The following is a 230,686-nucleotide window of genomic DNA, read 5'->3' on the forward strand; positions in this document are numbered from 1 at the left end:
AGAGAGTCTTTCGAGGCTTACGGAGCAGTTGATTCAGTTAAAATCATTACTGATAAATTTACTGGAAGAAGTAAAGGATTTGGTTTTGTTGAAATGACAAATGATGATGAAGCTCAAAAAGCGATTGACGAATTGAACGGAGCTACTGTTCAAGGACGTGCTATTGTGGTTAACAAATCTGAGCCAAAACCAGAAGGAGAAAGAAGAAGTTTTAATAACAACCGTGGTGGAGGTGACTCTCGTGGTGGTTATGGTGGAAACAGCCGTGGTGGAGATAACCGTGGTGGTGGAAACAGAGGAGGATATTAATATTCTTTTTAACAACTATAAAAAAAGGGGACAATGTAAATTGTCCCCTTTTTTGTTTGATATATTCCTTTTAGAGATGCACTACAGTGTATCTCTAAAAGGAATTATTATTTTTATAGATTAGCGACTAACCAATCTCCAACATCACTTGTTTTATATGCTGTAGCTCCTTTTGGTGCTAAATCTTCGGTAACAATTCCTTGTTCCAATGATTTATTAACTACAGCTCTAATCGCTTCCGCTTCTTCTTTTAAACCAAAAGCATCTTCAAACATCATTGCTGCCGATAATATGGTTGCTAATGGATTTGCTATATTTAATCCAGTAGCTTGCGGGTAAGACCCGTGAATTGGTTCGTATAGCGAAGTGTGTTCTCCTACTGATGCAGATGGCATTAATCCCATAGATCCTGAAATTACAGATGCTTCATCAGTTAAAATATCTCCAAATAAATTCTCAGTAATCAATACGTCATACGAATTTGGCCATTGTACCAAACGCATTGCAACAGCATCAACAAATTCATAGCTAACAGTTACTTCAGGATAATCTTTTTCCATAGCTTGCACAGTTTCTCTCCATAAACGAGAAGTCTCTAGAACATTAGCTTTGTCAACGCAACACAATTTTTTTGTACGTGTCATTGCTAATTCAAAACCTTTTTTTGCCAAACGTTGTACTTCTGCTCTTGTGTAAACACAGTTATCAAAAGCGGTTTCTCCACCGTCTCTTCTTCCTTTTTCTCCAAAGTAGATCCCTCCAGTTAATTCTCTTAAGAAAACCAAATCAGTTCCTTCAATACGTTCTCTTTTTAAAGGAGAATTGTCAATTAGAGAAGGGAAAGTGAAAGTAGGGCGAACATTAGCAAATAAACCTAGTTTTTTACGCATCAACAATAACCCTTGTTCTGGTCTAACTGGTGCAGAAGGATCATTATCGTATTTTGGGTGACCAATAGCACCAAATAAAACGGCATCAGCAGCCATACATATTTCATGTGTTTCATCTGGATAAGGAACGCCAACTGCATCTATTGCACAGGCTCCAGTAAGAGCTGGTGTCCAAGTGATTTCATGGTTGAATTTTTTTGCAATGGCATTCGAAACTTTTACAGCTTCATTGATTACTTCAGGTCCAATTCCGTCTCCTGCCAAAAGTGCGATAGTATATTTCATTATTGTATTTTTTTATTACTGATTTTATCTTGTTTTTTGTAAAAATAAGGCTTTAGTTGGTAAAAACATTAAGCATTTTTTGAGTTGCTATAATTGCAGCAACAGTTTGATCAGAGTCTAGTCCTCTCGTTTTAAACTCTTTTCCATTGTTGGTCCAAGTGATAATGGTTTCACACAAAGCATCTGAGCTACTACCAGGAGGGATACGTACTGCATAATCAATCAGCTTTGGTAAAACCAATTTTTTGCTAGTATATATTTTCGCTAATGCATTCATAAAAGCGTCAAACTGTCCGTCACCTTGTGCGTGTTCTTCGATTATTTCGCCATCAATTTTCAAGCACAATGTAGTTGAAGGGCGCATTCCTTTGGCGTGTGACAGTAAATAAGATTCTACCGAAATTTTTTCTTCATAGGAATGACTGTCCAGTACATCCGAAATAATATAAGGCAAATCTTCTTTGGTTACCGTTTCTTTTTTATCACCTAGTTCAATGATTCGTTGTGTAACTAGTTTTAAATCTTCTTGGTTTAATTTCAGTCCTAATTCTTGAAGGTTTTTTTCAATATTGGCTTTTCCAGAAGTTTTTCCTAGCGCATATTGCCTTTTTCTCCCGAAACGTTCTGGAAGTAAATCATTAAAATAGAGATTGTTTTTATTGTCTCCATCGGCATGGATGCCCGCGGTTTGTGTAAAAACATTATCTCCTACAATAGGTTTGTTAGCAGGAATTCGATATCCAGTGAAGGTCTCTACTAATTTACTCACAGAGTATAAAGAAGATTCTTTTACGCCAATTTCTATCTGAGGTAAAAAGTCATTAATAACTGCAACGGTACTTTCAAGCGGTGCATTTCCAGCACGTTCTCCCATTCCGTTTACCGTTACGTGTAGCCCTTGAATTCCAGCTTTTACCGCTTCCATAACATTGGCAATACTTAAATCGTAATCGTTATGAGCGTGAAAATCAAAATGGGTATTTGGGTATCTTGCTATGATTTTTGAAATAAATTCAAAAGTTTCTGAAGGAATTAAAACTCCTAAAGTATCGGGTAATAAGACTCTTTTGATAGGTTGTTTAGTCAAAAAGTCTAAATATTGAAATACATATTCGGGTGAATTACGCATTCCATTACTCCAGTCTTCTAAATAAACATTTGTTTCAATATTATTTGCTGAGGCTAAAGTTATTGCTGTTGCAATTTCGGAAAAATGTTGTTCGGGAGTTTTTTTTAATTGATGTGTCAAATGATTCAATGAGCCTTTGGTCAATAAATTTTGAACTTTGGCTCCTGCTTTTTTCATCCATTCAATTGATAATCCGCCGTCTACAAAAGTCAAAACTTCTATGCGGTCCGTATACCCTTTTTCTTTGGACCAAGCCATAATGCCTTTTACGCCTTGAAATTCTCCTTCGCTTACTCGAGCAGAAGCAATTTCTATTCGATCAATATTTAATTCTTCCAGTAATAATTGGGCAATGGTTAGTTTTTCTGCGGCAGAAAAAGATACTCCTGAGGTTTGTTCACCATCGCGGAGTGTCGTATCCATTATTTCAATTTTTCTTTTTTCCATATTCCTGTTCTAAATTCCTTTTAAAGGAAAATTATTGTTGTGGTGATTGGTTTTTTCCTCTCACCTCATTTAATTTCATTGTCATCGAAATCGCTTCTGTTTCTATCCAATTATAATATTCTTCAATGGCTTTCAATCGCAAATTATTGTCTAAATAACCTTCTTCTACCATTTGTGTTGAGCCTGCCACTTTTGAACAAATACTTATTTTCGATTTAAAATTGGAATCTTCTTTATTGTAAAACTCATCTGAGTTAATTTTTTCAATCGAATGAAAACCTACTTCTTTAAATAAATTAGGTAAATCTTCTGCAATTCTGTTATTCATTCCAGCATCTGCTCTCCATTTTAAGAACGTATTGTAAAATGTTTGCATACTTTCTGGTGGGGATGGATTCCATATCATATTTATGTGGTCATAATCAAGAATCGAAATTTGTCCGTTTGACTTTAATAATGATTTCATTTTTATCAAAGCTTCTTTTGGATTGCTCAACCATTGTAATGTTCTGGCTGAAACAATTAAATCAAATTTTTCATTTGGATGGAAATCAAATAAATCAACATGAATAAGTTCTAGATTTACGCTATTACCATACGATTTTTTGCCACTTAAAATAAAATTTTCTGTATTGTCTATTCCAGTTATTTTTCCTTTTGGTCCTATAATATTGGCAATATCCTTCGAAATTGTACCTGTCCCGCAACCTACATCTAAAACCTTCATCCCAGGTTTCAAAATTTGAATCAAGTGCCTGTAATCTTTTTTTAGACTTCTATTATCAAATATTTTATTAGCTTCTTCGTCTCTTTGTATGTGTTTGTTAGCTTTCATTTATAATTGAATTATTTAAATTTATTTTTTGTCGAATAATTTTAAACAATTATACTGATTTGCTTAATTTAGAAAGACCCGACAGCTTTTAAAAATCTGTCAGGTCTAAATATACTGAACTCGATTTTTTAGTATGGCAGTTTATCTGCAAAACCTACTATTTCTGGTTTGATATTTTGTAAATAATCAATATCATCAAAACCATTGATCATATTGTTCTTTTTGTATCCATTAATATCAAAAGATTCTTTTTCTCCAGTAGCTTTCAAAGTAATCGTTTGCTCCGGCAAATTGATTTCTAATTCTGTTTTTGGATCCGCTTCAATTGCTTTGAAGATTGCATCAGCAAATTGAGGGCTCACTTGAACAGGTAAAACACCAATATTCAAACAGTTTCCTTTGAAAATATCTGCAAAGAACGAAGAAACTACTGCGCGAAATCCATAATCGTAAACCGCCCAAGCAGCGTGCTCACGTGATGAACCTGAACCAAAGTTTTTCCCTCCTACCAAGATTTTTCCTGAGTAAGTTGAGTCGTTCAAAACGAAATCTGCTTTTGGAGTATCGTCTCCGTTGTATCTCCAGTCTCTGAAGAGATTGTCTCCAAAGGCTTCACGTTTAGTAGCTTTCAAGAAACGAGCAGGGATGATTTGATCTGTATCTACGTTTTCTATAGGTAGTGGCACTGCACTACTGGTAAGGATGTTAAATTTATCGTATGCCATGTTTTTATTGCTTTTGGCTTTTGGCTTTTAGCTTTTGGCTCGTTGAAAAACGGAGTCTTTGCATTAAACGTTTGCCGGTTATTTTATTGCTTTTGCTTTTAGCATTTGGTCCTTTGAAAAACGGAGTTATTGCATTGAGCGTTTGCGGGTTATTTCAATTTTTCTATTAATTTTCGTAACTGTTTTCTAAGAATAACTATTTTCTCTGTAAAATCTTCGTAAGCTTCTTTTGAAGTATACTCTAATTCAAAACTTAAAAATAATAAGTATTCTACTTCAGTCGCTGATCCGTGTGCCATGATGAGAAATCTTCTAAAATCTGCATCCGATTCTCTTCCACAGCCTTCGGCTATATTTGTTGGAACAGAACTTGTGGCTCTTCTCAGTTGACTTGTTAATCCGAATAATTCCTCTTTTGGAAAATGCTTGGTGAGATTATAAATTATCATTGTTAACTGATGTCCATCTTGCCAAACAGTGTAATTTTTATAGTCTCTCATTTTATAGTTTTTGGTTCTTACTATATGGTTTTGCCAATTGCTAAAAGCCAAAAGCTAATAGCCTCCCTAAAAAAGCTCTCTTGGATCTGTTAATTTTCCAGTAACTGCCGCTGCTGCTGCCATGATTGGTGAAGCTAACAGAGTTCTTGAACCTGGACCTTGACGCCCTTCGAAGTTTCTGTTTGAAGTACTTACCGCGTATTTTCCTGCGGGTACTTTGTCATCATTCATTGCTAAACAAGCAGAACATCCTGGTTGACGCAGTACAAAACCAGCTTCAGTAAGAATGTCTAATAATCCTTCTTCTTTGATTTGTGCTTCGACAACGTGAGATCCTGGAACCAACCAAGCTGTTACGTTATCTGCTTTTTTACGTCCTTTAACAATTTCTGTAAAAGCTCTAAAATCTTCAATACGACCATTTGTACAACTACCTAAGAAAACAAAGTCAATAGGTTTTCCTATCATTACATCGTCCTCTTCAAAGCCCATGTAGGCTAATGATTTTTTATAGGTTTCAGCTCCACCTTGAACTTGACTAGCATTTGGGATACTTTTAGAAATACCAATTCCCATACCTGGATTAGTTCCATAAGTAATCATTGGTTCGATATCTGCTGCGTCGATGTTTAATTCGGCGTCAAAAATAGCGTCTGCATCTGTTTTTAATGTTTTCCAGTATTCAACTGCTTTTGTCCAAGCTTCTCCTTTTGGCGCATATAATCTACCTTCAAGGAAATCGAATGTTTTTTGGTCTGGAGCAATCATACCACCACGAGCACCCATTTCGATACTTAAATTACAAACTGTCATACGACCTTCCATAGACATGTCTTCGAAAACGTTTCCTGCATATTCAGCAAAATAACCTGTTCCTCCAGAAGTAGTCAATTGAGAAATGATATAAAGTGCTACGTCTTTTGGACCTACACCTTTACTCAAAGTTCCGTTTACGTTGATACGCATTTTCTTTGGTTTTGGCTGCATAATACATTGAGTAGCCATAACCATTTCTACCTCAGAAGTTCCGATTCCAAAAGCAATCGCTCCAAAAGCTCCATGAGTAGAAGTGTGTGAATCTCCACAAACAATGGTAGCACCAGGTAAAGTAATTCCGTTTTCAGGACCAACTACGTGAACGATTCCGTTTTTTTGATGACCTAGTCCCCAGTGTGAAATACCATATTCAGCAGCGTTATCCTCTAATGCTTTCAACTGATTTGCTGATAAAGCATCTTCAACTGGTAAATGTTGGTTTATTGTTGGTGTATTGTGATCGGCAGTAGCAAAAGTGCGCTCTGGATATAAAACTTTAATTCCTCTTTCTTTTAAACCTAAAAAAGCAACAGGACTAGTCACTTCATGAATGAAATGACGGTCAATAAAAAACACGTCTGGTCCATCCTCAATTTTACGCACCACGTGCGAATCCCATACTTTGTCAAATAATGTAGTACTCATTTTTAATATTTTTTAAGTGTATTTCTTTAGTTCCAATCAAGTTAACTTTCTAAAATTGTAAACATGGAGAGCAAATTTAATAAAACAATTAAAGTTGTCAATTTCGATTCTTCATTATATACGATACCCAAACTGTTTTTACGGTTGCTTACCACTTACTTTTGTCTATTTGGTGTTTTGTAAACTGTTTTTATTTTTATTTTTATTTTCTTTCGCGGATGGTTTAAAAAAGAGGTAACGGGATTTTAAAGTTTTGATGATTTAATGCCTAAAACACTAAAAGCAAACTTTTTTATGATTAAAAAACTAATATTTAGGTATTTTTGTATAGAATAATCAATTATTGTTTGTTTTTTATTTTTGGAGTAGACCTCTTTTTATTTGATTTTTAGTAGAATTAAAATTGCTTTTTCGACTTGATTGTATTTGTTTTTTTTAAGTAAATACTACGACATCCAAAAAAATGGCAGTGCAATTTTTTGTGACTTTGCCCTTCCTTTTTTGAGTTTAGCAGTATTGAAATTGAATTTAATTTACGAATTGTGAAGAGCAATAAGATTTTTATAGTAGCGTTCTTTTGTTGATAACTTGCGTTAGTTTTTACTTAAAAAAACAACTAAATTTGACATTCATTTTTTGTAATTCACACAAATTGCAATCACCTCATTTACAGCTATGTATTTAATATTCGATACGGAGACCACAGGATTACCAAAGCGTTGGGATGCCCCTATAACCGATACAAACAACTGGCCTCGATGTATACAAATCGCTTGGCAGCTGCATGACGATATGGGAAAACTCATCGAGCATCAAGATTATTTGGTCAAGCCCGAAGGTTTTAATATACCATATGATGCAGAACGAATTCATGGAATTTCTACCGAATTGGCTCAGGAAAACGGGATTTCTTTAGCTGAAGTTTTAGAGAAGTTCAATGAAGCGTTAGGTAAAGCTAAATTTATTGTAGGTCAGAACTTAGGTTTTGACGTCAACATTATGGGTTGTGAGTTCCATCGTTTAGGGGTAGAAAGTCCAATGGCTTCCATGCCTGTCCTTGATACTTGTACGGAAGTGACTGCAAAATTACTGGAACTCCCAGGAGGTCGTGGGGGACGTTTTAAGTTGCCAACGCTAACCGAATTACATCAGTATTTATTCAATAGGCCTTTCTCTGAAGCGCACAACGCTACTGCCGATGTAGAGGCAACTACCCGATGTTTCTTTGAATTGATTAGAAGAGAAAGTTTTACTAAGGAAAAACTAGATGTTCCAGCTGGTTATTTTCAGGATTTTCAATCAAAGAATCCAAGGGAAATTCAACTTATTGGGTTAAAACATATTAATTTAAAAGAAGCTTCAGATAAAATTCGTCAGCAGTTTGGCGAAAAAGAAGCAGCTACTCTTTCTAAACAAGAACTTACTGAGAATAAAAAAGTACTTGTAGATACTGACTTTGTACATTTGCACAATCACACCCAGTTTTCGGTTTTGCAATCAACTATTAGTATTGCACAATTGGTGAAAGCGGCTACGCAACAAAAAATGCCTGCTGTCGCGATGACGGATCATGCGAATTTAATGGGAGCTTTTCACTTTGTTAGAGATGTTTTAAATCATAATAAAGCAGCTGAAGCTAAGAATGCAACTTTAATTGCTGATGGTGAAGAACCAACTGAGGTTCCTATGAAACCAATTGTGGGTTGCGAGTTTTTTGTATGTGAAGATCACAAAGATAAGTCTCGAAAAGACAATGGATATCAAATAGTACTTTTGGCGAAGACCAAAAAAGGGTATCATAACTTGGCTAAAATGTCTTCAATCGCGTATACTGAAGGTTTTTATTATGTTCCCAGAATTGATAAAAAAGTCATTCAGCAGTACAAAGAAGACATCATTGTTTTATCAGGAAATTTGTATGGAGAGATACCAAATAAAGTTTTAAATCTTGGTGAAAACCAAGCTGAAGAAGCCTTATTGTGGTGGAAAGAAGAATTTAAAGATGATTTCTATATTGAGGTAATGCGTCACAATCAAGAAGATGAAAATAGGGTGAATACCACTTTGATTTCATTAGCGAGGAAGCATGAGGTGAAAATTGTAGCTACAAACAACACCTTTTATATTGATAAGGCCAATGCCAATGCACATGACATTTTACTTTGTGTGCGAGATGGTGAAAAACAAACTACACCTATAGGTCGTGGTCGGGGTTATCGTTTTGGGTTACCCAACCAAGAATACTATTTCAAGACCGGTGAGGAGATGAAAAAACTCTTTACCGACTTGCCAGAATCGATTTCGAATCTAACTGAAATTGTTGATAAAATCGAAATTTACAATCTGGCACGGGAAGTTTTGCTGCCTAAGTTTGAAATCCCAGTAGAATTTAATGTTCCTGAAGATGCAGTAGATGGTGGAGTTCGAGGGGAAAATGCGTATTTAAGACATCTTACTTACGAAGGAGCTAATAGACGATACCCAGAAATCACGGAAGAGGTAAGGGAGCGTTTGGATTTTGAATTATTAACTATTTCAAATTCAGGTTATCCAGGTTATTTCTTGATTGTACAAGATTTAATTGCCGAAGCGAGAAGAATGGGGGTTTCTGTAGGTCCTGGGCGTGGATCTGCTGCAGGATCAGTAGTGGCGTATTGTTTAAAAATCACCAATATTGACCCTTTAAAATACAACCTGCTTTTTGAGCGTTTCTTGAATCCCGATCGTGTGTCATTACCCGATATTGATATCGATTTTGATGATGAAGGACGTAGCAGTGTGATGGATTATGTGATTCGAAAATACGGGTCAAAACAGGTAGCGCAAATTATTACTTACGGAAAAATGGCAACCAAATCAGCGATACGTGATACGGCTCGTGTGTTGGATTTGCCTTTGTTTGAAGCGGATAAAATTGCAAAACTAATTCCTGGGATGATGCCGTCCAAATGGAACTTAGCACGATTCCTGAATGAGGATGAGGCGCTTATTAAAAAAGCGGTTCGCCCTGAAGAATATGATAAAATAAAAGAACTAATTGAGCTGGCTGGGGAAGATGGATTAGGTGGAGAGACGATTCAGCAAGCCAAAGTGTTAGAAGGAAATCTTAGAAATACAGGGATTCACGCCTGTGGTGTAATTATTACGCCTAGTGATATTACCGATTTTGTGCCTGTAGCTACGGCCAAAGATTCCGATTTATATGTAACCCAATTTGACAACTCCGTTGTTGAAACTGCTGGTTTGTTAAAGATGGACTTCTTGGGTTTGAAAACCCTGACCTTAATAAAAGACACGGTTAAACTAGTTAAATATAGAAGTAATATCGATTTGAATCCGGACGAGTTTCCAATTGATGATTTGAAAACGTACGAGCTTTTTCAACGTGGAGAAACGGTAGGGATATTTCAATATGAGAGTCCTGGAATGCAGAAATACATGAAGGAATTGAAACCGACAGTTTTCCCCGATTTGATTGCCATGAATGCACTCTATCGTCCTGGACCAATTGCTTATATTCCAAGTTTTGTTAAAAGGAAAAATGGAGAAGAAGAGATTATATATGATCTTGATGCTTGTGAGGAACTGTTGAAAGATACTTACGGGATTACAGTTTACCAAGAGCAGGTAATGCTTTTGTCTCAAAAATTAGCCGACTTCTCCAAGGGTGATGCTGACGTTTTACGTAAAGCAATGGGAAAAAAGCAAAAGGATGTATTGGATAAAATGAAGCCTAAATTTATTAATCAGGCTGCAGCCAAAGGGCATGCTGAGGATAAATTAGAAAAAATATGGAAAGACTGGGAAGCCTTTGCGGAATATGCCTTTAATAAATCACACTCTACTTGTTATGCGTGGATTGCGTATCAAACGGCCTATTTAAAAGCGAATTATCCGGCTGAATACATGGCAGCAGTACTCTCCAATAACATGAGTGATATCAAGCAAGTTTCATTTTTTATGGAGGAATGTAAACGTATGGGCTTAGAAGTTTTAGGTCCAGATGTCAATGAATCGTACTATAAATTTACTGTAAATGATAATTATGCGGTTCGTTTTGGGATGGGAGCTATAAAAGGAGTGGGACAAGGAGCCGTGAATACTATTGTTGAAAATAGAAAAGACGGTCGATATAAATCAGTTTTTGATTTAACGAAACGGATTGATTTGCGTGCTGCCAATAAAAAGGCCTTAGAAAATCTTATTCTAGCAGGTGGTTTTGACTCTTTTGAAGGGACTTTACGCTCTCAATATTTTCATGATGATGGCGATGGAATTACTTTTTATGAAAAAGCCATTCGTTATGGTGCCAAGTTTCAAGAGAACGAAAACTCCTCACAGGTAAGTTTGTTTGGCGAAAGCAGTGATGTTCAAATTGATGAGCCTATTGTGCCGCCTTGTGAAGATTGGAGCACTATGGAAAAACTGGCTAAAGAAAAAGAAGTAGTTGGAATTTATATTTCGGGACATCCATTGGATGATTATAAATTTGAGATGAAATATTTTTGCAATGCTAAGTTAGAAGCGCTTAAAAACTTAGAACTTCATGTAGGTAAAAATTTGACCTTTGGAGGAATTATAAATAATGTGCAACATCGAGTTGCCAAAAACGGGAAAGGCTGGGGGATATTCAATTTGGAAGGATATGACGAAAGTTACGAGTTCAAGATTTTTGGAGAAGAATATTTAAAATTCAGGCATTTCTTCATTCAAAATAATTTTACTTATATGAAAGTGTTAGTAAAAGAAGGCTGGGTAAATCAAGATACGGGTAAAAGGAGTGAGCCAAGAATTCAATTTATGTTAGTTCAATATTTACAAGATGTATTGGATACGTTTGCTAAAAAATTGGTTGTTTTATTGAATATTACCGATTTACAAGCAGAGTTTATCCATAAATTAAGTCATCTTTTTCAGGAAAATAAGGGAGACGGTCAAGTTTCTTTTGAAATTATGGAATTGGAAAAGATTAAAAAAATTGTAGAAACTGTTGCTGAACTGCCAGAAGGAGAAGATTTTGTAGAAGAAAACGAAGATGTTGAGGTGTCAGATGAAGTAGGAAATAAGGCGATTAGCGTTACTGAAGTGGAAGAAATTAAAGTAGTGACTAAGTTGACCATGCCTAGTAGAAGGCTTAAAATTAAGATTTCAAATGAATTGTTATTTGAATTAGAAAAATTACAAATTAATTTCAAGTTGAATTAGTAACTTAATAAATAAGGACTTTTTTTAACGGTTAAATTTTTGGTTTTTTAATGTTTTAATATGTTAAATCGTACTCAAATAGGGATTAATTTATCTAATAACTTGGGGTATTTGTATTAATAATTTATGTTTTAAAATGACTTTAATTTACTACAAATTTAATTTAAATTTGTAGTAAATTAAATATAGAAAACATGAAAAAGAACCTATTTTTATTAGGATTTATAGCTTTTACAATGTCTGTTTTTGGTCAAACTGAAAAGAAGGAAAGTTGGTATTTTAAATTAGGAGGATCGTATTTTGTACAAGCCGCTGCGACTGAGTTTCCAAGTGTTAACGGTAGAGAACCATTAAAACAAGTGTATGAAAATGGAGTGCTCGTTTCGAAAGAAAGTATAACAGGATCGTTTGGAGAAGGATTTAGAACTGGTTTGTCAATTGGATACCGTTTTACGGATCGTTTAGGTGTTGAAATGGGGGTTAATTATTATGCGAGCAATAGTAAAACTATGGTAGAGACTATTTCTCAAGATGTAACGGTTTTGCAAGCTAAAGGTCAGGTAAAAGCACTAGATTTAGCTCCTGCATTAGTATTGTATTTAGGTAAAGTAAAAGGATTTGAACCGTATACAAAAGTGGGTGTAATTGTGCCAGTTAGTGGTAAACTAGATATTAAAACCAATGCAATATCTAATGGAGCTGTGATTTATCGTGAAGATGTAATTAAGCCAAATCCGACCGTAGGGTTCCTTGCTGCATTGGGGACTTCCTATAAAATTTCCGGAAAACTAGCCGCTTTTGGAGAAATTGAATACCGTAATTTTACAGTTCATGGTAAAGATAAGGAAGTAACAGCCTATACTTATAATGGTACGGACCGTTTGACTTTGTCAGAGGGGCATCCGCTATATGTAACTACTGCTGAGCGATATACTAATTATTCGGATCATTTAGATCGTAACTCAAACAATCAAGAGACTAACGCATCTGGTTTTGATAGTTCAAAGCCAACAGATGATTTAAGTTCTTATATTAGTATTAGTGGTGTTGGTTTAACTTTAGGGTTAAGATATAGTCTATAAGCAGTGAGTTGATTTCATAAAAAGGAGTGGTAGGTTATCTCTTTTTTAGCCCTGATGGTAGCGGCATCCTTTTATGGACTGTTTTGACGAGGGACGAGGCAATCAGGTCATAAAAGATATAGCGGACAGCAGGAATAGCTTCATAAAAACAAGAAAACAATTCATTTGCAGGTTTTTTAAGATTAAAGATTTCACAATAAATCTAAGATTTTGGAGGTATAACGAATTACAATGCTTTTATAATCAAAACTAATTTACGAATAGTGTTTGGTTTGTTTTTAATTTCTAAATTTGTACTCTAGTTTTGAAATCGATTAAAACTTTAAACTTTAAATAAAGATAATATGGCTTTAGCAATAACAGACGCTACTTTTGAAGAAGTAGTTTTGAAATCAGACAAACCAGTGATGGTGGATTTTTGGGCAGCATGGTGCGGACCTTGTAGAATGGTTGGACCAATCATTGACGAATTGAGTACTGAATACGACGGGAAAGTGGTAATTGGGAAAGTTGATGTTGACGCAAACCAAGAATTTGCTGCAAAATACGGAGTGAGAAACATCCCAACAGTTTTGGTTTTTCACAACGGAGAAGTAGTAGGAAAGCAAGTAGGAGTAGCTCCTAAGCAAACTTACGCAGATAGTTTGGACGCTTTGTTGTAATCGGTAGATTATGATTTATTATAGAATTTTTAAATAAATTCAGATTAAAGGTTTGGCGCAAGTCAAGCCTTTTTTTGTATCCGATAAATATGTTTTGAGCCTCTGTGGTTCTATTTATTGTGCGTTTGCGTTTTGTAATCTTTTAATTTTTAATTCATTCAATCTTTTAATAACTTTGGAATATGAAGATCGAATCGCAAATAGAGAAAATTTCCAGTTTTCAACATCTCGAATTGTTGGCAAACCAAGTGGTCGAAGGATTTATATCGGGCATGCATAAAAGTCCGTTTCATGGTTTTTCGGCTGAATTTGCAGAACACAAGGTGTATAATGTGGGCGAGAGCACCAAACACATTGACTGGAAGTTGTTTGCCAAAACGGATCGATTGTATACAAAACGGTTTGAAGAAGAAACTAATTTGCGTTGTCATATTATTATTGATAACTCTTCGTCCATGCATTATCCCAAATTAAAAGCAGATCAAAATTTCTACGAAAATAAGGTGGGCTTCTCTGTTTTGGCCTCAGCGGTCTTAATGAATCTTTTAAAGAAGCAAAGAGATGCGGTGGGCTTGAGCGTGTTTTCGGATAGTTATGAGTACTATGCTCCCGAAAAAGGGAGTGATCGTCACCATAGAATGATTCTGAATACATTGGAGAATTTGTTGGTTACCCCTACAATTAAAAAAAGTACGGATACGGTTACTTTTTTACATCAAATAGCGGAGAAAATACATCGCCGTTCGATGATTATTCTATTTACGGATATGTTTCAAATGGGTGAGGAAGAAGTGTTGTTAAATGCTTTGCAACATTTGAAGCATAATAAACACAAAGTAGTCTTGTTTCATGTGGTGGATAATAAAACCGAATTGAATTTTGACTTTGACAATGGACCAAGAAAGTTTATTGATGTAGAGACTGGGGAAGAAATTTCGGTTTTTGCCGATAATGTGAAGCAGGAATATGAAAAACAGATGCAATCGTACTTTAAAAAACTAGCGTTAACTTGTGCTCAAAATAGAATTAAGTACGTTCCTGTAAGTGTAAGTGAAGATTTTGAAAAAATACTAATGACATACTTGGCTGAGAAACAAAACTTTGGATAATACTTCGAAAAAAAAGCTATTTTTTAAGTAAAAACGTTTGTGTAACTCGAAATCTATTGTATCTTTGCCACCGCAATACGCAGCTGGTCTGGTAGTTCAGTTGGTTAGAATACCTGCCTGTCACGCAGGGGGTCGCGGGTTCGAGTCCCGTCCAGACCGCATATTGGGGAGAGCCTTTCTTAACGGAAAGGCTTTTTTGCCCCTAAAAGGTTTTTAAGATTAGTTGTGTTGTTTGGTCGAGTTGGTAGCAACGAGACCGGGTTTAGTAGTTAGACCAATGAAAAGCTTTCCCGTTTCTCGGGATGGCTTTTTTGATTTAAGGGCATTTTTAATTAACAGCTATTGGATAGGAATCCAATTTAAAGCTTGTTTTTGAAGTGATTTTACTTTTATTTGGTTTTAAAACAATAGTAATCAGAAGGTTGTGTTTTTTCTTTATTATTTTATTTAAAAAAAGCATAAACTATTGTATTATTCGAGTTCTATTGTATCTTTGCAACCGCAATAATGAGTGGGTCTGGTAGTTCAGTTGGTTAGAATACCTGCCTGTCACGCAGGGGGTCGCGGGTTCGAGTCCCGTCCAGACCGCATATTGGGGAGAGCCTTTCTTAACGGAAAGGCTTTTTTGCCCCTAAAAGGTTTTTAAGATTAGTTGTGTTGTTTGGTCGAGTTGGTAGCAACGAGACCGGGTTTAGTAGTTAGACCAATGAAAAGCTTTCCCGTTTCTCGGGATGGCTTTTTTGATTTTAAACTGTTTTGGAAATTAAAACAAGGCCGATTTGTATTGCCAAACAATCGAAATAAACAATCCCAAATAAAGGATTGCAACTAAAAACTGCATAAAACTAGAAACCAGAAAACCTATCAATGATCCTGTCGCAGCTTTTAGTGCGCGCGTATGGTTTTTTGAATCATATAGTAATTCGCCAAGGAAGGCTCCAAGAAAAGCACCTATTATAAACCCAAAAGGGATTGGAATAAGGAGTCCGATAAATAAGCCAATATTTGTTCCCCAAATTCCATAAGAACTTCCCCCGAATTTTTTAGCGCCTTTGGCAGGAATGAAATAATCTAAAACAGAAAGAAGGAGTGTAATTAGTAATGTAATTCCCAAAACCCAGTAATTTACGGGAATAGTATTTGTAAAATAAAGTAATAATAAGCCAAACCAACTTACACTTAATCCAGGAATTACAGGCATAAAACTGCCAAAAACACCTATAATCATGCAAATAAAACCAATGATTAAAAGTAGTATGTCCATAATTTAATTTTTTAGTAATTTTGCATTAATATAATAGCTTTTAATTTAGAAACGAATATGAGAAAAATTAAATTAATAATAGGGTTAATGTTGTTTTTCAATATTTTTTCAGGAACGCTTTATGCTCAAACGAAAGCCATTAATACCGAAGATAGCTTGTTGAAAGATTCTATTTATATTGCGAATAAAAAGAAAGTTTCTAATTTTTCATTGAAACAATTTGATCAACTTTTTTTTGAATTTTCTAGTAAAAAAGGACTGCCTGATTTCATATTAACAAAGAAAGAGTTTTATAATTATACCATTCAAATTGGAGCATTCTCCGATAGATTGGCAGTTTTATATCCAGCGGAAAAAGAAGCTGCTGAGGTAAGTAAAAGGAAATGGTTCGCCGAAAGCTATCAAGATTATTTGCTTTCGAAAGCATCACATAAATAATAATTGTATTTTTATAAAATATTAGCCCAATTCAAAACCAAAACATTGAAGCACTATTACTTTTTTTTAGTATTCTTACTTTTTTCTTCCTGCCAATATTTCGAAAAGCAAGTGCCTTCGGAAAAAGAATTGTTGCAAAAAGAGTTGAAAGCCATCAATTGGAAAGAAGTCGATGAATTTCCTTCTTTTGTTGATTGTGATAAATTGGAGAATAAGGAGCGCAGAGAACAGTGTTTCTTTATCTTTTTAACTCAACTAATACAGGAAAAATTAAGCAGTGATACCCTTTCAATCTTGTATCCTGAATTAGACACTATCGAAGTAAAAGTCACGATATTTCCAAATGCAAAAATGAAATTTGAGCCACTATTTCCTAAAGATTCAGTTGCTTATGACACCATAAAAATTGATAGTATATTGCATGTTAGACTCGTTGATTTTCCTAAAGTGAATCCAGCTATAAAACGAGGAATACCTGTGACAACACAATTTATTCTTCCAGTAATTCTTAAAGTAGAATAAATAATGCCTTTTACCTTATCACATCCAGCTATTATTTTACCGTTTTTAAAAAACAAAAAATTGTCAGCTACCGCTTTGATAGTAGGTTCTATGTCACCTGATTTTGAGTATTTCTTCCGAATGAGAATGCAAAGCGAGATCAGTCATACTTTGCTTGGTATATTTCTAATTGATTTTCCCTTGGGCTTTATAGTGATGTTTACTTTTCATGAAATTATAAAAAGACCATTTATAGAGAATACTCCTGTTTTTTTTCAAAAAAGAATGCAAGAATTAAAAGAATCAAATTGGGTTAATTATTTTAAAAATAATATTTTCACCGTTTTAATTTGTTTCTTTTTAGGAGCTGTATCTCATATTTTATGGGATTCTATGACACATTGGGATGGCTTTATGGTTCAAAATTTTTCTTTTTTTAATATAGAAATTTACGGGATCCCTGTATATAAGATTGCACAGCATGTTAGCTCAATAATTGGTTTGATATGGATTGCATATTATATTTATAATTTGCCCGAAGAAAATAAAGATATCAAAAGAATTAACTTGAGTTACTGGTCGATAGCTGTACTTTTTGCTATGGTTTTGATTGCGATGCGATTTTATTTTGGGACAGAATTGGAAAAAATCGGGAATGCCGTTGTGAGTATTATTTCTCCAATGGTGATTGCCATTACTTTGACAGGTTTAATTTTTAGAAATAAAAAAACTATTTAGAAAAGGGTCTTCCTTTCCATTCGTATTTTCCAAATAGAGAATATAAGGCCACACTAACACTAAAAAAAGGATAGAATAAACTACTCAGTAGAAGATAAGATGTTTTTTTTGAATTTAAAAAGTGATTGGATTGCAAGATTAAAATGGCATCGACAATAATTTTAAATGCAAGCAAATTTAAAAAAAGAAGACTACTGCTAAAGTGTAAAAGCCCATATCCAAGAGTCCAAATGCAAGCTAAATTACCAGTAAATACAATTATACCTAGTGTTTTTCCAAAAACACTTTGATACGAACTTGTCTTTGAAGCCCAACGCACTCTTTGATAAAATAAGGATCTCCAATCGTCCAAAGGTTTTGTAACTACAATATTATTTTTTGATTTTAGATAATGCACTTGCTTTGGGAATGCAACAATCGCTTTTTGCAATAAAAAGACATCGTCACCGCTGGCAATTTTATCATTTCCTTCAAAACCATTTAATTTTTGAAAAAAGGATTTGGTGTAGGCCAAGTTGGCACCATTGCACATGAATCCTTTATTTATTCCAAAACTTCCTATTGTGGCGCCTTGTAAACTGGCGATGTCTAGTTGTTGAAACTGATGTAAAAAAGTGTTTTGACAATCGTAAGTCACAGCACCAGCAATCATAGTAACCTTATGCGTTTGAATGTAATTATCGAGAATTAATAACCAGTTTTTATCAACTACACAATCAGCATCAGTGGTAATAATCCAATCCGTTGTTACGGTATTCATTGCCGTTACGATAGCATCTTTTTTTGGTGATTTTGAATTTCTGATGTTGTTTAGTACCGAAACCTGAAAGGTGAAAGTTGGAACTAGAAATTTTTCTTTAGAATCGTCATCTACCAGAATTACTTTGAATAAGTTTGTTGGATAATTGAGTTTGGATAAGCTAGCCAGAAGAAGGGGTAAGTTATCGGTTTCATCTCGAAACGGAACAATAATAGTGAATTCCGTCTTTGGTTCTAAGCCAATAGCATCATGCTTTTTTATTTTTGTAAAGCCATAAATTAAAGCACCAATGGTTATGAAATAAATGGATAATATGATGATTAAAATAAGCATTATGCAATTTTTTGGGATTTAAAACTCAGCACATAGTAACTACCTATGAATACTGGCAAAACTACATTTAGAAACCACATCAGTGTAGATACAAATATGACAATCCATTCATTTACACCTAATATTCCAAAGAAAAAGATGGCTACACTCCCTTTTACTGCAAAGTCCAAAAACTGAAAAGTAGGTAGCGAGGAAGCTAAGAAATAAACACTAGTTACGGCAGCCATCAAAGTCAAGTAAGGTAAGTCGACATCAAAAGCCAAGAATAGAAAATAATATTGATGCGAAAAAACGAGGTAACGGGAAAAGCCTAATACTATGTTTTTCTGGTGAATTCGTTTTGGTATTTCATTGATTTTATGAATCAGTTTTTCGATAGAATAGCCTTTAATCGCAATTTTTTTCACTGAAAATAACACTATAAATGTTAGTAAAAATGCTCCAAAAATAATGGCAACCGTTTTTGTAGTAATCACATTGTATTTAGCATTAAAATACAACAAGCCAAAGATTCCTATGATTACTGTCAATACCATTTGGATACCATTGCAAATCAGGTTAAGGAATACTACTTGCTTCGTATCTTGTTTTTCATAGTACAATGCTTTTCCTGCATATTCACCTACACCATTTGGCGTAAAAATTCCCGCTGTTAACGCGGCCAAAACTTGTTTAGTAGCTTCAGATAGGGAAATAGGTTTAATATAGGAAGCCAGGTTTTGCCATTTTAAAATCTCAAAATAACGATTCAAAACACTCAAAAGTAATATAAAACCAATTCCAAGTACAGATTGGTTCTTTTTGAATTTAACTATAAACTGAACCCAGTCTAGTTTGTCATTATTGGCGAGTTGATTGTAAATGAAATAAAATGCGCCACCCACAATCAAAACTTTGATTAGAAGTACGAGGAATTGCTTAGTTTTGTGAGGAATTGAAATCATGAGTGCAAAGAAACAAAACTTTAAACTTTGAACTTTAAACTTTAAACAAATCTTTTGGCAAACGAACGCATCATATTAGGAATTGATCCAGGAACCACCATAATGGGGTTTGGTTTAATACGTGTTATCAATAAAAAAATGGAATTTGTACAATTGAACGAATTGCAATTGTCTAAATACGATAACCATTATCAGAAGCTAAAAATCATTTTTGAGCGCACTATTGAATTAATCGATACACATCACCCTGATGAAATTGCCATTGAAGCGCCTTTTTTTGGTAAAAATGTGCAGTCAATGTTAAAATTAGGTCGTGCTCAAGGTGTAGCTATGGCTGCGGGATTATCAAGAGATATTCCAATAACGGAATATGAACCCAAGAAAATAAAAATGGCTATTACCGGAAACGGAAACGCCAGTAAAGAGCAAGTGGCTAAAATGCTACAGCAATTATTAGGATTGAAAGAATTACCCAAGAATCTAGATTCAACCGATGGATTAGCTGCAGCCGTTTGTCATTTTTTTAATTCTGGAAAAGTCGTAGGCACGAAAAGCTATACCGGTTGGGATGCTTTTGTAAAACAAAACGAAGAACGAGTTAAGAAATGAGCGGAATCTATATTCATATACCCTTCTGTAAGCAAGCCTGTCATTACTGCGACTTCCATTTTTCGACTTCCATGAAGAAAAAAGAGGAAATGGTTTTGACTTTGGCCAAAGAAATTCGCTTACGCAAAAGTGAATCAAGTAACGAGAAGGTGGAGACTATTTATTTTGGAGGTGGTACGCCAAGTGTTTTGAGTTCGGATGAAATTGATTTTTTGATTGCGACAGTTTATGAAAATTATACAGTAATAGAAGATCCTGAAATCACATTGGAAGCCAATCCGGACGACTTGTCAAGTGAACGAATTTTGGAACTTTCGAAAAGTAAAATCAATAGGTTGAGCATTGGAATTCAGTCTTTTTTTGAAGATGATTTACAAATGATGAACCGCGCGCACAATTCGGTGGAAGCCCGAAAATGTTTGACAGAAGCCACGCAATGTTTTGATAATATTTCGATTGATCTCATCTATGGAGTTCCGGGAATGAGTAATGAAAAATGGCAGCAAAATATTGAAACGGCCTTGTCTTTTGGTATTCCTCATATTTCTAGTTACGCTTTGACGGTAGAGCCCAAAACAGCTTTGAAAAAGTTAATTCAAACTGGAAAAATAGCAGAGCCAAATGACGAAGTCGCTCAAGAACATTTTATGATTCTGGTGGAAACACTTCAAGCAAATGGTTTTATTCATTATGAACTATCCAATTTTGGTAAAGAAGATTACTTTTCAAAGAATAATTCGGCTTACTGGCTAGGTAAAAAGTACATTGGTATAGGACCTTCAGCTCACAGTTATGATGGGATTTCTCGTAGTTGGAATATTGCTAATAATCCGTTGTATATAAAGTCAATTGATTTGGATCAATTGCCAAATGAGATTGAAATTTTATCCCTTTCTGATCGATATAATGAGTATATTATGACAGGATTGCGAACGATTTGGGGCGTTTCTTTAGACAGAATTGAATCAGAATTTGGACCAACTTATTTGGATTATTTAAAGAAACAAGGACAAAAATATTTGGATGATGATTTGCTTTCGGTAGAAAATAATATTTTGAAACCTACTAAAAAAGGAAAGTTTCTGACAGATGGAATTGCAAGTGATTTGTTTTACTTAAATTTGGAGTAAATGAATTAACCGCAAGGTTCGCAAAGGTATACGCAAGGGTCACAAAGTTTTCTTATATGACTGAAAATGAATTATCAAAAATTGTCTTTGACTGCGCTCTCAAAGTGCATAAAACGCTTGGTCCTGGATTACTAGAAAGTGCTTATGAAGAATGCTTGTATTATGAACTCAAGAAAACGGGTTTAAACGTAGTAAAGCAAAAAGCATTGCCTTTGATTTACGAGGATGTTCAATTAGATATTGGATATTGACTTGATATTATTATTGAGGAAAAATTGATTTTGGAAATAAAATCAGTTGATGCTTTAAATGATATTCATTTTGCTCAATTACTGACTTATCTTAAATTGACCAATTGCAAACTAGGTTTATTGATTAATTTTAATGTTGTTTTGATAAAGGACGGCATAAAACGAATTGCAAATAATCTTTAAGTAAACCTTTGCGAACCTTGCATATACCTATGCGCTCTTTGCGGTAAAAACAAAACTATGAAAACTACCATTCAACACAACAATACAACATTTCAAGTCGATTTATCAAAACCCATTGATATTTCGATTCCACTAACTAATACTGATGAAAATCCAATTGCGTGGTATATTAGTAAACCCGTAATGGAACCCGTGAAATTTGATGAATGGATAGGGAAAGTTGCATCAGGAATGTCTTCAACTAATTTCAATAACATTCAATTCAATCCGCACGGACACGGTACGCATACGGAATGCTTGGGTCATATTACCCATGATTTTTATAGTGTAAACCAATCTTTGAAAAAATTCTTTTATATAGCTGAATTGATTTCAGTAGAGCCGGAATTGATTAATGGTGATTTGGTAGTCACTAAAAATCAGATTGAAAATGCCTTAAATGGGAAAACACCTGAAGCTGTTGTAATTAGAACTTTACCTAATAACGCAAACAAACTTTCCAAAAAATACTCCCATACGAATCCGCCCTATTTGGCTGAAGATGCGGCAGGTTTCATTTGCGAAAGCGGCATTCAACATTTATTGATTGATTTACCAAGTGTAGATAAAGAAAAAGATGAGGGGAAACTTTTGGCTCACAAAGCCTTTTGGAATGTAACGGATGTTAAAAATTTGAATGCAGATGCAAGATTGGATTGCACAATAACCGAAATGATTTTTGTTGCTGATGAAGTGCAGGATGGAAGTTATTTGTTGAACTTACAAATTGCCTCTTTTGAAAATGATGCCAGTCCCAGTAAACCCGTTTTGTATAAAATATGATAACCATTTCTACAGTAAAAAGTAAATTAGATGTTCCTTTCATTCAGCACTTTTTGAAAGACATTTATTGGGCTGCCGGACGTACAATCGAAGAAGTTCAGACGACGATTGATCATTCGTTTTGTTTTGGTATTTATTTAAATGATAAGCAAATTGGTTTTGCCAGAGTAATTACGGATTATGTTGTTTTTGCTTATGTGATGGATGTTTTTATCACTGAGGAACATCGTGGCAAAGGGTATTCTTCTCTTTTAATCGAAGCGATGATGAAAGAATCTAAACTGCAAGAGGTAAAGATTTGGCGTTTGGCCACATCTGACGCCCATTTTTTATATAAAAAATTTGGATTCAATGCATTAGCATGTCCAGAAAAGATGATGGAAAAAACAATCAAATGAAAACAATACTCAAACTAGAAGAATTAGGCTTATTCGTTTTTGGAATCTTTCTTTTCAGCCAACTGGATTATGCTTGGTGGTGGTTTTTGGTTCTGATTTTGGTTCCTGATTTCTCTATGATTGGTTATGCTTTTGGTAATAAATCTGGAGCTGTGGCCTATAATTTATTTCATCATAGAGGTATTGCTGTACTTGTTTATTTAGTTGGAATTTACAGTTCGAATCAAGTTGTTCAGCTTATTGGGATTATTTTATTTGCCCATTCTTCCATGGATAGAATGTTTGGATATGGGTTAAAATATGATACTGGATTTAAATTTACACATTTAGGTGAAATAGGTAAAAAATAAAATTATGAATTTAGAAAGTTATTATCAATATTGCTTGTCTAAAAAAGGTGTGACGGACCATTTTCCTTTTGATGAAGACACTTTAGTTTTTAAAGTTGGGGGGAAAGTATTTGCTTTAAGTTCTTTAAAAAAGTGGGAAATTGGCGAGCCGTCTGTCAATTTAAAATGTGATCCGGATTATGCACAGGAATTACGTGCGCAGTACGAAGCTATTGAGCCAGGGTTTCATATGAATAAGAAACATTGGAATACCATTGCTATAAATCAAGAAGTTCCAGATACGCTTGTTAAAGAGTTAATAGATCACTCGTATGATTTGGTTTTTAAAAGTTTAACTAAGAAAATGCAAAATGAAATTACGGAAATATAGAATTAGGTATTACTTTTGCATTGGATTTTCTGGATGATGAAATACATTCAATATCCAAGAACAAATTGGAAATAAATTCAGCTTAAAATGAAAGAACAAATCAAGAAATTTTTAAACGAGGAACAAGATCCTAAAGCTATCGAAAAAATCACTTCAAAGCTGAATGACTTATTGATGAAAAATGAAGAAATAGGATATATAGGTGTTCAAAAAAAACCAGCTATTACGGTTTTTCCAGATAGTATCGTTTTAACCAATAAGCGAATTATTTTATGCAAACCTAAAAATCTAGGATTGTCTATGGATTTTATTGATTATGACTGGGAAGATGTGGCTAACGCTTTTGTGAAAGAAAATATTTTAGGTTCTGAATTTTCATTTTCGACCAAGAGTGAATTGACTATTTCAATCGATTATATCCCAAAAACACAGGCTAGAAAGTTATATACTTTTGCCAAAGAGCAAATGGACCTTATAAAAACAGGGAATACTATAAATATTAGTGGTGTTGCGGAAGAAATTCTTGAGGAGCAACCTGTTGGAGTAGTGGAAGAAATTGAAGAAATGGAAACAGAAGAGGTGACTAATTATGCTGAAATAATTCCCGTTTCTCAACCTGATTTCAGTACCGACAATCAACATTATAATGAAACTTCAAAAGACAAAACCTTAAGTGAGTTGTCACAAGATGAGTTGTTTGAAAAACTACAGAATTACAAAAAACTTTTAGATAATGGTTTGATTCTTCAAGGCGAATATGATAACTATAAAAAAGAAATTTTAAGTCATATGTAATGTTCTTAAAATGGAAATAAAAACGAAACCCGACAACTTTTAAATTGTCGGGTTTTGTTTTGTTATAAAGTGCGTTTTTGCTTTTCTACAAAGTTATTAGATTGTAATTCTAATAAATCAGTTGTGTTTTTTCGCTGTAAATTATAGAGATTTTTATCCTGAGCAATATCTTCATATACTTTGTCATGCATGGATGCGCTTGTTTTAACCAACAGACTGCGTTGGTATTTGTCTTGTTCTAAGGTAGCTTTTAGTGCCGTTTCTAAATCTTCTAGTTTAAAATCATATTCTCCTTTTGGTGACAGTAGTTTAGCAATAATAGGAGAGGTCTCGATAGCTAGAAATAATAACATGATAAAGAAAGAAGGAATCCAAGGTAGTTTATCCAAAGCATTAATTCGGGCCATTAAACCATCAAATCCATCAATAATGGGTTGGGTTTCGGTAACTTTTTTATCTAAATCAGTTTGAAGCGTTTTGGTAGTTTTATCTAATACAGCAATTTTGGCCATATTGTTTTTTTGCAAAGTATCTAATTCTTTTTTTGCTAGATCGTGTTTGGCAATTTTCTCTTTAAAAACGGGACCTTTACCTAGTTTTTTAGTTCCAGCAGTTCCTTCGGCTTCTGCAATGTAAGTTTCGTAATAGCTGTTAACTTCTTTTTCTTTGTTGTTTATTTCTAATTTTAAACGTTCGATTTCTGATTTGTTTTTGTCTAAATCCGATTTAAAGTAATTAGCTACTTCTTTTTTATTTTCAAGTGCCATAGCATTTTTCTCTTTCAATAAAACGGTATTGATTTCTTTTTCAAATATTTTAATTTCTAAAGGTTTAGATATTACAATCGCAATGATAATCGCCAGAATAATTCGAGGTGTCGCTTGAAGAAATTCACTGCCTATTTTGTCTCTTTTTCGAATAGTAGAAACAATAAAACGATCCAGGTTGAAGATTAGTAAGCTCCAGACTAATCCAAAAATTAGTGCAGGATATACATTGTCAAAAACAGTAAATAAAGCATAAGTACTTGCAATAAATGCCATTACGGCTGTAAAGAAAACAGTAGCACCAATACCTACATATTTGGTTTGTTCTCCTTCTGAGCATCCTTCTAGGATGTTTTTGTTTGCCCCAGAGCAAACAATAAAAAATTGTTTTAACATGATTGATTAATTTGATTGATTGATGACTGCAAATGTAACGCCAAAAAAACAATTTTGGTATAATTCACTGATTAGTTTTTGGTTAGGGACTTTTGTAAAACAAAAAAGAGCCGTTCCTAAGAACAGCTCTTTTTAATTTTGAATTAAAAATTAACTTATATTTGGGGTGAGCCAGCCATAATTTCGGCATTGGCAAATTCTTCAAATTTGGCAAAATTAGCTTTGAATTTTTGTCCCAATTCAATTGCTTTTTTATCGTATAAATCTTTGTCTTCCCATGTGTTTCTAGGGTTTAATATTTCGCTAGGCACATTAGGGCAAGATTGAGGAATTGCAATTCCAAAAACAACATGATTTCTATAATCGACTGCGTCTAGTTCTCCATTAAGAGCGGCAGTAATCATCTCGCGAGTATATTTCAGTTTCATGCGGCTACCAGTTCCGTATGCGCCACCTGTCCAGCCAGTATTGATTAACCATACTTTCACATTAGCATCTTGTATTTTCTTACTTAACATTTCTGCATATTTAGTAGGATGCAAAGGCATAAAAGGCGCTCCAAAACAAGCCGAAAAATTAGGCTGAGGTTCCGTTACACCAGCTTCGGTTCCAGCTACTTTAGCAGTATATCCAGAGATAAAATGGTATGCAGCCTGTCCTGGTGTTAATCTTGAAATAGGAGGTAAGATTCCAAAAGAATCTGCTGTTAAGAAGAAGATGTTTTTAGGGTTTTTACCTATTGATCCTGGTTGGATATTATCAATATGATAAATAGGGTAACTTACTCTTGTATTAGGAGTGATGGAAACATCTTTGTAATCAACTTCATTTGTTCCTTTTTTGAAAACCACATTTTCTAAGATAGCCCCTTTACGAATGGCTCTAAAAATATCAGGTTCATTTTCTTCGGATAAGTTGACTACTTTGGCATAGCAACCTCCTTCAAAATTGAAAACTGTGTTTTCGCTAGTCCAACCGTGTTCATCATCCCCAATTAATTTTCTTTTTGGATCTGCAGATAACGTAGTTTTACCTGTCCCAGATAAACCAAAGAAAATAGCGGTGTCGCCATTATCACCTACGTTAGCACTACAGTGCATAGGTAATGTGTTTTTATCTACAGGGAGAATGAAATTCAATGCGGAGAAAATACCTTTTTTCATTTCTCCAGTATATCCAGTTCCTCCTATAAGTACTATTTTTTTTGTGAAATTTAAAATCGCAAAATTACTTTGACGAGTTCCATCAGTAGCTGGATCAGCCATAAATTCAGGAACACATATTACGGTCCATTCTAGTTTAAAATTTTCTAACTCTTGCTCTTCAGGTCTTAAAAACATGTTGTAGCAAAATAAATTGGCCCAAGGTGTTTCAGTAACTACTCTTACATTTAAACGGTAATTGGGGTCTGCACATACATAAGAATCTCTTACAAAAACTTCCTTGTTAGATAAATACGTTGTGACCTTTTTATACAAAGCATCAAACGCAGTTGGCTCAAAAGGGATGTTGACTTTTCCCCACCAAACTTGATTCTCAGTGATGCTGTCTTTTACAATAAATCGGTCTTCAGGAGAGCGTCCTGTAAATTCTCCAGTGTTAATGGCTAAAGCTCCTGTTGAATTTTCAATTCCTTGGCCTAAAGCTAAGGTCATTTCATGTAATTCGTTGGCTGATAATTGATAATGAATCTTTGCGTTTTCGATTCCTAAGTTTTTTAGCGAAATCGATTGCGTAAACGGTGTGTTATTATTCATAAAATTATGTATTGTGTAGTTTAATTTATTATTTGCAAAAGTAGAACATATATTTAAGATACGATTTGATTATCTTAATTTTATGATTTTTTATTGATAATATTCATTAATAAGACACCCCAGCCCAGTATTAATAGGAGTCCGCCGATGGGAGTTATGAAACCAATACTTTTAAAATCAAAAGGAGTAAGTTCGTTTGTAGCTAATAAATAAATGGATCCTGAGAATAAAACAACGCCAGAAATCACCAAATTGTAAATTATTCTTTTGGTTTTTTCGCTTAGTTCAATTAGGGTCCCAATTAAGATTAAAAATAGGGCGTGGTACATTTGATAGCGTACACCGGTTTCAAAAGTGATAAGATGATCTGCTGATAGTGTTTTTTTTAGGGCATGAGCGCCAAAAGCACCTAATATAATTGCTATCATACCCAAAAGGGCTCCCGTTGAAATTATTTTTTTATTCATTATTTTTAAATTTTATGTAAAAGTATTTCATAAATCGCCAAACTAAAAGAAATTTTCGGATACTTTTTTATGTATTTTATTTTAATTTTTTACGCAATAAGTGTTTGTTATAAATACAACATTTTCGTATGTTTGTGTTATATTTTTATAATCATGAGACAAATTTTAATTATTGGTGCAGGTAGATCGGCATCTTCATTGATACAATATCTTTTAAATAAATCCGAGAAAGAAAACTTGCATCTTGTCATTGGTGATATAGCGTTGGATTTAGCACAAAAGAAAACGAATAATCATCCTAATGCTACGGCAATTGCTTTGGACATTTTTAATGCTAGTCAAAGGAAAGAGGCCATAGAAAAAGCAGATATAGTAATTTCGATGTTACCAGCTCATTTACATATAGAAGTGGCTAGAGATTGTATTCTATGTAAAAAGAGTTTGGTTACTGCTTCTTATGTTAGTGATGCCATGCAGGAATTGGATGCTGCAGCCAAAGAAAATGATCTTATTTTTATGAATGAAATTGGTCTTGACCCTGGGATAGACCACATGAGCGCCATGAAAGTGATTGATGAAATTAAAGAACGTGGTGGTAAAATGTTATTGTTTGAGTCTTTTTGTGGTGGCTTAGTAGCACCAGAATCAGATACGAATCGTTGGAATTATAAATTTACTTGGGCACCTCGTAATGTGGTTTTGGCTGGACAAGGTGGTGCTGCTAAATTTATTCAAGAAGGAGCGTATAAATACATTCCGTATTGTAACTTATTTCGAAGAACGGAGTTTTTGGAAGTAGAAGGCTACGGTCGGTTTGAAGCGTATTCAAATAGAGACTCCTTAAAATACCGATCTGTTTATGGACTAGATGATGTACTTACATTGTATAGAGGAACGATACGTAAAGTAGGTTTTTCAAAAGCATGGAATATGTTTGTGCAGCTGGGAATGACGGATGATAGTTATGTTTTGGAAAATTCAGAAACAATGAGCTATCGTCAATTTGTCAATGCATTTTTGCCGTATCATCCCACGGATTCTGTTGAAATTAAAACCCGTTTAATTTTAAAAATAGATCAAGATGATATTATGTGGGATAAATTATTGGAGTTGGATTTATTCAATGACAAAAAAATTGTAGGTCTTAAAAATGCTACTCCTGCCCAGATTTTGGAAAAAATATTAAGTGATAGCTGGACGCTTCAACCTGAAGATAAAGACATGATTGTGATGTACCATAAATTTGGGTATGAATTGAATGGAGTAAAACAACAAATTGACTCCAAAATGGTATGTATTGGAGATGATCAAACGTATACTGCCATGTCTAAAACAGTAGGTTTGCCTGTGGCTATGGCAACTTTACAGATATTGAATGGAAAAATAACTACTCCAGGTGTGCAGTTACCTATAAATAAAGAAGTGTATTTACCTATTTTAAAAGAATTAGAAGAATATGGTGTTGTTTTCAAAGAGCAAACCATGCCTTATTTTGGGTATAAACCCGATGCCGTTTTTTAGTTTTTAGTTTTTTAGATTTTTAGTTAGATATATCCGTTTCGAATAGAAACGGATATATTGTTTATATGATAGATTTTTTTATCTAAAATATAAAGTTTTATTTTTGCGTTAAGGATTGAAGAGAAAATCCTTTTTATTTTTCATAAAATAAAAAGATTGCAGCGGAAAGCCTGACCCGCTTTTTTCGGCGGGGAACGCCCCAAAAAAAAATCCGCTCATTTCTGAACGGATTGTGTGTTTATTGAAATATAATTTATTTGCTAAGCTCCACGAAATATTTGTAAAATAACGGAATGGTTTCAATCCCTTTTAAGTAATTGAAAATCCCAAAATGCTCGTTAGGAGAGTGAATGGCATCGCTGTCTAATCCAAATCCCATCAAGATGGTTTTGCTTTTTAATTCTTTCTCAAATAAGGCAACGATAGGAATACTTCCTCCTGAACGAACGGGAATGGCAGGAATTCCAAAAGTTTCGGTATAAGCCATATTTGCTGCTTTGTAGCCAATGCTGTCAATAGGTGTTACGTATCCTTGACCTCCATGATGCGGTTTTACCTTTACGGTAACGCCAGCAGGAGCAATGCTAATGAAATGCTTGGTAAACAATTCTGTGATTTGTTCCCAGTCTTGGTTAGGAACTAATCGCATAGAGATTTTGGCAAAAGCCTTGCTTGCGATAACGGTTTTTGCACCTTCTCCAGTGTAACCACCCCAGATTCCGTTTACGTCAAGCGTAGGACGAATGGAATTTCTTTCATTTGTTGTATATCCTTTTTCACCATAAACGTCATTTAGGTCTAGTGCTTTTTTATAATCTTCTAAGCTAAAAGGCGCTTTGGCCATCTCAGCTCTTTCTTCTAGTGACAACTCTTCTACATTGTCATAAAATCCTGGAATAGTAATGTGATTGTTTTCGTCATGAAGGGACGCAATCATTTTGGCCAAAATATTAATTGGATTTGCTACGGCACCTCCATAAAGTCCAGAATGTAAATCGCGGTTTGGTCCTGTAACTTCCACTTCTACATAGCTTAAACCACGAAGTCCAGTGGTGATAGAAGGTTGTTGATTAGAAATCATTCCTGTATCAGAAATAAGAATGACGTCGTTTTTTAGTTTCTCGGTATTGTTTTCTACAAATGTTTTTAGGTTTACACTACCCACTTCTTCTTCGCCTTCAATCATGAATTTCACGTTACATGGCAAGTTGTTGTTTTGAATCATATATTCAAAAGCTTTTACGTGCATGTACATTTGGCCTTTGTCGTCACAAGCACCACGTGCAAAAATGGCTCCTTCAGGATGAATATCGGTTGTTTTTATAACAGGCTCGAATGGAGGAGAGGTCCATAATTCAATTGGATCCGCTGGTTGAACATCGTAATGTCCGTATACTAAGATAGTTGGTAATGCAGGGTCAATTATTTTTTCACCATATACAATTGGATAGCCATCTGTTTCACAAATTTCGACTTTATCGCAACCCGCTTTTTCAAGACTTAATTTTACAGCTTCAGATGTGTCTATTACATCTTGTGAGTAGGCAGAGTCAGCACTTACAGATGGTATTTTTAATAATTCAATTAATTCGCTGATAAAACGATCTTTGTTTTCTTGAACGTATGACTTTATATTTTCCATTTATGTGTTTTTTATTGAGTCTCAAAAGTACAAAAAATTGAATAAAAATTTTTTTGAAAAATTACTTTGAATGTTGGAAGATATGATTATATTTGCACCCACAATTACACGCGGATATGGTGAAATTGGTAGACATGCCAGACTTAGGATCTGGTGCCGCAAGGCGTGTAGGTTCGAGTCCTATTATCCGCACTTAAAAAGCTTCTCAATCGAGAAGCTTTTTTTTTGTTAAATACTTTTGAATAAAGGGGTTGATATTTGAATTTTTGACTCTTTATGATGAATGCATCCTCGTTTACCCCATAAACAATAATAAATATCCCGCTAGTGCGCCATAAATTACAATAAAGGCACTATTGACTTTCGGAAAGCCAAATGTTACTATAACGCTGGTTATGGCAATAAGTAAGGTGCGCCAGTCTAAAATGGAATCGCTACCCATTTGCCAACAGATTGCTACAATAATAGCAACAGAAGCAACATTAACTGCATCAAGAAAAATAGAAATGGAAGGTGAAGCCCGAAGTTTTTTAACCAATGGGTTTAACAAAGCTACAAATAAGAAGGAGGGAATAAATATGGCTATTGTTGCTATAGCAGCGCCTACTAAACCATTAATTTGATATCCAATGAAAGTAACTGATGAGAAAACGGGTCCAGGCGTAAATTGACCAATTGCTACGGCGTCTACTAAGGTTGCTCTTGATATAATGCCAGTTGAAACTAATTCGGTATCTAAAAAAGCAAAAAGGACATAGCCACTTCCGTATAAGATTGCCCCAATTTTTAAAAATATCAAAAATAGATTCCAGTTGGTTGCTGTTACTATGGTCGTTTTTGTGACTTGAAATAATGTAAGCGGAATTATATTGAATGTTTGTGGACTTTTAATTTTAGAATACAACAAAGCTACTAATCCAGCTCCAAAAAGTAAGTAGATTTCATTAATTTTCAATAGCGATAAAACCAATGTTAGGATTCCAATGAGAGCCAGTTCTTTCGTTTTTACTGATTTCTTAGCTAAAGGATAGATAGCTGCTAGAATTATAGCAATAATCGCTGGTTTGATTCCATATAAAAAGGCTTGGGCTTCGGGTTGTTGCCCGTATTCTTTGTAGAAATAGGCAAAAAATCCAGTGATAAGCACTGCGGGCAAAATGAAACATATTCCAGCAACAAGTAATCCTTTTGTGCCACCTCTTTCACGACCAATATGAATAGCCATTTCGGTGCTGTTGGGACCAGGAATTAAACTGGTTGCTCCTATAAGGTCTAAGAAGTGTTGTTCAGTCAGCCACTTTTTTTTTATTACCACTTCTTGTCGCATCATGGCAATATGAGCTGCAGGACCTCCAAAGCCAATTACGCCTAATTTTAAAAATAATTTACCAATTTCTTTTAAAGAGTTTTTTTCGCTCATTATCATTTTTTGTTTCTACAATGGCCGATAAAATTACTATAAATTAAAATTTCTATTTATTATTTTATACAAAAAAAGTCTCGTTGTTTAATTTCAATGAGACTTTTTTGGTATTCTTTTTAATATGTGAATTAAAGCTATTTTTCAGCTATCCATGCATCAATTTTTTTCTCTAATAAAGCTAATGGCATAACACCTGATTCTAAAACTTTTTCGTGGAATTTTTTAATGTCAAATTTGTCGCCCATTTTATCTTGAGCTCTTTTGCGTAATTCTATGATTTTCATCTGCCCAATTTTGTAAGACAAAGCTTGTCCAGGAATAGCCATATAGCGTTCTATTTCGGTAGTAATACTCGCTTCGCTTTCGGCTTCATTTTCTAGAGAATATTTGATTGCTTGTTCTCTAGTCCAACCTTTACTATGTAATCCAGTATCAACTACTAATCGAACTGCTCTGTGCATTTCGTTTCCTAAATTCCCAAAATACTGATACGGATCAGTGTATAATCCCAATTCTTTTCCTAGGCTTTCTGTGTACAACGCCCAACCTTCTCCATAGGCACCAAACCAATTGAATTTTCTAAAATCAGGAAGGCTAGCGTTTTCTTGTTGTAATGAAATTTGGAAATGATGTCCAGGAATTGCTTCATGCAAAAACAAGTCTTCATCACCATACATATTGTATTCTTTTACATCTGGGATGGGAACATAAAAAATTCCAGGGCGAGAACCATCAGCAGTTCCTTGCATGTATTCTGCACTAGCTGTTTTTTCTCTAAATGCTTCGGTTCTTCTAATTTCAAATTTTGTTTTGGGTTGTAGCGAAAACAACTTGTCAACATTTGGTTTGATGATGCTATAGATTCTTTCAAAATTAGCGATGACTTCCTCTGGTTTTTTGAAAGGTTTTAATTCTGGGTTGTTTCTTACATACTCAAAAAATTCTGGTAAAGTTCCTTTAAATCCTACTTGGGTTTTTACCTTTTCCATTTCAGCATTAATACGAGCTACTTCTTTAAGGCCTAATTCATGAATTTCCTCAGGAGTCATTTCGGTTGTAGTCCACTGCTTTACATAGATAGTATACAATTCTTTTCCAAAATGCAAACTTCCTATTCCGCTTGTAGTTCGTGAGGCAGGTAAGTATTCGTTTTTAAGAAAATCAGCCATTTTTTTATACTTTGGAATTAATTTCTCATTAATTATTGCAGTGTATTTTGCTGTAAAATCCTTTTTGGTTTCTTCAGAAAAAGTTGGTGGCATTATTTTTATGGAAGAATAGAATAAATTATCTTCAATGTTGGGAGTCGCCATTTCGGCAAATTGCGGAATTACTTTCTCCGTTAAGGATTTAGGTAAAACAGCTCCTTTTTCAATCCCGTTTTTCATGTAAACCATTGCTGAGTCTATTCAAACACTATATAAGTCCATTCTTTTTAAGAAATTAGTATAGTCTTTTTCTGTTTTAAAAGGTTGTCCACTTGTGCCTCCTGCATATTGTCCCATGGTCAAGTGTGTTCCCCAAAACTGGTGAATAGGCATTAAATTGGTAGGTTGATCCAATAATTTTTTTCCGATTTCTACCTCCCATTTAATGATTTCGTAACTATTTATTTCTTCTGCGGATAAGTCTTTCACATCAACAGAATCTAATGTTGTTTCGTATTTATTGAAAAATGCCAATTGTGATTTTCGATAACTATCAGTCATCTCAAATACGAGCTGATCATTATACTCATTTTGCCCATTTTGAGTGGCGTTTAATGGATCTAATGCATTTTTATCATCAAAATATTTTTTTGTAACTCTAGAGAAATCTTGTTTTCTTTTTCCCGATTTGCAGTTAACTAAAAGTACTGAAATCAGAATTGCGATTAAAACTACAGGCGTTTTTTTCATGATTTACTTGAATTAATGTTATGTAAAGCTATAATAAAATTTGATAAAACAATAATTTATCCATGGTAGACTCTTGAAGCTACAATTTTATCGTTTCTAATATCAAGTACTTCCGCAATAAGCATTTCCTCTTCGTTATCTACCGTTCGTATGTATTCCATAAAAACACGATCGCCATTGGCAGTAAGTGAGGTTACTTTATAGTTTAAACTAGGCAATCGGTCAAATGCTCCTTGCCACCATTGGCGTAAAGCCTCTTTCCCTGATACAAAACCATTAGTCTCTGGTTGGTGTATTTTTAGTTTAGGGCTAAAGTGTAGGGCATCGTCATCATATAGTGCCAACAGTTTTTCTAATTCTTTATTATTAAAAGTCTCAAACCATTTAAAGGCGATTGATTGTAGTTTTTCGGGTGTCATAGTGGTCTATTATTAAAAAATCCCATTTCGATAAACACGAATGGGATTTTTATGAGTGAAAAAAAATAAAGAATTAAACGTTCTTTAAATTGATTATTTCTTGTTCCGTAAGTAATCTCCAGTTTCCTCTTGGTAAGTTTTTCTTTGTCAAACCTGCAAATGAAACACGGTCAATTCTTAAAACATCATAACTAAAATGTTCAAAAATAGAACGAACTACTTTTACATTTGATGATCTCAGTTTTAAACCTATTTCACTTTTTGCTTCTCCTTCAATATAACTTACGTCTTCTACAAAAACACGGTGTCCATCAAGAACAAGTCCTTTGTTGATTTTTTCTAAATCTTCAAATTTTAAGTTTTTGTCAAGAGAAACTTGATAAATTTTTGATGATTTTTGACTAGGTAAAGTAAATTTACGAATCATGTCTGTGTCATTGGTAAACAATAATAGACCAGTCGTATTTTTATCCATTCTCCCTACAGCTCCAATTTTTGAAGTTGTAGAACCTTTTACCAGTTCCAAAACATTACGAAATTCTTGACCTTCGTCAAGAGCTGTCGTGAAGTTTTTAGGCTTGTTCAATAAGATGTATACTTTTTTCTCTGGAGTTAATTTTACCCCGTCAAAGTTAACAACGTCACCTGGTTTTACCATATATCCCATTTCGGTAACGGCAATTCCATTTACTTTCACAGTACCTGATTGAATGTAAATATCAGCATCACGACGTGAGCAAGCACCAGAATTTGCGATATATTTATTCAAACGAATTTCATCTTTTACCTTAGGTCTCTTTGGAGCCTGATTCGGTTTTTTCTCTACTTTATCCGAAACGACTTCAGCAACCTTAGTATTTACTTTTACTTTTTTAGGCCCTTGTGCCCTTTTTTGCATCGCAGGTTTTGGCTTATTAGAGCTAGGTCTAGAACTCGTAGGTCTAGCACCGCTTTTTTTATTATTGCCTTCCTTATTATTCATAATATTCTATAATTTGTGCAAAGATAGTATTTATATAGTTGACAATCGATATATGGTAATTATAAAACGCTAACGATCTATCTAATAGGTTTTTGTTTCGTTTTTTTGGAGCAATTTCCCGCTTTTCACTCTATCTTTTACTTTTTAAAGGAAAAAGTAAAAGGATGCCGTTGTAAACAAGGTTCACTGAACTCCAATTAAAATAAATATTATGTGAAGTAATCGGGGCTAAACAAGTATAATGATTAGAGACTGCTAGAATGATTTTCTTATAGAAGTAACAACAGTTTTTTACCATTCCATAATACAGATGGATTAATCAATACAATACAAAAAACACCGGCAACAATTAGGAATTTCAAAACATTATGAAGTAATAAATACTGTTCTTTTTTATTGGATTTCCACAGGTATAGTATGAAGAAAATTAGAATAATAAAACAACAATAAAAGTAAATATCCATATAACCAACGTCGTAGATGTCTACTAAAACGTAAACTGGAAAAATAGTTAAAAGTGTCAAAACAGTAATTATCTTTTTAGAAACCGTTTCTCCAAAACGAATTGGGATGGTTTGGTAATCATTAGCCAAATCTCCTTTTAAATTTTCTAAATCCTTAATCATTTCTCGAATAAGTAATAGTAAAAATAAAAAGCAAGCATGTGCAAAAATTACAGCAAAATGGCCTTTGTAATTTTCAATCTCTTCAAAACTGAGGTTGTAATAATAATGCAGTAAAATGGCAAAAAATGGAATGACAGCCATTACTGTAGCGGTTAGATTGCCTACAACTGCATATTTTTTAATTTTATGAGAGTAAAACCAAATTAGAAAAATGTATCCTGAAAAGAATATAAAAGCTTGCCAAGAAGCAAATATGGCTAACAATACAGCTAAAAAGTTTAATGCAAAATAAACTTTTAGTTTTGTGGATTGACTAACTAATCTGTCTAGCATTGATTTGTTAGGACGGTTGATTAGATCTTTTTGGCTGTCATAAAAATTATTGATAATATAGCCGGAAGCAATGGTAATAGCAGATGCAAATACGAGTAAAAACAAATTAAAATCCAATAGAATAGCAATGGCTCTTTTCTCTGGTGCCAGAATAAAAATTGCCGAAAGATACTGCGCTAGTATAATGATAGGGATATTATATCCTCTTACTACTGAGAATAAACTGACTATCTTCATTAATAAAAGCTTATACTTTCTGCTTAATGCCATACTTTTTTAAAATAATAAAGCTTAAAACCACAAAGAATTTTAAGCTTTAAATTTATTTTTCAGGTTCTATTAGAATTGATAGACCACTTCTAATTTATAATCTTGTAAAGATGCTTTGGCGCGTTCTAAATCTTCGGTAAAACCTAGAATATAACCGCCTCCACCAGAACCACATAATTTTAAATAATAATCATTGGTGTCAATTCCTTTTTGCCAAATGGCATGAAATTGCTCTGGAATCATAGGTTTGAAGTTATTCAAAACTACTTTTGATAATTTTTTAGTATTCATGAACAAAGATTTCATGTCACCACCCAAGAAATTCTCTACACAAGCGTCAGTATATTTTACAAACTGATTTTTCAACATCGTACGGAATCCTTTGTCTTTTAGGTTCTCCATAAAGATATTAACCATAGGTGCCGTTTCTCCTACAATTCCTGAGTCCAGCAGAAATACAGCTCCTTTCCCGTCAAAACTTTGATTTGGGATTCCAGTTGCTTCAATGTTGTCTTTGGAGTTTATTAAAATAGGAATACTCAAATAGCTGTTTAAAGGATCTAAACCAGAACTTTTTCCGTGGAAAAAACTCTCCATTTGAGAAAATATATTTTTTAATTGCAATAGTTTTTCACGTGTCAAATTTTCAAGAACAGTGATTTTGTCTTGCGCATATTTATCATAAATAGCCGCAACAAGTGCACCACTACTTCCCACACCATATCCTTGCGGGATACTGGAGTCAAAGTACATTCCTGTTTTGATATCTTGCTTTAAAGTAGCTAGGTCAAATGTTACAAGATTGGGTTGTTCTTGTTGTAAGGTTTCAAGATATACAGCAAAACGGTTCAAGCTAGCATTTGATGCAATAGCTTCTGCCGATGGATTTTCATTTCTTTTCAATGCTCCATTATAAAAATTATAAGGAATCGATAAACCCTTAGAGTCGCGAATAATTCCGTATTCTCCAAAGAGTAATATTTTTGAGTAAAATAATGGTCCTTTCATATTTATTTAAGAATTAACAATTTGGGGTTGGTAATTATTTCTTGTTTTTTTATAAATCTACTTGATCTCCTCGATTCTCTTCTAGAATTTTAGAGTCAATTTTTTCTTGTTGCTCAGGTGTTAATTCGTTCCAAACAACTCTCTTTTGTAATTCGAAAATGTTTTTTATTGCCTCAATTATAGTCTTGTCATTAGTGTCTAACAACAATTTAATTATTTCTAATTTTTCAGACTCAATATCCATAATTTTAAATCTTTAAAAAATAAAGATAAACAAAAAAAATAGACTAATTTAATACAGCACCATTTCCAATTTCGTCACAAAGATACTGCCCATTTTGGCAAAAGCCAACTAATTCGTTCTTAATAAATTGCAAAACTTTTTCGCTAACGTTTTCGGGATACAATACATGGACATTTGCTCCTGCATCAAGTGTAAAACACACTGGGATTTTAGTGTCATTTCTGAATTTCCAAATCGCATTAATGATTTGCAAGGTATTCGGTTTCATTAAAATAAAATAGGGCATTGAAGTCATCATCATGGCATGTAAAGTCAACGCTTCACTTTCGACCACTTTAATAAATTCTTCCAAATTCCCGCTTTCAAAAATCGCAATTAGTTTGTCTAGGTTTTCATGCGCTTGGGCAAATCTTCTTTCAGCATAGGGATGATTGTGCATCAAATCATGGCCTACAGTGCTCGAAACTTGTTTCTCGCCTTTGTCAACGAGTAGAATAGTATCTTGGTAATTCTTGAAATTCTCGTGAATGGCATTTGGAAATTCGACTCCGTATAAATCAGCACTTCCTTTAATATTAGCTTGTTTTCCCCATACAACTACTTGCCCTTTTACACTACGACAAGCGCTACCTGAACCCAGTCTTGCGAGGAAAGAAGCTTTTTGATAAAAATAATCCTCAGTCATTGTTGGATTTAGTGCTTTTTCTAAGCTCATGAAATTCATGGCAAGTGCAGCCATTCCAGAAGCTGATGACGCAATTCCTGAACTATGCGGAAAAGTATTTTGTGTGTCTATAGTAAAATGATATTCCTTCAAAAAAGGCAGGTATATTTCAATTCGCTCTAAGAATTTTAGAATTTTTGGCTTGAAGTCCTCTTTTGGTTTGCCTTCAAAAAGTAAATCAAAAGAAAAAGTATTATTTGCCGGATTAAGCGTAGTCGAAATGTCTTTTTTGGCGAAAGCTAGCGTAGTAACAGTTTTACAGTTGTTCAAGGTAAAACTCACCGATGGATTAGCTGGAATTTGATTCTCTTTTTTCCCCCAATATTTCACCAAAGCGATATTGCTGGGAGCACTCCACTGGAATGTACCACTTTCTATAGTATGAGAATAAGCTTTAGGGATAAAATTGTTTGTTGTTAACATGAAATATAAAATTTACGCAAAGATACTTTTTTTTGACCGCAGATTAGGAGATTTTTTTAATCTAGTAGTAATAGGATTAAACTAAATTAATTGTTTACCTTATTGTTATTGTCAGTTCTAGATTTTGGAGTATCTTTTTAGAATATGCAAATTCAATTTCAACATGTGCGTCAATCTCTAAGTTTTTCTTCTGTAATGAGTGTGTTAAACAATTTTGTGCTAACCAACTATAATCTGTTCTGCTCATCATTAAGGTCAGCATCTTTTACTTCTTTCTTTTTTGCAGTTCCAAAATTGTAGGTAATTGATAGTGTGATTTTTCTTGTTTCCCATCGGTTAACCCAGTTAGTGGTAATATTATCTTGTTTAGTAGTTTGTATCCACTGACTTTTCTTTAGCACATTTTGGGCACTTAAGTTCAGGCGGACTTTTTTATTAGCAACATCTTTTCTCATGCTAAAAGACATGTCGTAGGACGGTTTAAAAGTAGTATTTCCATAATTACCATTCTTACTGTAAAAGCTGTTCCATGTAGCACTCCAATCTTTTGCAATTGTAAAAGACTGGTTTATTGCACCGCTATAGGAAATTCCGCTATCACTAAATTGATAATTTTCTATATCAGATTGTGCTTGTACAAAAGAAACTTCAGTACTCAGTTGAGCTTCCCACCATTTTTTTAGTGACCAGCTTGTGTTAAAAGAAAGTCCGATACTTTGTGAACTCCCAATATTATCATAGTACAACGTTGTAATTTTTGTATCCTTATTATATTCAATAATTTGATACATTTCATCTGTAGAGAAATTAGCAAATAAGGAAAGCGATGTTTTTTGCTTTTTAATCCAAACTAATTCGAAGGCATTGGTAAATTCAGGTGTCAAACTTGGATTGCCTACAGAAACATTGTACGTATCAATGTATTCGTAATACGGATTAAGATATAAGTAGCGCGGTCTCTGAATACGGCGACTGTAAGAAAATTTAAATTGATTATCGTTAAAATTACCGTTAACGCTGAAAGAAGGAAATAGCGATAGATAATTGTTCTTATTTGTGGTATTTGAGGTTAAAGAAGTTGCGTCATAATGAATATATTCTGCTCTTAATCCAGCCTGAATATCAAAGTTACCTTTTGCAAAATTAGTAATTCCGTATCCAGAGAAAATAGATTCTTTATAGATTAATTGATTGCTTCGATTTGTATTTAAAGTATACTCTCCTTGATCATTTCTATCTTGTAACACAATTGTATAGTCATTATTGACATAGCTGTATTTACCACCAGTTTCAATACTAAACGTTTTATTTATTTTTTTCTCATAATCTAGTTTTGCGCTTATGATATTGAAATTTGTTGGATTTTGATATTTTACAAACTCATCGGCTTTGTAAGTTTCGTTAGTATTTGCTTTGAAATAAGAGTTGGAAGTGATGCGGTCACTATCATTTTGATAATTAGCATAATTAATTTGAGCATCGAGTTTAGTATCCAGACTATCTGAGGCAAAATTATAGAAAATAGTCCCCGTTAAGGTATGGCTTAAAATAGCATTATCTGTTTTCAAAATAGTATATCGATTGTAAATTGTGTTGTCAAATTCTTCGGTGCGACCGTTGGTTAGTTCGTCACTTTTATAAATGCTGTAATTTGCTGAAGCTCCAATATTTAAATTTGTGTTTAATTTTCGTGCAGCTCCAAAGTTTCCAGAATAGGTGTTAGACACGGGCAACCAGTCATTTTTTTGTTTTAGGAATGTGGTAAGATCTGGATTTACTACAGTTTGGTTTATCGTTCTGTGATTGACTCCTTCATTATAACCATAATTCAATCCCAATTTAGTATTCCATTTTTCGGTATTATTGTATAAGTTAAGACCATTGTAGTTTTTTATAAATTCGGCGTAACCTACAGATGATTTTACATTTCCGGTTAAACCATTAGCAGCCGATTTTTTAAGCACAATATTGAAAATTCCTGCACTTCCTGATGCATCATATTTTGCTGAAGGGTTAGCAACAATCTCTACTGATTTGATATTTGTGCCATCCATCATTTTTAAATATTGCTTTAGTTCCTCACCTGTTAGTAGTGATGGTTTGCCATCTATCATAATCTGAATATTGGCGTTTCCTCTAAAAACTACATTTTCATCCTTGTCTAAACGAACTCCTGGCAATTTGCTTAGAGTTTCAAGACCATCATTACCATTGCCAAAACCTGCTTTGTCTACATCAACAATCATTTTGTCTCTACTGAGTTTGATAAGGCTTTTATTTTGCATTATAACTACTTCATTAAGAGAAACAGCATCTTCTTCTAAGTCAAAATTTAGATTACCACTTGTCTCTGCGAATGTTTTTGATTTGAATGTCTTATAGCCCAACAAGTCAATCTGAACAAAGAAGGCTGTGTTGTTTAATTGAATTTCATAATTCCCGTTTTCGTCCGTTACTACGTATTTTATAAAGGAATTATTGTGAGCATCAAAAACAGAAACGTTTGCAAATGCTAGTTTCTCTTTACTATTTTTTGCTAAAACTGTTCCTGTAAGGTTTGTATCCTGCGCAAACAGTAAATTAATATTGAATAATAAAAAAATCGCGATAGTAGTTTTCATGTTCTGTATTTTTGTTTGGAGCAAATGTATAAGAGAGAAGGGATGATATAAATCGTTTTACACCATAGTGGTTTTTTAGTACACGAAACCTAAAAGACCAATCATTTCATTATTTTTATAAATAAAAAGTCAGTTTGTACAACGGATTCGTTAGTTGGTCCAAAAAAAATAGTGATTAACAGTATAATGTGTAAATTCATCCCATGGAAATAAATAAAAAACAGTGGTACTTTCATCTTGCTTTAGTGCTTACAATTGTATTGATGGATCTTTTTGCAGATTATGTATACGGAGGTAGTGAAAGATTTTTAAGTAACTTTCATTTGCCTTTAAATTTTAATCGTTTGATTATTTATGTGGCAACTTTTACGATCTATTCACTAAATTTTTTTGTTGTCTGTCCTTTTACATTAAGGAAAAAGCACTATTTGAGGTTTGCAGTGGGAATAGTACTCCTTGTTATTGTTTTTGGACGTATTCGTTATTTATTTGAAGAAGTTATTTTATATCATTTCACCGGAAAACATAATTATTTTGAAGAGTCTAGAGCATTCTTTTACTATACTTTTGATAATTCTTATTTTGCGGTTAAAGGCATTTTATACAGTACCTTATTGTATTTTTTCTTTGAATATGCAACCAATCAAAACCGAATACACCAGCTGGAGTTAGACTATAATAAGGCAGAACTCACTTTTCTTAAATCACAATTAGAACCCCATTTTTTATTCAATACGCTTAACACCTTTTATACAGATTTGATTGATGCACAACCCAAAATAGCCAAAGACATCCATCGTTTGTGCGATCTTCTTAGGTATGTGACGTACGAAGCAGGAAATGATTTTATGCCTTTGAGTAAAGAAATTAAATTCATTGAAGATTATATTTATCTGCATAGAAAACGTTTTGAAGACACCTTGTTTCTAGAATATACTGTTGATGGAGTTGTAGGAGAGCAAAGTGTGCCATCGCTAGTTTTTATACATTTTGTAGAAAATATTTTTAAACACGGAATTACAAATGACAAACGAAATCCTGCAAAAATTAATATTAGAATTTCTGAAAAAGAAATAATTGTAGAGACCTCAAACAAAATTTCTTCTTCAGAAAAGTACACTAACAATGGCATTGGTAAGGAAAATTTAGAACGGAGACTTAGTGGAATTTACAAGCAAGATTATGTCTTGTGTTACAATCAATCTAATGCTATCTTTACTACAATATTAAAACTGCCATTTAAATTTAAATCATGAAAACACTAAAATGCCTCATTGTTGATGATGAACCACCTGCTGTCCGATTGCTGGAAAAATATGTTAGTAAAGTTCCTTTTCTTAATCTAATAGCAACTACAACAAGTTCAATTGAAGCATTATCAAAAATAGAGCAACAAAATATTGACTTGGTTTTTATGGATATCCAAATGCCAGATTTGACAGGATTGCAGTTATCGAAAATTGTAAAAGGCAAAACAAACATTATTTTTACTACTGCTTATCCGCAATTTGCACTACAAAGCTATGAAGTAGATGCAATCGATTATTTGTTAAAACCATTTGAATTTGAACGTTTTTATGAAGCTGTTTTAAAAGTGAAAAATAATTTTCGGTCTGAGGTAAAAGAAGTTCTAAAAGAAATTGATGAGTTTATATTTATTAAAACAGATGGGAAGAATAATTTTGAAAAAGTCTACGTAAAAGACATCTGCTATATAGAAGGTTTAAAAAATTATGTTGCGATCCATTTAAAAGACAAACAAATTATCACCAATAATACTTTAAAGAATATTGAGGATTTTTTACCCACTTCTGAATTTGTAAAGACGCACAAATCATTTATTGTTTCGCTTCGTCATATTTCAAAAACCGATTCTTTGTGCGTTTTTATTAATGAAAAATGTATTCCTATTGGCGATACCTACAAAAAAGAATTGTTTGAAATTATTCAAAGAAGGAAATTGTAATGTGTAAAAGAGTTCATTTAAGTTAACGTCAATTTGTTGACATTGGTTTCTTATCATGTTGCTCCATTTTCTTAAAATTTTATTTACAATTCATTTATCTTATTATTTATCAATTTTTTATTTTTTAGAATTAGAGAGAAGTTTTGATTAATTTTGAATCCTCAAATAAATTTTAAAATGAATAAGCTTACTAAAATACTTACCGTTGTTGTTACTTGTCTTGTTGTTGGATATTTTTCGGGAATAGTTACTCGTGGAAGTATCTTGACTTGGTATCCTACATTAGTAAAACCTAGTTTTAATCCACCCAATTGGATTTTTGCTCCTGTTTGGAGTATGCTTTATATTATGATGGGTATAGCAGCAGGGCTGGTTTGGGACCGTATTGATTTTGAAAAAGAATTAGTAAAAAAGGCTTTAGTTCTTTTTGTAATTCAGTTGGGTTTAAATGCTTTGTGGTCGTATTTATTCTTTGGGTTGCACAACCCAATGTTAGCAGGAATTGAGATTATTTTGTTATGGTTAATGATATTCGAAACCTATACTCAATTCTCCAAAATCAATAAAATCGCGGGTTTTCTATTTATACCGTATTTGGCTTGGGTCAGTTTTGCGATGGTGTTGAATGGAAGTATTTGGTGGTTGAATAGATAAAGTTTCGTTTTGGTTAAATGGCATTCGCCAATATAAATCCGCTTGTCCAAGCATTCTGGAAATTAAATCCGCCTGTAATGGCATCAATATTTACTATTTCTCCAGCAAAATAAAGATTTTCATGCAATTTGCTTTCCATGGTTTTGAAGTTGATTTCTTTCAAATCGATTCCGCCAGCGGTTACAAATTCTTCTTTAAAAGTGCTTTTTCCATTGACTTGAAAAGTTCCATTGGTCAATTGATTGGCTAAGTTTTGCAATTGTATTTTTGATAAATCAGCCCATTTGGTTTCGGCTTCAATTCCAGAAGCAAGAACTAAGCTCTCCCATAAACGATTGGGGAAGTCAAATGGTGATTTTTTAGAAACCGCTTTCTTGGCGTGTTCCTGTTTTAATTCTTTTAGTTTTTTCTCGGTATCTGCTGTGTCAATATCATTCAGCCAATTCACGAATATGGTAAATTGATAGTTTTTATCATGTAGTATTCGCGCTCCCCAAGCCGATAGTTTTAAAACAGCTGGACCACTCATACCCCAGTGCGTTATCAATAATGGACCTGTAGATTCTAGTTTTGTATCTTTTACTTTTACGGTTGCTAATGCTGCTACTCCAGGTAATTCTTTAATTCTACTGTCTTTGATATTGAAAGTGAATAGGGAAGGAACGGGGCTCACGATGGCATGACCATAGGTTTGTAGCATTTCCCATATTTTTGGGTTGCTTCCGGTGGCAAGAATTAATTTCTCCGCAATGTAATTTTCGCTTTGCGTTTCTATTTTCCAAATATTGTCTTTCTTGAAAATAGATTGCACACTTTGTCCTGTCAAGATTTTTATTCCTAGTTTTTGCGTTGCCGTCAGGAAACAATCAATTATGGATTGTGACGAATTGGAGACTGGAAACATTCTTCCATCATCTTCCATTTTTAATTCTACGCCATGTTTTTCAAACCATTCGATAGTATCTCCCGAGCAAAACTGATGAAAGGGACCACGTAATTCTTTTTCTCCACGTGGATAGAATTTCACCAATTCATTGGGTTCAAAACAAGCATGTGTCACATTACATCTTCCACCACCTGAAATGCGTACTTTTTGCAATACTTCGGCACCACGTTCTAATATGGTTACTTTTAGTTTTGGATTTTTCTCTACGATGTTAATAGCTGTAAAAAATCCTGCTGCACCACCACCTACTATTATTATATCAAAATCTTGATTCATATTTTTGTTGTTTTTGCTTAAAGCAAAATTTATAATCTATCGGGAAAATCAGATATGATTCCGTCTACTTGATATGTTTTTATTCTTTTTATGTCTTCAGTTTCATTGACCGTCCAAGGGAATACTTGAAATCCTTTTTCTTGTAATTGGGCCGTATTTTCTTTGTTTAACAAATGAAAATAAGGATGAATGGATTTTGCTTGGATAACTTTGGCGAAAGCCAATGCCAGATCCAAATCCGTTTCTGTTATAACCCCAATAGGAATTAGTGCGTTTGCAGCAGCCACTTTTTGTAAAGCGTTCCAATCAAAACTAGAAACCAAAAATTGACTGTATATCCAGTTTTTTTCTGAAACGTATTTTTCAATTAGATCCACTACTTTATCTGCAGTTTCAAAACTTTTTAACTCAATATTGATGTCACATTTTTGATCAATTAATTTTAAAACTTCTGATAATGTTGGAATATGATGTTCTTTATTTATCAGGAAGCGTTTTAATTCTGGAAGCGAAAATTCACTTACAAATCCCTTACCATCAGTTGTTCGATCTACTGTTTCATCATGAATAACCATTAATTCATTATCTAGACTTAAATGAACGTCGAGCTCAATTCGATTAGCATGAAGGTCGATGGCTTTTTGAAAACCGATTAAGGTATTCTCGGGTTTATGCCCTTTTGCACCTCGATGCCCAATTTTTAACATGGTATAGATTTTTTACAAAGGTAGCTAAAATAAAAAAGCACAAACCGTGTTTGGATTGTGCTTTTCATATTTTATGGAACTGTTTATTTTTCTAATAAAACAATGTCAAATGGGGAATCAATAGTAATTTTTCCATTTGTTACCGTAGCTTCTTTTCCAGAATAGTCATCTTTTAACTTTGTCCCTTCAGAGAATACGGTTCCTACTGAAAGTTCTTTTTTACCAATTGCCAAATCCAGTCCTACAACTACTTTATCGGTGTAATTTCCTTTGGAATACGTTCTTGAAAAAGTATAAGGTTGCGCAGAAATTTCTTGGTGAACTCCAGCTCCAATTGCGGGATGATTTTTTCTAAACTGTCCTAGTTTTTGCCAGTGTAAAAGTGCTTTTTGTGTATCAGAATTTGTTGTTATATCGTCCCAATTCATCATGGATCGCAAGGTGGCATCGCCTTCGGTACCTTCGACAATTAAAGAACGCGCTGACTCGTCTCCGTAATAGACTTGTGCAAGTCCTGGAGAAAGCAATAATTTTGTTGCAGTTTCTTTGTTTTTGGTTCTTGCTGCATCAAAAGGGCCTCCATCATCATGTGAAGACAAATAGTTTAAAACACTATATCCTTTTAATTCTCCGTTTAAGATTTTAGAATATTTAGAGAATATAAATTCATAGTTTTTTTGTGCATCCCATTTGAATTCGAAATTGATCATGTTGTTAAATCCGTTTTCGTAATAGTTTACTTTTTTATCTCCAAAATCAAAATATTTACCTGCACTAATGTTGTAATTGTAGACTTCAGCAATCGTGTAAAAAGAGTTGTTATCTAGTACTTTCGTAGGATTGTTTTTTTTCCAAGTTGCAAATGCATAATTACATTGTGTTTTAAAATCGGACCAAACACTTTCATTAGTATGTTTAACCGTATCTGCTCTATAACCATCAATTCCGTATTCAGCGATATAATCGGTTAGCCATTTTATGATATAATTTTTTGGGGTTCTAGGGTATCCCGTTCTTTTGAAAAATGCATCCAATGAAGTGACTTCTTTTTCATAACGCCCTTCTTTTTTCCATTTTTCGATTAAAAAAGGAGGAAGTGTAACTTCTTGATTGCTTTCGGTTTTTACATCTGGAAGGTTTTTTACTAAGGTACAAACGGTTGTAGTTTCAAAGGATTTATAATCACATTGTGGCCCTGTTCGCACCCAATCCGAAGGCCAAATAGTGTCATCATTTGTTACTGGTCCAGTGTGGTTTATCACGCCATCTAGAATAATACGAATGCCATGTGCATGTGCTTTTTGAACCAAAGCGGCCAAATCTTTTTTAGTTCCAAAGTTAGGATCTAAAGCAGTCCAATCCCTAGCCCAATAGCCATGAAAGCCATAGCTTAAGCCAGTTCCTTCGTCAACGGCATCATGTATTTGTTCTACAATAGGTGTAAACCAAATGGCATTTATTCCTAATTTATCAAAATACCCTTCGTCAATTTTTTTAGAAATACCTAGAATATCTCCCCCTTCAAAACCACGAAGTTTTCCAGCAGTTTTATTTCTGTTAAAGTTTAAATCATTGGATTTATCTCCATTGTTAAAACGATCAGTCAATAAAAAATAAACACTTGCTGACTCCCAAACAAATGGGGTTTCACTTATTGAATTATTTTTCTTAATTGTTTTTGTACTGGAACAACTAGCAAAGAATGCCATTGTAAAAAGTAAAATGAGGGCTGTGTTTTTTTTCATATTTTTATTCGAAAAGTAAATTAAAGAGATGTATCAAGTAGCTAAAACTATTCTAATTCTAATATCAAAACAGATTTACTGTTTATATTAATTTCATTAGATAAGTCATAAGAATGATCAGTTAAGATATCTTTTCCTGTTTTATGGGTTTTGATGTTTTCTTGAAAACGATCTGTTTTTATAGTATGATCTTCCTTACTATTGTTGATAACAATCATTACCGTTTTGTTTTCGGTATATCTAAAATAAACATAGACATTGTGTTCAGGAATATAGTGGGTCATTTTTCCGAAATGAACTGCTTCATTGGTTTTTCTCCAATTAAAAAGTTTCGAAGTAAAGTCGAAGTATTGATTTTGCCAGTCTGTTCTTCCTTCTTTTATGAATGCATTATTTTCATCATTTTTCCAACCTCCAGGAAAATCTTGTCTAATATCAGCATCTCCTTTGTTTTTATCTCCTCTCATTCCTATTTCACTACCGTAATATAATTGAGGAATTCCTCGTACAGTAGCTATCAAGGCCATTGCCATTTTATACTTGTTGAAATCATTATTGTAGAGTTCGTTAAATCGACTGGTGTCATGATTTTCAGCAAAAACCATAATGTTATTTGGATTTGGATATAAAAAATCTTCTGTAAAATTATCATACATTTTCACCATCCCTTTGTTCCAATTTCCATCATCTTCATTAAAAACACTCTCAATAGCATCATGTAACGTAAAATCCATTACACTTGGTAAGTTTGAATTGAAGTTTTGGATGGCTCCAATTTTACTGTCTTTTTGCCAATACGCCATTTGAGCTTGACTTTGCATCCAAATTTCCCCTACAATATTAAAATTTGGGTATTCATCAGTAATTGCTTTTGTCCAAGAGGCAATTCCTTTAGGGTCAGAATAGTTGTAGGTGTCTACTCTAAAGCCATCTACATTTGCATATTCAATCCACCAAATTGCATTTTGTTTCAAATAATTTAACACCAAAGGATTTGATTGGTTTAAGTCGGGCATTGAGGGAACAAACCAGCCATCTAAACATACTTTTTTATCAAATTCAGAGGCGTTGATGTCGGTGATTGTTGATCTTTTATGATTGGTTTGCGTATAATTATCAAATTGATGTACCCAGTCTTTTGTTGGCAAGTCTTTCATCATCCAATGTTCAATTCCCCAATGATTGGTTACATAGTCCATGACTAATTTCAAATCTTTTTTATGCATTTCTGATGACAAACGAACATAATCTTCATTGGTTCCATAACGAGGGTCAATTTTATAAACATCAGATTGCGCATAAGTATGATAAGAGAAAGCGGGGTCATTATCCTCACAAAGTGGTGTACTCCATATTGCTGTTGCTCCCAGCGATGAAATGTAGTCTAAATTGTTTATAATACCTTGTATGTCTCCTCCATGTCTTCCACCAGGTAAATCACGATTGTATTTTTCGACAGTGTTGTCGTTACTGTCATTGTCTGGATTTCCATTAGCAAAACGATCGGGCATTAATAAATATAACATATCAGAGGCATCAAAACTTTTGCGTTGAGCAGAGTTTTTACGTCTTTTTTTGATGGAATATTTCTGAGTAAATAGTTCTTTGTTGTTGCTTTTAAAGCTAAAAACTAAATCGGTAGAAGGTGTTTTTTGTGTGTCAATAGTCACAAAAATATAGTTGGGATTTTCTGTTCTTTTGACATTGATTATTTTGGTTTCATTTGAAACGGTGACTTGATATTTAGCTATGTCTTTGCCATAAAACATAATCTGTAAATTTGGATTATGCATTCCCGCATACCAAAATGGAGGTTCGATTTTATCGATTTGAGCATTTATGGATAGGGACATAAAAAAAAGGAATAGGGTTATTTTTTTTATAAAAGCTTTGTTTTTTGACTGCGTGTAACCAAATTTATTCATATTTAAGGATATTTTGAACATTATTGAAATTATTTTATGGTAGATGGTTAGAAAAGTAGGATTACTAAAGAAGTATTAGTTTAAATTAAACAATCCCAATAAAATTGGGATTGTTTGTAGGCAAATTAGCCTTTTCTAAGAGAAAGAATTATCTACAAGTTCTTTACAATTAAATTGTTATAGAGTAGGGGAAACAACAACTGGTTTGCCATTTACGATTATTGTCAATTCCTTTGTTCCATCTACTGAAAAAGTGGTTTGATTGTGATTGATAGCCACTTTTAGAATTTGATTTCTGAAATTTATTTTAAAGGAGTACCCTTTCCATTCTTTTGGAATTTTTGGAGAAAAGTGCAGCGTGTCATTTTTTACTCGCATTCCGCCAAATCCTTCTACGATACTCATCCAGGTACCGGCCATTGATGTAATATGACACCCTTCTTCTACTTCTTTGTTGTAATCATCTAGATCTAGTCGCGATGTTCTTAAGTAGAATGTATATGCCATTTCCATTTTGTCAAGGGAAGCCGCTTGAATGGAATGAACACAAGGCGAAAGAGAGCTTTCATGTACTGTGAACGATTCGTAAAACTCAAAATTACGTTTCAGTTCCTCTTTAGAGAAATGCTCTTCAAAGAAATAGAAACATTGTAATACATCAGCTTGTTTGATATAAGGAGAACGCAATACTCTGTCCCAAGACCATTTTTGATTGATCGGGCGTTGTGATTTGTCTAAGTCTTTTACAGGAACAAGATCTTTATCTAAAAAGCAATCTTGTTGCAAGTAGATTCCTAGTTCTTCTGATTTTGGGAAATACATATTTCCTGCTACTTTCTTCCATTCTTGCAATTCAGCATCAGATAATTTTACTTTCTCAATAATACGTTTATGATCTGATGGGTATTCTAAAGAAACTTTCTGAATTTGTTCTTGCGCATAATCAATGCACCATTTAGCAATATAATTGGTGTAGAAATTATTGTTGATGTTGTTTTCATATTCATTAGGACCTGTAACTCCTAGAATAACATATTGATTTTTGTCTTTGGAGAAATTCGCTCTTTGATGCCAAAAACGAGCGATACCTATTAATACCTCTAATCCTTTTTCTGGGATGTAAGAATAATCGCCAGTAAAACGGTGGTAATTGAAGATTGCAAAAGCGATAGCCCCATTTCTATGTATTTCCTCATGCGTAATTTCCCATTCATTATGGCACTCTTCACCATTCATGGTAACCATCGGGTATAATGCTGCACCATCTTTGAATCCAAGGTTTTTCTCGGCATTCTCAATTGCTTTATCCAGTTGATTGTAACGGTACGTCAATAAGTTTCGAGCTACTTGTTGGTCTTTGGTCGCCATATAAAATGGAATACAATACGCTTCAGTATCCCAATAGGTTGATCCTCCGTATTTTTCTCCAGTAAATCCTTTTGGACCGATGTTTAATCGGCTGTCTTTACCTAAATAAGTTTGGTTCAATTGGAAAATATTAAATCGGATACCTTGCTGTGCTTTCACATCACCATCAATAGTAATATCTGACATTTCCCAAATTTTTGCCCAAGCATCAATTTGATCTTGTAACAATTGATCGTACCCTTTTGTTAAAGCAAGTTGGATTGCTTTTTCGGCTGCTGTAAAAGTATTTGTATGATTTAAAGAAACGGTATATCCCCCTATTTTTTGAATAGATGATTTTTTGCCTTGAGCGACAATAACAGCATAACTACTTTGAATTTTGTCTGTACCTGTTTCAAAGTTGCTAGGTGAAATATTTAAGTTTCGACCATTTTCTAAGATGCTGTTTTGCATAAAAGTGGTCACTTTGAAATGTGTTTTGAAGGTTTGTGCTGTAACAAAAGCTTCGTTGCCTACATGTTTTACTTCAAGTGGCTCCCAGAATTTTTCATCCCAGTTGGCGTCCTCATTTGTTACACCTGCATCTATGTACGGTTTGTAAACTATTTTTGCGTCTTTATTTAATGGCGTAATTTCATAATTTATGATACCTACTTCGTCCAAATCCAGTGAAAGTAAGCGACGTACGTTTACGGCGATTTCAGTACCATTTTTTAGCTTGGCTTCAAATGAACGGTTGTACCATCCTTCTTTCATATTCAATTCACGACGAAAATGGTTTACTTCAACACAGGTGTTTAAATCTAAATTCTCGCCATTGATTTCAATATCAATTCCAATCCAGTTGGGTGCATTCAATACTTTTGCAAAATATTCAGGGTAGCCATTTTTCCACCAACCCACTTTAGTTTTATCTGGATAATAAATCCCAGCAATATAACTTCCTTGAAAAGTAGAGCCAGTATAATTTTCTTCAAAATTAGCACGTTGTCCCATAGCACCATTTCCAATACTAAAAAGGCTTTCTGATGATTTTACGCTTTCTGAATCAAATCCTTCTTCAATGATGGACCAATTGTCTGGTTTTATATAATCTTGGTTCATTTTTTTAATTTTATTTAAATACTGAAAATTAGCTTTCCAATAATTTCAATTCTTTATTTATTAATCAATTTTTCGATGAAAGCAAATTCAATATGAGTGAAATCCTCAAAAATATACTTAGCTTCATGAAGTGTTTTTTCTTCGCCAATTCCTATGCTTGTCATTTTACCAATATTGGCTGCTTGAACACCAGCAACAGAGTCTTCAAAAACAATAGCATCTTCTGGTTTTGATCCTAATAATTTTGCTGCTATCAAGAAAACTTCTGGATCAGGTTTGGCATTGGTAACATCATTCCCGTCAACAATAGCATCAAAATAATGTATGATTCCTGTTTTTTCAAGAATAGGTCTTGCATTCTTACTTGCTGATCCTAATGCTATGGGTTGGTTTTTATCTTTTAAAAACTGTAGAATAGGCATTACTCCAGGTAAGATTTCACTTTGATCCATATCAACAAGATAGGTGAGATATTCTTCATTTTTTTGAATCAACCATTTGTTTTTATCTTCTTGTGACGCTTCTACTTTTCCTAATTCTAATATAATATCAAGAGAACGTACACGACTTACTCCTTTTAATAGTTCATTGTGTTCTAGTGTGAAATCAATATTTAATTCTTGTGCAATTTTTTGCCATGCTAAATAATGGTACTTCGCGGTATCTACTATAACTCCGTCAAGGTCGAATATGAATGCTTTTTTATTCATTGATTGTAATTTTGGATTCGTCATTAATAATAAGAGCAATAATTCCGGCAAGAATCATGGAAGCTCCACCAATTAATAATGCGTATATGGGTTCATTGTTAAAAATTTGGGATACTAAAAATCCTAGAATGGATGCAGCAACTAGTTGCGGAATTACGATAAAGAAGTTAAAAACTCCCATGTAATATCCCATTTTGGCAGAAGGTAAAGAGCCAGATAACATAGCATAGGGTATTGATAAAATACTTGCCCATGCAATTCCAACTCCTATCATTGGAAGCCATTCCATAGTAAATGTTGTTGGTTCTTTTATGAAATAGATAGATATAAGACCAATTCCACCGCAAACTAATGCAGCAAAGTGGGTGAATTTTCTACTCGTGTATTTTGCTAATAAGGGCAATAAAAAAGAAGCGATTGCGGCAATTAAATTGTAGTTAGCAAACATTTCTCCCACTTGATTTGCTCCTGTATTGTAGGCAACTGATGTGGTATCAGTCGTTCCGTAAATATGTTGTGTTACGGCAAGAGTGGTGTAAATCCACATGGAGAAAAGGGCAAACCAAGAAAAGAATTGTACCCAAGCCAACTGTTTCATGATTTTTGGCATAAACTGAAAATCATTCATAATGGTAACAAAACCATTTTTGGTGTTATTGGTTTTTTGCATTAATCCTGAAGCAACCATTGCGAGACCACCTAAGCCAATAAGCCCAAGAGATAAAACGTATAAATCTTTCTTTAAATCAAAATGATAAATTACAAATGAAAATAGGATACTTACAATTAAAAATAGAGTTCCCTTAGTTAAATGAGATTTTCCGTTGGAGGTAAACCATTCTGCTGAATGATCTTCTTTTACAAACGTGATTTCTTTGTATTTTTCAAAAGCGGCTAATTCTTCTGGAGAATATTCTTTGGACGTAATTACAGTCCATAGAACAGTAACTATAAATATAATACCACCAAAATAAAAGGAATATTTTACAGAGTCTGGAATAATACCTAAAGGAGCAGTGTTTTGAACACCCAAATGAGTGAAAATCAAAGGCAATTTTGACGCAAAATAGGCACCAATACCAATGAAGAAACTTTGCATAGCAAACCCCATGGTACGTTGCTTTTCAGGAAGATTATCTCCTACAAATGCACGGAATGGCTCCATAGAGACATTGATCGAAGCGTCCATAATCCAAAGCATTCCTGCCGCAATCCATAACACTGGAGAGTTTGGCATAACAAATAGAGCTGCCGAAGCTAAAATTGCTCCTGCTAAAAAATAAGGTTTTCTTCGTCCTAATTTGGTCCAAGTTCGATCAGAGAAATAACCAATAATTGGTTGAATAATTAATCCAGTTAAAGGAGCGGCAACCCATAAAATAGGGATGTCATCAATGTTTGCACCTAAAGTCTGAAATATTCTACTAACATTAGAGTTTTGCAATGCAAATCCCATTTGTATTCCTAGAAATCCAAAACTCATGTTCCAAATTTGCCAGAAACTTAACTTACGCTTTTCCATTATCGTAATTTATATTAATAATACGATAAGCGCGATGCTTATCAAAACTTGTTCTTATTTTCGAAGTAAAAGTAAAAGCTTTGAGGTGGGTGTAAATATAAAATTTTTTTCCAAACTTCTATTTTTAACTTTTAAAAAATAGGGAAATATTTTACTACAAGGTTGTAGTAATGAATTATATAGAATTAAAAAGCTAATTTGTGGATTCTCTCTCTATAAGATGTGTTTCTATCACTTCAGTTTTATAATTTTCCTCTTCGTCTTCTTCTAATTCCAATCGGTCAATAAGCATTTTTGCCGCTTTATTGCCCATTTTTATTCCATTTTGACTTACAGTTGTAATAGTTGGCGTAGAATATTTTGAAATAATCCCATCCGTAAAAGCAATTACTGCAAAATCTTCAGGAACGCTTAAGCCAATTTTACTGGCTGTCTTTATACAAGTTACGGCAAAAAGTTCATTTACGGCGAAAACTGCATCAATGGCCTTGTCTTCCAATAATTTTCCAATAATGATTTCGCATGTATCAATATCTTCAATTTTGATAATTAGGTTTTCGTCGAAAGGGATGTTATTGTCTAATATCGCTTTGGTATATCCGTCAGTTCTTAATTTGCCTACACTTACATAATCAACTGTAGTTACTAGTGCTATTTTTCTTTTGCCTTTGTCTATTAAACTTTGAACGGCTTCGTAAGCTGCAGATTTGTCATCAATAATAACTTTGTCACAAAGAATATCGTTAGTGACACGATCAAACATTACAACGGGCATTCCTTGATTTATCACCTCGGTAATATGATGAAAGTCTCCTTTTAATTGGGTTTCTTTAGAAAGAGACATAATAAATCCATCGATACTTCCATTAGCTAATAGTTCCATATTAAGGACCTCTTTATCAAAAGAGTCGTCAGAGAGACATATAATTACACTGTACCCATATTCATTGGCAACTTGTTCGATCCCATTGATAACGGTCGAAAAGAAATGATGTACTATTTCAGGGATAATGATCCCGATTGTTTTTGTCTTTCTGTTTTTTAGGCTTAGTGCAATGTTATTAGGTTTGTAATTGTAAAATTTAGCAAAAGCTTGCACTTTTAACCTAGTCTCTTCTCCAATTTCCAAGCTATTTCTAAGTGACTTTGAAACGGTTGAAATGGAGACGTCCAGTTCTTTTGCAATTTGTTTAAGTGTTACTTTTCTTTTCATGGATCAATTAAGGAATTATTTGGTATTCATAATAAAAATCTATTTTAATATAATTTATGGCAATTTAACCCTTATAAAATTAAATAAAGTAGAAACTTTTCAACACTATCACGTTTTCGTAACCCAATATAAAAGTGACTTTGTCGAGCACGTTAAAATTTACATAAATTTAACGCTCGAAGTATAAGTAAAGTTCAATAAAAACAAATTAATTTAAACAAAAAGTATGAAAACAATTTATAAAAAGTTGTTATTTTTAGTACTGCTATTGCCTTTTAGTATTCTGGCTCAGAATACTCTTAATGGGACAGTTCTTGATAAAATATCAGGACAACCAATTCCTGGGGTAAATGTAAATGTACAAGGCGCTATTAATGGCGTTTCCACTGATTTCGACGGTAAATTTCAATTAGTAAATGTGAAGAAAGGCGATAAAATCGTTTTTTCTTTTATTGGATATAAAAATACCGTTGTTAGTTATGCTGCTCAAAAAGCACTGACAGTTTCTTTAGAAGAAGATGAAAATCAATTGAAAGAAGTTGTTATCCAAGTAGGTTATGGTACTGTTAAGAAAAAAGATGCAACTGGAGCCGTAACCGTTTTATCAGCAAAAGATTTTAACAAGGGGCCTGTAACTTCTGCAGATCAAATGATTCAAGGAAAAGTAGCTGGTTTACAAATTATTAATGGTGGTGGTTCACCTGGAGTTGACCCAGTTATTAGAATTAGAAGTGGGTCTTCACTTTCAGCAAGTAATGATCCATTATATGTAATTGATGGTGTACCAGTTGCAAATGGTGGTGTAGAGGGTGGTAGAAATCCATTATCTACTATTAATCAAAATAATATTGAATCTATTTCAGTATTAAAAGATGCTTCTGCTACTGCAATTTATGGATCACGTGCTTCTAATGGTGTAATCATTATTACTACTAAAAAAGGAAAAGCAGGAGAATTGAAAGTTTCTTATAATGGTAATCTTCAGGTTTCTGAAATTACTAAAAAAGTAGATGCATTATCAAGTACTCAATTTAAAGAGTTTGTTGCAGCAAATGGAAATGCAGCTCAACAAGCACTTGTAGGTACTGCTAATACAGATTGGCAAGATGAAATTTATAGAACAGCAATTGGAACGGATCATAATGTTGCCTTAAGTGGTGGTGTTGATAATGTAGTGTACAGAGCTTCTGTAGGATATGCTAATTTGAATGGAATTTTAAAAAGAGATAATATGCAAAGAACTTCTCTTGGAGCTAATGTTACAGGGAATTTCTTTGATAAACATTTGAAAATTGAAATAAATAATAATACATCTGTTATAAAAAGTAATTACAGTACTACAGGTGCTGTTGGTGGAGCGGTTAGCTTTGATCCTTCACAACCAGTTAGAAATGCTGATGGTACTTATTTTCAATGGCAAACTTCTCCTACTGAAATCAATCAATTAGCGGGAGTTAATCCACTTTCTCAAATCGAACAACAAAACAACTATGGTAGTTTCTATAGAAGTATTGGAAACGTTCAGTTGGATTATAAGTTGCATTTTTTTCCAGACTTAAAAGCCGTAGCTAATTTTGGATATGATCAAATGACTGGAACTGGATATGGTAATACAGCGGCAGATTACCGTAATGGGTTTTCAGGTTCAGGATATAACAATACGTATAAAAATTTAGAGTCTCGTGATAATAAATTAATGGACTTGTACTTAAACTACAATAAGAAGGTTGAGTCTATTGATACACAATTTGATGTGACAGGGGGATATACGTACCAAGATTTTAAAGAATCAAAAAACAAGTCTTCTTATAATTTTGAAAGAGGAGTGACTAATAATGAGTTGTTTACGCCAACACGTATCAACTTGCAATCGTTTTTTGCAAGAACAAACATTACCATTGCAGATAAATATTTATTGACAATGTCTTTGAGACGAGATGGTACATCTAGATTTACAGAGAATTACCGTTGGTCAAACTTCCCAGCAGTTGCTGTGGGATGGAAATTAAACGAAGAAAACTTCTTGAAAGATGTGGAAGCTATTTCTAGTCTTAAATTAAGAGGAGGTTGGGGTATAACGGGACAACAAAATATTGGTAAATCGTATCCTTCAATTCCGTTGTATTTAGCGTCTAATAATGCTGCTCAATATCAAATCGGGGATACTTTTTATACTACTTATAGACCAGAGCCGTACAATAGCAATTTGAAATGGGAACAAACAACAACAGTAAACGTTGGTCTTGATTTTGGATTGTTCAATAATAGAATAACAGGTAGTGCTGATGCTTATCAAAGAATTACTAAAGATCTATTGTTGTTTACTTACAATCCGGCTTTCTTTGGTTTCTCAAATCAAGACAACTATAATATTGGGACAATCGACAACAAGGGAATTGAGTTAGCTGCTGAAGTTATTCCAGTGAGAAATGATAATTTTCAATGGACTATTGGTGGGAATGTAACTTTTCAAGATTCTAAAATCACTAAATTAACTACGACTCAAGACAACACTCCTGGTATAACTGATGTGGGATCAATTGACGGAGGTACAGGAAACTACATTCAAAGTCATCAAGTTGGTTATGCGCCAAATTCATTCTTTGTTTATGAGCAAGCATATGGAGCCGATGGTAAACCACTTGAAGGCGTTTTTATCGATAGAAATAAAGATGGTATCGTTAATGAAAGTGATAAATACCGTTTTCATAAACCAGCAGCTGATGTCTTTTATGCTTTTAATACAAGTGTAACTTATAAAAACTGGGATATGGGAATGAACTGGAGAGGTTCATGGGGTAATTATAATTATAACAACGTAGATTCTAATAAAGGGGTTTATAATAATGTTTTAACGAGAAATACCGATTTAAATAACGGAGTTGCTAACCTTTTAGAAACCGGTTTTACTAAATCAAATGATTTTCAATTGCATTCAGATTATTACATCCAAAATGCTTCATTTATCAGATTGGATAATGTGAGTGTTGGATATACTTTTAATCAAAAAGAAAATGCTACATCATTAGTTAAATTAACATTATCTGCACAAAACATTTTAACAATCACTAAGTATGATGGTTTAGATCCAGAGATTTCTGGAGGTATTGATAAAAATTTATATCCTAGACCAATCACATTTACGTTAGGTTTAAACGTTAATTTCTAATACAAATAATAAGAAAAATGAAAAATATATATAAACAACTATTGGGTATTTCTTTGTTACTGTTGGTCCTTACATTTCCATCATGTACCAATGATTTAATCCAATCTCCTGACAACGGAGATTCGGTTTCTGGTGATGAGTTTTTCAGCACGCCGGAATCGTATAAGCAAAATTTGGCCAAACTATATGCAGGTTTTGCCACTTCAGGGCAGCAAGGTCCTGCAGGAAAACCTGATATTTCAGGAATCGACGAGGGAACAAGTCAATACATTAGAGGGTATTGGATGATGCAGGAATTAACAACTGATGAGGCAGTTATAGGATGGAATGATGGAACTATTAAAGATTTTCATTCGCAATCATGGACATCTTCGGATAGTTTTATTAACGCTACTTTTGCTCGTTTCTCTTTTCAAATTGTGAACTGTAACGAATTTTTGCGCCAAACTACTGATGAGAAATTGGCAGCTAGAGGTGTAGATGCAACTTTAAAAAGCGAGATTGCTACTTACAGAGCTGAAGCTCGTTTTTTGAGAGCAATGACGTATTGGCATTTGATTGATACGTTTGGTAGTGGTTCTTTGGTTACTGAAGATTCTCCAACTAATTTTTACTATCCAGATTATGCTACTAGAGCAGAATTATACAAATTTGTTGACGAAGAATTAACTGCAATAGCAGGGCAATTAAAAGCGCCAAAAACAAATGAGAAGTATCGTGTAGATCAAGCTGCTGATTGGATGTTACAGGCTAAATTGTATATGAATGCAAAAGTATATATTGGTGTAGATCATTATGCTGAAGCAGTGCCGTTAATTACTAAAATAAATGGATCAGCATATAGTCTACATGCAAATTACAACCAATTGTTTTTTGCTGATAATGATAAAAATGGAGCTCAAAACGAATTCATTTTTGCCATTGCATTTGATGGTATTCATACCCAAACGTATGGGGGAACAACTTTCTTAACTCACGCTGCGGTAGGTGGTTCAATGAATGCTGCACAATTTGGTATTAACGGTGGTTGGGCAGGAATAAGAACTACAGCTGCTTTTGTAGATAAATTTGACGCAAATACGACTGATACACGTGGACAATTTTATACAGACGGTCAAACTAAAGAAATAAAAGATTTAGGAACTTTTACGGATGGATATGCAATTCAAAAATTTAGAAATGTTGATGTCAACGGAGTACAAGGTTCTGATAAATCTGGAGATTTTTCAGATTCAGATTTTCCTATTTTCCGTTTAGCAGATGCATATTTAATGTATGCTGAATGCGCCGTTAGAGGTGCAGCAGGTGCTAATATGGTTACTGCAACAACATACGTTAACGCTTTGCGTACAAGAGCAAAAGGAGCAACAATCTCTGAAGGTGATTTAAACCTGAATTTTATTCTTGATGAAAGAGCAAGAGAATTGCACTGGGAAGGACATAGACGAACGGATTTAATTCGCTTTGGTAAATTTACTGGCGGAGCTTATTTATGGCCTTTTAAAGGTGGTGCCGCTAGTGGATCTCCAACACAATCGTATAGAAATTTATTCCCGATTCCTGCAACTGCATTGGCATCAAATCAAAAGTTACAACAAAATCCTGGATACTAATAATTTAAAAAATATATAAAATGAAAAATATAACTAGATCAATAATTGCTTTATTTGCGATAGTTGCTTTGTCATGTAGCGTTGAAGACGTTCAAGATAGACCAGTTATCGAAGGTGTTGATTCACCAGTTTTAACGGCTCCAACAGACGGGGTGGCTTACATATTGACTCCAGAAAATGCAGCTGCACAAGCAGAACGTTTTACTTGGAAATCAGCTAATTTTGGAGGAGATGTTCAAGTGAACTATGTAGTCGAAATGGACACTAAGGGGAATGAATTTAAAACTCCTAAAGAAATAGGAAGTGCTTTGCCTTCTGATAATCAGGTTTCGGTATCAGTAGAATCAATGAACGGAGCTGCATTGGCACTTAATGCTACTCCATTTTCTCCTGCTGAAATGGAAGTTAGAGTTAAAGCAACTGTAGGAGCAACAAATATGTTTTCTAATGTAATAGGAATTGTTGTAACTCCTTATACTACCGAAAGCCCTAAATTATGGGTACCAGGAGGATATGCAGAAGCTTCTGGTTATGCTAAAGATTGGGATCCTGCTTCATCTCCTAAATTAGCGGCTTCGGGTTATGGAAAGGTTGATTTTGAAGGGTACATTAATTTTAATGATGCTAATGCTGAATATAAATTTACTAGCGCTCCTGCATGGTCACAACCTGGAGAATATGCTGCTGGAGCTACACCAGGAACATTATTGTTATCTGGACCTGATAATCTTAAAATTCCTGCTGCAGGATATTATAAAATGGAAGTTGATACTGAAAAATTAACTTACAAAGCCACTAAACAAGTTTGGGGAATTGTAGGTAATGCTACACCAGGAGGTTGGGATGCTGATACGCCAATGACTTATGATAAAGTTACAAAAAAATGGACTCTAATAGCTACTTTAACTACTCAATCAGCTCCAGATAATGGAATGAAATTTAGAGCTAATAACAATTGGGATTATAACTTTGGTGATACTGGAGCCGATGGAACTCTTGAAGGTGGAGGTACAAATATTGGAACTACTGCTGGGACTTATTTGATTACTTTAGATTTAAGTAACCCTAGAGCTTATACTTATACTATGGTTAAGCAATAATATTTTTTAATATTTGAAAAGGCTATCTTTACGGTAGCCTTTTCTATTAAAACCAAAAAACCATGAAGAAATTTTTACTTTTATTATTACTTTTTTTAATCTCCTCATTAAGTTTTGCGCAATTTACTAGTAACCCATCACCTGCAATCGCAAATGGAATCGTTACTCTTAATTTTAATAAAACAGGAACTACTTTAGCTACTTATTCAGGTACAATCTATGCGCATATTGGATTGACGGTGAATGGAGCAAGATGGCAAAACGTGAAAGGTACTTGGGGAAATAATACTACACAACCTAAATTAACTTTGGTTTCTGGAACTACTTATAAATTAGATTTAACACCTGATTTATATACCTATTTCGGTGTTCCAACGACAAGCTCTATTACTGAGATATGTGTGGTTTTAAGGAATGATGCTGGAAATATGCAAACCGCTGATACTTTTTTTAATGTTGGTGCTTTTCAAGCGACATTGACCTCTCCAACTGAAAATAGCTCAACGATAATTTCATCGGGTAGCAATTTTACTATCAGCGCATCTAATACTGGCGGAAATGCAAGCTATAACTTAAAATCAAACGGGGTTAGTATTAATACAAATGGTGCAACTGCAAATTATACTTACAGCCATACTAATATAACTGCAAACCAGAATTATGTATTGGAAATTACGCAAGGAGCCACTTCAGTTTTAAAAAAGTTTTCGGTTATTGTAAATCCAGGAGTAGCATCTGTGGCAATGCCTTCGGGATTATTAGATGGAATTAATTACAATTCAACGGATCCTACAAAAGCGACATTAGTTTTAGATGCTCCATTGAAGGATTTTATATATGTTGCGGGGACCTTTAACGATTGGCAACCTAATTCTAATTATGCAATGAAAAAGGATCCAGTATCAGGAAAATTCTGGTTGGAATTGACCGGATTAGTTTCTGGAACGAATTATAGTTACCAATATTGGGTGGGTGAAACAACCCCAATTGCCAATTCTCCAGCATTAGTAAAAACAGCTGATCCTTATTCGACATTAGTTCTTTCTCCTTATGACGATCCTTATATTCCTTCTTCAACTTATCCTAATCTTCCTGCTTATCCAGTAGGCCAGGAGAGAGAGGTAACTGTTTTACAAACGGGTCAAGCTCCCTATGCATGGAGTACGGCAACTACAAATTTTGTAAAGCCAGAGAAAGAAAAATTAGTTGTTTATGAAGTTTTAGTAAGGGATTTTGATGCAAATAGAAATTTTCAAGATTTGATTAATAAAATTGATTACTTCAAGAATTTAAAAATAAATGCAATTGAATTATTACCCGTAATGGAATTTGAAGGTAATGAGAGTTGGGGTTACAATACCTCTTTTCACATGGCTTTGGATAAGTTTTACGGACCTTCAAATAAATTAAAAGAATTTATTGATTTGTGTCATCAAAACGGAATTGCTGTTATTCTTGATGTAGCTTTAAATCATGCTTTTGGAAGAAATCCAATGGTAAGGATGTGGATGAATGATCCAGATGGGGATGGCTTTGGAAGCGCAACTGCCGAAAATCCTTATTTTAATACAGTAGCTAAACACAGTTATAGTGTTGGTGAGGATTTTAATCATACTTCTTTATTGACAAAAAATTATGTAAAAAGAGTGGTGAAGCAATGGATTGAAGAGTACAAAATTGATGGTTTTCGTTGGGATTTAACCAAAGGGTTTACGCAAAATTGTACTGCAAATGATGAGTCTTGCACAAATGCGTATCAAGCGGACAGAGTTGCGATTTTGAAAGATTATGCGGATTATTCGTGGAGTTTGGATCCAACACATTATACTATTTTTGAACACTTAGGAACAGATACTGAAGAAAAGGAATGGGCAAATTATAGAGTTACTGAATCACCTAGTAAAGGGATAATGATGTGGGGAAAGATGACTGATCCTTACAATCAATTGACTATGGGATACAATTCTAATAATGATATTTCTAGAATGAACAGTAAGGCTCATGGATTTACTAAAAATAGATTGATGGGTTATGCTGAAAGTCACGATGAAGAACGATTGATGTATAAAAACATACAATATGGGGCTAATCTAAATGGTTATAATGTAAAAACACCAAGTACTGCTCTTACTAGAATGTCAGCTTTAGGTGCGGTTACATTATTAGTTCCAGGACCAAAGATGATTTGGCATTTCGGAGAATTGGGTTGGGATTTGTCCATTTTTTCTTGTAACAATGGAACAGTAAACACTTCTTCTGATGCAACGGCTGGAGATTGTAAACTAGATACTAAACCACAACCACAATGGGTTAATAATTGGTTAGGGGATGCTGGCAGAGGTAAAATCTATACGGATTGGGCTAAAATGATTGCTTTAAAAATAAATGAACCCGTTTTCGTAGGTACTGCAACTATGGCTAGTGGGACTTCGCTGACTCCAAATATTAAGATTACCAACAGTGCTTTGGCATCGACGCAACTTAAAGATGTGTTAATTTTGGCTAATTTTGACCTGTCAGCTCAAAATGTAGCAACGGGCTTTCCATATATTGGAACTTGGTATAACTTGATGGATAATACTTCTATTAATGTTACAAACGTTAGTGCTACAATTAATATTCCAGCTGGAGAATTTAGAATATACGGAAATAAAGTGGCTGCTTTGGCAATTGCTAATTTCGAACATAAGGATAATTCAATTTATTTGTATCCTAATCCAGTCGAAAATTACTTTACACTCAACAGTGATGTAACTAAAGTAGAAATTTTTTCTATTACAGGACAATTGATGAAGAGTTTCAAAACGAATAAAAATGCTACTTTTCAATATGGGGTAAGCGATTTAGGTCAGGGAATATATGTTGTTAAAGCGTATACCGAAGAGAATCAAGTGAAAGTTATGAAGTTTATTAAAAAATAATTAAGTTGTTTTGGTTTGTTTGAAAAGCTGTTCTGAAAAGACAGCTTTTCTTATTTATAAAAAAAGCGACTTCATTCATGAAGTCGCTTTTTGCTATAATAAAAATTATAAAATTAAATTTTGCCGTTTTTTATTTCATCCACAATTTCAGGATTTAATAATGTAGAGGTATCCCCAAAATTAGAATAATCTCCTTCGGCTATTTTACGAAGAATTCTTCTCATAATTTTTCCTGAACGTGTTTTGGGTAGACCAGAAACAAATTGTATTTTATCTAACTTGGCAATTGGACCAATTTGATTTGAGATTTGTTGGTTGATTTCTTTCATCAAATTTTCTCTGTCGCGAGATTCCCCTGATTCTTTTAGAATAACATAACCATATAATGCATTTCCTTTTATGTCGTGTGGGAAACCTACAATAGCGGACTCAGCAACTGCTGGGTGCTCATTGATGGCGTCTTCAATAGGAGCTGTTCCTAAGTTATGACCGGATACGATAACTACATCATCTACACGACCCGTAATTCGGTAATACCCTACTTCATCACGCAAAGCACCATCCCCAGTAAAATATTTGCCTGGAAAGGCTGAAAAATAAGTTTCTTTATAGCGTTGATGATCGCCCCAGATCGTTCTGGCAATTCCTGGCCAAGGAAATTTAATACATAAAGACCCTACTACTTGATTGTCTTCAATTTCATTTCTTTTTTCATCCATTAATACCGGTTGAATTCCAGGTAATGGTAACGTGGCATAAGTTGGTTTTGTTGGGGTAACAAATGGGATTGGTGAAATCATGATTCCTCCCGTTTCTGTTTGCCACCAAGTATCTACCACTGGACATCTTTTATCTCCTACATGATCATTATACCAGTGCCAAGCTTCTTCATTGATTGGTTCTCCAACTGAGCCAATTACTTTTAAAGATTTAAGTGGGAATCGTTGTACATAATCTAAGCTTTCTTTTGCCAAAGCACGAATTGCGGTAGGAGCTGTGTAAAATTGATTTACTTGATGTTTTTCGATAATTTCCCAAAAACGACTAAAGTCAGGATAGGATGGTACGCCTTCAAATATAACTGTAGTTGCGCCATTTAGTAATGGTCCATATAGAATGTAAGAGTGTCCGGTTATCCAACCAATATCTGCGGTACACCAAAAAACATCGTTCTCTTCATAATTAAATACATTTTTGAATGTGTAAGCAGTATAGACCATATAACCTGCGGTGGTATGTACCATTCCTTTTGGTCTTCCAGTTGAGCCAGAAGTATAAAGAATGAATAAAGGATCTTCGGCATCCATTATTTCAGCAGTATTGTTATCTGATGCTTGATCTAAAAGGGGTTGCAACCATTGGTCGCGACCTTCTTTCATTTTTATATCCGTTTTGGTTCTTTTTACCACTAACACTTTTTCGACACAAGTAGTGTTTATTAAAGCCTCGTCAATAATCCCCTTTAAGTCAATTGTTTTGTTACCACGATATCCACCATCTGACGTAATTACCATTTTGCAATCACTGTCATTTATTCTAGTTGTTACAGCTGAAGCCGAAAACCCTGCGAAAACAACAGAATGAATGGCTCCAATTCTAGCACAAGCCAAAGTGGTAATAGCTAGTTCAGGAATCATGGGTAAATAAATACACACGCGATCCCCTTTTTGAATGCCTTGATCTCTCAACACATTTGCCATTTTACAAACACGTTGATGCAATTCAGTATAAGAAATATGTAATGCTTCTTCTTTTGGATCATTAGGTTCAAAAATGATAGCCGTTTTATCACCCTTTTTTGCAAGATGTCTGTCGATACAGTTTTTAGTAATGTTTACTTTTGCATCTTCAAACCATTTTATTTCGGCTTCAGCCATATTAAAATCGACAACTTTACTCCATTCTTGGTACCAAGTGAAGTTTTCTGATGCGATTTTGTCCCAGAATTTTTTAGGTTCACGAACTGATTTTTTATATTCTTTAAAGTATTCTTCTAGATTATTTATTTTGTAACGACTCATTTTTGTAATTTTTAATATAGTTAGTGTTATTTTTTATTATAAATGCCAATCTCATATTTTATTAAAATAGCATCGATTTCCTCAACTATAACCTCGTCGTCTATAGTAGATGGAATTTGGAAAGAATCACCGTCTGCAATACTACGCAATAATTTTCTTAAAATTTTCCCCGATCGTGTTTTGGGTAATCGTTCTACAATCACTACGTTTCTTAATGATGCTACTGCTCCAATTTGTTTTCGGACTAATTTTATAATTTCCTGCTCTAATTGAAAATGTTCAATATCTTCATTTAACTTTGTAACTACAAGAGCTAGAGGTATTTGCCCTTTTAGTGCGTCATTTATTCCTATTACTGCACACTCAGCAACGGATTGATGGGATGAAACAATTTCTTCCATTTCAGAAGTGGATAGGCGATGCCCTGCTACATTTATAACATCATCGACTCTTCCAGTGATAAAAATGTAACCATCATTATCTTTGTAACCACCATCTCCAGAGAAGTAATATCCAGGAAATTGGGTTAAATAACCCACTTTAAATCTAGGGTTGTCATTCCATAAATCAAGTAAGGTTCCAGGAGGTAAGGGTAATTGTATAACTACATATCCTTGCTCATTTGCGGCTACTTCAATTCCTTCTTCGCTAAAAATCTTAATATTGTACCCGCAAACAGCTTTACCTACCGAACCCGGTTTAACTGGTAATTGTTCTATTCCCATCATGTTAGCTATCATAGGCCAACCCGATTCTGTTTGCCACCAATGATCAATCGCGGGAACAGATATGTGTTTTGAATACCATTCTAAAGTAGCAATATCACAACGTTCACCAGCTAAAAATTGTGTTTTTAAAGAACTTAAATCGTATTTTTTTATAAAATCGCCATTAGGATCTTCTTTTTTGATAGCTCGAATTGCAGTAGGAGCGGTAAACATGGCATTCACTTTGTGCTCTGCAATAATTCTCCAAAAAGTGCTTGCATCTGGCGTTTTTATAGGCTTTCCTTCGAAAATAACAGTAGCATTTCTATTGATTAAGGGGCCATAAACAATAAAACTGTGACCCACAACCCAACCCACATCTGAGGCCGCCCAAAACACTTCATCTTTTTTTACATTATAGATGTATTGCATTGAAAATTGCAGTGCTACAGCATAACCACCAGTATCTCTTACCACTCCTTTCGGTTTTCCCGTTGTTCCAGATGTGTATAAAATATATAAGGGGTGTAAAGTATTTACAGGAATACAAGGGGTCTCTTCTGAGCCATACACTAAGGCATCATAATCAACATCGTATTTTTTAAACGGAACTTTAGCGCCTAATTTTCGATTGAATACAATTACTTTTTTAGGTCTATGCGATGCTAATTCAATTGCTTCGTCTACTAATGGTTTGTAGGTTATGAGACGGTCGATTTCAATTCCTGAAGAAGCAGTAATAATTAGTCTAGGTTTACAATCATCAATTCTAATTGCCAATTCGTGCGGAGCAAATCCGCCGAAAACAACCGAATGTGTTACTCCAATTCTGGCACATGCTAGCATTGCAAAAGCGGCCTGAGGAATCATAGGCATATAAATTATAGCCGTGTCTCCTTTTTTTAATCCTAATGATTGCATGCCTCCAGCAAGTTTGGCAACTTCTGTTTTAACTTCTTCAAAAGTATATTTTTTGACTGTTTGAGTTACAGGAGAGTCATAAATTATTGCCGTTTGATCTCCATAGCCATCTTGTATGTGTTTGTCTAATGCCAAATAACAAATGTTCAGTTCCCCATCTTTATACCAAAGGGGGTAACCCTTTTCATCTTTCGATAAAATTATTTGTGGTTTATTGTACCACTCAATAGTATCTGCTTGTGCTGCCCAAAAATCTTCGGGCTGCATGATGCTTTTGGTATAAAAATCGTTGTAATTCATGATTTGGTTACTTCTAAATTATTGCAATAAATCGTGTACTTGTTCTACTAATTTTTTTAATGAAAATGGCTTGACTACATATAAATTAGCACCTAATGAGAGGCCTTTTTCTATGTCTTTTTCTTTGTTTTTTGCAGAAAGGAATATCACTTTGCAATTTTGTAATCGATCATCTTTTTTTATTTGTTCTAATGTGGCAAAACCGTCCACCAGTGGCATCATTACATCGAGAATGATTATGTCAGGTAGTTGGTTTTGTAAAATGTCTAAGGCTTCTTGACCGTCACGTGCTATGAAAACTTCAAAATTATTTTTTTTGAAAGTATACTCCAAAGACATAACAATATTAGGTTCGTCATCTACAATTAAAATTTTCTTCATGGCAGTGTAGTTTCAGTAGTATTGTAATTAGGTAATGTGAAAATAAAAGTGGCTCCTTCGGTCTTTGTCTTTTTGGCCCAAATTTTTCCTTTGTGATGTTCAATTATTTGTTTGCAAATGGCTAGACCTAAACCACTTCCAATAGGTTTTTTGACATTTTGGTTTCTAGATTGATAGAATTTATCAAAAATAGCTTCAAAATCTTCTTCTTTAATTCCTTTGCCATTATTGTGAATTTGGACTTCAATAACATCTTTATTTTCGACTATAGTAATAGTAATTTTCCCTTCTTTTTCAGGGCAAAATTTTATAGCATTCGATAATAAATTGTGAATTACTTGAACAATCCGTTCTTCATCATAAAAGGCTTTTATTTCTTTTTGAGCTTGATGAAATTCTACCTCAATATTCTTATTTTTTATCAATTGTTTTACCGATTCTAAAGTATTTTTTATTGTTTTAGAAATGTTGTTTTTTGATAAATACAGTTTTTGTTTCCCAGTTTCAAATTTCTCTAAATCCAGAATTTTATCGATTAAACGATTCAATCGATCTGACTCGGAAATGATGTTTTGTAAAAAACGTTTTTTTAGTTCTTCGGGAATGTCTTCATCATCATGAAGGATTTCACTTGCAGCTCGAATGGCTGTAATTGGTGTTCTTAATTCATGTGTGACTGTGTCAAGAAATTCATCTTTTTGAATGTCTTTATTTATTAATTCTTGATTGGCATTTTTTAACTGTTGGGATATTTTTTTTAATTCATTCGAAGTATCCGTCAGTTTTTTATTGATGATAATATTTTCTTGAGATTCTTCCAGAATTCGAAGTACTTCGGTTAAGCTGATTTTGTCTTCTTTAATTACACTTGATATTAAGATTTTTGCGGAAGCCGTACCAATATGACCCGTTAATAAATTTTCGGCAAATTTTATAAATCGAGCATCGGCTGTTGTAATGTTTTTATCGATATTGTATTTTAAATTAAAAATAGTGAGTGCACGTTTGGTTCTTTCTTCACCCAGAAAACGTTGTAACACTTTTTGAATGTCTGATATGTATGCCGTTCCTTTCCATACAAAAGCATTCTCATGATTGGTGATGTATTTATCAATATCAACAAACATTTCGGCATAATTGCGTTCTCTGTAATTTCCTTTAAAACTGACAGAAATGGCAGCATAGCTCATTAAGTTGAATAATAAACTCCAAAAAACTGCATGCGGAATGGGGTCTAAATAATTTAATCCAAAAAGCTGAAATGGTTTCAGTAGTCCAATGCCCCAAGGTCCTTCTTGAATAAATAAGCTGGTCGATTTTGTAATTCCAATAGCATATGGAGCAAGAAGTGTATAACAACAAATAGTGAAACCAAGTATAATTCCAGTTACAGCACCATTTTTAGAACCTCTTTTCCAGAATAGAGCACCAAAAAAAGAAGGGGCTAATTGTGCAATAATCACAAAAGATACTAATCCAATAGATACCAATGTGTAATCCAGAATAAAAATTTTATAGATAGCATATGCCAAAAGGATAAGTAAAAAAATACCTATTTTTCTACTGTTTAAGATTCGTTTACTGTTTTTTTCTTGTAAATAATTTTCTAAGGAACCTATGAATCCATAAGGAATTAAAAGATTGTTGCTGAGCATCGTAGCTAAGGCGATAGATGAAACAACAATCATTGATATTGCCGCCGAAAACCCACCAAGAAATACTAATACGGTAAGCGTACTATTATTGAAAAATTGAGGGATTAATAAGGAATACGTATCTGAATTTAACCCTTGTCCTTCAAATAAAATATTTCCTCCCCAAGCAATTGGGAATACAAAAATATTGAAAAGTAATAAGTACAATGGAAATAACCAAATCGCTGTTCGAATATGAGTTTCTTTATTGTTTTCAATAATTGCGGTATGAAACTGTCGAGGTAATAGAAAAATAGCAAACATGGATAATACACAAAGAAAAAACCAATTAATGCTTTCACTCAACCCGCCGATAGAATTTTTTTTCTCAAAATTTTCAAGAATAGCTGCTTTAGTGTAAATGTCCCCAAAACCATCATAAACAAAATACGTTACGTAAATCCCGATGATCAAAAAGAAAACTAATTTTAATATGGATTCGATAGCTACTGCCGTTACTATTCCACGTCTTTTTTCGGAGGCATCTACATAGCGCGTCCCATAATAAGAAGCAAATAATGCCAAAGCAAGACAAACATAGGTAGTGGTATCATTGAAAATATTAGAATTTGATTGTGTTTTAGTGACAATATGAAAAGTATCTGAAATCGATTTTAGTTGTAAAGCGATATAGGGAACAATCCCAAAAATGCAAATCAAGGTAACTAATGCTCCTAGAAATCTACTATTCCCATAACGAAGGGAAATAAAATCGGCAATACTGGATATTTTATTCACTCTTGAAATTCGGATAATTCTCTTGAGGATAATCATCCAAGTGGGTATAATTATGATTGGACCTACATAAATTGGTAAATAACTTAATCCTGAATTTGCAGCAAGACCTATACTGCCATAATAAGTCCAAGCAGTACAATAGACAGCTAGTGAAAAGGAATAGATGTAGGGATTGTTTGTCCATTTAGAGTGGCTTCTTTTTTCTGCCCAATAGGCAATATAAAAGAGTATGGACACATAAAGTGCTAAAATAAATAAAAGGCCTATACTACTCATAATATTTTTTTATGATTAGAAAGGTTATAGCAATTGAAAAAAGCCAAGCCGAAAAAATATAGATATACACGATTGGAAAGCCAAAAAGGGGTTTTGAGCTGTCAAATAAAAGTAAAAGAGGAATGTTCAATACTAATAACATTAGTATTGAAAGGATAACCAACTTTTGTTCGTGTCTTTTTTTCATATTAAAGAACTGTTTGCTCTACAACAGAATTAGCGTATCACCATCTTTATGCCTTGTTTAATATATGAATCAAGGGATTTTAATGGAAATTAAAATAAGCAATCTCTACATGTAAATGTAGAGACTGCGTATTAAAAAAATGGTTTGGTTGTTATTTTTTTTCGTCGTAGTCACCCATTAAAGCATAATAGCCAAATGTACCTAACCCTAAAACTATTAATGGTGTAAGTATGAAAAGGATAATAATTCCAAATACTAAATCGTCTTGTTTACCTGACATAAATTTGGGCAACCCAAAAGTGAAGATGCAAAAATAAGCAGCGGCTAATGCTAAGGCAATCCAAACTAATCCTAAAACTCTTTTTATTTGATTCATAGCTTTTTTTTTAAATGTGAGTGTTTTTTGTGTCTTTGTTTTTAATGTAAACCATTCCTACTACAAAGCATACAGAGGCTATGATAATTGGATACCAAAGTCCTTCTAAATAAAACTCAGCATCGCCAGCATTTTTGCCGTTAATAACTAAGTAAGTGGATATAGCGGGAAGTAATCCTCCAAAAATTCCATTTCCTACATGATATGGTAATGACATAGAGGTATATCTAATTTTTGCAGGGAACATTTCTACTAAGAATGCAGCAATTGGTCCATAAACCATGGTGACAAATATAACCTGTACAAATATTAAGAATATCAATACCCACTTGTCATCCCAATTGATGTTGATTGTTGTTTTTGTCTCTATCTTAGGTTTTCCATCAATTATCATTGCTTTACCGTCCTCTAAAGATACGGTTTTTATTTCCAGCAAAGTGGTGCCATCAGAATACTCTTTATTAGTTGTATAAATAGAATCCATGGTTTGTTTTTTGTTCTCTTTCAGTTCAGAAACTATTTTTGTGCTAGCAACTAATTCTGTTTTATTTTTCACATTTGTTGTTTCAAACATTTGTTTATAAATAGGTCTGTATAGTAAAATAGCCAAAAGCATTCCTCCCATCATAATGTATTTTCGGCCTATTTTATCACTTAGCCAACCAAATACAATAAAAAATGGAGTTCCTAATATCAATGCAATTCCTAATAAAGTATCTACTTGAGAAGAGTCGATTGACATTACCGTTTTCATGAAACTCATGGCGTAGAATTGTCCGGTGTACCAAATAACTCCTTGACCCATAGTAGCTCCAAATAAAGCTAATAAAACAAATTTTAAATTGTAACGATTTCCAAAACTTTCTTTTAATGGATTTGTACTTGTTTTTCCTTCTGATTTTGCTTTTGCAAAAACGGGAGACTCATCCATGTTTTTTCTAATTAGATAAGAAACCCCTACCATGATTATAGAAACCCAGAATGGAACTCTCCATCCCCATTCGTCAAATTGTTCAGGAGTAAGGACGTTTCTTGTAGCTAAAATCACCATTAAAGAAATAAATAAACCAACTGTTGCTGTGGTTTGAATCCATGACGTCCAATACCCTCTTTGGCCTACAGGTGCATGTTCAGCTACATATGTTGCAGCTCCACCATATTCTCCACCAAGTGCAAGACCTTGAAGCATTCTTAATATTAAGACTAAAACTGGTGCCATGAATCCTATTGTTTCATAACTAGGGATACAACCTATAAGAAATGTTGCTCCACCCATTAGTAATAAAGTAACCATGAAAGTGTATTTTCTTCCAATTAAATCCCCTAATCTTCCAAAGAAAAGTGCTCCAAATGGGCGCACTACAAAACCAACTGCAAATGTTGCTAATGTTGCTAAGAAGGCTGCGGTTGGGTTATCGGCTGGGAAAAATTTAGTTGAAATGACAACGGCTAAACTTCCAAAAATATAGAAGTCATACCATTCTATCATTGTTCCCATTGAGGATGCGGAAATTACTTTCCAAATTCCTTTTGTTGATTTAGTACTCATAAATTATTGGTTTTTTTGGTTTGTTAATTATAGATAAATCATTGCTTGAAGCGTGATTGTGTTTACAGCTTTGTCTGTGGCGTATTTTAAAGATTGGTATTCTAGTGTTAATTTAGAATTATGGCCACTAAAAAAAGCATTAGCACCAATGCCTATTTGAGAAGCGTTATCATTTAAAGCGTCAATTTGTCTTTCGTCAATTGATAAATAAGGCTGAAAACGTGTTTTTGATTTTCCTGGAAGCACATATCCTAGGTGTGCGTGAATCATTGATCCCGTTTCATAAGTTGTTCCAAGTCTATAATTTTTTCCGTAATCTGTATTTTGATATAAAGCGTAAGCGGTAACTGCAGCGCCATTTTTTCCAACAGGTACATCGTAAAATGCGTCTAAGCCAAAAATAGTTACATTTTCACCACTTAGATTTCCACTAAGGTCTGCAATCACAGATCCATTTGGATGAGAAAAGAATCCTGCTCCAATGTTGAATACTTTTTTAGTCCCTAGATAAGTTCCTACTTTGTATGGTAAAAAGTTACTCTCTGAATCTAAAAATCCGTATTCAAAATAACCTGCATAAGTTCTTCCTGCTTCTTTGGATCCAAGTAATCGAGCGCCGGTATAAGTTGCCGCACCTCCATTTGTAGGTACAGTTGTTGCTTGTAAGTTATTTGTTGCGGCTCCATTTACTGCAACGCGATATTGAAATTTACCTAATACACCTTTTGCAAATACCCCTATATGTCTAGCAAACTGGTCGGATAGCCCTAGGGTAGCCCATGCTTGACGCTGATTATCTAAGGTCATTATGTTTAAAGTACTTTGGTTGTTTAATCGAGAAATTCCATTCCAGTAATGCAAACCTGCTCCAATCGCATTGTTTTTGCCAAGGCTATATTGCGTCCAAACATCATGTAAGAATAGCTGAGAGCTTTCTCCTTTTCCAGTAGGAGTTATGTTAGAAGCGTTAAGACTGTTTAGGCCAAAATGTGTTACGATTAAAAAATCTTTGTTTATTTGTGCATACATTAAAACACGAGCTCTTCTTATGCTGAAATCTAAATCAGCTTGTTCATTCCCGTTTCCATCTAATGGGCGGTCAGAATTGTATTGTCCCCATATTTGTGCCCAAGAGATTACCCTAAGGTACTTTGAGCCCTCTTCGTTTAAGTTGAATTTCATTCCGGCTCCGTAATCGGGAGATCCTTGCGAAAATCCTTTTAAACTGATTAACAGTATAACTGTAATCAAATATATTTTTTTCATAATTAATTAGGTTTGGTTGGTAAGGTGGTTGGTTATAACGGTGCCAAATTCTAATTTTTTGTTAATAAAAAAAATTATGATATATATACTTGTTAAGTACTATAGTTAATCTTTAAAACGTTCCCACTTGATAAGCATAAATTTGTCTCCTAACTCGGTTATTATCATACCGGCTCCAGATAATAATTCCTTTTTTTTGATGTATTCTACTAGTTCTAAATGATTAAATATCTTATAAGTAGGATGGTAATTAGCATGGGATGGTTTTTTAATGTTAAAACTTTTTACCCAATTACTTACAGTTACATGTGAAACCCCAATAATACGCTCGATTTCTCTATAACTCAGTCCTTCTAAATACAATTGTAATGCCTTTGTAACATAATAATCATCTATCTTTTTGCCCATTTTAGCTACAGTGAAAAAGTAATTGCATTTTTTGCATAAATACCTTTGTTTACTGTTGATTACACCACTTTTTATAATTTGATTGTTTTGACATTTTGGACAGGTTAAAATCTCCATGTATATAAATTTTGCATAAATATATTAAATTAGCAAGTATTATTTTCTGAATTTATCATTAATAATAAAAAATAAATGCGAACCTTTCATTTTTGTCAGCAAATAGAATGATTATTAGCAAAAAAAAAGAATTTATTAGAGTGTGGGTTAATTATGGAATTAGTTTAGGTCAGATAAATAAATGGAGGCTTGTAGATATTTAAGACGCTTTTTGTAAGAAGTAAAAAGAGGAAGGGTACTTAAATAGATTTAAAACAAAAAACCCAAACATTGCTGTTTGGGTTTTGTGGTACCTCCAGGGATCGAACCAGGGACACATGGATTTTCAGTCCATTGCTCTACCATCTGAGCTAAGGTACCGTGCTTATTGCGGGTGCAAATATAGAATGATTTTTAGTATATCCAAAACATTTTTTTAAAAAAATCAATTCGTACCTTCGCCAAACAAAGATTTAAATTATGATTTTAACCATTGACGTAGGGAATACGAGAATAAAAGGTGCTGTTTTTGAGGGTAATACTGCTTTGGAGTATTTTGTTTTTAATGCCATTGAACTTGAAAAAAGTATTAAAAATATTTTAAATACTTATAAAAAAGTGACCCATTTAGTGGTTGCGTCTGTTGGAAATGTTAGAAAAGAGGCTTTTTTGGTATTTGAAAAACAGATTTGCATCCATTTTGTTTCTCATACGGATTCTTTTCCTTTTGTCAATGCATACGAAACGCCTCAAACGTTGGGAATTGATAGAATGGTGCTTGCTTCGGGAGCGACTTTGCAGTTTTCTAAGCAAAATCGGTTGGTTATCGACGCAGGAACTTGTGTAACTTATGATTTTATTGATCAGGATGATAATTATAGAGGTGGTGCAATAACGCCAGGATTGCGATTGCGATATGAAGCCTTGCATAATTATACTTCCAAATTACCGTTGCTAGAATTGGAAAGTCCTAAAGATTTTATTGGAAACTCAACTTCTCAGTCGATTCATTCAGGGGTAGTAAACGGACTGGTCTATGAGATTGACGGTTTTATCGATGAATATAAAGGACTAAGTCTAAATTTTATAATAATTTTAACGGGTGGAGACACAGAATTTTTGGCTAAACGATTAAAAAATACCATATTTGCCAATTCAAATTTTCTTTTAGAAAGTTTGAATCAAACATTTCAATATAAAATCAAAAATGATTAAAAAAATTATAATAAGCGCTTGTTTGCTTTTATCACTAGTTTCCTTTGCTCAAGAAGGTACTTCATCGCCTTATTCTTTTTATGGAATTGGAGATGTAAGATTTAGAGGGACGGCAGAAAGTCGTTCTATGGGTGGTGTATCTGTTGAGCAAGACAGTATTCATATTAATTTAGAGAATCCTGCCAGTTTTGCTAATTTAAAGCTGACTACTTTTGCTCTTGGCGGGACTTATGCAACAAATAAATTAAAATCGGATTCAAAATCTGAAAGTGCAAAACGTACTACGTTGGATTATTTAGCCGTTGGATTGCCTTTAGGCAAAGTAGGTGTTGGATTTGGTTTAATTCCTTATTCATCTGTTGGTTATAAAATAGAGTCGCTTTCAGCAGATGTTAATGCTAATAATAGAAGATATAGCGGTACTGGGGGATTAAATAAAGCTTTTTTAGGGGTTGGATATAAAGTGACTTCTGGTTTTAGTTTGGGAGCAGATGTAAATTATAATTTTGGTAAAATTTCTACAAGTAGCTTAGAATTTATCACAGGTGTTCCAGTTGGAACTCGTGAACTGAATACAGCTGATTTGTCTGGAGTGAATTTTAATATTGGTGCGATGTATCAAACTAATTTAACTAAAAAACTTACTTTGTTTACTAGTTTGAATTATTCATTAGAAAGTTCACTGAATTCTAAAAACACGAGAAATATTTCTACGGTAATTTACAATTCAGGATTTGATGTGGCGGTTGTAGATGTTTTAGATCAGCAAAACAGTAAAGTCACAATGAAGTTCCCAAGTAAAATATCTTTAAGTGCAGGAATTGGGGAGTCAAAAAAATGGCTTATTGGAGGTAAAATAGCGTATCAAAAAAATCCAGGAGAGGCTAATGATTATAATGCTTCAAGTAATGTTGGATATGGGAAATATGGAAGTGTAAGTTTAGGTGGGTACTTTATTCCAAACTACAATTCATTTTCTAGTTATCCAAAAAGAATAGTGTATAGAGGAGGTATTAGATACGAAAAAACAGGTCTAGTTGTTAATGGTGAATCTATAAATGATATGGGAGTAACGGCAGGACTTGGTTTTCCAATAACAGGAGTTTTCTCTAATGTAAACCTTGGGGTTGAACTAGGTAAAAAGGGGACTACTACCGCAGGTTTAGTTCAAGAAAATTATTTGAAATTTAGTTTAGGTTTTTCATTGAATGACAAATGGTTTGTTAAGTCTAAATTTAATTAATTACTACAAATACACCTTTTTTATAAATTCAGCTAACTTGTTATGTTTATTAAATGACTTTACTAAAAAAATATAGCATGTTTCCAGTAGTCACAGTTTTAGCTGTGACTCTGTTTTTTGGTTGTGAAAGTAATTTTAAAGAAGTTCAAAAAATAAATTTTACTGAATTCACTCCAAGTAGCGATGCTGACATTGTGAATTTAAAATATACAGATTCAGGTCTTATAAAATTGATTTTAATAAGTCCTAAAATGTTAGATTTTGGAAGTGTTAATTTTCCTTTTACTGAATTTCCAAAAGGGGTGGATGTTACTTTATTTGATAACAAAGCTAAAAAAACCCGGATAACATCTAAGTATGCGGTTTCATATAGTCTCACGGGTATAATTGATTTGCAAGGAAAAGTTAAGATTGCTTCTCAAGAAGGGCAAACGTTAGAGACGGAGCAATTGTACTACGATCAGAAAAACGAGTGGTTTTTTACTGAAAAAAAGTTTAAATTTACAGATGCTAAAGGGTCTTCTAATGGACAAGGAATTGACTTTAGTAAAGATTTTAAAGTTATAAACTCACAAAGAATTACCGGCGAATTTGATTCAGCCGAATAAATTTCAAATTATAATATTATGGGTTACTTAAAATACACGCCTTACATTTATCTTATTTTTGCATTGTACTTTATGTATGAAGGGATTGTAAAGTGGAATGATACTGAAACTGGACCTTGGTTAAGTTTTATGATAGCCGGACTGGCTATTTTTATGTTTTTCTTCAGGAGGAAATTCGCAAAAAAATTGGGAGACCGTAATAATAAATTATAATCCATGGAAATTAGTATTATAATAATATGCTTAATACTATGTGCCTTTTTTTCTGGGATGGAAATAGCATTCATTTCTTCCAATAAGATTTATCTGGAAATAGAAAAAAAGCAAAATAATTTCCTTTCAAAAATCCTTACTAAACTTACTGAAAAACCTTCTAAGTTTATTGCTGCCATGCTTATTGGTAATAATATTGCATTAGTAGTGTATGGTTTTTTCATGGGGGATTTGTTAATGCGTTGGGTAGATTCTTTTAAATTTCATTTTTCAGATTTATCAAATTTATTTTTGCAAACCCTATTATCAACCTTAATTGTTTTGATAACGGCTGAATTTATGCCAAAGGTTTTCTTTCAGATTTATGCTAATGTGCTTATAAAATTCTTTGCAATACCTGCTTATTTTTTTTATCAGTTATTCTATTTCATTTCTACTTTTTTCATTTGGGTTTCTGATTTTATTCTAAAAAAATTCTTTAGAACTGATGGTGATCAAGTGCAGCTTTATTTTAGTAAAGTGGAGTTAGGGAACTACATCACGGAACAAATGAGTACGGTGGAGGATAATGATGAAGTCGATTCAGAGATTCAAATGTTTCAAAATGCATTGGAGTTTTCAGGTGTAAAAGCTAGAGATGTAATGAGTCCTAGAACGGAGATTGTTGCAATAGATTTGTTTGACTCTATAGAAGAGCTCAAAGAGTTGTTTATAGAAACAGGTTATTCTAAAATTGTGGTTTATGAGAATTCTTTGGATGAAATTGTGGGTTATGTTCATTCATTTGATTTATTCAAAAAACCTAAAAGTATCAAATCAGTAGTCATTTCAGTCGAATTTGTTCCAGAGACAATATATATAAAGGATGTCATGAATTTGCTTACTAAAAAAAGAAAAAGTGTCGCTGTAGTGCTAGATGAATATGGAGGTACATCAGGTATTATCACGATAGAAGATATTGTGGAAGAACTTTTTGGTGAAATTGAAGATGAGCACGATTCGGATGAGGAATTAATCGAAAAAGAACTTGGAGATGATAGCTACCTTTTTTCAGCACGATTTGATGTAGAGTATTTAAACCAAACGTATAAATTGAACATTCCTGAAAGTGATTCTTACGGAACTTTAGGCGGTTTTATTGTTGATTTCACAAAAGAAATTCCTCTAAAAGGAGAGGTAATTACCATTGGAAACTATCATTTTGTGATAGAAGAAGCTACAAATAAGAAAATTGAATTGGTTAATATGACCGTAAAAGAGTGATTTGTTTTGTAAAAATATTTTTTTTGTAAAATAAAACGCTACTAGTATAATTATTAATTAGATAATTGTATTTTCGCAAACTGAATATAAAATTAACAACAATAAAAATGGCAGTTTTATCAAAAATTAGACAACGTTCCGCTTTAATGATTGCAGTTATCGCATTGGCTTTATTTGCATTTATCATAGGTGATTTATTTAAAAGTGGTAGTTTCAACAGTACATCAAAAGATGTAGGAAGTATCAATGGAAAAGATATTTCATTTGAAGATTTTAGAATTAAAGTAAGTAATGTTGAAAAAAGTGGTCAAGGTATCACTTCTACAGCAGCAGCTAATAAAGTATGGGATCAAGAAGTTTCTGTTGCTTTATTGACATCTGAATTTGATAAATTAGGATTAAGAGTAGGAGAAAAACACTTATTAGAAGTTTTAAAAGCAGATCCAAATATTGGTAAAAACCCAATGTTTTTAAATGCTGCAGGTATGTTTGATTTGGCTAAATTTAAAGAATATTTCAAGTCAAATCCTTCTCAAGCACAATATTTAAAAGACAGAGAGAAAGATGCAGAACTGAATGCGAAGTATCAAATTTATAATACATTGATTAAATCAGCTATCTACACAACTGAAAGTGAAGGGAAATTGAGATATGAAATGGAAGCTAATAAAGTGAATTTTGCTTTTGTAGCTGGTTTATATTCAACTATCAAAGACAGTGATGTTAAAGTTACTGATGCTGATATTGTGGAATACATGAAGAAAAACGAGAAAAAATTTAAGGCTGATGAGTCTCGTGAAGTAGAATATGTTTTAATTGAAGATAAAGCTTCGAAAGAAGATGAGGCTGAAGTTAAATCTAAAATAAATGCATTGTTATCAGGAAGTGTGGTTTATAACCAGGCTACTGGTAAAAACGATACATTATCAGGATTCAAATCAGCTAAAAATACAATTGAGTTTGTGAATTCAAATTCAGATGTTCCTTATGATTCTACTTATATTGCTAAAAAAGATTTGCCAGCTATTGATGCAGATCAATTGTATAACCTTGCTCCGGGAGAAGTATATGGTCCTTATGTTTTTGGAAAGTACTATTGTATTTCAAAATCAATGGGTAAAAAAATAGGTGTAAATGCAAAAGCGAGTCACATTTTAATTAGCTATGAAGGGACACAAGTTCCTAATCAAAAAGAGAAAAGAACGAAAGAAGAAGCAAAAGCGAAAGCAGAAGCAATCTTAGCACAAGTAAATGCTAATCCAGATAGTTTCTTGATGTTGGCTTATACAAACTCTGATGATTCATCAGCACAACAAGGTGGTGATTTAGGATATTTTGGTCCAAACCAAATGGTAAAACCATTCAATGACTTTGTTTTCAATAATGGTATTGGTAAAGTAGGTTTGGTTGAAACTCCTTTTGGATTTCATATTATCAAAATTACAGATAAGCAAGACGGAATCCGTTTAGCGACTGTAGCTCAAAAAATTGAAGCGTCAGAAGCTACTTCTGATAAAGTATTTACACAAGCGACCAAATTTGAAATGGATGCTACTGATAAGGGGTTTACAAAAGTTGCTAAAGATATGGCTCTAACAGTTGCAGCTCCTGTTACTGTAAGCGTAATGGATGAAAATTTTGGACCTTTAGGAAATCAAAGAGCTATTGTAAGATGGGCTTTTGAAGATGGTACTAAAGTTGGTGCAGTAAAACGTTTTGAAGTACCTAATTTAGGTCATGTTATTGCAACGGTTAAAAATATTGACAATTCAGGATTAGTTTCAGTTACTCAAGCAAGATCTTATGTTGAGTCTATTCTTAAAAATAAGAAAAAAGCGGAGTTGATAAAAGCGAAGATGACAGGAAGTTCACTTGAAGCTATTGCAAAAGCAGCTGGTTCAACTGTTCAACAAGCTTCTGATGTTACATTGCAAAACCCAGTTTTAACTGGTGGAGTTGGTCAAGAGCCTAAGGTTGTTGGTACTGCATTTGCTTTAGCAGCAAATAAATTATCGGTTCCTATAGAAGGAAATACAGGAGTTTATGTTGTGAAAAATATAAGTACTGTTAAAGCGCCAGTTTTAAAAGATCATGCTACGTATGTTGCACAAATGAAAGCACAATCTGCAGGAGATGTAAACAGAGTTTTACCTGCTTTGAAAGATAATGCTGAAATTAAAGACAATAGAAAGCAATTCAATTACTAATAAATAGTTAGTTATTATTTCATAAAAAAACTCGATACTAAGTATCGAGTTTTTTTATGCATTGAAATTAAGAGTTTTTATTTTGATATAATTAATAGTTATTTCAATATCATTTCGTCGTAAGTAAGGATCGTATTGAATCCTTTAGAATTAAAATACGTTTTTGGGTTCACCTCTGAAACAACCATTACAAAATCTCCGCCCCAAGCTCCTAGGCTTTTTACTTGTCCGTTGAAATCAGAAAATAAGCTTTCCTTTACAGTACTTGTTTCTAAAACATAACTCATTTCAGCTTCATGTTTTTCTAATGCGTGTCCAAAAGAGGTAACTGCTTTAGCTTGTAAAACTTCAGTTGTTAGTTTATTAATCGTAATTATACTTTTTTCTATATCCTCCGCTTTGTTATTTTGATAATTGGCAATAGCCGTTTTGCTATTTTGTTTTTTATTGAGATAAATAAAATAAATGGCATCCGTAAAATCAGGTCGGAATTTTATATTTTCAACTTTAGATTTTCCTTTTTGTAACTGATATGTAATAGGACTGTCATTTTGTGCGCAGGCGATGTCGTAGCCACTACCTCCAAAACTTGTTTTAAGTAGTTCAAAAGCGTCAATTTGTAGCCATTGGGCAATGTTGTTAATAAGAGTAGAAGAGGTTCCTAGTCCCCATTTTTTTGGAAAACTCAGTTCAGTAGTAATTTGATACCCTTTAGATGTATTTATAAATGCAGGTTGCATTTTATATGCTTCATTTAGTATGGTAATTAAAGTACTTTTTACAGATGGTGTTGCAGCAATTATAGGATTTATAATTTCCGAAAAAGGAATGGTGTCTTGAAACCAGATTGTTCCATCTTCGTTGTAGCTTTTCCAGGAAAATTCTTGATTTTCTCCTTCTTCAACATTTAGATTCTGGCCAAATTTTGTAGGTAATGCAAATGCTTTTGCACCATCTAAAACAAGGTATTCTCCCGTTATCAATAATTTTCCGTTGCTGTAAAATGTTTTCTTCATTTATGCTGAATTTAGTTCAGTGTTTTTTTATAGCCCCGATAGCAGCGATATCCTTTGCTTGATTTTTTTAATCAAGTAAAGATTAAGCGTATAGCGGGAATAGCTCCTGAAAATTATTTTCGTAATTTTTCTATATAATCAACCACTGCGCTGTGTGAAATGGCGTGGTGTTTAAAATGCTTTCTAATGGTGATGCGTTCATTTTCATTAGCATCAAATTGATTTAAAATATTATTTAAATGCATTTTCATATGACCATCTTGTATGCCTGTTGTAGTCAAGGAGCGCAAGGCGGCAAAGTTTTGTGCCAATCCAGCAACGGCTACAAACTGCATTAGTTCTTGTGCTGAAGGGTTTTCCAGCATTTCTAATGATAGTTTGACTAATGGATGAAGTGAAGTTAGTCCGCCTACAGTTCCTAATGCTAGTGGAACTTCCAGCCAAAAAGTAAATATCCCATTTTCGACTTTTGCATGGGATAAACTAGAGTATTGCCCAGATTTTGCTGCATAAGCATGTATTCCCGCTTCCACAGCTCTAAAATCATTTCCTGTTGCTAGTACAACGGCATCAATTCCGTTCATGATTCCTTTATTGTGTGTTACGGCACGGTAAGGCTCTACTTCAGCAATTTGAACCGCTTGTACAAATCGTTCCGCAAATGCCTTAGGGTTTTCTATATGTTTTTCTTCTAGATCTTCAATTGGGCATGAAACTTCGGCACGAACGATACAGTTGGGTACGTAGTTAGAAAGGATACTCATGATCACCTGAATGTCTTTATCCGTTTCTGTAAACAATTCATAAGTTATAGCTTCTTCTTTTAAGGTTTTAGCAAATTGCTCTAAACAAGAATTGATGAAGTTAGCTCCCATACTGTCTTTTGTGTCAAAAGTCGCATGAAGTTGAAAGTAATTTTCGAGTAAGTCTGTTTTGTTTTTAAGTAAAATATCGAGAATTCCACCACCTCTTTTTTGCATATTCTTGGTGATGTTTTCCGTATCAGAGAAAAATTTAGATTTCACTTGTGCAAAAAATAAGGCTAGTTTAGATTCGTCTCCTTTATAGATAAAGTGAACTTGTCCATTCTTTTCATGATTAATAATAGTTGCTTTGAATCCACCACGAGTGGACCAAAATTTAGCTGACTTTGATGCTGCTGCGACTACTGAACTTTCTTCAATTGCCATTGGAATGGTGCTGTATTTTCCATTGATTAAGAAATTTGGTGCAACTCCAAGAGGGATATAAAAATTGGTTATGGTGTTTTCTATGAATTCATCATGTAATTTCTGTATTTTTTCATCTGTATTCCAGTAGTTTTTTAGCAATTCGATTGCTTCAGACGGAGTTGAAAAGTATTCCTTGGCAATCCAGTTTATTTTTTCTTCTTTGGATAATTTAGAAAATCCTGCAACAGCGTTATTCATTCTCAGTTGATTATAATATAATGAGCTGCAAAGATACGCTTTTAGCCGTTTTGTTACTCATTAAATTATCTGCATTAAAGTAGGTTTCTGGACTTTATTTTTAACATTTAACATATCATATGTGAGATAATTGTAAAATTTTCACTAAAATTGGACTCTTTTTTACATATAAAGCAATAGTATGAAATCTAAACAATTTTCGATCTTATTTTTATTTTTGTGTTTCACTGTTTTTGGGCAACAAAAAATAAATGTTACTGAAATTTATAACGGAACTTTTCGTGCCAAAGGAATGGACGAATTGCAATCCATGAAAAATTCAAATCAATATACCGTTTTGAATTTGGATCGCGCAAACAGAAGCATGCAAATTGATTTGTATGATTTTGCTAGCTTGAAAAAAACGGCCACTTTAATTGATACTAAAGATCACGCAGATTTGCCAATGATCGACAGTTATACTTTTGATGCTTCGGAGAAAATGATTTTGTTAGCCTGTAACACGAATCAAATTTTTCGTCATTCTTTTACAGCGGATTATTATTTATATAATACGACTAACAAAGAATTGACTAAGTTGTTTGATTTTCAAATTCAAGAGCCAACATTCTCTCCTGATGGGAAGAGAATTGCATATGCAAAAGACAATAATCTTTTTGTCTATGAATTGGCAACAAAGAAAACGACTCAAATTACTACCGACGGTAAGAAAAATGCCATTATAAATGGAATTACGGACTGGGTTTATGAAGAAGAATTTGCTTTTGTAAAAGCATTTGATTGGAGTAAAGACAGTAAAAAACTGGCTTATATCCGTTTTGATGAAAGCGAAGTTCCTGAATTCTCGATGTCCATCTTTGGAAAAGAGTTGTATCCTACTATTGAAACCTTCAAATATCCAAAACCAGGTGAAAAAAATTCAATCGTATCGTTGCATATTTATGATGCTACTTTAAATGCAACTAAAGAAATCAATCTAGGGAAATACAATGATTTTTATATTGCTCGCATGCAATGGACTAATGATCCTAATGTATTATCAGCTCAGGTTTTAAATCGTCACCAAGATAATTTAGATTTACTATTTGTTGATGGAACAACGGGAACGACTAAAGTGGTTTTGAATGAAAAAGACAAAGCATACGTTGATGTTACTGACAATCTAACTTTCTTGAAAGATAACAGCTTTATTTGGACTAGTGAAAAAGATGGCTTCAACCATATTTATGTTTATGATAAAAATGGAAAGTTGAAAAACCAAGTGACCAAAGGGAATTGGGAAGTAACGTCCTATTACGGTTTTGATGAAAAAACAAGTACCCTTTTTTATCAATCTACAGAGAATGGTTCAATCAATAGAGCAGTGTACAGTATTGCATTGAGTGGAAAAAATAAAAAAGTTTTATCTAATGAAGTTGGGACAAATGACGCGACACTAAGTCCGAATTTTCAATATTATATCAATACATTTTCTAGTACAACGCAACCTACTAGATATACGCTAAATGACGCCAAGTCAGGAAAACAATTGCAGGTTATTGAAGATAATGCAGCATTGGCTTCAAGCCTGAAAAAATATGATGTACCTACCAAAGAGTTTTTTGTTTTAAAAACAGCTAAGGGGCATGAGCTAAATTCTTGGATAATGAAACCAAAAGATTTTGATGCAACTAAGAAGTATCCTGTTTTTATGTATCAATATTCAGGACCAGGATCACAACAAGTCGCAAATCAATGGAATAGTGCCAATGATTATTGGTTTATGATGTTGACACAGCAAGGGTACATTGTTGCTTGTGTAGACGGTAGAGGAACTGGTTTTAAAGGAGCCGATTTTAAAAAAGTAACTCAATTGCAATTAGGGAAATATGAAGTAGAAGATCAAATTGATGCTGCTCAAGTAATAGGGAATTACAATTATGTAGATAAATCTAGAATTGGAATATTTGGATGGTCTTATGGTGGATTTATGGCTTCTAACTGTCTTTTTAAAGGAAATGATACTTTTAAAATGGCAATTGCAGTTGCTCCAGTAACAAACTGGAGATTCTATGATAGTATCTACACCGAAAGATATTTGCAAACACCACAAGAAAATGCAAGTGGATACGATGATAATTCACCAATTAATTATGTGGATAGACTAAAAGGGAAGTTTCTTTTAATTCATGGAAGTGGAGATGATAATGTACACGTTCAAAATTCTATGCAAATGATGGAAGCTTTAATTCAAGCTAACAAGCAATTTGACTCACAGATTTATCCAGATAAAAACCACGGGATTTACGGTGGAATGACTAGAATACAGTTATTCAATAAAATGACTAACTTTATCAAAGAAAATCTATAATCTGTAAATGAATACGATAAGTCCAACTTTAGAAGAGATTCAAAACTTTGAAGGCAAGTACCCAAAACAATTGTGGTATTTGTTTATGGTAGAGATGTGGGAACGGTTTTGTTTTTATGGAATGCGGGGAGTTTTGACCTTCTTTATGGTCGATCAACTTTTCTTAAAAGACGATGCTGCCAATTTACAATATGGAGCCATTCAGGCTTTTGTATATGCATTTACTTTTATTGGGGGTATTTTTGCCGATAAAATTTTAGGATTTAGAAAGTCTTTGTTCTTTGGAGGTATTATTATGATTTTAGGGAATTTACTAATTGCTTATTCTCCTCAAGAATTGTTTTATTATGGGATCGCTTTTTCGATAATTGGCACTGGTTTTTTTAAACCAAATATTTCTTCCATGGTGGGAGAGTTGTATCACGAGAGTGATCATCGTAGAGATGCTGGTTATGGAATGTTCTATGCGGGTATTAATATAGGAGGTCTTTTAGGAGGTGCATTATGTATTTATTTAGGTAAATATTATTCTTGGAGACTGTGTTTTTTATCTGCTGCGGTAGTAATGATTCTGGGTCTTTTTACCTTTTTATTTACTAAAAAACATCTTGGTCCCATTGGGAATTCTCCTTTATTACTTTTGGATGCATCCAAAAGAAAAATGCAAGAAATTGCAGTGTATATTGGTTCGTTAGTATGCATACCCTTTATATTTATAATGGTAAAAAACACGGATTATACAGACTACTTTATGTATACCATTGGTGTTATTGCTCTTTTATACTTTGCTTTTGAAGTTATTAATTTAAAGCAAATTACCCTACAAAAGAAGCTTTTAGCTGCTTTCCTCTTTGTGTTTTTCTATTTTTTGTTTAATGCAATTTTTGAACAAAGTGGCGGTTCTCTTTCTCTTTTTGCAAAAGATAATCTTAATGACAGCTTATTATTCTTTAAGATTGACCCAAATGTGGTCAATAATAGTTCGAATTCATTATTTGTAATTATATTTAGCCCTTTAGTAGGGCTGTTATGGTTGTGGTTAGCCAAAAAGAAAATAGAACCTAATACGGTAATTAAGTTTGGAATCGGGTTTTTGTTTCTAGGATTGTCATTCTATATCTTTTATTACACTCGCTTTTTTGCTGATGTAAACGGGATCACATCATTGAACGTATTTACATTTGCTTACTTAATCACAACATTAGGAGAACTATGCTTAGGACCGATAGGAATGTCAATAATTACAAAACTTTCTCCTAAACGACTTTTTGGAATGATGATGGGATTGTGGTTTTTGGCTAGTGCTTTTGGGCAGTTTGCAGCGGGTAAATTAGGTGCGGAAATGTCTAGAGGAAATAATGGAGCAACTTTAGTAACAAAGCTTCAGTCCTATACCGAAGGATATTATGAATTAGCCATATATTCTATTATAGCAGGAGTCATCTTAATTTTCTCAGCTCCAATTATTAAAAAATTAATGCAAGAAGTTAAATAAAAAAAATAGTAATCTAAAAATAAATTATGTCAAACACCACTACAGTAGATCATTCTAAATCGACCTTATTCGGACATCCAATTGGGTTGTTTATATTGTTTTTCACCGAAATGTGGGAGCGTTTTTCCTATTATGGAATGAGAGCTTTGCTGGTTTTGTATATGACAACAGAAACATTGGGAGATGCAAGAGGACCAGGTTTAGGATGGACTAGTCAAGAAGCGTTGGCTTTATATGGTTGGTACACAATGTTAGTCTATGTGATGTCTATTCCAGGAGGAATGATTGCTGATAAATTATTGGGACAAAAGAAAGCCGTTTTATTAGGTGCAGTAATCCTTTGTATAGGACATGGTGTTCTGGTACTAACTGATACATGGGCTTTTTATACAGGGTTAGGTTTGGTGATCTTAGGAGTTGGGTTGTTAAAACCTAATATATCAACTATGGTAGGTGGGTTATATGCTCAAGGAGACATAAGAAGAGATAAAGGTTTTAGTATTTTCTATATTGGGATTAATACAGGTTCACTACTAGCAACTATGGTGATTGGATTTGTTGTTGCTCAATGGGGATGGCATGCTGGTTTTGGTTTAGCAGGAATTGCGATGGTATTAGGATTAGTTGTTTACTTATGGGGTCAAAAATACTTAACGCATGTGGGAAATCTTGAGGTTCAAGAGACTGCTGTAGTTGACGAAAGTTCATACGGTTTACTTTTTAAAAATTTATTGAAATCAAAAACACAATTGTTTATTACAGGAATTCTTACTGTAGTTTCTGTTTTTGGATGGTATAGTTTAGGTTGGGGATTTGGATTGTTGTTTGTGTTTTTAACAGTAATCGCTGCTTTAATGATGATGATCTACAAAGAATTAGATTCGCAAAAAGATAAAGATCGTTTTTTAGTTTTACTTCTTTCTTTTATTATGGTGATTATTTTCTGGGGTGCTTATGAGCAAGCTGGAGGATTAATGAACTTATATGCTGATTCAAAAACAGATAGAATGCTTTTAGGAATGCAGGTTCCTACGGTTATGTTCCAAAGTTTAAATGCAGGGTTTATCATTATATTTGCAGCTATTGTAGCATCTTATTGGGCTAAACGTAAATTAAAAGGAAAAGAAGCTTCTTCAATTTTCAAAATGGCAATTGGTATTGTAATCATGGGATTTGGATTTTTATTCATGGTTTTTGCTACAATGGAATTTGAAAAAGTGGGTTCATCAAGTATGTTATGGTTGGTTATGGCTTATTTATTTCATACCATCGGGGAACTATGTATTTCTCCAGTGGCTTTATCATTTATAACCAAACTATCGCCTGTTAAATATGCTTCATTAATGATGGGTGTCTATTTTGCAGCGACTGGGCTAGGAAATAAAGTGGCTGGTATCATTGGTGAATCAGCAAGTGAATTAGGAGAATATGCTGTGTTTTTAGGAATCTTAGTTTTTACTATTATAATTGGTGCGTTGTTTTTAATGTTATTAAAACCATTAAAACGATTAACTCATGGCGCAGAGGATAACGAAAAATAATTTATAATTTAAACACCTAAATAAAACGAACACCATGAGTCAAAATACTAAAGATGAGTTTTTCGAAAATAATGTTTTAGGACATCCGGCAGGGTTGTTTGTGTTGTTTTTTACTGAAATGTGGGAGCGTTTTTCTTATTATGGAATGCGTGCTTTATTGGTTTTGTTTTTAACTACATCTCTTATTAAAGGAGGATGGGCTTGGAGTGTTGAGGATGCTTTGGGTTTATACGGTACCTATACAATGTCTGTTTATTTTACGCCTGTTATTGGAGGTTTTTTAGCTGATAAATATTTAGGGTATAGATGGGCAGTTATTTTAGGTGCGTTGGCAATGACTTTGGGTCATGCTTCTATGGCAGTCGAGACACCTTTATTTTTATATATTGGTATTGGATGTTTAATTATAGGTAATGGTTTATTTAAACCAAATATGACTTCTATAATCTCTAATGCTTATGATGGGCATGAAGAAAAAAAAGATGGCGCTTTCTCTTTATATTATATGGGAGTTAATGCTGGTGCTTTTTTAGGAATCATGCTTTGTGGTTATATAGGAGAAAAAATATCTTGGAGTTGGGGATTTGGTTTAGCAGGTATATTTATGTTTTTCGGGATGTTGCAATTCTATTTTACCCAAAATATTTTTGGTGATATTGGTTTAAAACCAACAGCTGCTTCTAAACAAGAATCAAAAGATAAAGCAGCGAAAGAGAATACAACACCAAAAGTCATTCGAGACAGAATTATTGCTGTAATCATTTTTTCTATTTTTACTGTTTTCTTTTGGGCAGCATTTGAACAAGCTGGAGGGTCAATGACCATTTTTGCTGAAAAATTTACCCAAAGAGAATTATTTGGAAGCAATGCTTCCATTTTCAAAATTGCGGATACCTTATTGACGATTATACCTTTATTAATAATTACTTATGTATTGATTAAATTGTTTTCTAAAACGTTTAAGAAATACTCTACGGGAAATCTTATACTTTCTTTAAGTTTTGTAATCATTTGGGGAATTGTACTTTGGAAAGTAATGAGAGAATATAATTCGCCAGAAACAGAAGTACCAGCCACTTGGTTCGGAATTTTAAACTCCTTATTTATTGTAGTTTTTGCCCCTATTTTTTCTAAATGGTGGGAAAGTAAATACAATCTTTCTGGACCGATGAAATTTGGTTTAGGACTTACTTTACTAGGGTTGGGATTCGGTTTTTTAGCATATGGAAGTATGGGTATTGATACTGATTCTGTTGTTAGGGTAAGTATGTTTTGGTTGATAGCAGCGTATTTATTTCATACGTTAGGTGAATTGTGTATTTCTCCTGTAGGATTGTCTTATGTGAGTAAGTTGGTTCCAGCAAGTTGGATTGGAATTATGTTTGGAGTTTACTACTTGTTTATTGGTATGGGAAATAAATTAGCAGGTTCCATGGGAGGTATGATTGAAACCATTACAGCGCAATATAACTTAACTACTTTTTTCCTTATTTTTACAATTGTTCCTGTAGGAGCAGGGTTATTGATGGTGCTATTGTCTCCATTAATGAAAAAATTAATGCACGGAGTAAAGTAGGCGACATTTTGTGGTATTATTTTTGCTTAAATTTGTAGAAAATAAATCAGTTATGAAAAATATATATTTAATTGCAGTATTCTTTATAGGAATTGTTGCTACACAAGCACAAGATTTGAAATGGCATACAGATGTTAAAGAAGCTATTGCTATTGGAAATAAAGAACACAAACCTTTACTATTGTTTTTTACGGGTAGTGATTGGTGTGGATGGTGTATCCGTTTGCAAAAAGAAGTTTTGTTAACACCAGAGTTTGCAAAGTGGGCTAAGGACAATGTTGTTTTAGTTGAATTAGATTATCCAAGAAGAACACCTCAAACTCCCGAAATAAAGAAACAAAATAATGATTTACAACAAGCTTTTGCTATTCAAGGATTTCCTACTATTCATTTTGCTAACGGTATTGACAAAGATGGTAAAGTGAACTTTGAAGGTTTAGGAAGTACTGGATATGTTCCTGGAGGCCCTACAGCTTGGCTTGCAGTAGCAGATGGAATCATTAAAAAAAAATAAGTTTAATTTAGTTTAAAAAATCCCTTTTCAGCAGTAGCGTGGAAAGGGATTTTTTGCTTTAAGCAACTTGCTTTCCAATTGTTTTGAATGGCTTTATAGTTAGATCCATCAGCCACAACTATTTTTGGTTTTAGGATGGCTAACATTCGATTTATATTGATTTTTGGGGATTGAGTAAGGATGACAATATCTGGTCTTATATCTTTTGGGTACAATCCTAAACTATCCAATATTAGAATTTTATTTCTGTGAAAATAAGCTAGGTTTTTTAGCTTTTCATTGTTTTTTACAGCACTAAAGTTACCTACTAAGTAAGACTTAAGCATAGTGTTGTTTTTGGGTTTTATTTTAGTGTCATTTGTAAATAGTGTTGCCTTTTCTCCATGGCGTTCTACAATTATTGTTTTTCTTTTTTGGTTAAAAACAATCCATTCGTTTTGATTTTGAACGTCCCATTTTGTTTTTATATATGAAACTTGAAAAGCAATGATTGAAATTAGTACAAGGATTAATTTGTTGTAGTTCGGTTTTTTGAACCAAATAATACTTGCAATTATTAGAAGGTAAGAACTTAATAATAAATAAAAATTAAGTGGAATGTCATGAATTACAAATTCTTCAAATGAAGCGATAGTGGAGATTATTTTATTTAAATAATAAATGCTCCACTCTAATGATTTAGCTAATAAGAAAGGAACATAATTGAAAGCAGCCAATATCATGACTAAAACGCCTACTACCATGATGAAACTTAATAATGGTATGATAACTAGATTTGTAATAAAGAATAAGCCTGGAAATTGATGAAAGTAGTAAATGCTTAACGATAGTGTGCCAATTTGTGCTGCAAATGAAACGGTAAGTGCTCCCCAAATATATTTATTAATCCTATATTTTGGCGACCATAAGGAGGCTAATAGGGGTTGAAACCAGATAATAAAAAACAACGCGACATAACTCAGTTGAAAACCGACATCAAATAAAAAGGAAGGTTGAAAAAGAAGTATCAGTAATATAGAAACTAGTAAAGTATGATAGATATTAACGGATCTTCTTAAATGATATCCAATGGCTACAAAGGAAAACATAGTCACCGATCGTACAATCGATGGGGACAAACCTGCAATTAGGGCAAAAATCCATAAGCATGTTATGATAATTACCAATTTTAATAAAGCGCCTTTTTTTGTATTTGGAATCGGTTTAAGGATAAAAGTTAGGAACAACAAAATAAAACCAACATGTAGTCCAGATACCGACAAAATATGTATTGCTCCAGCATACTGATAGTCTTGAATTATATCAGGTGAGATGTCTTGTCTTTGCCCCATTATTAAGGCAATAGCCACACTGAGCTCTTTTTTACTGAAATTATTTTTTTCTAAATTATGAATTATGGTATTTCTTAATTTAGATATATAATACCATATGTCTTTTTGAATTATTAATCCAATAGTTATTGATTCTTTATCAGAAAAAAGTTGAGCATAAATCTGTTTTTGATCCAAATAGTTTCTGTAATCAAATTGATTGGGATTGTCAGGATTTCTATTTCGAAATAAAGCACCTTTAATTTGAAGACGGGTTCCTGTTTCAAATGTGTTATTCAAGCTGTCTTTATGTACGTTTAAAATTATTTTACCGGAACTTTTCACTGAGCCAATTTGGTTTATTACTGCAATATATCGGTCATTAAAATTCGTATTTTTTAATTTTTCCCGAATGACCATCGATAGCAATTGCGGTTTTTCAAAAACAGAAAGGGAATGGGTGTAATTGTTTTTTTGATAGGAATCGGTATGTACTACTTGAGTAATTGTTCCCAAACAGAATGCTACTAAGTAAGTGCTTACTCCAAAATAAATAGTTTTTTTAATCCTAAAATAACTAATTGTAAAAAGGGAAAAGGAAAGAAAGAGTAATCCGAAAAGAAAATTTAAATCGGGTTTTGAATAAAATGCAATCCATATTCCTAGAATAAATCCAAATGTAATTCGGGCCAAAGGGAATTGCAGTACTTTCATAGTTCTAAAGTACGGCTTTTTAACAAGAAATAAATTATTTTTTTTATTCTAAAATTCGATTGATCTGAGCAAATGTTTTTTGGTAGTAAGGTTGTTTTGTTGAAGAGATAATTACTCCTTTGGAAGTAGAGGCATGAACAAATTTCACTTCGTCATCAGTCACTTCTGTAATGATTCCCACATGATTAATTTGGGATCTGTTGTTGGTTCTAAAAAATATTAAATCTCCTTTATGTGCTTTGTCAGTGTTTTTTCCTAAATCGGTTCCTGTTTTAGATTGCTCAAAAGAAGTTCGAGGGAGTGTAATATTATAGTGTTCAAAAGTAGCAAACACTAATCCAGAACAATCAAAACCAGATCTGGTTGTTCCTGCAGTTTTGTATTTCACACCAATATTATCTGTTGCTGATTCTACTATATTGTCAATAAGTTGGTTCGTTTTTCTAGTCGACAAACTGCTGTTGTCTTTGCCTTTCGTTGTTACAATTTTCGAAGAAGTTTTACATGAAGTAAATAAAAAAATCAGGAGAAGAAAGCAGAGTACTTGTTTCAAAATTAGTTTTTTAAGGTTAAGTTTATAAAATGGCTTTTAAATCCTTAATGATTAACCCAGCGGTTTTTTCACTAGCTCCAATTCCACCTAATTTTTTTTCTAACGAGTCATATTTTTCCAAAAGTTGTTTTCGGTAATTGGTTTCTAGAATTTTTGTCAATTCTTTTTTAATATTTTTAGTTGTAAAGTTTTCTTGAATCAATTCAGTTACCACTTCTTCATCCATTATTAGGTTGACTAGCGAAATATATTTTAGTGTAATAATGCGCTTAGCAATCTGGTATGAAGCCCAACTTCCTTTGTAGCATACTACTTCGGGAACTTTAAATAACGCAGTTTCTAGTGTCGCTGTACCTGAAGTGACTAATGCTGCTGTGGCATTCTTCAATAAATCATAGGTTTTATTCGAGATGAATTTTATGTTTTCATTCTGTATGAATTGCTTGTAAAAAGAATAATCTTGACTGGGTGCGCCTGCAATTACAAATTGGTAATCTGGAAAATCATCAACAATGCTTAACATTCCCGAAAGCATTTTAGTGATTTCTTGTTTACGGCTACCTGGCAGTAATGCTATTATTGGTTTTTCACTCAATTGATTCTCCCTTTTAAAAACTGCAGAGTCTATAGCAGGGTGATTATGAATGGCGTCAATTAATGGATGTCCCACATAACTTACGTCATAATTGTATTTTTCATAGAAGGGTTTTACAAAAGGCAATACCACATACATATGGTCAATAGTTTTTTTTATGGTTTCTACTCTACCTGGTCTGGACGCCCATACTTGAGGACTTATATAATAAAAGGTATTGAATCCTGCAGGTTTTGCCCACTTTGCAATTCGGAGATTAAATCCTGAATTGTCAATAAATATTAAAGCATCTGGTTTGTAATCTTGAATATCTTCTTTACAAAGCTTAATGAATTCTAAGATAGAAGAGAGGTTTTTTATAATCTCTGCAAAGCCCATAAAAGAACGTTCTTTGTAATGAGAAACTAATTCGGCTCCGGCTTGTTGCATTAAATCACCACCCCAACATCTTATTTGAGCGCTAGTATCTTGTTTGAATAGTTCTTTTATCAAATTCGACCCATGCAAATCTCCTGATGCTTCTCCGGCTAGAATGTAGTATTTCATTTTTATGATTTGAGTTTAATAAAAACTTCAGTATTCAAAATTAGGTATAGAATAGGGATCAATCAAATAAATTGTTTCTTATTTTATAGGAACACGGTAATTATTGTTAAAATAATAACAGACAAAACGACACCTCTAGCCATCACCTCTTTGTTTGATTTTAATAAAATAGCAAATAGGATTAAGTCCAAAATGGAACCGAGTGTAACAAGTTTACCCAAAGAGCCTTGCGATTTCATAATTTGTACACCCGAAATAAAATTATATTGAGTTGCAAAAACAATAAATAAGTAACAACCAAGAAAGGAAGCTAAAAGTCCAATTAGGAACCCAATAAATAAGTCTGTTTTATTCATTCCAATTCCAGGTGTTAAGTTCTTGTGTTGCATGGTGAGCAGTTAAGTCAAATTGTACCGGAACTACTGAGATATATCCGTTTCCTAACGCCCATTCATCAGTATCTTCACCTTTGTCTTGGTTCACAAATTCTCCAGCAAGCCAGTAATAATCTCTTCCTTGCGGTGTTTGTCTTTTGTCGAACTTTTCAACCCAAAGTGCTTTTGCTTGACGGCAAATTTTTATCCCTTTGATGTTTTCTTTTTTTAATTTGGGAAAATTTACATTCAATACAACGTCTTTTGGCAATCCTTTTTCTAAAACCTCTGTTGTTATTTTTTTTACAAATGGTTTAATAGTTTCGAAATCAGCATTCCAATCATAATCTAAGAGTGAGAACCCAATGGCTGGAATGCCTTCAATTCCTGCTTCGACAGCAGCACTCATTGTACCTGAATAAATAACATTAATGGATGAATTTGACCCGTGATTAATCCCAGAAACACACAAATCAGGCTTTCTTTTTAATATTTCATTTACAGCTAACTTCACACAATCCACTGGAGTACCAGAGCAACTATATTCCGTAATTCGATCTGTGTCCTTTGAAATTTTATTTAGATATAATGTATTGTTGATTGTAATAGCATGTCCCATTGCACTTTGTGGCTTGTCAGGTGCAACAATTACAACTTCGCCAATTTCTGACATAACGTCAATTAATGCTCGGATACCTGGTGCCGAAACACCATCGTCATTTGTAATTAAAATTAAGGGTTTAACTTGAGTCATGATTTTATATTTTTAGTCTTCAAAATGGAATGAAAATTGGGATCTATTTTATCAAACAAAGTAAAACAAAAAATAGTGATTGGCGAAGATATAAAGAGAAAACAAAAATCATTTTTTATATCTTTAACAAAAAATTATGGCGTGTCTATTATTGTTGGCACAGTTTTTACCGTAACTTAGTTTAAAAATTTTGGATGAATACTATTCTTAACTTTATGAAAAGAAATTATAAAATACTCCTTGCAATTGTTTTCCTTTCGGCTACATTATTTGCTTTTAAAATTAAATCTTCTAACGAGAATGATCCTGATAAAGATAAATTACTTTTAGAATTATTAACTTTTGTTATTGAAAAAGGACACTATAACCCAGCGGCAATTGATGATACATTCTCAAAAGGAATCTATAAAGATTATATTCAAGCTTTAGATCCCTCAAAACGATTTTTTCTTCAATCAGACATCGATGAATTTTCAAAGTATGAAACTGAATTAGATGATGAATTGATCAATAAGGATTTAACGTTCTTTAATTTGACGTATGATCGCTTGATGAAACGAATGGAGGAAAGTAAAAAATTATACAAAGATATTCTTGCAGTGCCATTTGATTATTCAGTTGATGAAAGCTTTAACACGGATTATGTAAAAGCACCTTATGCTAAAAATAATGCTGAATTAAAGGATAGATGGCGCAAACAAATTAAATTATCTACACTATCTTCTTTGACAGACCGTCTTAGAATTCAAGAGAATAAAAGTAAAGGAATTACGGCATCAGCTGATTCTGATAGTTTAGTTGGCTTAAAATCTGGAGATAAAATTGACGATGATTTTTATAAAAAAAACAATACATCTGCTGATACAGGTAAGGTGAAAACGGTTGCTGAATTAGAAAAAGAAACTCGTGAAAGTGCTAAGAAATCACTTGATGAATATTTTGGTTTCATGAATGATTTGGATAGGAATGATTGGTTCTCTGTTTATGTTAATTCAATTACGGCTCGTTTTGATCCACATACTAATTATTTTGCTCCAGAAGAAAAAGAGCGTTTTGATGTTAGTATTAGTGGGAAGTTAGAAGGCATAGGTGCTCGTTTACAAAAGAAAAACGACTTTACAGAGATTTCTGAGTTAATTTCTGGTGGTCCAGCATGGAGAGGCAAACAATTAGAATCAGGAGATTTAGTAATGAAAGTAGCACAGGGAAATGCGGAGCCAGTAGATGTGGTAGGAATGCGTCTTGATGATGTTGTAAAAAAAATAAAAGGGCCAAAGGGAACTGAAGTTCGTCTTACCGTAAAAAAAGTGGATGGAACAATTAAAGTTATTTCTATAATTAGAGATATTGTAGAAATTGAGGAGACATACGCCAAGTCAAGTGTTGTAGAGAAAAACGGATTGAAATATGGTGTAATCTATTTGCCTAAGTTTTATATCGATTTTGAAAATAAAGACGGTAGAGATGCAGGTAAAGATATCGCTCTTGAAGTAGAACGACTTAAAAAAGCAGGAGTTAGCGGAATCGTTTTGGATGTACGTGATGATGGTGGTGGATCTTTATCAACGGTTGTTGATATTGCTGGATTATTCATTGAACAAGGTCCAATTGTACAAATTAAATCTGCTGGAAGAAAGAAAGAGGTTTTATTCGATAGAGATAGTAAAATAGAATGGGACGGTCCTTTAGTGATAATGGTCAATAGTTTTTCAGCCTCAGCTTCAGAAATTTTAGCGGCAGCTATTCAAGACTACAAAAGAGGAATTATTATTGGTAGTAAACAAACCTACGGTAAAGGAACAGTACAAAATGTAATTGATTTAAATCAGTTTGTTCGTAACAGTTCAGTAGGAGATTTAGGTGCTTTAAAAACAACTACTCAAAAATTTTATAGAATTAATGGAGGCTCAACTCAGTTAGATGGAGTGAGTAGTGATGTAGTTATGCCAGATCGATATGCTTATTTAAAAATGGGTGAACGCGATGTTGATAATGCTATGCCATGGGATAAAATAGATCCAGCTACTTATACTGTTTGGAATAAAACAGAGAACTTTAATAAGGCTATTTTAAATAGTAAGACAAGAATTGAGCAAAACCCCCAGTTTAAATTAATTGAAGAAAATGCAAAATGGATTGATAGCAGAAGTGAAGATAACACCTATAGTTTGAATATAGATAAGTTTAAAATTGCTCAAAATGATATAGAGGAGAAGTCTAAAAAATACAGACCTATTTCGCAATACAAAAATACATTGCACTTTTCTTCGTTACCTTATGAAGTAGCTCAAATGGATAAAGACAGTATTTTGAAAGAGAAAAGAGATCGTTGGCATGAAGGATTATCTAAAGATATTTATGTAGAAGAAGCTTTGAATGTTTTGGATGATTTGCAATCTAAGCCTATTGTGAAGAAAAATATGTCAGAAAAATTAAAAAAAGAAAAACTGGCTAAATCCTAAAAAAAAACTTTCATTTATCTAGATCGGGGTCCAACTTTAAACATAAAGTTGGACCCTTTTTTAATATGTTTCAATACTTATTATTTATTCTTATGTTTATAGAAATTATTTAAGAACATGGGAAAACACATTTTTAAAGCAGTACTATTTATTTTAATTGGTGGTTTTGTTTCTTGTAAGATGGATAATAAAGAGGTAGATTCATTTTCTTTAGAACAAGTAAATAGCCCAAAAGAGATGGTTACTACAGCTTCAACGGAAAAGTTAACTAGTAGAACTGTTCTCGATTACTTACCTACATCTACAACTCACCAAGTCATTAAACATTCTTATTTCACACTCTCATATAATGAAGAAGCGGAGCAGGCTGAATGGTTGGCCTATGACTTAAAGAAAGAGTATGTGAAGAATAACAATTATAAACGACCTTTTTTTATTGTAGATCCAAAAGTGAAAACAGGCTCTGCAAATTGGAAAAATTATAAGAAAAGTGGATATGACAAAGGGCATCTTTGTCCGGCTGGTGACATGGAGTTTGATAAAGAGGCTTATGATGATACTTTCTTTACTTCGAATATTTCACCTCAAGACCATGATTTTAATGGCGGGATTTGGAATAGATTAGAGCAAAAAGTACGTTATTGGGCCTCACGATATGACGGCGTTTATGTGGTAACGGGAGGAATTCTTCAAAAAACCAGGAAAACTATAGGAGCAGAAAGGGTAGTAGTTCCAGAATATTTTTATAAAATAATTTTAGATGATTCCAATGGTAACTATAAAATGATTGCTTTTTTAATTCCTAATAAAAAGAGCGATAAACCATTATATACTTATGTAGTTTCTGTCGATAGGATAGAACAATTAACTGGAATCGATTTTTTTCCTAAACTTGACGATCAATTAGAATCAAGTTTAGAAAAACGAACTGATTATAAATCTTGGATTTTTAATTAGTATTTTATAATCTCTAGAATTACCATTCATTCACTTTGTTAGCGTCCATCTTTAAAAAGATAAAAAGCAATATAGTGAATCCCCAAAGACCTGAACCTCCGTATGAAAAGAAAGGTAATGGGACACCAATAGTTGGGAAAATACCGATTACCATAGCGATATTTACAAAGAAATGGATGAATAGAATTCCAGCTACACAATAGCCATATACTCTACTGAATTTTGTTTTTTGTCTTTCGGCAAGGTAAATTACTCGAAGAAATAAACTCACGAATAACGCAATTACCACTAGGGAACCTGCGAAGCCCCATTCTTCTCCTACAGTGGTAAATATGTAGTCAGTATGTTGTTCTGGCACAAAACCTCCTTTGGTTTGAGTTCCTTCAAGAAACCCCTTTCCTAGCCATCCACCTGAGCCAATTGCAATTTCAGATTGATTCGTATTGTATCCAATTCCCTTTAAGTCGACAGTTTTTCCTAATAAAATGTTGAAACGATCGCGGTGATGCTGTTTGAATACATTTTGAAATACATAGTTTACGGATAAAACAAAGCCAGAAATGACTGAAAAAAGAATCGCACTTAAGACTATGTTTCTATCGCCAAGCCTTGATTTAAAATGAACGATTAAAATAACTAATAATGCTAATAGAATAACATATTGAGGTTCTAAGACAAGCGTTAATACAAATAAAAGGATAGTAACAAAACCAGTCCATACATACCATGATGGAAGTCCTTCACGATATAAAACAATTATAAAAATACTATAAATAAGGGCACTTCCCGGATCGGGCTGTGGTAAGATTAGTAGTACTGGAAGAAAAACAATGGCAAGTGCTTGTATTTGCCTGTTTACATCTTTTAGATTAATTTGTGAATCACTTAAATATTTTGCAATCGCTAGTGAAGTAGCTGCTTTCGCAAATTCAGAAGGTTGGATAGTGAAACTTCCGATGGCATACCAGCATCTTTGTCCTGCTATTGTTTTTCCAAAAAGGAAAAGCCCTGCCAAAGTAAGTAAAGCAAATCCAAAAATAATACTGGCATATTTTTCATAAAATTTACCGTCAATGGCTAGTATTATAAATATTAAAGGAATCGTTAGTAAGATAAAAACAAGCTGTTTTTGGTAAGTATCTTCAATAGAGGATAGTGATGATGAATAGATGTTTAACCATCCCATTATCACTAATACGCTATAAATGATGACACATGTCCAGTCAAGATTTTTCTTTATACTTTGGTTTTTCATTTGAAACGAATCGCTTATTAATTTTGATTTGTTGAGTCTATCTGAACAGTTGAATTTGTCGTTACCTTTAATTTAGATATTGAATCTTTAGGTGTTGTTTCAATGGCGCTTGCTTCTTTCATTCCACCTAGTTTTGCATAGCGGTCTTTTAAGCTTCTTTCTAGTATTCTCTTTTCTAAATCGGTTCTTGTTATTTTTTTTCTTAGGTACTTTTCAATCATTAAACTCGCAATTGGACCTGCAATCGTAGCTCCGTATCCACCATTTTCGACAAGGATCGCAATTGCAATCTTAGGGTTGTCTTTTGGTGCAAAGGCAACAAAAATAGAGTGATCTTCTAGTTTTACTCTTTTCCCATCAATTTTGGCATAATTTTCAGCTGTTCCTGTTTTACCACAAATGTCAATACCAGGTACATTAAGTCCTCTTGCTGTTCCTAAATTGTATACGTCAAACAAGCCACTTATCATTGGTTTGAAATATTTTTTGTCAATGGTGGTCTGATGTTTTACTTTGAATTTAGGATCTATATTTGTTCCTTTTATTTTTTTTATAATGTGAGGCGTATAGTAGTATCCTTCGTTTGCTACGGTAGCCATCATATTAGCTAATTGTATTGGTGTCATTAAAACTTCCCCTTGTCCAATAGAGTTTGAAATAATCGTTGTACTTCTCCATCCACCATTAGGGTAAATTTTCTTATATGTTTTAGAATCGGGAACATTTCCTCTTTTTCCAGTAGGTAAGTCGTATCCCATAAAATCACCCAATCCAAAACTTTTCACGTGATCGCTCCATACATCAACTGCATAGGCTGGTTTTACAAATTTGTTTATGGTACGCATATACACATTTGCAAAATAAGTATTACAAGAGTTATAGATTCCATTATGTAAATTATGAGGGCCAAAACCATGACATTTCATAAAACGACCTCGTGCATAACTAAAACCATGATGGCACATAAAAGAAGTTTGTTCATCAATAACACCTTCTTGTAGTCCAATCAATCCAGTCAGGATTTTAAATGGTGATCCTGGAGGATATTCCGCTAGTAATCCTCTATCATATAGCGGTTTTGCTATCGAGTCTCTATATAGTAAGGTGTAATTTTTAGAACGTTGTCTACCAACTAAAATAGAAGGGTCATAAGATGGAGCAGTTACTAGTGCTAATATTTCACCTGTACTAGGTTCAATAGCTACAATTCCACCTCTTTTATTTATCATTAGCTGTTCTCCATATCTTTGAAGTTCAGCGTCTAAAGTTAAATTGATATCTTCTCCTTGAACGGCAATCGTATCGTATTTTCCGTCTTTGTAAGAGCCTATTTCACGATTGTATTTGTCTTTTTGAAAGTATTTCACCCCTTTAATTCCGCGCAAAATGTTTTCATAGCTTTCTTCTACTCCTTGTTTTCCTATTAAGTCACCGCTGTTATAATATGGGTTTTTTGCTATTAATTTGTCATTAACCTGTGTGATAAAACCAAAAACATTTGCTCCAAAATCGACTTCATAGTCGCGTAGAGAACGTTTTTGAAAATAGAAACCTTCAAATTTTCGTATTTTCTCTTGAAAAGCAGCAAATTCACTTTTGTTTAACTGAGGTAAGAAAACAGAAGGCAAGCGTGGGCTGTAAATTTTAGCTTTTGCAATTTTTTTAATATAATCTTCTTTGGTGATATTTAGTAGTTGACAGAACTCTAAAGTATCGATATTCTTTAATTCTCTAGGAATTACCATGATATCGTATGACGCTTGATTTGCTACTAATAGTTTTCCATTTCTGTCGTAGATATAACCTCTTTCAGGGTAATCGTATTTTATCTTAATCGCATTATTATCGGATTTTAATTTGAAGGTATCATTGATAACTTGCAAATAAAAGATCCGAATCACTAGCAATGATGCTGCAACAATAATTAAAGAAGGCAGCAATAATTTTCTCATCGTTTGTTAGGCTTAATAATGTAAATGATAATAATACAACTAATTATGGTAAAAACCGCACTCAAAAGAGTTCGGATTAGTATGTCCAAAAAGAAACTGACTTGAAAAGCTTCTAATAAGAACATTGTTATGTGATGAATAATAACAGAAAGGAATATAAACGAAAACCTTTCGGGTGTTAAAACATCATTGATTTTTATGGTCTGGTATTCATAACTCACTCCAAATGAAAATTTAAAAATGGACGGTCTCATGTATGCTAGGACTAAACAAGCAGTTGCGTGAACTCCGCCTGAATTTAGAAAAAGATCCATTGTCAAACCCAATAAAAAACTAGCAAAAAGTAAGCCAGATTTGTTCCCGTTCACGGGGTATAATATTATAAATAAGATATACGGAAGTGGAATAATAAACCCCAGAAAATTCATATTGTTAAATATAATTATTTGGATGGCTAATAATAAAATAAACCGAGAAACATTGACTAACAAAGTGCTATTCATTTTTCGTTGTTTTTTCTAGGTTATTAAGTTCATCTCTATCTTTACTTTTTATGATATAAACATGGCCTAAATTAGTCATGTCGTTAAAAAGTTTAATATCTAAAGTATAATAATTGGTTTGATTATCAATGTAAATTTTGTTAATTGTACCAATGTTAATGTTTTCTGGAAAGATTACTGATTGTCCACCAGTTACGATAGTGTCTCCTTTTCTTACAGATGCAAGCCTAGGAACGTCTATCAATTGAACGTAACCTGTACTTTTTCCATTCCAAACTAAAGATCCAAAATGATTTGATTTTTTAATTTTAGCATTGATTTGAGACTTTACATTCAAAATGCTTATAACTGTAGAATAGCTTGGAGAAGTATTATCAATTATCCCCACTATTCCAAGGTTGTTAACGACTCCCATATCTGATTTAACTCCTTGAAGAGAGCCAGAGTTTAAGGTCAGGAAATTTTCATGAACGTTATAGGAATTGTGGATTACTTTCGATACAATGATATCTTCAGGCAAGGTTGTTTTTTGGTTTTCAAAATTTTTGATGGCAGAAGAGTCTACAGTTTTAAATAATAGACTTTTTAGTCTAGCATTCTCAATTGCTAATGCATCATTTTGTGTTCTCAAATTGAAATATTCACTTACGTCATTGATTTTCTCATAAACACCCCCGCTTAAAAAATTAGCGGAACTTATTATTTTGCTTTTGTGATAAGAATGAGATTGTATCGTTAACGAAAACGAAATGCATAATAACAGCAAAAACAGTATTCTATTACTGTTTTTAAATATAAAATTAAATATTTGCTGCATTTCTAAGTTTGTTATGTTGTTTCAAGATGTAATTTCATTAAACTTTAAAAATTATTTTCAGAGTTTAATGAAATTGTGCATCTAAGAAAGGTCTTATTTAATTAAGATACTTTTAAATTTTGTAATGTTTTTAAGTGCCATTCCTGTTCCACGAACTACTGCTCTTAAAGGGTCTTCTGCAATATAAACAGGTAAGTCTGTTTTTTGAGAAATTCTTTTATCTAGACCTCTTAACATTGATCCACCACCAGCAAGGTATATACCTGTGTTGTAAATGTCGGCAGCTAATTCTGGAGGGGTTTGTGATAGAGTTTCCATTACAGCGTCTTCAATTCTTTGAATTGATTTGTCTAATGCTTTTGCTATCTCTCTATAGGAAACTTCTACTTGTTTTGGTTTACCAGTAAGTAAATCTCTTCCTTGAACAGACATGTCTTCTGGAGGAGTTTCTAAATCTTCTATAGCAGCACCAATTTGGATTTTTATTTTCTCAGCAGTACTTTCTCCAACAAAAAGGTTGTGTTGTGTACGCATATAATATACGATGTCATTTGTGAAAACATCACCAGCAATTTTTACTGATTTGTCACAAACGATTCCGCCTAACGCAATTACAGCAATTTCAGTAGTTCCACCACCTATATCTACAATCATGTTTCCTTTTGGTTGCATAATGTCGATTCCAATACCGATTGCCGCAGCCATAGGTTCATGGATTAGGTACACTTCTTTACCATTTACTCTTTCACAAGATTCCTTAACGGCTCTCATCTCCACTTCGGTAATTCCTGATGGAATACAAACCACCATCCTAAGCGCAGGAGTAAACATTCTTTTTTTCAATGCTGGTATGCTTTTTATAAACATACTAATCATTTTTTCTGAAGCATCAAAGTCGGCAATTACACCATCTTTCAAAGGCCTTATTGTCTTAATGTTTTCATGTGTTTTACCCTGCATCAAGTTGGCTTCTTTACCAACAGCAATTATTTTACCAGAAATTCTATCTCTGGCAACAATTGATGGGCTGTCTATTACAACTTTATCATTGTGTATGATTAAAGTGTTTGCGGTTCCAAGGTCTATCGCGATATCCTCGGTCATGAAATCAAAAAATCCCATAAGTTTTTCAGGGGTTTAAAAGTTAAAAATTAGGAGCATACAAAGTTAGACAAATTAATGTTTAAAATGACGTGTTCCAGTAAATACCATTGCAACTTTATTTTCATTACAATAGTTGATGCTTAATTCGTCTTTTATCGATCCTCCAGGTTGAATTACGGCTGTTATACCCGCTTTTTTTGCAATTTCCACACAGTCTGGGAATGGAAAAAAAGCATCACTTGCCATTGAAGCGCCGTGTAAATCAAATCCAAATGTTTTTGCTTTTTCAATTGCTTGTAACAAAGCGTCTACTCTTGAGGTTTGTCCTGTTCCAGAAGAAATAAGTGTTCCGTTTTTAGCAAAAACGATCGTGTTAGATTTAGTATTTTTACAAACTTTAGATGCAAAAATTAAATCCTGAATTTCTTGTTCAGTAGGACTTGTTAGGGTAACGGTTTTTAAATCGTCTTTATTGTCTGTGATATTATTTCTTTCTTGAATAAGCAATCCGTTTAAACAAGTTCTCACTTGTTTTGCTGGTAAAGCGACTTCATTTTGAACTAATATAATTCTGTTTTTCTTTTCTTGTAAAATGCTAATTGCATCTGCATCATATTCAGGTGCGATAACAACTTCGCAAAATAATTTATTAATTTCGGTAGCAGTTGCTACATCAATTTTTGTATTTGCAATTAATACTCCACCAAAAGCGGATGTTGGGTCACAAGCCAGTGCTGCGTTGTACGCTTCGCTAATTGTATTTCTAGATGCTAATCCACATGCATTATTGTGTTTTAATATTGCAAAAGTAGGACCGTCAGTTTTGAATTCATTAATTAAATTTACTGCAGCATCAACGTCAAGTAAATTATTGTATGATAATTCTTTACCGTGTATTTTATTGAACATGGCGTCAAAATCACCAAAGAAATATCCTTTTTGATGTGGGTTTTCACCGTATCTTAAAACTTGACCATTAGAAATACTTTCTTTATAAATAGTTTCGTCAGTATTGAAATAATTAAATATTGCAGTATCGTAGTGTGAAGAAACGTGAAATGCTTTTGTTGCTAATAATTTTCTATCGGCAAGAGTGGTTGCTCCATTTTGTTTTGTAATTAAATCCAAGAGAGAACTATATTCATCTACAGAAGCTACAATGGCAGTATCCTTAAAGTTTTTTGCAGCAGCACGAATTAAAGAGATTCCACCAATATCGATTTTTTCAATAATGTCAGATTCACTTGCTCCAGAGGCTACTGTTTTTTCAAAAGGGTATAAATCAACAATTACTAAGTCAATTTGCGGAATATTAAATTCTTCCATTTGTTGCACGTCACTTGGATTGTCTTGACGATTTAAAATTCCACCAAAAACTTTTGGATGCAATGTTTTTACTCTTCCACCTAGAATTGAAGGGTATGATGTAACATCTTCAACTGGGATAACGGGGATTCCTAAGTTTTTTATAAAATCTTCAGTTCCTCCTGTTGAATAAAGTGTAACATTTTGACTATTTAGTAGTCTTACAATTGGTTCAAGGCCTTCTTTTGAAAAGACAGAAATTAACGCAGATTGAATTGTTTTTGTTGTGTTCATGTGTAGTTATAATTATAAAGTGCAAAAATAGTTTTTTAATGTGAAAATTGGACTATTTGAAAAAGAGATAATTTAGAAATTATACTGTTATTTTTATAAATGATGAAATAATGATGCTGAATTACAATGAATATTTATTTCATTAGGTTTTTGAATTTAATTTATAGAATTTTACTTTAATAGAAAATGTATTTTTATGCTAGTTTATCTACGATTATTGAAAGAGAGTTTTGGTTTTGCAATAAATGCATTAACAAACAATAAGTTAAGAACACTTCTTTCTTTGCTTGGTGTTACTATCGGGATTTTATCCATAATTGCAGTTCTGGCTGCAGTTGATTCTTTAGATAGAAAAATAACAAAGGATTTAAGTAGTTTAGATAAAAACACTATTTATTTAATGCGTTTTTCTTTTGGGCCCTCTGATATACCGCAATGGAAAAGAGAGCAGTTTCCCAATGTTAAATTTGATGAATATACATATTTGAAAGAGTCATTGAATAATACAGACCAAGTAGGGTATCAATTATTTGTAAAGCGCGAATCTATAAAATATGAATCTAAACTAGTGAGCGATGTAAATGTTGTTCCTGTATCTAGTGAGTTTATCGATATTCAAGGTCTTGAGTTTGAAGATGGTCGTTTTTATAATGAATCAGAGTCTAATTCTGGGACAGCTGTTATCGTTTTAGGCTATGAAATTGCTCAGGGACTTTTCGAAAATTCTAATGCAATTGGAAAAAACATTCGTTTATACGGACAAAGATTTACTGTTATTGGAGTTTTAAAGAAACAAGGAGCAGGATTGTTTGGGGATAGTAATGATACATCTGTCTTTTTACCCGTTAATTTTTTAAGGCGTTTATATGGAGATAACAATGATGCAATGACTCCAGTTATTTTGTTAAAGCCTAATAAAGGGGTTGATATGGATGCTTATAAAGCGGAAGTGAGTTATAAATTAAGAAGTATGAGGGGATTGAAAGCGGGGGAGATTGATAATTTTTTTATTAATGTGTTATCTGGTTTTACCGATCTTATTGATGGTATTATTGGGCAGATGAATGTTGTGGGCTGGATAATAAGTGGTTTTTCATTACTTGTTGGTGGTTTTGGAATCGCTAATATTATGTTTGTTTCTGTAAAAGAGCGGACAAATTTAATTGGAATTCAAAAGTCTTTAGGTGCTAAAAATAGATTTATCTTGTTTCAATTTTTATTTGAGGCAGTTATATTGTCTGTTATTGGTGGTGTAATTGGTTTGATTTTAGTGTGGATTATTTCTGTTATTTTGACGAAAGTATTAGACTTTGAATTTGTTCTAAGTATGGGAAATATTATGTTAGGGACAGGATTGGCTGCCTTAATAGGATTGATTTCCGGAATTCTTCCTGCTATTACAGCGTCAAAATTAGATCCTGTTGAAGCGATTCGAACTGGGATGTAGACTTAGGTTTTCAATAATAATAATAATATAATTAATAAAAACAAAAAAATCCCATCTGCACAGATGGGATTTTTTGTTTTAGAAGTTTTAAAACTATCTTATAGTATTGTTTTGAATTAAATCAATGTACAAGTTAATCTTGTCTTTCAATTCTTTTCTAGCTGTTATAAAGTCTAGGAAACCATGTTCAAGAAGAAATTCAGCCGTTTGAAAACCTTCTGGTAAATCTTTACCAGTTGTGTCTCTTACAACACGTGGTCCTGCAAATCCAATTAAAGCTCCAGGTTCAGAGATGTTAATGTCTCCTAGCATAGCATAAGAAGCGGTTGTCCCTCCTGTAGTTGGGTCCGTACATAATGAGATATAAGGAAGTTTAGCGTCTGCCAGTTGTGCTAGTTTAACAGAAGTTTTTGCTAATTGCATTAAGGAATAAGCAGCTTCCATCATTCTTGCTCCACCAGATTTTGATATCATAATAAATGGAAGTTTATTTTTTATAGCATGATCAATCCCTCTTGAAATTTTTTCTCCAACTACTGCACCCATAGATCCGCCAATAAAAGCAAAATCCATACAGCAAATAACAACATCTTTTCCTTTTGATTTACCAACTCCAGTACGCACTGCATCTTTAAGTTTGGTTTTTTCCATAACATCTTTTAATCGATCTGCATATTTTTTTGTATCAACAAAATGCAAAGGATCTTTGGAAGTTAAGTTTTTATCTAATTCAACAAACTCATTGTTGTCAAACAAGATTTCGAAATAGGTAGCACTACCAATTCTAACATGAAAACCATCCTCAGGACTAACAAACAAGTTGCGTTCTAGCTCATCGGCATCAATAATTTTTCCTGTTGGAGATTTGTACCAAAGTCCTTTTGGGACATCCATTTTGTCTTCGGTAGCAGTAGTAATTCCTTTTTCTTTTCTTTTAAACCAAGCCATTTCTTAAGTGTTCAGTGTTCAGTAATCAAGTAATCAGTCAAGTCAATGTTTGTAGTCAGTTTTAGTACTCAGTAACCTATTACTGAATACTAAAAACTGAGTACGGAATACTTTTTATAGCGTATTCACATTGTTTAAGTCAGCAAATGCTTGTTCTAATCTTGCATTGAACGTCATTTCGCTTTCACGCATCCATTTTCTTGGATCGTAGTATTTTTTATTTGGTACATCAGAACCTTCTGGGTTTCCAATTTGGGTTTTTAAATAATCAATATTTTTAACCATATAATCACGAATACCTTCTGTAAATGCAAATTGCAAATCAGTATCGATATTCATTTTTATTACACCGTAGCTAATTCCTTCTCTTATTTCTTCTAAAGTAGAACCTGAACCTCCGTGGAAAACAAAATCAACTGGGTTGTTTCCAGTGTTGAATTTCTTTTGAACGAAATCTTGAGAATTTTTTAAGATTTTTGGAGTCAATTTTACGTTACCTGGTTTGTAAACACCATGTACATTTCCAAAAGCTGCCGCAATTGTAAACTTAGGACTTACTTTTGATAATTCTTCGTAAGCATAAGCAACTTCTTCTGGTTGAGTATATAGTTTTGAGCTATCAACATCTGAGTTGTCAACACCATCTTCTTCACCACCTGTAATTCCAAGTTCGATTTCTAGTGTCATTCCCATTTTGCTCATTCTCTCTAGGTATCCTTTGCAAATTTCGATGTTTTCTTCGATAGGCTCTTCAGATAAATCGATCATATGAGAACTGAATAAAGGCTTTCCAGTTGTAGCAAAATGTTTTTCAGATGCATCTAATAATCCGTCAATCCAAGGTAATAATTTCTTAGCACAGTGATCCGTATGTAAAATTACTGTTGCTCCATAAGCTTCAGCCAAGGTATGAATGTGTAATGCTCCAGCAATTCCACCAGCGATAGCTGCTTTTTCACCTGCATTTGAAAGTCCTTTTCCAGCATTAAATTGAGCTCCTCCGTTTGAAAACTGGATGATTACTGGAGCATTTAATTTTGCTGCAGTCTCAAGAACGCCATTTATTGTGTTTGAACCAGTAACATTTACTGCAGGTAGAGCAAAGCCTTTTTCTTTTGCATAATTGAAAATTTCTTGAACTTGATCTCCTGTAGCTACGCCCGGTTTGATGTTATGTGCCATTGTAATTTTTTTTAGTTGTTTTTTTAGTTTTTAGTTTAAGACTGCAAAAATAAGAATTAATTAGCATTAGAAGGGGTAATTTATTCCAAAATTTAAAACAGAGTGTCCAAAATTGTACTCACGAAACCATTTTTTGCCAGTTTCATTAGCTGGATTGTAGGTTTTAAAACCGAAATCAAATCGAATTACGAAGAAGCTTAAATCATATCTTAATCCAAATCCAGATCCTAATGCAAGATCTTTCAGACTTTTAAAACCTTTGAAAACTGATTTTTCGTCAGTCACATTATCATATACATTCCAAATATTTCCAGCATCAGCAAATAAGGCTCCTTTAAAATCGCCTAATATTTTAAATCTAAATTCGCTACTAAATGCAATTTTCATGTTTGCTTCATTAAAGTCATTAGTAGCTCCACTTCTTCCTGGTCCTAAACTGTAGGGTTGCCATGCTCTGTTGTCATTAGAGCCTCCTGAAAAATAACTTCTTGAAAAAGGAACATTATCTGAATTTCCAAACGGGATTGCTATACCGAAAAAGGTTCTTACAGCAAATACTTTTTCTTTGCTTAAATCCCAATGTTTGATATAGTCAAATTCTGTTTTTATATATTCTGAATATTCTAAATTGAAAAGTTCAAAATTATTATTTTCGTTTTTAGGTTGATTTGCTGCTTTTGAAATAAGTGATAAAAGAGAACCTGCTGATTCGATTTTTGTTTTGAAAAGATAGAAAGTATTGTCTTGTAAGTCTGTTTTAGTCGTTTTACTAAAGGTGAAGCTTGTTGCTAATATAAAATCATTTTCGGTTAGTCTCACTCTTCTTTCTTCAATGCTTTTTACCGATTTAAAGGCATCATCTGACGGTGTTAATGCGGTACTCTCATTTAATACATTCTTTATAAATCCAGAAGTTCCCGATTCGATAATTAAATCGCCATTATCAACATAAGATGCTTCTGTATTATAAATTTTACCAATTTCATTTAATGCATTGTAGGAGGAACCATATACATTGAAATAGTTTTCTGGATTTAGATTTCGAACAAACTGTACATTGAATAGATCAAAACGGGCAGTGTTGTTTTTTTTAGGTGTCCAATTATAAGAAAATGAACCTGTGAAATTTTCTTTATCTAATCCAATATTTGTTTGTCTGGCAAATCCTACGGCCATAAGTGTTGAAGGAATCATGCTCTTTGGGATGATTTTTTCAGTAGAGAATGGCATGAAAATTCTTGGAAAATTTAATTTTAAATCTACTCCATATTCTGATACATTAAAGAGTTGATTGTTTGGGTTTGCAAGGTCTTTTGATGATCCTATATTTCCACGACCTGAAATTTCAAGAGTTTCGGCACCATTAAATACATTACGTATTGATAGTGAAGGGCTGAACGAGATACCTATATCTTGAATGTTGGAATGTGTTACATCCACTGATGCGCCAAAACTATATTTTTTTCGAGGAGTCAAATATATTTTAGCTATCAAGGAACTGTATGTTGTGTCTCTTTTATCTACTTCATATTGAATGCTAGGGTAATTGAAAATTTTAAGATTATTTAAATAACGTGTAGTTAAAACCGTTTTGTTGTCAGCAAAAAGAGATCCTTTTGTTATGAAAATTGCATCCGTAATTGCATGTGGTTTGTATCTTAGTTTTTTATGACTGTATAAATTGAAGTTTTTGTAAGTGGTGCTATCCGTGATTTTTTGATTATTATTGTTAGGTGCGTAATCAGTGTATATATTAACATCACTAATTGTATACATTTTAAAAGGCTCCGTTTTTGTTGAGTCGTTTTCTTGATAAGAATAGTTGTTAATAATTAAATTAACGTTAGCCTGGTTTACTTTTTTAATGGTATCTATATCAAAAGTCACATAGGTAGGTTGGAAATAATAAACCCCATTATTTCTAAAGTGAGTTGTAATGCGATTTTTTTCATTTTCAAAATCGATTGTTTTATACTGTTTGCCTGATTTTATTATCGTGTTGGATTTAGCAGTTTCGTATAAGGAGTCTAAAGCAGGAGTAGATATAGATGTCTTTAAGGAATCTAATAAGTAGGGTGATCCTGTAGTAATGTTGTATTCTATTTTTCCTCTTTTTGGCTTTATAGAGTCTAATTTGGATAATGCTTTTACATTAAAAAAACCATTGTTAAAATAATAATATTTTAAACGCAATACTGATTTATCAGTTTTAGATTGATCAATTATGACAGGCGGTTCACCTGTTTTTTTTAAAAAATCATGAATACCATGATACCAGAATGATTTACCAAGTCTGTCCACCTGTTTCGCGGATAGCCATTTAGATTTTCGTTCGTATTTTCCTGGGTTATTTGTAAATTTAGCTTGATATGTTGAATCAGGGTTTAAATTCGCTAAATTGTATAGATTCAATCGCAAACGAAATCCTAATAATGTACTGTTTGGTTTTTGATATAGTTGTGTAAATACATTTTCTTCCTTGATGGATTTCCCGTTTACTATGATTTGATTTTTAGTAAGGAGCTTTTTTCCATCAGGAACTCTTTTTTCAGCATTACAAGCGCATATAAATATTGCAATTAGAATAAATGCTGTTATTTTTGTAGAGATTTTTTTCAAGTGTTCTAAAATATTTAATTCAAAAGTACATATTTTTATGGTTAGTAAAAACCAAATAAAACTTATAACTAGTTTACAGCAAAAAAAGTATAGAATAGTAAATCAATTATTTTTTGCCGAAGGGGTAAAAGTGATTCAGGAATTGTTGCAATCTGATTTTGAACTAGACCATTTGTATACTACTCAAAATGATTTTGAGGATGTTTTGATAAACAAGAAAACGTTAATTCATGAAAATGATTTAAAAAAAATTAGTGCTTTATCAACAGCTAACAGTTGTTTGGCTGTTTTTAAAATGCCTGCAGAAAAAGATATTGTTGAATCAGGTTTGATTATAGCCTTGGATAGTATTCGGGATCCTGGAAACCTGGGGACCATTTTGAGATTGTGTGATTGGTTCGGAATTAATCAAATAGTGTGTTCAAAGGAAACGGTGGATATTTATAATCCCAAAGTAGTGCAAGCTACAATGGGGTCGATAACGAGAGTAAATGTAAGGTATATTGATTTAAATGACTTTCTCTCTCAGACAAAATTGCCTGTTTTTGGTACTTTTATGGATGGAGCTAATATTTATAAAGAATCCTTGCCTCAAGAAGGAATCATCGTAATGGGGAATGAAGCTAACGGTATCTCTGATGAACTTGAAGAAATAATCCAAAAAAGACTCTCTATTCCTCGTTTTGGAGATCTTAGAAAAACGGAAAGTTTAAATGTTGCAACAGCGACTGCAATTATTTTAAGCGAATTTAGAAGATAATTAGTTTTTTTTGGAATCACTTAATAGTATTTTAATTAATGAAAAGAAAAATTAATTAATACGGCTCTGCTTTTTATGGATTGAATATTTCCTGTCCAAGGACTGTTAGGATCATTATCGCGAATCAACTCGTCATTTATACCAAATGAACCTCGAATGGAAGGAGAGAATATGAAATATTCCGAAAATATATCAATACCAAATCCTATTTCGTAGCTCGTGGTCCAAGGTTTTACTCTAAATCTTTGTTCTTTATTATCGTCTATTGATTTCGAATTACTTGATAAATTCAAAGTGGAAGCTACTCCACCTACTAAATAGGGGCGCACATTTCCAGTTCTCAATGAAGAGAATTTTAATAATAGTGGGAAATGAATGTAAGTGCTGTTTACTTCTCTTAGTGCGTCTAGTTTTGTTGTGAAGCCAGGATAATATAAATCTCTCTTTGTGTAATATAATCCAGGTTCAAATCGTAAGTTTATATACTCCTGTAACTTTAGATCTCCTATTATCCCTACATTAAACCCTGTTGTTCTTTTTACAAGAATGTCAGGGCCTACGGTTTTATAGTCTATTTTGAAGTCAAATGAATTAAACCCTAAATAATATCCATAGTATACTCGTGCTTTTTGAAAATTCTCCAAATTTATTATTGGGTCTTTTCCAAACATGCTTTTTTTAAACTGAGAGTTGCCCTTAATAGATAAAGCAAGTAAAATTAAGAGAGCAATTTTTTTCATATAGATGCTAAATAACAATCAATATTATTTTTTAGAAGCGGAATAAATTGTAGCTACTCCAAAAGTTTGTGGCATAGCTACTACATCTATAAACCCAACTTTTCTTAAAATATTGTTCAAAGCCTCTCCATATGGAAATGCCGCTGCTGATTCAGATAAATAACCATAGGCAACATCATCTTTTGAAAATAACTTTCCAATAAGTGGTAGTATGTTTTTACTATAAAAATTGTAGCCTTGTTTGTAAGGAGTTTTATCTGGAACTGATGTTTCTAAAATAACAAAAACACCATTAGGTTTTAATACTCTTAGGATTTCAACAAGTCCTTTTTCAAGAGTTTCAAAATTTCTAACGCCAAAAGCGACTGTTATTGCATCAAAAAAGTTGTCGTCAAAGGGCATTTTTTCTGAATCTCCTAATACCATTTCAATTGTATTAGAAAGTTTTTTATCGGCTATTTTTTTTACGCCAACTTCTAGCATTCCAGCAGAAATATCTAGTCCTATTATTTTTGTTGCTTTTGTTTGAGCCATTAAAATAGCTAAGTCTCCTGTTCCTGTTGCAATGTCTAAAATTACATTTGGATTTGCCTTAGATACTATATCTAAAACTTTTTTACGCCATTTAACATCTATTCCAAAGGAAATAACACGATTCAAATTATCGTAATTACCAGAGATTGTATCAAACATTTTTGCAACTTGTTCTTTTTTGCCTAGAGAAGAGTCTTTATATGGAGTTATGTTTTTTGACATTTTTTATTTTTTTACAAATATAATACAATCTATTTTGAACTGTAATTGACTATTCTAAAATATATAAAAGTTTTAGGACAGTTTTTTGTTTCGTTTTGCCGCAATCATGAGAATCTATTATTAATAAAAAAAACGAAATATCACTAAAAGTGGGTATTGTGGCGTCCATTAATATTGCCGAATTTTACAAAATAAAAGTATGATATTATTCAATGATTAAAAGGGAATTAATGATCCAAATCAAGTGGTTACTTCTTGCGCTAGTAATTTCACTTGTTCTTGTGAGCTGTTTTGATGGTGCTGTTTTAAAAAACAGTAATGTATTTTTAGCGCAACATACGTTCTTAGGATTAAATTTGTTTTTGGAAATTTTAATTTTCTTTGTCTTTAGTACCTTCGTGGTATTTGGTATTAAAGGCTTTTTTGAGATGTATTCTCAGAAAACAGCAAATGTTATCACCTTCATTTCTGGAGTGTTGTTGACATTTGTGATTTTTTTATTATGTTATCAAATTATGTTTCAAGAGTAAATCATTTTTTCCCAATCATTGAGTTTAATAAAAACACCCCAGTAAAATGGGGTGTTTTTATTTATTTTCTAATGTAAGTTTGATAAGTAAAATCAAAAAGATGCTTTTCGTCTTTTTGTTGAAACTCAGAATTTATTATCTCCCATTGTTCCTTGTTTATTATTGGGAAAAAGGCATCGGCTTCAAAAGTATGGTGAACCAATGTCAGTTCTATTTTATCTGAAAAGGGAATTCCTAAATCATATATTTCTCCTCCTCCAATTATATACGTGTTCTCCTCTTTTGGGCAAATTTCAATTGCTTTTTCCATGCTGTTAACTACAATACATCCCTCTGGGGTATAGTTTTCTTGACGGGTTATTACAACATGTGTTCTGTTAGGAAGTGGCTTTGGGAAGCTTTCAAATGTTTTTCTTCCCATAATGATATGATGTCCCGAAGTAAGGTTTTTAAATCTTTTGAAATCATTAGGTAAATGCCAAACTAATTCATTGTTTTTTCCAAGGGCATTATTTTCAGCGGCTGCCGCAATCATTATAATCATTTTCTATTGTGCTAGTTTAGAGGGTTCTTCGGTTATTTGTGATTGTAATTCTTCTATTTTTTTTTGCTGTAAAGCAACAAGACGATCTATTTGGTCTCGTTCCCAGTTCTTATTCATAAAGCGATCGGTAATGTATACTTTAATAAAGTGTAAAAGAAATAAGAAAAACCAAATCGTAATTATCCAGATATACCAGTTTGAATTAATTCCAAAATTTAAAATTTTAGTAGAAACGAATAAAAATAAACTAGCTAAAAACAAAACAACAAAATGAAAATACAGCCTTTTTTTTTGTTTTAATCTTTTCCTGGCATATTCATATAATTCATGTTGTCCCCTTTCCATAAGTTGAATTTTAGTTTATAAAGATAAAATTTTAAATTTAAAGTCACTATTCAGCTAAGGTAATATTTATTAAGAAAACGTTTTCTCTTTTTTTTTATGTAATTTAACATTTGAATGATTAGAAAATTGTTTATAATTTAACATTCTTTAGACTATACTCTTAAAAGTTCGTGCCGATTGTTAAAAGTTCAAATGAATTTGTTTTCTTTGTCGCATAATATTAAAAATGAAATAGTTATGTCTGTTAAGAAACAATTTATAAAAACGAAACCAGTTTGTAAAGTTACTTTTTCTGTAGAAGCAAAAGAGGCAAGTAATGCTTCAGTTGTTGGAGATTTTAACAATTGGTGTCCAGAAGAAGGTGCATTAAGTAAGTTGAAAAATGGTACTTTTAAAGGAGTCTTTAATGTGGATAAAGGTGCTTCTTATGAGTTTAAATATGTAATTGACGGTGTTTTCGTTAATGATGATGAAGCTGATTCTTTCAAATGGAATGAATTTGCTGGAGCTGAAAATAGTGTTTTAGAGGTGTAGGCTTCTAAAACATTTTTTTTATACAGCAACACTTCCTTTTATTAGAGCGTGTGGTTCGTAGCCTTCTAATGTAAAATCATCATAACCAAATTGGAAGATGTCTTTTATAGCAGGGTTTAAAATCATTTTTGGTAATTGTTTTGGTTCGCGAGACAATTGTAGTTCTAATTGTTCAAAATGATTGTTGTAAATGTGCGCGTCTCCAAAAGTATGGATAAATTCTCCAGCTTCTAAATCGCAAACTTGAGCAATCATCATGGTAAGCAATGCATAGGAAGCTATGTTAAAAGGAACTCCTAGAAATATATCTGCACTTCTTTGATACAATTGGCAAGAAAGTTTGCCGTTTGATACATAAAATTGAAAAAATGCATGACAGGGAGGAAGTGCGGCCTTATTGTTGGCTACATTTTCGTCAAATGTTTTTGAAGTATCTGGTAGAACAGATGGATTCCATGCTGAAACGATCATTCTTCGGCTATTTGGATTGGTCTTTAGTTCAGTAATTAGATCTTTTATTTGATCTATTTCTTCACTATTCCAATTGCGCCATTGATGCCCATAAACAGGGCCTAAATTACCATTTTCATCAGCCCAAGCATCCCAAATTTTAACACCGTTGTCTTGTAAATATTTTATATTGGTATCTCCTTTTAAAAACCAAAGTAGTTCATAAATGATTGATTTTAAATGTAGCTTTTTTGTAGTAACCATGGGGAACCCTTCACTTAAATCAAAACGCATTTGGTGACCAAATACACTTTTTGTACCAGTTCCAGTTCGGTCTCCTTTTTGACAACCGTTTTCCATTACGTGTTGTACTAAATCTAAATATTGCTTCATTTTTTTATACTTTGTGCTGAAGTTTATTTGCTTTAAATATATAGCCTATTGCTTATTTTAATTACGATTCTCTTTTTGAAATTTCGTCTCTAATTTTTGCTGCTTTTTCATAATCTTCGTGAGCAACAGCTTGTTCTAGTAGTTCACTTAATTCTTGTAGACTGTGTTTAATATAGGCTCTGTTTGATTGACTGCTTTCTTCTTCTTGTCCAAAAGTTTCAGGATTTGAAAGAATGTCATCAATTTCTTGCGAATCTTTGTCAGCTTCTTGTGGGTTTGCTTTTAAGTATATACCCGCCTTGTCAAGAATATTTTTATAAGTATAAATGGGCGCATTAAAACGCAATGCTAAAGCAATAGCATCGGATGTTCTTGCATCAATTATTTCTTCTATTTTGTCTCTTTCGCAAATAATACTCGAATAAAAAACGCCGTCAACTAGTTTGTGTATGATAACTTGTTTCACCACGATATCAAATCTCTCAGCAAAATTTTTAAACAAATCGTGTGTTAATGGACGTGGTGGTTTGATTTCTTTTTCTAGTGCAATTGCTATTGATTGCGCTTCGAAAGCTCCTATTACGATAGGTAACTTTCTCTCACCATCAACTTCATTCAAAATTAAAGCATATGCTCCATTTTGTGTTTGGCTGTATGAAATTCCTTTGATGGATAATTTTACTAAGCTCATAATTGCTGAAATGAATAGTACAAAGTACTTATTTAGAGATTGGGAATTGTTGTTAAATTCAGTGCAATTTTAATAAAAAAAAAGGACACAAAAAAACTGCCTGTTTACAAAGATACAATTATCTTGTTTCAGGCAGCTTATTTATTTAACAATATAGTATTATTAAGAGTGTTGTAATTTGAATGCTTTTAGTTTTTCTATCAATCTGGGTACGATGTCAAATGCGTCTCCTACAACTCCATAATCAGCAACTTTAAAGAAAGGTGCATCTGGGTCGCTATTGATAACAACTTTTACTTTTGAAGAGCTAATTCCTGCAATATGCTGTATAGCTCCAGAAATTCCAATTGCTATATACAGGTTCGTTGCAACTGGTTTACCTGTTTGCCCTACGTGTTCACTGTGAGGTCTCCAACCTAAATCAGAAACTGGTTTTGAACATGCTGTAGCGGCTCCTAGAACTGATGCTAATTCTTCAATCATACCCCAATTTTCAGGTCCTTTTAATCCGCGACCTGCAGATACTACAATGTCTGCATCTGCAATAGATACTTTTCCAGATACTTTTTCTACTGATTCTACTTTTACACTAAAATCATTTTCTCCAATTGTTGGGTTGAAATTTTCTTCAGTTAATGTGGAAGCATTTTCAAAAATCCCGTAGGAGTTTTTAGCAAGTCCTAATACTTTTACATCCGTTGTGATTTCTGTTGTGTTGAATGCTTTGTTTGAAAAAGCATTTCTTTTTACTTGAAATGGAGCAGTGCTTACTGGAAGTCCAACTACATTTGAAGCATAACCAGCTTCTAAAGCTACTGCTACAAGTGAAGATAAGTAAATGCTGTCAGTTGTTGAAGATAGTAGAACTACTTTAGCATTTTCTTTTTGTGCTGCTTGTTTAATAACATCAGCGTAAGCTTTGGCTGTAAAACCACTCAACTTATCATAGCTAACTTTTAATACTTTGTCCACTCCGTATTTTGCTAATTCTGAAACGTCTCCTGCGTTAACAGTGACAGCTGTCACAGTTGTTCCTAATGTTTCAGCTACTTTTTTTGCATAAGAAGCCAATTCAAAAGCTACTTTTTTGAATTTTCCTTCTGCTGATTCTGCATATATTAATATTGACATGATTTTTTATTTTAAATGTTGAATTATAAATTTTAAATGTATTTGAGAATGTTAATTCACAATTTAAAATTCATAATTTAAAATTATATTACTTTTGCTTCGTTATGTAATAAGTCGATTAACTCATCTAAATTATCTGCAGAAATTAATTTTACTGCTGATTTAGCTGCTGGTTTTTCAAACTTTACTGCCTTTGTGTTTATTGGAGCATCAACAGGTTCTACAACTGCTAAAGCTTTTGATCTCGCGGTCATAATTCCTCTCATGTTTGGAATGCGTAAGTCTTTTTCTTCAACTAATCCTTTTTGACCACCAATAATTAATGGTAAACTAGTTGAGACAGTTTCTTTACCTCCATCAATTTCACGAACTGCTTTTACATTTGTACCATCAACTGTAATATCTGTACATGAATTAAGGAAGTTATAGCCTAAAATTCCTGCAATCATTCCAGGAACCATTCCTCCATTATAATCTAGTGATTCTTTTCCTGCTATAACTAAGTCATAACCTCCAGTTTTGATTACTTCGGCTAGTTGTTTAGCAACAAAAAAACCATCAGTTGGATTGGCGTTGATTCGAATTGCTTCGTTTGCACCAATAGCTAACGCTTTTCTTAACGTAGGCTCCGTCTCTGGACCTCCAACATTGACAACAGTTACTGTAGCTCCTTGTTTTTCTTGGAACCAAATAGCTCTAGTTAAACCAAATTCATCATTTGGATTGATTACATATTGTACGCCATTGGTGTCAAATTCTGAGTCGCCATTGACGAAATTAATTTTCGAAGTAGTATCAGGAACATGGCTGATGCAAACTAATATTTTCATGGTTGTATGTTTTATTTTCTTAATTTCTGTTACAAATTTAAAATAATAATTCGAATAATATACTATGCATGCATAATATTTTCAATTAACTATTACGATTTCGGAACTAGGAAATGAAATGAGTATATATTTGGGTTCTTTATTAATCAGGATGATATAACAAATTACTGAAAATAACATATCATTATTTTGTTGTAATTTTGCATTAAATGATTTTAAATATTTATTTTTGCTTTTCGAAAATTACACTGATACAATATCAAATATGAGAACGATACAATTTAGAGAGGCCATTTGCGAAGCAATGAGCGAAGAAATGCGTCATGATGAGTCTATTTACTTAATGGGTGAAGAAGTTGCTGAATATAATGGTGCTTATAAGGCATCTAAAGGAATGTTAGCCGAATTTGGAGAGAAAAGAGTTATTGATACTCCTATTGCAGAGCTTGGTTTTACAGGGATTGCAGTGGGTTCAGCAATGAATGGTTGTAGACCAATTGTAGAATACATGACTTTCAATTTTTGTTTAGTTGGTATAGATCAAATTATTAATAATGCTGCCAAAATGCGTCAAATGACAGGAGGACAATTCAATGTGCCTATCGTTTTTCGTGGACCAACTGCTTCTGCAGGGCAATTAGGAGCAACACACTCGCAAGCTTTAGAAAATTGGTTTGCTAATACTCCTGGTCTTAAAGTAGTAGTTCCATCTACTGTTTATGATGCAAAAGGATTATTAAAAGCGGCGATTCGTGATAATGACCCCGTTATTTTCATGGAGTCAGAGCAAATGTATGGTGACAAAGGCGAGGTTCCTGAAGGAGAATATACGATTCCACTAGGAGTTGCTGATATTAAACGTGCAGGGACTGATGTAACTATCGTTTCTTTTGGTAAGATTATTAAAGAAGCACATATAGCTGCTGAAGAATTAGCTAAAGAAGGAATTTCTTGTGAAATCGTAGATTTAAGAACGGTTCGTCCGTTAGATTATGAAACAGTTTTAACTTCGGTACGAAAAACAAATAGATTAGTTGTACTTGAAGAAGCTTGGCCTTTTGCAAGTGTTGCTTCTGAGATTACTTATGTAGTTCAAGAACGTGCTTTTGATTTTCTTGATGCACCAATTCAAAGAATTACTACTGCAGATACTCCAGCACCATATTCTCCAGTTTTGTTGAAGGAATGGTTGCCAAACGCTGATGATGTAATTAAAGCGGTTAAAAAAGTGATGTATAAAAAATAATACGTTTACAAATACTATAAAGGCTTCATCATGCGTTAGTGTGATGAAGTTTTTTTTTTAAAGTTGAATTATGAAGAAGAATATACTATTGTTTTTGTTGTTGTTAACAAATGTCATAATAGGGCAAACTAAAGTTAGTGGGATTGTTGTTGATAAATCAAATCAACCAGTTCCTTTTGCAAATGTAATTTTTAAGGATTCTAATACTGGTGTTTTGTCAAATGAAGACGGGCGTTTCTATATCGAGTCTGCTAAAAACTACACCGCCTTAATTGTTACTTCGGTTGGATATTCGGATAAAGAAATTTCTTTGCCAAAATTAATTAACTATGATTTTAAAGTACAAATAAACGAAGCCGAAAGTTTAAAAGAGGTTGTTATTTTTACTGGAAAAACTTCAAAAAAAAACAATCCTGCTCTTGATATTCTTCGAAAAATTTGGGAGAGAAAACGTAAAAATGGTCTTTCTCAATTTGATCAATATCAAATGGAGAAATATGAAAAAGTAGAATTTGACATGAACACAATTGATAGTGCGTTTATGAAGAATAAACTTTTCAAAGGAATGGAGTTTATTTTTAATCACATAGATACTTCAAACGTTACAGGGAAAACGTATCTGCCCATTTTTATAAATGAGTCCTTATATGATGTTTATGGAAATAATAAAATTAATAAGGTTAAAGAGAAAATAAAAGCAAATAAAAACTCTGGATTTAGTGACAATCAACAAATTTTATCTTTTGTGAAAGATTTGTATTCGGATTACGATATTTATAATAATCACCTCACTTTTTTTGATAAAAGTTTTACCAGTCCATTGTCTAAAACGGGGATAGATACCTATAATTATATCCTAAGAGATAGCGCGTATATTGATAAAAAATGGTGCTATAATATTTTATTTTATCCGAGACGGAAAAACGAATTGACTTTCAAGGGGGACTTTTGGGTTAGTGATACCACATTTGCAATTAAAAAAATTAATATGGCAGTGACAAAAAGCGCCAATATTAACTGGGTGAAAGATATTTATATCGAACAAGAATTTGAAGTGCAAAACGACTCTATTTTTCTCTTAACTCGAGATTATATGATGTCGGATTTTGCCTTGAATAAAAAAGACGAATCAAAGGGGGTCTATGGTAAGCGAACTACATTGTATCAAAATCATAAATTTAATATAGAAAAACCTACTGCTTTTTATAAAGATGAGGTAAATTATATTGATAATGAAGTTTACAATAAATCAGATGAATTCTGGGAAGAAAACAGGTTTGAAAATCTGAATAAAGATGAAAAAGGGGTTTATAAAATGCTGGATACCTTGCAAACCGTCAAGAAGTTTAAGCAAATTTATAGTTTAGTTCAGGTACTTGGGAGCGGTTATATACCCATAGGTCATTTTGATTATGGTCCAATTTTTTCTTCTTTTGGTTACAATGAAGTAGAAGGAGTGCGTTTGAGAGCAGGAGGAAGGACTTATTTTGGGCCTAATGATGCTTGGAGATTACAAGGGTATACTGCTTATGGTTTTGATGACAATAAATTCAAGTATGGCCTGTCTGGGAAATGGATGGTGGATAAGAAAAAGAGAATCATAATTTCTGGGGGTAATAGAAGAGATATTGAACAAATTGGAGCAAGTTTAACCACAACAAATGATGTTTTGGGTAGAAGTTTTGCTTCGTCATCTGTTTTTTCATCAGGAAGTAATGGTAAATTGACTAATATAAACCTGACAAATGTGGGTGTCGAAATGGAACCCATTAAAAATCTTACGTTCCAAGCTGGTTTTTCATATAGAACATTAGAGTCTGCATCTCCTACTTTTAGTTTGGATTATTTTACAGATGCAACAAATACATCTATTAAAAGTGATGTAAAACAATCCGAAGTTAATTTTCAGGTTGAATATACACCTAATAGGAAAACAATTGGTTATGGAGTAGAACGTTCTAATGTTGATAGTCCATTTAGTCGTTTTTATGTCAATTACAGTCATGGTTTTAAAGGTTTGTTGAATAGTGATTTTAAGTACGAAAAAATTCAATTGTATTATAAGCAACCTATAATTATAGGACCACTAGGTCGTTCAAATGTGATTATGGAAGTGGGTAAAACTTTTGGTACTATTCCACTTGGTTTGATGAGTGTGATTCCAGGAAATCAAACTTATTTTACAATTGAAAATACGTTTAGCAATCTTAATTTTTATGAGTTTGTAACAGATCAATATGCTACATTACAATGGGAACATAACTTTGGAGGACGAATTTTCTCTAGAATTCCATTTATGAGAAAACTCAACTGGAGAGAAATAATAGGGGCAAAAGGTGTTTATGGAACCATTTCAGATGCCAATAGAGCCATTAACGCTTCGGGTTTAAATTATGTAGCTCCAGAAAATGTGTATTGGGAATATAGTGCTGGAATCGGTAATATCTTCAAAGTATTTAGAATCGATTTTGCTTGGAGAGGAAGTTATTTAAATACACCAGATACACAGCGTTTTTCAGTGAAAGGATCTTTTGGTTTCTATTTTTAATTTATGCTGAACTTGTTTCAGTATCTGGAGCTATATCCAGCTATTCGTTTCAATCTTTTCTTTTTTAAAGAAAAAAAGAAAAGGATTTTCACTGCTATCTGGGCTAAAAAAATAGAGTTCAAAGGCGATGGTAATATTCTTTTTAATTGTAACATTATTATTTAAAGAAAACACTTTTGTCCTTTCTCGTTGATAAATTGTAAAGCTTTTGTCTCATTGTGTTTTAAGATAAATAATTCTTGTAATAAATGTGTTTTTACCTTACTTTTGCTCACGCATAGATATAGAATTTAAGACAATATAATAAAATGACTGCAGACAAAATAACAACTTTCGATGTGTTAATCGAAATCCCAAGAGGAAGTAGAAATAAATACGAGTATGATTTCGAAATAAAAAGAATGCGTTTTGATAGAATGTTATTCTCTTCAATGATGTATCCAGCTGATTATGGTTTCATTCCTGAAACTTTAGCTTTAGATGGAGATCCACTTGATGTATTGGTTTTAGTAAATGAACCAACTTTTCCAGGATGTGTAATGGAAGTAAAGCCAATTGGTGTTTTCCACATGGCAGATGATAAAGGACCAGATGAAAAAGTAATTTGCGTACCAGTTTCAGATCCAATTTGGAATTCATTAAATGATTTGTCTGATATGAATCCACACTTACTAAAAGAAATTGAACATTTCTTTCAAGTATACAAAGATCTTGAAAACAAAACAGTTGATGTTGGTGGATGGGGAGATGTAGGTGAAGCGTATGACATTATAAAAAAATGTACAGATCGTTTTAATCAAATCGAAAACAAACCAGAGGGATTATTTAGTATTAAATAATTTTATCCTATAAATTTTACAAAAAAAGCAATATTCTATAAAGAGTATTGCTTTTTTTATTTAAATTCGTTTCCTATACTATTGATTATTAACCAAAAACCAAAACGAATTTATGAATACAATTATGATTTACTTGCCAATAGTAATGGCATTTGTTGGACTTCTGTTTATGTGGGTTAAAAGAGCTTGGGTTTTAAAACAAGATCCTGGAGATGGAAAAATGAAAGAGATTTCAGATCATATCTACGAAGGAGCATTAGCATTTCTTAAAGCAGAATATAGGTTATTAACATTTTTCGTAATAGGAGCAAGTATTGCATTGGCAGGTGTTTCTTATTTTGTACCGACTACAAATATATTAATCGTGGTAGCTTTTGTTTTTGGAGCTTTTTTTTCTGCCCTTGCGGGGAATATGGGAATGAAAATAGCAACTAAAACAAATGTAAGAACAACACAAGCCGCTCGTACTAGTTTGCCACAAGCTTTAAAAGTTTCTTTTGGTGGTGGCACAGTAATGGGATTAGGTGTAGCAGGTTTGGCCGTTCTAGGGTTAACTTCTTTCTTTATTTTCTTTTTTCATTACTTCATGAATGGGGTTTGGACTTCTAATGAAGACATGACAATTGTTCTAGAGACATTAGCGGGGTTCTCACTTGGTGCTGAATCTATCGCTTTGTTTGCTCGTGTAGGAGGTGGTATTTATACTAAAGCAGCCGATGTTGGCGCTGATTTAGTAGGTAAAGTAGAAGCAGGTATTCCTGAAGATGATCCTCGTAATCCAGCAACTATTGCTGATAATGTGGGGGATAATGTAGGAGATGTAGCAGGTATGGGGGCCGATTTATTTGGTTCTTACGTAGCTACCGTTTTAGCGGCTATGGTACTGGGTAATTATGTTATCAAAGATATGGGTGGGAAAATCGAGGATGCCTTTGGAGGAATCGGTCCTATATTATTACCGATGGCTATTGCTGGTTTCGGAATATTGTTTTCCATCATCGGAACGATGCTGGTAAAAATTACTGATGTGAATGCTAAAGAAGCTCAAGTCCAAAAAGCGTTAAACATCGGGAACTGGGTTTCTATTGGTTTAACTACCATTGCTTGTTATTTTTTAGTGCAATATATGTTACCTACAACAATGAAAATGGAATTTTTTGGTGAAGGAATACAGGATATCTCTTCAATGCGCGTATTCTACGCTACTATCGTAGGTTTAGTAGTTGGGGCAACAATTTCATCAGTAACGGAGTATTATACAGGATTGGGTACAAAACCAGTAATGGCAATTGTACAAAAATCAAGTACTGGAGCTGGAACTAATGTTATTGCAGGATTAGCAACAGGAATGATTTCTACTTTTCCAACAGTTTTATTATTCGCAGCCGCGATTTGGACTTCATATGCTTTTGCAGGATTTTACGGTGTGGCTTTAGCAGCTTCGGCAATGATGGCGACTACAGCGATGCAATTAGCAATTGATGCTTTTGGACCGATATCTGATAATGCTGGTGGAATTGCTGAAATGAGCGAATTGCCAAAAGAAGTACGTACTAGAACAGATATTTTAGACTCTGTAGGGAATACTACAGCGGCAACTGGTAAAGGTTTTGCTATAGCTTCTGCAGCATTGACTTCATTGGCTTTATTTGCTGCATATGTAACTTTTACAGGGATTGATGGAATTAATATTTTTAAAGCACCTGTTTTGGCCATGCTATTTGTGGGTGGAATGATACCAGTGGTTTTCTCCGCATTAGCGATGAATTCGGTAGGAAAAGCTGCTATGGATATGGTGTACGAAGTGCGTCGTCAGTTTAAAGAAATTCCTGGAATTATGGAAGGAACTGGCAAACCCGAATATGCAAAATGTGTTGATATTTCTACAAAAGCCGCATTACGTGAAATGATGTTGCCGGGAATCTTGACCATTGGTTTTCCGATTGCAATTGTAATACTTGGTAAAGTAGTTTATGGCGATAATAACCAATTGATTGCGGAGATGCTTGGAGGTTATATGGCTGGTGTAACCGTTTCTGGAGTACTTTGGGCTGTTTTTCAAAATAATGCTGGTGGTGCTTGGGATAACGCTAAGAAATCCTTTGAGGCAGGTGTTCTAATTAATGGAGAAATGACGTATAAAGGATCTGATGCGCATAAAGCAGCAGTAACTGGAGATACTGTAGGTGACCCATTCAAAGATACTTCAGGGCCATCTATGAATATTTTAATTAAACTTACTTGTTTGATAGGATTAGTTATGGCACCAATTTTAGGTAATGGTAGTCATACTATTTCTGATTCTAAGGCTAGTTGTTGTATGACAACTGGGGCATGTACTTCGATGTCTAAAGAAGAATGTATTGCAAAAGGATGTACAAATCCATCTTGTGAACACATGATGTCAGGGAATAAAATGATGCATGAAGAAGTCTCTAAACAAATAATGATTGAAAAAACAAGTGTAAACGGAACTGTTGTAGGAACAGTAACTACAACTGTTAATGGAAAAATAGATACCCAAGTTTTTGAAGGCACGGATGCTGAGGTTCAGGCAAAAATTGATGCTTTGAAGTAATGCTATTTACTTATAACGAAAAATGCCTCATGAAAGTGAGGCATTTTTCGTTATATATTTTAATTGAGTTATGGTTCCTTTTTCCTAGCAATAGAGTCGGGGAAAGGACTAAAATAATCCGTTTATTTCGGTGTCAATACGATGTATGATGCCTCCTAAATCTTCTGGGTTGTCGACAAAATTAATATTATCAACGTCTATAATAAGTAACTTCCCTCTATCATAAGTATGAATCCATGCTTCATAGCGTTCGTTCAAGCGACTCAAATAATCAATAGAAATTGTGGATTCGTATTCGCGACCCCGTTTATGTATTTGGCCCACTAAGTTAGGAATGGAACTTCTTAAATAAATCAATAAATCGGGTGCTTTAACTGTTGATTCCATTAATTCAAAGAGAGAACTGTAATTCTGGAAATCACGATTTGTCATCAATCCCATAGAATAAAGATTGGGAGCAAAGATGTGAGCATCTTCATAAATGGTTCTATCTTGAATTATTTTTTTACCACTTTCACGAATTTGCATTACTTGACGGAAACGACTATTCAAGAAATAAATTTGTAAATTAAAAGACCAACGTTCCATTTGATGATAGAAATCATCCAAGTAAGGATTGTCGACAACATCTTCAAAATGGGGTTCCCACTTAAAATGTTTTGCTAATAAACGTGTTAAAGTTGTTTTTCCTGATCCAATGTTTCCTGCTACTGCTATGTGCATTATGGTATTGTGATTTTATAATTTGTAATTCCCTCTGATGTAAAAATAGATAAAATTTGGTCTTTGTAGCTGAAATTTTTAAAGGTTTTTTCTAAAATTTCAATTTCATATTTTTCATTTTTATATATATCCTCAATACTGAGGGTTGAATTATTAGAAATAAGATATTGGTTTTCGTTGATGATCGCTATTTGATCAAAATTGACTGTTTTTGCCTTTGTAGTTATTTTGCCAAAACGGTTGCAAGAATACCAATTGTTTTTTTTATCGACCCAATAAAATGTTGTAAGATTGGATTGGTAGTATTTTATACTTTCAGGAAACGAAGTTGAGATAGATTTATATTCGTTTTTTAAATAATCATATAAGCCTATTTGCTGATTCAAACTATTGTACACCCACAATTGGTTTTGGGAAGCTATTCCTACTGCATTTGTAACTATTGGAGTTGGGTTTTCTGAAAAGTTTATCTTTTGAATTTCATTCAATTGATTGTCTAAAATGATAACCGAATTGAAGTTTTCGTAAAATAAAATAATTTTCAAAGGATTTTGAATGTCCACTTTTGAGATTTTTCCTAAAGCAATATTTTTATAGTCTAACGATTCACCGTCTTTAGTTTTGGTGAACACATTATTTTTAATGGTGTAATGAAAACCAAATTGGTCGTAACCTATAAATTCATCAGCATCGATTGCAATGTAATTTAACTTTGAAGCAAATAGCATTTTGTTCTGTCCAAAAACAGTAGCGATCGAGCTAAAAAAAAATAATACAATCAAGTTTTTCATAATGCAGGCAAATTACAAAAAAAGCATTATACTATTTTTTTTATTTTATAAGAATATAACTGGTGCAAAATGAAAAACCCAGCTAAAGAGCTGGGTTTTTTGTATAACTGAATTTAAATTAATTACAATCCAAAAGCCGTTTTAACTTGGTCAACAAAGTCTAATTTTTCCCATGTGAACAACTCAACTTCAACAGTTTTTGTTAATCCTCCTGGAGCAGAAAAAGTTTTCGTTACCGTTTCAGGTGTACGTCCCATATGTCCGTAAGCAGCTGTTTCACTGTAGATAGGGTTTCTTAATTTTAAGCGTTGTTCAATAAAGTAAGGACGCATATCAAAGATTGCTTCTACTTTTTTAGCAATTTCACCGTCAGTCAAGTTCAATTTTGATGTTCCGTAGGTCTCAATAAAGATTCCCATAGGTTTAGCAACACCAATAGCGTACGATACTTGTACTAAAATTTCACTAGCAATACCAGCAGCAACCAAGTTTTTAGCGATATGTCGAGTTGCATAAGCAGCACTTCTGTCTACTTTACTAGGGTCTTTACCTGAGAATGCACCTCCACCATGAGCACCTTTTCCACCGTAAGTATCCACAATGATTTTTCTACCAGTCAAACCAGTATCTCCATGAGGTCCACCTATTACAAATTTACCTGTTGGGTTAATGTGGTAGTGAATCGCATCGTTAAATAAATGAGCGCTTTTTGGGTTTTTTGCAATGATTCTAGGAATCAAGATTTCCACAATATCTTTCTTGATTTTAGCAAGCATAATCGCTTCTTCGTCAAAATCATCATGTTGAGTTGATATAACAATCGCGTCAATACGAGTTGGGATGTTATCATCACTATATTCAAGTGTTACTTGAGATTTAGCGTCAGGACGTAAATAAGTGATTGCTGTATTTTCACGTCTTAATAGGGCTAATTCTTGTAATAATTTATGAGATAAATCAAGTGCCAATGGCATATAATTCTCTGTTTCGTTTGTAGCGTAACCAAACATCATTCCTTGATCACCCGCTCCTTGTTCTTCTGGATTAGAACGGTCAACACCTTGATTAATATCTGCTGATTGTTCGTGAATTGCCGAAAGAATACCACAAGAATTGGCTTCAAACATATATTCGCTTTTGGTGTAACCGATCTTTCTGATTACTTCACGAGCAATGTTTTGTACATCTAAATAGGTATTTGATTTTACCTCACCTGCTAAAATTACTTGACCTGTAGTCACTAAAGTTTCACAAGCTACTTTTGAATCAGCGTCAAATGCTAAAAAGTTATCAATTAATGCGTCTGAAATTTGATCTGCAATTTTGTCTGGATGTCCTTCGCTCACAGATTCTGACGTAAATAAATAAGCCATAATAATTTTTATTTTAAAATTAAGCGAGGAAAAATAATTGCAAATATCGAGCTAAAGGAGAGTTTCTGCTTTAGCATTTTTTCTACTGAAAAATTTTCAGTATTCATAATGAATTCGTTTCATTATGAAGAGGTTGCAATCAGTTCAAATTTTTCCTCTTGTATTTGGGTGCAAATGTATGAAACCATTTTGAATTGCAAATTAAACTTAACTATTTTTTAAATTAAAAATCAAATTAAATAGTACAACTGGTTTGAGGTAGTGATTTTTAAAAAAGTAACAGGAGTGCCAGTTTAAAACGGAAAAGTAATTGATTTCATAACATTATCACTGTTATTTGTTAATAGTATCTCTGTTTTTCATTTTAAAGATGAAAATATCGTTAAATAGTTGTGAATTATTTGGAAGATACAGAATTAAATAAGATATTTGTTTCAGTAAAAAATATCAAAGATGAATTTTAATATTTGTAAACAATTTGTAGTCCTATCGAAGAAATTCGGGAGCTAGTTATTGCTTTAAATTATATATAATATAGCAAAAGCCTCCCAAGACAATTGGGAGGCTTTTTTAATTTATACAAATAGTACGATTCATAAAAATAAATAAATGAAAATATTTTCAAATAAAAAGATTCAGATAGTTGTCGCAATGTTTTGCGATAAGGTCTGTTGATTCCAAAAGTATAAGTTTTATATAACTTGAATCCTTTTGGTATTTTGTCCAAAAGGATTTTTTTTATTCTGGTATCTAAATTTTTTTAAAATAATAAAGAGAAAACAAACTAACTTAAATATAATTATCATGAATACAACTAACAAATTTTCAAGAACATTGGGGTTTCTAAGGAATTTAAGAGGCAAAAAAAATACGGACAACGGACTAGTTGTTGATGAATTAGTGAATCCAAGATTGGGAATGGAAATACCAGACTCAAAAAAATCTAAAAAAGCAGTTAATTCATTACAACTTTTAATGTATTCAAAAGAAAATGATACACTTTTCATTTAATTGGAAGTTGTTCAACATCCCTTTTGTACGCGAGTAATTTCTGAATAGTTATATTCAGCGATGCCTTGCGTTTTTTTGTTAAATATATTTTTAGCTAAAAATCAGAATGTTTAAAATTTGTTTGTTTAAAAAATTAGTAGTTAATTTGCATCATTAAGTTCACAAACGTATTGAAATGTTATAAAGAAAGGACGAGGGATTAGACCCGATGAAGCCTTAGCAACCCTTTGAGAAATCGAAGAAGGTGCTGCATTCTACCACTCCCAAAAGTGGAAAGATAACAACAAGAAATTCTCTAGTAATTCCCTAGTTTTTTCTTTCTAATATTTCCAAATACAAATCAAAATCAATAAAAGATTTGACATTGGAAAATAAACCAACACATATTACCTTACAAAATTTCACCACCCATAATGGTGCATTATACGCTAGCCTCAACTTAAGTTATCAAATTTTTGGTGCTCCGCTGCATACGGCTCCCATTATTTTAATAAACCATGCCTTGACCGGAAATTCACAAGTTATTGGAGAATCAGGTTGGTGGAATGATATCGTGGGTGTCGATAAAACTATTGATACTAGAAAATATACGATCGTCTCTTTTGATGTACCAGGTAATGGCTTCAATTCGGCTACCATAGAGAATTACAGAGATTTTATCGCCAGAGATATTGCTAGGATTTTCATCGAAGGACTTCGGTTTTTGAAAATTGATAGTTTATTTGCTCTCATTGGCGGTTCTGTGGGTGGTGGAATTGCTTGGGAAATTTTAGCTTTGGAACCTAAATTGGCACAAAACTTTATTCCTATTGCTACTGATTGGAAAGCGACAGACTGGTTGATTGCTAATTGTTATTTGCAAGAGCAAATCCTTAATAATTCTAAAAAACCAATTGAAGACGCGCGTATTCACGCCATGTTGTGCTACCGAACACCTGAATCTTTCAAAGAAAAATTTAATAGGGATATCAATGTGCAACTCGAAACATTTCAAGTAGAAAGTTGGTTGAATTACCACGGAGAAAAACTAGAAAAAAGGTTTCAACTATCTGCTTATAAAATGATGAATCAATTGTTGAAAACAATTGATATTACTCGGAATCATGAGTCTTTAGAATCGATTATTTCAAAAGTGGATGCCAATATATACATTGTAGGAATCAATTCGGATTTGTTTTTTACAGCAAAAGAAAATCGAGAAACCTACAATGAAATTAAAAAATTTAAAAATAATGTATTCTATAGTGAGATTGACTCACAACACGGGCACGATGCCTTCTTGATGGAATACGAACAATTAGACAATTTATTAGAAGTTGTTTTTAAAAATAAAAAGCAGATGAAAATAGTAAAATTTGGTGGAAAATCTTTGGCTAACGGCGAAGGAATCAATACAGTTTTGGATATTATTGAAAGTAAAGTAAAGCAAGAAGAAAAAATTGCTGTTGTAGTTTCGGCACGTGGCAAAGCAACAGATGAGCTTGATGATATTTTAACCATCGCTGCCAAAAACGGAAACTATAAGCCTTTACTAGAAAGTTTTAAAACCTATCAAAAAGACGGTTTTGACGCAGTAGATTTCTCGGCTGAATATGATAAACTAGACAAACTATTTGAAGGGGTAAGTTTAATTGGCGATTATAGCCCTAAAATCAAAGACCAAGTTTTAGCGCAAGGTGAGGTGCTTTCGGCAAAATTATTGGTATTTTTATTGAATCAAAAAAACATTCCTGCAAAGCTGGCTGATACAAGAGAGTTGATTGTAACTGACTCAAATTTTGGTGATGCACAACCATTAGACGCTCTTTCTAAAAAGAATATTATCCAAGTTTTTAAAGAAAATAAAGATTTCGTTCTAGTACTTACTGGTTTTATTGGTTCTAATGGGAAACAAGAAACAACCACTTTGGGTAGAAACGGAAGTAATTATACTGCTTCATTAATTGCTAATTATATTAATGCCGAGGAATTACAAAATTTCACGCATGTTGATGGGATTTATACTGCTAATCCAGAATTGGTTTTAGACGCAAAGAAGATTGAATCGTTGTCGTATAACGAAGCGAATGAAATGGCTAATTTTGGCGCGAACATTTTACATGCGAAAACAATTATTCCGTTATTAGAAAAAAATATTCCACTTCGAATTCTGAATACGTTTAATCATGAAAATAAAGGAACGTTAATTACTTCTAACTCTAATGCTGCAGGAATTAAAACATTGTCTGTTTTAGAAAATGTGTCTTTGGTAAATTTAGAAGGAAGAGGATTACTAGGAAAAACGGGTGTTGATGCGCGTATTTTTAGAGTGATGGGTGATAATGATATTAGTGTAAGTATTATTTCGCAAGGTTCTTCTGAAAGAGGAATTGGTCTTGTGGTTGCTGCTGATAAAGCGACAAAAGCCATGATCGAATTAGAAAAAGAATTCGAAAATGATTTTTATTCTAAGGATGTCAATAAAATCACGGTGACTGATAATGTATCGGTGATTTCGATTATTGGGCAAGATCTAAGTACTTTTCATAAGCCCTATACGGCTTTGATAAAAAACAAAATTGTTCCTATTTTATTCAACAATACTGTTACAGGTAAGAATGTCAGTTTAGTGGTTAAAAAATCAGAACTAAACAAAGCATTGAACGTAATTCACGGAGAGATTTTTGGAGTGGCCAAGAAAATTAACATTGCCATTTTTGGTCATGGATTAGTGGGTGGAACATTAATCAATCAAATTTTAGAATCGGCCAAAGCCATCGAAAAAAGAAAAGACGTTAAGTTGAATGTGTTTGCTATTGCTAATTCTAGAAATGTCCTTTTGAATAAAAATGGAGTTTCGGCTAACTGGAAAAATGAAATTCAAACTAACGGTGCTTCATATACGATTGATGATGTAATTGCTTACGCAAATGAGCACCATCTAGAGAATTTGATTGCCGTTGATAATACAGCTAGTGCAACGTTTGTAGAGAACTATATTCCGCTTGCCGAAAATAGTTTTGATTTAATCTCCTCCAATAAAGTGGCCAATACATTGAGTTATGGTTTTTATAAAGAACTTAGAAAAGTATTGGCTGATAATCAAAAGAATTATTTGTATGAAACCAATGTTGGTGCAGGTTTACCGTTAATTGACACGATAAAATTATTGCATCTTTCCGGTGAAAATATTACTAAAATAAAAGGAGTTTTCTCAGGAACATTGAGTTATTTATTCAATAATTTCTCGGCTAAGGATGTTCCTTTTAGCGAAATATTGAAAGAGGCTATTGATAATGGATATACTGAACCAGACCCAAGAGAGGATTTGTGTGGGAATGACGTAGGAAGGAAATTGTTGATTTTGGCAAGAGAATTGGATTTACAAAACGAATTTGAAGAAATTGATATTCAGAATTTAATTCCAGAGCATTTACGTGAAGGAAGTGCCGCTGATTTCTTGACTAAACTGAAAGAATTTGATCCTATTTACGATAAAATAAAAACAGACCAAAAGCCAAATCATGTCTTGAGATACATTGGAGAATTGTCAGGAGATTTGCAGCATGACAAAGGGATTTTGGAAGTAAAATTAGTTTCCGTACCTTCGGATACCGCTTTAGGAGGATTGAAAGGTTCTGATTCTTTCTTCGAAATTTATACGGAGTCGTACGGAGATCGACCAATTGTAATTCAAGGAGCTGGAGCAGGTTCAGCAGTTACTGCCAGAGGAGTTTTTGGAGATATATTAAGATTATCGGATAAAGGGTAATGATTTAAGATTGTAGAGTAACTATTTTTGATTTCAGATTTAAAAAAATAATAAAATCCGCGTTTGCAAATCCGTTTCATCCGCGTTCAAATAAATGCATAACTATGAAAATCACATTAAATAGAGTAAATGACAATTTCCATTTCGAATTAAAAAACGAACGTGGGCATATTGTAAACGTAGATAGCCGTCCAGAATTTGGTGGCGATGATCAAGGACCAAGTCCGATGGAATTAGTGTTAATGGGAGTTGCAGGATGTAGCGCCATCGATATGATTTCGATTCTAAAAAAACAAAGACAAGAAATTACTTCGTTCAAAGCTGAGGTTGAGGGAGAGCGCGTGCAAGTAGGAGAAGCAAAACCTTTTAAAGATATTCACTTGGTTTTTTACTTAGAAGGAAACATAAAAGAAGATAAAGCAGCCAAGGCAGCACAATTGTCTTTCGATAAATATTGTTCCGTTTCTAAAACATTAGAACCTACAGCAACAATTCACTATAAAGTGGTTTTGAATAATGTTGAATTAGCTAAAATTTAAAATTTATAATTATTCGTTTAAGAAGGAGCGCGTTGAATTTTTCATTTCCAACAACTTTAAACCTTAAACTTGAAACAAAAATAAAAATGAGCGAACAAGAATACGGTTTTGAAACACAAGCCATACGTAACCAATTAGAAAGAACACAATATTTAGAACATTCAGTTCCTCTGTACTTAACATCAAGTTTTGTATTTGAAGATGCTGAAGACATGCGTGCTTCTTTTGCTGAGGAGAAAGATAGGAATATTTATAGCCGTTACAGCAATCCCAATACTAACGAATTCATAAACAAAGTTTGTAAAATGGAAGGTGCTGAAGCGGGATTTGCTTTTGCATCTGGTATGGCAGCCGTCTATTCTTCTTTTGCAGCTTTGTTGCAATCAGGAGATCACATTGTGTCTTCTAGTAGTGTTTTTGGAGCAACGCATTCATTGTTTGTAAATTATTTTCCAAAGTGGAATATTGAAACAACGTATTTTGATATCAATAAACCTGAAACCATTGAAAGTTGTATAAACCCTAATACGAAGATTCTTTTTGCTGAATCACCAACTAATCCCGCAGTTGATATTATAGATTTGGAACTGTTAGGGGCTATTGCTAAAAAGCACAATTTGATTTTGATTATTGACAACTGTTTTGCAACTCCATATATTCAGCAACCTATAAAATGGGGAGCGCATTTGGTGGTGCATTCTGCAACTAAATTAATGGACGGTCAAGGACGTGTTTTGGGAGGAGTAACAGTTGGTGATGCGGAATTGATTCAAAAAATCTATTTATTTTCACGACTTACAGGTCCTTCGTTATCACCATTTAATGCTTGGGTATTATCAAAAAGTTTAGAAACATTGGCGATTCGTTTAGATAGACATTGCGAAAACGCATTGAAAGTAGCAGAGTTTTTAGAACAGCATCCTAATATAAATAGAGTAAAATATCCATTTTTAAAATCGCATCCACAATATGAAATTGCTCAAAAACAGATGAAGTTGGGTGGAAACATTGTGGCTTTTGAAATAAAAGGCGGACTAGAAGCAGGACGAGCGTTTTTGGATAAAATAAAACTATGTTCGCTTTCGCCAAATTTAGGAGATACAAGAACAATCGTGACGCATCCAGCATCAACAACGCATACCAAATTATCTGTCGAGGAAAGATTAGCAGTAAGTATTACTGATGGATTAGTGCGTGTTTCAGTAGGATTAGAAACCGTAGCCGATGTTATTGCCGATTTAGAGCAAGCACTTTCGTAACGATTATTGAATGTAGAGTAACGATTTTTGATTTCAGATTTTCTGTAAATCAAAAATCGTTTTTTTTATGTGATTTGTATTAAAAATAACATATTTTTGTTTTTATTCAAGTGTTAACTGATTATTTAAATCAAAAATCGCTATTCTTCACTAAAGAATCAAAACTCTTTAACATGCTTTCAAAGAAAACAAAATACGGAATCAAAGCTTTGACTTTTTTGGCCCGCCAAGAAGATCAAACTCCTGTTGCTATTGCTGATATTGCAAAAAGTGAAAACATTTCGATAAAATTTTTAGAAAGTATTTTGTTGCTTTTGCGTCATTCAGGTTTTTTGGGTGCCAAAAAAGGAAAAGGGGGCGGTTATTATTTAATCAAAGATCCGAAAGAGATCAATATGGCTAAAGTGTACCGTATTCTCGAAGGGCCAATCGCTTTATTGCCTTGTGCTAGTCATAATTTTTATGAAAAATGTGATGACTGTACTGATGAAGCTGCTTGTGCAGTGCGTAAATTAATGACAGAAGTGAGGGATAATACACTGAAGATACTCGAAAACAATTCCTTGGCTGACATTGCTTTTTAAGTAATATACAATCAAAAAAAGACCATTTCATTGTGTTCAAGCAATGAAATGGTCTTTTTTTACTCTTTTATTTTATTAAACTCTCGCTTAATCTAAAAAACTAGTTTGTATCCAACGAAGAATAACATTATTGCTATAGCATTTCTAAGGAATAAATCGGGTACTTTCCCACTCAGCATACTTCCTATATAAATTCCAGGAAGAGAACCTATTAACAATTGACCTAATAATCCAAGATCTAAATTACCCATTGTTGCATGTCCTAAACCTGCTACAAGCGTTAAAGGGACTGCGTGCGCAATCTCGGTACCAACCAATTTAGGTGTTGCTAAAATTGGGTATAGAAAAAATAAAGTGACTGTCCCTAGTGCTCCAGCACCTATTGAAGTCAGGGTTACTGTTGCCCCTAGCAATACACCAATGGCAACGGTTAGTGCATTTTGAGTTTTACTTTCACTGTGAAACTTGTCACCAGAATGTTTTTGAGAAAAAACTAAAAGTTTCTTTTTAAACAAAACGGCTATAGAGGTTAATAGTAATGCCCAACCTAAGCTGTATTTGATTACTGCATTTAGTGCTGTAATGTCTGTTTTTATGCTATGTAGTATCCATAGAGTTAGTAATGCCGCGGGAACACTACCTAGAGAAAGCCAACCTGTAATTGTCCAATTGATATTTTTTTTCTTATGGTGAACATAAACCCCACCCATTTTAGTAAAAGCAGCATATAATAAATCAGTCCCTACAGCTGTTGTTGGAGGGATACCAAACCATAATAAAATGGGCGTCATCAAAGAACCGCCTCCTACACCTGTCAGTCCAACAATGAAACCGACGGTTAAACCTGCAACTACTAATCCTATTTGAAAATCCATAAAAAAAAATATTTTGGACAAAAATAACAACTATTTTATAATTATCCTATAGGCAAGATAGACTAATGAGAAAAATATTTGTACCAAATTAAAATTAAGCACAAAAAACGAAAAAAATATTTTGTTATTTAGAAATAAGTACTACTTTTGCATAGTAATCTACTAAACCGATAGGGTAATAGATTTTTTAATTAAAAAAAGTGAAATGAGTGCATCAATAGTACATACGCTAATAGAAAAAACAAAAGACTTCTCGATTGAGGAAACTTTTAGCTTTTTGGCTAATGAATATAAAGATAAGGTGGTTTTTTCAACTTCTTTTGGGCAAGAAGACCAAGTTATAACCGCTTTAATTGCAAATAGCGATGTAGCTATTAATATCTTTACTTTAGATACTGGGCGTTTGTTTCAAGAAACTTACGATGTTTTTCATAAAACATTAAAGAAATATAAAAAACACATTGAAGTTTATTTTCCTGAAGCGTCAGATGTTCAAAATCTTTTAAATGCAAAAGGACCAAATAGCTTCTACGAGTCGGTTGAAAATAGAAAAGAGTGTTGTTTTATTCGAAAAGTAGCGCCATTAACTAAAGCTTTAAAAGGAAATTCAGTTTGGATAACTGGTTTAAGAGCGGAACAATCTGAAAACAGAAATGATTTGCAATTTTTTGAATATGACGCCAATTTCAATATTATAAAATTTAATCCTTTGTTAAAATGGACTTTAGAAGAAGTTCAAAAATATATAGACGATAATAATGTACCACAAAATGCATTACACAAAAAAGGTTTTGTAAGCATCGGTTGTGCGCCTTGTACAAGAGCAATTGCAGAAGGAGAAGACATAAGAGCTGGAAGATGGTGGTGGGAATCAAGTCACAAAGAATGTGGTTTACATCAGAAGTAATTATAAATTGTGAATTATAAATTATAAATGATTGTTGAGATCTTTAAATTTTTCAATCATTTAATCTTAAAATAATAAAAATGAGTTCAATATTAAAAACAAACGCATTAGAAAGTGAAGCAATATACATTTTCAGAGAAGTTATTTCTCAATTTGATAAGCCTGTATTGCTTTTTTCTGGAGGAAAAGATTCAATTACATTGGTGAGATTAGCTCAAAAAGCGTTTTTCCCTGCAAAAATTCCTTTTCCTTTATTGCACGTAGATACAGGACATAATTTCCCTGAAACTATTGAATTTAGAGATCGATTGGTTAAAGAGCTAGGGTTGGAGTTAATTGTTCGTAATGTGCAAGATGCTATCGATGAAGGAAAAGTAGTAGAAGAAACTGGTAAATATTCGAGTAGAAACAGTCTGCAAACAACAACTTTACTTGATGCAATTGACGAATTCAAGTTTGATGCTTGTATTGGTGGTGCGCGTAGAGATGAAGAAAAAGCAAGAGCTAAAGAACGTATTTTTTCTGTTCGTGATGATTTTGGTCAATGGGATGAAAAAAACCAACGTCCTGAATTGTTTGATTTATTGAATGGTAAAATTGAAAATGGACAAAATGTACGTGTTTTCCCTATTTCAAACTGGACTGAATTGGATGTATGGAGTTATATCGAACAAGAACAAATCGAGATTCCATCGATTTACTTTTCACACAAACGTAAAGTTTTCTTGAGAGACGGAATGATTTGGTCACACTCTCCTTTTGTTTATCAAGAAGAAAACGAAGAAATTGAAGAGCGAATTGTTCGTTTTAGAACAGTAGGAGATATGAGCTGTACAGCAGCAGTCGATTCGTATGCAGCGACAATTTCTGAAGTGGTAGGTGAAATCAGATTGTCTACTATTTCTGAACGAGGAGCTAGAATTGATGATAAACGTTCAGAAGCAGCGATGGAGAAAAGAAAACAACAAGGATACTTTTAGGATTATTTTAAATGTTGAATTTTAAATGTTGAATGAAAAGACACTCATTTTAAAATTCAAGCAACGATTACCATTTAAAATTCAAAATTTATAATTTAAAATAATAGAAACTGATGGAAGTTTTAAAAATAGCAACAGCAGGAAGTGTAGATGACGGAAAGAGTACATTAATCGGGAGATTACTATATGATACGCAATCCTTAACTACAGATAAATTAGAAGCAATAGAAAAAAGCAGCAAGCAAAAAGGATATGATTATTTAGATTTTTCTTTGGCTACGGATGGTTTAGTTGCCGAGAGAGAACAAGGAATTACAATTGATGTGGCGCATATTTATTTTTCTACGGCTAAAAAAAGTTACATCATTGCAGATACTCCAGGTCACGTAGAATATACACGTAACATGGTTACTGGAGCTTCAACTTCACAAGTTTCAATCATTTTGATTGATGCTCGTAAAGGAGTGATTGAGCAAACCTACCGTCACTTTTTTATCAATAATTTATTGAGAGTAAAAGAGGTAATTGTTGCTGTTAATAAAATGGACTTAGTTGATTATTCGGAAGAAGTATACAATAAAATTAAAGCCGACTTTCAAGCATTAAATGCTAAAAGTACTTTTAAAGAGCAAAACGTAAGTTATATTCCGTTGAGCGCTTTAACAGGAGATAATGTGGTGGAATCATTAGGCGGAATGCCATGGTACGAAGGACAAACAATCCTAGAACACCTAGAGGCTTTAGAGCCTGCAGATGTTTATGAAAAAGGAAAAGCACGTTTCCCTGTGCAAACCGTTATTAGACCAAAAACCGAAGAGTACCACGATTTTAGAGGGTATGCTGGAAAATTATACGGGAACAATATTAAAGTAGGAGATGCTGTAACGGTTTTACCTTCTTTAACAGAATCTAAAGTGTCAAACATTCACTTTTTTGATCAACAATTTGACGAAGCTTCAGTTGGCTCTTCAATTACAATCGAATTAGAAAATGATATCAATGTAACTAGAGGAGATATGATTGTAAAATCATCTGAATTGCCTAAAGTAGAAAAAGATATTAATACAACAGTTTGTTGGATGGACAGTAAAAAACTAGTTCCGGGAGCAAAATATTTTGTACAGCACAACACGAACCGAGTTTTAGCTAAAATTGACAGCGTGAAAAATGTAATTGCAACTGATTTTTCAGGAACCACAGCAGCGTCTCAATTAGCGATTAACGAAATAGGAGAAGTAAACATCAAGTTAAGCAAAGCAATATATTTTGATGCGTACAACGATAACAAATCAAATGGTGCTTTTATCTTAATTGATGCAGCAACAAATACAACTGCGGGAGTTGGATTTATCCGTTAGTTTTTGGCTTTAGCCAATAAAAAAATCCAGATTTAAGAATTACAGTACTTAGCTAATAAGCCAACACAGATGGAAAGTTTTAGAACCGAAATAGAGAATCCGATTGTTCAAAAAGAGATAATCGATTTAGAAAGAAAAATAGCCTTATTCAAAGACGGTAAAATTGATGACGAACGTTTTCGTAGTCTTCGTTTAGCACGTGGTGTTTACGGTCAACGTCAAGAAGGGGTGCAAATGATTCGTATCAAATTACCTTATGGTAAAGTGAGCAGCGAACAGTTGGAGCGTATTACAAAGGTTTCAGATGAATATTCTACTGGACGCTTGCATATTACAACCCGTCAAGATATTCAAATTCACTATGTGAGTTTAGATAGAACTCCGGAACTTTGGGCACAATTGGCAATAGACGATATTACACTTCGTGAGGCTTGTGGTAATACAGTGAGAAATATTACGGCTAGTGAATTAGCGGGAGTAGATGTTGACGAACCGTTTGATGTTTCGCCTTATGCACACGCCATGTTTCAGTTTTTCTTGAGAAATCCTGTTTGTCAAGAGATGGGGCGTAAATTCAAAATGTCATTTTCGTCTTCTGATAAAGATACGGCACTAAGTTACCTACATGATTTGGGTTTTATTCCAAAAATTGTTAATGGTGAGCGCGGATTCAAAGTAATGTTAGGTGGAGGATTAGGTTCTCAGCCAAGCCACGCTGAACTATTATCAGAATTTATTCCTGTAAACCAAATTATCCCAACAACAGAAGGGGTTTTAAGAGTTTTTGATCGTTATGGAGAAAGAGCCAAACGTTTAAAAGCACGTATGAAATTCTTAATCAAAGATTTGGGGCGTGACGAATTTTTGAGATTGGTAGACGAAGAGAAAAAAGCATTGTCTTACCAAACAGTTGAAATTGACACCACTGATTTTGATGGTGCTATTCCAGCCACTTTATTAGAAGTGCCAAAAGTTACTATCGAAGATACAGCTGCATTTGAAGCGTGGAAAAAATCAAATGTAATTGCTCAAAAACAAGCAGGTTACGTTGCAATTGGTATCAAAGTACTTTTAGGAGATTTTTATACGGATAAAGCGAGAATTTTAGCCAACTTAATTAAAAATTACGGAGCTAATGAACTGCGTTTTTCACTAAGACAAAACATTGTTCTTCGAAATATAAAAGAAGAAAACTTAGGGTTCTTCTACCAAGAATTAGCCAAATTAGATTTTGTAGCTTTAGGCTATGACACTATTGGTGATATTACAGCTTGTCCAGGGACTGATACTTGTAATTTAGGTATTGCAAGCAGTACAGGAATTGCCGAAGAATTAGAAAGAGTGTTGAAATTAGAATTCCCTCAATACAAAGACAACAGAGAAATTACTATAAAAATTAGTGGTTGTATGAACGCTTGTGGGCAACACAACATGTCGCAAATTGGTTTTCAAGGAATGTCTATCAACTCTGGTAAACTAGTAGCGCCAGCGTTGCAAGTGTTACTTGGAGGTGGGATTTTAGGTGATGGAAAAGGTCGTTTTTCGGATAAAGTAATTAAGATTCCAAGTCGTAGAGGACCTGATGCATTGCGTTATATCTTAAATGATTTCGAAGCAAATGCGAACGGATTGTCGTTTTTAGATTATTATGATGCAAAAGGGGAAAAATATTTTTATGAGTTCCTTAAACCATTAGCAGATGTTACCAATCTTACAGACGAAGATTTTATCGACTGGGGAAATGCCGATAATTATGTAAAAGCGGTTGGAGTAGGAGAATGTGCTGGAGTTGTAATTGACTTAGTAGCTACTTTAATCTTGGAAGCCAAAGACAAATTGACTTTCGCCCAAGAAGCTTTTGAAGACAAAAAATGGGCTGATGCGATTTACTTGGCATATGCAGGATTTGTAAATGGAGCAAAAGCATTGTTATTAGCTGAAAACCAAAAAACAAATCACCATGCAGGAATCATCAATTTGTTTGATACTGTTTTTGTTGAAACAAACAAAATTATTTTAGATTCTAGTTTTAAAGACTTGGTGTATCAAATCAATCAAAATGAACCATCTGAAGTGTTTGCACAAAAATACATTCAAGAAGCAATTGCTTTTTTTGAAAATATTGAAACATACAGAGCCAAAGATTTAGCAAATGCATAATACTATAAAACCCATAGTAACTTTAGTAGGTGCAGGTCCGGGAGATCCAGATTTGTTGACTATAAAAGGTGCGAAAGCATTGGCTGAAGCTAATGTGGTTTTATACGATGCTTTGGCTAATGAAGAATTATTAAGTTATGCTCCAAAGAGGGCTTTAAAAATATTTGTCGGAAAAAGGAAAGGATGTCACGCTTACACACAAGACCAAATCAACCAACTAATTGTAGATAATGCCTTGACTTATGGTCATGTCGTTCGTCTTAAAGGAGGAGATCCTTTCATTTTCGGCAGAGGAAGTGAAGAAATAGAGTATGTAGAAAGCTTTGGAATTCCTACATTTGTTGTTCCTGGAATTTCATCGGCTATCGCAGTTCCAGCATATCAAGGTATTTCGTTGACAAAAAGAGGAGTTTCGGAGAGTTTTTGGGTAATAACAGGAACGACCTCGGCTCAACAATTATCAACTGATGTGGCCTTGGCAGCTCAATCTTCAGCTACTGTAGTAGTACTGATGGGAATGAGCAAATTAGAAGAAATTGTTGCTATTTTCCAAAAAGAATCCAAAGGTGAAACACCTGTAGCGATCATTCAAAACGGTACGACTCCAGAGGAAAAAATAGGAATTGGAACAATAAACACGATTCAAAAAATTGTTGTTGAACAAAAATTAAGTTCTCCAGCCATTATTGTAATAGGTGCGGTAGTAGGTGATAGTAAGAAAAGGAAAGGGTTTTACAAAGAGTTAAAATCCAATCATAACAAACTATTAGTTTATGGAAAGGAATGAATTATATCCCGTATTTTTAAAACTACACAATCTTAGTGTCTTGATTGTTGGTGGAGGAAATGTAGGACTAGAGAAGTTGAGTTTTTTGTTAAAATCAAGTCCAAATGCTAATGTTGAGGTGGTAGCACCACGATTTTTACCTGAATTGGTAACATTGGCAGATAAGCACGAAACGGTTACATTGACCGATAGGAAGTTCAAGAAAAAAATGCTCAAAAAACGGCATATGGTTATTGCTTGTACGGATGATCTTGAAGTGAATAGAAGGATTTACAATTTGTCTAGAGAAAGATATCTCATTTGTAATATTGCCGATACGCCTGATTTATGTGATTATTATTTGGGAGGAATAGTGACCAAAGGGAATGTGAAAATTGCTATTTCAACCAATGGAAAATCACCAACAACAGCCAAAAGATTACGAGAATTTTTTGAAGAGGTTATTCCAGAAGACATCAATAAAATGGTCGAAAATCTAAACGAATATCGCAAAACCTTAAAAGGAGATTTCGAAGAGAAAGTTCAGAAGATGAATGAAATTACAGAATCGTTAAAGAATAAAGAATAGAACCGAGATAATAGGGTCAAGATTAAAGAACAAAGAATCCGAATGATATTTATCATTTATTTTTGAGATATTCATTCGTTCCTTTGTGAAAAGAATAATAAGTAAGAACAAGTATAACAAAAAAAACTCTACCCAGTCTCCCCCTCCTTGGGAGGGGGCTAGGGGGAGGAATAAAAGTATTGAACATGATTGAAACAGATATCCTTATAATAGGAGCCGGTCCAACTGGTTTATTTGCCGTTTTTGAAGCAGGATTATTAAAATTAAAATGCCATATATTAGATGCTTTACCACAACCAGGTGGTCAATTATCCGAATTATATCCTAAAAAACCTATTTACGATATTCCAGGATTTCCTGATGTATTAGCAGGAGATTTAGTAGATAATCTAATGGAACAAATTAAGCAATTCGAACCTGGGTTTACACTAGGAGAACGTGCTGAAACAATTGAAAAACAAGAAGACGGAAGTTTTATTGTAACTTCAAATGAAGGAACTGAGTTTCATGCAAAAGTAATTGCAATTGCAGGTGGTTTAGGAAGTTTCGAACCTAGAAAGCCGCTTATTGATGGAATTGATTTCTATGAAAATAAAGGAATTAAATACTTCATCAAAGATCCGGAAGAGTTTAGAAATAAAAGAGTAGTAATTGCTGGCGGAGGAGATTCAGCGCTTGACTGGAGTATTTTCCTTACGGATGTAGCTTCAGAGGTGACATTGATTCACCGTCGTAACGAATTTCGTGGTGCATTAGATTCTGTTGAAAAAGTACAAGAATTAAAAGATGTCGGAAAAATTCGTATGATTACCCCTGCTGAGGTCGTAGGAATTAACGGAGCAGAACATATTGAATCAATTGACATTGATGAAAATGGAGCACATCGTAAAATTGAAACAGATTTCTTTATTCCTCTTTTTGGTCTTACACCAAAATTAGGTCCTATAGGACATTGGGGATTAGAAATTGAAAAAAATGCAATCAAAGTAAACAATGCTTTAGATTATCAAACTAATATTCCGGGTATTTTTGCCATTGGAGATGTGAATACCTATCCAGGTAAATTAAAATTAATTCTTTGTGGTTTCCATGAAGCAACATTAATGTGCCAGGCAGCGTACCAAATTATCAATCCAGGGAAACGATATGTGTTGAAATATACTACAGTTTCTGGTGTTGATGGTTTTGACGGAACTCGTAAAGAAGCGCCAAAAGCAGTGGTAAAAGCTATAGTATAACAATTTATCACATTCAAGTTAAAAAATATAGCGCTAATACTTGCAAGTATTAGCGCTATGTCTTTACTTTGCACTGTTCCTATATTTATTGAAAGTTATCACGAAAGGCGGAGGGAAAGACCCGATGAAACCTTAGCAACCCTTTATCTTTAAAGAAGGTGCTACATTCTACTTCATGCTGAACTTGTTTCAGCATCCAAGATAGATAACACAAGAATACTTTTACAGTATTTCTCAAACCTTTTCTTGACAACATATCGATATTTTTTTAGAGCGAATGATTGGTGCTTTTTTACCATCATCCTTCCTGCTTTCCGTTTCAATCTTTTTATCCTGAATTTAGTTCAGGATCCTGAACTAAATTCAGGATAAAAAGGATTTTCACTGCAATCAGGGCTAAAAAGAAACAATAGTGAACTTTTGTAATTAATAATCAAAAGTATAAATCACAACAAATCATTGTGGTTTACAAGAAATAAAAAGTTATGTCAAGTATTCAAGAAGCCATTAAAAAAAACATACTCATCCTCGATGGAGCTATGGGAACCATGTTGCAGCGCTACAATTTTTCCGAAGAAGATTTTCGTGGAGAGCGTTTTAAAGATTTTCCACATTCTCTAAAAGGGAACAACGATTTACTATCACTCACACAACCACAAGCCATAAAAGCGGTGCATGCTGCTTATTTTGAAGCTGGAGCTGATATTGTTGAAACCAATACCTTCTCTGGAACGACTATCGGAATGGCCGATTACCATCTAGAAGATATTGTATATGAATTAAACTATGAATCGGCAAAATTAGCCCGTGAAGTAGCCGATGAATTTACAGCCAAAAATCCAGACAAACCTCGTTTTGTAGCCGGTTCAATAGGACCAACAAACAGAACGGCAAGTATGTCACCAGATGTAAACGATCCAGGATATAGAGCTGTAACTTTTGATGATTTGCGCATTGCCTACAAGCAACAAGTAGAAGCTTTAATCGACGGAGGAAGTGATTTATTGTTGGTAGAAACTATTTTCGACACCTTAAATGCCAAAGCGGCGCTTTTTGCCATCGAAGAAGTAAAAGACGAACGCAATATTGATATTCCAATCATGGTTTCAGGAACAATTACTGATGCTTCGGGAAGAACACTTTCTGGGCAAACAGTAGAAGCTTTCTTAGTTTCGGTTTCGCATATTCCATTATTGAGTGTAGGATTCAATTGTGCCCTTGGTGCCGATTTGTTGAAACCATACTTGCAGACTTTATCACAAAATACTTCTTTCAATGTATCAGCGCATCCTAATGCAGGATTGCCAAATGCTTTTGGAGAATACGATGAAACGCCACAAGAGATGCAAGCGCAAATTAAAACCTATTTAGACGATAATTTAGTAAACATCATAGGCGGTTGTTGCGGAACAACACCAGAACATATCAGATTGATTGCTGATATAGCTAAAGATTATAAACCAAGAGTTTCGACGGCAACAATGTAAACGGGGATAACTGCTACATTATAAGTAAATAGCTTTTCCTGCAAGGTTTTTTTTAACCTTGTAGGTATAAATTGAGAAAGTGAATCGATAAATAAACCTACAAGGTTAAAAAAAACCTTGCAGGATTGTAGGACGAGAGAATTCGTTCCTCGAAATGACAATTGAAGTATAATGCCCGCGTGAGGGATAGCAGTGAAAAGCCCACAGCCTGACGAAGGAAGAGCGAGGACTTGTAACGAATAGCCCGACCCTTGGGGTCACGCCCAAAATAATAAGAAATAAAAAGTTAAACCTACATGGTTTTAGAAACCTTGCAGGACAAATAAAAATAAAAAATGGCACAAGAAACTAGAAAAAACCTTGTATTATCGGGATTAGAGCCTTTAATCATTACGCCTGATAGCGTATTTGTGAATATTGGAGAACGTACCAATGTAACAGGTTCTAGAAAATTCCTTCGATTAATCAAAGAAGAAAAATACGAAGAAGCACTAAGTATTGCCAAAGAGCAAGTGGAAGGTGGCGCGCAAATCATCGATATTAATATGGATGAAGGAATGCTCGATGGCGAATATGCCATGACAAAATTCCTAAATTTAATTGCTGCCGAACCCGATATTTCTCGTGTGCCTATTATGATTGATAGCTCAAAATGGGATATTATCGAAGCAGGTCTAAAAGTAGTACAAGGAAAAAGTGTGGTAAATTCTATTTCTTTGAAAGAAGGAGAAGAGCAATTTATTCACCATGCAAAACTAATTAAGCGTTACGGTGCTGCGGCAATTATCATGGCTTTTGATGAAACAGGGCAAGCGGATAATTACGAACGCCGAGTTGAAATTTGCCAACGTTCCTATGATATTTTGGTAAACAAAGTGGGTTTTCCTGCGCAGGATATTATTTTTGATTTAAATATATTTCCAGTTGCAACTGGAATGGAAGAACACCGCTTGAATGCGTTGGATTTCTTTAGAGGGACTAAATGGGTTCGTGAAAATTTACCGCATGCGCACATTAGCGGAGGGGTAAGTAATGTGTCGTTTTCTTTTAGAGGAAATGATACTGTTCGTGAAGCGATGCACTCCGTTTTCTTGTATCATGCCATTCAAAATGGAATGACGATGGGTATTGTAAATCCAGAAATGCTTTCAATTTATGATGAGATTCCAAAAGATTTATTAGAACATGTTGAAGATGTAATTTTGAATAGACGTGATGATGCTACAGAGCGTTTATTGGATTTTGCCGAGAATGTAAAAGGAGATGTAAAAAGTAATGAAAAGGCTGTTCAAGAATGGCGTTCAGGAACTGTTCAAGAAAGAATTACACACTCACTTGTAAAAGGGGTGGATCAATTTATAGAGGAAGATGTTGAAGAAGCACGATTAGTAGCTACAAAACCAATTGAAGTTATCGAAATCAATTTGATGGCGGGAATGAATGTGGTGGGAGATTTATTTGGTTCTGGTAAAATGTTTTTACCACAAGTAGTTAAATCAGCTCGTGTGATGAAAAAAGCAGTGGCTTATCTATTGCCTTTTATTGAAGCAGAGAAAGATGGTGTTTCCAGTTTTGCAGGCCGTATTTTAATGGCAACTGTAAAAGGAGACGTACATGATATTGGAAAAAATATTGTTTCAGTGGTGCTTGCTTGTAATAACTATGAGATTATTGATCTTGGTGTAATGGTGGCTCCCGAAAAAATTATCGCGGCGGCTATTGAACACAATGTAGATATCATAGGTTTGAGTGGATTGATTACGCCTTCACTTGATGAAATGGTTTATTTGGCTAAAGAATTGGACAAAAGAAATATAAAAATACCAGTAATGATTGGTGGAGCAACAACTTCACGAGCGCATACTGCTGTAAAAATTGCGCCTCAATATAGAGAAACAGTAATTCACGTCAATGACGCTTCTAGAGCTGTAACGGTAGCTGGAAATTTATTGAATAGTGAAAAGAAAATATACGCAAGTGATATAAGAGCGGAGTACGATGCATTTAGAGAAACGTTTTTGAATCGTTCACGAGACAAAAATTTCTTGACTATTGAGCAAGCCCGTAAAAATAAATTGCAATTGGATTGGGATAATTTTACGCCTGTGAAACCAAATATAATAGGCGAGCAAGTGATCGAAGTTGATTTAGAAATTCTAGTTCCATATATCGACTGGACGCCGTTTTTTAGAACATGGGAATTGTTTGGTAAATATCCAGCGATTTTGACCGACAATGTTGTGGGTGAGCAAGCCACTTCGGTTTTTGCGGATGCACAAGAAATGTTAGCCGTTATCTTGAAAGAAAAGAAACTGTCAGCCAAAGGAATCTACGGAATTTTTCCTGCAAATCAAATCAACGATGATGATATTGAATTGACGGACGAAAACGGAAAACCATTACAAACGTTCTTGACGTTACGCCAACAATCTCAAAAAACAAAAGGAGCACCAAATATCGCTTTAGCTGATTTTATTGCTCCAAAAGACAATGGGAAAGTGGATTATATGGGAGCTTTTTGTGTGACTACCGGTTTTGGTGTTGATGAATGGGCAGCGGAATTTGAAAAAGATTTAGACGATTACAATTCGATTATGGTCAAAGCATTAGCAGACCGTTTTGCAGAAGCTTTCGCTGAATACCTACACGAAAAAATACGTAAAGAAGTTTGGGGATACGCATCAGATGAGAACATGAGTACCGAAGCGATGATTGCCGAAGATTACAAAGGGATTCGTCCTGCACCAGGTTATCCTGCTTGTCCTGACCATTTAGAAAAACCTACCATTTGGAAATTACTGAATGTAGAACAAGAAATAGGAGTGACTTTGACAGAGAGTATGGCGATGTGGCCAGCATCTTCCGTTTCAGGATATTATTTTGGAAATCCAGAAAGTAAGTATTTCGGACTTGGAAAAATAAAAGAAGACCAAGTTATTGATTATGCTAAACGTAGAAGTATTTCTACCGATGTGGCAATGAAATGGTTGAATCCTAATATCGCAGATTAAATAATAGTCATAAAGTCAAAAGTCATAAAGTCCAAAGGACATGACTTTCGATCTTCGACTTTCAAACTTTAAGACTTTATAATGAAAGTAACTGAACATATAGAAAATGCCAAAGGAGAAACGTTATTCTCTTTCGAAATCATTCCACCTCAAAAAGGAAAAGGGATTCAAGAATTATACGATAATATTGATCCGTTAATGGAGTTTAAACCACCGTTTATTGATGTAACTACTTCTCGCGAAGAGTATATTTATGTGGATAAAGGCAATGGTTTATTAGATAAAAAACTAACGAGAATGCGTCCTGGAACTTTGGGTATTTGTGCTTCGATTAAGCATAAATATACAGTAGATACTGTACCACACGTACTTTGTGGTGGTTTCACCAAAGAGGAAACCGAGTATTTATTGGTGGATTGTCATTATTTAGGAATTAATAATGTAATGGCATTACGTGGTGATGCGATGAAAGATGAGCAATCTTTTGTAGCAAAAGCAGGTGGGAATAATTATGCTGTTGACTTAGTGTCTCAAATTCATCAATTGAATGAAGGGAAGTACTTACATGACGTAATGCATGTTGATAACAAAGCTGATTTTTGTATAGGTGTTGCAGGTTATCCAGAGAAACATTTGGAATCTCCTTCATTAATCTCCGATTTAAAAAGGCTGAAAGAAAAAGTAGATGCAGGTGCTGATTATGTGGTAACACAAATGTTCTTTGATAATTCAAAATATTTTGAATTTGTTGCTAAAGCAAGAGAAATGGGAATCACAGTACCTATTATTCCAGGAATTAAACCTATTGCAGTGCAAAGACATTTACAAATTTTACCTCAAATTTTCCGTATCGATTTACCCGAAGATTTAATTCATGCAATTGATCAGTGTAAAAATAATACGGAGATTAAACAAGTGGGAATAGAATGGGCAATTCAACAATCATTGGAATTAAAAGCGGCGGGTGTTCCTGTATTGCATTATTATTCTATGGGAAAATCAGAAAATATTAGACAAATAGCATCTAAGGTTTTTTAATTATAAAATAAAATCGATGTCGTTCTACTAGTCCTGACAGGTTTTATATACCTGTCGGGACTTTTTTTTAATTTAAATTAACTAAGCAAATGAACCCAATACTCCAACAAGACTTAAATGAAGTTAAAAATATTCTTGAAAAAGTAAAGCAACAAGGAATTGATTTTTTAAACTCAATTGATACTGTACCTACTTCAAATAAAAATAAGATAACAACAGATCGAAATCTTAATGATGTTGGGTTAGGTTCTTTGTCAGCTTTGTCAGAATTTAATGAACGGTTAGCGCCATTGATGGTTTCACAAACGGGCCCGAGGTATTGGGGATTTGTAACCGGAGGAGCAACTCCAGCTTCTATTGTTGGGGATTGGTTGGCTACCATTTATGATCAAAATACACAAGCTACTAATGCACAAGGAGGTGTTTCTGCATTGATAGAAATAGAAACAATTAATCTGTTGTTGCAGTTATTAGATTTACCGAAAAATTATCTTGGAGGATTTGTAACCGGCGCGACTATGTCTAATTTCACTTGTTTAGCAGTAGCGAGACAATGGTTTGGTAGTCAATTAGGAAAAGATTTTGCTAAAAACGGAATTTCGGAACCCATTCATGTTCTGTCTGCAACTCCACATTCCTCTTCAGTAAAATGTTTGGCAATGTTAGGAATGGGTAGTCAAAATTTCACAAAGATAAAAACAATTGAAGGAAATCGTGAAGCGATTGATATTGCCGATTTAGAAAAAAATATTGAAAGCTTAAAAGGGAAACCTTTTATTTTAATCTCTAGTGCAGGAACCGTAAATACAGCTGATTTTGATGATTTCAATGCTATTACTAAACTGAAAAGTAAATACAATTTCTGGTGGCATATCGACGCAGCTTTTGGAGGTTTTGCTGCTTGTTCTCCTAGATACAGTCATTTGGTTAGGGGTTGGGAAAATGCGGATAGCATTACAGTGGATTGTCATAAATGGTTGAATGTACCTTATGAAAGTGCTTTCTATTTGGTAAAGGAAGAACATAAAAATCTTCAAATTGAATCTTTTCAGAATTCTAATGCACCCTATTTAGGGAATCCGCTGGACAATTTTAACTACCTCAATTTTTTACCCGAAAACTCTAGACGTTTAAAAGCGTTGCCAGTTTGGTTCTCATTATTGGCATATGGAAAACAAGGCTATCAAGATATAATAGAAAATAGTGTGGCGATGGCATTACAGTTAGATGCTTTTATTAGTGAAAACGAAAATTTTGAATTATTAGCACCAACGCGTTTGAATAACGTTTGTTTTACTTTGGCGGGAGACTATAACCAAGAAAAAGTAAATCTATTTTTGACACATTTGAATGATAAAGGAAAAGTGTTTATGACACCAACGATTTATGAAAATAAAAAAGGAATTCGGGCTTCTTTTGTAAATTGGAGAACGAATGAAAATGATATCCAAATTGTGATGAACGAAATGAAGGAAAGTCTGTTGTCAATTTAAGAATTAAAGTGGTCAAATGAGAAGTTATTCTAGAGCTTGCTTACGAGTTTTTAAATTCTTATATTTGATTATCAGCTCTTAATGATTTTAGTATGAGATATTTTAATTATTCCCTTCTTGCAGTTGCGATACTAATTATTTCTTGTAAAAATAATGATGTTGCGCAAGAACAAGGTGACCCAAGGTTAGTTGTACCTTTTACGCAACAAGCAGCTTCAGGATTACAAAGCCAATCGGTACCGATAGTACCTAAAAATCATAACTTGTTTCATGAAAATAATAATGGAACAGCAAGTTCAGTTGCAGCAGGAATTAATCCAGCACATGGACAACCCAATCATCATTGTGATATTGCTGTTGGAGCACCATTTAATTCACCAGTAAATGAAAGTGTTGCGGTACAACCTACAAATGGACAATCTACTCCAATGGGCCCCACACAAAATAGTCCAGCCAAAACTGTCACTGCAAAAGGGATGAATCCACCACATGGAGAGAAAAATCATCGTTGCGATATTGCTGTTGGTGCTCCGTTAAATTCGTCTTCAACAACCGCAACCGCTACAAGCTCAAATTCAACTCAAGCTTCACAACAATATACAGTTCAGCAACCAGTGCCCACTTTATTGTCAACTGCTACCGCCGATACGGAAACACCTGCAGGTATAAATCCTGCACACGGAAAAGAGGGACATCGTTGTGATGTAGCGGTTGGAGATCCTTTGCCAAAATCATAAATCATATTTAGTATCTTTAAAAAAGCTCGTTTAAAATAATTTTAAACGAGCTTTTTATTTCTGGTAATAAGATTTCTTATGGGAACTTAGTTTGTGATTTCTCTAAATATGGCTTCTAGATTTTTATTTTTCTGATTCAATTGTAATGTTTTTAAACCATTTGCTGTAGCAAAATCAAAAACTATAGGGCGCATGTCTTTGTCCGTTTTAAAAGTTAGTTCCCAAATCATATCATGAGTATTTTTATAAGAAGATATGTTTTCGATTTTAGCAATCACTTGTTCTTCGATTTTATAATCGAATTCAACTTCGATTACTTGTTCCTTGTCTTCGGAAATTAAGTTATCTAGTTTTTTGTCGGCTACAATCTTACCATTATTGATGATAATGACACGATCACAAAGTGCTTCCACTTCTTGCATGATGTGTGTGGAAAGGAAAACAGTTTTATCTTTTCCTACGTTTTTAATCACATTACGAATTTCGATCAATTGATTTGGATCTAAACCTGTTGTAGGTTCATCCAGAATTAAAACATCTGGATTGTGCAATAAAGCATTGGCAAGGCCAACACGTTGACGGAAACCTTTGGATAATTGTCCTATTTTTTTATGACTTTCAGTGCTTAAACCAGTTAATTGAATTACTTCTTCGATTCGGGATTTAGCAACTTTATAGACTTCCGCATTAAAGGCAAGATATTCTCTAACATACAAATCCAGATATAAAGGATTGTGTTCTGGTAAATAACCTATAGAAAGCTGCACTGCTTTTTGATTTGAGTTTACATCGTTCCCATTCACTTGCGCAGTACCTTCATCGGCATTGATATAGGTCGTCAATATTTTCATTAAAGTTGATTTTCCAGCACCATTAGGGCCCAGAAAACCTACAATTTCTCCTTTGTTAATAGAAAATGAAACGTTGTCAAGTGCTTTTTGGGCACCATAACTTTTAGAGATATTATTTACTGCTATTGACATGATGAATTATTTGTAGCAAAAGTAAAAAGAAAAAGATTGATTTATTGTTTTTATTAGACAATATCAAAAAGGGATTACTACTTAATCTTTAATTATTGGTATTTGAGAAATAGAATGATATATTTATAAAAAATTGTAAAAAGCAAATCTAAAAATGGAAGAAAGTAAGAGTTTGTTTAAAACCTATAGTGGTATTATATGGTTATTATGTGGTATAACTGCAGGAAGTATATTAGGATTGGTTTTTGGGAAAGATGTAGAAGTGATTAAGCCACTTGGTGATATATTTCTAAATTTACTTTTTACGGCTATTATTCCATTGATTTTCTTTACGATAGCGTCGTCAATTGCCAGTTTAGAAAAATCAGAAAAATTAGGAAAGTTATTTGTAGTCGTTATTGGAGTATTTTTAAGTACGGTATTGGTATCGGCTATAATTATGATAATAGGTGTTTTGCTTTTTCCAATTCATCAAGATATTATCATTTCCAAAATTCCATTGGAGAGTATGCAAACTGCTAGTCCTGGATCACAAATCACTCAATTACTGACTGCCAATGATTTTTACGAATTGCTTTCTAGAAAAAGCATGTTGGCTTTAATCATTTTCTCCTTTTTAATAGGTTTTGCCAGTTTACGTTCGGGAGAGAAAGGAGAAAGTTTTAGAGGGTTCCTAAATTCAGGAAACGAGGTAATGAAACAATTACTACACTTGATTATGAAAACGGCACCGGTAGGTTTGGGTGCTTATTTTGCGTATCAAGTAGGGATTTTTGGACCGCAGTTATTTGGAGCCTATGCTAAGCCATTAGGACTTTATTATGCAGTATGTGGATTCTACTTTGTGGTGTTCTTTAGTTTGTATGCTTTCCTTGCAGGAGGAAATAACGGATTGAAAGTGTTTTGGAGTAATAATATTGCACCTTCCTTAACAGCTTTGGGAACTTGCAGTAGTATTGCAACAATTCCAGCAAATCTGGAGGCAACAGAGAAAATGAATGTTCCTTCTCATATCCGTAATATTGCAATTCCATTAGGAGCTCCTTTGCATAAAGATGGATCAAGTATGTCATCTATTATAAAAATTGCTGTAATTTTTGCCATGTTTGGTAAAGATTTTACAGATCCCAATACCTTACTTTTAGCATTAGGGATTACGGTTATCGTTTCGGTAGTTGAAGGAGGAATTCCTAATGGGGGATATATTGGTGAGATTCTAGCAATAACTATTTATGGTTTTCCAATGGAACAAGCTTTACCTGCAGCCATGATTGTAGGAACATTAGTTGATCCCATGGCAACTTTGCTAAATGCGAATGGAGATGTTGTCTCGGCCATGTTAATCACGCGTATTTCAGAAGGAAAAGAATGGCTTTCAGTAAAATTAGCTCGCTAAACTGATTTATTAGTCATAAATTTAACCCAAAGCACTTTTCAAATATTTAAAAAGCAATGGATTAAAACCTATTTTTTTAAGTATTTGGTAATCAAAAGTCGCTTTCACAAAGAATTCGTTTTTTGTTAGATAAAATCATATTTTTTTATGTGTTTGTATTGAATATGTTTATACATTTGCATTGATAACATTGAAAAAAACATCAAAATGTCAACTATTAACCGTTTTTATTTTAGCAACACTTATTTCTTCTTTTATAGGAAGTAAGGATTGTGCTATGGTTATTTGAAATAAAAGAAACAAATAAAAATAATATACAATCCTGATGAAAATCAGGATTTTTTTTTGGAATAAATGGGAACAAAAATTGCAATTCAAGGGATACTAGGTTCTTTTCACCATCAAGTGGTACAAGAATATTTTGAGCAAAATATAGCAGTAGACGAGTGTCTGTCATTTGAAGAATTAGTGGACAGTCTATTGTCAGGAAAATCGGAGCAGGCAGTTATGGCCATTGAAAATTCAATCGCGGGGCCTATTATTCCTAATTATGCGTTGATTGATAAGAATAATTTGCACATCATTGGAGAACATTATTTAAGTATTCATCAAAATTTGATGGCGCTTAAGGGACAAAAATTGGAAGATATTGTTGAAGTACATTCTCATCCAATGGCATTATTACAGTGTATGGATTTTTTAAAAAAATATCCTAATATAAAATTAGTTGAAGATAAAGATACAGCCGAAACAGCTCGTAGAATTCAGGAGAAACAATTAAAAGGAATCGCTGCAATTGCCAGTAAAACGGCTTCGATTATGTATGATTTAGAAATTCTGGCACCAGAAATTCAAACGATTAAAAATAACATGACTCGTTTTGTTATAATTAAAAAAGAGAATGCATTTGTAGCAAAGGAAGATATTAACAGAGCGTCTTTGAAATTTGAATTGGATCATAAAAGAGGGAGTTTAGCAGCTGTACTTAATGTAATGAGTGATTGCAAAATGAATTTGACCAAAATTCAATCCTTGCCAAAAATTGAAACACCTTGGAAATATTCCTTTTTTGTGGATGTAACTTTTGAAAAATATGCAGATTACGAAAAAGCAAAATCGTTATTAGAAATAATGGCAGAGTATTTTAAAGTTTTGGGCGAATATAAAAATACAAAGCCATAATTAGTCAAAAGTTATAAACTCATCAAGGTCAAAAGAATTTAAAAAATAGTAATGATTACAACAGCAAAAAGATTAGATATCATTGAAGAATACTATTTCTCCTCTAAATTGAGAGAAGTAAGACAATTGGCATCCGAAGGGAATCCAATAATAAATATGGGAATTGGAAGTCCGGATTTGCAACCTTCACAAGAAGTTATTGATGCAGTGGTTCTTGCCGTGAAAGAGGAAAATGCTCATGGTTATCAAAGTTATCAAGGATTACCGGAATTGAGAAATGGAATGGTTGATTTTTATAAAAACAACTATAATGTGGATTTGAATCCCAATACGGAAGTTTTGCCTTTGATGGGTTCTAAGGAAGGTATTATGCATATTTCATTGGCTTTCTTAAATGAAGGAGATCAAGTATTAATACCAAATCCAGGATATCCTACTTATACTTCAGTAACTAATTTAGTGGGTGCTGTTCCCGTTTATTATGATTTAAAAGAAAGTACCAATTGGGAACCTGATTTTGACGCTTTAGAAAAATTAGATTTATCTAAAGTTAAAATTATGTGGATTGGTTATCCACATATGCCAACAGGAGCGAGAGGTAGTTTGGAGTTATTTGAAAAGTTAGTGGCTTTCGCCAAAAAACATACTATTTTATTAATCAATGACAATCCATATAGTTTTGTTTTGAATGATAAGCCAATGAGTTTGTTACAAGTGGAAGGCGCGAAGGACGTAGCATTAGAGCTAAATTCTTTGAGTAAAACGTTCAATATGGCAGGATGGAGAGTAGGAATGGTTCTGGGGAATGCAGCTTGTATTGATGCTGTTTTGAAAGTAAAAAGCAACATGGACAGCGGTATGTTTTTTGGAATTCAAAAAGGGGCTATAGCTGCTTTAAAAAGTGATAAAGCCTGGTTTGATTCGATGAATGAAATTTACAAGAAACGTCGTGTTTTGACAGAACAATTAGCGGAGAAATTAAACTGTAAAGTATATAAGGAAGGTGTTGGATTGTTTGTTTGGGCCAAATTGCCAGAAGGAATAACTTCAGCTGAAAAATTTATAGACCAAATTTTGCATGAGAAACATCTCTTTATTGCACCAGGAACAATTTTTGGAAGTAACGGAGAAGGATATATTCGTTTTGCATTATGTGTAGGGGAAGAAAAAGTACAGGAAGCAATTGATAGATTTAATTAAATGAAAGTTTATATAATAGGAATAGGATTAATAGGAGGATCGATGGCGTTAGACATTAAAACCATAGATCCATCAGCCACTATTTATGGTATCGATCATAACGAAAGTCATGTGAAACAAGCATTGGATTTAGGGGTTATTGATGAAGCCGCTCAATTGGAAGATCTATCGAATGCTGATTTTGTAATTGTATCGGTTCCAGTGGATGTCGCTTTAACGCTATTGCCTAATGTATTGGATGCTGTAGGAGAAAATTCTATTGTTTTTGAAGTGGGTTCTACCAAAGCGCCTATTTGTGAAGCGGTAGCTAATCATCCTAAAAGAAGAAATTTTATTGCAACACATCCTATTGCAGGAACCGAATTTTCAGGGCCATCGGCAGCAATACATGATTTGTTCAATGGGAAGACTAATATAATTTGTGAAGTAGAACGTACTGCTTTTAAATTGCAGGAGAAAGCATTAGCCCTTTTTAAAACAATGGGAATGAGAATACGTTATATGGATCCAAAATCACATGACAAACATATTGCTTATGTGTCGCATTTGTCTCACATTAGTGCTTTTATGCTTGGAAAAACAGTAATAAACAAAGAAAAAGACGAGCAGGATATATTTGATATGGCGGGTTCTGGTTTTGAAAGTACAGTGCGTTTGGCAAAAAGTTCGCCAGCGATGTGGACACCCATTTTTAAGCAAAACAAGTTGGAAGTGGTGGAAGCTTTAGAAGGATATATTGCCAATTTGACTCAGTTTAAAGATTTGTTAGTGCAGGATGAATACAATGCCATTTTTAACGAAATGGAAAGTGTCAATAAAATAAAAGAAATTTTGAACGGAATGAATGTAAAGAAGTAATTCACATTCAAATGATAGATTAAAATAGAGAAGAACAACACATAAAAAAATAATAAAATAAATAATTAGAAAAGATGGAAAACAAGAAAGAAATGAGAAATTGGTTGAATGAATTTAATTTAACTCATCCATTTGTGATTGCAGGACCTTGTAGTGCTGAAACAGAAGATCAAGTATTAAAAATTGCTCATGAATTGAAAGATTCAGATGTAAGTGTTTTTAGAGCAGGTATATGGAAACCAAGAACTCGTCCAGGAGGATTTGAAGGTGTGGGAGAAATTGGTTTGAAATGGTTACAAAAAGCAAAAGCAGAGACGGGTTTACTTATGGGAACTGAAGTAGCTACAGCTGCACACTGTAAATTAGCTTTGGAGCATGATATTGATGTTTTGTGGGTTGGTGCTCGTACAACTGCAAACCCGTTTGCGGTTCAAGAAATTGCTGATACTTTAAAAGGAACGGATAAAATTGTATTGATCAAAAACCCAGTGAATCCAGATATGGCTTTGTGGTTAGGTGGTGTAGAGCGTTTATATGCTGCTGGAATTAAAAATCTTGGAGTAATTCACAGAGGATTTTCTACGTACGAAAAAACAAAATACAGAAACATTCCAGAATGGCAAATTGCGATTGAATTGCAAAATAAATTCCCTGATTTACCATTAATCATTGATCCATCTCATATCACTGGTAACCGTGATATGATTCTTGAAGTAACTCAAGAAGCATTAGATCTAAATTATGATGGTATGATCATTGAAACTCATATCGATCCAGACAACGCTTGGAGTGATGCTGCACAACAAGTAACGCCAGACGCTTTGAAACAAATTTTCAAAGACTTGAGAGTAAGAAAAGTGAGTGGAGATACAGATGAATATGCTAATAAAATGACAAAATTAAGAGCAAACATTGATGTTCTTGACGCTAATTTATTAGAGTTATTAGGAAAAAGAATGAAAGTAGCTGATGAAATTGGTCAAGTGAAAAAAGACTCGAATGTGGCAGTTTTACAAAATACACGTTGGAACGAAATTCTAGGAAAAATGATTCTTGAAGGGGAGAAAAAAGGCCTTTCAGAAGAGTTTATTCTTAGAATGTTCAAAGCAATTCACCAAGAAAGTATTGGTCATCAAGACAAAGTACTTAATGCATAATTAAAATTAGGATTTTATAATAGTAATCTCCACAGCTTTTGAATTAAAGTTGTGGGGATTTTTTATTTGTAGACACTAGTAAAAACTTTAAACTTTAAACTTTAAACTTGAAACAAAATTTTACCTTTGCAACATGACAGGACTCGTATATAAATCTACAGGAAGTTGGTACACTGTAAAATCAGAACAAGGTGATTTTATAGAATGCCGTATGAAAGGGAAATTCCGTATCAAAGGAATTAAAAGCACTAATCCAATTGCTGTAGGTGATGTTGTGGATTATGAACTCGAAGAATCATCGGATACGGTTACTGGAACAATTCATAATATTCATGAAAGAAAGAATTATATTGTACGTAAATCAGTCAACTTATCCCATCAGATGCATATTATTGCGTCAAATATTGATCGTGTTTTTTTATTAGTTACGGTAAACAATCCTCCAACGACTTTTAATTTTATTGATCGTTTTCTAGTAACGGCAGAAGCATATGGGATTGAAACTATTTTGGTTTTTAATAAGATAGACACTCTTGACGAACCAACACTTGACGAACAGTTGTATATGCAACATGTGTATCAAGAAGTAGGTTATAAATGCCTTAGAGTTTCATCTACCGAAATGAAAGGAATCGATGCCTTGAAAGAAATGATGATTGGAAAAGTAAGTATGTTCTCGGGACATTCGGGTGTTGGGAAATCAACGTTGGTGAATGCTATGGAACCGTCTTTGCACTTAAAAACTAAAACAATTTCAGATGCCAGTAAACAAGGGCAACATACGACTACATTTGCAGAAATGTATGATTTATCTTTTGGCGCAAGCATTATAGACACCCCAGGAATTAAAGGTTTTGGAATGGTTGATATGGAAAAAGCCGAGATCAGTGGTTATTTCCCTGAATTTTTCAAATTAAAAGATCAGTGTAAATTTAATAATTGTTTGCATAAAGACGAACCAAAATGTGCTGTAAAAGAAGCCTTAGAAAAAGATGAAATTGCATGGTCGAGATACAATAGTTACCTTAAAATTTTAGAAGGAGATGACGAGCATTATCGTACCGATATTTATAATGAAGATAGAATGGAAAGTGATGAATCTAGGAAATAATCTTTGCTAGAAGCAGTTTAAAAAAGTAAAATAATTTATAATTCACCATTAATTTGAAAGTAGTCCTTCAAAGAGTTTCTTCCGCCTCTGTTACAGTAGATCATAAAGTAATAGCCGATATCCAAAAAGGGCTGTTGATTTTGGTAGGTATTGAGGATGCCGATGTGCAAGAGGATTTAACTTGGTTAGTAGGTAAGATTACAAAAATCAGAATTTTTGATGATGAAAACCACGTCATGAATCACTCGATTCAAGACATTAATGGAGACGTAATTGTTGTAAGTCAATTTACACTTCATGCCGCAACTAAAAAAGGCAATCGACCATCCTATATTAAAGCAGCAAAACCAGAGGTTGCTATTCCGATTTATGAAAATTTCATTCAACAATTGGAGTTGGAGTTAGGCAAAAAAATCCAAACTGGAATCTTTGGTGCCGACATGAAAGTGAGTCTTTTAAATGACGGACCAGTTACCATAATCATAGATAGTAAAAACAGAGAGTAGAATTTGTTTATTGTCAGAATTATTCTATTTTTGATAGCCACGAATACTTAAAATTCCCATAACATAAAGTAAAAACTCTCTTTTAGTTTTTTCTTACTTTATCCGATCCTCCTTGTTTGGTAATTATTCACACTCTCAAAAAAACCTATGAAAATAAAATTTATTTTGGTAGCCGTTTTAGTTATTACAACTTTTACGGTGCACTCCCAAAAAATAGACTATTCTGCTTCACTTATTGCTGATAGTTTAAAAGAAAATGCTAACGCTGTTGTTCGCTTGAATCAAATAGATATTGTTATTGCTTCCCAACGAGATATGACTATCAATTCAATAAGAATAATTACGGTTTTAAATGAAAAAGGACTTTCGGAGATTGATGCGGTAGAGAATTACGATAAAAAAACAACAGTCAAAGATATCGAAGCTATTATTTATGATGGAAGTGGCAAAGAAATAAAAAAAATAAAAAGAAAAGATTTTAAAGATAATAGTGCGGCTGGAGGAAGCACTTTATTCTCTGATAGCCGTTATATTTATTTAGATTATACTCCTACGCAATATCCATTTACAGTTGTTTATGAAAGCAAACTGGAAACCTCTACAACGGCTTTTATTCCGCAGTGGTATCCAATATCTAATTTTTTTGTAAGTGTAGAGAAAAGTGTATTGAATGTAAGTTATCCTGATAAACTTGGGTTCAAAAAAATGGAATTTAATTTTGCGAATTTCAATATTCAAAAAACAGTAGACACTTCAACACAATTGTCCTATACAGCCATTAATATTCCAGTTCAAAAGCATGAAGATTACAGTCCGTCCTATAGTTCTCTGTTTCCAAAAGTCATGATGGGTTTAGAGGTTTTTCATTTAGAAGATGTTGATGGAAGAGCGAAGACTTGGAAAGAATTCGGACAATGGTATTATGACGATATTTTATCAGGAACAACTAGTCTACCTGAAGGAACAAAAGAAAAGATGAAAACATTAATAGGAGATGAAACAGATCCAATAAAGAAAGCACAATTGATTTATGATTATGTTCAAAAAAAATCTAGGTATGTTAGTATTCAAGTAGGAATTGGAGGTTGGAAACCAATGTTTGCCAATGATGTTGATCGTTTAGGATATGGAGATTGTAAGGCTTTGACTAATTATACAAAAGCACTTTTAGAAACAGTTGGCGTGCCGTCCTATAATACCGTTTTATATGGAGATAGTCATAAGAAAGATATTGAATCACAATTTGTGTCTATGCAAGGAAATCATATGATTTTAGCCATCCCAAATGGAGATGATTATACTTGGCTCGAATGTACAAGTCAAGATGCCCCTTTTGGGTTTCAAGGAACTTTTACTGACGATAGAGATGTACTTGTTATAAAACCAGATGGAGGGGAAATAGTACATACTCAAAAATACATCGATAAATACAATAGCCAAATCAGTTCAGGAAATTATTCTTTGGCTGCTAATGGTGATTTGGCTGGTAAAATTGAAATAGTATCCAAAGGGTCGCAATACAGTCAAAAAGAACCAATAGAAAATCTTCAGCCAACAGAAAAAGAACAACATTATAAAGAGTATTGGAATACTATTAATAATTTAAAAATCAACAACTTATCTTTTTTAAATGATAAGTCAAGTGTCAGTTTTGCTGAAAAGGTAGAAATAAGTGCAGCAAACTATGGTAATTTATTGTCAGGTAAAATGATGTTTGCCATAAATGCTTATAACCAATACACTACAAGTGTAAAAAGGATAAGAAACAGAAAAAACCCATTTGAAATTCAAAGAGGTTTTGCTGATATTGACCAAATAACCGTTGCTTTACCTAAGGAGTTTGCTATTGAATTCTTGCCAACTAATTTTGAATTGAAAAATAAATTTGGGGAATATAAAACAGAATTTATTAAAAAAGATGCGAATACGATAGTATATAAACGCAGTTTATTTATAAAAAAAGGATTGTATTCCAATACAGAATACGATGAATACCGCCTCTTTATAGAGCAAGTATCAAGAAACGACAACGCCAAAATAATATTAACTAAAATCTAATCTAATCTAATGAAATTTAAACTATTCACTCTTTTATTATTTATGGTTTCTTTTTCTTCCAGCTTATATGCGCAAGAATTTAAGCTAGGTAAAGTTTCCCTTGCGGAACTTCAAGAAAAAAATCATCCAAAGGATACAGCTGCAGTTGCTGCAATTTTATACAAAAAAGGAGAAACTAATTTTGAATATTCAAATGACGCTGGTTTTACTGTAGTTACTACTGTTGATGTTCGTGTTAAAATCTATAAAAAGGAAGGTTATGATTGGGCAAATCAACAGGTAATATTTAGAATGGGAAGCTCTTTTAAAGAAAAAGTCACTTTTTCAGATGCAATTACTTATAATTTAGTTGATGGAAAAATAGAAAAGACAAAACTAAAAAGTGAAGGAGAATTTGAAGAAGTTGTTGATAGATATTGGAGTAAAAAGAAAATTACGATGCCTAATGTAAAAGTAGGTTCAGTAATAGAATACCAATATACTATTAAATCTCCAAACGTAGGTTCCCTTAGAGATTGGTATTTTCAGTCAAGAATACCGGTGAATTATTCTGAATATAAAACTTATATACCAGAATATTATACTTATTCAACCCATTTTAAAGGGTTTGTAACTCCAACAATTACTTCTGACAAAAAGAACAAAGAAATAGTTATGGTTGACAAGGAAATAATTATTGGGCAAGGAACCAAATTTTCGGAAAGAAAGACTTTTTATCAAGAAACGAATACAAACTATGTGGCTAAGAATCTTGCTGCTGTGAATGAAGAGGTTTATGTCAATAATGTCGATAATTATATTAGTAGTGTGTCGTTAGAATTGTCAATGATTAAATCTCCAAACAAACCTTTAGAAATGTTATCTACAGATTGGAAATCAGTTGTAAAGACCATCTATGATTATGAAGATTTTGGCCCTGAATTAAATAAAACAGGCTATTTTGAGGATGATTTAAAGGGTGTTATTGCTGGTTTAACAACTACTGATGAGAAAGTGTCAGCCATTTTTAATTTTGTGAAAAGCAAAGTGAAATGGAACGATTATTACGGGTATTCTTGTAATGACGGAGTAAAAAAAGCCTATAAAGATAAAACAGGAAATGTAGCCGAAATTAACCTAATGCTTACCGCTATGTTGCGCTATGCGAAATTGACTGCCAACCCAGTTTTAGTAAGTACCCGTTCTAATGGAATTGCTATGTTTCCCAATAGAACGGCCTTTAATTATGTTATCGCTGCTGTTGAAACTCCTACTGGGGTTATATTGCTTGATGCTTCAGATAAATTCTCAACACCAAATGTTTTGCCTTTTAGAGCGTTGAACTGGATTGGCAGGTTGGTTAGAAAAGATGGAACATCAGATGAAGTGAATCTAATGCCTAAATCAGTATCCAATACTACAGTAATGATGAATTATTCTATTGATGCTAATGGACTTATAACAGGAAAACTAAGAAAACAACAAACAGATTATAATGCAATGGTTTTTAGGGACGATGTTAATAGCGTTACTGAAGATGCTTATTTAGAGAAGTTAGAAGACAAAAGCAATAGTATTGAAATAAAGGAATATTCTAGAAATAATGAAGCAAATCTTGAATTACCAATAATGGAAACCTATGCTTTTTCGGGAACTAATCTGAGTGAGCTTATTGGAGGGAAAATTTATGTAAAACCCTTGTTGTTTTTTACGGATCTAAAAAATCCTTTTAAACAAGAAGTAAGAGAATATCCTATTGATTATGGATTTCCTTTTTTAGAAAAATATACAATAAATATTAATATTCCTGAGGGATATAAAGTAGAACAGCTTCCAGCTCCAACTGTGATTACAATGGAAGATAACCTAGGAAGTTTTAAATTTATGACCACTTCATCTGATACTTCAATTCAGTTAGCAATTACGCATCAAATAAATGAAGCAATCGTATCTTCAGAATATTATTCCATGCTTAAATCCTATTATCAAGGGATGATTGATAAACAAAGTGAAAAAATAATATTAACAAAAATCTAATTACAAATGCATCTAAAAAAAACTTTCTTGCTTGTTTTATTTGTTTTTCTATTTTATAAAACAAATGCCCAAAATTTCGAATTAGGAAAAGTATCTATTGAAGAACTACAAGAAAAAGCACATCCAAAAGACAATGATGCTGTTGCTGCTGTATTATTTAAAAAAGGAAAAACTAGTTATGATTATTCCAAAAGTAACGGATTTGTAATGACTACTGAGGTGCAAACACGAATTAAGATTTACAAGAAAGAAGGATATGATTGGGCTAATCAAAAAGTAAGATACTATATAGGCAATAGTTCCAAAGAAAATGTCACCTTTTCAGATGCGATTACCTATAATCTTGTCGATGGAAAAATCGAAAAAACAAAACTGAGTAAAGACGGTGAATTTGATGAGGTTGTAAATCGATATTGGGGTCAAAAAAAAATATCTATGCCCAATGTGCAAGAAGGTTCAGTAATTGAATTTGAATATACTATAAAAACGCCTTATGTAGGCAGTCCAAAAGACTGGAGTTTTCAAGCGAGTATTCCAGTCAATTACTCGGAGTATCGTACTTTTATTCCTGAATATTATACTTTTAATGTTAATTATAAAGGATTTATATTTCCAAAAGTAACAGCTGAAAAAAAGGCAAAAGCAGTTCTTTTTTCTACAATGGAAAGAGATGAAGGTGCTGGATTAATGAAAGGACAAGCCAGTAATTACAGTCAAAGTAAATTATCGTACGAAGAAACGAGAACCACTTATTTAGCTGAAAACTTGCCTGCAATGAAAGAGGAAGCGTATGTTAATAATATTGAAAATTATACGTCTAGTTTAATTCAAGAACTTTCTCTTATTAAATATCCAAATCAACCACTGAAATCGTTATCCACCGATTGGAAAGCAGTGGCAAAAACAATTTATGATTATGATGATTTTGGTTTGGAATTGGAAAAAACGGGTTACTTTGAAAATGATGTCAATGCTGTAATCGCAGGTCTAAATACACCAGAAGAAAAAGTGGCAGCCATTTTTAATTTTGTTAAGGCTAACGTAAAATGGAATAATTATTATGGATATTCTTGTAATGACGGAGTTAAAAAAGCCTACAAAGATAAAACGGGGAATATTGCCGAAATTAACCTAATGTTAACCGCTATGTTGCGTTATGCTGGATTAACTGCTAATCCAGTATTGTTGAGTACACGTTCTAACGGAGTTGCGATCTTTCCAAATAGAACTGCTTTTGATTATGTAATAGCAGCAATAGAAACACCTAGTGGATTAGTTTTACTGGATGCTACCGAAAAATTTTCATTGCCAAATGTGCTTCCTCTAAGAGATTTAAACTGGTTTGGTCGCTTAATTAGAAAAGATGGTACATCAACAGAAGTAAGCCTAACTCCAACAACGCTTTCGAGGGAAACGGTGAATATGAATGCTGTTGTAAGTAAAGAGGGTTTTATATCAGGGAAGTTAAGAAAACAATTTACGGATCAAGAAGCATTGTCGTTCCGACAAAAAAATGCAGCAACGAAAGAAGATACTTATTTAGAAGAATTAGAGAGTGATAACAATAGTATTGAAGTCAATGAATATACAAGAGAAAATGATTTAGACTTATCAAAACCTATTGTAGAATCGTATGCATTTAAAGACACTAAGGATTTTGAGAGAATCAATGATAAAATTTATATTACTCCGTCCTTATTTTTAGGAGTCAAAGAGAATCCTTTTAAACAAGAATCAAGAGAATACCCTGTTGATTTTGGTTTTCCTGTTCAAAGTAAATACAATATTACGCTTGAAATTCCGGAAGGATATGTGGTAGAAACCATTCCTACAGGCTTGAATATTGCCGGTGTTGACGGAATAGGAACTTTTAAGTATGTTATTGCCAATACAGGAAATAAAGTGCAAATTATTATGACATCTGAGATTAGTAAAGCTATTGTTGCAGCCGATTATTATCAAGCATTAAAAGAGTTTTTTCAAAAAATACTTGACAAACAAAACGAAAAAATTATTTTAAAAAAAGTATAATTAAATGAAGTATTGCAAAGTTGGAATTGTTTTAGTTGTTTTTCTTCTCTTTTCAAAAAGCAGCGCCCAGAATTTAGAATATGGTAAAGTAACAAAAGAGGAGTTGCAAGAGAAAGTACATCCTCTAGATTCAACTGCAGCAGCTGCAATTATTTTTAAAAAAGCAAGAACCTATTTTGTGTATGAACGAGGAAATGGCTTTTATCTATACCATGATTTTAATATTAGATTTAAAGTGTACAAAAAAGAAGGTTTAAAATGGGCCGACTTTAGCGTCATTTATCTCAATAAGAGAGAGGGGTTTGAGGAAGAAATTGTTAAGTTTTCAAATTGTGTTACTTATAATTTAGAAAATGGAGAATTAAAAGAAACACCGCTCAGAACGGAGGGTAATTTGAAAACTAATATTAATAAATATTGGAATCAGACATTAATTACCATGCCAAACGTAAAAGTGGGTTCCATATTTCAAATCAATTATACTGTGAAATCTAGAAATAATGTGCGGTTTCCCGTATTTAATTTCCAGTATGAAATCCCTGTTAATTATGCAGAATATCAAACAGATATTCCAGAAGTATTCATCTATAAAACACTTTTAACGGGGTATAATAAAGTAGAAGCCACTTCAAAGATTGTAAAAGAAACGGAATCATTTTCTCATAAATACAATCAGCAATCTGATTTTCCGTATAAATATCAATTGGCAAGCTATAAAGCAGAGAATATTCCTGCCTTAAAAGAGGAGGCTTATATTGATAATATAAAAAATTACAGATCTTCCATTCAGCATGAATTAGAGACTACTCGGTTTCCGTTTGATGGAGTAGTTGACTATTCAATGACTTGGGATGGAGTAGCTAAGAATATTTTTGATTACAATAGTTTCGGGAGAGAACTCAATAAAGACAATTATTTGGATGCAGATGTAAAAGCACTCAATTCCAATGTTACTAATGAAATAGATAAGCTGGAAACCATTTTCAAATTTGTTCAAGCTAAAATGAATTTTGATGGAGATTACAGTATTTTGACAGATAAAGGAGTTAAAAAAGCATATAAGGATGGTACTGGAAATACAGCTGAAATAAATCTCATTTTAATTGCAATGCTTAAAAGTGCTGGAATCAAAACTGATCCAGTATTAATAAGTACAATACAGCATGGGGTTCCAGTTTACCCAAATAGGACTGTTTTTAATTCAGTTATTGCAGCAGCAGAAATTGATGGCAAACAAATTTTGATGGATGCTTCCAATAAATATTCTTCAGTTGGTATTTTGCCATTAGAAGATTTAAACTGGACGGGTCGTTTAATAAAGGAAGAGGGAGATTCCCAAGAGATAAATTTAGTACCAGATAAAAATTCCAATGAAAATGTAAATATTGTAGTTGCTTTAGATGCTCAAGGGAAAATGGTTGGACAAACTAGAATTCGCAAAACAGACTATGTAGCTCAAAGGTTTAGAGAGAGTACCGCTTTATTGACTGATGATAAATATCTTGAAAAATTAGAATCTGATTTAGGTGGGATTCTAATTGATGAGTATAAAAAAACGAATGATACTAGTAACTCATCTACTGTCATAGAAAGTTTTAAATTCACATCAAACAAGCATTGTGAAATCATAGCGGGTAAAATATACATAAATCCTTTGTTGTTTTTTAATACTACTCAAAATCCATTTGTGTTGGGAAAAAGACTAATGCCTGTTTATTTTGGATATCCAAAAACGGACAAGTATAATATTAACATTGAAATCCCAAAAGGATATAAAGTAGTTTCTGTTCCGCAGCCCATAAAAATTTCAACAGCTAATTCAGTTGAGTCTTATTCAATAAATATAGCATATGACAATGATAAAATACAAATTGCAATTGTAAAAGAAATAAACTTAGCTGTTGTTCCTCCTGATTTATATGATGCTTTAAAAGATTTCTTTCAAAAAATGATGGAGAAGCAGAATGAAAAAATTGTTTTAACAAAAATCTAATAACAGATGTCTTTAAAAAAAATAGTGTTTATTTTTTTATTTATTTTTTCTTTTTCGAAAAGTGACGCCCAGAATTTTGAATACGGTAAGGCCTCTCAAGAGGAATTGCAACAGAAAGTGCATCCACTAGATTCAACAGCAGCTGCCGCAATTATATTTAAGAAAGGTAGGACGTTTTATACTTATAGAAGAAATAATGGATTTATCTTAAATCATGAATATACTTTTAGAATAAAAATTTATAAGAAAGAGGGTTTAAGCTGGGCTACTTTTCAAGTTCCCTATTATGTAGGGTATGAAAAATACAATGATGATGTAGTTAAATTTTCAAATTGTGCAACTTATAATCTGGAAAATGACATTGTAGTTAAAACAAAGCTTAAAGGAGAAGGGGTTTTTAAGAATGAGATAAATAAGAATTGGGCTGAGGCATCAATTTTGTTGCCAAATGTAAAGGTAGGCTCAGTGATAGAGATCAAATATTTGCTTAAATCAGAAAATTTAGTAAAATTTCCTGTTTATAATTTTCAATATGATATTCCGGTAAATTACGCGGAATACGATACGGAAATTCCAGAATATTTTGTATACAAGCCAATTCTTACAGGATATACAACAATAAAATCAGAGGCTAAATATGCGCAAGGAAGTCAAAATTTTGAAGATGAGCATGGACAATCGGGAGGTTTTCGTTATAGCCAAATAAACAGCAAGTATAGTGTTGAAAATATGCCTGCATTGAAAGAAGAGGCTTTTGTTGACAATATTATAAACTATAAAACAGCGTTGTATCATGAGTTGGAAAGTACTCGTTTTCCTAATGAAAAAGTAAAGGACTATTCGATGACTTGGGAAGGAGTGACAAAAACCATTTTTAAAGATAATGATTTTGGAAAGCAACTGGAGGAGCGAGATTTTTTAATGCAAGACATTAAATTGATTCTTAAAGATGTTGAGGAAAAGAATAAACTAAATGTGATTTTTGAATTTGTAAAAAACAAAATGAATTGGAATAACGAATATGGTTATTTTACTAATAAAGGAGTGAAAAAAGCCTATTTGGAAAAAACGGGTAATTGTGCCGAAATCAATTTCATTTTAATAGACATGCTTAAATTAGCAGGAATAAAAGCAAATCCTGTTTTAATAAGCACGGTAGATCACGGAGTTCCTGTTTATCCGAACCGAACAGTTTATAATTATGTAGTTGCTGCAGTTGAAAGGGAGGGAAAACAAGTTTTATTAGACGCTACTCAAAAATACACCGCCCAAAATATTTTGCCTCTAAATGCTTTAAATTGGAACGGGCGACTGATTAGAGCAGACGGTACGTCGGAAGAAATTATTTTGGCACCCACTTTTCAATCGAATATCAATTATACCGCTTTAGCAAATATTGATTCCCAAGGAAAAATTTCAGGAAAATTAAGAATTCAAAAAACAAATTATGAGGCATATAGTTTTAGAGAAAAAAACAATGCTATCAACACCGATACCTATCTTGAAAAATTAGAAAATGAATTGGGTGGAGTACGCATCACTGATTACAAAATAGAAAATAGAGAAACAGATTTAATGAATCCTATTACTGAAACATTTACTTTTGTGTCCAACAATCATTATGAAAGAATAGGAGGAAAGTTGTTTATTAATCCGTTATTGTTTTTTGCTTATCAAAAGAATCCTTTTGTTATGGAAAAAAGGCAAATGCCAATCTATTTTGGATTTCCAAAACAAATGCGGTACAATTTGACCTTGGAAATTCCAGAAGGATATGAAGTCGAATCATTACCAACAGCTATAAAATTAACTACTGAGGATAATACGGCCGTTTTTAGTATTCTTTCGGCTAGTTCAGGAGATAAAATTCAAATTTCTATAATTAGGGAAATTAATAAAAGTGTTATTGCTCCAAGTTACTATAACACGATAAAAGATTTTTTTCAAAAAATGATTGTTGCACAAAACGAAAAAATTGTTTTAAAAAAAATATAAAATGGACTTGAAAAATTCGCAATTAGACGTAGACAACTGGATCAAAGAACACGGTGTTCGTTATTTTAATGAACTTACAAATATGGCACAACTTACCGAAGAAGTTGGTGAAGTAGCTCGTATTATTGCCCGTCGTTATGGTGAACAATCAGAAAAAGAAAGCGATAAAAACAAAGACTTAGGAGAAGAATTAGCTGATGTCGTTTTTGTCGTTTTATGTTTGGCAAACCAAACAGGAATTGATTTACAAGCGGCTTTCGATAAGAAAATGGATTTGAAATCGGTTCGTGATAAGGATCGTCATAAAAACAACGATAAACTTAAATAATGTGATTTATAAATTATGAATTATAATTGAGGAGTAGTAAATTGCGCCCGAAAGTTTTTGAGTTCAAAGCTACAGCCACAACTCATAATTCATAACTCATAATTAAAACCATGAATTTACTGTTACAAACTACCCATTCCAATTTACAAGCTCAAATTGCTGTTACTGGATCAAAAAGTGAAACCAATAGACTGTTATTGTTAAAAGCACTTTTCCCTAATATAACATTAGCAAATACATCCAACTCTGACGACAGTGAGGTGATGGAAAAAGCATTGAAAGGAAAGGAAGAAATTGTAGACATTCATCATGCAGGAACGGCGATGCGTTTTCTTACTGCTTTTTTTGCAGTAAATGAAGGACGTGAAGTGGTGTTGACAGGTTCACAACGTATGACGGAGCGTCCTATAAAAGTGTTAGTGGAAGCATTGGAACAATTAGGTGCAAAAATCACTTACGAAAAAGAAGTAGGATATCCACCTATTCGAATCAAAGGACAAAAAATTACCGCTTCAAAAGTAAATATTCCAGCTAACGTAAGTAGCCAATACATTTCGGCTTTAATGTTGGTTGCACCAAAATTAGAAAACGGAATCGAAATAAATTTAGTTGGTGAGATCACCTCAGTTCCTTATATCAAAATGACTTTGGCTTTGCTAAATGATTTAGACGTAAAAACAAGTTTTGAAGGAAATGTAATTAAAGTTTTTCCAAAAGCAACAGTAGAGCCAAAAGTAATGACAGTAGAATCCGATTGGAGTTCAGCTTCTTACTTTTTCAGTTTAGTGGCTCTGGCTGATTCGGCTTCAATAACATTAAGTAGTTATAAAGAAAATAGTTTACAAGGAGATTCCGCTTTGGTTGAAATCTATAAACAAATAGGTGTTATATCTCGATTCGAAAATAATACGTTAACATTGACAAAAGACACCAACTTTAAACCGGAGACTTTAAACTTAGAGTTAAACAACACACCCGATATTGCACAAACTATCGTGGTTACTTGTCTAGGACTAGGAATTGGTTGTCATTTAACAGGGCTGCATACCTTGAAAATTAAAGAAACAGATAGACTGGAAGCGCTACGCATTGAGTTGACAAAACTAGGTGCTACTATTTCGGTGACGAATGATAGTTTGACATTAATCGCATCTACAAATATCTATCATAATATTAAAATCGCCACTTATAATGACCATAGAATGGCAATGGCATTTGCACCATTAGCATTAAAAGTGCCAATAATAATTGAAAATGCCGAAGTAGTTTCTAAATCCTACCCTGATTTCTGGGAAGATATGAAAAAACTAGATTTTATTATTTCCTAAGTTTTTCAATATTTATCAATGTTTATGGCATCTAACCCTTTGTGGTTTTAAACTGTAATGTTGTTTGCACAAAATAAACAGCAAAACACTTGACAACGCCTATCTCACAGTCGTATATTTGCATCCGCTTAGTTATTTGATTTTCAATTAACTTTTTGTCACCCTATGCTCGGTCCTAGGGTTCAACTTAAACAAAAAAATAAAGATGAAATTATCACATTTTCAATTTGATTTACCAAAAGAACTTCTTGCAGAATTTCCAGCAGAGAATAGAGACGAGGCTCGTCTAATGGTTATTGATCGTAAAAAACAAACAATCGAACATAAAATGTTTAAAGACGTTATCGATTATTTTGATGATGGTGATGTTTTGATTTTGAATAATACTAAAGTTTTTCCAGCACGTTTGTACGGAAACAAAGAAAAAACGGGTGCTAGAATTGAAGTTTTCTTATTAAGAGAACTAAATGCAGAACAACGTTTATGGGATGTTTTAGTAGATCCAGCTCGTAAAATCAGAATCGGAAACAAATTATATTTTGGTGATGATGACTCATTAGTAGCAGAAGTAATTGACAATACTACTTCTCGTGGTAGAACATTGCGTTTTCTTTATGATGGTTCTTACGAAGAATTCAGAAAAAAATTAACAGAACTTGGAGAAACTCCAATCCCAAAATACATTTCTAGAGACGTAACTCCTGAAGATGCGGAACGTTACCAAACTATATACGCTAAAGAAGAAGGAGCTGTTGCAGCACCTACTGCAGGATTGCACTTCTCTAAGCATTTATTGAAAAAATTAGAAATTAAAGGAATTAAATTTGCTGAGGTGACACTTCACGTAGGTTTAGGAACATTTAATCCAGTTGAGGTAGAAGATTTATCTAAACATAAAATGGATTCTGAGGAATTAAAAATTACTCAAGAAGCGTGTGATATTGTAAATGATGCTAAAGCTAAGAAAAAACGTATTTGTACTGTAGGTACTACTTCTATGCGTGCAGTTGAAAGCTCAGTTTCTTCACATGGAACGCTAAATCCTTTTGATGGTTGGACAAATAAATTCGTTTTTCCTCCTCATGATTTTAGTTTAGCAACGTGTATGATTACTAATTTCCATACACCAAAATCTACTTTATTAATGATGGTGTCTGCATTTTGCGGACACGATTTAATGAAAAAAGCATATGAAGAAGCAATCAAAGAAAAATATAAATTCTATTCTTACGGTGATGCCATGTTGATCATCTAATAAGAAATAAAGGTTAATTCACTAAATCTCGTCAGCAATGGCGAGATTTTTTTTTTGGGGCGTGCCCCAAGGGTCGGGCTATTCGCTACAATCTTATTTAGTATTTCGCTATCGCTCCATAATAAATAAGGATTTTCACTTCACACGAGCGATAGCGAACTGGCGAAGCAATCCCTCACGCAACAATGCATTTAGAATGAATTAGTCTACTTGATACACTAGTTTTACAGTAATGGTCGCGGTTTTGTTTTTGGAACTCGTATTAAAGGAGCCGCCATAAGAAAAATCTTCTGATGAATTTTGGCCAATAATTTGAAAAACACCCATATCTGATTTTTTTAAATTTCCAAGACTGGCATCTGCATTTTCGGCAATGCTCTTTGCTCTTGTACTGGCGTCTTTTGTCGCTTCAGCAATCATCTTGATTTTTAATTCCGCAAGTTTTGTATAATAATATTCGGGAGCACTAGAGTAAAATTCAACTCCGGAATTAATTAACTCAGTAGATTGTCTTGATATTTCTTCAATTTTATTCACATCCTTAGATTGGATATTTACACTTTGAGTTAAAGTAAAACCAGTAAAAATCTGTTGTCTGGTCGTGCCATTTTCATTAAAAGTAGTTTCAAAATCTTTGTTGAAATTCACTGCCGAAAACACCATTTCAGTAGTTTGGATTCCCTTTTCTGTAAGGTATGTTTTTATTTTTTCTCTATCAGCATCAAGACTGGCGTAAGCGTCTTTCAACGTACTGCTTTTTTTAGAAAAGGAGCCATTCCAAACAATTAAATCAGACACAAAATCTTTTTTACCTAGTCCTGTAACACTAATAATATCATTATTTTTATTTCGATTCTGAAAAGCATTCGAAAATAAATAGGCAGAAATCACCATTGCAATGGATAGAATAAGGACATTCAAATTATTTTTAAGCATAGTTTTGTTTTTAAACACAATCAAATATAGTTAAATATTGAACTGGTTTGTAAATATTTAAAGAAGCTTTTACATTTCAATAATTATTTATAGGAATATATTAAGATACTCCATTTTGTAGCAGAATAAATAAAACCTAATTTTACGACACAAATAAAATACATAACATGACTTTCGACAATACTAAAGAATTTGCACAAAAATTAGATGCGCAAGATGCCTTAAATAAATACAGAGAAGAGTTTATTTTTCCAAAAGTAAACGGGAAAAATGTAATTTATTTTACAGGAAATTCTTTAGGACTGCAACCCAAAAGAGCTAAGGCGTATGTTGATGAAGTTATGGACGATTGGGCAAATCTAGCTGTTGAAGGTCATTTTTATGCCAAGAAACCGTGGTGGGATTACCAAGAGCGTTTTGCTGAACCATTAAGTAAAATTGTGGGAGCTTTGCCATCTGAAGTAACGGTTATGAATACGTTGACCGTAAATCTTCATGTATTGATGGTTTCTTTTTACCGTCCTACAAAAACCAGATATAAAATCATTTGTGAAGAAAAAGCTTTTCCTTCAGATCAATATATGTTTCAATCTCAAGTTCATTTTCACGGGTATAAACCAGAGGAAGCTATAGTCGAAATTAAACGTCGAAAAGGAGAACACAACATTCGCATTGAAGATGTATTAGCCAAAATTGATGAAGTAGGAGAGGAGCTGGCTTTGGTTTTAATAGGAGGAGTAAATTATTATACGGGGCAAGTTTTTGACATGAAAACAATAACGGCTGCAGGTCACAAAGTAGGTGCAACTGTAGGTTGGGATTTGGCTCATGCAGCTGGGAATATTAAACTGGAATTACATGATTGGAATGTGGACTTTGCTGCTTGGTGCAGTTATAAATATATGAATTCAGGACCAGGAAATGCATCGGGTTGTTTTGTGCATGAAAAACACCATAACAATCCAGATTTACCAAGATTTGCAGGTTGGTGGGGACATAATAAGGAAAGACGTTTTAAAATGGAACCTGTTTTTGACCCTGTTCACGGTGCAGATGGTTGGCAAATAAGTAATTTGCCAGTCCTTTCTTTGGCTCCTTATTTAGCTTCTGTCGAAATGTTTGATGAAATAGGGATGGACGCTTTAATTGAGAAAAGAGATAGAATAACTTCTTATTTGGAATTTATTCTCCATGAAATAGATAAAGAAGTAGATAGTACTTTCGAAATTATTACTCCAATAAACGTATCTGAAAGAGGATGTCAATTGTCAGTTCTTCTTCATGGTGAAGGACGCACATTGTTTGATTATCTAATGAAAAATGGGGTAATTACGGATTGGAGAGAGCCCAATGTAATTCGTCTAGCGCCGGTTCCTTTGTATTGTTCCTTTGAGGACATGTACAGTTTTGGACAAATTTTGAAAGCGGGAATTCTAAGATAGATATAGAGTTATTAGAATTGTATAAATTTTGCTCGGAATTATGTAAGTTATTATAGGTGGTTAAACCGTTTCTTTGTAATGTATTAATAAATAAAATTAAAAATCATGAAAGCTTTATACATACTAGTATTATCAGTTGTGCTATTTTCTTGTAAAAATCAAGTAAAAATGGATGCTCAAGCAACTAAGGAAGAAACAATCGATTCAATGAAAGTAGCAATAGAGAAACAAAAAGTGATTGATTCGATGCAAGTTGAAATGGCTAAAGTAGAATCTCAAAAAGAAGTTGTTGTCGTAAATCAGCCAGCAACATCTAGTGCTTCTACAACTTCCACTACCACGACTACCACTCAGAAGAAAGGGTGGAGTAGTACTGCCAAAGGCGCTGTTATTGGAGCGGGTGTAGGTGCTGCAACTGGAGCTATTATTAGTAAGAAAAAAGTTCAGGGAGCTATAATTGGTGGTATTGCTGGTGCTGGTGTAGGTGCAGGTACTGGAGCGATTATAGATGGAAGTAAAAAATAAATAAAGTTGTTTATAAAAAAAGTGGTTTAGGGCATATGATCTAAACCACTTTTTTGTGCTGTTTTTTTAAATCTATTTTAAAAATGATTGAGTAGGTGTGTCTTTTCTAGCATATTGGAATCGGTCAATTAATTTGGGTAAGCAATATCCATCTAAGCCATTTAGCGCTACAACATTTCCTTTGTCGATTTGTAACCATCCATCATCATGTCTCAAGTTTTCTTCAAAAAATAAATCCTCAATGGATGCAATGACATGTATAGTGTCATTTTCTTTAATATAATATTCATTTACATATTTGCAATACAATTGAATGGGACTTCCTTTTGCAAAGGGTACTTTTATATTATCCTTGTATTCTTCTTCCAAATTAGTCTTTTCAAATTCTGAAACTCCAGTGTCATAATTGGCAGATGTATGATGCGCATCAGCAATCATCGATTCGGTCACATGATTTACAGTAAAATAGCCAGTCTCTTTAATGTTTTTATAAGTATCTCTTGGAACTGTTGTAGGTCGAACGATGAATCCAATCAAGGCAGGGTCACTGCCTAGATGAGTAATACTACTAAAAATAGCAATATTTGATTTTCCATCGATAGATTTTGTTGCAATTAAATTAGCCGATTTATATCCAGTACACGAATTAATTAAATTCAATCGTTCTACTCGTCCCATTTTGGATAGATCTAATATTGATAATTGTTTCATTTTAAGTTTTTATACAAAGATACTTTTTGTTTATTGTTTTCTATAATAAATTAAACAGATTAATTGTGTTTTTGTGTTTGCTTCCTCTTTTTTGAGATAAAATTTCATCTCGTTTAATAGTGAAATCGTTTATATTTGTCAGTATAATTTCTGTAAATATGAAAATAGTCAAAAAAACGTTGCTCTTTGTTGTGTCATTAGTAGTTATTCTTTCCATTGCGATACTTGCCTATGGAATCTATCTAAGGCCAAAATATGATGGAAAAATAGAATTAAAAAATATTCAGAAAGAAACGACCGTCTATTTTGATGACTTTGGCGTACCTCATATTTATGCTTCAAATTCTAAGGATGCGATGGTTGCCCTAGGTTATGTGCATGCTCAAGATAGATTATGGCAAATGGAATTAATGCGACGCATAGCTCCTGGACGCTTGTCTGAGATTTTCGGAAAAGTAGCCTTAAAGAATGATAAATTTTTTGCAGGGCTCGGTATAGAAGAAGCTTCGGAAAAGGCGATTGCTAATTTAGATAAAAATAGCCCAAGTTATCAATTGACTATGGCCTACCTTGATGGAATCAATCAATATCTTGACGAAGGAAAGACCCCAATTGAGTTTCAGTTGGTGGGAGTAAAAAAAGAAAAGTTTACAATAAAAGACGTTTATAATATTTTTGGCTATATGTCTTTTAGTTTTGCGATGGCTCAAAAAACGGATCCTTTGATGACTGATATCAAGAATAAATATGGAATGAATTATTTGAAAGACTTTGGTCTAGACGATTCGTTTAACACCGTAAAAATTAAAAATGCAAAAGAAAATCCAGAGGAATATACCGCTATTTCTAAATCTATTACAGCATTATTAGATCAATCTCCTATTCCTCCTTTTATAGGAAGTAACAGTTGGGTTATTGGCGGAAAGAAGACCAAAAGTGGCAAAGTTATTTTTGCAAATGATCCGCATATTGGATTCTCACAGCCAGGAACTTGGTATGAAGCGCATATTGTAACGCCAGAATTTGAATTGTATGGATGTTATCTTGCTGGAACCCCATATCCCTTATTGGGACATAATAGAGATTATGCATATGGTTTAACCATGTTTGAAAATGATGATATCGATTTGTATCAAGAAGAAAATAATCCTAATGATGAAAATAAATATAAAACACCAGAAGGGTTTTCGGATTATAAAACTAGAAAAAAAACAATAAAAGTTAAAGACAGCGCAGATGTTGTTTTAAATGTTAAAGTGACTAGGCATGGTCCTGTCATGAATGATTTAATTGATGGTCTAGATGCTAAAAAGCCAGTGGCAATGTCGTGGATTTATACACAACAGCCTATTCATATTCTCGATGCCGTTTACATGCTTTCTCATGCTAAAAGTAAAACCGACTTTCAAAAAGGGGTATCGCTAATTGCTGCCCCAGGATTAAATGTTATGTATGGTGATGCAAAAGGGAATTTAGCTTGGTGGGCAACTGGGAAATTATACAAGCACAATCAAGGAGTGGATACACATTTTATTTTAGATGGTGCTTCAGGTAAAGACGATATAACAGAGTATTTAGATTTCTCCAAAAATCCATCGGCAGAAAATCCAGACTGGAATTACGTTTATTCGGCCAATAATCAACCAGAAGCTATAGATGGTTTTTTGTATCCAGGATATTATCTCCCTGAAGATCGAGCCAAAAGAATAACCCATTTATTGGATCCTAAATTCGATTGGGACAAAGAAGCAGTCAGTAAAATGATAACTGATAATACTTCTTCAGTTGCTCTTGAAGTTGTGAGCAACCTAATAGCAAATCTTGACCTAAAATCCCTTTCTAATAATGAGCAAGCTGCGGTTACAGTTTTGAAAACTTGGAAAGGAACGAGTAATTTGAATGATGTTGCACCTACAATTTACAATAAATGGATTTATTTGTATCTAAAAAATACTTTTGAAGACGAACTTGGAGCTACTGGTTTCAAGCAGTTTTTGTCTACTCACGTAATGAAACAGATGATTGCTAAGCAACTTCTGAATCCTAATTCACCTTGGTGGGATAATATTGCTACTAAAAACAAAATGGAAAGCAGGGAAGAAATTATATCAAAGTCTTTCAAAGAAGCTGTTGCCACTTTAGAGAAACAATTAGGGGCTTCAGTTCCAGATTGGACATGGAATAAAGTACATGTGGTAGAATATGAACATCCTTTAGGTAAAATAGCGGTTCTAAGAAAGTTTTTTAATGTTGGTCCATTTGAAGTTTCGGGTTCAAATGAGGTAATCAACAATCAAATGTTTGATTATTCGAATGAAGAAAAATATGTAGTCAAGGGAGGTCCGTCAACAAGAAGAATTGTCGATTTTTCGGATATTGAAAATAGTTGGAGTATTTTGCCTACAGGTCAGTCAGGGAATCCATTAAGCGCTCATTATAGTGATCAAGCTGCGATGTATAATCAAGGGAAATTTAGAAAAATGAAATTAAATAAAGAGGAAATTGTTAAAACTTCAACAAAATTAATTTTTATGCCCAGTAAAAACTGAGTTTTTTAAACTCGTTGAAATAATAAATCAGTAATTTTGCTTAACTTTTTATAAAAAATAATGCAAACTCCAAAAAGAATAGCAGTAGTCGGATCCGGCTTAGTCGGATCTTTATTAGCTATCTACTTACGTAAAGCAGGTCATATTGTTCATATTTATGATAGAAGTCCTGATATTAGACAAATACAATTTTCTGGACGTTCTATAAATTTAGCGATGTCTAATCGAGGTTGGAAAGCCTTAGATGGAGTTGGTGTCGGTCAAGCAGTACGAGAGATTGCAATCCCAATGGATAAGCGTGCTATTCATTTAGTTGATAAACTTAATTTTCAAAATTACGGACAAGAAGGAGAAGCTATTTATTCTATTTCGAGAGGAATTTTGAATAGAAAGATGATTGATCTTGCTGAAGAGGCTGGCGCAGTGTTTTTCTTTGATCAAAAAATTTGGGATGTAACTTTGAAAGAAGCTACGTTACATATTGGAGAAACGGAAAGAGGAATTTGGGAAGAAAAAAAATACGATATGGTTTTTGGTGCCGATGGTGCTTTTTCAAGAATTCGTCATCGCATGCAACGTCAAAGTATGTTTAATTACTCACAAGAGTTTTTAAATATGGGGTATAAAGAATTAAATATTCCTGCAAATTCCGATGGGACTCATAAATTAGATAAGAATTCATTTCATATTTGGCCTCGTGGGGAGTATATGTTAATTGCTTTGCCTAATCTTGACGGGAGCTTTACGTGTACTTTGTTTATGCCTTTTGAGGGCGAAAACTCTTTTGATTCTTTAAAAGAACAAAAAGATGTGGAATTCTTTTTTGAGAAAAACTTCCCAGATTCAATTGAAGTAATTCCAAAGTTGGCTGAAGATTTTTTCAAGAATCCAACAAGTACGTTGGTAACTATGAAATGTTTTCCTTGGACGTATCAAGATAAAGTGGCTTTGATAGGAGACGCTTGCCATGCAATTGTTCCTTTTTATGGACAAGGCATGAATGCAGGTTTTGAAGATATTTCAGTGTTGTATGAAATGATTGAAAAATATGGAGATGATTGGGAGACTATTTTTTCTGAATACCAAGATTCTCGTAAACCGAATGCAGACGCTATCGCAGAACTTTCATATAGAAATTTCATGGAAATGAGTTCTAAAACGGCTGATGATAATTTTCTTTTGCAAAAGAAAATAGAAAAATTATTTTCAGATAAGCATCCTGACAAATGGATTCCTTTATATAGTAGAGTTACTTTTAGTGACCGTCCATACACGGAGGCATTAGCTATTGGGGATTTACAAAATGAAATTATGCAAAAAGTGTTGAAAACCGAGAATATTGAAAAAATCTGGGATAGTAAACTAATTGAAGACAAAATATTAGAATTACTTAAGTAAAGTTTCAAAAACAGAATAGACTGTAAATTAAAATTCCTGCTTATTTTTATAAATATAAGCAGGAATTTTTTTCATTCTTCTCGATGTACTTTGGTAAAGTCAAATGCAGGTTTGCAAATGGCAATGTACTCACATTCTTCCTCAAATGGATTGGAATACAGGACACGGGTGTTTTTTTCTATATGAATAGATTGACCAACTGCTAGGATTACAGTTTCGTTGTCAATAATAAATTGTTTTTTTCCTCTTATTATATAGGTGTATTCGTCAAATTCAGGAGTTTGAAATGGTTCGCTCCATTTAGGAGGGGCAATCATATGAGCAATGGATAGCTCTTGATAGCTCGTGGAAGCTAGGCCATGATGTTCTTCAATTAATTTTCCGTCAGTTGTTGGGACTACAAATGGAGCGTTTTGAATGAAATATTTTTTCATCCCGTGTTTTATAAAAAAAACCCTTTCCAATTTTTAAAATGAGAAAGGGTTGTTGATTAATTGTAAAATTTTATTTTATAATCAAATCCAGTTTTATTTCTTCATAATTTTCGAAAGAACGCCGAAAAAACCTCTAATGAAAGTGGCGCTAGTTAGGACTTTTAAAACCGACTTACCTACTACTTCAGTAGTGCTAGGTCCAGATTTAGTTTTTGTTTCTACCGTTTTTTGTTCTTCTTTTTCTTTCTCTTGTTCTACAGCTATTTTTTCTGCTGCTAAAATTTTGTCGTTAAGTATTTCGTAAGCACTTTCGCGATCAATAAGCTCACTATATTTTTTAACTAGTTTTGATTTGCTGTTGATTTCCTGAATTTCACTTTCAGTAAGGACGTCCATTCTACTCATTGGGGCTCTAAGCATTGTTGCTACTAGTGGAGTAGGGATTCCTTTTTCGTTCAATGCAGTTACAAGTGCTTCTCCAATTCCCAAACTAGTTAAAACTTCACTTGTGTTGTAGTAATCAGAACTAGGGTAGTTATCAGCAGTTTGTTTTATGGATTGCCTGTCTTTTGCTGTAAAAGCTCTTAAAGCATGTTGTATTTTTAGACCTAGTTGTGCTAATATACCACTTGGAACATCCATTGGATTTTGAGTTATGAAATAAATTCCAATACCTTTTGAACGAATCAATTTTACAATAGTTTCTATTTGTTCTAATAAGGCCTTACTGGCTTCATTAAAAATTAAATGAGCTTCATCAATGAAAATAACCAACTCTGGTCTGTCAGAATCTCCTTTTTCTGGCATCTGTTGGTATATTTCAGCAAGTAAACTCAACATGAAAGTAGAGAATAATTTAGGTTTGTCTTGAATATCTGTTAACCGAAGGATGTTGACATATCCTTTTCCGTTTTCGTCAATTCGCATAAGATCATCAATTTCAAATGATTTTTCACCAAAAAATAGTTCTGCGCCTTGCTGTTCAAGTTCAATTATTTTTCTAAGAATGATTCCAGTAGTGGAGGTTGAAATCTTTCCGTAGCTTTTTGTAATTTCTTCTTTTCCTTCTTCGGTGATATAGTTAATTACCTTTTTAATGTCTTTAAGGTCTAATAAAGGCATTTTGTTATCATCACAGTATTTAAAAATAACGGATACAACTCCTGACTGCGTGTCATTTAAATCTAGTATTCTTGAAAATAATACAGGCCCAAATTCGGAAACGGTTGCTCTTAGTCGCACCCCATTTTGTTCTGATAGCGTAAGCAGCTCAACTGGGAATTTGGATATCTGGTAAGGAATTCCTATTTTAGCATGACGCTCTGTGATAAATGATTTTTCTTCACCCTCTTTAGCAATTCCGCTAAAGTCTCCTTTAATGTCCATCATTAAGATTGGAACACCAAAAGAAGAAAGCTGTTCGGATAAAACTTGAATAGTTTTAGTTTTTCCTGTTCCTGTAGCTCCAGCGATTAAGCCATGTCTATTCAGAGTTTTTAGTGGGATTTTTACATAACTATTAGCTAAAGCTTGTCCGTCAAGTATAGCGCCACCAAGGATAATGCTCTCGCCTTTAGAGGCATACCCTTCGTTTATATGTTTTGTAAAGTTATCTGTATTATTCATAATGTTATCTGAAATTAATTATCTGCAATATATTATTATTATTTGAAATTTAATAATTTAAGTGTTTACTGTAATATTATTACTTTTTTGTTGCTAATAATTAAAAAAAGCATTTTTAATCGATTTCAATATTTTGTTGGGTTTTTCTTTGTTTTTGTCACAAAATAATATGTATTTTTTTTTAAAATACCGATTTCGTGGAATCATATTGATAAAAAGGCAAAGAAAAAAATGGGCTAAGTTAATTTTGTTTAAAATTAATTCGAATAAAATTAAAAAAAGTTTTTTTATTTGAACTAAACATATAAATTTGCGGGACTACAAGTTTATTATAACTAAAAATAAATTATTTAAAACTATTAAAATTAAAAAAAATGGCAAACGTTAAAAAAGAAAGCAGTTCAAACGGAGGAGGAATGGTTTCGGGTATCATTATTGTATTATGTGTTTTTGTTGGTGTTTTGATCTGGAAATTTATCATGGGATCTCCAACAAATTTTGAAGGTGGAAACCCAGAAACTGGTCACCCAATAAATACTTTAGGTCAAGTTTACAAAGGAGGATTTATAGTACCAGTATTGTTAGGAATGTTATTAATGGTTATCGTATTTTCAATTGAAAGATTTTTCGTGATTTCTAAAGCTGCTGGAAAAGGTAACTTAGATGCTTTTATGAAAAAAGTACAAGGAAGTATCAAAGAAGGTCATATTGATGACGCTATTGCTTCTTGTGACAAACAACAAGGTTCTGTTGCAAATGCAATTAAATCTGCTTTGGTAAAATACCAAGATGTTAAAAAAGAAGGATTCAACAGCGAAGAAGCTTCTGAAACTATCCATAAAGAAATCGAAGAGGTTACTTCACTTGAAATGCCAATGTTAGAGAAAAATATGACTATTATTTCATCTTTAGTTTCTTTAGGAACACTTGGTGGATTATTAGGAACTGTATCAGGGATGATTAAAGCGTTTGGTGCATTAGCTTCTGCTGGTACTCCGGATCAAGCTGCTCTTGCAACAGGTATCTCTGAAGCACTTATTAATACTGCAACAGGTATCTCTACTTCTATCTTAGCTATTGTTGCTTACAACTTCTTTACTGCGAAAATTGATGATTTAACTTATTCTATTGATGAGGCAGGTACTACAATTGTAAATACTTACAGAAGATTCAGAGGAAGTTTGAAACAATAATAATTTTTGATATAATTGATATCAGAATAAAAAATAAAAAGAATGGCTAAAATAAAAATGAAAAAAAAGTCAACATCGACTGATATGACTGCCATGTGTGATGTTGCGTTCCTTTTGCTTACGTTCTTTATTTTGACAGCTACTGCTAAAATTCCTGAAGCGTTACCAGTTGATACACCTTCATCTACTGTTCAGACTAAAATACCTGAAACTGATTTGGCTACGTTGACTGTTGGTAAAGGAAAAGTGTTTTTTGACCTAAAAGGAAGAGAAGTTCGTGTTAGAACTTTGGAATTAATGGGTGAAAAATACAATGTTACTTTTACAGATGAAGATAAAAAAATGTTTTCTTTAATGGAAGGTTTTGGTGTGCCAATTACTAACTTGAAGCAAATCATTGAAATGAAGTCAGCAGATAGAAGTAAAGCGGGTCAGCCTGGTGTGCCTATGGATTCTCTTGATAATCAATTGAAAGATTGGATTTACAATGCACGTATAGCAAATATAGAGGTGAATGACAAAGAGTTGCAAATTGCTATAAAAGGCGATGCAAAAGAAGAGTATCCAGCTATTAGAAAAGTAATGGATATTTGTCAAGATCAAAAAATCAATAGCTTTAGTTTAGTTACTGGTTTGAGAACAGAAGATTTTTAATTAAAAAAAAGACACTAAAATGGCTGAATTAAATACCGACGGCGGTGGAGGCGGAAAAGGTGGCAAAGTAAGAAGTAAAAAACAAAACTCAAAAGTAGATTTAACTGCTATGGTGGATTTGGCTTTCTTATTAATCACATTCTTTATGCTTACCACTACGTTGTCTAAACCTCAATCGATGAGTTTGGGGTTGCCAGATAAAGATGAAGATCCTACTAAAAATATAGATATCAAAGTGGATGAAAATCGTACGATGACTCTTTTGTTAGGAGCAGATAATAAACTTATAAGATATGTTGGTTTATTAGCTACACCTGTTGAAGGTGGCGCTCCTAAAGATTTTTCTTATGGTAAAGATGGTATCCGTAAGGAACTAATTGCTAGAAACAGAATGGTATTAGAATATTCTGCTGCTAAGGGGAAACCTAAAGATGGTATTATTGTAATTATCAAACCGAGTAAAAAATCAACCTATAAAAATGTTGTTGATATACTTGATGAAATGGCAATTGTTAAAGTAGGGGATAATGGTTCGTATGCTATTGTTAATGATTTTACGCCTGAAGAAACAAAATTGTTAGAAGGAAAATAAGAGCAATCTTGTTTTCTTAATAACCTAATAATTAAGAAAGATGAAATTAGATATATTAAAAAACCAATGGGTTGATATCGTATTCGAAGGACGTAATAAAACTTACGGTGCTTATGAATTAAGAAAGTCAAATACAAAAACTACTACTAGAGCACTTATCCTTGGTGCGATATTTTTTAGTTTAGCTGTAGCTGCTCCTCTTATCATAGACTTAATCCCTAAAGGTGATGACTCAGAAATGGATAGAGATGTAAAAATCACTACTATAAAGTTACCACCTAAGAAAAAAGAAGAGCCTAAATTGAATGTTCCACCACCTCCACCACCACCACCGAAAGTGGACCAAGTGAAGTTTGTGAAACCAGTTGTTGCTAAAGCAGAAGAAGTGACAGAAGAGCCACCAAAAATTGCTGAAATTAAAGACAAAAAGATTGGTGCTGAAACAGTAAAAGGGGATCCAGATGCAGTTTTGACTGTAGCGCCAGTAGGTCCTGGGCCAACTAAAATTGTTGAAGAAGATAACCAAATTTACAACACTGCAGGTATTGAGGTTAAACCGGAATTTCCGGGGGGTATGGATAAATTTTACACTTACGTTGGTAAAAATTATCGTGCACCTGAAGAAGAAGGTCTTAAAGGAAAAGTGTATGTTACTTTTGTAGTAGAAAAAGATGGTTCATTAACTGATATCAAAGTATTAAGAGATATAGGTTACGGAACAGGAAAAGAAGCTATCAGAGTTTTACAAAAATGTCCGAGATGGAATCCAGGTGTTCAAAATGGAAAACCGGTTAGAGTATTATACTCTTTGCCGATTACTATTCAAACAGCGGATTAATGTTGGATAAAATATATAGAAATATTCAGAAGAAATCGCTAAAAGAGCGATTTCTTCTCGTTATAGGGATTTTGTTTTTTCTTCTTTATTTCATCTTAGGATTATTTATTATATTTATGAAGAATTTTCCAATTGTGATGCCAATGAATTATAGAATTGCATTTGGAGCTCTTCTAATAGTATATGCCTTTATAAGGTTTGTGCGAATAATTAATGATAATAAAGATTAAAATGAAAAAGACAGCTAAACTTTCAAGTATTTTTGTTTGTTTGTTTTTATTGGCTTTTTTAGGTTGTAAACAATCTGAAAATTCTAATAAGAATAAAGAAACTATCCTAAAAGGTTCTACTTCTATTCTTGTTGATGAGACTTTAAAACCGATCATTGAGGAACAAATTGAAGTATTTCAAAGTGAATATAATGCTAAAATTACCTTGATTGCAAAATCTGAAAATGAGGTTATAAAATCTTTTTTAAAAGATAGTACAAGAATTGTAGTGTTAGCTCGAACCTTAAATAAAGAGGAAGAGAAATATTTTGAATCTGTTAAAATTAAACCTAAAACAACTATTATTGGAACAGATGCAATTGCATTTGTTTCAAATAAAAGCAATAATGACACTTTAATTGCGTTGCAAGATGTAGTTTCTTTTATGCAAGGTAAATCTCAACAAAAAATCAAAGGGTTGGTTTTCGATAATCTTAATTCTAGTACCCTTCGTTATTTGAAAGAAGTTGCAGGTTTAAATGTAAATCCTTCAAAGGGAATTTATTCTTTTAAAACGAATGAAGAAGTTTTGAAGTACGTTTCTGAAAATGAAGGAATGTTAGGTGTAGTTGGTTTAAATTGGTTGTATCGACCTACATCAACTGTTAGTGAGTATTTACAAAAACTTAATGTTTTAAGTGTAAAAGGGCTCAATGAGAAGACATATGTTTCGCCTACTCAAAATAATTTGGCGGAAGGGACTTATCCTTTGGCACGTGATTTGTATATAATAAATTGTCAGGGATACTCTGGATTAGGAATGGGCTTTGCTTCATTTATGGCGGGAGATATTGGGCAACGTATAATTTTAAAGTCTGGGTTATTACCAATTCGTACTCCTGGAAGAAAAATTATAATTAGAACTAAATCAAAATAAAGGAAAAATGAAAATGTATATGAATAAATCAAATAAAGTTAAAATGAACAAATTTAAAATTTTAAGTGTTGCCTTTCTGGCTTCAGTTACGGTAAGTCATGCTCAAGATATTGATCAAGCAAAGAAAGAAATTGATGCCGAAAAATACCAAAACGCGAAAACAACTTTAAAATCTATAATTAAATCGGATCCTTCTGAAGGTGAAGCTTTCTTTCTTTTAGGGAATGTTTATCTTTATCAAAACGTTGCTGACTCTGCTAAGATTACATATCAAAACGGATTAGCGGCTAAAGATCATGCTCATTTAAATAATATTGGTCTTGGTCAGATTGATCTTGATAATGGTAATGTAGTTGCTGCAAAAACTAAATTTGCTGCTGCTATTAACGAAAAAAGGAAAAAAGATTTTGCTGAATATGTTTATGTTGCAAGAGCATACATGAATTCGGAAAAACCAGATTATAAAGCGGCACTTGCTACTTTAGAATTAGCGAAAGAAAAGAGTGGTCAAGAACCACAAGTTCTTTTAGCTTTTGGAGATGCATATTATGGAGATAAAAATCAAAATGCAGCTTATTCAGCGTACCGTAATGCTTTTCAAGCTGACAATAGTTTAATTAGAGCAAAAATGCAACTTGGTGTTTTATTAAAAGGGGCTAAGGCTTATACTGAAGCAGTAGCTGCTTATCAAGCTGTTGTAGGTACTAATCCTAATTATGGTCCAGTTTACAGAGAATTAGCTGAAACATATTACTATTGGGGACTTAATGTTCCTGGAAGACAAGAACAATATTTTAAAGAAGCCTTAGGGTATTATGAAAAATACATGGACCTTACTGATTATTCATTAGCTTCTCGTATGCGTCATGCTGATTTCTTGATTCTGACTAAAGATTATAAAGCTTTAGAAGTTGAAGCTAATAAAATGAAAGAATTGGATAAAGTAAATCCTAGAATCTATCGTTATTTAGGATATTCTGCTTATCAAAACGGAAACTATGATTTGGCTATTAAATCATTGGGAGAATTTACTGCTAGTGCTACTAACAGAGTGATTTCGCTTGATTATTTATACTTAGGGTTGGCTAATATTAAGAAAGCAATCAGTGCTGATGGTGTTACTGTTGATCAAGCTCTTTTTGAAAAAGGTATAGCAAGTGTAAAAAAAGGTGTTGAGATGGATAATGCTGTAACTAGTGAACTTGGAGAAGTAGGTAAAGGTCTTTACGAGCAAAAATTGTATAAAGAAGCTGCTGCAGTATTAGAAATTGCAACTTCAAACCCTGCATCAAATGGTTATTTATATGACAATTACTATTTAGGAAATGCAATTTATTTTGACAATACTAAACCAGGAATTGTTAAAGATACTATCGCATTGAAAAAGGCTGATATTGCTTTTGGAAATGTTATTACTGCATCACCTGATACTCAAGATGTTTATCTTTCTCGTGCAAGAACAAATAGTTTATTAGAGAATGATGAAGCAATGATTATGTATTACCAACAGTATATTGATATTGTAACTAAAAAAGGGGAAACTGAATTGGCAAAACCATCAGTGAAATCTAAATTAATTGAATGTTATAACTCAATGGCAGCAGGATATGCTAACTTTGATAAAGTTAAAGCTAAAGAGTTTTTCGGAAAAACTTTAGCTATTGATCCTGAAAATGCATACGCTACTCAATCTTTGAAATTACTGAAATAATTAATTTTAGATAATAATATTTTTAAACCCGATAGTTAACGCTATCGGGTTTTTTATTTTGTATAACGAGCTCTTTAGTTTTTAGTAATTATACTATTTTACAAAACCATTTTCATATTATAAATTAACTCCTTTTCAAATTAGTTATCTTTGCACTTTAAATTACAAAAATGTTATCAAAAGAAATACAATTAGAAGTAAATAAAGGGGCAATGCTTCCGTTAATGGAGGAGTTTTATACCATTCAAGGAGAAGGTTTTCATACGGGTACCGCGGCGTACTTTGTAAGAATAGGTGGTTGTGATGTGGGATGTCACTGGTGTGACGTGAAAGAGAGTTGGAATGCCGAATTGCATCCTCCAACTGCTGTCGATAGGATAGTTGAAAATGCTAGTAAATATGCAGAAACTGTTGTTGTAACTGGTGGAGAGCCTTTAATGTGGGATATGAGTTTACTAACGGAAAAGTTAAAGGAGAATGATCGAAAAGTTCATATTGAAACTTCGGGTGCATATCCTTTGACAGGAACTTGGGACTGGATTTGTCTTTCACCGAAAAAGAATAAGTTGCCAACTCAAACCGTTTATGATAATGCGCATGAATTGAAAGTTATCATATATAATAAACATGATTTCATTTTTGCAGAAGAACAAGCGGAGTTGGTAAATGGTAACGCAATTTTATTTCTTCAGCCTGAATGGAGTAAAAAAGAAGAAATGACTCCTCTTATTGTTGACTATGTGATGAATAATCCAAAATGGAGAGTGTCCTTGCAAACACATAAATATTTAAATATCCCTTAATATAAACTAATTATTATGAAAAAAGTACTATTTGCTTTAGCTCTGTTTTCTATTTTCCAATTGGGTTTTGCACAGCAAGCTGCTTCGAAAGCAGATGTAATGAAATTAATAAACTTGAGTGGTAGTGATGCTTCCATGAAAGTGGCTAAAGAACAAATTCTAAAAATGATACCTACTGACAAACAAGGTGAGTTTTTAAAAGAATTTGATGCGACATTACCAAGTTTATATGATTCTTTGGCTAATATCTATATTGAAATGTATAGTGAAAAAGACATCAAAGAAATGATTGCATTTTATGAAAGCCCTATTGGGAAAAAGATAAACGGTAACATGGGGGATTTTACAAAGAAAATGATGGGTGCCTCAAAAGAATGGGGAGGAAGTTTACAAGGAATTATGATGAAATATATGAAACAATAGATAGTCGTTTTATAAAGTTAAAAAGCCAAACAATGATTTTCATTGTTTGGCTTTTTTATTAGTCCCAATTATTTCTTTTCTTTAATTCAGTGATATGTGCTAAGTGGTGATCCCCGTGCCAAGCATAAGTGCCTATTATTTCTCGTAATTGAAAACTAGCGCCATGTTCTGGGTGAATAAATGATTTTTCTAAATCTGTATTAGATAAATTCTTCATGATAAAAGCTAGTCTAAAATGTAATCCTTCTAATAGTGATAAGGTAGGTTAAATAGGCATTGTTAAACTGTCATCAAGTGCTGACCACAAATCTTCATGGTAATATTTTATTGTAGGGGTATCTTCTGTCAGTGTCCATTTTATTCGTATATAACAATTCATATGACTTTCGGCACAATGATGAATCACTTGTCTTATAGTCCAACCCTCTTTGCGATAAGGAGTATCAAGTTGTTCTTCTGTTAAATGTTCTACTTTTCTTTTTAGTCTTTCTGGGAATGTTGCTATTTCGGCTATTTTATTTGATATGTATTCACTTGAATATGATTCAGGGGTGACAAATTTTCCAATAGGATACTTTAATTTTTCTAATTCTATTTCTTTCATCAGTTTTTCGTTATAAAATTAATTTATTAAGTAAGTTTTGCTAGATAATCATAATGCTCTCCTTCAAGTATTAATTCGGACTTTAAATTATTGGCGAAAGCGGCATTTTGTAATGTATTATAATCAATATACATCCAGTTAAATGGTTTTTCCTTTTCACCTTTATAAGCAATGTTAAAAATAACTTCACCATAGTAGTTATTATTCGATGGAATCCATTTTCCTCCATCTTCGTCGTCATCGAACATGTAAATAATGTCAGAACTGTCTAATAGAATTTGACCCCCAAGATTCAAAAGGGCTTTGAGTTGTAATAGGAATTTTGGAATATTAGTAAGTTTGCCACACATTCCAGCTCCATTCATTAGTAGTAAAATAGTGTCAAACTTTTCATTTTCTAAGGTCATAACATCCTGCACGCGCGCGTCTTTTATACCACGCAATGAACAAGCTGTAATAGCATTTGGTGAAATGTCAATTGCAGTTACTTCTAAGCCACGTTCGTTTTGTAGGTATAAACTGTGACTTCCTGCTCCACAACCCACGTCAAGAATTTTACCGGTGGCAAGTTGTAGTGCGTGTTGTTCCATTTTAGGCATTTCATTATAGGAACGGAATAAGTAAGCTACACTCATCTCATCTTCTTCGGATATAGTTGTTTCTGTTATTAAATCCTCAGGTGAATTATTTGTTTGATAATCAAGGATGGCTTTGCCAAAAAGGTCTTTCATCTTTTTTGTTTAAAATTTCAGGTTTCAGGTTGCAAGTTTGTTACTTTTGTGGCCCAACTTTAAACTTTAAACTTGAAACATATTTTAAACAATCTTCCTAAAGAAGCCAAAGATAAGCATATTGAAAACAAAAAGTATTTCGATAAGCTTAAAAAGAAAACGCCTAAAAACTTAGATTATGTAATGCAAGATATTCATGATGCAGAGTTCAAGAAAACGGATTGTTTAAAATGTGCTAATTGTTGCAAAACTACAGGCCCACTTTTTACTTCTGCAGATATTGAGCGTGTGTCAAAATATTTAAAACAAAAACCACAACAGTTTATTGAGCAATATTTACGTATCGATGAAGATCAGGATTATGTATTGCAAAGTGTTCCTTGTACTTTTTTAGATACGGATAATACTTGTTTTATCTATGATGTACGTCCTAAAGCTTGCAGAGAATTTCCGCATACAGATAGGAAGAAGTTTCAGCAAATAACGGATTTAACATTAAATAATGTAACGATTTGTCCTGCGGCATTTAATATTGTGGAAGAAATGAAGAAGAAATTGCCTTTATAAGTTTTGCTTTTTGAAGTCTAATTAGTAAATCAAATATTTTTCTCTCATTTCTTTAAAGTTTAGTAATCCTTCTTTCCAGCTTGCTCTTATTTCTACTTCAGGAATATTATTTTCTATTTGTGCCTGCAGTTTTTTTGTTCCAGCTAATTTGGTAAAAAAGGAATTAAAGAATTTTGATTTATCGTCTGTGTTTTTATAAGCCTTAATTATCCATTTTAATTCTAGTTGGTTTACTTTGGCAATAGCCGATAAATCTTCACCATAACATATTACGCCATTGTAAATTGGATTTTGTGCTCCGATATTTGGTTTTGGAATAAAACTAAAATTAGATTTTGGTAGAAATGGAGATCCATAAATTTGGAATTGTTGCTCAGTTCCTCTTCCTACGCTTACATTTGTCCCTTCAAAAAGACATAAACTTGCATATAAATTCACCGCTTGATCATTCGGAAGATTTGGAGAAGGTTTTACAGGTAAACTATATGATAAATTGTGATTGTAATTTGAACAAGGAATAACAGTCAATTTGCATTGAACTCTATTTTTCAACCATTTCTCACCATTTATCATTTGGGCATATTCACCAATGGTCATTCCATGCAATAATGGAACAGGGTGCATTCCTACAAAACTGGTGAATTCTTTCTCTAAAATAGGCCCGTCAACTATTCCGCCATTTGGGTTGGGTCTGTCTAGAATAAGAAGTGGAATATTATTTTCTGCACATGCTTCCATAATATAGTGTAAAGAAGAGATGTAAGTGTAAAAACGAGCACCTACATCTTGCAAATCAAAAACCATAATGTCAATACCAGTTAACTGATCTGTTTTCGGTTTTTTATTATCACCGTAAAGGGAGATAATTGAAAGCCCAGTTTTAGAATCTTTTCCATCCACTATATGTTGACCGGCATCAGCGGTACCTCGAAATCCATGTTCTGGAGCAAAAATATTTTGTACATCGATATTCTTGGATAGTAAAAAATCTACTAAGTGAATTTTATTAGATAAAATACCTGATTGATTGGTAACGATGCCAACTTTTTTGTTTTTTAACATAGGCAAATAGAGTTCAAAATTATCTGCACCCGTTTTAATGCTTAATAGGTTGTCCGCTTTATTTTGTAATATATCCATTTTTGGATATACTGCAGTTGCAATAGTATCTTTAGTCCAGTCCCAATTTGAAGTTTTCTTTTTATCCATTGCGCTGGAGCAAGCAAATAAAAGAATAAACGGAATGATTGTAAACGATATTTTTTTTAGAAATAAAAGCATATTTACTGAAGTAGAATAAATTAGTGTCAATTAGTGTAATTCGTGTTTTAGCTGTATTTTTGAATCCAAATCAGAAACTCATCAAATTGAATTTAGAATATTTTATTGCCAAAAGACTCATCACTGCTAAAGATTATAAAAGTAGTATATCTGCCCCAATTATAAAAATTGCAATTTCGGCTATCGCAATTGGTATGATTATGATGATTATTTCTGTGGCGACTGGTATTGGATTGCAACAAAAAATTCGAGAAAAGATATCAGCCTTCAATGGTCACATTATTATTTCAAATTTTGATAGCAATCAGTCGGAGGTTACTTTAGTCCCCATTTCAAAAAAGCAAGATTTTTATCCAAATTTCACTTCAGTTCCAGGAGTGAGTCATATTCAAGCTATCGCTAGTAAAGCAGGAATTATTAGAACAGAAACCGCTTTTGAAGGAATTGTATTCAAAGGGGTAGGTCCGGATTATAAATGGGACAACATAAAGGAGTACCTCGTTGCGGGTAAACTGCCTGATTTTTCTAAGAAGCTAAATGAGGATGTTGTTATTTCTCAATTTCTTGCTAATAGACTTCATTTAAAAGTAGGAGATGCTTTTAATACGTTCTTCATGAAAGAAGGTCAGAATAAACTACCCAATATTCGTCGATTTAAAATTACAGGAATTTTTAACTCTGGTTTTCAGGAATTCGATGCGACCTATATAATAGGTGATATTCGCCACATGCAACGCATTAATAAGTGGACTGCGGATCAAGTGGGTGCATTTGAGGTCTTTGTTTCTGACTTTGATAATATAAAAACAGTAGGAGATCAAGTGTATCACCAAACAGGCTCCACTCTTGACACCAAAACAATAATTGAAAAGTACAGCTATATATTTGAATGGTTGCAATTATTTGATTTCAATATCATCGTTATATTAGTAGTCATGATAGTTGTAGCAACCATTAATATGGTTGTAGCACTTTTGGTTCTAATTCTTGAACGCACGCAAATGATCGGAATCTTAAAAGCACTTGGGGCTAATAATTGGTCGGTTCGCAAAATATTCCTATATAATGCTTCTTATCTTATTCTACGTGGATTGTTTTGGGGGAACTTAATCGGAATCGCAATTTTATTGATTCAGAAGTATTTTGGGATAATCAAACTTAATCCAGAGAATTATTATGTAGACCAAGCTCCTGTTTACCTTAATTTTGGGTACATAGCATTACTAAACCTACTCACAATTAGTGTTTGTTTCTTGGTATTATTAATTCCTTCCTATATAATAACCAAAATCTCTCCTGTAAAAGCCATTCGTTTCGATTAAAATATTGGTTTGTCATTAAATAGAGTAATTATTTCAGGAGCTTTTTCCTGCTATTCACTTCAATCTTACCTGGCGAACACCGCCAGATAAGGATTTTCGTTACTATCAGGGCTAGGGATGTTAGGTTGAAAGAACGGTTTTGTTTATATACTACTATATAATGGAAGTGCATTCTATATAATAAACATAGAATAGGTATCAGTAATTCCATTTCTATTTAAATCTTCTTTAATTTTTAAAAATAATTAAATTTCAAAAACCACATTTTCAACAACTTAAAAACAAAGTTACGAAAAGGTTAAAAAAAAGGTATTAAAAGTATTGAATAACGGTATAAAGGTGTTATTTTTGCACCCGCAACAACGCAGACGTTCTTTAAAATACTGGCAAGCAAACGAGATTAATTAGGAAATTTATTTTCTAAAAAAGTTTCAAAAAAGCTTGTGAGGTTTAAAAGTAATATCTACTTTTGCACCCGCTTCGAGCGACACGTTAAGTGTTGCTACGATTGGCAAACAAGATAAGACACGTTCCTAGACATATTGAATTGACAGCCGTTTTTGAGAGAGATTTCAAAGACAAAAGAATAAGAGTAATAGAATTGAGAGATTTGAAAAAACCACTAGACCTTCAGTCAAAAATAAATAGAGAATCATTTATGGTTCTCGCATAATATACGATGAAGAGTTTGATCCTGGCTCAGGATGAACGCTAGCGGCAGGCTTAACACATGCAAGTCGAGGGGTATAGTTCTTCGGAATTAGAGACCGGCGCACGGGTGCGTAACGCGTATGCAATCTACCTTTCACAGAGGGATAGCCCAGAGAAATTTGGATTAATACCTCATAGTATAATTGAATGGCATCATTTAATTATTAAAGATTTATCGGTGAAAGATGAGCATGCGTCCCATTAGCTAGTTGGTATGGTAACGGCATACCAAGGCTACGATGGGTAGGGGTCCTGAGAGGGAGATCCCCCACACTGGTACTGAGACACGGACCAGACTCCTACGGGAGGCAGCAGTGAGGAATATTGGACAATGGGCGCAAGCCTGATCCAGCCATGCCGCGTGCAGGATGACGGTCCTATGGATTGTAAACTGCTTTTATACGAGAAGAAACACTCCTTCGTGAAGGAGCTTGACGGTATCGTAAGAATAAGGATCGGCTAACTCCGTGCCAGCAGCCGCGGTAATACGGAGGATCCAAGCGTTATCCGGAATCATTGGGTTTAAAGGGTCCGTAGGCGGTTTAGTAAGTCAGTGGTGAAAGCCCATCGCTCAACGGTGGAACGGCCATTGATACTGCTAGACTTGAATTATTAGGAAGTAACTAGAATATGTAGTGTAGCGGTGAAATGCTTAGAGATTACATGGAATACCAATTGCGAAGGCAGGTTACTACTAATATATTGACGCTGATGGACGAAAGCGTGGGTAGCGAACAGGATTAGATACCCTGGTAGTCCACGCCGTAAACGATGGATACTAGCTGTTGGGAGCAATCTCAGTGGCTAAGCGAAAGTGATAAGTATCCCACCTGGGGAGTACGAACGCAAGTTTGAAACTCAAAGGAATTGACGGGGGCCCGCACAAGCGGTGGAGCATGTGGTTTAATTCGATGATACGCGAGGAACCTTACCAAGGCTTAAATGTAGTTTGACCGGTTTGGAAACAGACTTTTCGCAAGACAAATTACAAGGTGCTGCATGGTTGTCGTCAGCTCGTGCCGTGAGGTGTCAGGTTAAGTCCTATAACGAGCGCAACCCCTGTTGTTAGTTGCCAGCGAGTCATGTCGGGAACTCTAACGAGACTGCCAGTGCAAACTGTGAGGAAGGTGGGGATGACGTCAAATCATCACGGCCCTTACGCCTTGGGCTACACACGTGCTACAATGGCCGGTACAGAGAGCAGCCACTGGGTGACCAGGAGCGAATCTACAAAACCGGTCACAGTTCGGATCGGAGTCTGCAACTCGACTCCGTGAAGCTGGAATCGCTAGTAATCGGATATCAGCCATGATCCGGTGAATACGTTCCCGGGCCTTGTACACACCGCCCGTCAAGCCATGGAAGCTGGGGGTGCCTGAAGTCGGTGACCGCAAGGAGCTGCCTAGGGTAAAACTGGTAACTAGGGCTAAGTCGTAACAAGGTAGCCGTACCGGAAGGTGCGGCTGGAACACCTCCTTTCTAGAGCCTTAGTGTTAGCTTATTTATAAGCACGGTAGGGAAAGAGACGAAAAGAGAAAGTGGAAACAAAGATTAAGAATTTATTACTCTTGCTGTTAGTTCAAATAATACAATTTAAGAATAAGAGTGTCTCGTAGCTCAGCTGGTTAGAGTACTACACTGATAATGTAGGGGTCGACAGTTCGAGTCTGTCCGAGACAACTATTAAACTTAAATAGATTCTGAAATAAATTCAGAATAAAAGGAAATTTTAGAAGTATGAGTATGAATTATACATTAATTCAAAATTCACCATTCATGATTTAAAATTTGAAACGGGGGATTAGCTCAGCTGGCTAGAGCGCCTGCCTTGCACGCAGGAGGTCAACGGTTCGACTCCGTTATTCTCCACAAATCAAAAGTTTATGTGTTGATTTGTTAAATCGGTTAAACGATTAAACGAAAAAAAACGATTAAGCGATTGAAAAAAGTTCATTGACATATTGAGATAAGAAAAATATAAAAAGTAGAAAGCGTTTTTTACTATTTATAGTAAAAAACAAACAAAAACGGTCTTAATTAATTTTAAGATTGGTACAATAAGCAAAATAAGGGCGTATGGGGGATGCCTTGGCTCTCAGAGGCGATGAAAGGCGTGATAAGCTGCGAAAAGCTACGGGGACGGGCACACACCGATTGATCCGTAGATACCTGAATGGGGCAACCCACTAGATTGAAGATCTAGTACACCGATAGGTGGGCAAACCCGCTGAACTGAAACATCTAAGTAGGCGGAGGAGAAGAAAACAAAAGTGATTCCGTAAGTAGTGGCGAGCGAACGCGGATTAGCCCAAACCAATGTTGTTACGGCAATGTTGGGGTTGTAGGACCACGATATTCAATGTAAAACGAACTAGAATCTACTGGAAAGTAGAACCAAAGAGGGTGATAGTCCTGTATAGGTAAGTGATATAATTGATAGTGGTATCCTGAGTAGGGCGGGACACGAGAAATCCTGTCTGAATTTGGCGGGACCATCCGCTAAGGCTAAATACTCCTGAGAGACCGATAGTGAACCAGTACCGTGAGGGAAAGGTGAAAAGAACCGTGAATAACGGAGTGAAATAGATCCTGAAACCATACGCTTACAAGCGGTCGGAGCCCCTTCGTGGGGTGACGGCGTGCCTTTTGCATAATGAGCCTACGAGTTAACGTTGCTGGCAAGGATAAGTGGTTAAGCCACGGATCCGTAGCGAAAGCGAGTCTGAATAGGGCGCTTTAGTCAGTAGTGTTAGACGCGAAACCGTGTGATCTACCCATGGACAGGTTGAAGCTGTGGTAACACATAGTGGAGGACCGAACCCGTTGACGTTGAAAAGTCTTGGGATGATCTGTGGGTAGGGGTGAAAGGCCAATCAAACTCGGAAATAGCTCGTACTCCCCGAAATGCATTTAGGTGCAGCGTTAGTTATAAAGTTATATAGAGGTAGAGCTACTGATTGGATGCGGGGGCTTCACCGCCTACCAATTCCTGACAAACTCCGAATGCTATATAATGTTCACTAACAGTGAGGGCTTGGGTGCTAAGGTCCAAGTCCGAGAGGGAAAGAACCCAGACCATCAGCTAAGGTCCCCAAATATATACTAAGTTGAAAGAACGAGGTTTGTCTGCATAGACAGCTAGGATGTTGGCTTGGAAGCAGCCATTCATTTAAAGAGTGCGTAACAGCTCACTAGTCGAGCGGACGAGCATGGATAATAATCGGGCATAAGTATATTACCGAAGCTATGGATTTACAATTTATTGTAAGTGGTAGGGGAGCATTCTCACAGGGTAGAAGGTGTATCGTAAGGTATGCTGGACCGGTGAGAAAAGAAAATGTAGGCATAAGTAACGATAATGCGGGCGAGAAACCCGCACACCGAAAGACTAAGGTTTCCACAGCTATGCTAATCAGCTGTGGGTTAGTCGGGACCTAAGGCGAACCCGAAAGGGACAGTCGATGGACAACGGGTTAATATTCCCGTACTACTGTTAACTGTGATGGGGTGACGGAGTGATGAAAGTGCCGCGAACTGACGGAATAGTTCGTTGAAGTACCTACCTATAAGACCCGCAGGCAAATCCACGGGTTTTGGGGAAATACGATAGTACTCGGCGTCTTCGGACAAAGAGATAGTGCACCTAAGGGCTTCCAAGAAAAACCTCTAAACTTCAGGTTAATAGTACCCGTACCGCAAACCGACACAGGTAGTCGAGATGAGAATTCTAAGGTGCTCGAGAGATTCATGGCTAAGGAATTAGGCAAAATAGACCCGTAACTTCGGGAGAAGGGTCGCCAGCAGCAATGCTGGCCGCAGTGAAGAGGTCCAGGCGACTGTTTATCAAAAACACAGGGCTCTGCAAAATCGTAAGATGAAGTATAGGGCCTGACACCTGCCCGGTGCTGGAAGGTTAAGTGGAGATGTTATCTTCGGAGAAGCATTGAAATGAAGCCCCAGTAAACGGCGGCCGTAACTATAACGGTCCTAAGGTAGCGAAATTCCTTGTCGGGTAAGTTCCGACCTGCACGAATGGTGTAACGATCTGGACACTGTCTCAGCCATGAGCTCGGTGAAATTGTAGTAACGGTGAAGATGCCGTTTACCCGCAGTGGGACGAAAAGACCCTGTGCACCTTTACTATAGCTTAGTATTGACCTTGGATAAATGATGTGTAGGATAGGTTGGAGACTGTGAAGTGGCGTCGCTAGGCGTTGTGGAGTCATTGTTGAAATACAACCCTTTGTTTATCTGAGGCCTAACCCCGCGTTTGCGGGGGACATTGCTTGGTGGGTAGTTTGACTGGGGTGGTCGCCTCCAAAAGAGTAACGGAGGCTTCTAAAGGTTCCCTCAGTACGCTTGGTAACCGTGCGTAGAGTGCAATGGCATAAGGGAGCTTGACTGAGAGACATACAGGTCGATCAGGTACGAAAGTAGAGCATAGTGATCCGGTGGTTCCGCATGGAAGGGCCATCGCTCAAAGGATAAAAGGTACGCCGGGGATAACAGGCTGATCTCCCCCAAGAGCTCATATCGACGGGGGGGTTTGGCACCTCGATGTCGGCTCGTCACATCCTGGGGCTGGAGAAGGTCCCAAGGGTTGGGCTGTTCGCCCATTAAAGTGGCACGCGAGCTGGGTTCAGAACGTCGTGAGACAGTTCGGTCTCTATCTACTGTGGGCGCAAGAAATTTGAGTGGATCTGATTCTAGTACGAGAGGACCGAATTGGACAAACCTCTAGTGTATCTGTTGTCACGCCAGTGGCATGGCAGAGTAGCTACGTTTGGAAGGGATAAGCGCTGAAAGCATATAAGCGCGAAACCCACCACAAGATGAGATTTCTTTTAAGGATCGTGGGAGATGACCACGTTGATAGGCTATAGATGTAAAGGCAGTAATGTCATAGTCGAGTAGTACTAATAATCCGTAAGCTTATGTACACCTTTCCAGCCTCGCAAGAGGCTGGGGAAACTTTCTAAAAAAATACTTTTTTCTTTATCTCAGTATGTTAAGATATTGTTCAATTGATTTTTATCATAAGATAAATGATCATTGAAAAATTGCCCAAAGCAATTATAACTTCTTAAGGTGGTTATTGCGGCGGGGCTCACCTCTTCCCATCCCGAACAGAGTAGTTAAGCCCGCCTGCGCAGATGGTACTGCAGTTATGTGGGAGAGTATGTCGTCGCCTTTCTTTTGAGAACCCCCTATCCAATCGGATAGGGGGTTTTTTGTTTTATTCTAGTTTTTCTATTAAATATTGGTAGAGTATGAATACTTTTTAGATATTATATTAATAATGTTAATTTTATATTAAATATATTTGTGCATAAACAAAATAAAACAATACATTTATGTTTTATTTTCTTACTCTTTTTTTTTAAATTATAGTATGTTATACTAACAACAAAATTTATTATATGAAAAATAAATTACTTTTATTTTTACTGTTTTTGACACTTTTAGGAAATCAAATTCTTGCAAAAAAAACCAATGAAAATCTATTTAGGTCTAACCTTACTATAGCATTTTATAAAAATCTTAGTTTTACGGATACAATAAAAAAGAATAAAAAAACTTTGAAATCGGCAAGGCTTAAAGCTTTTTTAGCACCTCCTACAGTATTTGCTGGAAGTTCTTGTGGTGACGGTGTAAGTTTTGTTCAAGTTAATGTATATGCAAATGGTTCAAGTACAGATGAACAAATTGAGTGGTATGCAAGTCAAAATGCTACTACTCCTTTATATATAGGCTTTGTTTATAGTCCTAGTATTAAAACTACTAAAACGTTTTATGTACAAAGTAGATCTAAATCGACAAATGATGTAAGTATTAGGGTGCCTGTTGTCGCATCAGTATATTTATCTCCGGCTTCTGTTAGTATTTCTGTTTCTCCTAGTAATAGCCCTACAAACTTATTATGTCCGAATACACCTATAACTTTTACAGCGAATGGGGGCGGGGATTTGTTTGAATTTTCAGTAGAAGGAGTTGTTGTACAAGCTATGTCATCTAGTAGAACTTATACAACAAATTTACTTATGAACGGACAAACAGTAAGTGTACGTTCAAGATATGCAAAGAACATAGATGGGTCAATGACTGAGTCTGCTTGGGGAACTGGTCCAATTGAAGATAATGTATTAACAGCACCTTTATCTGTAAGTGCTACTAAAGCATATGTAAATTCATTGAAAATTAGTCCAGAAGAAAATAACTTAGTAGTTGGTCTTGCAGGTAAAGTGGATAAAAACAGTAGTCTTTTGTTATTTTTAGATTCGAAATCAGGTGGTTTTAATATGTCTAACTATGGAGACGTTCTAACTGGTGCCACTGTTAAGGGTTTTAATTATTTTAATAATAATCCTAGTACATTTGATTCTTACTTTCAAGCTGATTATTGTTTAATTATTTCAACTGATGCAACAGAGTCAAATTATTTTGCTGATATTGTTGAATTAAAATCAGGAGAATCTGTTAGAACATCGCTTGGGAGCGCTACCCCAAGTGCACCTGGCTCTTTTTTTGGGGTTAATAAAAATAATACTGGAGCTACTGATTATAATTTAGGTTTCGAGGTAGAAATTTTAAAATCATTAATTGGTTACACTTCTGGTGATATTAAATTTTTTGGTTTTACAATGAAAGATACGGATGAGACAAGTTATAGTGTAACTAACTCTTTTTTAAGTCCTGAAATTTCGAGTAATTTAGATTATGGTAATTTAGGAATAGATTATAATCTAAGAGATCCTAATCCAGCTGTTTTTTCATCAGCAGGATTAATACCATGTTATAGTAATGATTTTTATACAATAAATTTATTTGAACCACCAGTAACTTCAAGTTTAGTACAGCCTACCTGTTCTAATCCATTGGGAACAATAACTATTGGAAGTCAAAATGGTGCTGAATATAGTATTGACGGAACTACTTATCAAGCTTCTAATACTTTTTCGGGTTTGAACCCAAATAGTTATATATTATATATTAGAAAGGCATCTGACGGTTCTTGCAGTATTAGTTCAATATCTCCTGTTGTAATTAACCCTGCACCTCCTGTCCCTTTAGTTCCTACAGCAGCAAATGTAGTTCAACCAACCTGTGCATCTCCATCTGGGACAATTGTTATAACGGCTCAATTCGGTGCTGAGTATAGTTTAGATGGCATTATTTTTAGAAATACAAATTCATTTTCAGGCTTACCAGAAAATAGCTATACATTGTATGTTCGAAATATGGATGATACAACTTGTATGACAATGTCTGCAACAACAACAATAATAAATGCAGTACCATTGCCACCTGTTGTTCCTACAACTGCCAGTGTTGTTCAGCCTACATGTGCCACACCATCAGGAACTATAACAATAACTTCCCAATCAGGAGTAGAATATAGTTTGGATGGAACTACTTATCAAGCATCTAATTCATTTTCAGGCTTAGCACCTAATGACTATACATTATATGTTAGGAATTCTGGAGATGCCACTTGTGTAACCATGTCCGCTTCTACAACTACTATTGATGAAGCACCATTACCTCCTGTTACTCCTGCTACGGCTAGTATAACTCAACCAACATGTGCGATACCATCAGGAACTATAACAATAACTGCACAAGCAGGAATCGAATATAGCTTGGATGGAATAAGCTATCAAGGTTCGAATTCTTTCTCAGGTTTAGCGCCAAATGATTATACATTATATGTAAGAAATACGGGAGATACAAGTTGTATTACTCCGTCACCATCAGTAATAACAATAAACGCTATACCAACTCCACCAGTTGAACCTACATTAGCTAGTGTAACTCAACCTACATGTGGAACGCCTTCAGGAACTATTGTAATAACAACACAAACAGGAGTAGAGTATAGTTTAGATGGAAGTACTTATCAAGTATCAAATTCCTTTCCAGGCTTAACACCAAATAATTATACATTGTATGTTAGAAATACAGGTGATACAACTTGTATGACTATGTCTTCTTCTACAACAACAGTGAATGCAGTACCATTGCCGCCAGTTGTTCCTGCAACTGCCAGTGTTGTTCAGCCTACATGTGCCACACCATCAGGAACTATAACAATAACTTCCCAATCAGGAGTAGAATATAGTTTGGACGGAACTACTTATCAAGCATCTAATTCATTTTCAGGTCTAGCACCAAATGATTATACATTATATGTTAGAAATTTAGCGGATATTACTTGTGTGACAATGTCAGCATCTAAAACAACAATAAATGTGGTTCCATTACCACCAGTTGTTCCAGCAACAGCGAGTATAACCCAACCAACATGTGCGATACCTTCAGGAACAATTTCAATAACGGCGCAAGGAGGAATTGAATATAGTTTGGATGGAGTGACTTACCAAGGATCAAATTTATTTTCAGGTTTAGCACCAAATAATTATAGATTGTTTGTTAGAAATACAGGCGATACGAGTTGTATTACTATGTCTCCATCAGCAATAACTATAAATGCGATACCAACTCCACCAGTAGTGCCTTCTACTTCTAGTGTAGTTCAGCCAACCTGCGGAACTCCTACCGGGACAATTGTTATATCAGCACAAACTGGAGTTGAATATAGTTTAGATGGAAGTACTTATCAAGCATCAAATTCCTTTCTAGGCTTAACACCAAATAATTATACATTGTATGTTAGAAATACAGGTGATACAACTTGTATGACTATGTCTTCTTCTACAACAACAGTGAATGCAGTACCATTGCCGCCAGTTGTTCCTACAACTGCCAGTGTTGTTCAGCCTACATGTGCCACTCCATCAGGAACTATAACAATAACTTCCCAATCAGGAGTTGAATATAGTTTAGAAGGAACAACTTATCAGTCGTCGAATTCATTCTCTGGACTTGCACCGAATAGTTACACATTATACGTTAGAAATTTATCAGATATTACTTGTGTGACAATGTCAGCGTCTACAACAACAATAAATGCGACTCCATTACCACCAGTTGTACCAGCAACAGCGAGTATAACCCAACCAACATGTGCGATACCTTCAGGAACAATTTCAATAACGGCACAAGCAGGAATTGAATATAGTTTGGATGGAGTGACTTACCAAGGATCAAATACATTTTCAGGTTTAGCACCAAATAATTATACATTGTTTGTTAGAAATACAGGCGATACGAGTTGTATTACTATGTCTCCATCAGCAATAACTATAAATGCGATACCAACTCCGCCAGTAGTACCAACTACTTCTAGTGTAGTTCAACCCACATGTGGAACACCTTCAGGTACTATAGTAATAACTACACAAACAGGGGTTGAATACAGTTTAGATGGTATTACTTTTCAAACATCAAATTCATTTTCAAGCTTAGCGCCTAATAATTATACATTATATGTTAGAAATATAGGAGACACAACTTGTATGACTATGTCTTCTTCTACAACAACAGTATATGCTATACCATTGCCTCCAGTTATTCCTACATCAGCAAGTGTTGTTCAGCCTACATGTTCAACACCATCAGGAACCATAAAAATAACTTCGCAATCAGGAGTTGAATATAGCCTAGATGGGGTTATTTATCAAGGATCAAATTCGTTTTCAGGCTTAGCGCCAAATAGTTATACACTATATGTTAGGAATACAACTGATATTACTTGTGTAACGCTGTCTTCTACAAATGTAATTATTAACCCAATACAGGTTATTGTCGTTCCAACCACTGCTAGTGTAATTCAACCAACGTGTGCAGTACCTTCTGGGACTATTTCTATTACTACACAAACTGGAGCAGAATATAGTTTAGATGGAATAACATATCAGGTTTCAAATTCCTTTTCGGGATTAATTCCAAACGACTATACATTATATGTAAGAAGTGTGTCTGATAATAGTTGTGCAAATGTTTCATCAACACCAACAACAATTAATCCAGTACCTACACCTCCTATAATTCCAACATTGGCAAGTGTAGTTCAACCTACATGTGAAATTCCTTCAGGAAGTATTGTTGTAACAATGCAAACTGGAGTTGAATATAGTTTGAATGGTACTACTTTTCAAACATCAAATTCATTTTCAGGTTTAGTACCTAATAATTATACATTGTATGTGAGAAATATTGCAGATAATACATGCTCTGTTCAAGGTGTATTGCAAGTGACTATTGATCCACTTCCTCCATTACCATTAGTGCCAACTGTGCAACAAATTGTTCAGCCTACTTGCTTAGTGCAAACAGGTTCAATTACAATTGTTGCTCAAAATGATGTACAATACAGTATTGGCAATGGTTATCAAGACAGTCCAGTATTTACAAATTTATTACCAGGTACATATCCAATAAGTGTTCGGTTTACAAGTAGTATTTTTTGTATAAACACTGGAGCAGTACAAACAATTAATCCAGTTCCACCACAAATCCAGTTTGAGATTATGGGCGATTGCGATTCTAAAGACTATGTTTTAACAGCAAGTCCATTAGCAAGCTCATACAATCCAAATGATGTAAGTTATCAATGGAAAGATAGTTCTGGATTGACAGTTGGGACAAATTCCAATATATTAAATGTTTCTAATGTGATAGCATCTTCTTCCGCTGTTGAAGAGTTTCCACTGACGTATACATTGACAATATCTTCAGTAGCTAATGGTTGTGAAACAACGAATAGCGTAGAGGTCGAATCTATTTACTGTAATATACAAAAAGGAATTTCTCCTGATGGAAATGGTTCAAATGAGTATTTTGATTTAAAATTATTAGACGTAAAAAAACTAGAAATATTTGATAGATACGGGATCAAAGTATATAATCAATCTAACTATACTGATCAATGGAAAGGCCAGTCAGATAAAGGAAATGAACTTCCTAGTGCTACGTATTATTACGTTATTGAGTTTAATAATGGTAAAACAAAAACAGGTTGGATTTATCTAATCAGAGAAAAACTATAATTTAATAAATATATTGTTGGTCTTTTTTATCAACAAAATGAAAAATAAACGGATATGAACAAAATATTTTTAACTTCTCTTTTGGTTCTTTTTGCCTGTATTGATATATCGGCACAGCAAAATCCACATTATACTCAATATATGTATAATATGAATGTTATTAATCCTGCATATGCAGGTTCGAAAGAAAGTATTTCTTTTGGTGCTTTATATAGAAAGCAATGGGTAAATATAGAGGATGCACCTACTTCTTTTACTTTTTCAGGGCATGCTCCTGCAGGTAATAATGTAGGTTTAGGTCTGTCTTTTATTTCAGATAAAATAGGCCCTGTTACTGAACAAAATGTGTATGGAGATTTCTCTTATACTTTAAAATTAAATGACACTCATAGATTGGCTTTTGGTTTAAAAACAGGTGTTTCTTTTCATAAAGTGGCGCTTAGAGATATTCAATCTTCTCTACCTGACCCATCTGAAGGTATTTTTGGGGAAGACATAAATGACGCTTCATTAAATTTAGGGGCTGGTCTTTTTTACTACACGGATAAATACTACGTTTCCTTTTCAATTCCTAATATGATGAAGTCAGCACATTTAGATTATAATGGGCGTGAGTACGGTTCTGATGTTTCTCATTATTTCTTAACAGCGGGATATGTGTTTGATATTAATTATGATTTGAAATTTAAGCCTTCTTTTATGTTGAAATCAGCATTTGATGTAAAACCTTCATTAGATCTTTCTGCAAATTTTTTATATATGGAGAAAATAGAGTTAGGAGCGAGCTATAGACTAGAAGATAGCTTTGGTGCTATGGTTAATTTTGCTATCACACCTGAGCTAAGAATAGGATATGCTTATGACCATATAATTTCTGATTTAAAGGTGACTGCACCTTCTTCTCATGAATTTATAATTTTATATGATTTATTTACGCCAAAAAAGGTTTCACGTTCACCTAGATTTTTCTAATACAAAATTTTAATTAATGAAAAGATATACAACAATTTTGTTTTTTGTACTAAATAGTATTAGTATTTTCTCACAAAATAATCAAACAAAATCTGCAGATAAATTATTTGACAGATACGAATATGTAAAAGCAGCGGATGCTTATAAAATGTTAGTTCAAAACGGAAATTCAGATTCTTATGTTTTTAAGCAACTAGGGGAATGTTATTATAATATGAATAACACTTCTGAATCTGAAAATTGGTATGAAAAAGCTTTACAGACGAAGCAAGATGCGGATACATATTATAAATATGCACAAGTATTGAAATCCAATAGTAAGTATGATTTATCAGATAAACAAATGAAAATATTTGTTGGAATGGAACCCAATGACCCTAGATCTAAGGAATTTGTTAATAATTCTGATTATTTATCTAAAATTTCTAGCAAAGAAAAATTGTTTGACTTAAAGAAGTTAAATATTAATTCTGAAAAATCTGATTTTGGAGCTATTCAATATAACGATGTATTATATTTTGCCAGTTCTAGAAATGAAAGCAGAAAAATTTATGGATGGAATAACGAGCCTTTCTTAGATCTTTACAGGTCAAATTATAATGAAAAAGAGGCTACTTATTCGGAACCTGTTCCAATTTCAGAATTGAATTCTGCTTACCATGAAGGTCCTTTGACTATGACTCAAGACGGTAAAACTGTTTATTTCTCTAGCGAAAGTTTCAACGAAAAAATGTTTGATAAAAATAAAAGTAAAAGAATTAAGTTTGGTCAAGTAAATTTATATAAAGCCACTGATAGTAATGGAAAATGGTCAAATATAACTCCTTTACCTTTTAACAGTAAAAACTATTCGGTTAGTAATCCATCAATAACAAAAGATGGGGAAACACTTTATTTTGCATCTAACATGCCTGGTACTTTTGGTGGATTGGATATTTGGAAAGTTAAAGTTAAAGCTGATGGAGGTTTTGGAGATCCTGAAAATTTGGGTGCTAATGTAAATACTTCTCAAGATGAAAGTTTTCCTTTTATTACAGATGAAAGTATTCTGTATTTTTCATCAAAAGGACTGTCAGGTCTTGGTGGTTTTGATATTTTTTCAATAGATTTAAATAAAAATGAAGTTGCCAGTAATATTGGTAAACCTGTAAACTCTGAAAAAGATGATTTTGCTTTTACTTTTAATAAAAAAAATAAGATAGGTTATGTTTCAAGTAATCGTAATGGTAAAGACCAAATTTACTCTTCGATACCTGTTGTTGAAAATGGAAAAATACATGCCATTGTTAGTAATTCTGTAACGGGTTCTGTTATAACTAATGCGAGAGTGGTTGTTTCTGATATAGATAAAAAGGTTTTGGATAAACAATTAACAAACGAAAATGGAACTATGATGTATAGTGCCAAAAATGATAAATCATATTTTGTTGAAATTAGTAAAGATGGTTTTATTTCAAAAACATTTCCTATTGCAGTTAGTAATGGAGGTGAATATAATGTTGATGCTAAATTAGATCCTATTAATGTTGTTGTTACGGATACAGAATTTATCTTTAATCCAATATATTTTAAATTTGATAAAAGTGATATTACAACACTTGGTGCGGATGAACTTGATAAGTTGGTTTATATAATGTCTCAGAATAAGGATTTGGTCATTGTAGCTAAATCACATACTGACTCTAGAGGTAGAGATGATTATAATATGGATCTTTCAGAAAGAAGAGCCAATGCGACTGTTCAATATATAATTTCTAAAGGAATAAGTGCAGATAAAATATCAGGAAAAGGTTACGGGGAATCTGAATTAAAAATAAATTGCGTAAAATGTACCGAAGAGGAACATGCTTTAAACAGACGTTCGGAATTTATCATTGTAAAGAAGTAATTTTACTTCCTGTTAAAATAAAAAAGCGAATCCTAATTTAGAATTCGCTTTTTTATTTTAACCATGTACTGTTTCGTTTTTACCATAATTAATGATGATCGAAGTTTCAAATTCAATCCATTCTTTCCATCGTTTATCAACATCAACATTGTCAGCATATTTTTTTGCAAAAGCTAAAAATGTGGTGTAGTGTCCAGCTTCACTAATCATTAAATCACGATAAAATGCAGCTAGTTCTTGATCTTTTATGTTTTCAGAAAGGACTTTGAATCTTTCGCAGCTTCTTGCTTCAATCATCGCTGAAAATAGTAAACGCTCACACAGTGCATCATTGCGACTTCCGTCCTTTTTCAAGAATTTAAAAAGCTCATTAACGTAACTGTCTTTTCGTTCGCGACCAAAGGTGAGACCTCTTTCTTTGATAAGATCATGAACCATTTTGAAATGTTCTATTTCTTCTTTAGCTATGATCATTAGTTCAGTAACTAATTCTTCTTTTTCCGAGTTTTGGGTTATTAGACTTATCGCATTAGAAGCTGCTTTTTGTTCACACCATGCATGGTCCGTCAATATTTCTTCAATATTTGATTCAACTATATTTACCCAACGGGGATCGGTTGCTAATTTTAATCCTAACATTTATTTGTGTTTTAAAGTTGTAAAATTAGTGTTTTCTTTCTTATTTATTGTCGAAATCATGGTAATGCGGTCTAAATACCATTATTTTGTATTTGTAATGATATAAGTTATGAATGTGATTGAAAAGCTATTAATAATTGGTTTTGTTTGGCCAGAGCCTAATTCTTCTGCTGCTGGTGCTAGAATGATGCAATTGATTTCCCTCTTTAAGGAAGATGGTTATGAGGTTACTTTCGCTAGCCCTGCAATGGAGAGCGATTATATGGTTGATCTTAATTTGTTAGGGATTAAAAGAAAAGCAATTTCTTTAAATTGTGGTAGTTTTGATGATTTTATAAAAGAACTTGGTCCTAAAGTTGTTTTATTTGATCGTTTTATGATGGAGGAACAGTTTGGTTGGCGTGTAGCCGAAACCTGTCCTAATGCGTTACGACTTTTGGATACCGAAGACTTACATTGTCTGCGCTTAGCACGGCAAAAGGCCTTCAAGGAGGGACGTTTATTTGAGTTTGGAGATTTGTTTAATGAAGATGTTTCTAAGCGTGAAATAGCTAGTATTTTGCGTTGTGATCTATCTTTAATGATTTCAGAATTTGAAATGGAATTATTAACTACGGTTTTCAAAATAGACACAAATTTGTTGTATTATATTCCTCTTTTGCTTAGTTCCAATGAAGTTCCAGATTTAAATGTATTGCCTTCATTTGATGATCGAAAGGATTTTGTTTTTATTGGTAATTTTTATCATGAACCCAATTGGAATGCGGTTCAGTATTTGAAAGAAGCTATTTGGCCTTCGATTAAAAAACAATTACCAGGTGCTGTTTTAAATATTTATGGTGCTTATCCTTCTCAAAAAGTATTGCAGTTAAATAATGCAAAAGATGGTTTTTTAATTAATGGGCGTGTAGCGAATGCAAGAGATGTTGTTAAAGAATCACGTGTAGTTTTAGCTCCGTTGCGTTTTGGTGCGGGAATTAAAGGGAAATTATTAGAAGCAATGCAATGTGGTACACCTAGCGTTACGACTGCTGTTGGTGCTGAATCTATGAAAGGTCAGTTGTCATGGAATGGGTTTGTAGAAGATGACCAAGAATCTTTTGCTGATAAAGCCGTTCAATTATACCAAGATGAAATGAGGTGGATTGAAGCGCAAAGAAATGGAATTGAAATAATTAAGAGCCGTTATTTAAGAATCTTATTTGAAGATAATTTCAAAGAACGAATTGAAAGTTTAAAGAAGAATTTAGCGCAGCATCGAATGAATAATTTTATGGGGGAGCTGTTGCAACATCATACGTTGAAAAGTACGAAATACATGTCGAAGTGGATAGAGGAGAAAAATAAGTTATAAGTGATGTAATGCATAAGGGATGGAAGCGACATCCTTTTATGGAATGCAATGGAATAAAAGATATAGTATACAGCCAGACCTTGCTGTAACGAAAGTGGAAGCAAGGATATGCCCAAATAAAAAACCCGTCATGTTATACAAGACGGGTTTTTGTTTTTATACAGAATCAGTACTTATGCAAGCATGGTTACTGGATTTTCAATGTATTGTTTTAATGTTTGTAAGAACTGTGCTCCAGTTGCTCCGTCGATAGTACGGTGGTCACAAGCAAGAGATAACATCATAGTGTTACCTACAACAATTTGTCCGTTTTTAACCACTGGTTTCTCAACGATTGCTCCTACAGATAGGATAGCTGAGTTAGGTTGGTTGATAATTGAATTAAATTCAGTGATACCAAACATTCCAAGATTAGAAACTGTGAAAGTACTTCCTTCCATTTCTGAAGGTAGTAATTTTTTGCTTTTTGCTCTTCCAGCAAGATCTCTAACACTTCCACCAATTTGAGACAAACTCATAGCATCAGTGAATTTTAATACAGGAACAACTAATCCGTCTTCAACAGCTACTGCAACACCTATGTTTACATGGTGGTTGATGGTAATTGCATCTTCTTTCCACTGTGAATTAATTTTCAAGTGTTTTTTAAGAGCCATTGCACAAGCTTTAATCACCATGTCATTGAAAGATACTTTAGTATCCGGAACATTATTGATAATTGCTCTTGATTTCATTGCTTCGTCCATAGTTACTTCTATGGTTAAGTTGTAATGTGGTGCAGTGAATAAAGATTCCGCTAGACGTTTTGCAATGATTTTACGCATTTGCGAATTCTTGATTTCCTCAGTAAATACTTCTCCAGCAGGAACAAAAACTTTTGGTGCAGGTGCAGCAGCAGTTTCGGTTTTAGCAGGTGCAGCAGCTTGTGGCGCTGCAGCAGCAGGTGAGTAGTTTTCGATATCGCTTTTCACAATACGCCCGTTTTCACCAGAACCTTTAACTTGTGTCAATTGAATTCCTTTGTCGCTAGCAATTTTCTTTGCTAACGGCGATGCTAAAATACGTTTTCCATCAGTAGAAGCTTCTTGTGCTGTTGGCTCTGCCGGTGCAGCAGATGCTGTTGCAACCTCTTCAGTTGTTACTGGTTTAGCTCCTCCAACTGTGAAGTTTTCTGCTATTCCTGAGATATCAGTTCCTGCAGGTCCTATAATAGCTAATAAGCTATCAATTGGTGCTGCATTTCCCTCTTCAATTCCTATGTATAATAAAGTTCCTTCGTTGAAAGATTCAAATTCCATTGTTGCTTTGTCGGTTTCGATTTCAGCAAGAATATCACCTTCAGCAACTTTATCACCTACTTTTTTCAACCAAGTAGCTACAGTTCCTTCCGTCATTGTATCGCTTAAACGAGGCATAGTTACCACTATAACACCTTTAGGTAAAGCGGCCGGAGCAGCTGTTTCTTTTACTTCAGTTTTAGTTTCAGAAGTTGTTTCTTTCTTTGTAGTATCTTCTTTAGGAGTTTCAGATTTTCCTGCCAAAATTGCAGAAATATCTTCCCCTTCATTTCCTATTATTGCTAATAATGAATCTACAGGCGCCGTTTCACCAGCTTGAATTCCTATATGCAAAAGAGTTCCTTCGTTGAAAGACTCAAATTCCATTGTTGCTTTGTCAGTTTCAATTTCTGCAAGGATATCGCCTTCGCTAATTTTGTCACCTACTTTTTTAAGCCAAGTTGCTACCGTTCCTTCCGTCATAGTATCACTCAAACGAGGCATTGTAATTATTGTTGCCATAATTGATTTTATAGTTTATGAGGTATAAATGGATAATCTTCTTGTGCGTATACTACGTCGTATAATTGTTGAATTGGAGGATATTCCGATTCTTCAGCAAAATCAACACATTCTTGAACTAAGTCTTTAACTCTTTGGTCGATTGCGTCAATTTCTTCTTCTGTAGCATATTTTTGATCTTTAATTACATCTAGAACTTGTGTAATTGGATCAATTTTTTTGTATTCTTCTACTTCTTCTTTTGATCTATATAGTTGAGCATCCGACATAGAGTGTCCTCTATAACGATATGTTTTCATTTCTAAGAAAGTTGGTCCATCACCACGACGCGCTCTATCAATAGCTTCTGTCATCGCTTCAGCAACTTTTACTGGATTCATTCCGTCAACTGGTCCACAAGGCATTTCATACCCTAAACCTAGTTTCCAAATATCAGTGTGGTTAGCCGTTCTTTCAACAGAAGTTCCCATTGCATAACCGTTATTTTCTACAATAAAAACTACAGGTAGTTTCCATAACATAGCCATGTTGAAAGCTTCGTGCAAAGATCCTTGACGTGCTGCTCCATCACCAAAATAGGTCATTGTTACACCGCCAGTTTCAAAGTATTTATCTGCAAAAGCCAATCCAGCTCCTACAGGAATTTGTCCACCTACGATTCCATGACCACCATAAAAACGGTGCTCTTTTGAGAAAATATGCATAGAACCACCCATTCCTTTTGATGTTCCCGTAACTTTTCCTAAAAGCTCAGCCATTACTCTTCTTGGATCTACACCCATTCCAATTGGTTGAACGTGATTTCTATATGCAGTAATCATTTTGTCTTTTGTCAAGTCCATTGCATGCAATGCACCTGCTAGTACTGCTTCTTGACCATTATATAAGTGTAGAAAACCTCTAACTTTTTGTTGTATGTATAATGCTGCAAGCTTGTCTTCAAACTTTCTCCAAAGCAGCATGTCTTCGTACCACTTTAAATATACTTCTTTTGTAACTTCTTTCATCTCAATTGTTCTTTTGCTAAAGTTTTATTGTGTTATCAACTAGTACCTATAACGCAAAATAGTTTCCTCCCACAAATTTGCGAATTGCAAAAATAGGACATTCCAACTAAGAACTAAAATTAAAAAGCTAATTTTTAGCAATTTTACAACACGTTTTTGTTAAATAATAACGGGAGCAGGTTTTTTAGGGAGTGTGATTTATAGACTTCGCCAGTTTCTCCCATGAAATAAATTTCTATTTGCGACTCTTGGCGGATTTCATATTCGGCAATTGATTGTCTACACGCACCGCAAGGAGGTATTGGTTCTGTTGTTTTATTGGTGTCTGAAGCAGCTGTAATCGCCATTTTTGTGATTTTTGCATTTGGGTATATTGCTCCGGCTTGAAAAATAGCTACTCGCTCTGCGCATAGTCCAGATGGATAAGCAGCATTTTCTTGATTAGAGCCCAATACTATTTTTCCATTATCTAATAATAAAGCCGTACCAACTCTAAATTTTGAATATGGTGCATATGCATTTTTCCGTGCTGAAATGGCTTGCTCCATAAGATTTTGTACTTCAATTGGTAATTCAAGTGTTGAATTATAAACAGAGAAATGGCTTGTAATAGTTATTTCTTTCATATTTTTATAGGAAAAAAAGTCCAAAGTTCAGGGGTTGAAATTTGGACTTTTAATTTAAATTTTATTAAAAATTAATATTCATCGTATTTGTCTCCAAAGTTGAATGTAAGAGAGAAACGAAGGGTGTTTTCTAAAGGGTTTTTTACTTTTGAAGCTGAGAATAAATAAGACACATCTACTTTAACTACATTGTATTTAAATCCGGCTCCAAGCGAGAAAAATTTTCTAGCTCCTTTAAGTGGACTTTCATGAAAATAACCTAGTCTCATTGCAAATGAATCTTGGTATAAGTATTCAGCTCCAACTGCATATGTAACTTCTTTAACTTCTTCACTAAATCCGTCTGGTGCATCTCCGAATGATTTAAAAACTCCAGAAACCCAACCAATAGAGCGGTAATTGTCATTATTTTGAGCTCTTTCTTCAGCTGTAATCGTTCCGTCTCCATTTAGATCTGGATTTTGAGGGGTTGGAACCAATAGTTTACTAAATTCAAGATTCAGTGCTACCTTGTTGTAATCGTCAAGTATGAAATCAAATCCAGTTCCTACCTTTAAGTTAGCGGGTAAAAAGTTAGTGCTAATTTCGTCATTGTCATAACTTATTTTTGGTCCTAAGTTTTGAATATTAAAACCTGCTCTCCATCTTCCGTTAAAGTCATTATAGGCAATTTCTTCTGATTGATAAAAACCCGCAACATCAATTGCGAAAGAATTTGCTGCAGAGGCATCACCGTTGTCTGAAACTACTTTTAGATTAGAATGAATGTATCTTCCTGCTACAGCCATAGAAAATTTCTCGCTTAATTTTAAGGAATAAGAACCATCTAGTGCAAACTCATTTGGTGATACAATTCTGGGAACTTCATTTGGGTCTCCAGTTTCTCTTAATTCGATATTACCAAACCCAAAATAACGTAAACTTCCAGCAAAAGCACTTCTTTCGCTTATTTTATTATAATAGGTTAATTGTCCTAATGAAATATCATTGGCTAAATCAGTAAGGTAGGGTGTGTAACTTATAGAAAAGCCTTGTTTATCAATTGCAAAAGCATATTTTGCAGGATTCCATTGTTGTGAAAAAGCATCTGCTGAAGTGGCTACACCAACATCAGCCATACCAGCAGCTCTAGCATCTGCAGATACTAATAAAAAGGGAACTGCAGTTGTTATTACTCTATCTTGTGCTTTTGCAAAAGAAAAAGTGAGTAGACTAGTTGTTATAAGTATTATTTTTCTCATTTTGATGTTAAAATTCATTAAACAAATATACTATATTATTAAAGTATCACAAGCTTTTCGATCTTTTCAGCTTTTTTATTTGTTGTGCTAGACTTGACAGTGAGCTTGTAGATATAAACGCCTTTGCCTATTTTATTTCCAAAATCATCTCTTCCGTCCCAAGTGATTTCTTTAGATAAAAAACCTTCTGTTGTTATGATTTGGTTTTTTGTCCAAACTACCTTTCCAGTTATTGTGAAAACTTGAATTTGAACTGTTAGTGGTTCGTAAGGTCTGTTGTGAGTAAACCAAAATTCAGTATAATTGACAAATGGATTTGGATAATTTAAAACATGTGTCAAAGTTATTGTTTCGTCTCCTACTACTAAAAATTGAATTTCGGTAGTTGTTGGATTATTGTAAACATCCCATGCTTTAAATACAATAGTATGCAATCCGACCGAAATGTCATGTAATGGGAATCGTAAACTTCCATTTGTAAAATCATCAATATTTGTTTGGTAATAATCATTTAGTATATATGGGTTGCTTATGTCTCCATCCAAAATAGCTATAATGTCGTGTCCAATTCCGCTTGCAGTATTAATTCCATTTTCATCTTCGAGAAAAGCAAGTAAAAAAGGAGATGAGTTTGTAATGCCTCCTGAAACAAATGTCTCGTCATTCATATATAACTTAACTTTTGGGCTAATATTGTCCTCGGCTGCATTTTCATTTATACCTCCTATTTTAATATTCGTGTCGTAGCCAGTTTCATTCTCTAAAACCTGCTCTTTTTTAGCGTAAAAACTTATTTTTCCATTGTCAAGAGGGATTCTAATGTCTCTTGGGACAACAAAATTAAATTCAAATATTCCGTTTTTAACAGAAGCATTTCCTCTAAATATGGTTTCTCCGAGTGTAGTGAAATTTATTGGTGGGCTGTTTCCGTCGTTGTTATACGTTGTTCTTGGGATTGTCTTATCAAAAATAGTAGATGAAATTTCGCCGTTATAATTTGTCAGCGTAACATCATTTTCATCAGTTATTTCGCCAGTTACTTTCATGTGAGCTAATGATTTAAATGCATCCGTGGTTTGAGTTGTTGGGATATCATTTATTTTTGTAAGCTTTACTTTCGGTTTTGGAATAGCTAAAAACAATGCGGGATCTCCAATATAAAAAACGACATTAGTAGATGAATTCGGATTGCTGTTTTTTGATATTCGTAAAGCCTCTGCAATTGAGGTGTACTCATTAGAACCAAAAGACAATAAGTTTTGAGATAAAGTGTCGTTGAAATTTTCTGCGCTAAATTGACCAATAGCGCGAATAGTAGTAATCATGGCAATAGCACCGCCTTTCGGGTTCCAATAGGTGTATTCTCCTGCTGTTGGTCTGGTGGGATTGTCAAAACGGGAAAACTCGCAAGTAATAGTAATGAATAATGGATATTTGTATTGATTGTTTAGGTTTTGGCTATCTGATTTTTCCCAAATTCGTTCAGCCGATAATCCATCCTCGCCACCGTGTCCCAAGTAGTTGAAGATTAGTGCTCCTTTTTCGAATGCATTAAAAAAGTCTGTCCTCGCTTTTGGATATCTAAAACCTCCAGCCGATGCTTCTTGGATATAAGAATCTAATATTATTTTATTGATATTAAAAAAAGGTTTTTGTGCCGTGATTCTGTCGGCCAAATTATTTTGTCTGCTTTGTAGGCTGGAATCAGATATTTGATCGGAGTCGTCACAAATCATCACGAAATTGTTTCTCCAGTTTCCGTATGATTTGATGTCATGGTATTCAATTACTTTATTAACCATATCCTCTGCTTGTGAAGGGTTGTTTACAAGCATTCGGCCAACCGCAATATCAATTCCACCAAAATAGGAAATAATGTTTCCTTCGTTATCATCCATTAAACCATAAAAATCATCTGAGGCAAATGAAGATTCTCCAATAGTGTTGCTGTTTAAAGCATGATAAATAGGGACTATATTTGTATTGTTTATGGTTTTGTTTTTATAATCATAGGAAGCGTCTCCAAAAAGGTTTACATATTTGATCCTTTTTTCATCTGTAGAAGCATTGTCATATATGTATTTTATGCAGTTTCGTATTGCTGCAATATCTTGTTTTCCAGATGAAAATTCTTGATAAATAGACTCTGTAGTAATGACTTTTACATTTAATTTGGAATAATTCCGATGGAAATCAGCGAGTTTTTCTGCTTGATTTTTCAACTCATTTGGAGTTATTATAACATAGTCAATATCTTGAAAGGCTCCTTGGTTATTATTGAAAATTGTGCCTTTTATATTTTGGTTAGTTATTTTAGATTTAGTCTCTTTTAAGGGAGTGTAGTAGTCTAAAGCATCGATAGCAACGTATTTCTTGGTTTCTCCTAGATTTCCTTTAAACGAAAATAAATCTTGATTGTTGTTTTTTACTTTGGTTATATTACTGGTGTTAGTAATATCCCATATTTGAGAAATTCCATTTGCATTAGTAAAATTGTAATTGACAATGCCTATTTCTCCATTAGAAGAGTTATATTGAAAATTGAATTGCTTGCCATATCCTTGAAGTTTTCTTTTTGCCAAAAGGCCAATGTAATCCAAAAAACCTTTGGATCCAGGAACACCATTGTTGTTGTATGTTAGTTTTATTTTTACATTTTCAGCACTGTTGAAAGAGGCATTGCTGGGTAAGTTGCCAACATAAAATTCAGTGTCAGAATTGGTGTTTATGGCAGGAAAACTGATTTGTCCAATGATTTGACTGTTAGCGCTAACTTGAAATGATGTTGGGGTATAAGCGGCCGAAGCGGTTACGGCTTTAATTTTTATTGGGATTGTTAAATCAATATTAGGAAAGTTGAATTCAAATTCTTGTTCTTGATTGATGTCAAATGACTCTCCAAACCATTGTCTTCCAAGGTGGGCAATATTGACTAAATCGGTTTCATGATATTGATAATCGTCAAATGTGTTTAGATTCAATGTACTGTTGCCTAAAGGTTGAGTCATTTGGCCCATTCTTTTACCATTGTCTCCAGAAGAGGTGATGTAATAGTACGACTTTGTATCGTAAAGGTTTATATTAGTTTGACTTTCTTCATTCCAAGTGTCAACTCCTTCAGCATAAAATAAGATATAATCATTAGTGTCAAATGTGCCGTCATCTTCACCAATAATTTGAATAGTATTTTCAATTAAATCATCTGGGTAATCAATATTATTTGATAAAGGAAGCATATTTCCTCCATTGCCATATATTTTAATTTTTTTAGGATCAATTCCATTAGCTGGAAACCCTAATTCTTGTAAAAAACTTTTTGAAATTTTATAAACACCTGATTTTTCAATATAAAAACGATACCAATCGCCAGAGGACAAAACGGAATTGTAAATAAGTTTCGTGGTTTTGTTCGATTGATTAATTTTTGATGTTGAGTTATTGATGGTGTAAGAAAAAGATTTTATCCTTTTGTATCCATAAGAGTCCTTTATAATGGGAGAGAGGGTCAGGAAAGATTCTAAAACACCTCGGCTTTTGAAATTTTGTATAGTTGGGGCTATTACTTTTGGTATGTTTTCTAGCTTTAAGTCGCCAAGTTGTTCTGCTGAAACAGATTCGTAATTTATATTTGAGATTAAAACATCATTTTTATCATAAGAATAAGGTGCTTTTAGCTTTAAAGTGTAAAAAAGAATCTTTTTTTCAGTATCATAATGAAATTGATTTCCAGTAAAGATTGGAATGTTGATTTTAGTATTTCCAATTGACATCTCCGTTTTATCAAGCCATTCGATGGTGATGTTATCTACGGTTTGGGCATTTAAAATGGAAGAAATTAAGGATAATGTAATCAGAAGTAGCTTTCGCATTATTTATTAAATTGTATTAATAATAAATTAATTGGAATGAGTAAAAATATAGCTTTTAGTGTTAAAATAAATAATAAATAGTATAAATTTGCGTTTGATTTGTATGAAATAGTTTAATATGGTTGAACTGCGCAAAATTTTTTAAAATGGTGTTGCAGGTTAATCGTTAATTATTATATTGCATCACTTAAATTATTACCTTTAAAAGAGTATGAAAGTAAACAAAATTATGGCATTTCGATTGATGTTATCGTTGATAATGATAGTAGGTTTTGCTAGTTGTAGTAAAAAATCTAGTTCAAAAAATGCATCAAGAGCTACCGGCTGGAATGTAGATAGCAAGAAAGCTTCTAGTAGTAAAAAACAAGAAGCGGGACCTGGTTTGGTTTTTGTTGAAGGAGGAACTTTTACAATGGGTAAAGTGGAAGATGATGTTATGCATGATTGGAACAACACACCAACACAACAACATGTTCAATCCTTTTATATGGATGAAACAGAAGTTACAAACTTTATGTACTTGGAGTACTTAGATTGGTTGAAAAATGTTTTTCCTCCAACAGAAGAGAACTATAAATATATATATGAAGGAGCTTCACCAGATACTTTAGTGTGGAGAAATAGATTGGGTTATAATGAAACCATGACTAATAACTACTTGAGACATCCTGCGTATGCAAGTTATCCTGTAGTTGGGGTAAATTGGATTCAAGCTGTTGAATTTAGTAAATGGAGAACCGATCGTGTAAATGAAGCAATTTTAGAAAAGAATGGTTATTTAAAAAAGAATGCAAAATCGCAAGATGTTACAGCTGAAGCTTCTTTTAGTACAGAAACGTATTTAAAAGCTCCAACAATGACATATGGTGGTAATGAGGAGATTGTTTTAAAATCTAAAGCTGGTAGAAAAAGCCCTAAAGCAGGTAAAGACGGTAAGGTTGTTGAAGCTAAAAATGTTTATGCACAACGTTCTTCAGGAATACTTTTACCTGAATATAGACTTCCAACTGAAGCAGAGTGGGAATATGCTGCAGCTGCAGATGTAGGTCAAAGAGAATATAATATCTATAAAGGACAAAAGAAATATCCATGGTCTGGTAGTTATACTCGTTCTGGAAAAAGACAAAGTAAAGGGGATCAATTAGCCAATTTCAAGCAAGGGAATGGAGATTACGGTGGAATTGCAGGATGGTCTGATGATGGTGCTGATATCACTAATGCTGTTAAAAAATATCCAGCTAATGATTTTGGATTGTATGATATGGCAGGAAATGTAGCCGAATGGGTTGCCGATGTTTACAGACCAATTATTGATAATGAGTCAAATGATTTTAACTACTTTAGAGGAAATCGTTACACTAAAAACAAAATTGGAGAAGATGGGAAAGTAGAAATTGTTACTCTAGAGACTATGAAAAAAGATACTCTTAGTAATGGTAAAATTATTGTAAGAAGTTTTCCAGGTCAAATTGCACAAGTGCCAGTTGATGAAAACGAAACGTACTTGAGACAAAATTTTGATAAGAGTAATAATATTAATTATAGAGATGGTGATAAGCAATCTTCAAAATATTATAACTTTGGTGAATCAGAGTCAGATACTGATAAAGCAAAATTGGATAAGAATATGTATAATTCTCCTAAACATAATGTTACTACAGACAGTTTAGGTATGATGGTTAGAAAATACGATAAGTCTAGTAAAAGAACTACTTTGATAAACGATGAAGTACGAGTTTACAAAGGAGGTTCTTGGAGAGATAGAGCGTATTGGTTAGACCCAGCTCAAAGAAGGTATTTTCCACAGGATATGGCAACTGACTATATTGGATTTAGATGTGCTATGTCTAGAGTAGGACCTAAGGCAGAAAAAAGAAAATCAGCTAGAAATTAATTTTTTTATATAATTATAAAAGTAAAAAGCCCTTTGATTAGGGCTTTTGCTTTTTTTAATCCTTTTTATATGGATATCCAATACATTCATAGTTTATTTTTAAAATGTAAATCGGTTTCAATTGACACACGTAAGATTGGTGTTAATTCTTTTTTTGTAGCCATAAAAGGGGAGCGATTTGATGCGAATACTTTTGCTAGCGAAGCTTTAGAAAAAGGAGCTTCTTATGTGCTTATTGATGATAAGTCTTATTATATTGATGAGCGAACAGTACTTGTTGATGATAGTTTAGTGGCTTTACAAGAATTAGCTAAATTTCATAGGGGCTATTTAAAGTTACCTATTATAGCTCTTACTGGTAGCAACGGAAAGACTACTACAAAAGAGTTAATTCAAGTAGTGCTTTCAAAAAGATACAATACAAAAGCCACTGTAGGGAATTTCAACAATCATATTGGAGTGCCTTTAACTTTATTGTCATTTACTTCAGAAACTGAAATTGGAATCGTTGAAATGGGAGCTAATCATAAAAAAGAAATTGAATTTTTATGTGAATTAGCTAAACCTGATTACGGATATATTACTAATTTTGGGAAAGCACATCTGGAAGGATTTGGAGGTGTTGCGGGCGTAATTGAAGGGAAAAGTGAAATGTATCAATACTTAGCAAAAAACGATAAATTAGCTTTTATAAATCTGGAAGATCCAATTCAAGTTGAAAAATCAAAGTTGCTAAAATCCTTTTCTTTTGGTCTAAATAAAGAAAATGCTGATGTATGTATTGCAGAAGTTAAAGCAAATCCTTTTGTGGAAATTGAATTTTCGAACATTATAATTCAGTCTCATTTGATAGGGCTTTACAATGCTAATAATTTGAATGCAGCACTTGCCATAGGTAAGTACTTTGAAGTTGATAATATAGCTATAAAACAAGCGCTAGAGAGTTATATTCCTGAAAATAATAGATCTCAACTCTTGTTAAAAGAGACCAACGAAATTATTTTGGATGCATATAATGCAAATCCAAGTAGTATGGCGGTGGCTATTTCTAATTTTTTACAATTAGAAAAGCCAAATAAAATAATGATTTTAGGAGATATGTTTGAACTTGGCAATGAGAGTGCAAAAGAGCATAAGGAATTAATTGATTCTTTATTAAAAGAAAATTTGGTTCGATGTTTCTTTATTGGGTCTGCATTTTATGACACTAGAATTGATAAGAGTAATTTTTATTTTTATGACTCATTTGATGCTTTTTCAAATTATTTAAAAACGATGCAAATTAGAAATAGCATGGTTCTAATCAAAGGTTCAAGAGGAATGGCATTAGAAAGGACATTGGATTTTATATAGTAAAAAATTATTACACATTTTTAAATGAGGATATTATGTACGTCATAATATCCTTTTTATTTTATATACTCATTAAAAAGCCAATAAGGTTTTCTTTTTTATTGAGTTCTAATTTTTTTCTTAATCTATAACGTGCTAGCTCCACACCTCCACTTGAAATGTTCATGATTTCGGCAATTTCTTTAGTTGACATATTCATCAGTAAATAAGTTGATAAATCTAATTCTCGTGGTGAAATTGTTGGGTATTTTTCTTTTAACCTTTTTAGAAAATCAAAATGTACATTTTTAATGTGTTTCTCTAAATCTTTCCAGCTTTTATCTGCATTTACTTCTTTTGTAATACTTCTGTTCAATTTTGTAAATTGAGATTTTGTCGATTCATCTAATGTATCAATATTTATGTCTTTTAGTTTATGAATTATCCCGTTTAAAATTTTGTTTTTCTTCACAACTTGTAAAGAGTTATTTACTAGCTCTTTATCTTTTGCTAAGATCTTAATTTGAAGTTTATCATTTTTTAATTTTTCAATCTCTTTTTCTAGGTCAAATTGTTCTTGACGTATTTTCGTTTCTTTTTCAAGGTATAATCGCCTTTGTTCGATGGTTTCGTAATATTTGTTTTTACGAATTTTCATTTGAACTCTTTTACGAATATAATAGATTGCTATAATAATAAGTAAAAGGTATCCTAAATAGGCCAGATAATGTCTATACCATGGTGGCGAAATAGAAAAATTAATAATGGCTACTTCAGATTGTATTCCAAAACTATTTCTCGACTTTAATTTCATGGTGTAATCACCTTCTCTTAAATTGGTATATTCTTTTATTGAAATAGTCGACCAATTGCTCCATTTGCTGTCAAATCCGGCTAATTGATAGGAATATTCTACGCTTTCAATGTTGTCGTATGTAGGGGATGAAAAAGTAAATCGGACATGGTTAGAAGAGTATGGAATTTCGTAATTCTCTATTGTTTTATTACCATTACCTAATACCAAAGTATCTCCCGAAAAAGAAAAACTACGTATAAATACGTTTGGTTTGATTTTTAAATTATTAGTAATATTGGGATCGTAGTGCGCTAAACCAGAGGTTAGTCCAATAAAAACATTTGAAGGATCTATTGTTGTAACCGATAGGTAATTATTTAGAAGGTTTCCTGTCATATTCGAAAACTCTGCTACTTTATTTTGATAATGCCCTTTTTTATTCAGCTTCAACATACCCAGTGACTCATTAAATACGTACCAAATGTTGCCATATTTATCTTCGGTTATTGAATTGATGTTTGGAATATTTTTGAAAATGGAACTTACAGATTTGTTTTCAGTAAAGGATTTTTGTTGATTTGAGTATTGGTAAAAATGATTATTCGTCTGAAAGAATATGTTGTTTTTTAAATGATGAATACTTCCTATTCCTTTTATTTTTTTAGATAGGTTTTCGAATGTTTTTATGTTTTCAAAATTCTTTAAATCTTGAGATAAAGTCATTTTATATAATACAGCATCCTTTTTCAGCCATAAATTCGTGGCATCTATTTCAAAAGTGTTCGCTGATTTTTCAAAACCTTCGATTTTGTTTCTAAATTGCCATCCACTTGCTGTGTTTTCAAATATGGCAAAACCATTGTATTTTGCTCCTATTATAAAGTTTGTTTTATTTGGAATTACTTTAAAACCAAAATAACCTTTATTGTCTAATGTTTTAATTGCTTTATTTCCGGAAATTAATAATGCACCTCTGTTATGGGCGCATAGTAACTGATTATTAATTATTTGTAAGTTCCAAGCTTGACCAGTTGTGCCTTCTACTAGTTTAAATGAATCTTCTCTAATTGTATTTTCCCAAGATTGATAAAATACACCTTGGTTTGTAGCTACATATAATTTATTTTGGAATAATGCTGAAGCATAAACAGTACTTAAGCCATAACTGAACCCAAGATAAGTAATTGGAGAGCTTTCATTTATAAAAGTAATTCCATTGTCTAGGCCAAGCCATAAGTTGTTTTTACTGTCAATAAATGAAGTTAGAACAGTGTTGTTTTGTAGGCCTTTAGTATGATTAATATGTTGTATGATCTTCCCGTTTAGGTCACATATTATAATTCCATCTAGTACGGAATTTAGTTGTATATAATTATCTTTTATTTTTACTCCACCAAGAGAGCTATTTTTTTTAATAAAGGAATTTGCTTGCGTATTCCAAGGAGCCATTTTTCCATTTTGATATATAAAAAGCCCTTTAGTTAAAGTTGTGATTAGTAATTGGTTGTTTGGCAAAGAGAACATTCCCCAAATTTCAGTATTATTGATATCGGTAGTGCCTTTTAAGGGGGTTAAAATACCATTTTTGTATTCTACTATTCCAAGAGAAGATTCTTGAAGGTATAAGTGGTCGTTTACCAGGAATGAAAATTGGAATCTATTAGGAGCTTCAATTATTTTAAGTTGATTGTTCTTATAACTATAGATTCTTCCAAATGATTGAAAGATAATTGCTTTATTAACGATGTGTATTTTCCAAATGAAATCAATTAACTTGACTTGCTTTTTATTTATCAATTTTGATATAGAAACGTATTCCATTTTTCCTTTTGAATTAGGTTTGAAATAACCAAACTCATTATATCCCCCTACATATATTTTACCAGAGTTATCTATTTTTAAAGATCTGATAGCAGTGGAATTTGGTAAAATGTATTTTCTCCACGATGTTCCATCAAATTGGTAAAGCCCATTGTTATTGGCAAAATATAAATTGCCGTTTTTATCTTGATCAATATTCCAGTTTTGCGTTCCTCCTTTGTAATCGGTTCTTTTATAATTGCGTATATCTGGCAGCCCAATATTTTTTACCTGTGCAAAAATTATCGTTGTGAAAAATAAAAACAAAGCAAAAAAAACGTAGAATTTTGAAGATTTCATAATTATTGTATTGGCTCGTTATAAGTTGTAATGACAGCTGTAAAGTCTTAGTTTTTGTAATGTGAAACGAGATTATTAGCTAAAATACCTCAATTTTAATAATTGTAGGGTTTATTTAATGATTTAACTTTTTGATAACAGCTATTGTTATTTTGTAAAATCTTGTTAATTAAAGTTTTAATTTTTATTTGATGTGTTTTTGTTTGGTTCGTTATTTGGCTTTGATGTGTTTTTGTAGTGATTAATAAATATTAATAACAAAAAAATAACCCTACTATTGTTTCAAATTACTAAATAATTAACCAAAATTTATAGAAAAATGAAATTAACAAAATTACTTATTTTTTGTTTTTCATCTCTATTATTCTCGATTTACGCACAAGCGCAAGACATTGTGGTAAACGGAATAGTAAATGATGAAAGTGGTATGCCAATTCCTGGGGCATCGATTTTATTAAAGGGATCTTCAAAATCAGCCTCTTCAGATTTTGATGGAAAGTTTCAAATGCAAGTGCCTTCAGATGGTATTTTAGCCATTAGTTATATTGGCTATGGAACTGTTCAAGAATCAATAAAAGGGCGTTCTCAAGTGGTTATAAAATTAACATCACAATCTCAAGATTTGAATGAAGTTGTTGTTGTAGGTTATGGTACTCAAAAGAAGAGTGTTGTAACAGGAGCTATTTCAAGCATTAAAGCTTCTGACTTAGAAGA

178 protein-coding genes, 6 tRNA genes, 3 rRNA genes, 3 pseudogenes and 2 riboswitches (2 of these 192 running past the window's edge) are annotated in these 230,686 nt (G+C 33.6%); of the genes and pseudogenes, 107 read left to right on the forward strand and 83 right to left on the reverse strand.

The features are described from left to right. A protein-coding gene (locus AB3G36_RS05230) for an RNA recognition motif domain-containing protein (RefSeq protein WP_367756708.1) crosses the window boundary here: on the forward strand, positions 1-309 show its 3' portion. 51 nt of this gene lie to the left of the window's left edge; only the last 309 of its 360 coding nucleotides appear in the window; its start codon lies beyond the left edge, outside the window; it ends in the stop codon at positions 307-309. 113 nt (positions 310-422) lie between these two features. Here the strand turns inward: AB3G36_RS05230 and leuB are convergent, their stop codons facing one another. The 6 genes from leuB to leuC form a co-directional block, all read right to left on the reverse strand. Then, positions 423-1,484, reverse strand: coding sequence for a 3-isopropylmalate dehydrogenase (gene leuB / locus AB3G36_RS05235; protein ID WP_367756710.1), 1,062 nt, complete (start codon positions 1,482-1,484; stop codon positions 423-425). A gap of 52 nt (positions 1,485-1,536) precedes the next feature. Next, positions 1,537-3,060, reverse strand: coding sequence for an alpha-isopropylmalate synthase regulatory domain-containing protein (locus AB3G36_RS05240; protein ID WP_367756712.1), 1,524 nt, complete (start codon positions 3,058-3,060; stop codon positions 1,537-1,539). Between the two features lie 31 nt (positions 3,061-3,091). Continuing rightward, positions 3,092-3,895: a methyltransferase domain-containing protein gene (locus AB3G36_RS05245; RefSeq protein WP_367756714.1), complete on the reverse strand. Its 804-nt coding sequence runs from the start codon at positions 3,893-3,895 to the stop codon at positions 3,092-3,094. A 128-nt stretch (positions 3,896-4,023) separates the two neighbouring features. Next, positions 4,024-4,620 carry a 3-isopropylmalate dehydratase small subunit gene (leuD, locus tag AB3G36_RS05250; RefSeq protein WP_367756716.1) on the reverse strand — a complete coding sequence of 199 codons (597 nt, stop codon included), beginning with the start codon at positions 4,618-4,620 and terminating at the stop codon, positions 4,024-4,026. A gap of 149 nt (positions 4,621-4,769) precedes the next feature. Continuing rightward, positions 4,770-5,120, reverse strand: a complete 351-nt coding sequence (locus AB3G36_RS05255; protein ID WP_367756718.1) for a four helix bundle protein — start codon at positions 5,118-5,120, stop codon at positions 4,770-4,772. A gap of 66 nt (positions 5,121-5,186) precedes the next feature. Next, positions 5,187-6,581, reverse strand: a complete 1,395-nt coding sequence (leuC, locus tag AB3G36_RS05260) for a 3-isopropylmalate dehydratase large subunit (protein ID WP_367756720.1) — start codon at positions 6,579-6,581, stop codon at positions 5,187-5,189. A 675-nt stretch (positions 6,582-7,256) separates the two neighbouring features. Here leuC and dnaE point away from each other — a divergent pair. From dnaE to AB3G36_RS05290, 6 genes are all read left to right on the forward strand, one after another. Then, on the forward strand, positions 7,257-11,786 hold the full coding sequence (gene dnaE / locus AB3G36_RS05265) for a DNA polymerase III subunit alpha (RefSeq protein WP_367756722.1): 4,530 nt from the start codon (positions 7,257-7,259) through the stop codon (positions 11,784-11,786). Positions 11,787-11,980: 194 nt separating this feature from the next. Then, on the forward strand, positions 11,981-12,868 hold the full coding sequence (locus AB3G36_RS05270) for an outer membrane beta-barrel protein (protein ID WP_367756724.1): 888 nt from the start codon (positions 11,981-11,983) through the stop codon (positions 12,866-12,868). A 344-nt stretch (positions 12,869-13,212) separates the two neighbouring features. After that, positions 13,213-13,530: a thioredoxin gene (gene trxA, locus AB3G36_RS05275; protein ID WP_073244015.1), complete on the forward strand. Its 318-nt coding sequence runs from the start codon at positions 13,213-13,215 to the stop codon at positions 13,528-13,530. A gap of 182 nt (positions 13,531-13,712) precedes the next feature. Further along, a complete protein-coding gene (locus tag AB3G36_RS05280) occupies positions 13,713-14,639 on the forward strand; it encodes a DUF58 domain-containing protein (RefSeq protein ID WP_367756726.1) in 927 nt (308 codons plus the stop codon). Positions 14,640-14,724: 85 nt separating this feature from the next. Continuing rightward, positions 14,725-14,798 (forward strand) — tRNA-Asp (locus AB3G36_RS05285). Positions 14,799-15,153: 355 nt separating this feature from the next. Then, a tRNA-Asp gene (locus AB3G36_RS05290) sits at positions 15,154-15,227 on the forward strand. A gap of 175 nt (positions 15,228-15,402) precedes the next feature. Here AB3G36_RS05290 and AB3G36_RS05295 read toward each other — a convergent pair. Next, the gene (locus tag AB3G36_RS05295; protein WP_367756728.1) at positions 15,403-15,903 is read right to left on the reverse strand and encodes a DUF456 domain-containing protein; all 501 of its coding nucleotides are present in this window, start codon (positions 15,901-15,903) and stop codon (positions 15,403-15,405) included. Positions 15,904-15,960: 57 nt separating this feature from the next. On the opposite strand from AB3G36_RS05295, the gene AB3G36_RS05300 reads away from it, so the two are divergent. From AB3G36_RS05300 to AB3G36_RS05310, 3 genes are read left to right on the forward strand one after another with little or no spacing between them, the layout of a single operon-like run. Beyond that, positions 15,961-16,341: a hypothetical protein gene (locus tag AB3G36_RS05300; RefSeq protein ID WP_367756730.1), complete on the forward strand. Its 381-nt coding sequence runs from the start codon at positions 15,961-15,963 to the stop codon at positions 16,339-16,341. Between the two features lie 45 nt (positions 16,342-16,386). Next, positions 16,387-16,863: a hypothetical protein gene (locus AB3G36_RS05305; RefSeq protein WP_367756732.1), complete on the forward strand. Its 477-nt coding sequence runs from the start codon at positions 16,387-16,389 to the stop codon at positions 16,861-16,863. A 3-nt stretch (positions 16,864-16,866) separates the two neighbouring features. Further along, positions 16,867-17,580 (forward strand): DUF4184 family protein, encoded by a 714-nt coding sequence (locus tag AB3G36_RS05310; protein ID WP_367756734.1) that lies wholly within the window; start codon positions 16,867-16,869, stop codon positions 17,578-17,580. Here AB3G36_RS05310 and AB3G36_RS05315 read toward each other — a convergent pair. Together AB3G36_RS05315 and AB3G36_RS05320 are read right to left on the reverse strand one after the other, a co-directional pair. Then, a complete protein-coding gene (locus AB3G36_RS05315) occupies positions 17,573-18,673 on the reverse strand; it encodes a glycosyltransferase (protein ID WP_367756736.1) in 1,101 nt (366 codons plus the stop codon). The two genes, AB3G36_RS05310 and AB3G36_RS05315, sit on opposite strands and share 8 nt — an antisense overlap. Then, positions 18,673-19,617, reverse strand: a complete 945-nt coding sequence (locus AB3G36_RS05320; RefSeq protein WP_367756738.1) for a hypothetical protein — start codon at positions 19,615-19,617, stop codon at positions 18,673-18,675. The genes AB3G36_RS05315 and AB3G36_RS05320 overlap by 1 nt, the downstream gene beginning before the upstream one ends. Positions 19,618-19,671: 54 nt before the next feature. On the opposite strand from AB3G36_RS05320, the gene ruvC reads away from it, so the two are divergent. The 8 genes and pseudogenes from ruvC to AB3G36_RS05360 all read left to right on the forward strand — a co-directional run bounded on the left by ruvC (position 19,672) and on the right by AB3G36_RS05360 (position 24,525). Beyond that, positions 19,672-20,226, forward strand: a complete 555-nt coding sequence (gene ruvC, locus AB3G36_RS05325; protein ID WP_367756740.1) for a crossover junction endodeoxyribonuclease RuvC — start codon at positions 19,672-19,674, stop codon at positions 20,224-20,226. Continuing rightward, positions 20,223-21,356 carry a radical SAM family heme chaperone HemW gene (gene hemW / locus AB3G36_RS05330; RefSeq protein WP_367756742.1) on the forward strand — a complete coding sequence of 378 codons (1,134 nt, stop codon included), beginning with the start codon at positions 20,223-20,225 and terminating at the stop codon, positions 21,354-21,356. The genes ruvC and hemW overlap by 4 nt, the downstream gene beginning before the upstream one ends. 56 nt (positions 21,357-21,412) lie before the next feature. Then, positions 21,413-21,790 (forward strand): annotated as a pseudogene (locus tag AB3G36_RS05335) (GxxExxY protein). A 57-nt stretch (positions 21,791-21,847) separates the two neighbouring features. Beyond that, positions 21,848-22,612: a cyclase family protein gene (locus AB3G36_RS05340; protein WP_367756744.1), complete on the forward strand. Its 765-nt coding sequence runs from the start codon at positions 21,848-21,850 to the stop codon at positions 22,610-22,612. Then, positions 22,609-23,010, forward strand: a complete 402-nt coding sequence (locus tag AB3G36_RS05345) for a GNAT family N-acetyltransferase (RefSeq protein WP_367756746.1) — start codon at positions 22,609-22,611, stop codon at positions 23,008-23,010. Before AB3G36_RS05340 ends, AB3G36_RS05345 begins: the two co-directional genes overlap by 4 nt. After that, positions 23,007-23,360 (forward strand): DUF4260 domain-containing protein, encoded by a 354-nt coding sequence (locus AB3G36_RS05350; protein ID WP_367756748.1) that lies wholly within the window; start codon positions 23,007-23,009, stop codon positions 23,358-23,360. The genes AB3G36_RS05345 and AB3G36_RS05350 overlap by 4 nt, the downstream gene beginning before the upstream one ends. 4 nt (positions 23,361-23,364) lie before the next feature. Continuing rightward, positions 23,365-23,730, forward strand: coding sequence for an MmcQ/YjbR family DNA-binding protein (locus tag AB3G36_RS05355; protein ID WP_367756750.1), 366 nt, complete (start codon positions 23,365-23,367; stop codon positions 23,728-23,730). An 87-nt stretch (positions 23,731-23,817) separates the two neighbouring features. Continuing rightward, a complete protein-coding gene (locus AB3G36_RS05360; RefSeq protein WP_367756752.1) occupies positions 23,818-24,525 on the forward strand; it encodes a PH domain-containing protein in 708 nt (235 codons plus the stop codon). Positions 24,526-24,587: 62 nt separating this feature from the next. Here the strand turns inward: AB3G36_RS05360 and AB3G36_RS05365 are convergent, their stop codons facing one another. The 3 genes from AB3G36_RS05365 to AB3G36_RS05375 all read right to left on the reverse strand — a co-directional run bounded on the left by AB3G36_RS05365 (position 24,588) and on the right by AB3G36_RS05375 (position 27,912). Continuing rightward, entirely contained in the window at positions 24,588-25,688 is a 1,101-nt protein-coding gene (locus AB3G36_RS05365; protein ID WP_367756754.1) for a DUF4407 domain-containing protein, read from the reverse strand. Between the two features lie 155 nt (positions 25,689-25,843). Further along, complete coding sequence (pckA, locus tag AB3G36_RS05370; RefSeq protein WP_367756756.1) at positions 25,844-27,445, reverse strand: phosphoenolpyruvate carboxykinase (ATP); 1,602 nt, start codon at positions 27,443-27,445, stop codon at positions 25,844-25,846. Positions 27,446-27,525: 80 nt separating this feature from the next. Continuing rightward, positions 27,526-27,912, reverse strand: a complete 387-nt coding sequence (locus AB3G36_RS05375) for a DUF423 domain-containing protein (RefSeq protein WP_367756758.1) — start codon at positions 27,910-27,912, stop codon at positions 27,526-27,528. Positions 27,913-28,065: 153 nt separating this feature from the next. Between AB3G36_RS05375 and AB3G36_RS05380 the strand changes: the two genes are divergently transcribed. Beyond that, positions 28,066-29,433 carry a saccharopine dehydrogenase family protein gene (locus tag AB3G36_RS05380; protein WP_367756760.1) on the forward strand — a complete coding sequence of 456 codons (1,368 nt, stop codon included), beginning with the start codon at positions 28,066-28,068 and terminating at the stop codon, positions 29,431-29,433. 253 nt (positions 29,434-29,686) lie between these two features. Here AB3G36_RS05380 and AB3G36_RS05385 read toward each other — a convergent pair whose 3' ends face one another. Then, a complete protein-coding gene (locus AB3G36_RS05385) occupies positions 29,687-31,075 on the reverse strand; it encodes a dipeptidase (RefSeq protein ID WP_367756762.1) in 1,389 nt (462 codons plus the stop codon). Between the two features lie 110 nt (positions 31,076-31,185). Between AB3G36_RS05385 and AB3G36_RS05390 the strand changes: the two genes are divergently transcribed. Then, positions 31,186-31,267, forward strand: a tRNA-Leu gene (locus AB3G36_RS05390). A gap of 103 nt (positions 31,268-31,370) precedes the next feature. On the opposite strand, the gene chrA is transcribed toward AB3G36_RS05390, so the two are convergent. The 9 genes and pseudogenes from chrA to AB3G36_RS05435 all read right to left on the reverse strand — a co-directional run bounded on the left by chrA (position 31,371) and on the right by AB3G36_RS05435 (position 42,046). Continuing rightward, the gene (chrA, locus tag AB3G36_RS05395; protein WP_367756764.1) at positions 31,371-32,495 is read right to left on the reverse strand and encodes a chromate efflux transporter; all 1,125 of its coding nucleotides are present in this window, start codon (positions 32,493-32,495) and stop codon (positions 31,371-31,373) included. 137 nt (positions 32,496-32,632) lie between these two features. Beyond that, a pseudogene (locus tag AB3G36_RS05400) lies at positions 32,633-34,396 on the reverse strand (DUF885 family protein). A gap of 56 nt (positions 34,397-34,452) precedes the next feature. Continuing rightward, a complete protein-coding gene (locus tag AB3G36_RS05405) occupies positions 34,453-34,815 on the reverse strand; it encodes a nuclear transport factor 2 family protein (protein ID WP_367756766.1) in 363 nt (120 codons plus the stop codon). 73 nt (positions 34,816-34,888) lie between these two features. Beyond that, positions 34,889-35,797 (reverse strand): pseudouridine synthase, encoded by a 909-nt coding sequence (locus AB3G36_RS05410; protein ID WP_367756768.1) that lies wholly within the window; start codon positions 35,795-35,797, stop codon positions 34,889-34,891. A 269-nt stretch (positions 35,798-36,066) separates the two neighbouring features. Then, the gene (locus tag AB3G36_RS05415) at positions 36,067-37,026 is read right to left on the reverse strand and encodes a geranylgeranylglycerol-phosphate geranylgeranyltransferase (RefSeq protein ID WP_367756770.1); all 960 of its coding nucleotides are present in this window, start codon (positions 37,024-37,026) and stop codon (positions 36,067-36,069) included. Positions 37,027-37,095: 69 nt separating this feature from the next. Further along, a complete protein-coding gene (locus AB3G36_RS05420) occupies positions 37,096-38,034 on the reverse strand; it encodes a mevalonate kinase (protein WP_367756772.1) in 939 nt (312 codons plus the stop codon). 49 nt (positions 38,035-38,083) lie between these two features. Next, positions 38,084-38,278 (reverse strand): hypothetical protein, encoded by a 195-nt coding sequence (locus tag AB3G36_RS05425; RefSeq protein WP_367756774.1) that lies wholly within the window; start codon positions 38,276-38,278, stop codon positions 38,084-38,086. A 43-nt stretch (positions 38,279-38,321) separates the two neighbouring features. Further along, positions 38,322-39,425: a diphosphomevalonate/mevalonate 3,5-bisphosphate decarboxylase family protein gene (locus AB3G36_RS05430; protein ID WP_367756776.1), complete on the reverse strand. Its 1,104-nt coding sequence runs from the start codon at positions 39,423-39,425 to the stop codon at positions 38,322-38,324. A 227-nt stretch (positions 39,426-39,652) separates the two neighbouring features. Further along, positions 39,653-42,046, reverse strand: coding sequence for an outer membrane beta-barrel protein (locus AB3G36_RS05435; RefSeq protein ID WP_367756778.1), 2,394 nt, complete (start codon positions 42,044-42,046; stop codon positions 39,653-39,655). 203 nt (positions 42,047-42,249) lie between these two features. Here AB3G36_RS05435 and AB3G36_RS05440 point away from each other — a divergent pair, with 203 nt between their 5' ends. The 3 genes from AB3G36_RS05440 to AB3G36_RS05450 all read left to right on the forward strand — a co-directional run bounded on the left by AB3G36_RS05440 (position 42,250) and on the right by AB3G36_RS05450 (position 44,666). Then, entirely contained in the window at positions 42,250-43,302 is a 1,053-nt protein-coding gene (locus AB3G36_RS05440; RefSeq protein WP_367756780.1) for a sensor histidine kinase, read from the forward strand. Next, positions 43,299-44,012, forward strand: a complete 714-nt coding sequence (locus AB3G36_RS05445; RefSeq protein ID WP_367756782.1) for a LytR/AlgR family response regulator transcription factor — start codon at positions 43,299-43,301, stop codon at positions 44,010-44,012. Before AB3G36_RS05440 ends, AB3G36_RS05445 begins: the two co-directional genes overlap by 4 nt. Before the next feature lie 177 nt (positions 44,013-44,189). Then, the gene (locus AB3G36_RS05450; RefSeq protein ID WP_367756784.1) at positions 44,190-44,666 is read left to right on the forward strand and encodes a TspO/MBR family protein; all 477 of its coding nucleotides are present in this window, start codon (positions 44,190-44,192) and stop codon (positions 44,664-44,666) included. 13 nt (positions 44,667-44,679) lie between these two features. Here AB3G36_RS05450 and AB3G36_RS05455 read toward each other — a convergent pair whose 3' ends face one another. The 8 genes from AB3G36_RS05455 to AB3G36_RS05490 all read right to left on the reverse strand — a co-directional run bounded on the left by AB3G36_RS05455 (position 44,680) and on the right by AB3G36_RS05490 (position 56,182). Further along, a complete protein-coding gene (locus tag AB3G36_RS05455; RefSeq protein WP_367756786.1) occupies positions 44,680-45,888 on the reverse strand; it encodes an NAD(P)/FAD-dependent oxidoreductase in 1,209 nt (402 codons plus the stop codon). 29 nt (positions 45,889-45,917) lie between these two features. Further along, a complete protein-coding gene (locus tag AB3G36_RS05460; RefSeq protein ID WP_367756788.1) occupies positions 45,918-46,595 on the reverse strand; it encodes a glycerophosphodiester phosphodiesterase in 678 nt (225 codons plus the stop codon). A gap of 83 nt (positions 46,596-46,678) precedes the next feature. After that, the gene (locus tag AB3G36_RS05465; protein ID WP_367756790.1) at positions 46,679-48,340 is read right to left on the reverse strand and encodes an alpha-amylase family glycosyl hydrolase; all 1,662 of its coding nucleotides are present in this window, start codon (positions 48,338-48,340) and stop codon (positions 46,679-46,681) included. Between the two features lie 47 nt (positions 48,341-48,387). After that, a complete protein-coding gene (locus tag AB3G36_RS05470) occupies positions 48,388-50,265 on the reverse strand; it encodes a glycoside hydrolase family 13 protein (protein WP_367756792.1) in 1,878 nt (625 codons plus the stop codon). A 177-nt stretch (positions 50,266-50,442) separates the two neighbouring features. Then, positions 50,443-52,737, reverse strand: coding sequence for a glycoside hydrolase family 65 protein (locus tag AB3G36_RS05475; RefSeq protein ID WP_367756794.1), 2,295 nt, complete (start codon positions 52,735-52,737; stop codon positions 50,443-50,445). Between the two features lie 53 nt (positions 52,738-52,790). Next, positions 52,791-53,447 (reverse strand): beta-phosphoglucomutase, encoded by a 657-nt coding sequence (pgmB, locus tag AB3G36_RS05480; protein WP_367756796.1) that lies wholly within the window; start codon positions 53,445-53,447, stop codon positions 52,791-52,793. After that, positions 53,440-54,969: an MFS transporter gene (locus tag AB3G36_RS05485; RefSeq protein WP_367756797.1), complete on the reverse strand. Its 1,530-nt coding sequence runs from the start codon at positions 54,967-54,969 to the stop codon at positions 53,440-53,442. The genes pgmB and AB3G36_RS05485 overlap by 8 nt, the downstream gene beginning before the upstream one ends. A gap of 193 nt (positions 54,970-55,162) precedes the next feature. Continuing rightward, on the reverse strand, positions 55,163-56,182 hold the full coding sequence (locus AB3G36_RS05490; protein ID WP_367756799.1) for a LacI family DNA-binding transcriptional regulator: 1,020 nt from the start codon (positions 56,180-56,182) through the stop codon (positions 55,163-55,165). A 226-nt stretch (positions 56,183-56,408) separates the two neighbouring features. Here AB3G36_RS05490 and AB3G36_RS05495 point away from each other — a divergent pair, with 226 nt between their 5' ends. The 4 genes from AB3G36_RS05495 (at position 56,409) to AB3G36_RS05510 (ending at position 64,985) form a co-directional block, all read left to right on the forward strand. After that, positions 56,409-59,351: a SusC/RagA family TonB-linked outer membrane protein gene (locus tag AB3G36_RS05495; RefSeq protein WP_367756801.1), complete on the forward strand. Its 2,943-nt coding sequence runs from the start codon at positions 56,409-56,411 to the stop codon at positions 59,349-59,351. Positions 59,352-59,368: 17 nt separating this feature from the next. Beyond that, positions 59,369-60,964, forward strand: a complete 1,596-nt coding sequence (locus tag AB3G36_RS05500) for a RagB/SusD family nutrient uptake outer membrane protein (protein WP_367756803.1) — start codon at positions 59,369-59,371, stop codon at positions 60,962-60,964. 20 nt (positions 60,965-60,984) lie between these two features. Beyond that, positions 60,985-62,064 (forward strand): SusE domain-containing protein, encoded by a 1,080-nt coding sequence (locus AB3G36_RS05505; protein WP_367756805.1) that lies wholly within the window; start codon positions 60,985-60,987, stop codon positions 62,062-62,064. 62 nt (positions 62,065-62,126) lie between these two features. After that, positions 62,127-64,985, forward strand: a complete 2,859-nt coding sequence (locus tag AB3G36_RS05510) for an alpha-amylase family glycosyl hydrolase (RefSeq protein WP_367756807.1) — start codon at positions 62,127-62,129, stop codon at positions 64,983-64,985. 113 nt (positions 64,986-65,098) lie between these two features. Here AB3G36_RS05510 and acs read toward each other — a convergent pair whose 3' ends face one another. The 9 genes from acs to AB3G36_RS05555 all read right to left on the reverse strand — a co-directional run bounded on the left by acs (position 65,099) and on the right by AB3G36_RS05555 (position 76,286). Then, positions 65,099-67,006, reverse strand: coding sequence for an acetate--CoA ligase (acs, locus tag AB3G36_RS05515; protein WP_367756809.1), 1,908 nt, complete (start codon positions 67,004-67,006; stop codon positions 65,099-65,101). 26 nt (positions 67,007-67,032) lie between these two features. Further along, positions 67,033-68,934, reverse strand: coding sequence for an acetate--CoA ligase (locus tag AB3G36_RS05520; RefSeq protein WP_367756811.1), 1,902 nt, complete (start codon positions 68,932-68,934; stop codon positions 67,033-67,035). Positions 68,935-68,952: 18 nt separating this feature from the next. Next, positions 68,953-69,315 (reverse strand): response regulator transcription factor, encoded by a 363-nt coding sequence (locus AB3G36_RS05525; RefSeq protein ID WP_367756813.1) that lies wholly within the window; start codon positions 69,313-69,315, stop codon positions 68,953-68,955. Beyond that, positions 69,312-72,023: an ATP-binding protein gene (locus tag AB3G36_RS05530; RefSeq protein ID WP_367756815.1), complete on the reverse strand. Its 2,712-nt coding sequence runs from the start codon at positions 72,021-72,023 to the stop codon at positions 69,312-69,314. The genes AB3G36_RS05525 and AB3G36_RS05530 overlap by 4 nt, the downstream gene beginning before the upstream one ends. A gap of 338 nt (positions 72,024-72,361) precedes the next feature. Next, positions 72,362-72,586, reverse strand: a complete 225-nt coding sequence (locus tag AB3G36_RS05535) for a DUF6814 family protein (protein WP_367756817.1) — start codon at positions 72,584-72,586, stop codon at positions 72,362-72,364. A 10-nt stretch (positions 72,587-72,596) separates the two neighbouring features. Next, complete coding sequence (locus AB3G36_RS05540) at positions 72,597-74,135, reverse strand: MFS transporter (protein ID WP_367756819.1); 1,539 nt, start codon at positions 74,133-74,135, stop codon at positions 72,597-72,599. A gap of 27 nt (positions 74,136-74,162) precedes the next feature. Then, the gene (locus AB3G36_RS05545) at positions 74,163-75,401 is read right to left on the reverse strand and encodes a hypothetical protein (RefSeq protein ID WP_367756821.1); all 1,239 of its coding nucleotides are present in this window, start codon (positions 75,399-75,401) and stop codon (positions 74,163-74,165) included. A 105-nt stretch (positions 75,402-75,506) separates the two neighbouring features. Beyond that, a complete protein-coding gene (locus AB3G36_RS05550; RefSeq protein WP_367756822.1) occupies positions 75,507-75,809 on the reverse strand; it encodes a helix-turn-helix domain-containing protein in 303 nt (100 codons plus the stop codon). Between the two features lie 404 nt (positions 75,810-76,213). Beyond that, positions 76,214-76,286 (reverse strand) — tRNA-Phe (locus AB3G36_RS05555). Positions 76,287-76,385: 99 nt separating this feature from the next. On the opposite strand from AB3G36_RS05555, the gene AB3G36_RS05560 reads away from it, so the two are divergent. From AB3G36_RS05560 to AB3G36_RS05585, 6 genes are all read left to right on the forward strand, one after another. Then, complete coding sequence (locus AB3G36_RS05560) at positions 76,386-77,120, forward strand: type III pantothenate kinase (protein ID WP_367756824.1); 735 nt, start codon at positions 76,386-76,388, stop codon at positions 77,118-77,120. Next, complete coding sequence (locus tag AB3G36_RS05565; protein ID WP_367756826.1) at positions 77,113-78,363, forward strand: hypothetical protein; 1,251 nt, start codon at positions 77,113-77,115, stop codon at positions 78,361-78,363. The genes AB3G36_RS05560 and AB3G36_RS05565 overlap by 8 nt, the downstream gene beginning before the upstream one ends. A gap of 53 nt (positions 78,364-78,416) precedes the next feature. After that, positions 78,417-78,971, forward strand: a complete 555-nt coding sequence (gene lptC, locus AB3G36_RS05570) for an LPS export ABC transporter periplasmic protein LptC (protein WP_367756828.1) — start codon at positions 78,417-78,419, stop codon at positions 78,969-78,971. Positions 78,972-78,989: 18 nt separating this feature from the next. Next, on the forward strand, positions 78,990-79,184 hold the full coding sequence (locus AB3G36_RS05575; RefSeq protein ID WP_367756830.1) for a hypothetical protein: 195 nt from the start codon (positions 78,990-78,992) through the stop codon (positions 79,182-79,184). Between the two features lie 3 nt (positions 79,185-79,187). Next, entirely contained in the window at positions 79,188-80,447 is a 1,260-nt protein-coding gene (locus AB3G36_RS05580; protein ID WP_367756832.1) for a hemolysin family protein, read from the forward strand. A gap of 107 nt (positions 80,448-80,554) precedes the next feature. Next, complete coding sequence (locus tag AB3G36_RS05585) at positions 80,555-82,654, forward strand: peptidylprolyl isomerase (RefSeq protein ID WP_367756834.1); 2,100 nt, start codon at positions 80,555-80,557, stop codon at positions 82,652-82,654. A gap of 98 nt (positions 82,655-82,752) precedes the next feature. Here AB3G36_RS05585 and AB3G36_RS05590 read toward each other — a convergent pair whose 3' ends face one another. After that, positions 82,753-83,670: a GYDIA family GHMP kinase gene (locus AB3G36_RS05590; RefSeq protein ID WP_367756836.1), complete on the reverse strand. Its 918-nt coding sequence runs from the start codon at positions 83,668-83,670 to the stop codon at positions 82,753-82,755. 113 nt (positions 83,671-83,783) lie between these two features. Continuing rightward, complete coding sequence (locus AB3G36_RS05595) at positions 83,784-85,100, reverse strand: hydroxymethylglutaryl-CoA reductase, degradative (protein WP_367756838.1); 1,317 nt, start codon at positions 85,098-85,100, stop codon at positions 83,784-83,786. A gap of 181 nt (positions 85,101-85,281) precedes the next feature. Here AB3G36_RS05595 and AB3G36_RS05600 point away from each other — a divergent pair, with 181 nt between their 5' ends. Genes AB3G36_RS05600 through AB3G36_RS05620 form a run of 5 tightly spaced genes read left to right on the forward strand, consistent with a single transcriptional unit; the run spans position 85,282 to position 92,576 of the window. Beyond that, positions 85,282-87,450, forward strand: coding sequence for a S9 family peptidase (locus AB3G36_RS05600; protein ID WP_367756840.1), 2,169 nt, complete (start codon positions 85,282-85,284; stop codon positions 87,448-87,450). Between the two features lie 7 nt (positions 87,451-87,457). Then, positions 87,458-88,945: a peptide MFS transporter gene (locus AB3G36_RS05605; protein WP_367756842.1), complete on the forward strand. Its 1,488-nt coding sequence runs from the start codon at positions 87,458-87,460 to the stop codon at positions 88,943-88,945. Between the two features lie 26 nt (positions 88,946-88,971). Next, positions 88,972-90,486, forward strand: a complete 1,515-nt coding sequence (locus AB3G36_RS05610) for a peptide MFS transporter (RefSeq protein WP_367756844.1) — start codon at positions 88,972-88,974, stop codon at positions 90,484-90,486. 34 nt (positions 90,487-90,520) lie between these two features. Continuing rightward, the gene (locus AB3G36_RS05615) at positions 90,521-92,062 is read left to right on the forward strand and encodes a peptide MFS transporter (RefSeq protein WP_367756846.1); all 1,542 of its coding nucleotides are present in this window, start codon (positions 90,521-90,523) and stop codon (positions 92,060-92,062) included. Between the two features lie 52 nt (positions 92,063-92,114). Next, positions 92,115-92,576 carry a thioredoxin family protein gene (locus AB3G36_RS05620; RefSeq protein ID WP_367756848.1) on the forward strand — a complete coding sequence of 154 codons (462 nt, stop codon included), beginning with the start codon at positions 92,115-92,117 and terminating at the stop codon, positions 92,574-92,576. A gap of 2 nt (positions 92,577-92,578) precedes the next feature. Here the strand turns inward: AB3G36_RS05620 and AB3G36_RS05625 are convergent, their stop codons facing one another. From AB3G36_RS05625 to surE, 5 genes are all read right to left on the reverse strand, one after another. After that, a complete protein-coding gene (locus tag AB3G36_RS05625; RefSeq protein WP_367756850.1) occupies positions 92,579-94,600 on the reverse strand; it encodes a ComEC/Rec2 family competence protein in 2,022 nt (673 codons plus the stop codon). A gap of 43 nt (positions 94,601-94,643) precedes the next feature. After that, a complete protein-coding gene (locus tag AB3G36_RS05630; RefSeq protein WP_367756852.1) occupies positions 94,644-95,153 on the reverse strand; it encodes a C40 family peptidase in 510 nt (169 codons plus the stop codon). 22 nt (positions 95,154-95,175) lie between these two features. Further along, on the reverse strand, positions 95,176-96,294 hold the full coding sequence (gene lpxB, locus AB3G36_RS05635; RefSeq protein ID WP_367756854.1) for a lipid-A-disaccharide synthase: 1,119 nt from the start codon (positions 96,292-96,294) through the stop codon (positions 95,176-95,178). 83 nt (positions 96,295-96,377) lie between these two features. Next, a complete protein-coding gene (locus AB3G36_RS05640; protein ID WP_367756856.1) occupies positions 96,378-96,683 on the reverse strand; it encodes a hypothetical protein in 306 nt (101 codons plus the stop codon). Further along, positions 96,643-97,422 (reverse strand): 5'/3'-nucleotidase SurE, encoded by a 780-nt coding sequence (surE, locus tag AB3G36_RS05645; RefSeq protein WP_367756858.1) that lies wholly within the window; start codon positions 97,420-97,422, stop codon positions 96,643-96,645. Before surE ends, AB3G36_RS05640 begins: the two co-directional genes overlap by 41 nt. 194 nt (positions 97,423-97,616) lie before the next feature. On the opposite strand from surE, the gene AB3G36_RS05650 reads away from it, so the two are divergent. Further along, entirely contained in the window at positions 97,617-99,884 is a 2,268-nt protein-coding gene (locus AB3G36_RS05650) for a carboxy terminal-processing peptidase (protein WP_367756860.1), read from the forward strand. Between the two features lie 237 nt (positions 99,885-100,121). Next, a complete protein-coding gene (locus AB3G36_RS05655; RefSeq protein WP_367757898.1) occupies positions 100,122-100,841 on the forward strand; it encodes a DNA/RNA non-specific endonuclease in 720 nt (239 codons plus the stop codon). 19 nt (positions 100,842-100,860) lie between these two features. On the opposite strand, the gene rodA is transcribed toward AB3G36_RS05655, so the two are convergent. The 6 genes from rodA to purH form a co-directional block, all read right to left on the reverse strand. Next, positions 100,861-102,096 (reverse strand): rod shape-determining protein RodA, encoded by a 1,236-nt coding sequence (gene rodA / locus AB3G36_RS05660; protein ID WP_367756862.1) that lies wholly within the window; start codon positions 102,094-102,096, stop codon positions 100,861-100,863. A gap of 17 nt (positions 102,097-102,113) precedes the next feature. Then, complete coding sequence (mrdA, locus tag AB3G36_RS05665; protein ID WP_367756864.1) at positions 102,114-104,048, reverse strand: penicillin-binding protein 2; 1,935 nt, start codon at positions 104,046-104,048, stop codon at positions 102,114-102,116. Beyond that, entirely contained in the window at positions 104,045-104,551 is a 507-nt protein-coding gene (locus AB3G36_RS05670; RefSeq protein WP_367756866.1) for a rod shape-determining protein MreD, read from the reverse strand. The genes mrdA and AB3G36_RS05670 overlap by 4 nt, the downstream gene beginning before the upstream one ends. Beyond that, positions 104,544-105,368 (reverse strand): rod shape-determining protein MreC, encoded by an 825-nt coding sequence (mreC, locus tag AB3G36_RS05675; protein ID WP_367756868.1) that lies wholly within the window; start codon positions 105,366-105,368, stop codon positions 104,544-104,546. The genes AB3G36_RS05670 and mreC overlap by 8 nt, the downstream gene beginning before the upstream one ends. A 93-nt stretch (positions 105,369-105,461) precedes the next feature. Continuing rightward, positions 105,462-106,490: a rod shape-determining protein gene (locus tag AB3G36_RS05680; RefSeq protein ID WP_367756870.1), complete on the reverse strand. Its 1,029-nt coding sequence runs from the start codon at positions 106,488-106,490 to the stop codon at positions 105,462-105,464. Between the two features lie 54 nt (positions 106,491-106,544). After that, on the reverse strand, positions 106,545-108,071 hold the full coding sequence (gene purH, locus AB3G36_RS05685; RefSeq protein WP_367756872.1) for a bifunctional phosphoribosylaminoimidazolecarboxamide formyltransferase/IMP cyclohydrolase: 1,527 nt from the start codon (positions 108,069-108,071) through the stop codon (positions 106,545-106,547). Positions 108,072-108,267: 196 nt separating this feature from the next. Between purH and AB3G36_RS05690 the strand changes: the two genes are divergently transcribed. Continuing rightward, entirely contained in the window at positions 108,268-109,518 is a 1,251-nt protein-coding gene (locus AB3G36_RS05690; protein WP_367756874.1) for an ABC transporter permease, read from the forward strand. 93 nt (positions 109,519-109,611) lie between these two features. Here AB3G36_RS05690 and accD read toward each other — a convergent pair whose 3' ends face one another. From accD to AB3G36_RS05705, 3 genes are all read right to left on the reverse strand, one after another. Beyond that, positions 109,612-110,466, reverse strand: a complete 855-nt coding sequence (gene accD / locus AB3G36_RS05695; RefSeq protein ID WP_367756876.1) for an acetyl-CoA carboxylase, carboxyltransferase subunit beta — start codon at positions 110,464-110,466, stop codon at positions 109,612-109,614. A 114-nt stretch (positions 110,467-110,580) separates the two neighbouring features. Continuing rightward, complete coding sequence (gene fbaA, locus AB3G36_RS05700) at positions 110,581-111,648, reverse strand: class II fructose-bisphosphate aldolase (RefSeq protein ID WP_367756878.1); 1,068 nt, start codon at positions 111,646-111,648, stop codon at positions 110,581-110,583. A 66-nt stretch (positions 111,649-111,714) separates the two neighbouring features. Then, positions 111,715-114,267 (reverse strand): BamA/TamA family outer membrane protein, encoded by a 2,553-nt coding sequence (locus AB3G36_RS05705; protein WP_367756880.1) that lies wholly within the window; start codon positions 114,265-114,267, stop codon positions 111,715-111,717. Positions 114,268-114,304: 37 nt separating this feature from the next. Between AB3G36_RS05705 and AB3G36_RS05710 the strand changes: the two genes are divergently transcribed. Then, positions 114,305-115,027: a TrmH family RNA methyltransferase gene (locus tag AB3G36_RS05710; protein ID WP_367756882.1), complete on the forward strand. Its 723-nt coding sequence runs from the start codon at positions 114,305-114,307 to the stop codon at positions 115,025-115,027. A gap of 35 nt (positions 115,028-115,062) precedes the next feature. On the opposite strand, the gene AB3G36_RS05715 is transcribed toward AB3G36_RS05710, so the two are convergent. Both AB3G36_RS05715 and ubiE read right to left on the reverse strand, forming a co-directional pair. Then, on the reverse strand, positions 115,063-115,767 hold the full coding sequence (locus AB3G36_RS05715; RefSeq protein ID WP_367756884.1) for a porin family protein: 705 nt from the start codon (positions 115,765-115,767) through the stop codon (positions 115,063-115,065). A gap of 24 nt (positions 115,768-115,791) precedes the next feature. Then, complete coding sequence (gene ubiE, locus AB3G36_RS05720; RefSeq protein WP_367756886.1) at positions 115,792-116,523, reverse strand: bifunctional demethylmenaquinone methyltransferase/2-methoxy-6-polyprenyl-1,4-benzoquinol methylase UbiE; 732 nt, start codon at positions 116,521-116,523, stop codon at positions 115,792-115,794. Between the two features lie 230 nt (positions 116,524-116,753). On the opposite strand from ubiE, the gene AB3G36_RS05725 reads away from it, so the two are divergent. Further along, entirely contained in the window at positions 116,754-117,053 is a 300-nt protein-coding gene (locus AB3G36_RS05725; protein ID WP_367756888.1) for a hypothetical protein, read from the forward strand. A gap of 61 nt (positions 117,054-117,114) precedes the next feature. Here AB3G36_RS05725 and AB3G36_RS05730 read toward each other — a convergent pair whose 3' ends face one another. Further along, the gene (locus AB3G36_RS05730) at positions 117,115-117,597 is read right to left on the reverse strand and encodes a dihydrofolate reductase (protein ID WP_367756890.1); all 483 of its coding nucleotides are present in this window, start codon (positions 117,595-117,597) and stop codon (positions 117,115-117,117) included. A gap of 135 nt (positions 117,598-117,732) precedes the next feature. Continuing rightward, positions 117,733-117,942: pseudogene (locus AB3G36_RS05735) on the reverse strand (2TM domain-containing protein); the annotation flags it as partial. 237 nt (positions 117,943-118,179) lie between these two features. Between AB3G36_RS05735 and AB3G36_RS05740 the strand changes: the two are divergent. Next, positions 118,180-118,476, forward strand: a complete 297-nt coding sequence (locus tag AB3G36_RS05740) for an isoamylase early set domain-containing protein (RefSeq protein ID WP_367756892.1) — start codon at positions 118,180-118,182, stop codon at positions 118,474-118,476. An 18-nt stretch (positions 118,477-118,494) separates the two neighbouring features. Here AB3G36_RS05740 and AB3G36_RS05745 read toward each other — a convergent pair whose 3' ends face one another. The 4 genes from AB3G36_RS05745 to AB3G36_RS05760 form a co-directional block, all read right to left on the reverse strand. Continuing rightward, complete coding sequence (locus AB3G36_RS05745; protein ID WP_367756894.1) at positions 118,495-119,319, reverse strand: thymidylate synthase; 825 nt, start codon at positions 119,317-119,319, stop codon at positions 118,495-118,497. Positions 119,320-119,380: 61 nt separating this feature from the next. Beyond that, positions 119,381-120,010 carry a bifunctional nuclease domain-containing protein gene (locus tag AB3G36_RS05750; protein ID WP_367756896.1) on the reverse strand — a complete coding sequence of 210 codons (630 nt, stop codon included), beginning with the start codon at positions 120,008-120,010 and terminating at the stop codon, positions 119,381-119,383. 162 nt (positions 120,011-120,172) lie between these two features. Next, positions 120,173-121,141 carry an electron transfer flavoprotein subunit alpha/FixB family protein gene (locus AB3G36_RS05755; protein WP_367756898.1) on the reverse strand — a complete coding sequence of 323 codons (969 nt, stop codon included), beginning with the start codon at positions 121,139-121,141 and terminating at the stop codon, positions 120,173-120,175. Between the two features lie 83 nt (positions 121,142-121,224). Then, positions 121,225-121,971, reverse strand: coding sequence for an electron transfer flavoprotein beta subunit/FixA family protein (locus AB3G36_RS05760; protein WP_367756900.1), 747 nt, complete (start codon positions 121,969-121,971; stop codon positions 121,225-121,227). A 265-nt stretch (positions 121,972-122,236) separates the two neighbouring features. On the opposite strand from AB3G36_RS05760, the gene AB3G36_RS05765 reads away from it, so the two are divergent. The 4 genes from AB3G36_RS05765 (at position 122,237) to AB3G36_RS05780 (ending at position 129,182) form a co-directional block, all read left to right on the forward strand. Next, entirely contained in the window at positions 122,237-123,217 is a 981-nt protein-coding gene (locus AB3G36_RS05765; protein ID WP_367756902.1) for a pyruvate dehydrogenase complex E1 component subunit beta, read from the forward strand. A gap of 70 nt (positions 123,218-123,287) precedes the next feature. Continuing rightward, the gene (locus tag AB3G36_RS05770; protein ID WP_367756904.1) at positions 123,288-125,765 is read left to right on the forward strand and encodes a DUF5686 family protein; all 2,478 of its coding nucleotides are present in this window, start codon (positions 123,288-123,290) and stop codon (positions 125,763-125,765) included. A gap of 308 nt (positions 125,766-126,073) precedes the next feature. Then, positions 126,074-126,604 carry an inorganic diphosphatase gene (locus tag AB3G36_RS05775; RefSeq protein WP_367756906.1) on the forward strand — a complete coding sequence of 177 codons (531 nt, stop codon included), beginning with the start codon at positions 126,074-126,076 and terminating at the stop codon, positions 126,602-126,604. Between the two features lie 112 nt (positions 126,605-126,716). Continuing rightward, a complete protein-coding gene (locus tag AB3G36_RS05780; protein ID WP_367756908.1) occupies positions 126,717-129,182 on the forward strand; it encodes a sodium-translocating pyrophosphatase in 2,466 nt (821 codons plus the stop codon). Between the two features lie 108 nt (positions 129,183-129,290). On the opposite strand, the gene AB3G36_RS05785 is transcribed toward AB3G36_RS05780, so the two are convergent. The 3 genes from AB3G36_RS05785 to metK all read right to left on the reverse strand — a co-directional run bounded on the left by AB3G36_RS05785 (position 129,291) and on the right by metK (position 132,069). Continuing rightward, on the reverse strand, positions 129,291-129,905 hold the full coding sequence (locus tag AB3G36_RS05785) for a deoxynucleoside kinase (protein ID WP_367756910.1): 615 nt from the start codon (positions 129,903-129,905) through the stop codon (positions 129,291-129,293). Then, on the reverse strand, positions 129,905-130,696 hold the full coding sequence (locus tag AB3G36_RS05790; protein WP_367756911.1) for a hypothetical protein: 792 nt from the start codon (positions 130,694-130,696) through the stop codon (positions 129,905-129,907). The genes AB3G36_RS05785 and AB3G36_RS05790 overlap by 1 nt, the downstream gene beginning before the upstream one ends. A gap of 122 nt (positions 130,697-130,818) precedes the next feature. Continuing rightward, positions 130,819-132,069, reverse strand: coding sequence for a methionine adenosyltransferase (metK, locus tag AB3G36_RS05795; protein ID WP_367756913.1), 1,251 nt, complete (start codon positions 132,067-132,069; stop codon positions 130,819-130,821). Positions 132,070-132,873: 804 nt separating this feature from the next. Here metK and AB3G36_RS05800 point away from each other — a divergent pair. From AB3G36_RS05800 to AB3G36_RS05820, 5 genes are all read left to right on the forward strand, one after another. Continuing rightward, positions 132,874-133,080, forward strand: coding sequence for a hypothetical protein (locus AB3G36_RS05800; RefSeq protein ID WP_367756916.1), 207 nt, complete (start codon positions 132,874-132,876; stop codon positions 133,078-133,080). Positions 133,081-133,255: 175 nt separating this feature from the next. After that, positions 133,256-133,364: riboswitch (SAM riboswitch) on the forward strand. An 80-nt stretch (positions 133,365-133,444) separates the two neighbouring features. Then, positions 133,445-136,831 carry a bifunctional aspartate kinase/homoserine dehydrogenase I gene (gene thrA, locus AB3G36_RS05805; protein WP_367756919.1) on the forward strand — a complete coding sequence of 1,129 codons (3,387 nt, stop codon included), beginning with the start codon at positions 133,445-133,447 and terminating at the stop codon, positions 136,829-136,831. Between the two features lie 104 nt (positions 136,832-136,935). After that, positions 136,936-137,370, forward strand: coding sequence for an OsmC family protein (locus AB3G36_RS05810; protein ID WP_367756921.1), 435 nt, complete (start codon positions 136,936-136,938; stop codon positions 137,368-137,370). Between the two features lie 86 nt (positions 137,371-137,456). Then, complete coding sequence (locus AB3G36_RS05815) at positions 137,457-138,629, forward strand: PLP-dependent aspartate aminotransferase family protein (protein WP_367756923.1); 1,173 nt, start codon at positions 137,457-137,459, stop codon at positions 138,627-138,629. Between the two features lie 173 nt (positions 138,630-138,802). Then, positions 138,803-139,213, forward strand: a complete 411-nt coding sequence (locus tag AB3G36_RS05820; RefSeq protein ID WP_367756925.1) for an Rrf2 family transcriptional regulator — start codon at positions 138,803-138,805, stop codon at positions 139,211-139,213. Between the two features lie 92 nt (positions 139,214-139,305). On the opposite strand, the gene AB3G36_RS05825 is transcribed toward AB3G36_RS05820, so the two are convergent. Beyond that, a complete protein-coding gene (locus tag AB3G36_RS05825; RefSeq protein WP_367756927.1) occupies positions 139,306-140,088 on the reverse strand; it encodes a sulfite exporter TauE/SafE family protein in 783 nt (260 codons plus the stop codon). A gap of 205 nt (positions 140,089-140,293) precedes the next feature. Between AB3G36_RS05825 and AB3G36_RS05830 the strand changes: the two genes are divergently transcribed. The 12 genes from AB3G36_RS05830 (at position 140,294) to AB3G36_RS05885 (ending at position 155,852) form a co-directional block, all read left to right on the forward strand. Continuing rightward, the gene (locus AB3G36_RS05830) at positions 140,294-140,995 is read left to right on the forward strand and encodes a phosphoadenylyl-sulfate reductase (protein ID WP_367756929.1); all 702 of its coding nucleotides are present in this window, start codon (positions 140,294-140,296) and stop codon (positions 140,993-140,995) included. Positions 140,996-141,075: 80 nt separating this feature from the next. After that, positions 141,076-141,975, forward strand: a complete 900-nt coding sequence (gene cysD / locus AB3G36_RS05835) for a sulfate adenylyltransferase subunit CysD (RefSeq protein WP_367756931.1) — start codon at positions 141,076-141,078, stop codon at positions 141,973-141,975. A gap of 113 nt (positions 141,976-142,088) precedes the next feature. Beyond that, a complete protein-coding gene (locus AB3G36_RS05840; RefSeq protein ID WP_367756933.1) occupies positions 142,089-143,333 on the forward strand; it encodes a sulfate adenylyltransferase subunit 1 in 1,245 nt (414 codons plus the stop codon). Positions 143,334-143,402: 69 nt separating this feature from the next. Then, a complete protein-coding gene (locus AB3G36_RS05845; RefSeq protein ID WP_367756935.1) occupies positions 143,403-145,493 on the forward strand; it encodes a nitrite reductase in 2,091 nt (696 codons plus the stop codon). Then, positions 145,486-146,280, forward strand: a complete 795-nt coding sequence (cobA, locus tag AB3G36_RS05850) for a uroporphyrinogen-III C-methyltransferase (RefSeq protein WP_367756937.1) — start codon at positions 145,486-145,488, stop codon at positions 146,278-146,280. Before AB3G36_RS05845 ends, cobA begins: the two co-directional genes overlap by 8 nt. Further along, on the forward strand, positions 146,267-146,848 hold the full coding sequence (locus AB3G36_RS05855) for a bifunctional precorrin-2 dehydrogenase/sirohydrochlorin ferrochelatase (protein WP_367756939.1): 582 nt from the start codon (positions 146,267-146,269) through the stop codon (positions 146,846-146,848). Before cobA ends, AB3G36_RS05855 begins: the two co-directional genes overlap by 14 nt. A 185-nt stretch (positions 146,849-147,033) precedes the next feature. Next, entirely contained in the window at positions 147,034-148,086 is a 1,053-nt protein-coding gene (locus AB3G36_RS05860) for an NAD(P)/FAD-dependent oxidoreductase (RefSeq protein ID WP_367756941.1), read from the forward strand. Positions 148,087-148,178: 92 nt separating this feature from the next. After that, a riboswitch (SAM riboswitch) is annotated at positions 148,179-148,298 on the forward strand. Positions 148,299-148,571: 273 nt separating this feature from the next. Continuing rightward, positions 148,572-149,573, forward strand: a complete 1,002-nt coding sequence (locus tag AB3G36_RS05865) for a homocysteine S-methyltransferase family protein (protein WP_367756943.1) — start codon at positions 148,572-148,574, stop codon at positions 149,571-149,573. Between the two features lie 335 nt (positions 149,574-149,908). After that, positions 149,909-152,584 (forward strand): methionine synthase, encoded by a 2,676-nt coding sequence (gene metH / locus AB3G36_RS05870; RefSeq protein WP_367756945.1) that lies wholly within the window; start codon positions 149,909-149,911, stop codon positions 152,582-152,584. A gap of 81 nt (positions 152,585-152,665) precedes the next feature. Continuing rightward, the gene (gene metF / locus AB3G36_RS05875; protein WP_367756946.1) at positions 152,666-153,622 is read left to right on the forward strand and encodes a methylenetetrahydrofolate reductase [NAD(P)H]; all 957 of its coding nucleotides are present in this window, start codon (positions 152,666-152,668) and stop codon (positions 153,620-153,622) included. 89 nt (positions 153,623-153,711) lie between these two features. After that, entirely contained in the window at positions 153,712-155,115 is a 1,404-nt protein-coding gene (locus tag AB3G36_RS05880) for an aspartate aminotransferase family protein (RefSeq protein WP_367756947.1), read from the forward strand. A 92-nt stretch (positions 155,116-155,207) separates the two neighbouring features. Then, positions 155,208-155,852 (forward strand): hypothetical protein, encoded by a 645-nt coding sequence (locus AB3G36_RS05885; protein WP_367756949.1) that lies wholly within the window; start codon positions 155,208-155,210, stop codon positions 155,850-155,852. 86 nt (positions 155,853-155,938) lie between these two features. Here the strand turns inward: AB3G36_RS05885 and gldA are convergent, their stop codons facing one another. After that, positions 155,939-156,835, reverse strand: a complete 897-nt coding sequence (gldA, locus tag AB3G36_RS05890) for a gliding motility-associated ABC transporter ATP-binding subunit GldA (RefSeq protein ID WP_367756951.1) — start codon at positions 156,833-156,835, stop codon at positions 155,939-155,941. 154 nt (positions 156,836-156,989) lie between these two features. Between gldA and AB3G36_RS05895 the strand changes: the two genes are divergently transcribed. From AB3G36_RS05895 to queA, 15 genes are all read left to right on the forward strand, one after another. Beyond that, positions 156,990-158,231: a dicarboxylate/amino acid:cation symporter gene (locus AB3G36_RS05895; RefSeq protein WP_367756953.1), complete on the forward strand. Its 1,242-nt coding sequence runs from the start codon at positions 156,990-156,992 to the stop codon at positions 158,229-158,231. A gap of 354 nt (positions 158,232-158,585) precedes the next feature. Further along, the gene (locus AB3G36_RS05900) at positions 158,586-159,413 is read left to right on the forward strand and encodes a prephenate dehydratase (protein WP_367756955.1); all 828 of its coding nucleotides are present in this window, start codon (positions 158,586-158,588) and stop codon (positions 159,411-159,413) included. A 51-nt stretch (positions 159,414-159,464) separates the two neighbouring features. Continuing rightward, positions 159,465-160,613, forward strand: coding sequence for a pyridoxal phosphate-dependent aminotransferase (locus AB3G36_RS05905; RefSeq protein ID WP_367756957.1), 1,149 nt, complete (start codon positions 159,465-159,467; stop codon positions 160,611-160,613). Next, a complete protein-coding gene (locus AB3G36_RS05910) occupies positions 160,614-161,471 on the forward strand; it encodes a prephenate dehydrogenase (RefSeq protein ID WP_367756959.1) in 858 nt (285 codons plus the stop codon). Between the two features lie 74 nt (positions 161,472-161,545). Continuing rightward, positions 161,546-162,628 carry a chorismate mutase gene (locus AB3G36_RS05915; protein ID WP_367756961.1) on the forward strand — a complete coding sequence of 361 codons (1,083 nt, stop codon included), beginning with the start codon at positions 161,546-161,548 and terminating at the stop codon, positions 162,626-162,628. Between the two features lie 133 nt (positions 162,629-162,761). Further along, the gene (rsgA, locus tag AB3G36_RS05920; protein ID WP_367756963.1) at positions 162,762-163,739 is read left to right on the forward strand and encodes a ribosome small subunit-dependent GTPase A; all 978 of its coding nucleotides are present in this window, start codon (positions 162,762-162,764) and stop codon (positions 163,737-163,739) included. A 53-nt stretch (positions 163,740-163,792) separates the two neighbouring features. Beyond that, positions 163,793-164,245 carry a D-aminoacyl-tRNA deacylase gene (gene dtd / locus AB3G36_RS05925; protein WP_367756965.1) on the forward strand — a complete coding sequence of 151 codons (453 nt, stop codon included), beginning with the start codon at positions 163,793-163,795 and terminating at the stop codon, positions 164,243-164,245. Between the two features lie 147 nt (positions 164,246-164,392). Continuing rightward, positions 164,393-166,303: a DUF3857 domain-containing protein gene (locus AB3G36_RS05930; protein WP_367756967.1), complete on the forward strand. Its 1,911-nt coding sequence runs from the start codon at positions 164,393-164,395 to the stop codon at positions 166,301-166,303. Between the two features lie 9 nt (positions 166,304-166,312). Further along, the gene (locus AB3G36_RS05935; protein ID WP_367756969.1) at positions 166,313-168,319 is read left to right on the forward strand and encodes a DUF3857 domain-containing protein; all 2,007 of its coding nucleotides are present in this window, start codon (positions 166,313-166,315) and stop codon (positions 168,317-168,319) included. 6 nt (positions 168,320-168,325) lie between these two features. Continuing rightward, on the forward strand, positions 168,326-170,350 hold the full coding sequence (locus AB3G36_RS05940) for a DUF3857 domain-containing protein (protein ID WP_367756971.1): 2,025 nt from the start codon (positions 168,326-168,328) through the stop codon (positions 170,348-170,350). A gap of 4 nt (positions 170,351-170,354) precedes the next feature. Beyond that, on the forward strand, positions 170,355-172,343 hold the full coding sequence (locus tag AB3G36_RS05945; RefSeq protein WP_367756973.1) for a hypothetical protein: 1,989 nt from the start codon (positions 170,355-170,357) through the stop codon (positions 172,341-172,343). A gap of 6 nt (positions 172,344-172,349) precedes the next feature. Then, positions 172,350-174,338 carry a hypothetical protein gene (locus AB3G36_RS05950; RefSeq protein WP_367756975.1) on the forward strand — a complete coding sequence of 663 codons (1,989 nt, stop codon included), beginning with the start codon at positions 172,350-172,352 and terminating at the stop codon, positions 174,336-174,338. Between the two features lies 1 nt (position 174,339). Beyond that, positions 174,340-174,666: a nucleotide pyrophosphohydrolase gene (locus AB3G36_RS05955; RefSeq protein ID WP_367756977.1), complete on the forward strand. Its 327-nt coding sequence runs from the start codon at positions 174,340-174,342 to the stop codon at positions 174,664-174,666. 110 nt (positions 174,667-174,776) lie between these two features. Next, complete coding sequence (gene aroA, locus AB3G36_RS05960) at positions 174,777-175,994, forward strand: 3-phosphoshikimate 1-carboxyvinyltransferase (RefSeq protein ID WP_367756979.1); 1,218 nt, start codon at positions 174,777-174,779, stop codon at positions 175,992-175,994. A gap of 205 nt (positions 175,995-176,199) precedes the next feature. Beyond that, on the forward strand, positions 176,200-177,249 hold the full coding sequence (queA, locus tag AB3G36_RS05965) for a tRNA preQ1(34) S-adenosylmethionine ribosyltransferase-isomerase QueA (RefSeq protein WP_367756981.1): 1,050 nt from the start codon (positions 176,200-176,202) through the stop codon (positions 177,247-177,249). 201 nt (positions 177,250-177,450) lie between these two features. On the opposite strand, the gene AB3G36_RS05970 is transcribed toward queA, so the two are convergent. Further along, positions 177,451-178,185, reverse strand: coding sequence for an SIMPL domain-containing protein (locus AB3G36_RS05970; RefSeq protein WP_367756983.1), 735 nt, complete (start codon positions 178,183-178,185; stop codon positions 177,451-177,453). 167 nt (positions 178,186-178,352) lie between these two features. On the opposite strand from AB3G36_RS05970, the gene kynU reads away from it, so the two are divergent. After that, entirely contained in the window at positions 178,353-179,627 is a 1,275-nt protein-coding gene (gene kynU, locus AB3G36_RS05975; RefSeq protein WP_367756985.1) for a kynureninase, read from the forward strand. Positions 179,628-179,732: 105 nt separating this feature from the next. Continuing rightward, entirely contained in the window at positions 179,733-180,152 is a 420-nt protein-coding gene (locus AB3G36_RS05980; protein ID WP_367756987.1) for a YMGG-like glycine zipper-containing protein, read from the forward strand. 72 nt (positions 180,153-180,224) lie between these two features. Here AB3G36_RS05980 and AB3G36_RS05985 read toward each other — a convergent pair whose 3' ends face one another. Next, positions 180,225-180,863, reverse strand: coding sequence for a flavin reductase family protein (locus AB3G36_RS05985; protein WP_367756989.1), 639 nt, complete (start codon positions 180,861-180,863; stop codon positions 180,225-180,227). 158 nt (positions 180,864-181,021) lie between these two features. Here AB3G36_RS05985 and AB3G36_RS05990 point away from each other — a divergent pair, with 158 nt between their 5' ends. Together AB3G36_RS05990 and AB3G36_RS05995 are read left to right on the forward strand one after the other, a co-directional pair. Continuing rightward, on the forward strand, positions 181,022-183,412 hold the full coding sequence (locus tag AB3G36_RS05990) for a penicillin acylase family protein (protein WP_367756991.1): 2,391 nt from the start codon (positions 181,022-181,024) through the stop codon (positions 183,410-183,412). 60 nt (positions 183,413-183,472) lie between these two features. Beyond that, a complete protein-coding gene (locus AB3G36_RS05995) occupies positions 183,473-184,810 on the forward strand; it encodes an FAD-dependent oxidoreductase (protein ID WP_367756993.1) in 1,338 nt (445 codons plus the stop codon). Between the two features lie 71 nt (positions 184,811-184,881). On the opposite strand, the gene AB3G36_RS06000 is transcribed toward AB3G36_RS05995, so the two are convergent. Together AB3G36_RS06000 and AB3G36_RS06005 are read right to left on the reverse strand one after the other, a co-directional pair. Next, entirely contained in the window at positions 184,882-185,244 is a 363-nt protein-coding gene (locus AB3G36_RS06000) for a cupin domain-containing protein (protein ID WP_367756995.1), read from the reverse strand. Positions 185,245-185,337: 93 nt separating this feature from the next. Further along, positions 185,338-186,870 (reverse strand): helicase HerA-like domain-containing protein, encoded by a 1,533-nt coding sequence (locus AB3G36_RS06005; protein WP_367756997.1) that lies wholly within the window; start codon positions 186,868-186,870, stop codon positions 185,338-185,340. A 374-nt stretch (positions 186,871-187,244) separates the two neighbouring features. Between AB3G36_RS06005 and AB3G36_RS06010 the strand changes: the two genes are divergently transcribed. The 8 genes from AB3G36_RS06010 to AB3G36_RS06045 all read left to right on the forward strand — a co-directional run bounded on the left by AB3G36_RS06010 (position 187,245) and on the right by AB3G36_RS06045 (position 194,230). Beyond that, complete coding sequence (locus tag AB3G36_RS06010; protein ID WP_367756999.1) at positions 187,245-188,063, forward strand: MotA/TolQ/ExbB proton channel family protein; 819 nt, start codon at positions 187,245-187,247, stop codon at positions 188,061-188,063. A gap of 42 nt (positions 188,064-188,105) precedes the next feature. Beyond that, the gene (locus tag AB3G36_RS06015) at positions 188,106-188,717 is read left to right on the forward strand and encodes an ExbD/TolR family protein (RefSeq protein WP_367757001.1); all 612 of its coding nucleotides are present in this window, start codon (positions 188,106-188,108) and stop codon (positions 188,715-188,717) included. A 19-nt stretch (positions 188,718-188,736) separates the two neighbouring features. After that, entirely contained in the window at positions 188,737-189,309 is a 573-nt protein-coding gene (locus AB3G36_RS06020; protein WP_367757003.1) for an ExbD/TolR family protein, read from the forward strand. A gap of 40 nt (positions 189,310-189,349) precedes the next feature. Next, on the forward strand, positions 189,350-190,147 hold the full coding sequence (locus AB3G36_RS06025; protein ID WP_367757005.1) for an energy transducer TonB: 798 nt from the start codon (positions 189,350-189,352) through the stop codon (positions 190,145-190,147). A 231-nt stretch (positions 190,148-190,378) separates the two neighbouring features. Then, positions 190,379-191,293, forward strand: a complete 915-nt coding sequence (locus AB3G36_RS06030; protein WP_367757007.1) for a PstS family phosphate ABC transporter substrate-binding protein — start codon at positions 190,379-190,381, stop codon at positions 191,291-191,293. A gap of 43 nt (positions 191,294-191,336) precedes the next feature. Next, positions 191,337-193,004: a tetratricopeptide repeat protein gene (locus tag AB3G36_RS06035; protein ID WP_367757009.1), complete on the forward strand. Its 1,668-nt coding sequence runs from the start codon at positions 191,337-191,339 to the stop codon at positions 193,002-193,004. 170 nt (positions 193,005-193,174) lie between these two features. Further along, complete coding sequence (locus AB3G36_RS06040) at positions 193,175-193,807, forward strand: 7-carboxy-7-deazaguanine synthase QueE (protein ID WP_367757011.1); 633 nt, start codon at positions 193,175-193,177, stop codon at positions 193,805-193,807. Positions 193,808-193,822: 15 nt separating this feature from the next. Next, positions 193,823-194,230 (forward strand): DUF2059 domain-containing protein, encoded by a 408-nt coding sequence (locus AB3G36_RS06045; RefSeq protein WP_367757013.1) that lies wholly within the window; start codon positions 193,823-193,825, stop codon positions 194,228-194,230. Between the two features lie 58 nt (positions 194,231-194,288). Here the strand turns inward: AB3G36_RS06045 and AB3G36_RS06050 are convergent, their stop codons facing one another. From AB3G36_RS06050 to AB3G36_RS06060, 3 genes are read right to left on the reverse strand one after another with little or no spacing between them, the layout of a single operon-like run. After that, the gene (locus tag AB3G36_RS06050) at positions 194,289-194,447 is read right to left on the reverse strand and encodes a hypothetical protein (protein WP_367757015.1); all 159 of its coding nucleotides are present in this window, start codon (positions 194,445-194,447) and stop codon (positions 194,289-194,291) included. Positions 194,448-194,495: 48 nt separating this feature from the next. Beyond that, positions 194,496-194,834, reverse strand: a complete 339-nt coding sequence (locus AB3G36_RS06055; protein WP_367757017.1) for a DinB family protein — start codon at positions 194,832-194,834, stop codon at positions 194,496-194,498. 26 nt (positions 194,835-194,860) lie between these two features. Beyond that, a complete protein-coding gene (locus tag AB3G36_RS06060) occupies positions 194,861-195,565 on the reverse strand; it encodes a class I SAM-dependent methyltransferase (RefSeq protein ID WP_367757019.1) in 705 nt (234 codons plus the stop codon). A gap of 72 nt (positions 195,566-195,637) precedes the next feature. On the opposite strand from AB3G36_RS06060, the gene AB3G36_RS06065 reads away from it, so the two are divergent. After that, positions 195,638-196,132 carry a YkgJ family cysteine cluster protein gene (locus tag AB3G36_RS06065; protein ID WP_367757021.1) on the forward strand — a complete coding sequence of 165 codons (495 nt, stop codon included), beginning with the start codon at positions 195,638-195,640 and terminating at the stop codon, positions 196,130-196,132. Positions 196,133-196,153: 21 nt separating this feature from the next. Here AB3G36_RS06065 and AB3G36_RS06070 read toward each other — a convergent pair whose 3' ends face one another. Further along, the gene (locus tag AB3G36_RS06070; RefSeq protein ID WP_367757023.1) at positions 196,154-197,413 is read right to left on the reverse strand and encodes an exo-beta-N-acetylmuramidase NamZ domain-containing protein; all 1,260 of its coding nucleotides are present in this window, start codon (positions 197,411-197,413) and stop codon (positions 196,154-196,156) included. 86 nt (positions 197,414-197,499) lie between these two features. On the opposite strand from AB3G36_RS06070, the gene AB3G36_RS06075 reads away from it, so the two are divergent. The 10 genes from AB3G36_RS06075 (at position 197,500) to AB3G36_RS06120 (ending at position 213,255) form a co-directional block, all read left to right on the forward strand. Next, positions 197,500-198,735 carry an ABC transporter permease gene (locus tag AB3G36_RS06075; protein ID WP_367757899.1) on the forward strand — a complete coding sequence of 412 codons (1,236 nt, stop codon included), beginning with the start codon at positions 197,500-197,502 and terminating at the stop codon, positions 198,733-198,735. A gap of 508 nt (positions 198,736-199,243) precedes the next feature. Next, positions 199,244-199,408 (forward strand): hypothetical protein, encoded by a 165-nt coding sequence (locus tag AB3G36_RS06080; protein WP_367753418.1) that lies wholly within the window; start codon positions 199,244-199,246, stop codon positions 199,406-199,408. 3 nt (positions 199,409-199,411) lie between these two features. Beyond that, positions 199,412-200,925: ribosomal RNA gene (locus tag AB3G36_RS06085) — 16S ribosomal RNA — on the forward strand. A gap of 127 nt (positions 200,926-201,052) precedes the next feature. Then, a tRNA-Ile gene (locus AB3G36_RS06090) sits at positions 201,053-201,126 on the forward strand. 115 nt (positions 201,127-201,241) lie between these two features. Then, positions 201,242-201,315 (forward strand) — tRNA-Ala (locus AB3G36_RS06095). 186 nt (positions 201,316-201,501) lie between these two features. Continuing rightward, positions 201,502-204,386, forward strand: a 23S ribosomal RNA gene (locus tag AB3G36_RS06100). Positions 204,387-204,530: 144 nt separating this feature from the next. Further along, positions 204,531-204,640, forward strand: a 5S ribosomal RNA gene (gene rrf, locus AB3G36_RS06105). The 16S, 23S and 5S rRNA genes sit together here with 2 tRNA genes alongside, the layout of an rRNA operon. A 226-nt stretch (positions 204,641-204,866) precedes the next feature. After that, positions 204,867-210,395, forward strand: a complete 5,529-nt coding sequence (locus AB3G36_RS06110; protein ID WP_367757025.1) for a gliding motility-associated C-terminal domain-containing protein — start codon at positions 204,867-204,869, stop codon at positions 210,393-210,395. A gap of 54 nt (positions 210,396-210,449) precedes the next feature. After that, entirely contained in the window at positions 210,450-211,367 is a 918-nt protein-coding gene (locus AB3G36_RS06115) for a type IX secretion system membrane protein PorP/SprF (protein WP_367757027.1), read from the forward strand. A 16-nt stretch (positions 211,368-211,383) separates the two neighbouring features. Next, positions 211,384-213,255, forward strand: a complete 1,872-nt coding sequence (locus tag AB3G36_RS06120; protein ID WP_367757028.1) for an OmpA family protein — start codon at positions 211,384-211,386, stop codon at positions 213,253-213,255. A gap of 57 nt (positions 213,256-213,312) precedes the next feature. Here the strand turns inward: AB3G36_RS06120 and AB3G36_RS06125 are convergent, their stop codons facing one another. Then, entirely contained in the window at positions 213,313-213,894 is a 582-nt protein-coding gene (locus AB3G36_RS06125; protein WP_367757030.1) for a tRNA-(ms[2]io[6]A)-hydroxylase, read from the reverse strand. Between the two features lie 109 nt (positions 213,895-214,003). Here AB3G36_RS06125 and AB3G36_RS06130 point away from each other — a divergent pair, with 109 nt between their 5' ends. After that, positions 214,004-215,248 (forward strand): glycosyltransferase, encoded by a 1,245-nt coding sequence (locus AB3G36_RS06130; RefSeq protein WP_367757032.1) that lies wholly within the window; start codon positions 214,004-214,006, stop codon positions 215,246-215,248. Between the two features lie 173 nt (positions 215,249-215,421). Here AB3G36_RS06130 and AB3G36_RS06135 read toward each other — a convergent pair whose 3' ends face one another. The 5 genes from AB3G36_RS06135 to porU all read right to left on the reverse strand — a co-directional run bounded on the left by AB3G36_RS06135 (position 215,422) and on the right by porU (position 223,790). Then, positions 215,422-217,047, reverse strand: a complete 1,626-nt coding sequence (locus AB3G36_RS06135) for a 2-oxo acid dehydrogenase subunit E2 (protein WP_367757034.1) — start codon at positions 217,045-217,047, stop codon at positions 215,422-215,424. Between the two features lie 8 nt (positions 217,048-217,055). Beyond that, positions 217,056-218,054: a pyruvate dehydrogenase (acetyl-transferring) E1 component subunit alpha gene (gene pdhA / locus AB3G36_RS06140; protein WP_367757036.1), complete on the reverse strand. Its 999-nt coding sequence runs from the start codon at positions 218,052-218,054 to the stop codon at positions 217,056-217,058. A 143-nt stretch (positions 218,055-218,197) separates the two neighbouring features. Beyond that, positions 218,198-218,680: a cytidine deaminase gene (gene cdd, locus AB3G36_RS06145; protein WP_367757038.1), complete on the reverse strand. Its 483-nt coding sequence runs from the start codon at positions 218,678-218,680 to the stop codon at positions 218,198-218,200. Positions 218,681-218,751: 71 nt separating this feature from the next. Beyond that, the gene (gene porV / locus AB3G36_RS06150; protein WP_367757040.1) at positions 218,752-219,921 is read right to left on the reverse strand and encodes a type IX secretion system outer membrane channel protein PorV; all 1,170 of its coding nucleotides are present in this window, start codon (positions 219,919-219,921) and stop codon (positions 218,752-218,754) included. A 38-nt stretch (positions 219,922-219,959) separates the two neighbouring features. Beyond that, a complete protein-coding gene (gene porU / locus AB3G36_RS06155) occupies positions 219,960-223,790 on the reverse strand; it encodes a type IX secretion system sortase PorU (RefSeq protein WP_367757041.1) in 3,831 nt (1,276 codons plus the stop codon). Between the two features lie 211 nt (positions 223,791-224,001). Here porU and gldJ point away from each other — a divergent pair, with 211 nt between their 5' ends. Both gldJ and murF read left to right on the forward strand, forming a co-directional pair. Continuing rightward, positions 224,002-225,684 carry a gliding motility lipoprotein GldJ gene (gene gldJ, locus AB3G36_RS06160; protein WP_367757043.1) on the forward strand — a complete coding sequence of 561 codons (1,683 nt, stop codon included), beginning with the start codon at positions 224,002-224,004 and terminating at the stop codon, positions 225,682-225,684. Positions 225,685-225,753: 69 nt separating this feature from the next. Next, positions 225,754-227,037, forward strand: coding sequence for a UDP-N-acetylmuramoyl-tripeptide--D-alanyl-D-alanine ligase (murF, locus tag AB3G36_RS06165; RefSeq protein ID WP_367757045.1), 1,284 nt, complete (start codon positions 225,754-225,756; stop codon positions 227,035-227,037). A 61-nt stretch (positions 227,038-227,098) separates the two neighbouring features. Here murF and AB3G36_RS06170 read toward each other — a convergent pair whose 3' ends face one another. Then, a complete protein-coding gene (locus AB3G36_RS06170) occupies positions 227,099-229,972 on the reverse strand; it encodes a triple tyrosine motif-containing protein (RefSeq protein ID WP_367757047.1) in 2,874 nt (957 codons plus the stop codon). A gap of 319 nt (positions 229,973-230,291) precedes the next feature. Between AB3G36_RS06170 and AB3G36_RS06175 the strand changes: the two genes are divergently transcribed. Next, positions 230,292-230,686, forward strand: the 5' portion of a protein-coding gene (locus tag AB3G36_RS06175) for a SusC/RagA family TonB-linked outer membrane protein (protein WP_367757049.1). It continues 2,713 nt past the right edge of the window; 395 of the gene's 3,108 nt are visible here — the first part of the coding sequence; its start codon is at positions 230,292-230,294; its stop codon lies beyond the right edge, outside the window.

The organism is Flavobacterium sp. WC2430, assembly GCF_040822075.1.
Taxonomy (GTDB): Bacteria; Bacteroidota; Bacteroidia; order Flavobacteriales; family Flavobacteriaceae; genus Flavobacterium.

Excerpts from the sequence above, each read along its gene's own strand:
- AB3G36_RS05560 (WP_367756824.1), top strand. The coding sequence starts at position 76,386 with ATGATTTTAACCATTGACGTAGGGAATACGAGAATAAAAGGTGCTGTT.
- AB3G36_RS05605 (WP_367756842.1), top strand. The coding sequence starts at position 87,458 with ATGAATACGATAAGTCCAACTTTAGAAGAGATTCAAAACTTTGAAGGC.
- AB3G36_RS05715 (WP_367756884.1), bottom strand. The coding sequence starts at position 115,767 with ATGAAAAAAATTGCTCTCTTAATTTTACTTGCTTTATCTATTAAGGGC.
- AB3G36_RS05620 (WP_367756848.1), top strand. The coding sequence starts at position 92,115 with ATGAAAAATATATATTTAATTGCAGTATTCTTTATAGGAATTGTTGCT.
- rodA (WP_367756862.1), bottom strand. The coding sequence starts at position 102,096 with ATGAAAAACCAAAGTATAAAGAAAAATCTTGACTGGACATGTGTCATC.
- AB3G36_RS05995 (WP_367756993.1), top strand. The coding sequence starts at position 183,473 with ATGCAAACTCCAAAAAGAATAGCAGTAGTCGGATCCGGCTTAGTCGGA.
- AB3G36_RS05365 (WP_367756754.1), bottom strand. The coding sequence starts at position 25,688 with ATGTTAAAACAATTTTTTATTGTTTGCTCTGGGGCAAACAAAAACATC.
- AB3G36_RS05245 (WP_367756714.1), bottom strand. The coding sequence starts at position 3,895 with ATGAAAGCTAACAAACACATACAAAGAGACGAAGAAGCTAATAAAATA.
- metF (WP_367756946.1), top strand. The coding sequence starts at position 152,666 with ATGAAAGTAACTGAACATATAGAAAATGCCAAAGGAGAAACGTTATTC.
- mreC (WP_367756868.1), bottom strand. The coding sequence starts at position 105,368 with ATGCAGCAAATATTTAATTTTATATTTAAAAACAGTAATAGAATACTG.
- AB3G36_RS06035 (WP_367757009.1), top strand. The coding sequence starts at position 191,337 with ATGAACAAATTTAAAATTTTAAGTGTTGCCTTTCTGGCTTCAGTTACG.
- AB3G36_RS05575 (WP_367756830.1), top strand. The coding sequence starts at position 78,990 with ATGGGTTACTTAAAATACACGCCTTACATTTATCTTATTTTTGCATTG.
- AB3G36_RS05690 (WP_367756874.1), top strand. The coding sequence starts at position 108,268 with ATGCTAGTTTATCTACGATTATTGAAAGAGAGTTTTGGTTTTGCAATA.
- AB3G36_RS05425 (WP_367756774.1), bottom strand. The coding sequence starts at position 38,278 with ATGGATATTGAGTCTGAAAAATTAGAAATAATTAAATTGTTGTTAGAC.
- AB3G36_RS06000 (WP_367756995.1), bottom strand. The coding sequence starts at position 185,244 with ATGAAAAAATATTTCATTCAAAACGCTCCATTTGTAGTCCCAACAACT.
- AB3G36_RS05465 (WP_367756790.1), bottom strand. The coding sequence starts at position 48,340 with ATGAAAAAAAACACAGCCCTCATTTTACTTTTTACAATGGCATTCTTT.
- leuC (WP_367756720.1), bottom strand. The coding sequence starts at position 6,581 with ATGAGTACTACATTATTTGACAAAGTATGGGATTCGCACGTGGTGCGT.
- AB3G36_RS05880 (WP_367756947.1), top strand. The coding sequence starts at position 153,712 with ATGAACCCAATACTCCAACAAGACTTAAATGAAGTTAAAAATATTCTT.
- AB3G36_RS05535 (WP_367756817.1), bottom strand. The coding sequence starts at position 72,586 with ATGAATCAAATAAAAAGAGTTTTAGGATTAGTTTGGATTGCCTTAGCA.
- pdhA (WP_367757036.1), bottom strand. The coding sequence starts at position 218,054 with ATGAAAGAAGTTACAAAAGAAGTATATTTAAAGTGGTACGAAGACATG.
- surE (WP_367756858.1), bottom strand. The coding sequence starts at position 97,422 with ATGACTCAAGTTAAACCCTTAATTTTAATTACAAATGACGATGGTGTT.
- AB3G36_RS05785 (WP_367756910.1), bottom strand. The coding sequence starts at position 129,905 with ATGCACATAGCAGTAGCAGGAAACATTGGATCAGGAAAAACAACTTTA.
- AB3G36_RS05745 (WP_367756894.1), bottom strand. The coding sequence starts at position 119,319 with ATGAAGCAATATTTAGATTTAGTACAACACGTAATGGAAAACGGTTGT.
- AB3G36_RS05340 (WP_367756744.1), top strand. The coding sequence starts at position 21,848 with ATGAAAACTACCATTCAACACAACAATACAACATTTCAAGTCGATTTA.
- AB3G36_RS05585 (WP_367756834.1), top strand. The coding sequence starts at position 80,555 with ATGGCAGTTTTATCAAAAATTAGACAACGTTCCGCTTTAATGATTGCA.
- aroA (WP_367756979.1), top strand. The coding sequence starts at position 174,777 with ATGAATTTACTGTTACAAACTACCCATTCCAATTTACAAGCTCAAATT.
- AB3G36_RS05385 (WP_367756762.1), bottom strand. The coding sequence starts at position 31,075 with ATGGAAAATATAAAGTCATACGTTCAAGAAAACAAAGATCGTTTTATC.
- AB3G36_RS05380 (WP_367756760.1), top strand. The coding sequence starts at position 28,066 with ATGAGACAAATTTTAATTATTGGTGCAGGTAGATCGGCATCTTCATTG.
- dnaE (WP_367756722.1), top strand. The coding sequence starts at position 7,257 with ATGTATTTAATATTCGATACGGAGACCACAGGATTACCAAAGCGTTGG.
- AB3G36_RS05435 (WP_367756778.1), bottom strand. The coding sequence starts at position 42,046 with ATGAAAACTACTATCGCGATTTTTTTATTATTCAATATTAATTTACTG.
- kynU (WP_367756985.1), top strand. The coding sequence starts at position 178,353 with ATGACTTTCGACAATACTAAAGAATTTGCACAAAAATTAGATGCGCAA.
- AB3G36_RS05410 (WP_367756768.1), bottom strand. The coding sequence starts at position 35,797 with ATGAATAATAAGGAAGGCAATAATAAAAAAAGCGGTGCTAGACCTACG.
- AB3G36_RS05730 (WP_367756890.1), bottom strand. The coding sequence starts at position 117,597 with ATGATTATAATGATTGCGGCAGCCGCTGAAAATAATGCCCTTGGAAAA.
- AB3G36_RS06170 (WP_367757047.1), bottom strand. The coding sequence starts at position 229,972 with ATGAAATCTTCAAAATTCTACGTTTTTTTTGCTTTGTTTTTATTTTTC.
- accD (WP_367756876.1), bottom strand. The coding sequence starts at position 110,466 with ATGGCTTGGTTTAAAAGAAAAGAAAAAGGAATTACTACTGCTACCGAA.
- AB3G36_RS05355 (WP_367756750.1), top strand. The coding sequence starts at position 23,365 with ATGAATTTAGAAAGTTATTATCAATATTGCTTGTCTAAAAAAGGTGTG.
- AB3G36_RS05405 (WP_367756766.1), bottom strand. The coding sequence starts at position 34,815 with ATGACACCCGAAAAACTACAATCAATCGCCTTTAAATGGTTTGAGACT.
- AB3G36_RS06125 (WP_367757030.1), bottom strand. The coding sequence starts at position 213,894 with ATGTTAGGATTAAAATTAGCAACCGATCCCCGTTGGGTAAATATAGTT.
- AB3G36_RS05440 (WP_367756780.1), top strand. The coding sequence starts at position 42,250 with ATGGAAATAAATAAAAAACAGTGGTACTTTCATCTTGCTTTAGTGCTT.
- AB3G36_RS05900 (WP_367756955.1), top strand. The coding sequence starts at position 158,586 with ATGGGAACAAAAATTGCAATTCAAGGGATACTAGGTTCTTTTCACCAT.
- AB3G36_RS06020 (WP_367757003.1), top strand. The coding sequence starts at position 188,737 with ATGGCTGAATTAAATACCGACGGCGGTGGAGGCGGAAAAGGTGGCAAA.
- AB3G36_RS05910 (WP_367756959.1), top strand. The coding sequence starts at position 160,614 with ATGAAAGTTTATATAATAGGAATAGGATTAATAGGAGGATCGATGGCG.
- acs (WP_367756809.1), bottom strand. The coding sequence starts at position 67,006 with ATGAGTCGTTACAAAATAAATAATCTAGAAGAATACTTTAAAGAATAT.
- AB3G36_RS05915 (WP_367756961.1), top strand. The coding sequence starts at position 161,546 with ATGGAAAACAAGAAAGAAATGAGAAATTGGTTGAATGAATTTAATTTA.
- AB3G36_RS05800 (WP_367756916.1), top strand. The coding sequence starts at position 132,874 with ATGAATACAACTAACAAATTTTCAAGAACATTGGGGTTTCTAAGGAAT.
- AB3G36_RS05755 (WP_367756898.1), bottom strand. The coding sequence starts at position 121,141 with ATGTCAATATTAATATATGCAGAATCAGCAGAAGGAAAATTCAAAAAA.
- AB3G36_RS05310 (WP_367756734.1), top strand. The coding sequence starts at position 16,867 with ATGCCTTTTACCTTATCACATCCAGCTATTATTTTACCGTTTTTAAAA.
- AB3G36_RS06045 (WP_367757013.1), top strand. The coding sequence starts at position 193,823 with ATGAAAAAAGTACTATTTGCTTTAGCTCTGTTTTCTATTTTCCAATTG.
- AB3G36_RS05980 (WP_367756987.1), top strand. The coding sequence starts at position 179,733 with ATGAAAGCTTTATACATACTAGTATTATCAGTTGTGCTATTTTCTTGT.
- AB3G36_RS05550 (WP_367756822.1), bottom strand. The coding sequence starts at position 75,809 with ATGGGCAAAAAGATAGATGATTATTATGTTACAAAGGCATTACAATTG.
- AB3G36_RS05760 (WP_367756900.1), bottom strand. The coding sequence starts at position 121,971 with ATGAAAATATTAGTTTGCATCAGCCATGTTCCTGATACTACTTCGAAA.
- trxA (WP_073244015.1), top strand. The coding sequence starts at position 13,213 with ATGGCTTTAGCAATAACAGACGCTACTTTTGAAGAAGTAGTTTTGAAA.
- AB3G36_RS05255 (WP_367756718.1), bottom strand. The coding sequence starts at position 5,120 with ATGAGAGACTATAAAAATTACACTGTTTGGCAAGATGGACATCAGTTA.
- AB3G36_RS05545 (WP_367756821.1), bottom strand. The coding sequence starts at position 75,401 with ATGAAAAAAATATATTTGATTACAGTTATACTGTTAATCAGTTTAAAA.
- AB3G36_RS06120 (WP_367757028.1), top strand. The coding sequence starts at position 211,384 with ATGAAAAGATATACAACAATTTTGTTTTTTGTACTAAATAGTATTAGT.
- AB3G36_RS06010 (WP_367756999.1), top strand. The coding sequence starts at position 187,245 with ATGGCAAACGTTAAAAAAGAAAGCAGTTCAAACGGAGGAGGAATGGTT.
- hemW (WP_367756742.1), top strand. The coding sequence starts at position 20,223 with ATGAGCGGAATCTATATTCATATACCCTTCTGTAAGCAAGCCTGTCAT.
- AB3G36_RS05615 (WP_367756846.1), top strand. The coding sequence starts at position 90,521 with ATGAGTCAAAATACTAAAGATGAGTTTTTCGAAAATAATGTTTTAGGA.
- AB3G36_RS05855 (WP_367756939.1), top strand. The coding sequence starts at position 146,267 with ATGGAAAGGAATGAATTATATCCCGTATTTTTAAAACTACACAATCTT.
- AB3G36_RS05945 (WP_367756973.1), top strand. The coding sequence starts at position 170,355 with ATGAAGTATTGCAAAGTTGGAATTGTTTTAGTTGTTTTTCTTCTCTTT.
- AB3G36_RS05600 (WP_367756840.1), top strand. The coding sequence starts at position 85,282 with ATGAAATCTAAACAATTTTCGATCTTATTTTTATTTTTGTGTTTCACT.
- AB3G36_RS05530 (WP_367756815.1), bottom strand. The coding sequence starts at position 72,023 with ATGAGTAGTATAGGCCTTTTATTTATTTTAGCACTTTATGTGTCCATA.
- AB3G36_RS05905 (WP_367756957.1), top strand. The coding sequence starts at position 159,465 with ATGATTACAACAGCAAAAAGATTAGATATCATTGAAGAATACTATTTC.
- AB3G36_RS06025 (WP_367757005.1), top strand. The coding sequence starts at position 189,350 with ATGAAATTAGATATATTAAAAAACCAATGGGTTGATATCGTATTCGAA.
- AB3G36_RS06060 (WP_367757019.1), bottom strand. The coding sequence starts at position 195,565 with ATGAAAGACCTTTTTGGCAAAGCCATCCTTGATTATCAAACAAATAAT.
- AB3G36_RS05320 (WP_367756738.1), bottom strand. The coding sequence starts at position 19,617 with ATGATTTCAATTCCTCACAAAACTAAGCAATTCCTCGTACTTCTAATC.
- AB3G36_RS05830 (WP_367756929.1), top strand. The coding sequence starts at position 140,294 with ATGAGTGCATCAATAGTACATACGCTAATAGAAAAAACAAAAGACTTC.
- AB3G36_RS05765 (WP_367756902.1), top strand. The coding sequence starts at position 122,237 with ATGAGAACGATACAATTTAGAGAGGCCATTTGCGAAGCAATGAGCGAA.
- AB3G36_RS05950 (WP_367756975.1), top strand. The coding sequence starts at position 172,350 with ATGTCTTTAAAAAAAATAGTGTTTATTTTTTTATTTATTTTTTCTTTT.
- AB3G36_RS05810 (WP_367756921.1), top strand. The coding sequence starts at position 136,936 with ATGAAAATCACATTAAATAGAGTAAATGACAATTTCCATTTCGAATTA.
- AB3G36_RS05725 (WP_367756888.1), top strand. The coding sequence starts at position 116,754 with ATGATCCAAATCAAGTGGTTACTTCTTGCGCTAGTAATTTCACTTGTT.
- AB3G36_RS06050 (WP_367757015.1), bottom strand. The coding sequence starts at position 194,447 with ATGAAGAATTTATCTAATACAGATTTAGAAAAATCATTTATTCACCCA.
- AB3G36_RS05360 (WP_367756752.1), top strand. The coding sequence starts at position 23,818 with ATGAAAGAACAAATCAAGAAATTTTTAAACGAGGAACAAGATCCTAAA.
- AB3G36_RS05985 (WP_367756989.1), bottom strand. The coding sequence starts at position 180,863 with ATGAAACAATTATCAATATTAGATCTATCCAAAATGGGACGAGTAGAA.
- AB3G36_RS05610 (WP_367756844.1), top strand. The coding sequence starts at position 88,972 with ATGTCAAACACCACTACAGTAGATCATTCTAAATCGACCTTATTCGGA.
- AB3G36_RS05470 (WP_367756792.1), bottom strand. The coding sequence starts at position 50,265 with ATGAATAAATTTGGTTACACGCAGTCAAAAAACAAAGCTTTTATAAAA.
- lptC (WP_367756828.1), top strand. The coding sequence starts at position 78,417 with ATGACTTTACTAAAAAAATATAGCATGTTTCCAGTAGTCACAGTTTTA.
- pckA (WP_367756756.1), bottom strand. The coding sequence starts at position 27,445 with ATGAATAATAACACACCGTTTACGCAATCGATTTCGCTAAAAAACTTA.
- ubiE (WP_367756886.1), bottom strand. The coding sequence starts at position 116,523 with ATGTCAAAAAACATAACTCCATATAAAGACTCTTCTCTAGGCAAAAAA.
- AB3G36_RS06135 (WP_367757034.1), bottom strand. The coding sequence starts at position 217,047 with ATGGCAACAATAATTACAATGCCTCGTTTGAGTGATACTATGACGGAA.
- AB3G36_RS05750 (WP_367756896.1), bottom strand. The coding sequence starts at position 120,010 with ATGAGCTTAGTAAAATTATCCATCAAAGGAATTTCATACAGCCAAACA.
- purH (WP_367756872.1), bottom strand. The coding sequence starts at position 108,071 with ATGAACACAACAAAAACAATTCAATCTGCGTTAATTTCTGTCTTTTCA.
- AB3G36_RS06015 (WP_367757001.1), top strand. The coding sequence starts at position 188,106 with ATGGCTAAAATAAAAATGAAAAAAAAGTCAACATCGACTGATATGACT.
- AB3G36_RS05990 (WP_367756991.1), top strand. The coding sequence starts at position 181,022 with ATGAAAATAGTCAAAAAAACGTTGCTCTTTGTTGTGTCATTAGTAGTT.
- leuB (WP_367756710.1), bottom strand. The coding sequence starts at position 1,484 with ATGAAATATACTATCGCACTTTTGGCAGGAGACGGAATTGGACCTGAA.
- AB3G36_RS05505 (WP_367756805.1), top strand. The coding sequence starts at position 60,985 with ATGAAAAATATAACTAGATCAATAATTGCTTTATTTGCGATAGTTGCT.
- murF (WP_367757045.1), top strand. The coding sequence starts at position 225,754 with ATGGATATCCAATACATTCATAGTTTATTTTTAAAATGTAAATCGGTT.
- AB3G36_RS05845 (WP_367756935.1), top strand. The coding sequence starts at position 143,403 with ATGGAAAGTTTTAGAACCGAAATAGAGAATCCGATTGTTCAAAAAGAG.
- AB3G36_RS05295 (WP_367756728.1), bottom strand. The coding sequence starts at position 15,903 with ATGGACATACTACTTTTAATCATTGGTTTTATTTGCATGATTATAGGT.
- AB3G36_RS05520 (WP_367756811.1), bottom strand. The coding sequence starts at position 68,934 with ATGAATTACAACGATTTTTATACCAAAAGCATCATGCAGCCCGAAGAT.
- AB3G36_RS05490 (WP_367756799.1), bottom strand. The coding sequence starts at position 56,182 with ATGAAAAGAAAAGTAACACTTAAACAAATTGCAAAAGAACTGGACGTC.
- AB3G36_RS05280 (WP_367756726.1), top strand. The coding sequence starts at position 13,713 with ATGAAGATCGAATCGCAAATAGAGAAAATTTCCAGTTTTCAACATCTC.
- AB3G36_RS05770 (WP_367756904.1), top strand. The coding sequence starts at position 123,288 with ATGAAGAAGAATATACTATTGTTTTTGTTGTTGTTAACAAATGTCATA.
- leuD (WP_367756716.1), bottom strand. The coding sequence starts at position 4,620 with ATGGCATACGATAAATTTAACATCCTTACCAGTAGTGCAGTGCCACTA.
- AB3G36_RS05455 (WP_367756786.1), bottom strand. The coding sequence starts at position 45,888 with ATGAATCAAGATTTTGATATAATAATAGTAGGTGGTGGTGCAGCAGGA.
- AB3G36_RS05740 (WP_367756892.1), top strand. The coding sequence starts at position 118,180 with ATGTCTGTTAAGAAACAATTTATAAAAACGAAACCAGTTTGTAAAGTT.
- AB3G36_RS05930 (WP_367756967.1), top strand. The coding sequence starts at position 164,393 with ATGAAAATAAAATTTATTTTGGTAGCCGTTTTAGTTATTACAACTTTT.
- fbaA (WP_367756878.1), bottom strand. The coding sequence starts at position 111,648 with ATGGCACATAACATCAAACCGGGCGTAGCTACAGGAGATCAAGTTCAA.
- AB3G36_RS05415 (WP_367756770.1), bottom strand. The coding sequence starts at position 37,026 with ATGGCATTAAGCAGAAAGTATAAGCTTTTATTAATGAAGATAGTCAGT.
- rsgA (WP_367756963.1), top strand. The coding sequence starts at position 162,762 with ATGACAGGACTCGTATATAAATCTACAGGAAGTTGGTACACTGTAAAA.
- AB3G36_RS05970 (WP_367756983.1), bottom strand. The coding sequence starts at position 178,185 with ATGCTTAAAAATAATTTGAATGTCCTTATTCTATCCATTGCAATGGTG.
- queA (WP_367756981.1), top strand. The coding sequence starts at position 176,200 with ATGAAATTATCACATTTTCAATTTGATTTACCAAAAGAACTTCTTGCA.
- mrdA (WP_367756864.1), bottom strand. The coding sequence starts at position 104,048 with ATGAGAAAATTATTGCTGCCTTCTTTAATTATTGTTGCAGCATCATTG.
- cobA (WP_367756937.1), top strand. The coding sequence starts at position 145,486 with ATGCATAATACTATAAAACCCATAGTAACTTTAGTAGGTGCAGGTCCG.
- AB3G36_RS05460 (WP_367756788.1), bottom strand. The coding sequence starts at position 46,595 with ATGTTAAAAATTGGGCATCGAGGTGCAAAAGGGCATAAACCCGAGAAT.
- AB3G36_RS05680 (WP_367756870.1), bottom strand. The coding sequence starts at position 106,490 with ATGGGATTTTTTGATTTCATGACCGAGGATATCGCGATAGACCTTGGA.
- AB3G36_RS05495 (WP_367756801.1), top strand. The coding sequence starts at position 56,409 with ATGAAAACAATTTATAAAAAGTTGTTATTTTTAGTACTGCTATTGCCT.
- AB3G36_RS05500 (WP_367756803.1), top strand. The coding sequence starts at position 59,369 with ATGAAAAATATATATAAACAACTATTGGGTATTTCTTTGTTACTGTTG.
- AB3G36_RS05540 (WP_367756819.1), bottom strand. The coding sequence starts at position 74,135 with ATGAGTACTAAATCAACAAAAGGAATTTGGAAAGTAATTTCCGCATCC.
- AB3G36_RS05625 (WP_367756850.1), bottom strand. The coding sequence starts at position 94,600 with ATGAAAGTACTGCAATTCCCTTTGGCCCGAATTACATTTGGATTTATT.
- AB3G36_RS06030 (WP_367757007.1), top strand. The coding sequence starts at position 190,379 with ATGAAAAAGACAGCTAAACTTTCAAGTATTTTTGTTTGTTTGTTTTTA.
- AB3G36_RS06130 (WP_367757032.1), top strand. The coding sequence starts at position 214,004 with ATGAATGTGATTGAAAAGCTATTAATAATTGGTTTTGTTTGGCCAGAG.
- AB3G36_RS06040 (WP_367757011.1), top strand. The coding sequence starts at position 193,175 with ATGTTATCAAAAGAAATACAATTAGAAGTAAATAAAGGGGCAATGCTT.
- AB3G36_RS05940 (WP_367756971.1), top strand. The coding sequence starts at position 168,326 with ATGCATCTAAAAAAAACTTTCTTGCTTGTTTTATTTGTTTTTCTATTT.
- cysD (WP_367756931.1), top strand. The coding sequence starts at position 141,076 with ATGAGTTCAATATTAAAAACAAACGCATTAGAAAGTGAAGCAATATAC.
- porU (WP_367757041.1), bottom strand. The coding sequence starts at position 223,790 with ATGCGAAAGCTACTTCTGATTACATTATCCTTAATTTCTTCCATTTTA.
- AB3G36_RS05655 (WP_367757898.1), top strand. The coding sequence starts at position 100,122 with ATGGTTACTACAGCTTCAACGGAAAAGTTAACTAGTAGAACTGTTCTC.
- AB3G36_RS05840 (WP_367756933.1), top strand. The coding sequence starts at position 142,089 with ATGGAAGTTTTAAAAATAGCAACAGCAGGAAGTGTAGATGACGGAAAG.
- chrA (WP_367756764.1), bottom strand. The coding sequence starts at position 32,495 with ATGAGCGAAAAAAACTCTTTAAAAGAAATTGGTAAATTATTTTTAAAA.
- AB3G36_RS05640 (WP_367756856.1), bottom strand. The coding sequence starts at position 96,683 with ATGCAACACAAGAACTTAACACCTGGAATTGGAATGAATAAAACAGAC.
- AB3G36_RS05860 (WP_367756941.1), top strand. The coding sequence starts at position 147,034 with ATGATTGAAACAGATATCCTTATAATAGGAGCCGGTCCAACTGGTTTA.
- AB3G36_RS05270 (WP_367756724.1), top strand. The coding sequence starts at position 11,981 with ATGAAAAAGAACCTATTTTTATTAGGATTTATAGCTTTTACAATGTCT.
- AB3G36_RS05450 (WP_367756784.1), top strand. The coding sequence starts at position 44,190 with ATGAATAAGCTTACTAAAATACTTACCGTTGTTGTTACTTGTCTTGTT.
- AB3G36_RS06070 (WP_367757023.1), bottom strand. The coding sequence starts at position 197,413 with ATGCTTTTATTTCTAAAAAAAATATCGTTTACAATCATTCCGTTTATT.
- AB3G36_RS05790 (WP_367756911.1), bottom strand. The coding sequence starts at position 130,696 with ATGAAAAACTTGATTGTATTATTTTTTTTTAGCTCGATCGCTACTGTT.
- AB3G36_RS05420 (WP_367756772.1), bottom strand. The coding sequence starts at position 38,034 with ATGAAAGGACCATTATTTTACTCAAAAATATTACTCTTTGGAGAATAC.
- AB3G36_RS05445 (WP_367756782.1), top strand. The coding sequence starts at position 43,299 with ATGAAAACACTAAAATGCCTCATTGTTGATGATGAACCACCTGCTGTC.
- pgmB (WP_367756796.1), bottom strand. The coding sequence starts at position 53,447 with ATGAATAAAAAAGCATTCATATTCGACCTTGACGGAGTTATAGTAGAT.
- AB3G36_RS05300 (WP_367756730.1), top strand. The coding sequence starts at position 15,961 with ATGAGAAAAATTAAATTAATAATAGGGTTAATGTTGTTTTTCAATATT.
- AB3G36_RS06110 (WP_367757025.1), top strand. The coding sequence starts at position 204,867 with ATGAAAAATAAATTACTTTTATTTTTACTGTTTTTGACACTTTTAGGA.
- AB3G36_RS05345 (WP_367756746.1), top strand. The coding sequence starts at position 22,609 with ATGATAACCATTTCTACAGTAAAAAGTAAATTAGATGTTCCTTTCATT.
- AB3G36_RS06055 (WP_367757017.1), bottom strand. The coding sequence starts at position 194,834 with ATGAAAGAAATAGAATTAGAAAAATTAAAGTATCCTATTGGAAAATTT.
- AB3G36_RS05240 (WP_367756712.1), bottom strand. The coding sequence starts at position 3,060 with ATGGAAAAAAGAAAAATTGAAATAATGGATACGACACTCCGCGATGGT.
- AB3G36_RS05895 (WP_367756953.1), top strand. The coding sequence starts at position 156,990 with ATGGAAGAAAGTAAGAGTTTGTTTAAAACCTATAGTGGTATTATATGG.
- AB3G36_RS05510 (WP_367756807.1), top strand. The coding sequence starts at position 62,127 with ATGAAGAAATTTTTACTTTTATTATTACTTTTTTTAATCTCCTCATTA.
- AB3G36_RS05775 (WP_367756906.1), top strand. The coding sequence starts at position 126,074 with ATGACTGCAGACAAAATAACAACTTTCGATGTGTTAATCGAAATCCCA.
- AB3G36_RS05485 (WP_367756797.1), bottom strand. The coding sequence starts at position 54,969 with ATGGAAAAGCGTAAGTTAAGTTTCTGGCAAATTTGGAACATGAGTTTT.
- AB3G36_RS05475 (WP_367756794.1), bottom strand. The coding sequence starts at position 52,737 with ATGAACCAAGATTATATAAAACCAGACAATTGGTCCATCATTGAAGAA.
- AB3G36_RS05955 (WP_367756977.1), top strand. The coding sequence starts at position 174,340 with ATGGACTTGAAAAATTCGCAATTAGACGTAGACAACTGGATCAAAGAA.
- AB3G36_RS05315 (WP_367756736.1), bottom strand. The coding sequence starts at position 18,673 with ATGCTTATTTTAATCATCATATTATCCATTTATTTCATAACCATTGGT.
- AB3G36_RS05350 (WP_367756748.1), top strand. The coding sequence starts at position 23,007 with ATGAAAACAATACTCAAACTAGAAGAATTAGGCTTATTCGTTTTTGGA.
- AB3G36_RS05820 (WP_367756925.1), top strand. The coding sequence starts at position 138,803 with ATGCTTTCAAAGAAAACAAAATACGGAATCAAAGCTTTGACTTTTTTG.
- AB3G36_RS05780 (WP_367756908.1), top strand. The coding sequence starts at position 126,717 with ATGAATACAATTATGATTTACTTGCCAATAGTAATGGCATTTGTTGGA.
- AB3G36_RS05565 (WP_367756826.1), top strand. The coding sequence starts at position 77,113 with ATGATTAAAAAAATTATAATAAGCGCTTGTTTGCTTTTATCACTAGTT.
- AB3G36_RS05825 (WP_367756927.1), bottom strand. The coding sequence starts at position 140,088 with ATGGATTTTCAAATAGGATTAGTAGTTGCAGGTTTAACCGTCGGTTTC.
- AB3G36_RS05590 (WP_367756836.1), bottom strand. The coding sequence starts at position 83,670 with ATGAAGAAAACATTTTACAGCAACGGAAAATTATTGATAACGGGAGAA.
- AB3G36_RS05935 (WP_367756969.1), top strand. The coding sequence starts at position 166,313 with ATGAAATTTAAACTATTCACTCTTTTATTATTTATGGTTTCTTTTTCT.
- metK (WP_367756913.1), bottom strand. The coding sequence starts at position 132,069 with ATGGCTTATTTATTTACGTCAGAATCTGTGAGCGAAGGACATCCAGAC.
- AB3G36_RS05580 (WP_367756832.1), top strand. The coding sequence starts at position 79,188 with ATGGAAATTAGTATTATAATAATATGCTTAATACTATGTGCCTTTTTT.
- cdd (WP_367757038.1), bottom strand. The coding sequence starts at position 218,680 with ATGAAAGAAATAACTATTACAAGCCATTTCTCTGTTTATAATTCAACA.
- metH (WP_367756945.1), top strand. The coding sequence starts at position 149,909 with ATGGCACAAGAAACTAGAAAAAACCTTGTATTATCGGGATTAGAGCCT.
- AB3G36_RS05710 (WP_367756882.1), top strand. The coding sequence starts at position 114,305 with ATGGTTAGTAAAAACCAAATAAAACTTATAACTAGTTTACAGCAAAAA.
- AB3G36_RS05650 (WP_367756860.1), top strand. The coding sequence starts at position 97,617 with ATGAATACTATTCTTAACTTTATGAAAAGAAATTATAAAATACTCCTT.
- lpxB (WP_367756854.1), bottom strand. The coding sequence starts at position 96,294 with ATGAAATACTACATTCTAGCCGGAGAAGCATCAGGAGATTTGCATGGG.
- AB3G36_RS05430 (WP_367756776.1), bottom strand. The coding sequence starts at position 39,425 with ATGTTAACAACAAACAATTTTATCCCTAAAGCTTATTCTCATACTATA.
- gldJ (WP_367757043.1), top strand. The coding sequence starts at position 224,002 with ATGAAAGTAAACAAAATTATGGCATTTCGATTGATGTTATCGTTGATA.
- AB3G36_RS06005 (WP_367756997.1), bottom strand. The coding sequence starts at position 186,870 with ATGAATAATACAGATAACTTTACAAAACATATAAACGAAGGGTATGCC.
- AB3G36_RS05865 (WP_367756943.1), top strand. The coding sequence starts at position 148,572 with ATGTCAAGTATTCAAGAAGCCATTAAAAAAAACATACTCATCCTCGAT.
- AB3G36_RS05595 (WP_367756838.1), bottom strand. The coding sequence starts at position 85,100 with ATGAATAACGCTGTTGCAGGATTTTCTAAATTATCCAAAGAAGAAAAA.
- porV (WP_367757040.1), bottom strand. The coding sequence starts at position 219,921 with ATGAGAAAAATAATACTTATAACAACTAGTCTACTCACTTTTTCTTTT.
- AB3G36_RS05375 (WP_367756758.1), bottom strand. The coding sequence starts at position 27,912 with ATGAATAAAAAAATAATTTCAACGGGAGCCCTTTTGGGTATGATAGCA.
- AB3G36_RS05525 (WP_367756813.1), bottom strand. The coding sequence starts at position 69,315 with ATGAAGAAAATTTTAATTGTAGATGACGAACCTAATATTGTTATGTCT.
- AB3G36_RS05815 (WP_367756923.1), top strand. The coding sequence starts at position 137,457 with ATGAGCGAACAAGAATACGGTTTTGAAACACAAGCCATACGTAACCAA.
- gldA (WP_367756951.1), bottom strand. The coding sequence starts at position 156,835 with ATGTCAATAGCAGTAAATAATATCTCTAAAAGTTATGGTGCCCAAAAA.
- AB3G36_RS06115 (WP_367757027.1), top strand. The coding sequence starts at position 210,450 with ATGAACAAAATATTTTTAACTTCTCTTTTGGTTCTTTTTGCCTGTATT.
- AB3G36_RS05670 (WP_367756866.1), bottom strand. The coding sequence starts at position 104,551 with ATGAATAGCACTTTGTTAGTCAATGTTTCTCGGTTTATTTTATTATTA.
- AB3G36_RS05885 (WP_367756949.1), top strand. The coding sequence starts at position 155,208 with ATGAGATATTTTAATTATTCCCTTCTTGCAGTTGCGATACTAATTATT.